240 protein-coding genes, 2 tRNA genes and 1 pseudogene (2 of these 243 running past the window's edge) are annotated in these 220947 nt (G+C 64.0%); 134 read left to right on the top strand and 109 right to left on the bottom strand.

The genetic code is table 11. The annotated features are described in order from the left end of the window. The 10 genes and pseudogenes from mlaE to GH660_RS02485 all read left to right on the top strand — a co-directional run. Positions 1-163, top strand: the end of a protein-coding gene (gene mlaE / locus GH660_RS02530) for a lipid asymmetry maintenance ABC transporter permease subunit MlaE (protein ID WP_153144990.1). It extends 632 nt beyond the left edge of the window; only the last 163 of its 795 coding nucleotides appear in the window; its start codon lies off the left edge, out of view; it ends in the stop codon at positions 161-163. After that, on the top strand, positions 160-630 hold the full coding sequence (gene mlaD / locus GH660_RS02525) for an outer membrane lipid asymmetry maintenance protein MlaD (RefSeq protein WP_153144989.1): 471 nt from the start codon (positions 160-162) through the stop codon (positions 628-630). Before mlaE ends, mlaD begins: the two co-directional genes overlap by 4 nt. Beyond that, positions 627-1361 carry a VacJ family lipoprotein gene (locus GH660_RS02520; protein WP_153144988.1) on the top strand — a complete coding sequence of 245 codons (735 nt, stop codon included), beginning with the start codon at positions 627-629 and terminating at the stop codon, positions 1359-1361. The genes mlaD and GH660_RS02520 overlap by 4 nt, the downstream gene beginning before the upstream one ends. Positions 1362-1366: 5 nt before the next feature. Continuing rightward, the gene (locus GH660_RS02515) at positions 1367-1993 is read left to right on the top strand and encodes a phospholipid-binding protein MlaC (RefSeq protein WP_153144987.1); all 627 of its coding nucleotides are present in this window, start codon (positions 1367-1369) and stop codon (positions 1991-1993) included. Then, positions 1990-2271 (top strand): lipid asymmetry maintenance protein MlaB, encoded by a 282-nt coding sequence (locus GH660_RS02510; protein ID WP_153144986.1) that lies wholly within the window; start codon positions 1990-1992, stop codon positions 2269-2271. The genes GH660_RS02515 and GH660_RS02510 overlap by 4 nt, the downstream gene beginning before the upstream one ends. Before the next feature lie 9 nt (positions 2272-2280). Next, positions 2281-2943 (top strand): annotated as a pseudogene (locus tag GH660_RS02505) (ABC transporter ATP-binding protein); the annotation flags it as partial. A 53-nt stretch (positions 2944-2996) separates the two neighbouring features. Further along, on the top strand, positions 2997-3749 hold the full coding sequence (locus GH660_RS02500) for an ABC transporter permease (protein ID WP_153144984.1): 753 nt from the start codon (positions 2997-2999) through the stop codon (positions 3747-3749). A 3-nt stretch (positions 3750-3752) separates the two neighbouring features. After that, positions 3753-3998, top strand: coding sequence for a BolA family protein (locus GH660_RS02495; RefSeq protein ID WP_228276324.1), 246 nt, complete (start codon positions 3753-3755; stop codon positions 3996-3998). After that, a complete protein-coding gene (gene murA, locus GH660_RS02490; RefSeq protein ID WP_153144983.1) occupies positions 3991-5244 on the top strand; it encodes a UDP-N-acetylglucosamine 1-carboxyvinyltransferase in 1254 nt (417 codons plus the stop codon). The genes GH660_RS02495 and murA overlap by 8 nt, the downstream gene beginning before the upstream one ends. A gap of 203 nt (positions 5245-5447) precedes the next feature. Next, a complete protein-coding gene (locus tag GH660_RS02485) occupies positions 5448-5654 on the top strand; it encodes a cold-shock protein (protein ID WP_153144982.1) in 207 nt (68 codons plus the stop codon). A gap of 93 nt (positions 5655-5747) precedes the next feature. On the opposite strand, the gene GH660_RS02480 is transcribed toward GH660_RS02485, so the two are convergent. The 3 genes from GH660_RS02480 to GH660_RS02470 all read right to left on the bottom strand — a co-directional run bounded on the left by GH660_RS02480 (position 5748) and on the right by GH660_RS02470 (position 8651). Next, positions 5748-6644 carry a DMT family transporter gene (locus GH660_RS02480; RefSeq protein ID WP_153144981.1) on the bottom strand — a complete coding sequence of 299 codons (897 nt, stop codon included), beginning with the start codon at positions 6642-6644 and terminating at the stop codon, positions 5748-5750. Between the two features lie 13 nt (positions 6645-6657). Next, entirely contained in the window at positions 6658-6975 is a 318-nt protein-coding gene (locus GH660_RS02475) for a chorismate mutase (RefSeq protein ID WP_228276323.1), read from the bottom strand. A gap of 239 nt (positions 6976-7214) precedes the next feature. Further along, on the bottom strand, positions 7215-8651 hold the full coding sequence (locus GH660_RS02470) for a PLP-dependent aminotransferase family protein (protein ID WP_153144980.1): 1437 nt from the start codon (positions 8649-8651) through the stop codon (positions 7215-7217). A gap of 85 nt (positions 8652-8736) precedes the next feature. Between GH660_RS02470 and GH660_RS02465 the strand changes: the two genes are divergently transcribed. The 6 genes from GH660_RS02465 (at position 8737) to GH660_RS02440 (ending at position 13112) form a co-directional block, all read left to right on the top strand. Beyond that, positions 8737-9411, top strand: coding sequence for a pyridoxamine 5'-phosphate oxidase family protein (locus GH660_RS02465; RefSeq protein WP_153144979.1), 675 nt, complete (start codon positions 8737-8739; stop codon positions 9409-9411). Beyond that, positions 9408-10019: a DJ-1/PfpI family protein gene (locus GH660_RS02460; protein WP_153144978.1), complete on the top strand. Its 612-nt coding sequence runs from the start codon at positions 9408-9410 to the stop codon at positions 10017-10019. The genes GH660_RS02465 and GH660_RS02460 overlap by 4 nt, the downstream gene beginning before the upstream one ends. Before the next feature lie 46 nt (positions 10020-10065). Next, positions 10066-10716, top strand: a complete 651-nt coding sequence (gene hisG, locus GH660_RS02455) for an ATP phosphoribosyltransferase (protein WP_153145369.1) — start codon at positions 10066-10068, stop codon at positions 10714-10716. Beyond that, the gene (gene hisD, locus GH660_RS02450; RefSeq protein WP_194266208.1) at positions 10713-12017 is read left to right on the top strand and encodes a histidinol dehydrogenase; all 1305 of its coding nucleotides are present in this window, start codon (positions 10713-10715) and stop codon (positions 12015-12017) included. The genes hisG and hisD overlap by 4 nt, the downstream gene beginning before the upstream one ends. Positions 12018-12084: 67 nt before the next feature. Further along, on the top strand, positions 12085-12594 hold the full coding sequence (locus GH660_RS02445; protein ID WP_255478696.1) for a chromate transporter: 510 nt from the start codon (positions 12085-12087) through the stop codon (positions 12592-12594). Further along, positions 12573-13112: a chromate transporter gene (locus GH660_RS02440; RefSeq protein ID WP_228276322.1), complete on the top strand. Its 540-nt coding sequence runs from the start codon at positions 12573-12575 to the stop codon at positions 13110-13112. Before GH660_RS02445 ends, GH660_RS02440 begins: the two co-directional genes overlap by 22 nt. A 37-nt stretch (positions 13113-13149) precedes the next feature. Here GH660_RS02440 and GH660_RS02435 read toward each other — a convergent pair whose 3' ends face one another. Together GH660_RS02435 and hisC are read right to left on the bottom strand one after the other, a co-directional pair. After that, positions 13150-13365, bottom strand: coding sequence for a hypothetical protein (locus GH660_RS02435; RefSeq protein ID WP_153144976.1), 216 nt, complete (start codon positions 13363-13365; stop codon positions 13150-13152). Continuing rightward, a complete protein-coding gene (gene hisC, locus GH660_RS02430) occupies positions 13362-14432 on the bottom strand; it encodes a histidinol-phosphate transaminase (protein WP_153144975.1) in 1071 nt (356 codons plus the stop codon). The genes GH660_RS02435 and hisC overlap by 4 nt, the downstream gene beginning before the upstream one ends. Before the next feature lie 78 nt (positions 14433-14510). Here hisC and hisB point away from each other — a divergent pair, with 78 nt between their 5' ends. The 10 genes from hisB to tatC all read left to right on the top strand — a co-directional run bounded on the left by hisB (position 14511) and on the right by tatC (position 19877). Continuing rightward, positions 14511-15098, top strand: coding sequence for an imidazoleglycerol-phosphate dehydratase HisB (gene hisB / locus GH660_RS02425; protein WP_153145366.1), 588 nt, complete (start codon positions 14511-14513; stop codon positions 15096-15098). Continuing rightward, entirely contained in the window at positions 15095-15739 is a 645-nt protein-coding gene (gene hisH / locus GH660_RS02420; protein WP_228276321.1) for an imidazole glycerol phosphate synthase subunit HisH, read from the top strand. Before hisB ends, hisH begins: the two co-directional genes overlap by 4 nt. Positions 15740-15773: 34 nt before the next feature. Further along, complete coding sequence (gene hisA / locus GH660_RS02415) at positions 15774-16514, top strand: 1-(5-phosphoribosyl)-5-[(5-phosphoribosylamino)methylideneamino]imidazole-4-carboxamide isomerase (RefSeq protein WP_153144974.1); 741 nt, start codon at positions 15774-15776, stop codon at positions 16512-16514. After that, positions 16511-17272 carry an imidazole glycerol phosphate synthase subunit HisF gene (hisF, locus tag GH660_RS02410; protein ID WP_368666108.1) on the top strand — a complete coding sequence of 254 codons (762 nt, stop codon included), beginning with the start codon at positions 16511-16513 and terminating at the stop codon, positions 17270-17272. The genes hisA and hisF overlap by 4 nt, the downstream gene beginning before the upstream one ends. Then, positions 17272-17673 carry a phosphoribosyl-AMP cyclohydrolase gene (gene hisI, locus GH660_RS02405; protein WP_153144972.1) on the top strand — a complete coding sequence of 134 codons (402 nt, stop codon included), beginning with the start codon at positions 17272-17274 and terminating at the stop codon, positions 17671-17673. The genes hisF and hisI overlap by 1 nt, the downstream gene beginning before the upstream one ends. Next, positions 17670-17996, top strand: a complete 327-nt coding sequence (locus GH660_RS02400; protein ID WP_153144971.1) for a phosphoribosyl-ATP diphosphatase — start codon at positions 17670-17672, stop codon at positions 17994-17996. Before hisI ends, GH660_RS02400 begins: the two co-directional genes overlap by 4 nt. Continuing rightward, positions 17993-18343 carry a histidine triad nucleotide-binding protein gene (locus tag GH660_RS02395; protein ID WP_153144970.1) on the top strand — a complete coding sequence of 117 codons (351 nt, stop codon included), beginning with the start codon at positions 17993-17995 and terminating at the stop codon, positions 18341-18343. The genes GH660_RS02400 and GH660_RS02395 overlap by 4 nt, the downstream gene beginning before the upstream one ends. A gap of 9 nt (positions 18344-18352) precedes the next feature. Next, positions 18353-18583: a Sec-independent protein translocase subunit TatA gene (tatA, locus tag GH660_RS02390; RefSeq protein ID WP_153144969.1), complete on the top strand. Its 231-nt coding sequence runs from the start codon at positions 18353-18355 to the stop codon at positions 18581-18583. Positions 18584-18654: 71 nt separating this feature from the next. Next, the gene (tatB, locus tag GH660_RS02385; protein WP_153144968.1) at positions 18655-19041 is read left to right on the top strand and encodes a Sec-independent protein translocase protein TatB; all 387 of its coding nucleotides are present in this window, start codon (positions 18655-18657) and stop codon (positions 19039-19041) included. Beyond that, entirely contained in the window at positions 19038-19877 is an 840-nt protein-coding gene (tatC, locus tag GH660_RS02380; protein ID WP_153144967.1) for a twin-arginine translocase subunit TatC, read from the top strand. The genes tatB and tatC overlap by 4 nt, the downstream gene beginning before the upstream one ends. Here the strand turns inward: tatC and GH660_RS02375 are convergent, their stop codons facing one another. Together GH660_RS02375 and GH660_RS02370 are read right to left on the bottom strand one after the other, a co-directional pair. Then, entirely contained in the window at positions 19878-20684 is an 807-nt protein-coding gene (locus GH660_RS02375) for a class II glutamine amidotransferase (RefSeq protein WP_153144966.1), read from the bottom strand. Between the two features lie 3 nt (positions 20685-20687). Then, positions 20688-21842, bottom strand: coding sequence for a Do family serine endopeptidase (locus GH660_RS02370; protein WP_153144965.1), 1155 nt, complete (start codon positions 21840-21842; stop codon positions 20688-20690). A 14-nt stretch (positions 21843-21856) separates the two neighbouring features. Between GH660_RS02370 and GH660_RS02365 the strand changes: the two genes are divergently transcribed. Continuing rightward, positions 21857-22603 carry a Nif3-like dinuclear metal center hexameric protein gene (locus GH660_RS02365; protein WP_153144964.1) on the top strand — a complete coding sequence of 249 codons (747 nt, stop codon included), beginning with the start codon at positions 21857-21859 and terminating at the stop codon, positions 22601-22603. A gap of 42 nt (positions 22604-22645) precedes the next feature. Here GH660_RS02365 and GH660_RS02360 read toward each other — a convergent pair whose 3' ends face one another. Next, on the bottom strand, positions 22646-24418 hold the full coding sequence (locus GH660_RS02360) for a hypothetical protein (RefSeq protein WP_153144963.1): 1773 nt from the start codon (positions 24416-24418) through the stop codon (positions 22646-22648). A 141-nt stretch (positions 24419-24559) separates the two neighbouring features. On the opposite strand from GH660_RS02360, the gene GH660_RS02355 reads away from it, so the two are divergent. Continuing rightward, a complete protein-coding gene (locus GH660_RS02355; RefSeq protein ID WP_153144962.1) occupies positions 24560-25261 on the top strand; it encodes a fumarylacetoacetate hydrolase family protein in 702 nt (233 codons plus the stop codon). Positions 25262-25316: 55 nt separating this feature from the next. Here the strand turns inward: GH660_RS02355 and paaK are convergent, their stop codons facing one another. Then, positions 25317-26621, bottom strand: a complete 1305-nt coding sequence (gene paaK / locus GH660_RS02350) for a phenylacetate--CoA ligase PaaK (RefSeq protein ID WP_153144961.1) — start codon at positions 26619-26621, stop codon at positions 25317-25319. A 127-nt stretch (positions 26622-26748) separates the two neighbouring features. Here paaK and GH660_RS02345 point away from each other — a divergent pair, with 127 nt between their 5' ends. The 18 genes from GH660_RS02345 to GH660_RS02260 all read left to right on the top strand — a co-directional run bounded on the left by GH660_RS02345 (position 26749) and on the right by GH660_RS02260 (position 45751). Continuing rightward, positions 26749-28089, top strand: coding sequence for an MATE family efflux transporter (locus GH660_RS02345; RefSeq protein WP_194266207.1), 1341 nt, complete (start codon positions 26749-26751; stop codon positions 28087-28089). A 138-nt stretch (positions 28090-28227) separates the two neighbouring features. Beyond that, a complete protein-coding gene (gene sucC, locus GH660_RS02340; protein WP_153144960.1) occupies positions 28228-29388 on the top strand; it encodes an ADP-forming succinate--CoA ligase subunit beta in 1161 nt (386 codons plus the stop codon). Between the two features lie 10 nt (positions 29389-29398). Beyond that, positions 29399-30292, top strand: a complete 894-nt coding sequence (sucD, locus tag GH660_RS02335) for a succinate--CoA ligase subunit alpha (protein ID WP_153144959.1) — start codon at positions 29399-29401, stop codon at positions 30290-30292. A gap of 63 nt (positions 30293-30355) precedes the next feature. Continuing rightward, complete coding sequence (locus GH660_RS02330; RefSeq protein WP_153144958.1) at positions 30356-31057, top strand: TerC family protein; 702 nt, start codon at positions 30356-30358, stop codon at positions 31055-31057. A gap of 12 nt (positions 31058-31069) precedes the next feature. Further along, positions 31070-32026: an ornithine cyclodeaminase family protein gene (locus GH660_RS02325; RefSeq protein ID WP_153144957.1), complete on the top strand. Its 957-nt coding sequence runs from the start codon at positions 31070-31072 to the stop codon at positions 32024-32026. 73 nt (positions 32027-32099) lie between these two features. Next, positions 32100-32915 carry a Stp1/IreP family PP2C-type Ser/Thr phosphatase gene (locus GH660_RS02320; protein WP_153144956.1) on the top strand — a complete coding sequence of 272 codons (816 nt, stop codon included), beginning with the start codon at positions 32100-32102 and terminating at the stop codon, positions 32913-32915. 15 nt (positions 32916-32930) lie between these two features. Then, the gene (locus tag GH660_RS02315) at positions 32931-33608 is read left to right on the top strand and encodes an FHA domain-containing protein (RefSeq protein ID WP_153144955.1); all 678 of its coding nucleotides are present in this window, start codon (positions 32931-32933) and stop codon (positions 33606-33608) included. A 217-nt stretch (positions 33609-33825) separates the two neighbouring features. After that, positions 33826-34593 carry a 3',5'-cyclic-nucleotide phosphodiesterase gene (locus tag GH660_RS02310; protein WP_153144954.1) on the top strand — a complete coding sequence of 256 codons (768 nt, stop codon included), beginning with the start codon at positions 33826-33828 and terminating at the stop codon, positions 34591-34593. 4 nt (positions 34594-34597) lie between these two features. Beyond that, on the top strand, positions 34598-36184 hold the full coding sequence (locus GH660_RS02305) for an HD family phosphohydrolase (protein WP_153144953.1): 1587 nt from the start codon (positions 34598-34600) through the stop codon (positions 36182-36184). 248 nt (positions 36185-36432) lie between these two features. Beyond that, entirely contained in the window at positions 36433-36858 is a 426-nt protein-coding gene (locus GH660_RS02300; RefSeq protein ID WP_153144952.1) for a pilin, read from the top strand. 59 nt (positions 36859-36917) lie between these two features. Then, positions 36918-38870 (top strand): pilus assembly protein PilF, encoded by a 1953-nt coding sequence (locus GH660_RS02295; protein WP_153144951.1) that lies wholly within the window; start codon positions 36918-36920, stop codon positions 38868-38870. Positions 38871-38948: 78 nt separating this feature from the next. After that, the gene (locus GH660_RS02290; protein WP_153144950.1) at positions 38949-39830 is read left to right on the top strand and encodes a glycosyltransferase family 2 protein; all 882 of its coding nucleotides are present in this window, start codon (positions 38949-38951) and stop codon (positions 39828-39830) included. Between the two features lie 47 nt (positions 39831-39877). Continuing rightward, positions 39878-40984 (top strand): DegT/DnrJ/EryC1/StrS aminotransferase family protein, encoded by a 1107-nt coding sequence (locus GH660_RS02285; protein WP_153144949.1) that lies wholly within the window; start codon positions 39878-39880, stop codon positions 40982-40984. Between the two features lies 1 nt (position 40985). Then, positions 40986-41570: an acyltransferase gene (locus GH660_RS02280; protein WP_153144948.1), complete on the top strand. Its 585-nt coding sequence runs from the start codon at positions 40986-40988 to the stop codon at positions 41568-41570. Then, a complete protein-coding gene (locus tag GH660_RS02275) occupies positions 41567-43057 on the top strand; it encodes a lipopolysaccharide biosynthesis protein (protein WP_153144947.1) in 1491 nt (496 codons plus the stop codon). Before GH660_RS02280 ends, GH660_RS02275 begins: the two co-directional genes overlap by 4 nt. Then, positions 43054-44010, top strand: coding sequence for a glycosyltransferase (locus GH660_RS02270; protein WP_153144946.1), 957 nt, complete (start codon positions 43054-43056; stop codon positions 44008-44010). Before GH660_RS02275 ends, GH660_RS02270 begins: the two co-directional genes overlap by 4 nt. Before the next feature lie 5 nt (positions 44011-44015). Then, positions 44016-44831 (top strand): class I SAM-dependent methyltransferase, encoded by an 816-nt coding sequence (locus tag GH660_RS02265; protein WP_228276320.1) that lies wholly within the window; start codon positions 44016-44018, stop codon positions 44829-44831. Then, entirely contained in the window at positions 44828-45751 is a 924-nt protein-coding gene (locus tag GH660_RS02260; protein ID WP_153144945.1) for a glycosyltransferase family 2 protein, read from the top strand. Before GH660_RS02265 ends, GH660_RS02260 begins: the two co-directional genes overlap by 4 nt. A 24-nt stretch (positions 45752-45775) precedes the next feature. On the opposite strand, the gene GH660_RS02255 is transcribed toward GH660_RS02260, so the two are convergent. From GH660_RS02255 to GH660_RS02245, 3 genes are all read right to left on the bottom strand, one after another. Beyond that, positions 45776-46834 (bottom strand): glycosyltransferase family 2 protein, encoded by a 1059-nt coding sequence (locus GH660_RS02255; RefSeq protein WP_153144944.1) that lies wholly within the window; start codon positions 46832-46834, stop codon positions 45776-45778. Further along, a complete protein-coding gene (locus GH660_RS02250) occupies positions 46831-47766 on the bottom strand; it encodes a glycosyltransferase (protein WP_153144943.1) in 936 nt (311 codons plus the stop codon). The genes GH660_RS02255 and GH660_RS02250 overlap by 4 nt, the downstream gene beginning before the upstream one ends. Positions 47767-48058: 292 nt before the next feature. Then, on the bottom strand, positions 48059-49528 hold the full coding sequence (locus tag GH660_RS02245; RefSeq protein WP_153144942.1) for a CYTH and CHAD domain-containing protein: 1470 nt from the start codon (positions 49526-49528) through the stop codon (positions 48059-48061). Positions 49529-49725: 197 nt separating this feature from the next. On the opposite strand from GH660_RS02245, the gene GH660_RS02240 reads away from it, so the two are divergent. Together GH660_RS02240 and GH660_RS02235 are read left to right on the top strand one after the other, a co-directional pair. Continuing rightward, positions 49726-51627 (top strand): TolC family outer membrane protein, encoded by a 1902-nt coding sequence (locus tag GH660_RS02240; RefSeq protein WP_153144941.1) that lies wholly within the window; start codon positions 49726-49728, stop codon positions 51625-51627. An 11-nt stretch (positions 51628-51638) separates the two neighbouring features. Further along, complete coding sequence (locus GH660_RS02235) at positions 51639-52583, top strand: amino acid ABC transporter substrate-binding protein (RefSeq protein WP_194266206.1); 945 nt, start codon at positions 51639-51641, stop codon at positions 52581-52583. A 66-nt stretch (positions 52584-52649) separates the two neighbouring features. On the opposite strand, the gene GH660_RS02230 is transcribed toward GH660_RS02235, so the two are convergent. Then, on the bottom strand, positions 52650-53279 hold the full coding sequence (locus tag GH660_RS02230; RefSeq protein ID WP_153144939.1) for a YbhB/YbcL family Raf kinase inhibitor-like protein: 630 nt from the start codon (positions 53277-53279) through the stop codon (positions 52650-52652). A gap of 19 nt (positions 53280-53298) precedes the next feature. Then, on the bottom strand, positions 53299-54846 hold the full coding sequence (gene murJ / locus GH660_RS02225) for a murein biosynthesis integral membrane protein MurJ (RefSeq protein ID WP_153144938.1): 1548 nt from the start codon (positions 54844-54846) through the stop codon (positions 53299-53301). A gap of 52 nt (positions 54847-54898) precedes the next feature. On the opposite strand from murJ, the gene GH660_RS02220 reads away from it, so the two are divergent. Further along, positions 54899-54974, top strand: a tRNA-Thr gene (locus tag GH660_RS02220). A gap of 83 nt (positions 54975-55057) precedes the next feature. Here the strand turns inward: GH660_RS02220 and GH660_RS02215 are convergent. Then, positions 55058-55738, bottom strand: a complete 681-nt coding sequence (locus GH660_RS02215) for a response regulator transcription factor (RefSeq protein WP_153144937.1) — start codon at positions 55736-55738, stop codon at positions 55058-55060. A 212-nt stretch (positions 55739-55950) separates the two neighbouring features. Between GH660_RS02215 and GH660_RS02210 the strand changes: the two genes are divergently transcribed. The 11 genes from GH660_RS02210 (at position 55951) to GH660_RS02160 (ending at position 65903) form a co-directional block, all read left to right on the top strand. Then, the gene (locus tag GH660_RS02210; protein WP_153144936.1) at positions 55951-56718 is read left to right on the top strand and encodes a 3-hydroxyacyl-CoA dehydrogenase; all 768 of its coding nucleotides are present in this window, start codon (positions 55951-55953) and stop codon (positions 56716-56718) included. Positions 56719-56775: 57 nt separating this feature from the next. Continuing rightward, complete coding sequence (locus GH660_RS02205; protein WP_153144935.1) at positions 56776-59217, top strand: heavy metal translocating P-type ATPase; 2442 nt, start codon at positions 56776-56778, stop codon at positions 59215-59217. Beyond that, positions 59217-59411, top strand: coding sequence for a cbb3-type cytochrome oxidase assembly protein CcoS (gene ccoS / locus GH660_RS02200; protein ID WP_153144934.1), 195 nt, complete (start codon positions 59217-59219; stop codon positions 59409-59411). Before GH660_RS02205 ends, ccoS begins: the two co-directional genes overlap by 1 nt. A 292-nt stretch (positions 59412-59703) precedes the next feature. Then, positions 59704-61128 (top strand): cytochrome-c oxidase, cbb3-type subunit I, encoded by a 1425-nt coding sequence (gene ccoN, locus GH660_RS02195; protein WP_153144933.1) that lies wholly within the window; start codon positions 59704-59706, stop codon positions 61126-61128. A gap of 19 nt (positions 61129-61147) precedes the next feature. Next, a complete protein-coding gene (ccoO, locus tag GH660_RS02190) occupies positions 61148-61783 on the top strand; it encodes a cytochrome-c oxidase, cbb3-type subunit II (protein ID WP_368666107.1) in 636 nt (211 codons plus the stop codon). 2 nt (positions 61784-61785) lie between these two features. Beyond that, the gene (locus GH660_RS02185) at positions 61786-61962 is read left to right on the top strand and encodes a cbb3-type cytochrome c oxidase subunit 3 (RefSeq protein WP_153144931.1); all 177 of its coding nucleotides are present in this window, start codon (positions 61786-61788) and stop codon (positions 61960-61962) included. A gap of 14 nt (positions 61963-61976) precedes the next feature. Next, positions 61977-62876, top strand: coding sequence for a cytochrome-c oxidase, cbb3-type subunit III (ccoP, locus tag GH660_RS02180; RefSeq protein ID WP_153144930.1), 900 nt, complete (start codon positions 61977-61979; stop codon positions 62874-62876). A gap of 141 nt (positions 62877-63017) precedes the next feature. Then, complete coding sequence (gene ccoG, locus GH660_RS02175) at positions 63018-64427, top strand: cytochrome c oxidase accessory protein CcoG (protein ID WP_153144929.1); 1410 nt, start codon at positions 63018-63020, stop codon at positions 64425-64427. Between the two features lie 13 nt (positions 64428-64440). Next, on the top strand, positions 64441-64956 hold the full coding sequence (locus GH660_RS02170) for a FixH family protein (RefSeq protein WP_228276319.1): 516 nt from the start codon (positions 64441-64443) through the stop codon (positions 64954-64956). 31 nt (positions 64957-64987) lie between these two features. After that, the gene (locus tag GH660_RS02165; protein WP_153144927.1) at positions 64988-65128 is read left to right on the top strand and encodes a DUF3149 domain-containing protein; all 141 of its coding nucleotides are present in this window, start codon (positions 64988-64990) and stop codon (positions 65126-65128) included. Positions 65129-65201: 73 nt separating this feature from the next. Further along, positions 65202-65903 (top strand): TonB family protein, encoded by a 702-nt coding sequence (locus GH660_RS02160; protein ID WP_153144926.1) that lies wholly within the window; start codon positions 65202-65204, stop codon positions 65901-65903. On the opposite strand, the gene GH660_RS02155 is transcribed toward GH660_RS02160, so the two are convergent. Beyond that, positions 65904-66449 carry an NUDIX hydrolase gene (locus GH660_RS02155; protein ID WP_153145363.1) on the bottom strand — a complete coding sequence of 182 codons (546 nt, stop codon included), beginning with the start codon at positions 66447-66449 and terminating at the stop codon, positions 65904-65906. A gap of 240 nt (positions 66450-66689) precedes the next feature. Here GH660_RS02155 and GH660_RS02150 point away from each other — a divergent pair, with 240 nt between their 5' ends. Continuing rightward, positions 66690-67010, top strand: coding sequence for an STAS domain-containing protein (locus tag GH660_RS02150; protein WP_228276318.1), 321 nt, complete (start codon positions 66690-66692; stop codon positions 67008-67010). A gap of 102 nt (positions 67011-67112) precedes the next feature. After that, positions 67113-67186, top strand: a tRNA-Thr gene (locus GH660_RS02145). A 172-nt stretch (positions 67187-67358) separates the two neighbouring features. Here the strand turns inward: GH660_RS02145 and GH660_RS02140 are convergent. The 3 genes from GH660_RS02140 to GH660_RS18165 are packed head-to-tail and all read right to left on the bottom strand — an operon-like array spanning position 67359 to position 68644. Beyond that, a complete protein-coding gene (locus tag GH660_RS02140; protein WP_153144925.1) occupies positions 67359-67709 on the bottom strand; it encodes a hypothetical protein in 351 nt (116 codons plus the stop codon). 60 nt (positions 67710-67769) lie between these two features. Then, positions 67770-67979, bottom strand: a complete 210-nt coding sequence (locus GH660_RS02135) for a hypothetical protein (RefSeq protein ID WP_153144924.1) — start codon at positions 67977-67979, stop codon at positions 67770-67772. Continuing rightward, positions 67976-68644 carry a hypothetical protein gene (locus GH660_RS18165; RefSeq protein ID WP_368666106.1) on the bottom strand — a complete coding sequence of 223 codons (669 nt, stop codon included), beginning with the start codon at positions 68642-68644 and terminating at the stop codon, positions 67976-67978. The genes GH660_RS02135 and GH660_RS18165 overlap by 4 nt, the downstream gene beginning before the upstream one ends. Before the next feature lie 327 nt (positions 68645-68971). Here GH660_RS18165 and GH660_RS02125 point away from each other — a divergent pair, with 327 nt between their 5' ends. Continuing rightward, positions 68972-69307, top strand: a complete 336-nt coding sequence (locus tag GH660_RS02125; RefSeq protein ID WP_153144922.1) for a helix-turn-helix domain-containing protein — start codon at positions 68972-68974, stop codon at positions 69305-69307. A gap of 180 nt (positions 69308-69487) precedes the next feature. On the opposite strand, the gene GH660_RS02120 is transcribed toward GH660_RS02125, so the two are convergent. The 5 genes from GH660_RS02120 to GH660_RS02100 are packed head-to-tail and all read right to left on the bottom strand — an operon-like array spanning position 69488 to position 74587. Beyond that, entirely contained in the window at positions 69488-69991 is a 504-nt protein-coding gene (locus tag GH660_RS02120; RefSeq protein WP_228276317.1) for a thermonuclease family protein, read from the bottom strand. Beyond that, a complete protein-coding gene (locus GH660_RS02115) occupies positions 69988-70539 on the bottom strand; it encodes a hypothetical protein (RefSeq protein WP_153144921.1) in 552 nt (183 codons plus the stop codon). The genes GH660_RS02120 and GH660_RS02115 overlap by 4 nt, the downstream gene beginning before the upstream one ends. After that, complete coding sequence (locus GH660_RS02110) at positions 70536-71246, bottom strand: SOS response-associated peptidase (protein ID WP_153144920.1); 711 nt, start codon at positions 71244-71246, stop codon at positions 70536-70538. The genes GH660_RS02115 and GH660_RS02110 overlap by 4 nt, the downstream gene beginning before the upstream one ends. Positions 71247-71249: 3 nt before the next feature. Then, entirely contained in the window at positions 71250-71870 is a 621-nt protein-coding gene (locus tag GH660_RS02105; RefSeq protein ID WP_153144919.1) for a hypothetical protein, read from the bottom strand. Next, entirely contained in the window at positions 71867-74587 is a 2721-nt protein-coding gene (locus GH660_RS02100; protein WP_153144918.1) for a DNA methyltransferase, read from the bottom strand. The genes GH660_RS02105 and GH660_RS02100 overlap by 4 nt, the downstream gene beginning before the upstream one ends. Before the next feature lie 177 nt (positions 74588-74764). On the opposite strand from GH660_RS02100, the gene GH660_RS02095 reads away from it, so the two are divergent. Then, positions 74765-75241 (top strand): helix-turn-helix domain-containing protein, encoded by a 477-nt coding sequence (locus tag GH660_RS02095; RefSeq protein WP_153144917.1) that lies wholly within the window; start codon positions 74765-74767, stop codon positions 75239-75241. Further along, complete coding sequence (locus tag GH660_RS02090; RefSeq protein WP_153144916.1) at positions 75238-75717, top strand: hypothetical protein; 480 nt, start codon at positions 75238-75240, stop codon at positions 75715-75717. The genes GH660_RS02095 and GH660_RS02090 overlap by 4 nt, the downstream gene beginning before the upstream one ends. Here GH660_RS02090 and GH660_RS02085 read toward each other — a convergent pair. From GH660_RS02085 to GH660_RS17835, 3 genes are read right to left on the bottom strand one after another with little or no spacing between them, the layout of a single operon-like run. Next, positions 75714-75917 (bottom strand): hypothetical protein, encoded by a 204-nt coding sequence (locus tag GH660_RS02085; RefSeq protein WP_153144915.1) that lies wholly within the window; start codon positions 75915-75917, stop codon positions 75714-75716. The genes GH660_RS02090 and GH660_RS02085 overlap by 4 nt on opposite strands. 40 nt (positions 75918-75957) lie before the next feature. Beyond that, positions 75958-76179 (bottom strand): hypothetical protein, encoded by a 222-nt coding sequence (locus GH660_RS02080; protein ID WP_153144914.1) that lies wholly within the window; start codon positions 76177-76179, stop codon positions 75958-75960. Continuing rightward, positions 76176-76406 carry a hypothetical protein gene (locus GH660_RS17835; protein ID WP_194266205.1) on the bottom strand — a complete coding sequence of 77 codons (231 nt, stop codon included), beginning with the start codon at positions 76404-76406 and terminating at the stop codon, positions 76176-76178. Before GH660_RS17835 ends, GH660_RS02080 begins: the two co-directional genes overlap by 4 nt. Before the next feature lie 138 nt (positions 76407-76544). Here GH660_RS17835 and GH660_RS02075 point away from each other — a divergent pair, with 138 nt between their 5' ends. Next, positions 76545-78098, top strand: a complete 1554-nt coding sequence (locus GH660_RS02075) for an RDD family protein (protein ID WP_194266204.1) — start codon at positions 76545-76547, stop codon at positions 78096-78098. 197 nt (positions 78099-78295) lie between these two features. Then, positions 78296-78580, top strand: coding sequence for a hypothetical protein (locus tag GH660_RS02070; RefSeq protein WP_153144912.1), 285 nt, complete (start codon positions 78296-78298; stop codon positions 78578-78580). A gap of 294 nt (positions 78581-78874) precedes the next feature. On the opposite strand, the gene GH660_RS02065 is transcribed toward GH660_RS02070, so the two are convergent. From GH660_RS02065 to xseA, 6 genes are all read right to left on the bottom strand, one after another. Beyond that, complete coding sequence (locus GH660_RS02065; protein WP_153144911.1) at positions 78875-80959, bottom strand: AAA family ATPase; 2085 nt, start codon at positions 80957-80959, stop codon at positions 78875-78877. Further along, complete coding sequence (locus GH660_RS02060; RefSeq protein WP_153144910.1) at positions 80956-81225, bottom strand: hypothetical protein; 270 nt, start codon at positions 81223-81225, stop codon at positions 80956-80958. The genes GH660_RS02065 and GH660_RS02060 overlap by 4 nt, the downstream gene beginning before the upstream one ends. Positions 81226-81346: 121 nt before the next feature. Beyond that, on the bottom strand, positions 81347-81559 hold the full coding sequence (locus tag GH660_RS02055) for an AlpA family transcriptional regulator (protein WP_194266203.1): 213 nt from the start codon (positions 81557-81559) through the stop codon (positions 81347-81349). Positions 81560-81789: 230 nt separating this feature from the next. Next, entirely contained in the window at positions 81790-83040 is a 1251-nt protein-coding gene (locus tag GH660_RS02050) for an integrase family protein (RefSeq protein WP_153144908.1), read from the bottom strand. Positions 83041-83414: 374 nt separating this feature from the next. Then, entirely contained in the window at positions 83415-83999 is a 585-nt protein-coding gene (locus tag GH660_RS02045) for a superoxide dismutase (protein ID WP_153144907.1), read from the bottom strand. Positions 84000-84034: 35 nt separating this feature from the next. After that, a complete protein-coding gene (xseA, locus tag GH660_RS02040) occupies positions 84035-85390 on the bottom strand; it encodes an exodeoxyribonuclease VII large subunit (protein WP_153144906.1) in 1356 nt (451 codons plus the stop codon). A gap of 281 nt (positions 85391-85671) precedes the next feature. On the opposite strand from xseA, the gene GH660_RS02035 reads away from it, so the two are divergent. The 12 genes from GH660_RS02035 to GH660_RS01980 all read left to right on the top strand — a co-directional run bounded on the left by GH660_RS02035 (position 85672) and on the right by GH660_RS01980 (position 101163). Further along, positions 85672-86277 carry a MotA/TolQ/ExbB proton channel family protein gene (locus GH660_RS02035; protein ID WP_153144905.1) on the top strand — a complete coding sequence of 202 codons (606 nt, stop codon included), beginning with the start codon at positions 85672-85674 and terminating at the stop codon, positions 86275-86277. Between the two features lie 3 nt (positions 86278-86280). After that, positions 86281-86697, top strand: a complete 417-nt coding sequence (locus GH660_RS02030; protein ID WP_153144904.1) for a biopolymer transporter ExbD — start codon at positions 86281-86283, stop codon at positions 86695-86697. Further along, on the top strand, positions 86697-87695 hold the full coding sequence (gene lpxK, locus GH660_RS02025; protein ID WP_153144903.1) for a tetraacyldisaccharide 4'-kinase: 999 nt from the start codon (positions 86697-86699) through the stop codon (positions 87693-87695). Before GH660_RS02030 ends, lpxK begins: the two co-directional genes overlap by 1 nt. Next, positions 87676-87852 (top strand): Trm112 family protein, encoded by a 177-nt coding sequence (locus GH660_RS02020; RefSeq protein WP_153144902.1) that lies wholly within the window; start codon positions 87676-87678, stop codon positions 87850-87852. The genes lpxK and GH660_RS02020 overlap by 20 nt, the downstream gene beginning before the upstream one ends. Then, positions 87852-88625, top strand: coding sequence for a 3-deoxy-manno-octulosonate cytidylyltransferase (gene kdsB, locus GH660_RS02015; RefSeq protein ID WP_153144901.1), 774 nt, complete (start codon positions 87852-87854; stop codon positions 88623-88625). The genes GH660_RS02020 and kdsB overlap by 1 nt, the downstream gene beginning before the upstream one ends. 88 nt (positions 88626-88713) lie before the next feature. Then, positions 88714-89367, top strand: a complete 654-nt coding sequence (adk, locus tag GH660_RS02010) for an adenylate kinase (protein ID WP_153144900.1) — start codon at positions 88714-88716, stop codon at positions 89365-89367. A gap of 10 nt (positions 89368-89377) precedes the next feature. Beyond that, positions 89378-90637: a 6-phosphofructokinase gene (locus GH660_RS02005; RefSeq protein WP_153144899.1), complete on the top strand. Its 1260-nt coding sequence runs from the start codon at positions 89378-89380 to the stop codon at positions 90635-90637. A gap of 31 nt (positions 90638-90668) precedes the next feature. Then, complete coding sequence (locus GH660_RS02000; protein WP_153144898.1) at positions 90669-92720, top strand: sodium-translocating pyrophosphatase; 2052 nt, start codon at positions 90669-90671, stop codon at positions 92718-92720. Positions 92721-92834: 114 nt separating this feature from the next. After that, on the top strand, positions 92835-95012 hold the full coding sequence (locus tag GH660_RS01995) for a type I secretion system permease/ATPase (RefSeq protein WP_153144897.1): 2178 nt from the start codon (positions 92835-92837) through the stop codon (positions 95010-95012). After that, on the top strand, positions 95009-96424 hold the full coding sequence (locus GH660_RS01990) for an HlyD family type I secretion periplasmic adaptor subunit (RefSeq protein WP_153144896.1): 1416 nt from the start codon (positions 95009-95011) through the stop codon (positions 96422-96424). The genes GH660_RS01995 and GH660_RS01990 overlap by 4 nt, the downstream gene beginning before the upstream one ends. Further along, positions 96421-97041, top strand: a complete 621-nt coding sequence (locus GH660_RS01985; RefSeq protein WP_153144895.1) for a response regulator transcription factor — start codon at positions 96421-96423, stop codon at positions 97039-97041. Before GH660_RS01990 ends, GH660_RS01985 begins: the two co-directional genes overlap by 4 nt. A 114-nt stretch (positions 97042-97155) precedes the next feature. Further along, positions 97156-101163, top strand: coding sequence for a retention module-containing protein (locus GH660_RS01980; protein ID WP_153144894.1), 4008 nt, complete (start codon positions 97156-97158; stop codon positions 101161-101163). A gap of 79 nt (positions 101164-101242) precedes the next feature. Here the strand turns inward: GH660_RS01980 and GH660_RS01975 are convergent, their stop codons facing one another. The 10 genes from GH660_RS01975 to GH660_RS01930 form a co-directional block, all read right to left on the bottom strand. Continuing rightward, positions 101243-101938 (bottom strand): Crp/Fnr family transcriptional regulator, encoded by a 696-nt coding sequence (locus GH660_RS01975; RefSeq protein WP_153144893.1) that lies wholly within the window; start codon positions 101936-101938, stop codon positions 101243-101245. Between the two features lie 76 nt (positions 101939-102014). Then, on the bottom strand, positions 102015-103853 hold the full coding sequence (locus GH660_RS01970) for a nitric oxide reductase activation protein NorD (RefSeq protein WP_153144892.1): 1839 nt from the start codon (positions 103851-103853) through the stop codon (positions 102015-102017). Between the two features lies 1 nt (position 103854). Further along, complete coding sequence (locus tag GH660_RS01965) at positions 103855-104826, bottom strand: 4Fe-4S binding protein (protein ID WP_153144891.1); 972 nt, start codon at positions 104824-104826, stop codon at positions 103855-103857. Then, a complete protein-coding gene (locus GH660_RS01960; RefSeq protein ID WP_153144890.1) occupies positions 104823-105230 on the bottom strand; it encodes a hypothetical protein in 408 nt (135 codons plus the stop codon). The genes GH660_RS01965 and GH660_RS01960 overlap by 4 nt, the downstream gene beginning before the upstream one ends. Continuing rightward, positions 105211-105993, bottom strand: a complete 783-nt coding sequence (locus GH660_RS01955; RefSeq protein ID WP_153144889.1) for a CbbQ/NirQ/NorQ/GpvN family protein — start codon at positions 105991-105993, stop codon at positions 105211-105213. The genes GH660_RS01960 and GH660_RS01955 overlap by 20 nt, the downstream gene beginning before the upstream one ends. Then, positions 105990-106256, bottom strand: coding sequence for a cytochrome C oxidase subunit IV family protein (locus tag GH660_RS01950; protein ID WP_153144888.1), 267 nt, complete (start codon positions 106254-106256; stop codon positions 105990-105992). Before GH660_RS01950 ends, GH660_RS01955 begins: the two co-directional genes overlap by 4 nt. 2 nt (positions 106257-106258) lie before the next feature. Continuing rightward, positions 106259-106849, bottom strand: a complete 591-nt coding sequence (locus GH660_RS01945; protein ID WP_153144887.1) for a cytochrome c oxidase subunit 3 family protein — start codon at positions 106847-106849, stop codon at positions 106259-106261. Between the two features lie 109 nt (positions 106850-106958). Next, positions 106959-108335, bottom strand: coding sequence for a cbb3-type cytochrome c oxidase subunit I (locus GH660_RS01940; RefSeq protein WP_153144886.1), 1377 nt, complete (start codon positions 108333-108335; stop codon positions 106959-106961). A gap of 19 nt (positions 108336-108354) precedes the next feature. After that, positions 108355-108783, bottom strand: a complete 429-nt coding sequence (locus GH660_RS01935; protein WP_153144885.1) for a cytochrome c — start codon at positions 108781-108783, stop codon at positions 108355-108357. Between the two features lie 178 nt (positions 108784-108961). Further along, on the bottom strand, positions 108962-109168 hold the full coding sequence (locus GH660_RS01930) for a hypothetical protein (protein ID WP_153144884.1): 207 nt from the start codon (positions 109166-109168) through the stop codon (positions 108962-108964). 104 nt (positions 109169-109272) lie between these two features. On the opposite strand from GH660_RS01930, the gene gcvA reads away from it, so the two are divergent. The 4 genes from gcvA (at position 109273) to GH660_RS01910 (ending at position 113191) form a co-directional block, all read left to right on the top strand. Next, positions 109273-110256, top strand: coding sequence for a transcriptional regulator GcvA (gcvA, locus tag GH660_RS01925; RefSeq protein ID WP_368666105.1), 984 nt, complete (start codon positions 109273-109275; stop codon positions 110254-110256). 144 nt (positions 110257-110400) lie between these two features. Beyond that, a complete protein-coding gene (locus GH660_RS01920; protein ID WP_153144882.1) occupies positions 110401-111321 on the top strand; it encodes a bestrophin family protein in 921 nt (306 codons plus the stop codon). 166 nt (positions 111322-111487) lie between these two features. After that, positions 111488-111718: a hypothetical protein gene (locus GH660_RS01915; RefSeq protein WP_153144881.1), complete on the top strand. Its 231-nt coding sequence runs from the start codon at positions 111488-111490 to the stop codon at positions 111716-111718. A gap of 153 nt (positions 111719-111871) precedes the next feature. Further along, the gene (locus GH660_RS01910) at positions 111872-113191 is read left to right on the top strand and encodes an NYN domain-containing protein (RefSeq protein ID WP_153144880.1); all 1320 of its coding nucleotides are present in this window, start codon (positions 111872-111874) and stop codon (positions 113189-113191) included. A 69-nt stretch (positions 113192-113260) separates the two neighbouring features. On the opposite strand, the gene GH660_RS01905 is transcribed toward GH660_RS01910, so the two are convergent. The 11 genes from GH660_RS01905 to tyrS all read right to left on the bottom strand — a co-directional run bounded on the left by GH660_RS01905 (position 113261) and on the right by tyrS (position 122422). Further along, entirely contained in the window at positions 113261-113770 is a 510-nt protein-coding gene (locus tag GH660_RS01905; RefSeq protein WP_153144879.1) for a hypothetical protein, read from the bottom strand. Positions 113771-113874: 104 nt separating this feature from the next. Then, positions 113875-114258 (bottom strand): aspartate 1-decarboxylase, encoded by a 384-nt coding sequence (gene panD / locus GH660_RS01900; protein ID WP_153144878.1) that lies wholly within the window; start codon positions 114256-114258, stop codon positions 113875-113877. Positions 114259-114348: 90 nt separating this feature from the next. Then, entirely contained in the window at positions 114349-115173 is an 825-nt protein-coding gene (panC, locus tag GH660_RS01895; RefSeq protein ID WP_153144877.1) for a pantoate--beta-alanine ligase, read from the bottom strand. 10 nt (positions 115174-115183) lie between these two features. Continuing rightward, positions 115184-116002: a 3-methyl-2-oxobutanoate hydroxymethyltransferase gene (gene panB / locus GH660_RS01890; protein WP_153144876.1), complete on the bottom strand. Its 819-nt coding sequence runs from the start codon at positions 116000-116002 to the stop codon at positions 115184-115186. A 6-nt stretch (positions 116003-116008) separates the two neighbouring features. Then, entirely contained in the window at positions 116009-116371 is a 363-nt protein-coding gene (locus GH660_RS01885; protein ID WP_153144875.1) for a DMT family protein, read from the bottom strand. After that, entirely contained in the window at positions 116368-116844 is a 477-nt protein-coding gene (gene folK / locus GH660_RS01880) for a 2-amino-4-hydroxy-6-hydroxymethyldihydropteridine diphosphokinase (protein WP_153144874.1), read from the bottom strand. The genes GH660_RS01885 and folK overlap by 4 nt, the downstream gene beginning before the upstream one ends. Beyond that, on the bottom strand, positions 116841-118184 hold the full coding sequence (pcnB, locus tag GH660_RS01875) for a polynucleotide adenylyltransferase PcnB (protein WP_153144873.1): 1344 nt from the start codon (positions 118182-118184) through the stop codon (positions 116841-116843). The genes folK and pcnB overlap by 4 nt, the downstream gene beginning before the upstream one ends. Before the next feature lie 91 nt (positions 118185-118275). Then, complete coding sequence (locus tag GH660_RS01870) at positions 118276-119799, bottom strand: mechanosensitive ion channel family protein (protein ID WP_153144872.1); 1524 nt, start codon at positions 119797-119799, stop codon at positions 118276-118278. Positions 119800-119806: 7 nt separating this feature from the next. Then, a complete protein-coding gene (locus tag GH660_RS01865) occupies positions 119807-120475 on the bottom strand; it encodes an HAD family phosphatase (RefSeq protein WP_153144871.1) in 669 nt (222 codons plus the stop codon). Next, positions 120472-121137 carry a DnaA regulatory inactivator Hda gene (hda, locus tag GH660_RS01860; protein WP_153144870.1) on the bottom strand — a complete coding sequence of 222 codons (666 nt, stop codon included), beginning with the start codon at positions 121135-121137 and terminating at the stop codon, positions 120472-120474. The genes GH660_RS01865 and hda overlap by 4 nt, the downstream gene beginning before the upstream one ends. A gap of 10 nt (positions 121138-121147) precedes the next feature. Further along, complete coding sequence (gene tyrS, locus GH660_RS01855) at positions 121148-122422, bottom strand: tyrosine--tRNA ligase (protein ID WP_153144869.1); 1275 nt, start codon at positions 122420-122422, stop codon at positions 121148-121150. Positions 122423-122714: 292 nt separating this feature from the next. On the opposite strand from tyrS, the gene purM reads away from it, so the two are divergent. The 5 genes from purM to GH660_RS01830 all read left to right on the top strand — a co-directional run bounded on the left by purM (position 122715) and on the right by GH660_RS01830 (position 130082). Further along, complete coding sequence (gene purM, locus GH660_RS01850) at positions 122715-123767, top strand: phosphoribosylformylglycinamidine cyclo-ligase (RefSeq protein ID WP_153144868.1); 1053 nt, start codon at positions 122715-122717, stop codon at positions 123765-123767. Further along, positions 123739-124392 carry a septal ring lytic transglycosylase RlpA family protein gene (locus GH660_RS01845; protein ID WP_194266202.1) on the top strand — a complete coding sequence of 218 codons (654 nt, stop codon included), beginning with the start codon at positions 123739-123741 and terminating at the stop codon, positions 124390-124392. The genes purM and GH660_RS01845 overlap by 29 nt, the downstream gene beginning before the upstream one ends. Positions 124393-124483: 91 nt before the next feature. Beyond that, positions 124484-125656: an efflux RND transporter periplasmic adaptor subunit gene (locus GH660_RS01840; RefSeq protein WP_153144866.1), complete on the top strand. Its 1173-nt coding sequence runs from the start codon at positions 124484-124486 to the stop codon at positions 125654-125656. After that, positions 125653-128709 carry an efflux RND transporter permease subunit gene (locus GH660_RS01835; RefSeq protein ID WP_153144865.1) on the top strand — a complete coding sequence of 1019 codons (3057 nt, stop codon included), beginning with the start codon at positions 125653-125655 and terminating at the stop codon, positions 128707-128709. The genes GH660_RS01840 and GH660_RS01835 overlap by 4 nt, the downstream gene beginning before the upstream one ends. Before the next feature lie 17 nt (positions 128710-128726). Then, positions 128727-130082, top strand: a complete 1356-nt coding sequence (locus GH660_RS01830; RefSeq protein WP_153144864.1) for a sodium-dependent transporter — start codon at positions 128727-128729, stop codon at positions 130080-130082. Positions 130083-130105: 23 nt separating this feature from the next. On the opposite strand, the gene miaA is transcribed toward GH660_RS01830, so the two are convergent. Next, positions 130106-131050, bottom strand: a complete 945-nt coding sequence (miaA, locus tag GH660_RS01825; RefSeq protein WP_153144863.1) for a tRNA (adenosine(37)-N6)-dimethylallyltransferase MiaA — start codon at positions 131048-131050, stop codon at positions 130106-130108. 71 nt (positions 131051-131121) lie between these two features. Between miaA and GH660_RS01820 the strand changes: the two genes are divergently transcribed. Then, the gene (locus tag GH660_RS01820; protein ID WP_153144862.1) at positions 131122-131358 is read left to right on the top strand and encodes a hypothetical protein; all 237 of its coding nucleotides are present in this window, start codon (positions 131122-131124) and stop codon (positions 131356-131358) included. Positions 131359-131381: 23 nt separating this feature from the next. On the opposite strand, the gene GH660_RS01815 is transcribed toward GH660_RS01820, so the two are convergent. After that, on the bottom strand, positions 131382-131798 hold the full coding sequence (locus GH660_RS01815; protein WP_153144861.1) for a hypothetical protein: 417 nt from the start codon (positions 131796-131798) through the stop codon (positions 131382-131384). Positions 131799-131958: 160 nt separating this feature from the next. Next, complete coding sequence (locus GH660_RS01810; RefSeq protein WP_153144860.1) at positions 131959-132759, bottom strand: hypothetical protein; 801 nt, start codon at positions 132757-132759, stop codon at positions 131959-131961. An 86-nt stretch (positions 132760-132845) separates the two neighbouring features. Here GH660_RS01810 and GH660_RS01805 point away from each other — a divergent pair, with 86 nt between their 5' ends. Beyond that, on the top strand, positions 132846-134390 hold the full coding sequence (locus GH660_RS01805; RefSeq protein ID WP_153144859.1) for a hypothetical protein: 1545 nt from the start codon (positions 132846-132848) through the stop codon (positions 134388-134390). Positions 134391-134402: 12 nt separating this feature from the next. Here GH660_RS01805 and mutL read toward each other — a convergent pair whose 3' ends face one another. Further along, positions 134403-136208 carry a DNA mismatch repair endonuclease MutL gene (gene mutL / locus GH660_RS01800; protein ID WP_153144858.1) on the bottom strand — a complete coding sequence of 602 codons (1806 nt, stop codon included), beginning with the start codon at positions 136206-136208 and terminating at the stop codon, positions 134403-134405. Positions 136209-136263: 55 nt separating this feature from the next. Between mutL and GH660_RS01795 the strand changes: the two genes are divergently transcribed. Genes GH660_RS01795 through GH660_RS01770 form a run of 6 tightly spaced genes read left to right on the top strand, consistent with a single transcriptional unit; the run spans position 136264 to position 141773 of the window. After that, positions 136264-136908 carry a DedA family protein gene (locus GH660_RS01795; protein ID WP_153144857.1) on the top strand — a complete coding sequence of 215 codons (645 nt, stop codon included), beginning with the start codon at positions 136264-136266 and terminating at the stop codon, positions 136906-136908. After that, on the top strand, positions 136908-137612 hold the full coding sequence (locus GH660_RS01790; RefSeq protein WP_153144856.1) for a hypothetical protein: 705 nt from the start codon (positions 136908-136910) through the stop codon (positions 137610-137612). The genes GH660_RS01795 and GH660_RS01790 overlap by 1 nt, the downstream gene beginning before the upstream one ends. Further along, the gene (gene purN / locus GH660_RS01785) at positions 137609-138256 is read left to right on the top strand and encodes a phosphoribosylglycinamide formyltransferase (RefSeq protein WP_153144855.1); all 648 of its coding nucleotides are present in this window, start codon (positions 137609-137611) and stop codon (positions 138254-138256) included. The genes GH660_RS01790 and purN overlap by 4 nt, the downstream gene beginning before the upstream one ends. Positions 138257-138262: 6 nt before the next feature. Further along, positions 138263-139237, top strand: a complete 975-nt coding sequence (locus tag GH660_RS01780) for a DUF3108 domain-containing protein (protein WP_153144854.1) — start codon at positions 138263-138265, stop codon at positions 139235-139237. Continuing rightward, complete coding sequence (locus GH660_RS01775; protein ID WP_153144853.1) at positions 139234-140505, top strand: RsmB/NOP family class I SAM-dependent RNA methyltransferase; 1272 nt, start codon at positions 139234-139236, stop codon at positions 140503-140505. The genes GH660_RS01780 and GH660_RS01775 overlap by 4 nt, the downstream gene beginning before the upstream one ends. Then, on the top strand, positions 140502-141773 hold the full coding sequence (locus tag GH660_RS01770) for a mechanosensitive ion channel family protein (RefSeq protein ID WP_153144852.1): 1272 nt from the start codon (positions 140502-140504) through the stop codon (positions 141771-141773). Before GH660_RS01775 ends, GH660_RS01770 begins: the two co-directional genes overlap by 4 nt. Before the next feature lie 46 nt (positions 141774-141819). On the opposite strand, the gene GH660_RS01765 is transcribed toward GH660_RS01770, so the two are convergent. From GH660_RS01765 to GH660_RS01745, 5 genes are all read right to left on the bottom strand, one after another. Then, a complete protein-coding gene (locus GH660_RS01765) occupies positions 141820-141966 on the bottom strand; it encodes a hypothetical protein (protein ID WP_153144851.1) in 147 nt (48 codons plus the stop codon). A 107-nt stretch (positions 141967-142073) separates the two neighbouring features. Then, positions 142074-142817, bottom strand: a complete 744-nt coding sequence (locus GH660_RS01760; protein WP_228276316.1) for a DUF2063 domain-containing protein — start codon at positions 142815-142817, stop codon at positions 142074-142076. Continuing rightward, a complete protein-coding gene (locus GH660_RS01755) occupies positions 142817-143656 on the bottom strand; it encodes a DUF692 domain-containing protein (RefSeq protein WP_153144850.1) in 840 nt (279 codons plus the stop codon). Before GH660_RS01755 ends, GH660_RS01760 begins: the two co-directional genes overlap by 1 nt. A 120-nt stretch (positions 143657-143776) precedes the next feature. Next, positions 143777-144088, bottom strand: coding sequence for a hypothetical protein (locus GH660_RS01750; protein ID WP_153144849.1), 312 nt, complete (start codon positions 144086-144088; stop codon positions 143777-143779). A gap of 29 nt (positions 144089-144117) precedes the next feature. After that, complete coding sequence (locus tag GH660_RS01745) at positions 144118-144297, bottom strand: zf-HC2 domain-containing protein (protein ID WP_153144848.1); 180 nt, start codon at positions 144295-144297, stop codon at positions 144118-144120. Positions 144298-144414: 117 nt separating this feature from the next. Between GH660_RS01745 and GH660_RS01740 the strand changes: the two genes are divergently transcribed. Then, positions 144415-144987 (top strand): sigma-70 family RNA polymerase sigma factor, encoded by a 573-nt coding sequence (locus GH660_RS01740; RefSeq protein WP_194266201.1) that lies wholly within the window; start codon positions 144415-144417, stop codon positions 144985-144987. Between the two features lie 116 nt (positions 144988-145103). Continuing rightward, the gene (locus GH660_RS01735; protein WP_153144846.1) at positions 145104-146009 is read left to right on the top strand and encodes a Tim44 domain-containing protein; all 906 of its coding nucleotides are present in this window, start codon (positions 145104-145106) and stop codon (positions 146007-146009) included. A 174-nt stretch (positions 146010-146183) separates the two neighbouring features. Here the strand turns inward: GH660_RS01735 and GH660_RS01730 are convergent, their stop codons facing one another. The 3 genes from GH660_RS01730 to GH660_RS01720 all read right to left on the bottom strand — a co-directional run bounded on the left by GH660_RS01730 (position 146184) and on the right by GH660_RS01720 (position 148731). Next, complete coding sequence (locus tag GH660_RS01730) at positions 146184-146363, bottom strand: hypothetical protein (protein ID WP_153144845.1); 180 nt, start codon at positions 146361-146363, stop codon at positions 146184-146186. Positions 146364-146615: 252 nt separating this feature from the next. Further along, on the bottom strand, positions 146616-148040 hold the full coding sequence (locus tag GH660_RS01725; RefSeq protein ID WP_153144844.1) for an ATP-binding protein: 1425 nt from the start codon (positions 148038-148040) through the stop codon (positions 146616-146618). After that, entirely contained in the window at positions 148027-148731 is a 705-nt protein-coding gene (locus tag GH660_RS01720; protein ID WP_153144843.1) for a winged helix-turn-helix domain-containing protein, read from the bottom strand. Before GH660_RS01720 ends, GH660_RS01725 begins: the two co-directional genes overlap by 14 nt. Positions 148732-148893: 162 nt before the next feature. On the opposite strand from GH660_RS01720, the gene GH660_RS01715 reads away from it, so the two are divergent. Together GH660_RS01715 and GH660_RS01710 are read left to right on the top strand one after the other, a co-directional pair. Next, entirely contained in the window at positions 148894-150057 is a 1164-nt protein-coding gene (locus tag GH660_RS01715) for a fatty acid desaturase (protein WP_153144842.1), read from the top strand. Beyond that, the gene (locus GH660_RS01710) at positions 150044-150541 is read left to right on the top strand and encodes a disulfide bond formation protein B (protein WP_153144841.1); all 498 of its coding nucleotides are present in this window, start codon (positions 150044-150046) and stop codon (positions 150539-150541) included. Before GH660_RS01715 ends, GH660_RS01710 begins: the two co-directional genes overlap by 14 nt. Before the next feature lie 58 nt (positions 150542-150599). Here GH660_RS01710 and rpmG read toward each other — a convergent pair whose 3' ends face one another. From rpmG to radC, 3 genes are all read right to left on the bottom strand, one after another. Beyond that, on the bottom strand, positions 150600-150767 hold the full coding sequence (gene rpmG / locus GH660_RS01705; RefSeq protein ID WP_066883653.1) for a 50S ribosomal protein L33: 168 nt from the start codon (positions 150765-150767) through the stop codon (positions 150600-150602). Between the two features lie 19 nt (positions 150768-150786). Continuing rightward, a complete protein-coding gene (gene rpmB, locus GH660_RS01700; protein WP_066883651.1) occupies positions 150787-151020 on the bottom strand; it encodes a 50S ribosomal protein L28 in 234 nt (77 codons plus the stop codon). Between the two features lie 83 nt (positions 151021-151103). After that, complete coding sequence (gene radC / locus GH660_RS01695) at positions 151104-151784, bottom strand: DNA repair protein RadC (RefSeq protein ID WP_153144840.1); 681 nt, start codon at positions 151782-151784, stop codon at positions 151104-151106. Between the two features lie 46 nt (positions 151785-151830). Between radC and coaBC the strand changes: the two genes are divergently transcribed. From coaBC to GH660_RS01680, 3 genes are read left to right on the top strand one after another with little or no spacing between them, the layout of a single operon-like run. Further along, on the top strand, positions 151831-153021 hold the full coding sequence (gene coaBC, locus GH660_RS01690; RefSeq protein ID WP_153144839.1) for a bifunctional phosphopantothenoylcysteine decarboxylase/phosphopantothenate--cysteine ligase CoaBC: 1191 nt from the start codon (positions 151831-151833) through the stop codon (positions 153019-153021). Then, positions 153021-153470, top strand: a complete 450-nt coding sequence (dut, locus tag GH660_RS01685; protein ID WP_153144838.1) for a dUTP diphosphatase — start codon at positions 153021-153023, stop codon at positions 153468-153470. Before coaBC ends, dut begins: the two co-directional genes overlap by 1 nt. 10 nt (positions 153471-153480) lie before the next feature. Then, positions 153481-154095, top strand: coding sequence for a cytochrome c (locus GH660_RS01680; protein WP_153144837.1), 615 nt, complete (start codon positions 153481-153483; stop codon positions 154093-154095). A gap of 91 nt (positions 154096-154186) precedes the next feature. Here GH660_RS01680 and tpx read toward each other — a convergent pair whose 3' ends face one another. The 5 genes from tpx to aceK form a co-directional block, all read right to left on the bottom strand. Next, positions 154187-154693, bottom strand: coding sequence for a thiol peroxidase (gene tpx / locus GH660_RS01675; protein ID WP_153144836.1), 507 nt, complete (start codon positions 154691-154693; stop codon positions 154187-154189). A gap of 141 nt (positions 154694-154834) precedes the next feature. After that, positions 154835-156205: an NAD(P)(+) transhydrogenase (Re/Si-specific) subunit beta gene (locus tag GH660_RS01670; protein WP_153144835.1), complete on the bottom strand. Its 1371-nt coding sequence runs from the start codon at positions 156203-156205 to the stop codon at positions 154835-154837. After that, positions 156205-156489, bottom strand: a complete 285-nt coding sequence (locus GH660_RS01665) for a proton-translocating transhydrogenase family protein (protein WP_228276315.1) — start codon at positions 156487-156489, stop codon at positions 156205-156207. Before GH660_RS01665 ends, GH660_RS01670 begins: the two co-directional genes overlap by 1 nt. Continuing rightward, entirely contained in the window at positions 156489-157616 is a 1128-nt protein-coding gene (locus GH660_RS01660) for an NAD(P) transhydrogenase subunit alpha (RefSeq protein ID WP_153144834.1), read from the bottom strand. The genes GH660_RS01665 and GH660_RS01660 overlap by 1 nt, the downstream gene beginning before the upstream one ends. A 66-nt stretch (positions 157617-157682) precedes the next feature. Beyond that, positions 157683-159455 (bottom strand): bifunctional isocitrate dehydrogenase kinase/phosphatase, encoded by a 1773-nt coding sequence (gene aceK, locus GH660_RS01655; RefSeq protein ID WP_153144833.1) that lies wholly within the window; start codon positions 159453-159455, stop codon positions 157683-157685. Positions 159456-159653: 198 nt separating this feature from the next. Here aceK and GH660_RS01650 point away from each other — a divergent pair, with 198 nt between their 5' ends. The 5 genes from GH660_RS01650 (at position 159654) to GH660_RS01630 (ending at position 165812) form a co-directional block, all read left to right on the top strand. After that, complete coding sequence (locus GH660_RS01650) at positions 159654-161891, top strand: NADP-dependent isocitrate dehydrogenase (RefSeq protein ID WP_153144832.1); 2238 nt, start codon at positions 159654-159656, stop codon at positions 161889-161891. Positions 161892-162131: 240 nt separating this feature from the next. After that, a complete protein-coding gene (icd, locus tag GH660_RS01645; RefSeq protein ID WP_153144831.1) occupies positions 162132-163373 on the top strand; it encodes an NADP-dependent isocitrate dehydrogenase in 1242 nt (413 codons plus the stop codon). 125 nt (positions 163374-163498) lie between these two features. After that, positions 163499-163777, top strand: coding sequence for a hypothetical protein (locus GH660_RS01640; RefSeq protein ID WP_153144830.1), 279 nt, complete (start codon positions 163499-163501; stop codon positions 163775-163777). A 36-nt stretch (positions 163778-163813) separates the two neighbouring features. Then, positions 163814-164611 carry a glutamate racemase gene (gene murI, locus GH660_RS01635; protein ID WP_153144829.1) on the top strand — a complete coding sequence of 266 codons (798 nt, stop codon included), beginning with the start codon at positions 163814-163816 and terminating at the stop codon, positions 164609-164611. A 1-nt stretch (position 164612) separates the two neighbouring features. Further along, positions 164613-165812, top strand: coding sequence for a CaiB/BaiF CoA-transferase family protein (locus tag GH660_RS01630; protein WP_153144828.1), 1200 nt, complete (start codon positions 164613-164615; stop codon positions 165810-165812). A 3-nt stretch (positions 165813-165815) separates the two neighbouring features. On the opposite strand, the gene GH660_RS01625 is transcribed toward GH660_RS01630, so the two are convergent. Beyond that, a complete protein-coding gene (locus GH660_RS01625; RefSeq protein WP_153144827.1) occupies positions 165816-166301 on the bottom strand; it encodes an energy transducer TonB in 486 nt (161 codons plus the stop codon). An 89-nt stretch (positions 166302-166390) separates the two neighbouring features. On the opposite strand from GH660_RS01625, the gene GH660_RS01620 reads away from it, so the two are divergent. Beyond that, positions 166391-167413, top strand: coding sequence for an ankyrin repeat domain-containing protein (locus GH660_RS01620; protein WP_194266199.1), 1023 nt, complete (start codon positions 166391-166393; stop codon positions 167411-167413). On the opposite strand, the gene GH660_RS01615 is transcribed toward GH660_RS01620, so the two are convergent. The 7 genes from GH660_RS01615 to aceB form a co-directional block, all read right to left on the bottom strand. Next, complete coding sequence (locus GH660_RS01615) at positions 167410-168726, bottom strand: MFS transporter (protein WP_153144825.1); 1317 nt, start codon at positions 168724-168726, stop codon at positions 167410-167412. The two genes, GH660_RS01620 and GH660_RS01615, sit on opposite strands and share 4 nt — an antisense overlap. A gap of 62 nt (positions 168727-168788) precedes the next feature. Continuing rightward, positions 168789-169397, bottom strand: coding sequence for a response regulator transcription factor (locus GH660_RS01610; RefSeq protein ID WP_153144824.1), 609 nt, complete (start codon positions 169395-169397; stop codon positions 168789-168791). Continuing rightward, positions 169390-171744: a PAS domain S-box protein gene (locus GH660_RS01605; RefSeq protein ID WP_153144823.1), complete on the bottom strand. Its 2355-nt coding sequence runs from the start codon at positions 171742-171744 to the stop codon at positions 169390-169392. The genes GH660_RS01610 and GH660_RS01605 overlap by 8 nt, the downstream gene beginning before the upstream one ends. Before the next feature lie 73 nt (positions 171745-171817). After that, positions 171818-172537: an LrgB family protein gene (locus GH660_RS01600; RefSeq protein ID WP_153144822.1), complete on the bottom strand. Its 720-nt coding sequence runs from the start codon at positions 172535-172537 to the stop codon at positions 171818-171820. Then, complete coding sequence (locus GH660_RS01595; RefSeq protein WP_153144821.1) at positions 172534-172893, bottom strand: CidA/LrgA family protein; 360 nt, start codon at positions 172891-172893, stop codon at positions 172534-172536. The genes GH660_RS01600 and GH660_RS01595 overlap by 4 nt, the downstream gene beginning before the upstream one ends. A 141-nt stretch (positions 172894-173034) precedes the next feature. Next, complete coding sequence (locus tag GH660_RS01590; RefSeq protein WP_153144820.1) at positions 173035-173235, bottom strand: hypothetical protein; 201 nt, start codon at positions 173233-173235, stop codon at positions 173035-173037. 200 nt (positions 173236-173435) lie between these two features. Further along, positions 173436-175034, bottom strand: a complete 1599-nt coding sequence (gene aceB / locus GH660_RS01585; RefSeq protein WP_153144819.1) for a malate synthase A — start codon at positions 175032-175034, stop codon at positions 173436-173438. Positions 175035-175143: 109 nt separating this feature from the next. On the opposite strand from aceB, the gene GH660_RS01580 reads away from it, so the two are divergent. Together GH660_RS01580 and GH660_RS01575 are read left to right on the top strand one after the other, a co-directional pair. Further along, complete coding sequence (locus tag GH660_RS01580) at positions 175144-176046, top strand: LysR family transcriptional regulator (protein ID WP_153144818.1); 903 nt, start codon at positions 175144-175146, stop codon at positions 176044-176046. Positions 176047-176053: 7 nt separating this feature from the next. Continuing rightward, positions 176054-176407 carry a YbaN family protein gene (locus GH660_RS01575; RefSeq protein WP_153144817.1) on the top strand — a complete coding sequence of 118 codons (354 nt, stop codon included), beginning with the start codon at positions 176054-176056 and terminating at the stop codon, positions 176405-176407. On the opposite strand, the gene GH660_RS01570 is transcribed toward GH660_RS01575, so the two are convergent. From GH660_RS01570 to clpS, 5 genes are all read right to left on the bottom strand, one after another. Then, complete coding sequence (locus GH660_RS01570; RefSeq protein WP_153144816.1) at positions 176390-176911, bottom strand: DNA-deoxyinosine glycosylase; 522 nt, start codon at positions 176909-176911, stop codon at positions 176390-176392. The genes GH660_RS01575 and GH660_RS01570 overlap by 18 nt on opposite strands. Before the next feature lie 85 nt (positions 176912-176996). Further along, positions 176997-178295 (bottom strand): isocitrate lyase, encoded by a 1299-nt coding sequence (gene aceA, locus GH660_RS01565; protein WP_153144815.1) that lies wholly within the window; start codon positions 178293-178295, stop codon positions 176997-176999. 214 nt (positions 178296-178509) lie between these two features. Beyond that, complete coding sequence (gene rraA / locus GH660_RS01560; protein WP_153144814.1) at positions 178510-179001, bottom strand: ribonuclease E activity regulator RraA; 492 nt, start codon at positions 178999-179001, stop codon at positions 178510-178512. 62 nt (positions 179002-179063) lie between these two features. After that, a complete protein-coding gene (clpA, locus tag GH660_RS01555) occupies positions 179064-181322 on the bottom strand; it encodes an ATP-dependent Clp protease ATP-binding subunit ClpA (RefSeq protein WP_153144813.1) in 2259 nt (752 codons plus the stop codon). Then, complete coding sequence (gene clpS / locus GH660_RS01550) at positions 181322-181630, bottom strand: ATP-dependent Clp protease adapter ClpS (RefSeq protein ID WP_153144812.1); 309 nt, start codon at positions 181628-181630, stop codon at positions 181322-181324. Before clpS ends, clpA begins: the two co-directional genes overlap by 1 nt. Positions 181631-181889: 259 nt before the next feature. Between clpS and GH660_RS01545 the strand changes: the two genes are divergently transcribed. Next, positions 181890-182093 (top strand): cold-shock protein, encoded by a 204-nt coding sequence (locus GH660_RS01545; protein WP_153144811.1) that lies wholly within the window; start codon positions 181890-181892, stop codon positions 182091-182093. Positions 182094-182148: 55 nt separating this feature from the next. Here the strand turns inward: GH660_RS01545 and soxZ are convergent, their stop codons facing one another. The 3 genes from soxZ to moaC are packed head-to-tail and all read right to left on the bottom strand — an operon-like array spanning position 182149 to position 183448. Beyond that, on the bottom strand, positions 182149-182460 hold the full coding sequence (soxZ, locus tag GH660_RS01540) for a thiosulfate oxidation carrier complex protein SoxZ (RefSeq protein ID WP_153144810.1): 312 nt from the start codon (positions 182458-182460) through the stop codon (positions 182149-182151). 2 nt (positions 182461-182462) lie between these two features. Next, positions 182463-182933: a thiosulfate oxidation carrier protein SoxY gene (gene soxY, locus GH660_RS01535; protein ID WP_153144809.1), complete on the bottom strand. Its 471-nt coding sequence runs from the start codon at positions 182931-182933 to the stop codon at positions 182463-182465. 29 nt (positions 182934-182962) lie between these two features. Then, a complete protein-coding gene (moaC, locus tag GH660_RS01530; RefSeq protein WP_228276361.1) occupies positions 182963-183448 on the bottom strand; it encodes a cyclic pyranopterin monophosphate synthase MoaC in 486 nt (161 codons plus the stop codon). 62 nt (positions 183449-183510) lie between these two features. Between moaC and GH660_RS01525 the strand changes: the two genes are divergently transcribed. From GH660_RS01525 to pabB, 3 genes are read left to right on the top strand one after another with little or no spacing between them, the layout of a single operon-like run. Next, complete coding sequence (locus tag GH660_RS01525; RefSeq protein WP_153144807.1) at positions 183511-184959, top strand: M48 family metalloprotease; 1449 nt, start codon at positions 183511-183513, stop codon at positions 184957-184959. A gap of 37 nt (positions 184960-184996) precedes the next feature. Then, complete coding sequence (locus GH660_RS01520) at positions 184997-185224, top strand: sulfurtransferase TusA family protein (RefSeq protein ID WP_153144806.1); 228 nt, start codon at positions 184997-184999, stop codon at positions 185222-185224. After that, positions 185215-186972: an aminodeoxychorismate synthase component I gene (gene pabB / locus GH660_RS01515; protein WP_228276314.1), complete on the top strand. Its 1758-nt coding sequence runs from the start codon at positions 185215-185217 to the stop codon at positions 186970-186972. The genes GH660_RS01520 and pabB overlap by 10 nt, the downstream gene beginning before the upstream one ends. A 35-nt stretch (positions 186973-187007) precedes the next feature. Here the strand turns inward: pabB and ybaL are convergent, their stop codons facing one another. From ybaL to GH660_RS01485, 6 genes are all read right to left on the bottom strand, one after another. Then, positions 187008-188729, bottom strand: coding sequence for a YbaL family putative K(+) efflux transporter (gene ybaL, locus GH660_RS01510; RefSeq protein WP_153144805.1), 1722 nt, complete (start codon positions 188727-188729; stop codon positions 187008-187010). A gap of 98 nt (positions 188730-188827) precedes the next feature. After that, a complete protein-coding gene (locus GH660_RS01505; RefSeq protein ID WP_153144804.1) occupies positions 188828-189307 on the bottom strand; it encodes a hypothetical protein in 480 nt (159 codons plus the stop codon). Positions 189308-189316: 9 nt separating this feature from the next. Beyond that, positions 189317-192163 (bottom strand): valine--tRNA ligase, encoded by a 2847-nt coding sequence (locus GH660_RS01500; RefSeq protein WP_153144803.1) that lies wholly within the window; start codon positions 192161-192163, stop codon positions 189317-189319. 65 nt (positions 192164-192228) lie between these two features. After that, positions 192229-192651, bottom strand: coding sequence for a hypothetical protein (locus GH660_RS01495; protein WP_153144802.1), 423 nt, complete (start codon positions 192649-192651; stop codon positions 192229-192231). Positions 192652-192655: 4 nt separating this feature from the next. Beyond that, positions 192656-193084 carry a DNA polymerase III subunit chi gene (locus GH660_RS01490; protein WP_153144801.1) on the bottom strand — a complete coding sequence of 143 codons (429 nt, stop codon included), beginning with the start codon at positions 193082-193084 and terminating at the stop codon, positions 192656-192658. Next, positions 193081-194577, bottom strand: a complete 1497-nt coding sequence (locus tag GH660_RS01485) for a leucyl aminopeptidase (RefSeq protein WP_153144800.1) — start codon at positions 194575-194577, stop codon at positions 193081-193083. The genes GH660_RS01490 and GH660_RS01485 overlap by 4 nt, the downstream gene beginning before the upstream one ends. Positions 194578-194648: 71 nt before the next feature. Here GH660_RS01485 and lptF point away from each other — a divergent pair, with 71 nt between their 5' ends. Continuing rightward, the gene (gene lptF, locus GH660_RS01480) at positions 194649-195731 is read left to right on the top strand and encodes an LPS export ABC transporter permease LptF (protein ID WP_153144799.1); all 1083 of its coding nucleotides are present in this window, start codon (positions 194649-194651) and stop codon (positions 195729-195731) included. Next, complete coding sequence (lptG, locus tag GH660_RS01475; protein WP_228276313.1) at positions 195731-196816, top strand: LPS export ABC transporter permease LptG; 1086 nt, start codon at positions 195731-195733, stop codon at positions 196814-196816. The genes lptF and lptG overlap by 1 nt, the downstream gene beginning before the upstream one ends. Before the next feature lie 4 nt (positions 196817-196820). Here the strand turns inward: lptG and GH660_RS01470 are convergent, their stop codons facing one another. Genes GH660_RS01470 through GH660_RS01455 form a run of 4 tightly spaced genes read right to left on the bottom strand, consistent with a single transcriptional unit; the run spans position 196821 to position 198716 of the window. Further along, a complete protein-coding gene (locus tag GH660_RS01470) occupies positions 196821-197240 on the bottom strand; it encodes an RDD family protein (protein ID WP_153144798.1) in 420 nt (139 codons plus the stop codon). Beyond that, a complete protein-coding gene (locus GH660_RS01465) occupies positions 197240-197797 on the bottom strand; it encodes a DUF3106 domain-containing protein (protein ID WP_153144797.1) in 558 nt (185 codons plus the stop codon). Before GH660_RS01465 ends, GH660_RS01470 begins: the two co-directional genes overlap by 1 nt. Continuing rightward, positions 197767-198156: a DUF3619 family protein gene (locus GH660_RS01460; protein ID WP_153144796.1), complete on the bottom strand. Its 390-nt coding sequence runs from the start codon at positions 198154-198156 to the stop codon at positions 197767-197769. The genes GH660_RS01465 and GH660_RS01460 overlap by 31 nt, the downstream gene beginning before the upstream one ends. Next, on the bottom strand, positions 198153-198716 hold the full coding sequence (locus GH660_RS01455) for an RNA polymerase sigma factor (RefSeq protein ID WP_153144795.1): 564 nt from the start codon (positions 198714-198716) through the stop codon (positions 198153-198155). The genes GH660_RS01460 and GH660_RS01455 overlap by 4 nt, the downstream gene beginning before the upstream one ends. 121 nt (positions 198717-198837) lie before the next feature. On the opposite strand from GH660_RS01455, the gene ilvB reads away from it, so the two are divergent. The 5 genes from ilvB (at position 198838) to GH660_RS01430 (ending at position 204579) form a co-directional block, all read left to right on the top strand. Further along, positions 198838-200538 (top strand): biosynthetic-type acetolactate synthase large subunit, encoded by a 1701-nt coding sequence (gene ilvB, locus GH660_RS01450; RefSeq protein WP_153144794.1) that lies wholly within the window; start codon positions 198838-198840, stop codon positions 200536-200538. 20 nt (positions 200539-200558) lie between these two features. After that, entirely contained in the window at positions 200559-201050 is a 492-nt protein-coding gene (gene ilvN / locus GH660_RS01445) for an acetolactate synthase small subunit (RefSeq protein ID WP_153144793.1), read from the top strand. A gap of 23 nt (positions 201051-201073) precedes the next feature. Continuing rightward, positions 201074-202090: a ketol-acid reductoisomerase gene (gene ilvC / locus GH660_RS01440; RefSeq protein WP_153144792.1), complete on the top strand. Its 1017-nt coding sequence runs from the start codon at positions 201074-201076 to the stop codon at positions 202088-202090. A 178-nt stretch (positions 202091-202268) separates the two neighbouring features. Continuing rightward, entirely contained in the window at positions 202269-203021 is a 753-nt protein-coding gene (pssA, locus tag GH660_RS01435) for a CDP-diacylglycerol--serine O-phosphatidyltransferase (protein ID WP_153144791.1), read from the top strand. Positions 203022-203037: 16 nt separating this feature from the next. Beyond that, positions 203038-204579 (top strand): 2-isopropylmalate synthase, encoded by a 1542-nt coding sequence (locus GH660_RS01430; protein ID WP_153144790.1) that lies wholly within the window; start codon positions 203038-203040, stop codon positions 204577-204579. A 31-nt stretch (positions 204580-204610) separates the two neighbouring features. Here GH660_RS01430 and GH660_RS01425 read toward each other — a convergent pair whose 3' ends face one another. After that, positions 204611-204979 (bottom strand): DUF2069 domain-containing protein, encoded by a 369-nt coding sequence (locus GH660_RS01425; RefSeq protein ID WP_228276312.1) that lies wholly within the window; start codon positions 204977-204979, stop codon positions 204611-204613. Continuing rightward, positions 204976-205572 (bottom strand): NAD(P)H:quinone oxidoreductase, encoded by a 597-nt coding sequence (gene wrbA / locus GH660_RS01420; protein ID WP_153144789.1) that lies wholly within the window; start codon positions 205570-205572, stop codon positions 204976-204978. The genes GH660_RS01425 and wrbA overlap by 4 nt, the downstream gene beginning before the upstream one ends. Positions 205573-205638: 66 nt before the next feature. Here wrbA and GH660_RS01415 point away from each other — a divergent pair, with 66 nt between their 5' ends. Continuing rightward, entirely contained in the window at positions 205639-206427 is a 789-nt protein-coding gene (locus GH660_RS01415) for a YihY family inner membrane protein (protein WP_194266198.1), read from the top strand. Here the strand turns inward: GH660_RS01415 and GH660_RS01410 are convergent. Continuing rightward, positions 206399-207913 carry a hypothetical protein gene (locus tag GH660_RS01410; protein ID WP_153144787.1) on the bottom strand — a complete coding sequence of 505 codons (1515 nt, stop codon included), beginning with the start codon at positions 207911-207913 and terminating at the stop codon, positions 206399-206401. The two genes, GH660_RS01415 and GH660_RS01410, sit on opposite strands and share 29 nt — an antisense overlap. 183 nt (positions 207914-208096) lie before the next feature. Here GH660_RS01410 and rpsP point away from each other — a divergent pair, with 183 nt between their 5' ends. Genes rpsP through rplS form a run of 4 tightly spaced genes read left to right on the top strand, consistent with a single transcriptional unit; the run spans position 208097 to position 210040 of the window. Further along, on the top strand, positions 208097-208351 hold the full coding sequence (gene rpsP / locus GH660_RS01405) for a 30S ribosomal protein S16 (protein WP_153144786.1): 255 nt from the start codon (positions 208097-208099) through the stop codon (positions 208349-208351). A 12-nt stretch (positions 208352-208363) separates the two neighbouring features. Beyond that, positions 208364-208876 carry a ribosome maturation factor RimM gene (gene rimM, locus GH660_RS01400; RefSeq protein ID WP_153144785.1) on the top strand — a complete coding sequence of 171 codons (513 nt, stop codon included), beginning with the start codon at positions 208364-208366 and terminating at the stop codon, positions 208874-208876. Beyond that, positions 208873-209637 (top strand): tRNA (guanosine(37)-N1)-methyltransferase TrmD, encoded by a 765-nt coding sequence (gene trmD, locus GH660_RS01395; protein ID WP_228276311.1) that lies wholly within the window; start codon positions 208873-208875, stop codon positions 209635-209637. The genes rimM and trmD overlap by 4 nt, the downstream gene beginning before the upstream one ends. A 25-nt stretch (positions 209638-209662) precedes the next feature. After that, positions 209663-210040 (top strand): 50S ribosomal protein L19, encoded by a 378-nt coding sequence (gene rplS / locus GH660_RS01390; protein ID WP_153144784.1) that lies wholly within the window; start codon positions 209663-209665, stop codon positions 210038-210040. Between the two features lie 98 nt (positions 210041-210138). Here rplS and folE2 read toward each other — a convergent pair whose 3' ends face one another. From folE2 to GH660_RS01370, 4 genes are read right to left on the bottom strand one after another with little or no spacing between them, the layout of a single operon-like run. After that, entirely contained in the window at positions 210139-210936 is a 798-nt protein-coding gene (gene folE2, locus GH660_RS01385; RefSeq protein WP_153144783.1) for a GTP cyclohydrolase FolE2, read from the bottom strand. A gap of 17 nt (positions 210937-210953) precedes the next feature. Further along, complete coding sequence (dxs, locus tag GH660_RS01380; RefSeq protein WP_153144782.1) at positions 210954-212810, bottom strand: 1-deoxy-D-xylulose-5-phosphate synthase; 1857 nt, start codon at positions 212808-212810, stop codon at positions 210954-210956. 1 nt (position 212811) lies between these two features. Continuing rightward, positions 212812-213678, bottom strand: a complete 867-nt coding sequence (locus tag GH660_RS01375) for a polyprenyl synthetase family protein (protein WP_153145354.1) — start codon at positions 213676-213678, stop codon at positions 212812-212814. A gap of 23 nt (positions 213679-213701) precedes the next feature. Further along, a complete protein-coding gene (locus GH660_RS01370; RefSeq protein WP_153144781.1) occupies positions 213702-213941 on the bottom strand; it encodes an exodeoxyribonuclease VII small subunit in 240 nt (79 codons plus the stop codon). A 104-nt stretch (positions 213942-214045) separates the two neighbouring features. Here GH660_RS01370 and GH660_RS01365 point away from each other — a divergent pair, with 104 nt between their 5' ends. The 5 genes from GH660_RS01365 (at position 214046) to GH660_RS01345 (ending at position 218048) form a co-directional block, all read left to right on the top strand. Next, positions 214046-215170, top strand: a complete 1125-nt coding sequence (locus GH660_RS01365) for an aromatic ring-hydroxylating dioxygenase subunit alpha (RefSeq protein WP_153144780.1) — start codon at positions 214046-214048, stop codon at positions 215168-215170. A 69-nt stretch (positions 215171-215239) separates the two neighbouring features. Then, a complete protein-coding gene (locus GH660_RS01360; RefSeq protein ID WP_153144779.1) occupies positions 215240-216091 on the top strand; it encodes a DMT family transporter in 852 nt (283 codons plus the stop codon). Between the two features lie 30 nt (positions 216092-216121). Then, a complete protein-coding gene (locus GH660_RS01355; RefSeq protein ID WP_153144778.1) occupies positions 216122-216472 on the top strand; it encodes an STAS/SEC14 domain-containing protein in 351 nt (116 codons plus the stop codon). Further along, positions 216469-217305 carry a sulfurtransferase gene (locus tag GH660_RS01350; protein ID WP_153144777.1) on the top strand — a complete coding sequence of 279 codons (837 nt, stop codon included), beginning with the start codon at positions 216469-216471 and terminating at the stop codon, positions 217303-217305. The genes GH660_RS01355 and GH660_RS01350 overlap by 4 nt, the downstream gene beginning before the upstream one ends. Then, positions 217302-218048, top strand: a complete 747-nt coding sequence (locus GH660_RS01345; RefSeq protein WP_194266197.1) for a molecular chaperone — start codon at positions 217302-217304, stop codon at positions 218046-218048. Before GH660_RS01350 ends, GH660_RS01345 begins: the two co-directional genes overlap by 4 nt. On the opposite strand, the gene queG is transcribed toward GH660_RS01345, so the two are convergent. Then, entirely contained in the window at positions 218017-219090 is a 1074-nt protein-coding gene (gene queG, locus GH660_RS01340) for a tRNA epoxyqueuosine(34) reductase QueG (protein WP_153144775.1), read from the bottom strand. The genes GH660_RS01345 and queG overlap by 32 nt on opposite strands. On the opposite strand from queG, the gene tsaE reads away from it, so the two are divergent. Further along, the gene (gene tsaE / locus GH660_RS01335) at positions 219085-219600 is read left to right on the top strand and encodes a tRNA (adenosine(37)-N6)-threonylcarbamoyltransferase complex ATPase subunit type 1 TsaE (protein WP_153144774.1); all 516 of its coding nucleotides are present in this window, start codon (positions 219085-219087) and stop codon (positions 219598-219600) included. The genes queG and tsaE overlap by 6 nt on opposite strands. Continuing rightward, a complete protein-coding gene (locus tag GH660_RS01330) occupies positions 219534-220889 on the top strand; it encodes an N-acetylmuramoyl-L-alanine amidase (RefSeq protein WP_153144773.1) in 1356 nt (451 codons plus the stop codon). Before tsaE ends, GH660_RS01330 begins: the two co-directional genes overlap by 67 nt. A 3-nt stretch (positions 220890-220892) precedes the next feature. On the opposite strand, the gene GH660_RS01325 is transcribed toward GH660_RS01330, so the two are convergent. Next, a protein-coding gene (locus GH660_RS01325; protein ID WP_194266196.1) for a GGDEF domain-containing protein crosses the window boundary here: on the bottom strand, positions 220893-220947 show its final stretch. It continues 971 nt past the right edge of the window; only the last 55 of its 1026 coding nucleotides appear in the window; the start codon falls outside the window, past its right edge; the stop codon is at positions 220893-220895.

Raw genomic sequence — 220947 nt, 5'->3', positions numbered from 1 at the left:
TGGCATCGCGGTTTCGCTGATCGCCGTTTTCGAAGGCTACGATTCTGTGCCGACCGCCGAGGGCGTCTCGCGGGCGATTACACGCACCGTGGTGACCTCCGCGCTGACCATCCTGGCGCTGGATTTCGTTCTGACTTCGTTCATGTTCCGGGGAACTTCATGAACCGTACCGTAATTGACCTCTGGGTCGGCATCTTCGTTGCCATCGGCATAGCCGCAATGTTGTTTTTGGCGCTGAAAGTCGGCAACCTTTCGTCGGCGCACCTGTCGGAAACCTACGTGCTGCAGGCCCGCTTTGATAACATCGGGGGGCTGAAGGTGCGCGGTCCGGTGAAGAGCGCGGGGGTCGTCGTCGGGCGGATCGTCGATATCAAGTTCGATAGCGATACCTATGAAGCGGTGGTGACCATGGATATCGATGGCCGTTTCCGTTTCCCGAAGGATACCTTCGCCGCGATCTACACCTCGGGCCTGCTCGGCGAGCAGTTCATCGGCTTTGACGTCGGCGGCGATGAAAGGATGCTCAAGGCGGGCGATACCGTGACCAAGACGCAGTCGGCCGTGGTGCTGGAGAAGTTGATCAGCCAGTTCCTCTTCAACAAGGCAGCGGAAGGACAGGATACGAAATGAAGGGCAAACTGACGACAGGGAAACGGCGTGCCGGGATCGCCTGGCTGGCTGCCGGCATGCTGGTGCTGGGAGCGCCGGCGCAGGCCGACGAGACGGTGCACGATCCGCTCGAAGGCTTCAACCGCGCCATGTTCGCGGTCAACGAGGGGCTCGACAAGGTCGTCATCAAGCCGGTCGCCCAGGCCTACGATTTCGTCATGCCGTTGCCGGCGCGTGCAGGGGTTGGTGACTTCTTCGGCAACATCGCCGATGTCCGCAACGCCCTGAACAATGCCCTGCAGGGCAAGCTGGGCGACGCCGGCAGCGATCTCGGCCGCCTGCTGATCAATTCGACCATCGGCATCTTCGGTCTCTTCGACGTCGCCAGCGAGCTCGGCCTCGACAAGCACGACGAAGACTTCGGGCAGACCCTGGGCGTCTGGGGCTGGGAAGACAGCAGCTTCGTGTTCTGGCCGGTAGTGGGGCCGCGCACGGTGCGCGACACCGGCGGCCTGATCGTCGACGTCTATACCGATCCGACCTGGTATACGCTCAACAAGTCGGTCGCCGAACGCAACAGCCTCGTCGCGCTGCGCTACGTGGATGTCCGCGCCAGCCTGCTGCCGTCCGACAAGGTGGTCGAGGAAGCGGCGATCGACAAATACGCCTATGTGCGCGATGCCTACCTGCAGCGCCGGCGCAACCAGATTTTTGATGGCAGCCCGCCGCGGCTGGAGGATGTACTGGATTGAGAGCCATGATGAAGAAACTGTTTTTGCTTGTCTTCGCCACCTTGTTCGCCACGCTCGCGCTGGCCCAGGAGGCGCCGGACGTGCTGGTCAGGCAAGTCACCGACGAGGTGCTGGAAATCGTCCGCAAGGACAAGAGCATCCAGAACGGCGACGCCAAGAAGGCGATCGAACTGGTCGATGCCAAGGTGATCCCGCATTTCAACTTCCAGCACATGACGGCGCTGGCGGTCGGCAAGGACTGGCGCAAGGCGTCGCCGCAACAGCAGCAGCAACTGACGGCCGAATTCAAGACCCTGCTGGTGCGCACCTATTCCAACGCGCTGACCAGTTACAAGAACCAGAAGATCGTCTACAAGCCGTTCAGGATGAACGCCGGCGACACCGACGTGCTGGTGCGCACCGAGGTGCAGCAGCCCGGCAACAAGCCGGTGCAGCTCGACTACAGCCTGGAAAAGCTGGATGCCGGCTGGAAGGTGTACGACGTCAACGTGGCCGGCATCAGCCTGGTGACCAATTATCGCGAGCAGTTCGGGCAGGAGGTGCGCAACGGCGGCATCGAGGGCCTGATCAAGGCGATCACGGACAAGAACAAATCCCTCGAAGGCAACCTGGCCAAGGCTGACGGCAAATGATCGAGCGCGAGGCACAACGCCTCATGGTCACGGTGCCGATGGTCATGGCCAACGCCCGTGGCCTGCTCGAAGCTGGCCGTTCGGCCTTGCAGCCGGGCGAGCAGGTTTTCGATCTGGCGCGGGTCGGCGATGCCGATTCCTCGGCCATCGCCGTCATGCTCGGCTGGTTGCGCGTGGCGGGCCAGTCGCGGTCGACCGTCAAATTTGCCCATATTCCGGCGGGCGTGCGTTCTCTGGCCGAACTGTACGGCGTCGCCGAGCTTTTGCCCCTCGCCTGAGGGCGCACCATGGTTTCCGCGGTTTCCATCGTTGACGTCGTCAAGCATTTCGGCGCGCTGCAGGCGCTGGTCGGGGTTTCGCTCGACATCGCCGAAGGCGAGTTTTTCGGCCTGCTGGGGCCGAACGGGGCCGGCAAGACGACGCTGATCTCGACGCTCGCCGGCCTCGTGCGCGCCGATTCCGGCCACCTCTCGGTGCTCGGCAACGACGTCGTCAGGGATTACCGGAAGGCGCGCAGCCTGCTCGGCGTCGTGCCGCAGGAACTGGTCTTCGATCCCTTCTTTTCGGTGCGCGAGACGCTGCGCATCCAGTCGGGCTATTTCGGCCTGCGCCACAACGACGACTGGATCGACGAGATTCTCGAAAACCTCGACCTGGCGGGCAAGGCCGACGTCAATATGCGCCGCCTGTCGGGCGGCATGAAGCGCCGCGTGCTGGTCGCCCAGGCACTGGTGCACAAACCGCCGGTGATCGTTCTCGACGAGCCGACGGCCGGGGTCGACGTCGAACTGCGCCAGGGCTTGTGGCAGTTCGTGCGGCGCCTGAACGGCGAAGGCCACACCATCATCCTGACCACGCACTACCTGGAAGAGGCCGAGGCGCTGTGCGGGCGCATCGCGCTGATGAAGCAGGGGCGCATCATCGCCCTCGACACCACGGCCAACCTGATGGCTGCCCACCCCGGCGGGTCGCTGGAAGATGTTTTCGTCCGGACGATGAACCAGTGATCGGCTTCTGGACACTCTTCTACAAGGAATTGCTGCGTTTCTGGAAGGTCGCCTTCCAGACCGTCGGCGCGCCGGTGCTGACGGCGCTGCTCTACCTGCTGATCTTCGGCCATGTGCTCGACGAGCATGTGCAGGTGCATGGCGTGCGCTACACCAGCTTTCTGATTCCCGGCCTGGTCATGATGCAGGTGCTGCAGAACGCCTTCGCCAACTCGTCGTCGAGCCTGATTCAGGCCAAGATCACCGGCTCCATCGTCTTCGTGCTGCTGCCGCCGATTCCCTACGGCGCCTTCTTCGCCGCCTACGTGCTGGCCTCGGTGGCGCGCGGGCTGATGGTCGGCCTCGGCGTGCTGGTGGCGACGCTGTGGTTCGCCGAGCTGCGCATGGCGGCGCCGCTGTGGGTGCTGGCCTTCGCCGTGCTGGGAGCGGCGATCCTCGGCGCGCTCGGCATGATTGCCGGCCTCTGGTCCGAGAAGTTCGACCAGCTGGCCGCCTTCCAGAATTTCCTGATCATGCCGCTGACCATGCTGTCCGGCGTCTTCTACTCGATTCATTCGCTGCCGGCATTCTGGCAGGGCGTGTCGCATTACAATCCCGTCTTTTACATGATCGACGGCTTCCGCTACGGCTTCTTCGGCGTCTCCGACGTGGCGCCCGAAGCCAGCCTGGCGGTGGTCGTCGCCTGCTTCGCCGCCGTCTCCCTGCTGACGCTCAACCTGCTGCGGCGGGGCTGGAAACTGAGAGCCTGAACCATGATGCATCCCGAACAGATCAAGCAACTCATCCTCGCCGGCATGACCTGCGAACACCTGGCCCTCGACGGCGACGGCCAGCATTTCGAGGCGCTCGTCGTCAGCGCCGAATTCGCCGGCAAGAACCGCGTGCAGCGCCAGCAGCGCGTCTATCAGACGCTCAAGGAAAAGCTGGCGACCGGCGAACTGCATGCCCTTTCCTTCAAGACCCTGACCCCGGAAGAATGGAGCGCCCAGCGTGGATAAATTGTTGATTCAGGGCGGCCAGCCCCTGTCCGGCGAAGTCGCCATCTCCGGCGCCAAGAACGCGGCGCTGCCGATTCTCTGCGCCGCGCTGCTGAGCGCCGAGCCGCTGCATCTGACCAACGTGCCGCATCTCAACGACATCTCGACGATGCTGCGTCTGCTCGGCGACATGGGCGTCGGCGTGACGATGGACGGCGTTGACGGCCTGGTGCTGAACGGCAGCGGCCTGAACAATCCGGTCGCCTCCTACGAGATGGTCAAGACCATGCGCGCCTCGATCCTCGTCCTCGGGCCGCTGGTCGCGCGCTGCGGCGAGGCGCGGGTGTCGCTCCCCGGCGGCTGCGCCATCGGCGCCCGGCCGGTCGACCAGCACATCAAGGGCCTGCAGGCGATGGGCGCCGAGATCCGGGTTGAGCAGGGCTACGTCCATGCCACGGCCAGCCGCCTCAAGGGGGCGCGCATCTGTACCGACATGGTCACCGTGACCGGCACCGAGAACCTGATGATGGCGGCCTGCCTGGCCGAGGGCGAGACGATCATCGAGAACGCCGCGCGCGAGCCCGAGGTGGTCGACCTGGCCAACTGCCTGGTGTCGATGGGCGCCCGCATCTCCGGCGCCGGCACCGACGTCATCCGCATCCAGGGCGTCGACAAGCTGCACGGCGCGACGCACGCGATCATGCCCGACCGCATCGAGACCGGCACCTACCTGTGCGCGGCGGCGGCGACCGGCGGCGACATCCGCCTGCTGAAGACATCCGCCGCCTATCTCGACACGGTGGTCGACAAGCTGATGGACGCCGGTTGCGAGATCACCGTCGAGCGCGATGCCATCCGCCTCGCGGCGCCGCAACGCCTCAAGGCGGTCAGCCTGCGCACGGCGCCGTATCCGGCCTTCCCGACCGACATGCAGGCGCAGTTCATGGCCATCAACTGCATCGCCGACGGCGTCGCGACCATCCGCGAAACCATCTTCGAGAACCGCTTCATGCACGTGAACGAGCTGATGCGTCTCGGGGCCAACATCCAGATCGAAGGCAACAACGCCATCGTGCGCGGTGTCGACCGCCTCGAAGGCGCCACGGTGATGGCGACCGACCTGCGCGCCTCCGCCTCGCTGGTCATCGCCGGCCTGGTCGCCCAGGGCGAAACGCTGATCGACCGCATCTACCACCTCGATCGTGGCTACGAGCGGATCGAGGAAAAGCTCGCACGCCTGGGCGCTCGCGTAAAGCGCGTGCATTAGCCCGAAAATTTGCCCGTTTGCTGCGGTCGACCGCAGCAAACGGGCAAAAATGACCAAAAAACACTTTTCATTATCGGAGTCGTGGCCCATACTCCGTGACTCGGGATTTCCAGGCAGTGTGTTGTTCCTGCACCGTAATCGGTTTGTCAGCTCCTCGGTCTTGGCTCTCGTAATTTTTTCAATTTTTTCCAAGGAAGCTATAAATGGCAACTGGTACCGTCAAGTGGTTCAACGACTCCAAGGGTTTTGGTTTCATCTCCCCGTCGGAAGGCGGCGAAGATCTCTTCGCGCACTTCTCCGCGATTCAGGGCAACGGGTTCAAGACCCTGGCCGAGAACCAGAAGGTGTCCTTCGACGTCGTCACCGGCCCGAAGGGCAAGCAGGCTGCGAACATCTGCAAGATCGACTGAGTCGTCGCCGCACCTGAACGAAAAGCCCGGCATGCCGGGCTTTTTTGCGTTTACGCAATCCGCGCCGCGGGTTGCACACGGCATGAGCTGCCCCTAGGCATCCCGCCCGGCGGCGCGCAGGCTGCGGAGCAGCAACGGTCCCTGGTGCAGCAGCAGGCCGCCGAGAATGGATGCGGTGCCCGCCGCCAGGCGCAGGCCGACCGCCTCGCCGTTCAGCGCATTGCCGAGCAGCAGGGCGATCACCGGGGTGATCAGCGTGATCAGCGCGATGCGCGATGCCGAGAGGTGCTTGATCACGTAGTAGTACATCGCGAAGCCGATGACCGAGCCGAACACCCCCAGATAGACGATGGCGGCGCCCGAACGCAGCCCCGGCAGCGCCGGCTGGCTGCCGTCCGCCACCCACCACAGCGCGCCGAATAGCGGCAGTGAAACGCCCAGTGTGCCGACCGTCGTGGCCAGCGGCGGACTGTCGTCGCCGATGCGCTTGAGGCCGACCAGCCCGCCGGAATAGACGAGCACGGCCATCAATACTGCCGCCAGGCCGGCGAGCCCATGCGGGCTGGCGAAGGCGCGGCCGTGCAGGAAAATGATGCCGAGGCCGGCGATGCCGAGCAGGATGCCGGCCCACTGGTGGGCGCGCAAGGGCCCTTCCATGCGCAACAGGCGGGCCAGCGCGCTGGTCATCAGGGGGGCCAGGCCGAACAGAACCGAAACCAGGCCGGAGTGTATGAAGCGGGCGCCCCAGTAGGTCAGCGCCATGGCGCCGAACAGGCTGAGCCCGCCCAGCAGGTAGGCGCGGCGGGCGCGGGCGTGCAGCGGCAGGCCGATGCGCCAGGCGGCGACGAGCAGGCCGGCGACGGCGAAGCCGATGGCCATGCGGGCGAGGACGGCAAAGGAAAAACCGGCGTCCTGGGCGCTCCACTGGATGGCGAGCGGCGTGGTGGACCAGATGAGGACGATACCGAGGTAGGCGGCGGGCACGGACATGCGGGACTCCGGATCAGGGTGAAGGTGGCGCGGGGGGATGCAGGGCGGCGTGGGCGGCCTGCTCGGCGGCGATGAAGGCGGCGATCATCGCCTGCCAGGTGGCGGCGACGACGCGGCGGTCGGCGCCCAGTTCGACTGCCAGGGCATCGACCCGCGCCAGCACTTGCGCGACGCGTTGCGGGGCCGGCACCTCGGCGGCCGAGCGCTTGAAGCCGGCGGCCTGGTGCACGCAGGCGCCGCGTTCAGCGATCAGGCGGACCAGTTCGCGATCCAGACGGTCGATATGGGTGCGGACCTCGTCCAGCGAGGCACAGGGAATCATGGCGTTCATCGTTGCTCCTTTCGGGGGTGGAAAACAAAAAGGCCGCGGGTTCTTGTCCGCGGCCTTTCGGGAAAATCGGGAGTTCGGTCGACTAATCGGTTCCCGGCCGCAGCAATGGCGCGTTCCACCACGCGCGCAGGACGCGGCGGAACGAGCTGGACAGCGGGCGGAAGGAATGTGACGTGGTCATGGCGAGTGAGTATGTCGGCCTGGGCCGGTTGCGGTCAACGGAAAATTTTTGCCGGATTTCAGAATGCCGCCGCCAGTTGGTGGAAGAGGGCCGGAATATGCGCCTCGTCGGCCATGCCGTAGCCGAGCAGCAGGCCGTTGTGCGCGCCGTCGCCCGCGTCGATGGCATAGTCGCTCAGGGCGCGGGCGACGACACCGTGCGCCGCCGCGCGCTCCACCACCGCCTTGTCGGGCAGTTCGGCCGGCAGCCGGAGGCACAGGTGCAGCCCGGCCTGTCCGCCGAGAATGGCCGATGCGTCGAAACGCCGTTCCAGTTCGGCGCGCAAGGCATCCTGCCGGCGGCGATAGACCGGCCCCATAGCGCGCAGGTGGCGCAGCAGCCGGCCGCTGTCGAAGAAGCGGGCGAGGGCGCGCTGCTCCACGGCCTGGCCGGCTCGGTAGAGGGCCTCGAGCGCCTCGCCGAAATGGCGGACCGCCCAGCGCGGCACGACCATGTAGGCGACCCGCAGACCGGGGTAGAGCAGCTTGCTGAAGGTGCCGATGTAGATTACCGGCGCGTCGGCCACCAGCCCCTGCAGGGCCGGCAGGGGGCGCTGGCCGGGACGGGCATGGTCGAATTCGCTGTCGTAGTCGTCCTCGATGATCCAGCACTGGCCGGGGGCGGCGCGTTGCAGCAGATCGAGCCGACGTTCCAGCGACAGCACCGCGCCGAGGGGATACTGGTGGGCCGGGGTCAGGAAGATCAGGCGCGGCGGCTGCACTTGCCAGCGCTCGGCGTCGGCGGCCATGCCGTCGCGGTCGACGGGGACCGCTACGACCTTGAGCCCGGCGGCGATGAAGGCGCTGCGGGCGGCGGGGTAGCCCGGGTTTTCCAGCCACGCGGTGGCGCCGGGGTCGGCCAGCAGGCGGGCGCAGGCGTCGAGGGCGAGCGCGCCGCCGGCGACGACGAAGACCTGCTCCGGGGAACAGTCGACACCGCGCCGCAGCCGCAGGAAGCGGGCGATCGCCGCGCGCAGCGCCGGCTCGCCGCCCGCCGGCGCGTGCACCAGCTGGCGGGCGCTGACCTCGCCCCAGGCGTGCTGCAGCTGGCGGCGCCAGGCCGGCCAGGGAAAGGCGTTGAGGTCCGGCACGCCCGGCGCGAAGGGCAGCAGCGCGTCGCCGCTGCGCCGCGGCAACTGGCCGGCCCGGCTGGCCAGCATGCCGGCGACTGGTGCCGGGGCCGGCCGGCGCGCGTCCGCCAGCGGCAGTGCGGCGACCCGGGTGCCGCGCCGGTCGCCGGCGATGAAGCCTTCCGCTTGCAGGCGCTGGTAGGCCAGCAGCACGGTGTTGCGGGCGATGCCCAGCGCCGCCGCCAGCGCACGGCTGGCCGGCAGGCGGTCGCCCGGCGCCAGCTGGCCGGTCAGGATCGCCGCCTTGAGCTGGCGGACCAGCGCGGCCTGGCGTGATTCCCCGCCGGGTGCGAATGACAGTGCGAGCGGGAACGACAGCTGGTGCATGTGGACCTATTGATTGTTGTGGTTATGGTTCCATGCATGGTGCCATAATCCGGTTAGGATGGCGTCACCTGCTACCGGAGACCCCATGAGCCATCGACCTTCCGCCGTGCCCACCATGCCCCCCAGCGCGCGCGCCACGCTCCGCCGCAAGCCGCAACGCGGCCGTTACGACGCGGCGACGATCCACGCCATCCTCGACGCGGCGCTGGTCTGCCACGTCGCCTTCCATGAGGGCGGCAGCGTGCACAGCCTGCCGACCGTCTGCTGGCGCGTCGCCGATCACCTGTACATTCATGGCGCCCGCAACGGCCGCCTGTGCGCGGCGCTGCTGGCCGGCGAGTGCGCGGTCAGCGTCGCACTGGTCGACGGCCTGGTGCTGGCGCGCTCGGCCTTCCGCCATTCGATGAATTTTCGCTCGGTGGTCATCTACGGGCAGTTCGCCGCCGTCGACGATGCCGACACCGCCCGCGCCGCCTGCGCGGCGCTGGTCGACCATGTCTCGCCCGGGCGCAGCCTGCTGGTGCGGGCGCCGAGCCCGGCGGAACTCGCCGGCACCTGCCTGTTGCGGCTACCGCTGGCCGAGGCGGCCGCCAAGGTGCGCAGCGGCGGCGTCGAGGACAATCCGGACGACCTCGCCTGGCCGGCGTGGGCGGGCGTCATGCCGCTGACCCTGCAGGCCGGGCCACTGCTGCCGCAACCCGACTGCGGCCCGTACCCGGCGCCGCAGCCGCCGGCGTTTCTGGCCAGGAGGACGGCATGAGCCTGCACGTGGCCATCTACCTGTTCGACGACGTCGAGGTGCTCGATTTCGCGGGGCCGTACGAGGTCTTTACCACCGCCAGCCGGGTGGCGCGGCGCGGCGAGCCGCAGGCGGCGGCACCTTTCGTCGTCAGCACCGTCGCCCGCGAATTGCGGCCGCTTCGTGCCCGGGCCGGCCTGCTGGTGCAGCCGGATTCACTGCTGGCGCAGTCGGCGCCCATCGACGTGCTGATCGTGCCGGGCGGCGTGGTCGATGCCGAACTCCTGCAACCGGCGCTGTCCGGCTGGATTGCGGCGACGGCCGCGACGGCGCGGATCACCGCCTCGGTATGTACCGGCGCCTTCCTGCTGGCGGCGGCCGGGCTGCTCGACAGCCGGCGGGCGACGACGCACCGGGAGGATATGGCCGACCTGCGCCGGCGCTTCCCGGCGGTGACGGCAGTCGCCGACGTCAGCTGGGTGGACGAAGGTCGCATCGTGACGTCGGGCGGCATTTCGGCCGGCATCGACATGAGCCTGCATCTCGTCGAACGGCTGGCCGGGCGCGATCTGGCCGAGGCGACAGCGCGCCAGATGGAATACCGCTGGGGCGAGCCGGCGAGGTCGTGACGCGGTCTGCTAAAATGGCGTTTTCGCTATTTTGGCCAAACGCCTCGTGACGACCATCACCATCGCCCTTTCCAAGGGCCGCATCTTCGACGAAACCCTGCCGCTGCTGGCCGCCGCCGGCATCGTGCCGGCCGAGAACCCGGAAACCTCGCGCAAGCTGATCATCGAGACCAACCAGCCGAACGTGCGCGTCGTCATCGTCCGCGCCACCGATGTGCCGACCTACGTGCAGTATGGCGCCGCCGACATCGGCGTCGCCGGCAAGGACGTGCTGATCGAGCATGGCGGCGAGGGCCTCTACGCGCCGCTCGACCTGAAGATCGCCAAGTGCCGGATGATGGTCGCCGTCCCCGAGGGCTTCGACTACGCCAGCGCCGTCCGCCAGGGCGCCCGCCTCAAGGTGGCGTCCAAGTACATCAAGACGGCGCGCGAACATTTCGCCAGCAAGGGTGTCCATGTCGATCTGATCAAGCTCTACGGCTCGATGGAGCTGGCGCCGCTGGCCGGGCTGGCCGACGCCATCGTCGACCTGGTGTCGACCGGTGGCACGCTGAAGGCCAACAAGCTGGTTGCCTGCGAGCACATCATGGACATTTCCTCGCGCCTCGTGGTCAACCAGGCCTCGCTGAAGGTCAAGCGCGAAACCCTGCAACCGATCATCGACGCCTTTGCCGGGGCGGTGGAGAAATCGTCATGAGCATTGCAATTCAGCGTCTGTCTACGGTCGACGCCGATTTCCTGTCGAAACTGAAAACCCTGCTCGCCTTCGAGGCGGCAGCCGACGAGAACATCGAGCGCACCGTCGCCGCCATCCTGGCCGACGTGAAGGCGCGCGGCGACGCGGCGGTGATCGAATACACCAACAAGTTTGATCGCCTGACCGCCAAGGCCATGATCGACCTCGAACTGCGTAGGGACGAACTGCAGAAGGCGCTCGCCGGCCTGCCGGCCGACCGCCGCGCCGCGCTCGAAGCCGCCGCCGGCCGCATCCGCGCCTACCACGAGCGGCAGCGGATGGAAGGCTGGTCCTACACCGAAGGCGACGGCACCCTGCTCGGCCAGATGATCACCCCGCTCGACCGCGTCGGCCTCTACGTGCCGGGCGGCAAGGCGGCCTACCCGTCGTCGGTGCTGATGAACGCGATTCCGGCCAAAGTCGCCGGCGTCAAGGAACTGATCATGGTCGTCCCGACACCGGACGGCGAGCGCAACCAGCTGGTGCTGGCGGCGGCCTGCCTGGCCGGCGTCGACCGCGTGTTCACCATCGGCGGTGCCCAGGCCGTCGGCGCCCTGGCCTATGGCACGCAGACGGTGCCGCAGGTGGACAAGATCGTCGGCCCCGGCAACGCCTACGTCGCGACGGCCAAGCGCCGTGTCTTCGGCATCGTCGGCATCGACATGGTCGCCGGCCCTTCCGAAATCCTCGTCGTCTCGGACGGCACCGGCAACCCGGACTGGGTGGCGATGGACCTGTTCTCGCAGGCCGAGCATGACGAGCTGGCGCAGTCGATCCTGATCTGCACCGACGCCGCCTTCATCGAGCGCGTGCAGGCGAGCATAGCGAAGCTGTTGCCGACCATGCCGCGCCGTGAAGTCATCGAAACCTCGCTGACCAACCGCGGCGCCTTCATCCTGGTGCGCGACATGGACGAGGCGGTGGCTATCGCCAATCGCGTCGCGCCCGAGCACCTTGAGCTGGCGCTCGACAACCCGGATCCGTGGGTGGCGAAGATCCACCACGCCGGCGCCATCTTCATCGGTCACTACACCTCGGAGTCGCTCGGCGACTACTGTGCCGGTCCCAACCACGTGCTGCCGACCTCGGGCTCGGCGCGCTTCTCGTCGCCGCTCGGCGTCTACGACTTCCAGAAGCGCACCAGCCTGATCAAGGTCTCGCCGGCCGGCGCGCAGACCCTGGGTCGCATCGCGTCGACGCTGGCGCACGGCGAAGGCCTGCCGGCGCATGCCCGGTCGGCCGAGTTCCGTCTGGAAAATTGAGCGAAAAACGGTGTCGACCGCAGCAACCCCCGAATGCCAAAGCCGCCCGGACCTCCGGGCGCTTTTTTTGGGCTTTTCCGCGGTCGGCCTCTCCGGCTTCGGCGGCGTCCTGCCATTCGCCCGGCGCATGCTGGTCGAGCAGCGCAAGTGGATGACGGCGGACGAGTTCAACACCCAGCTCGGCCTCTGCCAGTTCCTGCCCGGCCCCAATGTCATCAACCTGGCGGTCGTCGTCGGCAAGCGTTACCGCGGCGTCGCCGGCGCCATCATCGCGCCGGTCGGGCTGCTCGCCGGGCCGCTCGCCATCGTGCTGCTGCTGGCGCTCCTCTACGACCGCTACGGCAGCCTGCCGATCGCCCAGTCCATGCTGCGCGGCATCGCCGCCGTCGGCTGCGGCCTGCTGTTCGCGATGGCCTGGCGCATGGGGTCGGCGCTCAAGGGCAAGGCCGTCTTCCTGCCGTTTACCGCGCTGACCGTCGCCGCCATCGCCTGGCTGCGCTGGCCGCTGCCGATCGTCATGGTCGCCGGGCTGTTGCTGTCCGGCGGCGTCGCCTGGTGGCAGCTGGGCCGGAAATGAGCGTCGCCGGCGAACTCTTCCTCGAATTCGCGCTGCTCTCCTTCGTCGCCTTCGGCGGCGCCACTGCGCTGCTGCCGGAGATGCACCGCGTCGTCGTCGACAATCACCACTGGCTCGACGACACCACTTTCACCCATCTCTATGCCATCGCCCAGGCCGCGCCCGGGCCGAACGTGCTGGTCGTCACCCTGATCGGCTGGGAGGTCGCCGGGCTGGCCGGCGCGCTGGCGGCGACGCTGGCGATGTGCCTGCCGATGAGCATCCTGATCTACCTGCTGATCGACCGCTGGGAAAGCTTTTCCGGCAAGCGCTGGCAACAGGCGGTCAGCCTCGGCGTGGCGCCGCTGGCGGTCGGGCTGGTGTTTTCCGGCGCGACGCTGATCGCGACCTCGGCGAGCCTCGGTTGGGCGGCCTGGCTGCTGCTGGCGGCGACCGTCGTCGCCAACCTGCGGACGAAACTGCATCCGCTGTGGTTCATCGCCGTCGGCGCGGTGCTCGGCCTGCTCGGCCTCGTCTGATTTTTGACCGTTTCCGGGCGTCGACCGCAAGCGCCGGTCAGCGCCCGGCGTAGGGGTTTTCCAGGCCGGCGATGACTTCCTGAAAGACGGCGCGGATCTGGTGTTCCTCGCATTCCATCAGCAGCGCATCCTCGAAGGCGTCCTGCGCCATCTGGCGCAGTTCCTCGAGATTCTCGCGCAGCACCTTGATCTTCTCGGTGCAGGCGACGACGCTGCCGTCCGGGCGTTTCCAGATGATTTCCGGTGCGTTCATGCGAGTATTTCGCGCAACGCGTCGCTCAGTGCGCGGCATTCGTCGTCGGTGCCGACGGTGATGCGCAGATGCTGGTCGATGCGTGGCAGCTTGAAGTGGCGGACGATAATGTTTCGATCGCGCAGCGCGCCGGCGAGTTCCGCCGCATCGCGCTGCGGGTGGCGGGCGAAGATGAAGTTGGCGGCCGACGGCAGCACGTCGAAGCCGAGTCCGGCCAGTTCGCCGACCAGGCGTTCGCGGCTGGCGACGACCCGGGCGCAGCAGTCGGCGAAATGCGCCTCGTCCTCCAGCGCGGCGACGGCGCCGACGATGGCCAGGCGGTCGAGCGGATAGGAGTTGAAGCTGTTCTTGACCCGCTCCAGCGCCTCGATCAGGGCCGGGTGGCCGACCGCGAAGCCGACGCGCAGGCCGGCCAGCGCGCGCGACTTGGACAGCGTGTGGATGACCAGCAGGTTGTCGTAGCGAGCGACCAGGCCGATGGCGGTGTCGCCGCCGAAATCGACGTAGGCTTCGTCGACGACGACGACCGAATCCGGATTGGCCGCGAGGATTCGCTCGATGGCGTCGAGCGCCAGCAGGCGGCCGGTCGGCGCGTTCGGGTTGGGGAAAATGATGCCGCCGTTCGCTTGGCCGCAGTAGTCGGCCGGGTCGATGCTGAAATCGGCGGTGAGCGGCACGGTGCGGTAGGCGACGCCGTAGAGTCCGCAATAGACCGGATAGAAGCTGTAGGTGATGTCCGGGAAGAGGATCGGCGCGTCGTGCTTCAACAGCGCCTGGAAGGCGTGCGCCAGCACCTCGTCCGAGCCGTTGCCGACGAAGACCTGCTGTGCCGTGACGCCGTGCCGCCGGGCGACGGCCGCTTTCAGCAGATCGGCATTGGGGTCGGGGTAGAGGCGCAGGCGCGCCGCGTCGTCGCCGAGTTCGCCCCGGATCGCCGCCAGCACCCGGGGCGAGGGCGGGTAGGGGTTCTCGTTGGTGTTGAGCTTGATCAGGTTGGCGATCTTGGGCTGTTCGCCCGGCACGTAGGGGGTGAGGTCGCGGACGACCTGGCTCCAGAAGCGACTCATGGGGTTTGCGCGGAAAGCTGAAACAGGGGCCGAAATGGTATCATGACCCCCCGTTCACAAGCCTTCGCAGCCTTTACCATGCGGCAAGCCGAAATCACTCGCAACACGCTGGAGACGCAGATCACCGTCCGTCTCGATCTCGACGGCACCGGCCAGGGCAAGTTCGCCACCGGCGTGCCTTTCCTCGACCACATGCTCGACCAGATCGCACGCCACGGCCTGATCGACCTCGATGTCCAGGCGACGGGCGACCTGCACATCGACGCGCACCATACCGTCGAGGACATCGGCATCACCGTCGGCCAGGCGCTGGCCAGGGCCTGGGGCGACAAGAATGGGCTGACCCGCTACGGCCACAGCTACGTGCCGCTCGACGAGGCGCTGTCGCGCGTCGTCATCGACCTGTCGGGCCGGCCCGGGCTGGAGTTCAACGTGCCCTTCACGCGGGCGATGATCGGCCAGTTCGACGTCGACCTGGTCCACGAATTCTTCCAGGGCCTGGTCAACCACGCCGGGATGACCCTGCACATCGACAACCTGCGCGGCGTCAATGCCCACCATCAGGCGGAAACCGTCTTCAAGGCCTTCGGCCGCGCCCTGCGCATGGCGGCGACGCCCGATCCGCGTATGGCCGGCGCCATGCCGTCGACCAAGGGGTCGCTGTGAGCGCTGGCAAAACCGTTGCCGTCATCGACTACGGGATGGGCAACCTGCGTTCGGTGTCGAAGGCGCTGGAGCATGTCGCCGGCGGCCGGGACGTGGTCGTCACCGCCGACCCGGCCGTGGTGGCCGGCGCCGAGCGCGTCGTCTTTCCCGGCCAGGGGGCGATGCCCGACTGCATGCGCGAACTCGACGCCCGCGGCCTGCGCCCGGCGGTATTGGCGGCGGCGCGCGAGAAGCCGTTCCTCGGCATCTGCATCGGCCTGCAGATGCTGTTCGAGCACAGTGAGGAAGGCGATGTCGCCGGCCTCGGCGTGTTCGCCGGCGAGGTCCGACGTTTTCCCGATGAAAAGATGGTCGACCGCAACGGCCAGCGCCTCAAGGTGCCGCACATGGGCTGGAACCGCCTGCAGCAAAAGCCGCACGCGCTGTGGTCGGGAATCGCCGACGGGGCGCGCTTCTACTTCGTGCACAGCTACTGCGTGCAGCCGGCCGATCCGTCGGTGGTGACCGGCACCACCGAGTACAGCGTCCCCTTTACCTGCGCGGTGGGGCGGGATAATATCTTCGCCGTTCAATTCCACCCCGAGAAAAGCGCCCAGGACGGCCTGCAGCTTTTGAAAAACTTCGTCGCGTGGCGTCCCTGAGACGCTTTCGGCCGTTACTTCGCATCCGACCCCCATGCTGATTATTCCCGCCATCGATCTCAAGGACGGCCAGTGCGTCCGTTTGAAGCAGGGCCTGATGGAACAGGCCACCGTCTTTTCCGACAGCCCGGCCGCCATGGCCAGCCACTGGCTGGCCCAGGGGGCGCGGCGCCTGCATCTGGTCGACCTCAACGGCGCCTTCGCCGGCAAGCCGAAGAACGAATCGGCGATCAAGTCGATCCTGCGCGAAGTCGGCGATGACATTCCGGTCCAGCTCGGCGGCGGCATCCGCGATCTCGACACCATCGAGCGTTGCCTCGACGACGGCCTGACCTACGTCATCATCGGCACCGCCGCCGTCAAGAACCCCGGCTTCCTGCACGACGCCTGCACCGCCTTTCCCGGCCACATCATCGTCGGGCTCGACGCCAAGGATGGCAAGGTGGCGACCGACGGCTGGTCCAAGCTGACCGGCCACGACGTCGTCGACCTCGGCAAGAAATATGAGGATTATGGCGTCGAGTCGATCATCTATACCGATATCGGCCGCGACGGCATGCTGTCCGGGCTGAATATCGAGGCGACCGTGCGTCTGGCGCAGGCCCTGACCATTCCGGTCATCGCCTCCGGCGGCCTGTCCAGCCTCGACGACATCAGGGCGTTGTGCGCCGTCGAACGCGAAGGTGTCGTCGGCACCATCGCCGGCCGTGCCATCTACGACGGTTCGCTCGATTTCAAGTCAGCGCAGGAAGCCGCCGACGCCGGCAACCTCTGATGCTGGCCAAGCGCATCATTCCCTGCCTCGACGTCACCGCCGGCCGCGTCGTCAAGGGCACCAACTTCGTCGATCTGCGCGATGCCGGCGACCCCATCGAGATCGCCCGCCGCTACGACGAGCAGGGCGCCGACGAGGTGACCTTCCTCGACATCACGGCGTCCAGCGACCAGCGCGACATCATCCTGCATATCGTCGAGGCCTGCGCCGAGCAGGTCTTCATCCCGCTGACCGTCGGCGGCGGCGTGCGCAAGGTCGAGGACGTCCGGCGCCTGCTCAACGCTGGCGCCGACAAGGTGTCGATGAACACGGCGGCGGTGAATGACCCGGATCTGGTGTTCAACGCCTCGAGCAAGGTCGGTTCGCAGTGCATCGTCGTCGCCATCGACGCCAAGCAGACGGCGCCCGGCAAGTGGCACGTGTTCACCCACGGCGGGCGCAACGACACCGGCCTGGATGCGGTCGACTGGGCAAAGCGGGTCGAAATGCTCGGCGCCGGGGAAATCCTGCTGACCAGCATGGATCGCGACGGCACCAAGAACGGTTTCGACCTCGCACTGACCCGCGCCGTGTCCGACGCCGTGCGCATCCCGGTGATCGCCTCGGGCGGCGTCGGCAACCTGCAGCATCTTGCCGACGGCGTCACCGAGGGCCGCGCCGATGCCGTGCTGGCCGCCTCGATCTTCCATTTCGGCGAATACACCGTGCGCCAGGCCAAGGAATACATGGCGGCGCGCGGCATCGAAGTCCGCCTGTAATGGCCGATCTCGACAACGCGCTGCCGTGGCTGGAGGCCCTGAAATGGGATGCCGACGGCATGATTCCGGCCATCGCCCAGGACCAGAACGGGCGTGTCGTGATGTTCGCCTTCATGAACCGCGAGTCGCTGCAGGAAACAGTCCGCTGCGGCAACGCGGTATACTGGTCACGTTCGCGTCGGCGTCTGTGGCGCAAGGGTGAGGAATCGGGCCATTTCCAGAAAGTGAAGGCGATCCGCACCGACTGCGACGGTGATGTGCTGCTGCTGACGATCGAACAGGTCGGCGGCATTGCCTGTCATACCGGCCGCGAGAGCTGTTTTTTCAACGAGTTGCAGGGGGAACGCTGGGTTCCCGCTGATCCGGTTTTGAAAGACCCTAAGGAAATTTACGCAAAATGAGCACGCACGACATCCTGCACCGTCTGTCCGACACGCTGGCCTCGCGTCGCAATGCCGACCCGGAAACTTCCTACACCGCCCAGTTGTTCGCCAGCGGCCCCGACTCGATCCTCAAGAAGATCGGCGAGGAGTGCGCCGAGCTGATCATGGCCGGCAAGGAAGGCAAGCGCCTGAACATCGTCTGGGAATCGACCGATGTCATCTACCACGTGCTGGTGCTGCTCGCCTTCTACGGCCTGTCGATCGAGGACGTTTCGCAGGAAATGCGCCGCCGCGAGGGCATTTCCGGCATCGACGAGAAGAAGGCCCGGAGCGCCAAGTGAGCGACTGCATCTTCTGCAAGATCGTCGAGGGAAAGATTCCGGCGAAGAAGGTCTATGAAGACGAGGACATCCTCGCCTTCAACGACATCAATCCGGCGCGCCCGGTGCATGTGCTGGTGATTCCGAAAAAGCACATCACCTCGCTGGCGACGACGGCAGCGGAGGATACGCCGGTGCTCGGCAAGATGCTGGCCAGGGCCAACGAAATTGCGGTGGCTCAAGGCAGCCCGGACGGTTTCCGGGTCATCATCAACACCGGTCGGGTCGGCAACCAGGAAGTGCCGCACCTGCACATCCACATCGTGGGCGGGCCGGACCCGGTCGGCCCCATGCTAAAACGCATCTAGGAGACAATCATGGGCAGTTTTTCCGTCTGGCACTGGCTGATCGTACTGGTCATCGTGCTGCTGATCTTCGGCACCAAGAAGCTGCGCAACGTCGGGCAGGATCTCGGCGGCGCGGTCAAGGGCTTCAAGGACGGCATGAAGGACGCCGGCGCGCCCGACCAGAAGGCCGAAACCCCGCCGCCCGAGAAGGTCGGCGGACAGACCATCGATGTCGAAGTGAAGGAAAAGACGAAGAGCTAGTGGCGGGTCGCGTGTCGCTAGTCGTCAGCTTTTAGCTAGAGACTAATGACTGGTAACCGGCAACTACAACTATGTTCGATATCGGCTTTTCCGAACTCATGGTCATCGGCGTCGTCGCCCTGCTCGTCATCGGGCCGGAGAAGCTGCCGAAGGTTGCGCGCACGCTGGGGCATCTGCTCGGGCGCGCGCAGCGCTACGTCAATGACGTCAAGTCCGACATCAACCGCGAGATTCAGCTCGACGAACTGAAAAAACTGCAGTCGCAGGTGACTGACTCGGCCCGCGCCCTGGAGGATTCGGTGCGCAAGGAATACGAATCCGCCCGTTCGGCGCTCGAGGCGCCGGCCCGGGCGGCGGCTGCCGAACTCGAGGACGCCGCGCAACAGGTCGCGCAGGCGACCCAGACGCCGCCTTCGCCGCCGGCAACTGGCGACAACACGGGCAAACCCGCCGCATGAGCGATCCGCAGGTCGAATCCGCGCCCGAAGAGTCGTTCATCTCGCATCTGGTCGAGCTGCGCGACCGGTTGCTGCGCAGCCTGATCGCGGTCGGTGTCGTGCTCGGGGCGCTGTGCCTCTACCCTGGCCCGGGCGCCATCTACGACATACTCGCCGCGCCGCTCACCGCCGCGCTGCCGGAAGGCACCAAGATGGTCGCCATCGGCGTCATCACGCCGTTCATGGTGCCGCTCAAGGTCACCGCCATGGTTGCCTTCGTGCTGGCCTTGCCCTACATCCTCTACCAGGCCTGGGCCTTCATCGCGCCCGGCCTCTACGCCCATGAAAAGCGCCTCGGCATCCCGCTGATCATTTCCAGCACCTTGCTCTTCATGCTCGGCATGGCCTTCTGCTACTTCTTCGTCTTCGGCCAGGTGTTCAGCTTCATCGCCGGTTTCGCGCCGAAGAGCATCACACCGGCGCCGGACATCGAGGCCTACCTGTCGTTCGTGATGACCATGTTCCTCGCCTTCGGCATCGCCTTCGAGGTGCCGGTGGCCCTGGTCGTGCTGGTCAAGCTTGGGGTGGTCAGCGTCGACAAGCTCAGGGAGTGGCGCTCCTACTTCATCGTCGGCGCCTTCGTCGTGGCCGCCGTGGTGACGCCGCCGGACGTGGTTTCCCAGCTGGCGCTGGCGATTCCGATGTGCCTGCTCTACGAGCTGGGCATCTTTGCCGCCCGTTTCGTCTCCCGGCCGGCTCCGGCGGCGCCTGTTGCGGTCGACCCGGCTGCAGAGGCGAAAATGGATGTCGAGATGGACCGCGCGGAAGACGAGTTCCGCAAGCTTTCCGGCAAGTAGTCAGATCGCCTTTTTTTCCGGTCCCGGTCGGGTGGCCAGCGTCCGCACCGGCATCCCTTCGGCGAACCACCACAACGTCCCGGCCGGCATCACCGTCCATGCCTCGTTGTCGGTCAGCGGCTGGGTGGCGATCACCGCCACGCGATCGTCGGGCCGGGTGACGGCGTTGAAATCGACGGTGACGTCCTGATCCTTGAGGTGCGCCTGGGCAAACGGCGCCTGGCGGACGATGTAGGCGAGCCTGGTCGAGGCGTGGGCGAACAGCCAGTCGCCGTTCGAGAGCAGGAAGTTGAACTCGCCGTGGCCGGCAATTTCCAGCGTCAGCGCATGGATGGCGGCAAACAGCGCGTCGGCGGCGGGCGCCGTGCCGCCGAAGCGCCGGCGCAGCTGGTCGAGCAGCCAGCAGAAGGCGCGCTCGCTGTCGGTGACGCCGACCGGGACGAAGCTGCCGTCCAGCGTCGGCGCGAAATCGACGAGGTTGCCGTTGTGGGCGAAGATCCAGTAGCGCCCCCACAGCTCGCGCATGAACGGGTGGGTGTTTTCCAGCCCGACGACGCCCTGCGTCGCCTTGCGGATGTGGGCGATGACATTTTTCGAATGGATCGGATACTGGCGCACCAGCTCGGCGAGCGGCGAAGTGCACGACGGCTTCGGTTCGAGGAAGACGCGCGTGCCGCGGCCCTCGAAGAAGGCGATGCCCCAGCCGTCGGAATGGACGTCAGTCGCCCCGCCGCGCGCCTGGAAGCCGGTGAACGAGAAGCAGATGTCGGTCGGCACGTTGCAGTTCATGCCCAGCAGCTGGCACATCGCTCACTCCTGTTCCGCGCGCATGGCCGGCCGCTTGCCGACCTTGACCTGCAGTTCGACGACGTTCTTGTCGCGGCGCAGGCGGAAGGCCGAGCGTTCCTCGGGCTTGAGCGCGGCGATCAGGTCGAGCATGACCTGCGGGTCGGTGACCGGCTTGCCGCCGACCGTCAGCAGCACGTCGCCGGGGCGGATGCCGGCGGCGTCGGCCGGGCTGCCGCGCACGACGCCGGCGATCAGCGCCCCTTCGTTGTCCGGCAGGCCGAAGGACTCGGCCAGTTCGGGCGTGATTTCCTGGGCTTCGACGCCGATCCAGCCGCGCGTCACGGCACCGTGCTGGATGATCTGCTCCATGATGTTCTTGGCGCTCGACACCGGGATCGCGAAGCCGATGCCGAGCGAGCCGCCGGTGCGCGAGTAGATCGCGGTGTTGATGCCGACCAGGTTGCCGTCGACATCGATCAGGGCGCCGCCCGAGTTGCCCGGGTTGATCGCCGCGTCGGTCTGGATGAAGTTCTCGAAGGTGTTGATCCCGAGGTGAGAGCGACCGAGCGCCGAAACGATGCCCATGGTCACCGTCTGGCCGACGCCGAAGGGGTTGCCGATGGCCAGCACGACGTCTCCGACGCGCAGGTTCTCCATCTGGCCGAAGGTGATCGCCGGTAGCTTGTCGGCCTTGATCTGCAGCACGGCAAGGTCGGATTCCGGATCGCTGCCGATGACCTTGGCCTTGTAGGTGTGGCCGTCGTTGAGCGACACCTGGATATCCTTTGCCGCCTCGACGACGTGGAAATTGGTCAGGATGTAGCCGTTGCTGCTGACCAGCACGCCCGAGCCGAGGCCCAGGTTCTGCTGTGGCGGGCCGTCCGGACGCTCGCCAAAGAAATGGCGGAAGACCGGGTCGTCGAGCAGCGGATGGCGCCGCTTCTTCACTTCCTGCGTCGTGTAGATGTGCACGACGGCCGGCAGCGCGGCGCGCGCTGCCTCACGATATGAAGCAGTTCCCTTGCGCTCGTCATCCGGGGCAGCGGTGGGCGCCTGCTGTACCGTGACCGACGCTTGGCGGGCGGGCAGCCATTCAGGCTTCAGCGTGCTCAGCACGAACATGACGGCGACCGCAATCGTTACCGTTTGTGCAAAAATCAGCCACAACCTGCGCATGGAAGACCGTCTCGATGAAACGCGAAGAACTGGTGGAATATCTGGATGAGCTGTTGCAGCCCGCAAAGTTCCGGGATTATTGCCCAAACGGCCTGCAAGTGGAAGGACGCGCCGAGGTCGTACGGGTGGTGGCCGGCGTCACCGCCAGCCAGGCGCTGCTCGATGCAGCCGTGGCACGCGGCGCCGATGCGGTGCTGGTCCACCACGGCTATTTCTGGAAGGGCGAAGATGGCCGCGTCACGGGCATCCGCCGGCAGCGCCTGAAAACCCTGCTCGGCCACGACATCAACCTGTTCGTCTACCACCTGCCGCTCGACGCCCATCCCGAACTGGGTAACAACGCGCAGCTGGCGAGCCGCCTGGGCTGGCAGCCCACGGGGCGTTTCGGCGAGCAGGACATCGCCTGGCTGGGCGATGTTGGCGCACCGACGACGGCCGGCCGGCTGGCCGAGCAGATCGCCGCCGGCCTCGCCCGTCAGCCGCTGCTGATCGGCGAAGCGCAGCGTCCCTTAAGGCGTCTCGGCTGGTGCACCGGCGGGGCGCAGGGCTATTTCGAGCAGGCCATCGCCCTCGGCGTCGACGCCTTCATCTCGGGCGAAATCTCGGAGCAGACCGTCCATCTGGCGCGCGAGAGCGGGGTCGCCTACCTGGCTTGCGGACACCACGCGACCGAGCGCTACGGCGTGGCGGCGCTCGCCGAACACCTCGCCGCCCGTTGCGGCCTGCAGTGCGAGTTCGTGGATGTCGATAATCCCGTGTAGGGCGCGCTCTCGGCAAACGCCGCGGCTTGCCGGGAATCCCCTCTAAGCCTCGCGCCGCAGGCCGTAGCCCGCTTCCAGGACCAGCAGGAGCAGGACGATCTCCTCGATCACCTCGAGCGGGAAGCCGCTGCGCTGGCCGTTGCGCGTGTCGTGCACCAGTTCGTACAGGTAGTCCATGCCGGTTCGGGTGCCCCACGTGGCGGTGATGCGGCTGACGATGTGCGGGTAGTCGGCGAGCGACTTGAGCCCGGAGACCGGTGCCTCAAGATCCTGCCAAGCCGGCACCTGCAGGTTGAATTTCTGGCGCAGCGCCGGCAGTAGCCGGGTGTACTCGCCGCGCATGCCGCCGCGCCGGTAGAGGTCGAGCAGCATCAGCCACGGCCGTGGATTGTCCGAGGCGCTTTCCTCGATATGTTGGGCCAGGGTTTCGGTGGCGCCCTGCAGGCGGCCGAAGGAGAGCATGATTTCGGCGAGCGCGATGGCGCTGTCGTCCTGGTTGAAGTGGGCTTCCGGTCCCCTGACTTCGTCGGGAGCCCGTGAAAAGACGTCGGGTTGCGTGTCGATGGCCGCGGCAGCGGGAAGGCTGGCGGGCGGGGCGACCCGCGGCTCCGGTATGTCCGGGGAGGCCTCGGGCATGCCGGCCGGTTCCGTCTGGTGCGGCGCGCGCGGGATCGGCGGCGGCATCGCTTCGCCGTTGCGGCGCTCGCGCCGGCGGCCGAGGAGATGCGCGAGCCCGCCGGCAATCAGGCCGCCGGCCAGCGCGCTGAGCAGGGCTTCCAGCCAGTTGTTGCCAGAGGCGGCGGGCGGTGGCGGTTCCGCCGGCTTGGCCACCGGGGCGGGCAGGGCGCCGCCGGCGGCCTGGGCGGCCTGCAGCTTCTGCTGGAGCGCCAGCGATTCGGCGGTCAGCGCCAGCGCCTTGTCGAGCGCCTCGATCTGCGTGTTGAGCGACTGGATGGTGGCTTCCACCTTCTGCAGACGCTCGTCGAGTTCGGCCTTGGGGTCCCTGGGCGGCGCCGCCTTTTCGCCGGGCTTGAGTTCGGCCGGCGGCGCGCCGATGAGGACGCGGTCGACGCCGCCGGGCTTCGGCGCCGGCGTGGGCTTGACCACTTTAGGCGGCGGTGGCGGGGGCGGCGCGGGCGGTTCCGCCGGCTCGCTGCGCGGCTTCGCCTGCTGCATGGGCAGCGCGTCGCGCTCGGCGGCGACGCGCTGCTTGACGTCGGGAATGATGACGGGCGTGCCGTCGACGAGCGCCGGACGGCGGCTCAGTTGCGGATTGGCGCGCTTGAGCGCGGCGAGCATCCGGCGCTGCTGCGCCAGGTTGTCCGGAACCAGCGTTTCGGCGATGCCTTCCAGGGTGTCGCCCTCGCTGGCGCGGTATTCCTGGACCGCCGCGCCGCGACTGCGCGTCGGGGCGGCCGGGGTGTCGACCGGGCTCGCGCCGGCCGGCGCAGGGCTGGCGAGGACGAGGGGCTCGGACGGCATCAGTACGTAATCGCGCTGCAAATCGACACCGCAGCCGGCGCGCAGGCCGATCAGGAAAATCGGTTCGGAGATCGGCTTGCTGCCGGTGAGGTGCAGGCGGTAGCGGTTGCCGTCGCGCACCAGCCTGGTCTTGGCGCTGGAGATGACCGGGAGATCGGAACCGTTGAGCGGGGCCAGCGAAAAGCAGGTGGCTTCCAGATGCTCGTCGGCATCGGCGGCGATCGGCACCTCGGCACGCAACGGCTCGCCGATGCGCGAATGCAGCACGATGTCGCCAAAGCCGATCGACCAGGCCTGGCTTGCCGAAAGCAGGGCGGCGCCCACGGTGCTCAAGCGAAATGTTGTGGCGGTCACAGTTACCTACCCTTGGTCGTTAGCCGGTATTCCATGGGCAAATATTAGCAGCAGGCTGGCGTCGGCATCAGGAACTATTGCACACTAGCGGCCAATTTCACCTGAGCCGAAGGGGTTGTCATGGCGTTCGTCTTTCCGCCGCATTTCCACGCTGCGCTGCCGGTTGCCGGCGGCACGGACTTCTTCCCGGTGCGCCGCGTCTACTGCGTCGGGCGCAACTATGCCGACCACGCGCGCGAGATGGGCGCGCTGGCGCAGGCCGAGGGGCGCGAGCCGCCGTTCTTCTTCATGAAGCCGGGCGACACGGTGGTGAGCGGCGAGGGCGAGATCTCCGTCGCCTATCCGCCGCTGACCCGCAACCTGCATCACGAAATCGAACTGGTCGTCGCGCTTGGCAGCGGCGGCGCGAATGTTGCGGTCGACCAGGCAAAAAGCCTGATTTTCGGCTATGCCGTCGGCCTCGACCTGACGCGCCGCGACATCCAGGCGCTGGCCAAGGAGAAGGGCCACCCGTGGGACATGGGCAAGGGCTTCGACCAGTCGGCGGTGGCCGGCATCATCCAGCCGGCGGCCAGGGTCGGGCACCCGGCCAGCGGCCGCATCTGGCTGACGGTCAATGGCGAAATCCGGCAGGACGGCGATCTTTCGGCGATGAGCTGGAAGGTGGCGGACATCATCGCCAACCTTTCCACCATGGTGCGCCTGGAGGCCGGCGACCTGATCTATACCGGCACGCCGGCCGGCGTCGGGCCGCTGCTGCCGGGTGACGTGCTGGAGGCGGGCGTTGCTGGCGTCGGCACGCTGCGTGCGCGCATCGTCTGAGCTTGGGGCGAGTTTCCGGTAAACAGCATTCCCGCCGGTTGCCGGGTAACTCGCCCTACTTCGGACGCTTGTCGATGACGCGTTTCGCCTTGCCGATCGAGCGTTCGATGCCGCCGATCTCGACGATGTCGATGCGCGCCGAAATGCCGATGTAGGACTTGATGTGGTGCTGCAGGTCGTGCGCCACGAACTCCTTCTCGGCGGCGCTGGCGAAGGCGAAGTCGGGCTTCAGTTCGACATCGACCTTCAGCGAGTCGAGATGGCCGTCGCGGCTGACTTCCAGCACGTAGTGCGGCGACAGCTTGGGCTGTTTGAGGATCAGTTCCTCGATCTGCGACGGGAAGACATTGACGCCGCGGATGATCAGCATGTCGTCCGAGCGCCCGGTGATCTTGCCGATGCGGCGCATGCTGCGCGAGGTGGGGGCGAGCAGGCGGGTCAGGTCGCGCGTGCGGTAGCGGATGACCGGCATCGCCTCCTTGGTCAGCGAGGTGAACACCAGTTCACCCTGGCTGCCTTCGGGCAGCACCTCGCCGGTGTTGGGGTCGATGATCTCGGGGTAGAAGTGGTCTTCCCAGATCACCGGGCCGTCCTTGGTCTCGGCGCATTCGTTGGCGACGCCGGGGCCGATCACTTCCGAGAGGCCGTAGATGTCGATCGCGTCGATGCCGAAGGCGCTCTCGATCTCCTTGCGCATGGCGTCGGTCCACGGTTCGGCGCCGTGGATGCCGATGCGCAGCTTGGTGCTCTTCGGGTCGATGCCCTGGCGACGGAATTCGTCGGCGATGTTGAGCATGTACGACGGGGTGACCATGATGATGTCCGGCTTGAAGTCGCAGATCAGCTGGACCTGCTTCTCGGTCTGTCCGCCGGACATCGGGATCACCGTGCAGCCGAGCTTCTCGGCGCCGTAGTGGGCACCCAGCCCGCCGGTGAATAGCCCGTAGCCATAGGCGACATGGACGATGTCGCCGGGCCGGCCGCCCGAGGCGTGGATCGAGCGGGCGATGAGGTCGGCCCAGGTGTCGATGTCCTTCTGCGTGTAGCCGACGACGGTCGGCTTGCCAGTGGTGCCGCTCGAGGCGTGGATGCGCACGACCTGCTCGCGCGGCACGGCGAACATGCCATAGGGGTAGTTGTCGCGCAGGTCCTGCTTGGTCGTGAACGGAAACTTCGCCAGGTCGGCCAGCGACTTGAAGTCGTCCGGATGGACGCCGGCGGCGTCGAATTTGGCCTTGTAGTGCGGCACGTTGGCGTAGACGTGGCGCAGCGTCCATTGCAGCCGTTCGGTTTGCAAGGCGGTGATTTCGTCGCGGCTGGCCGACTCGATGGCGTGCAGGCCGGTATGGGTCTTGTTCATTGTTGGCTCCCTCCAGAACTGTAAATTCTGTGGCAGTCGCCGGCGATGCTGGTTGAGGCAGATCAATTTGGCCCGTTTTTGGCGGTCGACCGCAGCCGTCGGGCGGCGCGTGCGACAATCGCGGCCCATGCTTCTCGCCGCCGCCCGGGGCCTGCTGGCCCATGCCCTGCCGATCCTGATCGCCCAGTTGTCGTCCATCGGCATGATGGTGGTCGATACCGCCGTGCTCGGCCATGTCAGCGCCGCCGACCTGGCGGCGGTGGCGATCGGCGGCGGCATCCAGATTTCGGTGGTCTTCGCGCTGGTCGGCATCCTGCAGGCGGTGGCGCCGGTCGTCGCCCAGCTGCACGGGGCGAAGCGCGACGGCGAGGTGGCCGGCGTCCTGCAGCAGGGTTTCTGGCTGGCGCTGGCGCTCAGCGTTCCCGGGGTGTGGTTCCTGACGCATCCGCAATGGCTGCTTGGCACGGTGACGATGGACGCCGGGGTGGCGGCCAAGGTCACCGCCTATCTCGGCCTGCTGGCCTGGGGACTGCCGGCGTCGCTCCTCTACCGCACCTTCTACGCCTTCTGCAACGCCCTGGGCAGGCCGCGCGTGCTGATGGGCATCGGCCTCGCCGCGCTCGCCCTGCACGCTTTCCTCGCTTGGGGTCTGGCGCTCCAGGGCTGGGCCGGCGAGCCGCTCGGGGTGATCGGCTGTGCTTGGTCCAACATCGTCATCGCCTGGCTGGCCTGCCTCACCGGTGCCGTCTGGCTCGCCGGCGGGCCGCTCGGGACGCGCTACCGCCCCTTCGCCGACTGGGCGCCGCCGGACGCCCGGCGCTGGCGCGAACTGCTGCGCCTCGGGCTGCCGATGGGGCTGTCCAATCTGGTCGAGATCACCTCGTTCACGCTGATCAGCCTGTTCATCGCCTCGCTCGGCGCCACCGTCGTCGCCGGCCACCGCATCATCGCCAACATCTCGGCGCTGACCTACATGCTGCCGCTGTCGCTGGCCATCGCCACCATGGCCGCCCTCGGCCAGGCGGTCGGCGGGCGCGACTGGCGGCGGGCGCACGCCGTGGTCAAGGCCGGCCTGCTGCTCGCTGCCCTGTTGTCGACGCTGGTCGGCGCGCTGCTCTGGCTGGCGGCCAGCCCCCTGATCGCCGCCTATACCGACGATCTGGCGGTGCGCGCAGTGGCCGCCAGTCTGATCATCTACGTCGCGCTCTACCAGTTCTTCGACGCGCTGCAGACCGTGGCCGGCCATGCCCTGCGCGCCTACCGCGTCACTTTCGTGCCGATGCTGGTGCAGACCTTCTGCTTCTGGGGCGTCGGCCTGCTCGGCGGCAGCTGGCTCTGCTTCCGCTGGTCGCCGCCGCTCGGCGTCGCCGGCTTCTGGCTGGCCTCGGTGGTCAGCCTGGTGCTCGCCGCGGCCCTGCTGCTGCCGCTGCTGCGCAAGGCGATGCAGGCCATGGAATCGCCTCCGTAATTATGAATTTCCGGCTGCAATAATTTGTCAGGTATGTGGTAACATTTTCGGTTCAAAGTCGGTATAAACCGGGTGGGGTCGGGGGATCATTTGGCTGCCGCTCATTGCTCGCAACTCAACTAAACGCAAGGAAAGCGCATGAAAATTCACGAATATCAGGGCAAGCAAATCCTGAAGAAATTCGGCGTCACCGTTCCGCGCGGGATTCACTGCACGACCGTCGACGACGCGGTCAAGGCAGCCGAAACCCTGGGCGGCAAGGTCTGGGTGGTCAAGGCCCAGATTCACGCCGGTGGCCGTGGCAAGGGCGGTGGCGTCAAGGTCGCGACCTCGCTGGAAAAAGTTCGCGAATACGCCGGCCAGATCCTCGGCATGCAGCTGATCACGCACCAGACCGGTCCGGAAGGCCAGAAGGTCCGCAACCTGCTGATCGAGGAAGGCGCCGACATCAAGCATGAATACTACGTCGCCGCGCTGACCGACCGTGCCACCCAGTCCGTCGCCATGATGGCCTCCTACGAAGGCGGCATGGACATCGAGGAAGTCGCGCACAAGACCCCGGAAAAGATCATCAAGGTCTTCATCAACCCGCTGGTCGGCCTGACCGACGAGCAGGCCCTGACCCTGGCCAAGGGCATGGGCATGAACGAAGCCTCCATCCCGCAGTGCGTCGAAACGCTGAAGAACCTGTACACCTGCTACATGGAAACCGACGCCTCGCTGGCCGAGATCAACCCGCTGATCCACGAAGGCGACGGCACCGTCAAGGCGCTCGACGCCAAGTTCAACTTCGACTCCAACGCCCTGTACCGCCAGCCGGAAATCGTCGCCATGCGCGACCTGGACGAAGAAGACGCCGACGAAATCGAAGCCTCCAAGTTCGACCTCGCCTACATCTCGCTCGACGGCAACATCGGCTGTCTGGTGAACGGTGCCGGCCTGGCGATGGCCACCATGGACACCATCAAGCTGTTCGGCGCCGAGCCGGCCAACTTCCTCGACGTCGGCGGCGGCGCCACGACCGAGAAGGTCACCGAAGCCTTCAAGATCATGCTCAAGAACCCCAAGGTCAAGGGCATCCTGGTCAACATCTTCGGCGGCATCATGCGCTGCGACACCATCGCCACCGGCGTCGTCGCCGCGGCCCGCGAAACGCACCTGTCGGTGCCGCTGGTCGTCCGCATGAAGGGCACCAACGAAGAAATCGGCAAGCAGATCCTCAAGGATTCCGGTCTGCCCATCATCTCTGCCGATTCCATGGCCGAGGCCGCCACCAAGATCGTCGAAGCGGTCAAGTAAGGAGCACCGAATGTCTATCCTGATCAACAAAGACACCAAGATCGTCACCCAGGGCATCACCGGCAAGACCGGTCAGTTCCACACCGAAAAGTGCATCGAGTACGCAAACGGCAAGAACTGTTTCGTCGCTGGCGTGAACCCGAAGAAGGCCGGCGAAAAGATTTTCGACGTGCCCATCTACGCCTCCGTCAAGGAAGCAGCCGCTGAAACCGGCGCCACCGTTTCCGTCATCTACGTGCCGCCCCCGGGCGCTGCTGCGGCGATCTGGGAAGCCGTCGAAGCCGACCTCGACCTGGCGATCTGCATCACCGAAGGCATCCCCGTCCGCGACATGCTGATGGTGCGCAACAAGATGAAGGAAAAGGAAGCCAAGGGCGGCAAGAAGACCCTGCTGCTCGGCCCGAACTGCCCCGGCCTGATCACCCCGGACGAAGTGAAGATCGGCATCATGCCCGGCCACATCCACAAGAAGGGCCGCATCGGCGTGGTTTCCCGCTCCGGCACGCTGACCTACGAAGCCGTCGGTCAGCTGACCGAACTGGGCCTCGGCCAGTCCTCCGCGGTCGGCATAGGTGGCGACCCGATCAACGGCCTGAAGCACATCGACGTCATGAAGATGTTCAACGACGATCCGGATACCGACGCCGTCATCATGATCGGCGAAATCGGCGGTCCCGATGAAGCCGAAGCCGCCCAGTGGTGCAAGGCCAACATGAAGAAGCCGATCGTCGGCTTCATCGCCGGCGTCACCGCGCCGGCCGGCAAGCGCATGGGCCACGCCGGCGCCCTGATCTCCGGCGGTGCCGACACTGCCGATGCCAAGCTCGCCATCATGGAAGAGTGCGGCTTCAAGGTGACGCGCAACCCGTCCGAAATGGCCAAGCTGCTCAAGGCCATGCTGTAAAATGCGAGCCTAGCTCAACCAAAAAGGCGGGCTGCGTGCCCGCCTTTTTTTCGCCCGGTTTTCATGGAACTCGATCTTACCTCCACCGCCTTCTGGATCGCCGTCGGCCAGATCATCCTGATCGATATCGTGCTGTCCGGCGACAACGCGGTGGTCATCGCGCTCGCCTGCCGCAACCTGTCGCCCGAGCAACGCAGGAAAGGCATCTTCTGGGGCGTCGCCGGGGCGGTCAGCCTGCGCGTCGTGCTCACCGTCTTTGCCGCGCTGGTCATGAACCTGCCGTGGCTCAAGTTCGTCGGTGGCCTGCTGCTCGTCTGGATCGCCGTCAAGCTGATGCTGCCGGAGGACGAGGAGGGCCACGACATCGAGCCCTCGGCCCACCTGTGGGGCGCGGTCAAGACCATTGTCATCGCCGATTTCGTGATGAGCCTCGACAACGTCATCGCCGTCGCCGGGGCGGCGCACGGCAGCCTGGCGCTGCTGTTGTTCGGTTTGGCGGTCAGCATCCCGCTGATCGTCTGGTCGAGCCAGCTGATCCTGCGCTGGATGGAGCGCTGGCCGTGGATTGTCCTGCTTGGCGCCGGCCTGCTCGGCTATGTCGCCGGCCAGATGATCTTCACCGACCCCGGCGTCGTCGGCCTGCTGCCGCCGCTGCCCGATTGGGCGGCCAAGGCGGCGGGGGCGGTCGGGGCGCTGCTCGTGGTTGTCGTCGGGCGCTGGCTGGAGCAGCGCATTCTGGCCCGGCAGGATGTCACCATCGTCTAGGGAGCGGAACGCATGGCGCTGTTTCTCACGGAAAACGACGTAAAACAGGTGTTGACCGCAACCATGGCGCTGGAGGCGGTCGAGTCGGCGCATCGCGACCTGGCGCTCGGCCAGGCGCAGGATACGCCGCGCGCCCGCACCCGCCTGCCGCAGACGGTGCTGCACATCCTGCAGGGCGCGCTGCCGGCGCAGGGCGTGCTCGGCTACAAGGCCTACACCAGCAACCGCAGCGGCAACCGCTTCCTTGTCCATCTCTTCGATGCCGCGACAGGCAGCCTCCTTGCCGTCATCGAGGCGGACTACATGGGCATGATTCGCACCGGTGCCGCGAGCGGTGTCGCGGCGAAATGGCTGGCTCGTCCCGAAACCCGGGTGGCCGGCGTCTTCGGTGCCGGCTGGCAGGCGGAAGGGCATGTGCGGGCGATCTGCGCGGCTGTGCCGCTGGAGCGGGTCAAGGTCTTCAGCCGCAACCGGGAAAAACTCGACGATTTTTGCCGGCGCATGAGCGAGACGACGGGTGTCGCCGTGGTGCCCGCCGCCAGCGCCGAGGAAACGGTGCGCGACAGTGGCCTGGTCGGCACCGTGACGACCGCCGCGCAGCCGCTGTTCGACGCCGAGTGGCTGGCGCCGGGCGCGCACATCAACGCTGCCGGTTCGAATGCGCTGATTCGCCAGGAACTCTCCGAGGCGACGCTCAGGCGATGCGCGCTGATCGCCGTCGATGCCGTCCCGACCGCGCTGGCCGAGGCCGGCGACCTGTTGCCGCTGCTCGAGAAGGGGCGCCTGCACGCTCGCCAGCTTGTCGAACTGGGTGACATCATCGTCGGCAAACACGGTGGGCGAAGCGCAGCCGAGCAGGTTACCGTCTTCGAGTCGCAGGGAATGGCCATCCAGGATCTTGCCGTCGGGCTCCGGGTGCTGGCCGCCGCGCGCGAACGGGGCATGGGTGTCGAACTGCCGCTCAAATGAGAGATACCTCACGGACCGATCGCGCGAACGGCGGCAAAATGGGCGGCCTGATCGTTTCATGAAACCGTAGCCGATGCCGCTGAGCGAAGCCCTGGAAGTTGCCGTCCGCACCGACCCGGGACGGGTGCGCCCGCACAACGAGGATGCGGTTTTCGGCGATGCGGCGACGGGGCTCGCCATCCTCGCCGACGGCATGGGCGGCTACAACGCCGGCGAAGTGGCCAGCAGCATGGCGACCACCCTGCTGGCCGAGAGCATCGTCCGCACGCTGGACGATTGCGAGCCGCAGCAGCTGGATGCCTCGGGGTTGCGGATCGCCCAGCGCCATTTGCGGGAGCGGATCGCCGAAGCCAACGCCGAAATCTTTTTCGCCGCCCAGAACGAGCCGCAGTTCGCCGGCATGGGGACGACCCTGGTCGTCGCCTGGTTCTATGACAACCGCCTGACGGTGGCGCACATCGGCGATTCCCGGCTCTACCGCCTGCGTGCCGGGACGCTCGAACAGCTGACGCGCGATCATTCGCTCTTACAAGAACAGCTCGACAATGGCATGATTAGCGTTGAGCAGGCTCGCGTTTCCCGTGCCCGGAATCTGTTGACCCGCGCGCTCGGTGTCGATTTGCGGATCGAGCCCGAGTTGGGAGACTTCGAGGTGCGGCCGGGCGACGTTTACCTGCTTTGCTCCGATGGTCTGAGCGACATGGTCGATGACGAATACATCGGGCGCGCGCTGCAGGAAGCGGACGCGGGAGACGCGGCGGAGCGGCTGGTGCAGATGGCGAACGATAATGGCGGACGTGACAACGTCTCGGTGATTGTGGTCAAGGTGCTCGGGGATTTCACGGCACGCAGGGGCTGGTGGCAGAAGCTGCTGGCCCGCTTCGGGTAAGGTGGGGTAGGCAAGATGGCAAGACTGATCCTTTCGATGGATGGACTCGTACTCAAGGAGATCCCGCTCAACAAGGAGCGGATCACCATCGGGCGCAAGCCGCACAACGACATCCAGATCGATAACCTGGCCATCTCCGGCGACCATGCGGCGGTCGTCACCATTCTCGACGACTCGTTCCTTGAGGACCTGAACAGCACCAATGGCACGCTGGTCAACGGCCAGCCGATCAAGCGGCATGTCCTGAAGAACAACGATGTCGTCGAGCTCGGCAAGTACAAGCTGAAGTACATGACCGAGGCGGCGGTCGCCGACAACGCGGCCGCCCTGCGCGCCGCCGGCATCCCGGCGGCGCCCGAACCGGAACGGACCTTTTCCGATACGCAGATCATGATTCCGCGGCCGCCGGCACCCGATCCCCTGCCGCCGCCGCAGGTGACGGTCCGCTTGCTGACTGGCCCCAATGCCGGCAAGGTCCTGGAGTTGATCAAGACGCTGACCACCCTCGGCAAACCGGGGGTGCAGGTGGCCGTCATCGCCCGGCGCCCGGAGGGGGTGTTCGTCACTCATGTCGAAGGCGAAAGTTTTCCCACGGTCAATGGCCGCGAACTCGGCGGAGACGCCTATCCGCTGAAGAACCGGGATGTGGTCGAGATTGCCGGCATCCGCATGGAACTAACCATTACCGGCTGACGGCAGGCGCTCGGCGAGTGCTGCAAGGCGTAGGGGGGGTTGCGGCTGTTTGCCGCACGCGAGGCTGGGCTGAATTCGACCAGCGGTTGTACAATTCCAGAAATTTCGCCTTGGTGCAGGATGGCTCTTCGCGTTAATTGGAATGGATCCTGCGTCAATTCGATAGTCCACCGTGCGAGAACCGGGACGAGGCCGCTACCTTCGAGACAAATTGACGATGAAACTGAGAATTCTCGGCTGTAGTGGCGGCATCGGCGGCGAGCACCTGCGTACGACGTCGCTGTTGATCGACGACGACGTCCTAGTCGATGCCGGTACCGGCGTGGGGGATTTGAGCATAGCCGAACTGGCGTGCATCGATCATGTGTTCCTGACCCATACGCATCTTGATCACATCGCGTGTCTCCCACTGATGATCGACTCGGTCGCCGACCGGCGCAGCAAGCCGTTGACGGTTTACGGGACGCAGGCGGTTCTCAACATCCTCAAGGCGCATGTCTTCAACTGGCTGGTCTGGCCGGATTTCGCCGAGGTGCCGACGGCCGACAATCCTTTCGTCCGCTACCAGCCGATCGACCTGCTGCAGCCGGTCGTCCTTGGTGGGCGAACCTTTACCGCGCTGCCGGTCGACCACACCATTCCCGCGGTGGCCTATCGCCTCGATTCCGGCGTCGGCAGCCTGGTCTTCTCCGGCGACACCGGCCCGTGCGACGCGTTCTGGGCGGCGGCCAACCGCATCGACAACCTGCGCCACTTGATCATCGAATGCGCGTTTCCGGACAGCGAGGAACGCCTGGCCACGCTCTCCAAGCACCTCTGCCCCAGTCTGCTGGCGGCGGAACTGAGCAAACTCCAGCGACCGTGTGAAATTCACATCACGCATCTCAAGCCGGGGCAGATGGAACTGACGATGGCGGAAATCGACCTCTGTCTCGGCCGGTTCAAGCCGCAGATGCTGCGTAATGGCCAGGTTTTCGAGTTCTGACATCGTGGGAACGCTCGACGACCTCTTTCGCCGCTTCGAACACCTCAACGACATCGGGGCGTCGCTGTCCAACGAGCGTGATCTCAACCGCCTGCTGGAAAAGATCGTCCTTGCCGCCAAGTCGATCACGCGAGCCGACGGCGGCACGCTCTACTTGTTGTCCGAAGACAAGCGCCATCTGCATTTCGAGATCGTGCGCACCGACTCGCTGAACATCGCGTTCGGTGGTACCAGCGGCAACCCGGTGTCCGGCAAGTTCCCCGACCTGCCGCTCTACCGCGACGACGGCTCGCCCAACGACACCATGATCGCAGCCCACGCGGCGATATCCGGGGAGACCGTCAACATCGCCGATGCCTACGTGGCCAGAGGCTACGATTTTTCCGGCACGCGCATGTTTGACGAGCGCACCGGTTATCGTTCGCAGTCCTTCCTCACCGTGCCGATGCGCAACCACGAGGGCGAAATCATCGGCGTGCTGCAGCTGATCAACGCCCACATGCCGAAGCACGACGTCGTCGTGCCGTTTTCCGAGGCCGACCAGCGTCTTGCCGAGTCGCTCGCCTCGCAGGCCGCCATCGCATTGACCAACCGCCAACTGGTGCGCCAGCTCGAACAGCTGTTCGAATCGTTCATCCTGCTCATCAACTCGGCTATCGACGAAAAATCGCCCTATACCGGCGAGCATTGCCAGCGCGTCCCCGAGCTGACCATGATGCTCGCCGAGGCCGCGCACGAAACCAGCCAAGGGCCGCTCGCAAACTTCCGGCTAACCGACCGCGACCGCTACGAGCTGCGCATCGCCGCCCTCCTGCACGATTGCGGCAAGGTCACGACGCCGGTGCACGTTGTCGACAAGGCGACCAAGCTGCAAACCATCTTCGATCGTATCGAGTTGATAGACACACGTTTTGAAGTGCTCAGGCGTGACGCCGAGGTGCGCATGTTGCGGCAGCTTATCGGGGGGGGCGCCAGGGAACAGGCGGAAGCCGAGTTCAATGAATTCGTGGCCAAAATGGAAGGCGACCGTAGCTTCCTGCACGCCTCCAATGTCGGCAGTGAGCGCATGAGCGATGCCGATATCGAGCGCGTGCGTACCATCGCGCAGAGCTACCGCTGGCGCAACGCTGAGGGCGAGGAAGTGGATTTCCTCAACGCGGACGAACTCGAAAACCTCACCATCCGCGCCGGGACGTTGACCCAGCAGGAACGCCAGACCATCAATTACCACGTCAGCGCCACGATCAAGATGCTCGAACAGCTGCCGTGGCCCAAGCACCTGAAAAACGTTCCCGAATATGCCGGCGGCCATCACGAGCGCATGGACGGCAAGGGCTACCCGCGCGGCCTCAAGCGCGAGGAGATGAGCTGGCAGGCGCGCATGATGGGCATCGCCGACATTTTCGAAGCACTGACGGCAGGGGACCGGCCCTACAAGGAAGCCATGACGCTCTCACAGGCGCTGGAAATTCTCGACAAGTTCCGCCACAACGGCCACATCGACCCGGACCTGCACGACGTCTTCGTCAGGAGCGAGATCTACCGCAAGTACGCCGACGAGTTTCTCGACGCGAAGCAGGTGGATTGCTGAGCCTGGCTTTTTGGCCTATTGGAGACGTCGACCGCAACAGGCGGCTTGAAGCAAGCAATTGCCCAATTGCGCCATATGGCACTGACAATTTTCGGCACATGAAGTGCATGGCGCCCCGTACTGATAGGCAAATGGCTGGGTAAATACGGGGTTGTGGCGCGAATCCGCATATTTCATGATGCTGGCACGGAATGTGTTTGTATATGCACAGCGGCTTCCCGCTTCTTTCTCAAAAAAAGGAGATTCAAATGAAACGTGTTCAACAGGGCTTTACCCTTATCGAACTGATGATCGTTGTCGCGATCATCGGCATTCTGGCTGCTATCGCCTTGCCCGCGTATCAGGATTACACTGTGCGCGCCAAGGTGTCTGAAGTGATGTTGGCTGCTTCGGGTATGAAGGTTGATATTGCTGAATGGTATCAGACCAAAGGTACAATGCCGCCCAATAATTCGGTTTCGGTTGGCACCAGTTCAAAATATGTCAAGTCGGTTAGGTGGAATGGTACTCAAATTGTTGCTGAAGCTTCGACGACCGAGCCGAGAATTTCCGGAAGGACTATTACGCTGACTGCTCAAACTACCGGTGATGTTCCAACCATTGGTGTTGGTCAGATTGATTGGGTGTGCGGTGGTACTATCGAAGCAAAATATCGCCCGGCTAACTGCAAGTAATTCAGAAATTTCGGATCTTCAGGGCGTCCTACGGGGCGCCTTTTTTTTTGGATTAAGAAGTGATTGATTTAATTAAACCCACCACAAGTTCAAGTTGGGAGCGCTGGCTATTTTGGCTTTTGCTGCTTTCCCTTTGCTTTTTTATTTACTGGCCAGGTTTGATGGGGGGGTTTTTCTTCGATGATTCAATCAATATAATCGAGTCGCCATGGGTTAAGTTAAGTGAATTTTCAATTGAATCAATGCTTGGTGTGTGGGAAAGTGGCGTTGCGGGCCCGTTGGGTCGGCCTCTTAGTATGCTAAGTTTTGCTATTAATTATTATTTCTCGGGATTTGATCCATTTTACTTTAAATTGACAAATTTAATCATTCATTTTTTGAATGGAATGCTTTTGTATTTTTTGGTCACTCTTTTTTCAAAGGCTGACAATTCAAAGGGGGTGGCAGAATCTAGGTTGTTTGCAGGAATAGTTGTTGGTTTATGGTTAGTTCATCCAATACAGTTGACGTCAGTGCTGTATGTCGTTCAGCGAATGACGAGCTTGGCCGCAATGTTCACGCTTGCTGCGCTAATTCTCCATGTGTGGGCGCGACAGCGTGCAACGACTGGCAAGGTTGAATACTTGTGTTTCGTTTTGGCGTGGGGAATGTTCTTCCCTTTGGCACTGCTGAGCAAGGAAAGTGGCGTCCTGCTTTTGCTTTATGTCGTAGCATATGAAGCGGTTCTCCATAGAAAGCTTAGGAATGGAATTGATTTTTTTGGTAAGTTCTACATCAATTTCATTTTGTTGGCTACAGTCGCCCTTGCTGTATATTTGGTTATCCCTGGTGTTGGTTTGCTGCAAGGATATGAAACCAGGGATTTCACACTTGTTCAGCGAACGTTGACCGAGTCCAGGGTTTTCTGGGAATACATAAGACTTATTGTTTTTCCAGCTCTGCCAGGTTTTGCTCTATATCATGATGATATTGTCGTTTCGACTGGATTTCTTGATCCAATAACAACCATGCCAGCGGTCATGGGCTATTTATTCCTTCCAGTCTTGTGTTGGGTAACTCGAAACAGGTTTCCGCTGATTTCGTTCGGAATTTTGTGGTTCTTCGTTGGGCATAGCCTGGAGTCAACAATATTTCCCTTGGAATTAATGCATGAGCATAGAAATTATTTGCCTAGTCTGGGCATATTTATAATTTTGAGTGCGCTTTTGCAGTCTCTGTATCGATCCGGGGGAGCGTTTAAGGTGGTGGCCTCGGCATTGGCGCTGGCTGTTTTTTTCTATTTTTCATTATTGACCTGGTTTCGAGCGGATATGTTCGGAGAGGATTTTCGTAGAACCCAAATTGAAGCCGGATATCGACCTGAATCGGTGCGAGCGCAATATGAAGCAGGTGCTCTGCTGGTAAATATGTACGCGGAGCAACCAAGTCTGATTGCCGCTTCATTTGCAGAAAAGCATTTTGAGCGCGTCAACACCCTTGATTCCAATTATAAACTGGCGTTGATCGGGCAATTGCAACTCGACTGCCTGTCTGGGAACAAGAGTCGCGTAGAGGTCCTTGATGAGCTACGCACCCGCTTGGCTAGGGGGAAATGGGGGCCCTTGGATCGAGCAGTAATGCATGGTGTAGCAGAAATGTCGAATGCTGGTACGATATGCCTTGAGCGCGAGCAAGTGGTTGCGTTGTTTGATGCGGCTCTTGGCAACCACGGCGCTACAGTTAAAGATCGGTCCGTAGTGAGCTCAGATTATGCATTATATTTGTGGTTGGGCCAGAAAGATTATTCAGCAACGCAGGTTGTTCTGCTCAAGGCAATCAATAACGATGAAAACGATATCCTAAACAGGATTAATTTGTTACAGCTATATAGATTTTTAGGTAACAAAAACGGCGTATTGGAGTTGTTAAAGGATCTCGAAAATAAGCGCCTTAATCGGCAGGATAGGAGGCTGGTTCAATCTGTCATAGACGAATTGAAATCAAATGGAGTTGTTTATAGCCCAAAATTATGAGAAATTTTCGATCCAAATTAATATTGGTTTCCAATCGATTTCAGGGCGTTGTGAGCTTAAAGGCAGCCGGGCTTATTTATGAAGCTTAGTATTATCTTGCCGGCACGTAATGAAGCGACTGCCCTCGCGGTATTTCTACCAGAACTGGTCAAGCGCTACCCGGATTCCGAAATTATTGTAGTCAACGACGGCTCCGATGACAGTACCGAAAATGTGGCTCTTGGTTGCGGTGTCAAGGTTGTCAGTAATCCATACCAAAAAGGCAATGGTGCAGCGATAAAGTTGGGTGCGCGTAGCGCAACGGGGGATATTCTCGTTTTCATGGATGCTGATGGACAGCACCTCCCCGGGGATATTCCTCGGTTGCTTGCAAAACTGGCTTGCGGTTACGACATGGTCGTGGGTGCGCGAGATGGTGCTGGGCAAGCCAATCGGCATCGCGGCTTGGCAAACGCTTTCTACAACCGCTTGGCGTCATGGATGGTCGGGAATGAGGTTAAGGATCTGACTTCTGGTTTTCGGGTTGTTCGACGTGACAAGTTTCTGGAGTTTCTATATCTGCTCCCGAATGGGTTTTCCTACCCCACGACGATAACCATGGCGTTTTTCCGTGCAGGTTATTCCGTTGCGTATGAGCCTATCGCAGTGCAATCGCGTATGCAGGGAACGTCGAGTCACATTCGGCTGTGGCGTGACGGAATCCGTTTTCTTTTGATCATTTTTAAGATTGGAACTTTATATTCGCCGTTGAAGCTATTTGCGCCGGTTGCCTTTGCGCATGCGCTTGTAGGCTTGGGCTACTATGTTTTTACATTCATCGAACATGGGCGCTTATCCCTGGCTACAATATTTTTATTGAGTTCTTCCGTCACGATTTTTCTCATTGGTCTGGTTTCGGAGCAAATCACCCAGTTGATGTACCGCTCTTCGGATAGAAAGCCGCTGCAAGATCAGAGTTGATTTATGTATTCAAGTGTCAATGTTTGTAATTGCTTAGGCCTTCTTTCATGAATGATGAGCCTGTCTACGTCACACGCCCATATCTTCCGCCACTGGAAGATCTTCTGCCTTATCTCGAACAGATATGGGCCAGCCGACAACTGACCAATGGTGGCCCGTTTCACGAGCGGCTTGAGTGGGCGTTATGTGAGTATCTTGGAGTCGAGCATATTTCCTTGTTTGCCAATGGAACGCTTGCATTGGTCACGGCCCTCCAGGCATTGCGAGTTACCGGTGAAGTGATTACGACCCCTTATAGCTTTGTCGCGACTGCCCATTCGTTGCTCTGGAATGGAATAAAACCAGTGTTTGTGGATATCGATCCGGAAACATTCAACCTTGACCCGGCAAAGATTGAGGCTGCTATTTCCCCGCAGACCACTGCCATCCTTCCCGTGCACGTCTATGGCCGTTCCTGCGACACCGGAAAAATTCAAAAGATCGCCGATACCTATGGTTTAAAAGTGATCTATGATGCGGCCCACGCCTTTGGCGTCGAAGACGAAGGTGGAAGCATCCTTCGCCATGGCGACCTCTCCATTCTCAGTTTTCACGCGACCAAGGTGTTCACCACCTTCGAGGGCGGTGCCATCGTCAGCCCAGACGAGAAGACGAAGAGGCGCATCGATTACCTTAAAAATTTTGGCTTCGCCGATGAAGTGACCGTTGTCGCTCCAGGAATTAATGGAAAGATGAATGAATTTCAGGCTGCTGTCGGCTTGGTGCAGCTAAAACGTATGGAGGGCGTGCTTGCAGAACGTAAAGCCATTGATGGCCGTTACCGCAAACTGCTGTCCGATATTCCAGGTATTTATTGCCCTCAGCTTCCGCAATCAAAATTGCACAATTATTCCTATTTCCCGATTCTCGTTGGTTCTGATTATTTTCTGTCGCGCGACAGACTTTATGCAAGACTGCGCGAAAACGGCTTTTATGCTAGGCGATATTTTTATCCGTTGATCAGTGAGTTTCCTATGTATCGGGCTTTGCCGAGCGCAAGGGCCGCAAATCTGCCCGTGGCTTCAAGCATTTCAAACCAAGTAATTGCGCTGCCAATTTACCCGGGCTTGCCTGACTCCGTCCAAAACATGTTGGCGAACTTGATAAGGAATTGAAGTGTCTTTCTTGTCAGATACTGAACTTTCTTCACTCGGCTTTGCCTCGATGGGAGAGAATATCAAAGTATCCCGCAAGGCCTCTATTTATGGCGCTAGCAGAATTTCACTTGGCAGCAATGTGAGAATCGATGATTTTTGTATCTTGTCGGCCGGTTCCGGGGGGTTATCGATCGGTTCGTTCGTGCATATAGCCGCTTATGCCTCGATAATTGGAAGAGGGCGCATTGAGATAAACGACTTCGCCGGCATATCTGCAAGGGTTTCGGTATATTCAAGCAGTGATGACTTTACTGGATGCTGGATGACAGGGCCGACAGTCCCAGACGAGTTTACGGGGGTTCAACACGCTCCAGTTACTATCGGCAGGCACGTCATCATCGGCGCTGGGTCGGTCATTTTGCCTGGAGCGAGCCTGGAAGATGGTGTGGCTATAGGTTCCCTGAGTTTAATCAAGGGTTTCTGTCGCGAGTTTGGAGTGTACTTCGGCGTTCCCGCAAGGCGAGTAGCAGAACGAAAAAGAAACCTTCTTGTGCTTGAGGAGAAGTTCCTCGCTTCGATAGAGGGAAAAGGCGTTCCGTCTTGAAGTTCAAGTTGCTGCGGGCTTATGTGGCACAGGCCTATGTGTCGTTGATTGGCATTGTCCTGATGCCACTTTATCTTCACTACTTGGGGGCCGAAGCTTTTGGGTTGGTGGGTTTCTACGTCATGTTGCAAGCGTGGATGCAGATTCTCGATATGGGCCTAACGCCAGTGCTTTCTCGCGAAATGTCCCGTTTCCGTGCGGGAACTCTTTCCGTAGCGGAAGCGGCAGTCCGCCTGCGTACACTTGAGGTCGTGCAAGGGGTGTTGGCCGTATCCGCGCTTACTCTCCTCTGCGTGCTCAGCAGTTGGGTTGGTCGCGCTTGGTTTTCTGCGGGAACACTTTCGGAGGAAAGCCTTACCCATTGCGTTATTCTGAGTGGCTTTGCAGTGGCTTTGCGTTGGCTTGCAGGCCTTTACCGCGCGACCCTCATTGGACTAGAGCGGCAGGACAGTGTCAACGTGCTGGTTGTAGGGTTTGCTACCCTGCGTTTTGTCGGTGTATTGCCATTGTTAAAATATGTATCTGTTTACCCGGAGTATTTTTTTGGCTTCCAAGCTTTGGTAAGTATTATTGAGCTTGCCACTTTTGCATGGACTGTTCATCGCATTATTCCTTGTGGTATCAGTATTGGCGCAGATAGGAAAGCGCTTGGTGCAATGCTCCCTATGGTGGGTAGCATGTCCTTTCTAACCGCTATGTGGGTAACGATGACACAGGTGGATAAACTTATTCTTTCCGGCTTGCTGACGCTTAAAGAGTATGGTTACTTCACATTCGCTGTTATGGCCGCCAGTGGCGTTTTGGTGCTTGTGCCGCCCCTTAATCAAATCGTACAACCGCGCTTAATTATTTTAACCGAACGTCGGGAGGAGGACGCGCTGGCTGAGCTTTACCGTCTGATAAGTCAGTTAGCTGTAATTGCATTTTTAGCATTGGGCGGCGGGTTGGCGTTCTTTGCTGAACCGATACTGCGAATATGGAGCGGAAGTGGTGAAGTGGCAGCGGCGGCAGCACCAATTTTATTCTGGTATGGTCTCGCGAACGCGGTAGTCGGTATTCTCGTGCCTCCATTTATGTTGCAGTTTGCGAGAGGAGATCTTCGGCTACATGTGCTTGGCAATCTGATTCTGCTTGCCACCTTAGTGCCGGCACTTGTATTCTCGGCGCAGCGCTGGGGTGCAGGTGGTGCGGGTCAAGTGTTTTTTGTGATCAACCTACTGTTTCTTGTGTTCTGGATTCCAATCGTCCATCGGCGCTTTCTACCAGACCTGACTTGGCAATGGTCGCTGCACGATATATTGCCAGTTGCCTTGGTAATTTGGGCAGTTATTGCAATGGCTAGCAAGATCTTGCCAAATTCCTTGCAGCCATTCCATACACTTCTTTGGATAGGGGGAGTGGTAATTGTAGCGGCCATCATGGGCATCGTCGCTGGTTATCACTCCCGCCTGCTGGTAAAGCGTTTGTTCTCTAAGGCGATGAAATGACGAGCCCGCGCGTCAGCGTCTGTGTCCTCACCTATAACCATGAACGCTACATTCGTGATTGTCTGATGACGGTAGTAGCGCAGGCAAATGATGTCCCATTAGAGATTTTGGTAGGGGATGACCAGTCAAGCGATCTAACCCAAGATATTGTCCGTGGGATGGTCGCTCAATTTCCAGAGGTCATTCGCTATTTCCGCCATGAGAAAAGATTGGGTGCTGGAGGTAACTATCAATTCCTAATCAGGCAGGTGCGCGGCGAATATATCGCGTATCTGGATGGCGATGATTACTGGCTACCGGGGAAATTGGCGGCTCAGGTTAGCGTTCTTGATGATTCACCAGAATGCGTTGCTGCTTACACAAATGCGATTTGTGTAAATGATGCTGGACAAATGCTTGGGGTTTTCAACAATCCGTTGGCGGAGCGATTCGATCTGGAGGCATTGTTGCATCGTGGCAATTTCCTGAACCATAGCTCAGTGCTCTATCGTGCTGGCATGGCCGATTCGATTTGCCAGTGGGAGCCGGACTTCATTGATTACCGGATTCATCTTTTACTGGCTCAGCATGGGCAACTTGCCTATCTGAGGGCGCCTTATGTCGGGTATCGGGTAAATACAACGGGCTCAATGCTTGCCGACCAGCATGATCGCGTCAAAGAGTTATATTGGTCAGCGTTGTGTGAGACGTTAACGCCAACGATAGATAAGGGGGTAAGAGTAGCGGCCATGGCCGACTTCTTATCGGGGGCGTTTCTGCGTGCCTTTCAGACTGGGCGCTTGAACTTTCTTATTCACTGGTGGCGCGTTGTTACACGTGAATATAAGTGCAATAAGATTCAACTCGCTTTTCTGGTCGCCATGATTGCTATTCGTCGACAATCGCTTTCATTACTGGGCAAGTATTCTGGGAGCATTGCAGGTCTTCCGTTCCGAATTTTTCACCGGAGATGATGAGCGTGAAGCGGATTGCTAGCGCAATTTTGCGAAAGGTAGTGGAGTTGATTGCGCGCATGCCCTTCGGGAATCACAGATGTGTGGTTTGTGGGCATTCGTTGGCGCGCTTTTTGCCGTACCGCGGCGGCAGTAGAAATGTGCCCGCCCTTATGCAGGCGCTTGAAATGGTAGGTAGCGACGTTGAGCATTTTTCCTGTCCTTGGTGCTACTCGCATGATCGCGAGCGCCATTTGTTTCTTTTCATGCAGGCGGCTGGCTTTTTCTCGTTTATGTCAGGTAAACGAGTGCTGCACTTTGCGCCGGAAAGACATCTTTCACGGTTTATTGAGGGGGCGAAGCCTAGCGAGCATATCAAGTGCGATCTCCACCCGTGGGCAGATGATATTGTTCAGGCTGACCTAATGGCCTTGCCATTTCCAGATAGTCACTTTGATTTATTGATTGCCAACCATGTGCTTGAGCATGTTGACGATGACAAGCGTGCGGTGGCTGAGATCGTACGGGTATTAAGGCCGGACGGCTTTGCTATTTTGCAAACGCCATTTAGCAATGTTCTGGAAAGCACCTGGGAAGACGAAGGTATCCGTTCGGCCGACGCCCGTCTGCAGGCATTCGGGCAGGAGGATCATGTGCGCCTGTTCGGCAAAGATGTTTTTGAGCGTATTGCACGAGAGGGGTTGGAATCACGGGTGCAGTCACATGAGGAATTACTTGGAAGTTGTAGCTCGCGGAGGTTTGGATTGAATCAGCGCGAACCGTTCTTTTTGTTTGTCAAGCCTCGTGCGTTATCGTATTCGGTGCGCGAAGGGGCGCAATGAACAAGATACTTGCGATTATTGTTACCTACTATCCAGAGGCAGTTACGTTTGAACAGTTGCTTAAGTGTTTGCTTAAGCAGGTTACGCGCATCATTGTTGTAGACAATACGCCGGGAAATGAAAACCCGCTGTTGGCATCTCTTCTTGCAGAGAACGGAACTCCAGAGAACTGCCAGTTGGTGCGGCTCGGAGAAAACGAAGGCATTGCACGAGCTATCAACGTCGGGCTTGATATTGCGTTTGCATCTGGTGCGGATTTTGTTCTTTTGAGCGATCAGGACAGTCTGCCCGAACATGATATGGTGGAAAACCTTATTCTCGCTTATTCCGAGTTGTTGGCATCTGGGTTGCGAGTAGCGGCTGTTGGGCCGACATTCACTGATCTTAATCGGACCCTGACTCTGCCGTTTCAGGTTCAATTGCCCGGGCATTTTTTTTACGGACACCGAGCCCCTAGTGCTGAAGAGCCACACGTTGAGGCACTCGGCCTGATTACTTCTGGTAGCTTGATTCCGATTTCAGCTATTCGCGATGTTGGGCTGATGCGGGAAGAGTATTTTATCGACAAGGTTGACACCGAGTGGTGTCACAGAGCTAGAGCCAGGGGTTATCGGCTTTTTGGCACCGGATGGGCGCGCATGCATCAACGCCTTGGCGAAGGGGGGCTCAGGGTATGGTATTTCGGATGGCGTGAGGAGAGCGTTTATAGCCCGCTGAGAATTTATTACCAACTACGAAATTACGTGGCTATTTGCCGTCTCGATTACGTTGACTGGAGATGGAAGGCCAGAATTGGTTGGTATACGGCGGGCGTTTTTTACTCGCAGATTTTCTTTGGAAGAACACGTGCTAAAGCATTCAAGATGGGGCTATTGGGGCTGTGGCATGGTGTTGTAAAAAAGATGGGCAGGTATGCTTGATACGTGAGGCCTCGCATTTGAATTTCAATGAAGCTTCGGCATTCCGTGCCTCAGTAGCATGACAAACTTCCAGGGCAGTAAGCGAAATTGTCGCAGATACTCCATGTTTCCTAATCGACGGTTTGCTTGGATACGTTTTCGTGTCGCGATAACGTAAGTAAAGCCGCTGAATAGCTTTACCGGCAGGGTTAGGTAAATAGCTTTTAGTTTGCTCAATGAAGTGCCTATTGCCAGCAGTGCGACGGCCTCAATGGCCAGTAGCAAGAAGTGTAGAGGCAAGATGATCATAAGCAATGATAATGGGTAGCAAATCATCATCACCCATGTCTTGTTACGCTCGCTGAGGGCACGTCGGCGGGTGGTGGATACCAGCCTGTCTTCCATGACCTTTCCGCCACCGAGATTTCGCCCTATCCAATGGTCGAAGCCGGGGGCGTCGAGGACAACAACTGAATACCCGAGCAACCGGGCGGCGTGACAAAGATAGATGTCTTCGGCGACGGATCCGAACCAGTCAGGGAACCCGCCTATTTCGTCCCAGACCCGTCGCGGGACCCAAAGACAAGCGCCGGTGACTGTTGCAACTTCCTGCCGGCCGGGAGCAAAGGCCGGAATCGGGTTCATGAACAGGTCGAATTCGTAGCCGCGATCGACCAGTGCGCCGTCAACAAGTGAATGTTGAGGGAGTCCTATGATGCCTGGCCTGGCAGAAGCCTCGGCTTCGAGCAAAAAGGCTCGCAGGCTTCCGGGGCGAAGAATGGCGTCGTTGTTGAGAAGCAGAATGTACGTCCCGTGTGAGTGGTCGACCATTCGATTGTTGCTAATACAGAATCCGGCGTTGGTTTTGCTCGCAAGCACATGCACTTCCGGAAATTCTTTCCGGATTATGCTGAGGGAGTCATCGGTGGATGCATCGTCGTGCAGGATGATCTCAATCTCGAAGTCGCGCTCCTGGGCGAGTACAGAGCCTATGCATTCCCGGATGTAGTCTGCGCCGTTGTAGTTTGGTATGCATATGCTGACCAAGGGCGATAAAGCCGGAGTGATGCCTGGGAGCGTTTCTGTCTCAGCGGTGGGGTTCATCTGTTGTGCATCAGATTGAGAATCGCTTTGCCAAGAAGATCACCAATAACCTTGATTGAGAGTTTCTCGGCATAGAGTGCACGTCCCCTCTCGCCAATTCTGGCCAATTCTTCTGGGTGACTTTGAGCCCACTCAAGTGCTTGTGCGAGTGCTTCGGCGTTACCTTGTGGCACCAGCAGGCAGTTCGTTTTGTCAACTAGCCCCGGATCGTCATCGATTGCGCCAATGATTGTCGGCTTGCCTAATGCCAGACATTGGGAGGTCTTACCGGTAATGACCTTTTTGCCTTGATCGGTGTTTCCGAAGGGGCCGCCAAGGCAAATATCGGCGTTTGGGATTTCTTGATTGATTAGCTCGTCGAAATCAACCCAGCTTCGATGAGTGAATTTTGTAATTCCACGAGATTGGCAAGTGGTGAAAAGTTTGCGGGTTTGCCTGGTGTCTCCTCCGATAAAGTCAAATCGAATTGGTAAGTTGCGAATCTTGTGGGCCGCCTCAAGTATTACATCAATGCCATGCAGCGGCAGGAACGATCCATAGAACAGCGCGGTCATCTGAAGGGAGGGAGACTTTTCGGTTTCATGTTTTTGTTGTTGCCAAGGAGATTCAGGCTCCTCCGCGCCAACAGGTATGGATAGCAGCTTGTGTGGCGGCAACGAGAATTCATTTTCGTAGTATCTGCAGTGGGCAGGCGTATCAGTCAACACCAGGTTCGCGTCGTTCAGGATGCTGCGCTCGATCCGCTTCAAGCCTATCGCGCCTGCGCCGATGGCGCCAATATTTCCATGCTTGCGCTCCCTGCTAAGCGAAGCGTATGGAGACATCAGTGCGTCAAGAACGATAGGCTTGTCTCCGACCAGACGACGTAAGGGCCAATAGAACTCATGTCCACGAAAACCTAATACATATACCTCGGGGTCATGACGCTCCATTATTTCCCGTGTTTTTCGAAATGTCTCGATATATCTGTAAGCGTGAGCGCTTTGGTTGATTGCCTCGAAGATCTCGAAACCGGGAATCCTTCGAAGTGCGCTAAGAATGCTTCGAGTCCGAATATATGCTGGTGCTCGATAGGCGAGGACGTAGCAGACCTTCAATTTTCAAATGACTCGATGATTTTCGAAAACTCTGAATCGGGATTATTTGAACAATTGCGCTTGTTGCGGTCGACTCCATGAAATGGGCGATTTTCATGTGTAGTTGCGGTGCGCATAGGTAACCGATTTACTTCCATGGGCATTTTTGCTCCCACCAACTCTCCAGCGCCTCCGGTATTTCACCAACCAGCAGGGCATGCCGCCCGGCAATCCAGCCGTGGATAGGGCCCACCGGACGGTTCTGCAGCGCTTCGTCGAGCAGCGTCTGGGCGGTGACGTGGTCGTTGATCAGCCCAAGTTCGTCCTGCAGGTGGGATAGTGCCTGCAGATACGGCTTTAGGCGCTTGGGCGGCAAGAGAGGGGAGAAGAACTCCACGGCATACCGCAGTTTCTTGAAACAGATGCGCATGCGGTGGCGTTCCGCCGGCGTCAGTTCCGCATGGCGCTCGGCAAGGCGTCGGGCTTGCCGGGCACGGGTTTTGAGGCGCTGGCGAGCGAAGCTGTTGAGGTCTTGCGGCAGTACGTCCTGCAGCGCATAGACGGCGGCGGTGAATTCGACGATCAGTCGCGGGTATTCGGGCAGGGCGACCATGTGCGCAACGGCGGCGCGAGCCAGGCGGGCGCGCCGAAGGCCTTCCTTCTTCAGGCGTGTGGCATCGCGGTGATGAGGGAAGGCAGCGACGATCGGCGGCAGGGTTTCGCCAACGAAGACATCCCAGTTGCGCGTTTCTCCCAGCGCTGTGGCGAGTGTCCGCCAGGTCTGGCCGTAGGCAGAGACGAAGTCGCCAGGCAGGACGGGGGCGAAGAGCTTGATGGCGGAACGCAGGCGGCGCAGGGCGACACGGGCTTGGTGGACATATTCCGGGTCGTCGCTGGTAATCAGGCCACGTTCGTTGCGCTGGAAGTGCTCCAGACAGCCGAGGGCGATGTTGCGGAAGGCGGCAACAGGTGTCAGGCTGGCGTCGAGAATCGCGGCCTTTGCGCGGAACGGTGTGTCCGGCGCGTTGGCGAACAGCGCGTAGCCGCGTTCCGCCTTGCTGGCGATCGACGGGCGCAGGTCGAGGGTGTCCTGCAACTGGCGGGTGAGGCCGAAGATATCGTCGATGCGGCCGCTGAGCAGTTCGAGTTCGATCTCGCAAATCGGTGATTTGCGGCCATTGCTTTCAACGTAGCCGCGGTCGACAGCCATTTCGATCCTGGATTCGCCGAACGGCACTTGCCAGATGGTCCGGCGAAAATCGGTGGTGAAAACGGGTTGCAGTTGTGTCACTGCGCGGTCAAGAAAACTCCTGAGCTCCGGATCGTCTACGTGGCTGAAATCGAAGTGGCCCGGGTGGGCCGGGGTTTCCCACTCGCTGCGTAGGGCCAGACCGCCGCTGGCCGGCTCGGCGGATTTGACGGTGAGCAGCCATTGCCACCCCTTTTTGCGGAAGCGCACCGCGATACGGTACCCGTGAAGTTCCAGGTTGGCGGTATCGAAATAGGTGTTGAGCAGGTGTTGCCGTTGCGGCTTGAGGCCGGTGAGCAGCGGGTGCGCTGCCAGTTGCCGGACGGCTTGCGGGGTCAACTGGAGCTTGAGCTCGATTTCGGTTGCCATGAAGGAACTGCTGAGGCGAAGGTAAGCGTCGATTATAGGCGCTGGATGGGTTTTGATGACGCAAGTCGGTCCGTGCGTTGCTTATATGCAGAAAGGTTTGCGCGGCGCACCATATATCGGGTGCGAATGCGAAATATTCCACATAGGCCAAAAGGCTGGCTCGCTATAATGTGCCAAACTTTCACAAAGCCCGTGCAATGAATACGAAGAAAATCCTTTCGGTACTGATGCTTGCGGCCTTCCCGATGTTCGGCTGGGCAGCGGATACCGTGGCACCGACGCCCGAGCAGCAGTTTGCGACCTTGCGTGAAATAGCCCAAAAGGCGGTGTTGAATAATCCCGAAGTGGTAGCCAAGTGGCACAATTTCAAGGCATCCGCCGAGGAGGTCGGTGTCGCCAGCGGCGGCTTCCTGCCGCGGGTCGACGTGACCGCCGGCATTGGGCGCGAATACCTGAAGCAACCGCTGTTCAGCGGCTCGAAGATCACGCAGGAAGGCTATTACGACCGTAACGGCTGGCTGTTGAGCCTCAATCAGATGATTTTCGATGGTTTTGCCACGCGCAACGAGGTCAAGCGTCTCGGCAAGGCCCAGTTGGTCCGCTACTACGAACTCCTCGATGCGTCCGAAGCGATCGCCCTCGAGGCGGCGCGCGCCTATCTCGACGTGATTCGTTATCGTTTCCTGGTCAATCTCGCCGAAGACAATTACGTCCAGCACCGTGCCACGTTCGAGCAATTGCTGCGCCGCACGCAATCCGGTGTCGGTCGCCGCGTCGACCTCGAACAGGCAGCGAGCCGCCTGGCCCTGGCGGAAGTCAATCTGACGACCGAGACGGCCAATCTGCATGACGTCACCGCGCGCTTCCAGCGCATCGTCAACAGCCAGCCGCCGCAGGTGATCTTTTCGCCGGCACTGATCAGCCGGGCCTTGCCGATCAGCCAGAAGGCAGCGCTGGAAAAGCTGTTCACCAACAATCCGGCATTGCTGGCTGCCCAGGAAAACGTCGAGGCGGCCGACTACGATGTCGCCGTCCGTCGCGCCGCCTATTCGCCGCGTCTCGATTTCCGGGCGCGCACCGACAATGTCGAGAACTACCAGGGCATCATCGGTGACCGCACCAACAACGTCGCCGAAGTGGTGCTGACCTACAATCTTTTCAACGGCGGTTCGGATCGCGCCCGCGAGCGGCAGTACATCGAGCGCAAGAACATGGCGATCGACCTTCGCGACAAGGCCTGCCGCGATACCCGGCAGACCCTGGCGATCGCCTACAACGATGTCACCCGGCTACGTGAACAGGTTTCCTTCCTGAACATTCAGGTCGGTCTTGTGGAAAAGACGCGCGATGCCTATCGTGACCAGTTCAACGTGGGCCAGCGCACCCTGCTCGACCTGCTGGATACCGAAAACGAATTGCTGTCCGCCCGCCGCGCTGCAATCAACGCCGACATGGACCTCTCGCTGGCCTACCTGCGGACCTACGCCGGCATGGGTACCCTGCTCGAATTCCTGGAGTTGAAGAAACTCGATGTCGAGGCACCCGACCCCAGCCAGTTGAGCAGTGTCGATGCCGTGGAGTCGTGCGCCGCCCAGCCGATCGGCGTGCCGACCATCGACCGCGATGCCTTGAACGCCCGGGCGCTTGCCCTGCTCGAGGCCAACCGGACGGCCTATGCATTGCCGCAGGCGGGGCAGGCCACCGTACCGCCACAGGCGGTCGTTTCCCCGCCGGAATCCACCGGGCCGATGAAAGCGGTGGTCGAACAAGTCAGGCTGTGGGCGGCGATTACGGCGCGCAAGGACTTCGCGGCCTACGAGGCGTTCTATGCGCCGACCTTTACCCCTGGTGGCGGTCTAAGTCGCGCCGAGTGGGCCAATGCCCAGAAGGCGCGCTTCGCACAGAAGGGCAACGTGCCGGCCGACGTCCAGGGTCTCAAGGTCCGGCCCAGCGGTCTGGACCGCGCCACTGCCGAGTTTGTGCAGGATTACGATGATGACATGCGCCGCGAGCCGACGCGCAAGACGCTGGAGTTCGTCAAGGTTGGCAACACCTGGCTCATCAACCGCGAAAGCTCGTCACCGGCGGGCAAGAAATGAAGAATCAGATCATGAGCACCCTAAACCAGATCAAACAAGCGGTTCGTTCGTCGGCGCTGTTCCTCGCGGTAACGCTGGCCGTCGCCAATCCCGTAGCCGCCCAAACAACCGTGGCACCGGGCAGCCTGGGGCCGACCCTGAACAAGATCGCCAAAGCCGGCGCCCTGTATGCGGCGCACCGGGAATCCGCAATTCCCTTCTCGTATGTTGCCAGCGCGCAAGATAATGCCGCGGTCTACGGCTATTCCTGGGAACTCTGCCAGCGCGTGGCCGGGGCCGTGAGTCAGCGGCTGGGTCGGGAGATCAAGGTGGTTCCCGTGACGGTGTCGGCGAACTCGCAGATCATGATGGTCAAGGTCGGCATGGCCGACATCGAGTGCGGGGCGACGACCAATAACGTGGCCCGCCAGAAGCAGGTCGCCTTCAGCAACACCATCTACGTCGCCCAGGTCAGGGCAATGGTGCGCAAGGACAGCGGTATCAGGCGCATCGCCGATCTCGCCGACAAACGGGTCGTCACCACGCTGGGCACGACGGCCGACCGCCTGATCAAGCAGGCGGCGCTCGCCAATAACATCACCATGCAGTACCTGATGGGGCGCAGCCATGTCGAGTCCATGGGGATGCTGGCCCGGGGCGAAGCGGATGCCTACGTCGGGGATGATGCGATCATCGCCGGGGAGCGGGCGCAGTCATCGCTGGGCGACCAACTGGTCTTTCTGGATGAAGCCCTGGCGACGGAACCGTATGGCCTGATGCTGCCCAGGGATGATCCGCAATTCAAGAAACTGGTCGATGACGTGATCGTCGGCATGATGCAGAGCGGCGAGTTCGCGCGGATCTACGACAAGTGGTTCGTGAACCCGATTCCGCCACAGGGCATCAACCTGCAGATGCCGATGTCGGACAAGCTCAAGGCGGCGATCGCCAACCCGAACGACCGGCCTGCCAACTGACGGCGCCGGATGAACAAAAGGCCATGCCTGGCGGCATGGCCTTTTTTCATTGGCGTGCGAGAGGAGTCAGGCGCCGAGCGCCGGGTTCAGCGTGTAGATGCCGGTCAGGCTGGCCTCCGCCAGGACGTGGCCCTGCATCACGGCGCGCACTTCCGGACCGCCGAAGCGACCGGTGAGCGGCAGTTGCTCGATATCCAGCGCATAGACGGTGAATACGTAATGGTGAACGATCTCGTCGTTCCACGGCGGGCAGGGGCCGTCATAGCCGTGGTAGTCACCGCGCATGTCGTTGTCGCCGGCGAACCAGTCGGTGTAGTTGTTGACCCCCTGGCGCGCGCCGTGGGCGGCCTGCGGTCCCGGTTTGCCGCGCGGCGTGACGTCGCTGGAGAATTCGCCCTCCTTGAGGGCGTTGACCGCAACCGGCAGGTCGATCAGCACCCAGTGGAAGAAGTCGACGCGCGGCAGGGATGCCGGAACCACGCGGCCTTCCTGATTGACGTCGTCGCCCCGGCTCGGCACGTCGGGGTCGTGGCAGATGACGGCGAACGAACGCGTCCCGGCGGGAAAGTCCGACCATGCCAGCTGTGGATTGAGGTTCTTGCCCAGGCAGACGTGATGAGCGGCGTCGGGAATGCAGAAGGCGAAATCGCCCGGAATTTTCTGTCCATCGGCAATGCTCGTGCTGGTCAGCTTCATTGGATGCGTCTCCTTCCGGTTAGGCGGCCCGCCGCTTGAAATCCCCGAGGCGGAAGCCGAAAGCCCATAGTGTAGCGAAATAGACGATGGCGCCAAGTCCCACCAGCGCGCTCAGGCGGATCAGGCGTTCGGCGAGCGGATAGGCAAGCCAGGCCGCGTCGCTGCCGCTGGCGAGCCACAGTGCGCCGCCCATGACGACAAGCGCCGCCAGCAGCTTGAACGAAAATGCCGGCCAGCCGGCCTGCGGCTGATAGACGCCCTGTCGGCGCAGGCCGCGATAGAGCAGGGCGGCGTTGAGGCAGGCCGCCAGCCCGATCGACAGCGCCAGCCCGGCATGGTGCAGCCAGCCGATGAAGGCGAGGTTCATGGCCTGTGTGGCAAGGAGCGAGATGAGGGCGATCTTGACCGGCGTGCGAATGTTCTGGCGCGCGTAGAAGCCGGGTGCCAGCACCTTTACTAGAATCAGCCCGAGCAGGCCGATGCTGTAGGCGACCAGCGCATCCCGTGTGTGAAAGACGTCGTCGCCGGTGAAGGCGCCGTGGTGGAACAGCGTGGCGATCAGCGGTACCGCGAGCAGGGCGAGCGCAAGGGCGGCCGGCGCGGCGAGCAGCAGGGTCAGGCGCAAACCCCAGTCGAGCAGTTTCGAATATTCGAGATGGTTGTCGCTGGCATGATATTTCGACAGCGACGGCAGCAGGATGGTGCCGAGCGCGACGCCGAGCATGCCGGAGGGGAATTCCATCAGGCGGTCGGCATAGTAGAGCCAGGAAACGCTGCCGGTCCTGAGGAACGAAGCGAAGATGGTGTTGATCAGCAGGCTGATCTGCGACACCGAGACGCCAAGCAGGGCCGGGCCCATCAGGGTCAGGATGCGACGCACCCCGGGGTCCGCCCAGGCGGCCCGCCAGTTCAGCGAGGGGCGCGGCAGCATGGCGATGCGGCGCAGCGCGGGGATCTGGATCGCCAACTGCAGGACGCCGCCGAGAAACACCGCCCAGCCCAGCGCCAGGACCGGCGGGTCGAAATACGGCACGGCGAACAGCGCCATGCCGATGAAGGCGATATTGAGCAGCACCGGCGTGAAGGCGGGCAGCGCAAAGCGGCTCCACGTGTTGAGAATGCCGCCGGCCAGGGCGACCAGCGACATGAACAGGATGTACGGGAAGGTGATGCGGGTAAGCGTGACGGTCAGCTCGAACTTGCCCATGTCGGCCGTGAAGCCGGGGGCGGAAATCCAGACCAGGAGCGGGGCGGCGGCGACGCCGACGGCGGTCACGGCAAACAGCAGCAGTGCCAGGATACCGGTCACATGGTCGATCAGCAGCAGCGTTTCCTGGTCGCCACGCTTGTTTTTGTATTCGCCGAGAATCGGTACGAAGGCCTGCGAGAAGGCGCCCTCGGCGAACATTCGGCGCAGCAGGTTGGGCAACTTGAAGGCAACGAAGAAGGCGTCGGTCGCCAGGCCGGCGCCGAAGGTGCGGGCGATCACGAAATCGCGAACGAAGCCGAGAATGCGCGACAACAGCGTCATGCCGCTGACCGTCGCCAGGGCGCGGAGAAGATTCATGGATTGCCGGCGTTGCCTGATGGGGCGCGCAAAAGCTATAATTGTACGCTGTGCTGCAGTAGCTCAGTTGGTAGAGCAACTGATTCGTAATCAGTAGGTCGGAGGTTCGATTCCTCTCTGCAGCACCAGAAACCCGAAGGCTTGCGCTGGTCCGCAGGCCTTTTTTTCGTCCGCACGGACGAAACGTGACGGGAACGCCCTGTTCATACCGTCAGGGCTTGTTGTTTATCGCGTGCAGTTTCGCATAGGCGAACAGTTCGAGGCGGCTGGAAATACCCAGTTTTGCGTAAATCGAATTCAGGTGATTGCGCAGCGTATTTTCGCTGATTTTCAGCCGCTCGGCGATCTGCTTTCCGCTGGCCGCCGCATCCCTGGTGATTTCGGAGACAGTTTGGAGTTCCCTGCGGGTCAGGCTGGCAATTTTCCGCTGATCCGGGGTTTCGTAATGCGGAATCCTCTTCTCGCCCAGGTGGTGGAGGATTCGGCTGGTTGCCGAGCGGTCGATCCATAGTTCGCCCTGATGAACTTTTTCGATCGCCTTGACGATCGCTTCCGCCGACTCGGTCTTGGCGAGCACGCCGCGGGCGCCGGCCAGGATCGCGCTGTCGCACAGCGCGATATCGCGCGACCCGGACAGCGCCAGCACCTTCGCCGGCGACATCGAGCACAACGCGCTGATTTCATCCATCCTAATATTACCGTCGAGATCAACCAGCATGACGTCGACCGGCGAGTCGGCGAGCGCCTGCGCCGCCGTCAGGCAGTCTGTCGTGGTTCCCGCTAGTTCGAGGCGCGGCTGCATCTCCAGCGCCAGTTTTTCGAGCCCCCACAGCACGATCTGCAGATCGCTGATCAGCATGACCCGGATGGGTTTGGTTTGTGGGGAGGTCATGGTGGCTTTGTGGGGATGGCGTATGCTGATTGTTAGTATGTTTATACTATTTTTGGTGTGGCAAATCTAGTAGGAAAGTTTGCGGGTGTGGAAATTGCCGGGTGTGCTGGCAGTTTTCGTTTTCTGTTGTCCGGGTTAATATGCGGGACGCTCCATACGGTACCGTCTGGAGTTGAAATTGGGCAATCGAACCAAGCTATTGGAGAGCTGCGATGGAGATCAAGGGAAAAGTTTTTCTGGTAACCGGTGCCGGGTCGGGCCTTGGCGCGGCGAGCGCACAGGCATTGGTCGAGGCTGGCGCCAAGGTCGTTCTGGCTGACCTGAATCGCGAGGCCGGCGAGAGGCTGGCGGCCGGATTCGGCGCCAACGCGCGCTTCGTCGAAACCGACGTGGCGAACGAGGCAAGCGCGGTCAACGCCGTGCAGACGGCAATTTCCTTTTTCGGTGGCCTGCACGGGCTGGTCAATTGCGCCGGCGTCGCGCCGGCCGAGAAGGTGGTCGGGCGCGAGGGGCCGCACAAGCTGGAAAGTTTCGCGCGGACAATCAATATCAACCTGGTCGGAACCTTCAACATGATCCGCCTGGCCGCCGACGCGATGATGAAGGGCGAACCCGATGCCGGCGGCGAGCGTGGCGTCATCGTTAACACGGCATCGGTCGCAGCGTTCGAGGGGCAACTGGGCCAGGCTGCCTACGCCGCCTCGAAGGGCGGCATCGTTGCCCTGACGTTGCCGGTGGCCCGCGAACTGGCGAAGAGCGGCATCCGCTGCGTGACCATCGCCCCGGGCATCATGGAAACGCCGATGCTTCTCGGCATGCCGCCGGAGGTGCAGGAGTCGCTGGGCAAGATGGTGCCCTTCCCGTCGCGCATGGGCAGGCCGGCCGAATTCGCCGCGCTGGTCAGGCATATCGCCGAGAACGCCTACCTCAACGGTGAGGTCATCCGGTTGGACGGCGCCATCCGCATGGGAACCAAATAATCTATACTTCGGCTCCGCCCTAGACCCAAAAGGCACTTCGGTGCCTTTTTTATTTGCATGTCCCAAGCCCCCTGCTATCACTGCGGCCAACCGATCCCTGACGACGTGGCGTTGTCGGTGAACGTCGGCGGCGAGGCGCGCGCGATGTGCTGTATCGGGTGTCAGGCGGTAGCGCAGTCGATTGTCGATAACGGGCTTGCCGATTATTACCGCAGCCGGGACGCTCTGCCGGAGTCGCCGCGCGAGGCGACGCCAGCGATTCTCGACCAGCTTGCCCTGTTCGACCATGCGGAATTCCAGAAAAGCTTCGTGCGGGCGCGTGGCGAAACCGAGCGCGAGGCGTCGCTGCTGCTCGAAGGCATCACTTGCGCCGCCTGCATCTGGCTCAATGAACAGCATGTCGGCAAATTGCCCGGCGTGACGGCAGTCGATATCAACTATGCGACTCGCCGGGCGCGGGTGCGCTGGGATGAGGCGCAGATCAGGCTGTCGGACATTCTGGGGGCGATCGCCGCCATCGGCTACCGCGCCTACCCCTACGATGCCGCGAAAAACGAGGAGATTTCGCGCAAGGAGCGGCGCGACGCGCTCTGGCGTCTCTGGGTCGCCGGCTTCGGGATGATGCAGGTCATGATGTACGCCTACCCGGTGTACATTGCCGACGGCGACATGACCGCCGACATCGAGAGCCTGATGCGCTGGGCCAGCCTGCTGCTGACGCTGCCGGTGGTCTTCTACTCCTCGGCGCCGTTCTTCCGCAATGCCTGGCGCGATCTCAGGCTGCGCCGGGTCGGCATGGACGTGCCGGTGGCGCTTGGCGTCGGTGCAGCTTTCATCGCGAGTTGCTGGGCGACGCTGACGCAGCAGGGCGAGGTCTATTTCGATTCGGTCACGATGTTCGTCTTCTTCCTGCTCGGCGGGCGCTACCTGGAGATGACCGCCCGCCAGAAGGCGGTCAGCGTCACCGAGGCGCTAGCCAAGCTGTTGCCGGCATTCGCGCAAATCATGCCCAATTTTCCGGTCGACCGCAGCAGCGAGCAGCGCGTGGTCGCCGACCTGCGTCCGGGCGACGTGGTGCTGGTGCGCCCGGGTGACATCGTACCGGCCGATGGCACGGTCGTCGAGGGCGTCAGCTGCGCCAACGAGGCGCTGCTGACCGGCGAGAGCCGGCCGGTGCCGAAATCGCCGGGCATGTCGGTGACCGGTGGCTCGCTCAACGCCGAGAGCCCGCTGGTGGTACGGGTCGACCAGGTCGGCGAGGGCACGCGGCTGTCGGCGATCATTCACCTGATGGAGCGGGCAGCGGCCGAGAAGCCGCGCATCGTCGAACTGGCCGACCGCATTGCCAGCTATTTCGTCGCCGCGCTGCTGTTCGTGGCGGTGGCCGTCGCCATCGGCTGGTATTTCGTCGATCCCTCGAAGGCGTTATGGATCACCGTATCGGTGCTGGTCGTCACCTGCCCGTGCGCCCTGTCGCTGGCGACGCCGATTGCCCTGACCGTGGCCGCTGGCGCGCTGGCCCGGGACGGCCTGCTGGTGACGCGCGGACATGCCATCGAAACGCTGGCCCGAGCGACGCATTTCGTGTTCGACAAGACGGGTACCCTGACCAGCGGCCACATGCGTCTGGTCGATGTGTTGCCGACCGGCGATCTGGCGCACGACGAGTGTCTGGCGATCGCCGCAGCGCTGGAGCATGCCTCCGAGCATCCGGTGGCGCAGGCCTTGCGCGCGGCTACCGAAGGCCGGAAGCTGCCGCTTGCCGGCCAGGCGCTGGGTGAGGCGGGGCAGGGCATTGAGGGCGACATCGCCGGGCGTCGCTATCGCATCGGTCGCCCGGCCTACGCGCTGGGGCTTGGCGCCGGCCGGCTTCCGGATGTCGCCGCGGCCTGGCTGGAAAGCGGCGATACGGTAGTCGTCCTCGCCGACGAAAGCGGTTGCCTGGCCCTCTTAAGGTTTGGCGACGAGGTCCGTCCGGAGGCGCGGCCGCTGATCGATGCGCTGCATGCGGCAGGCAAGCGGATCGTCTTGCTGACCGGTGATGCGCCCGCCGTCGCCCGGCGGGTTGCCGACACCCTGGGGATCGCCGATGTCCGGGCCGGCGTCACGCCGCAGGGCAAGCACGCCTGCGTCAGCGAACTGCAGGCCGGCGGCGCGGTTGTCGCGATGGTCGGCGATGGCGTCAACGATGCGCCGGTCCTCGCCCAAGCGCAGGTTTCGATCGCCATGGGCGGCGGTGCCCAGCTCGCCCGCACCCAGGCCGATTTCATCCTGCTTTCCGAGAATCTCGACCATCTGCGCCGCGGCCTGCTGCGTGGGCAGAAGACGCTGCGGGTCATCCGCCAGAACCTGTGGTGGTCGTTCGCCTATAATTTCGTTGCGCTGCCGCTGGCGATCGCCGGCTACGTGACCCCTTGGCTGGCCGGGATCGGCATGTCGGCGAGTTCGCTGCTGGTGGTTCTCAATTCGTTGCGCATACAGCGCGTGGATGGTGATTGATGGAAATCCTCTACCTGCTCATCCCGGTATCGGTCGTTCTCGTTTTCGCGATCGCCGTCGCCTTTTGGTGGTCGGTGCGCAGCGGCCAGTTCGACGATCTCGAGGGGCCGGCCTTCAAGATTCTGATGGATGACGACGGGCCGAACATTCCGAACTCGGCGTCGACCAGGAAGGACGATTCGGAAAAAGTTTGACTTGCGTCAACGCCGGATGCGGTCCGGGCATTGAAAATGGCCCCATGTGAAGCGAATGCTGCACGAAAGTTCTCTGTTGGGGTTGGGGTGCGTTGCGACGCACCCTTTTTTTGTCAGCCGACCGCCGAATGTGGCGTTTTGCTACACCATTCGGCGTAATTTGACCTAGATAATCGGTAGGTTGATCTAGGTCAAATCTCCGCTTCTAATCTAGAATACCATCCGTTTTCATGTGCCGCCTTGGGTTCGGGGAGGTTGGCATCCGGTTTTTTTATTAACGAGAGGTGGGTTCATGTCTGGAACGCAAACCACGTACAACGACAAGGTCGTGCGGCAATTTGCCGTCATGACCGTCATCTGGGGCATCGTCGGCATGCTTGTCGGTGTCATCATCGCAGCGCAACTGGTCTGGCCGGAGCTGAATATCGGTTTCCTGCATTTCGGCCGTCTGCGTCCGCTGCATACCAACGCAGTTATTTTTGCGTTCGGCGGCTGCGCTTTGTTTGCAACGTCTTACTGGTGCGTGCAGCGTACCAGCCATGCGCGCCTTTGGGGTGGCCCGCTGGTTCCCTTTACTTTCTGGGGCTGGCAAGTCGTCATCGTGCTGGCTGCCGTCACGTTGCCGCTGGGCATGACCCAGGGCAAGGAGTATGCCGAACTTGAGTGGCCGATCGACATCCTGATCACGCTGGTCTGGGTTTCCTACGCACTCGTCTTCTTCGGCACCATAGCCAAGCGCACCGTTTCCCACATTTATGTGGCCAACTGGTTCTTCGGCGGTTTCATCCTTGCCGTCGCGCTGCTGCACCTGGTCAATAGCGCCGCCGTGCCGGTGTCGCTGACCAAGTCCTACTCGGCCTACTCTGGCGTGCAGGATGCGATGATCCAGTGGTGGTACGGCCACAACGCCGTCGGCTTCTTCCTGACCGCCGGCTTCCTGGGCATGATGTATTACTTCGTACCGAAGCAGGCCGGCCGCCCGGTCTATTCCTATCGCCTGTCCGTGGTCCACTTCTGGGCGCTGATCTTCACCTACATGTGGGCTGGCCCGCACCACCTGCACTACACCGCACTGCCTGACTGGACCCAGTCCGTCGGCATGGTGTTTTCGCTGATTCTGCTGGCACCCTCCTGGGGCGGCATGATCAACGGCATCATGACCCTGTCGGGTGCCTGGCACAAGCTGCGCGACGATCCCATCCTGAAGTTCCTGATTACCTCACTGTCCTTCTACGGCATGTCCACCTTCGAAGGCCCGATGATGTCGATCAAGACCGTCAATGCGCTGTCGCACTACACCGACTGGACGGTCGGCCACGTGCACTCCGGCGCGCTTGGCTGGGTGGCCATGGTCTCCATCGGTTCCATCTACTACCTGCTGCCCAAGCTCTTCGGCAAGACCGAAATGTTCAGCACCAAGCTGGTTACGGTGCACTTCTGGATCGCCACCATCGGCACCGTGCTCTATATCGCCTCGATGTGGATTGCCGGTGTGATGCAAGGTCTGATGTGGCGCGCGGTGAATGCCGACGGCACGCTGGCTTACAGCTTCGTCGAGTCGGTCAAGGGTTCCTATCCGTTCTGGGCGATTCGCTGGCTGGGCGGCGTCCTGTTCCTCACCGGCATGCTGATCATGGCTTACAACATGTTCAGGACCATGGCCGGCGGCAAGACGCAGGATGCGCCGGTGGTCGTTCCTGCCGCTCATCACGCCTGATTAGGGGGAAATAATAATGATCAAACACGAGCAAATTGAGAAAAGCGTCGGGCTGCTCATCGTTCTGACGCTGTTAACCGTGATTTGGGGCGGCCTGCTCGAAATCGTTCCGCTCTTCTTCCAGAAGTCGACGACGACGCCGGTCGAAGGCCTCAAGCCTTACGACGCGGTGCGCCTGGCCGGGCGTGATATCTACGTCCGCGAAGGCTGCTTCCTCTGCCACTCGCAGATGATCCGTCCGTTCCGTGCCGAAACCGAGCGCTACGGCCATTACTCGGTCGCCGGCGAATACGTCTATGACCACCCGTTCCAGTGGGGTTCCAAGCGTACCGGTCCGGACCTGCATCGCGTCGGCGGCCGTTACTCGGACGAGTGGCAGCGTGCCCACCTGATGAATCCGCGCGACGTGGTGCCGGAATCCAACATGCCGGCCTTCGCCTTCCTGGCGAATACCAAGGCCAAGGATTCCGTCGGTGCCGATATCGAGAAGAAGATGGAAGTCATGCGTGGCTACGCCAATGTGCGCGGGATTCCGACCTATTCCGACGAGGAAATCAAGGGTGCCAAGGCTGCGATTGGCGAAATGACCGAAATGGACGTTCTGATTGCCTACCTGCAAGGTATGGGCACGGCGCTCAAGACGGCCAAGCAATAGTCATGGACATCAACGATCTGCGTTCCATCGTCACGGTTGCCGGGTTGCTCTGCTTCCTCGGTATCGTGGCATGGGCTTACGGCAAGGGCAGCAAGAAGGGGTTCGAGGAAGCTGCCAACTTGCCTTTCGCGGAGCACGATGATCAGGATGGGGCGTCCCGCACGTCGCATCCTCGCTGAAAAAAGGAAAGCAAATGAGCGATTTCGTTAGCGGTTTTTGGAACGTGTACGTGGTTGTGATTGTGTTGGGCAGTATTTTTGCCTGCGCACTACTTCTCTACATGCAGGGCAAGGCTAAGTTCACGCCGGGCAAGACCATGGGTCATGTCTGGGATGAGACCCTTGAGGAATACAACAATCCGATGCCCAAGTGGTGGAGCTGGCTGTTCGTCATCACCGTCATTTTTGGCCTGGTCTATCTGGCCCTCTATCCGGGTCTTGGTAGTTTCAAGGGGTTGCTGGGTTGGTCGGCGGTCGGCCAGTACAAGATCGAGCGTGAGCGCATGGACGCCACCGTCAAGCCGTTGTACGACAAGTACTCGGCGATGGATCTGCAAGCTATCGCGGGTGACAAGCAGGCAATGGAAATGGGCAAGCGCCTGTATCTGACCTACTGCATGCAGTGTCACGGTGCGGATGCGCGCGGCGCCAAGGGCTTCCCGAACCTGACCGACAGCGACTGGCAGTTTGGCGGCGAACCGGCCCAGATCGAGCAGACCATCGCCGATGGCCGCATGGGCGTGATGCCCCCGCATGCGCAACTGGGCGCGGATACCATCAAGGATCTGGCGAACTATGTCCGCTCGCTGTCCGGCTTGCCGAACGACTCGGTCCGCGCCGCCAAGGGCAAGGAAGCCTTCGCCAGCGTTGGTTGCTCGGGCTGCCACGGCCCGGACGCCAAGGGTATGCACGCCCTCGGTGCGCCGAACCTGACCGACAAGGTCTGGCTGTATGGTTCGTCGGAAAACACGATCATCGAGACCATCACCAATGGCCGCCAGAACAAGATGCCGGCCTGGAAGGAATTCCTGGGTGATTCCAAGGTCCACCTGCTGGCGGCCTATGTGCTCAGCCTGAGCCAGGGCGCCAAGTAACGGCACCGCAACGGGGCGGGCAACCGCCCCGTTTTTTCTTCTCCAAGTGCATTAGCAATGCCTGATTTGTATCAAAATTGCGTTTCTGAGAACACTGCAAAATCCTGCCTTTAGCGCAATTTCGATACGGATACAGCCATAATGGAACCCAGCAACAACGCTACCCCAACGCCAGGCCCCGCGCCTGCTCCCGTTTCGTTCTACGAGAAGCACAAGAAAGTCTACATTCGTGACGTCAAGGGATGGTGGAACAACTGGCGCTGGGCCTTCGTCTGGTTCACCCAGATTATCTTCTACGGCCTGCCGTGGCTGGAGTGGAATGGTCGTCAGGCGGTTCTCTTCCACCTCGCAGAACGCAAGTTCTATCTTTTCGGCCTGGTCCTCTGGCCGCAGGATGTTTTTTACCTGGCCCTGTTGCTGATCATTTCGGCCTACGCGCTGTTCCTGTTCACGGCGATCGCCGGCCGCCTGTTCTGTGGCTATGCCTGTCCGCAGACGGTTTACAGCGAAATATTTATGTGGATCGAGAACCGGATCGAGGGCGATCGCTCGGCCCGGATGAAACTGGACAAGGCTCCGCTGAGCGCCCGCAAGCTCCGTCTCAAGGCCGCCAAGCACGCGATCTGGATCATCATCGCGCTGTGGTCAGGCTTTACGCTGGTCGCCTATTTCACGCCGGTGAGCGAACTGCTCGCCGCGTTGCCCTTCAACCTGTCGGGTTGGGAACTCTTCTGGACCTTCTTCTACGCCGGCTTCTTTTACATGCAGGCCGGCTTCCTGCGCGAGCAGGTCTGCAAATACATGTGCCCCTATGCCCGTTTCCAGGGCGTGATGTTTGACCCCGACACGTTAGTCATCACCTACGACCCGGAACGCGGGGAGCCGCGCGGTCCGCGCAAGAAGGGTGTAGACACCAAGACGGTCGGCGATTGCGTCGATTGCGGACTGTGCGTCGCGGTCTGCCCCACCGGTATCGATATCCGCAAGGGTATCCAGTACGAATGCATCGGCTGCGGCGCCTGCATCGATGCCTGCGATCCGGTGATGGACAAGGTCGGGCTGCCGCGCGGCCTGATTCGCTACACGACCGAAAATGCCCTGGCCAAGCACTTCACGCCGAAGGAGGTGGTTGGCCACATCCTGCGGCCGCGGATCATTCTCTACACGGTGATCCTGGTGGCGATTACCGTCGCTTCGGCCTGGTCCCTGGCGACGCGCGTACCGCTCAAGGTCGACGTGATTCGCGACCGCTCTCTCCTGGCGCGCGAGGCGGACGACGGACGCATCGAGAACGTCTATAACCTCAAGATCATGAACACGACGGAAGATCCGAAGCGTTATTCGCTGGCGGTGGAAGGGATGGATGGCATCGAGATCGTCGGTGAGCGCATCGTCGAGGTTGCCAGCGCCGAGAACCATGAAGTGACCATCGTCGTGCGCGTGCCGCCCGAATCGGGCAAGAAGGGCGCGAACACGATCTATTTCGATATCAAGGCCCTGAACCACGACAAGATAGCGGTTCATGAAAAGGCCTCTTTCCTGATGCCCTGACATGAGCAATTCAATGACACTGCAAGCAAGCGATAGCAAACCCTGGTACAAGGAGCGCTGGCCCTGGCTCCTCATGGCCGGTCCGGCGATCGTCATCGTCGCCGGATTCATCACCGCCTGGCTGGCGATCGTCAGCAATGACGGGCTGGTGGCCGACGATTATTACAAGCAGGGGCTGGCGGTCAACCAGCGTCTGCAGCGCGATCATTACGCCAGCGAACTTGGCCTGCGTGCCGACGTGATGCGTTCCGGGATGCAGGTTCGCCTCTTGCTGACCGCGGCCGAGGCTGCGGCGGTGCTGCCCGAGGCGCTGACCCTGAAACTGGCGCACCCGACCCGGGCCGGGCATGACCAACTGGTCAGGATGCAGTCGGAGGGTCAGGGTTTCTACAGCGGCAGGATGGACGCCGATATCGGCGGACGCTGGTATGTCTCGATCGAGGATCCTGCCGGCAAGTGGCGGCTGCAGGGGGACTGGGTAGCCGATTCCGAGGAGCCGTTGCGCCTCGTGTCTCGGCCTGCGCAGTAGGATTTATTTTTTCGTTACTGGGAGGTGACATATGGCTTGGGAACTTTTGTTTGGTAGCGACATCGGTCTGATGAGTCTGGGCGTCATCGTCGGCGTGCTGGTTATCGGCGTCGTCATGGGCAAGATGTATTCGAACAAGATGAACGAGGAATCGCGCAAGCTCGGTAAGTAATTGCCCTTGCGCTGGCCGCCCTGCGCGGCCCCCTTCCCCCGATCGGCGTTGCCGTCGGGGGTTTGTTTTTGCGATGGCCAATTGGATTCGGACCGATGACCGGATGTTGAGACGGGCAATCTTCATATCACTCGTCTGCCATCTGGCCGTGCTCTTTTCGTTTCGGGATGCTGGCCGATTTGCGGACCCGGTGTCGTACGCCGCAAGGGTGGCGCTCGATGCGCGCCTGCAGGTTCCGGAAAAGTCCATGTCCGCGTTGCCGCAACCGAAGAGCCTGCAGCCCGCACCGCAGAAAACTTCGGCGATTGCCGGTAAGGCGAAAGCCAGGTCGATCGCCGGGAAGGTGCGCCCCGATTTGCCTCCTTTTTCACGGTCGACCGCAACCAACGAAATTACGTCGGCCGACCAGGCGTTGGTCGCAAACTCGGCGCCGACTGCGGCTACCGACGTTGCCGCTGTCCAAAAAAGCGAGATCAGTCCGGAAGGTGTGCGCCAGTACCGCCTGAACCTCGCTCGCGAGGCGCGTCGCTTCAAACGCTACCCGTCGGTGGCGCGCGAACGGGGGTGGGAGGGGGTCGTCGTGGTGGTCGTCAACACGGTGGCCGGGGGCGGCGTTCCGCAGGTTGGCCTGGGCCAGTCGAGCGGGTTTGCCCTGCTCGACGAGGAGGCCCAGAAGCTGGTCTTGCTGGCCGCGCAGACGGCAGCGGTGCCCGATAGTCTGCGCAATCGGCAGGTCGGCCTGACCCTGCCGATCCATTACCGCCTGGAGGATTGATCAGGAAGCCCGGCCGAGTGGCGGCAATGCGGTTTCGTGGAAGCCGAAATGCCCCTGCGCAGCGTCTGTTAGGAAGCGTTCCAGGCAGTGCGTGACGCTACGGAATGCAATCTCCTCCCAGGGGATTTCTTCCGGCTGCAACAGCGCAACCTCTAGGCTTTCGTCGCCTGCCGAATGCTCTGCAGAGGCGAGCCGGCCGCGGTAAAACAGATGGACCTGATTGATGTGGGCGATGCTGACCATTGAAAAAGGCGCGTCGATGATGATCCGCGCCCCGGCCTCCTCATGCGTTTCGCGACTGGCGGCCTCGGCCGTCGTTTCTCCGTTTTCCATGAAGCCGGCAGGCAGAGTCCAGAAACCCCGTCGTGGCTCGATGGCTCGCCGGCAGAGCAGGATGCGTCCTTCCCAAGTGGCTACGCAACCGACCACCAGCCGCGGGTTTTCGTAATGGATATGGCCGCATCGCCTGCAAACGTGTCGCGGAAGCGCATCGCCGGCGGGGATTTCGAAGGAGACATCGGCGCCGCAATGCGTGCAGTATTTGATCATCGGACGATGAATTTTCATGAGGATGTCAGCAGTTTAGCACTGCAGGCATCCAGCCGAATCCTGCGTGCCGGCCATTGGTAAGCAGATTCACTCGCCGATTCGATACAATGGCGAATTGCCCGCGATCGGTGTGAATCCACATGATGTCCCGGTTTCAGATCGAGCCGATGTGTAGCCGATGTATTGTTAAACTTGGTGTCGTCGGCCAGTTCATCACACTGAAGGGCGTTGTCAGAATTGCAACAGGAAAAAATGCAAGTAAATGTCACCCGCGATGGCAACAAGGTTCAGGTTCGGCTCTCCGGTCGCTTCGACTTCAATACCCACCGCGAATTTCGGACCGCTGTTGACCCGCTCGTGGCTGATGCCAGCGTCAGCCACGTTTCCATCGATTTTTCCGACGTCGATTATCTCGACAGCTCCGCGCTGGGCATGCTGCTGATGCTGCGTGACAAGATGGGCGCTGCCTGCAAGGCGGTCGCGCTTTCCGGTGTGCATGGCAACGTCAAGCAGGTTCTCGATATAGCCAATTTCGGGAAGTTGTTTCACATCACTTGACGGACGCCCCCGGCCTGTGCCCGGAAAGGTCATCCGCCGCTTGTCGCATGCGGCGTGCGCCGGATGCGAGGCTCAAGCTATAATTCGGCCCCGATACAGGCAGCCCCCGTAGCATGAAGGTCGTGCAGTTGATTTGTAATCATCAGGTAGCGGTTCGATTCCGTTCGGGGGCACCAGAATAATCAGGCTATGTGGCGGTAGTGGTCACTAACATCGGCTTGGTTGCGGAACGATTTGCGGAACGACGGCGCTTTGTCACCAAGCAAATCTAGCACAGTACCGGACGGAAAAAAGCCCAGCTCAGCGCTGGGCTTTTTGCTTTTCAGGACCGGGCGGTCGGCTTCAAGATCAGATCGACCAGACCGGCGACTTGATCCCATGTCGAACATCCTGCGCAAACCGCGCCCGGATGTTCTCCAACAGCGTGCCGTCGTAGTCCGGCCGCTCGCAACTCTGGTAATCCAAGCAGTTGCACAGTGCCACCAGATCAGGCGGGGTCAGGTCGGGCACCGCATCGCCCAAGTGGCACGGCGTTACAGGCTCGGGGTTGCCGTGGTGGGCATAGCGGTAATTCACGGAGTCGATATTGATCGCTTTCAGCTCGTCGGCCAGCGCCTGCGCATTGACGCCCGGGACAAGCGAGGCGTAGGTGAGGGCGATGGTGGCAATGTGCCGGTCGGTGCAGATGAATGCAGACATGGGTGTTCTCCTGTTTTGAGGCGTAAGGAAGCGCCGGGGTTGATGAAACGAAAAGGGTGCTCAGCGCGCCGGCTTGAGGTCGATAGCCAGCACGGCGTAGTCCGTTGGGTTGATCTCGCCCACACCATCCGCATGGCAGGCGTGGAGGCGAGCGGCATCGACCGCAGCTTCCGGGCTATCGGCTTCGACGCTGGTGCTGAAGGTGCCGCCGCCCATGAAGCTCGGGCGCTGCAGCAGGATGCGGTAGGTGCTCATGGTGTCCGGGGTCATAGCCATACCTCCGAGCATTCCTGCAGGCTGGCGTCATGCACATTCAGCACGGGGCGAATGGTGCCGTCGGCATCGTGTTGATAGCCGCCCGCCAAATTCCAGCACACCGGCAGGCCGATTGCCCGGCAGGTCTTGAAAACGGCACGGTCTCGACGGCGTAACTGCTCGTCGTCAAGCCAGCCGGCACCCAGCTCATCCTCGACATGCGGGTCGGCCCCGAGTTGCACGAGTAGCAGGTCGCAGTCGATGAAGGTCTCGATGATCGTGGCCGGCAGTTGCTGCAGCCAGCGTTCGGCGGTGCGTGGTGTGCCGCGTCCATGCAGGATCGGCAGGTCAAGACCTAGGTGCTCTACGATTTCGCGCACGCCGTCTGGGTCGTGCTGGTCCAGATCGAGCAACCCGACACGCACGCCGGGCAGGTTTTGCGCAGCGACGGCGATGCCGTTCAGGCTGCAGAAGCCGGCGGCGTGCGCATAGCGGGCATGGTGAAAGCCAGAGGTCGGGCTGATGGCACCGACGCCATTGCGCAGTGCTTCCTGAGCGGCGGCCAGCAGGCTGGCCGTGGTGTATGGCAGGCTGTCCGCAACAGCACGGGAGCGATTGCCGAAGCCGTTGCTGATTTTGCAGTCGAGCAGGGCATCAACGAAGGCCGGGTCGTGCGCCAGCTTGATCTGATCGCGGCGCAGCGGGTTGAAGCTGCGGATGTCGAACGGGATGCCGAGCTTTTGCCAGCTTTCGACAACCAGCGCAGGCTTGCCTGCTGACGGGCTAAAGCTGCTGGTGTTGCTGGCGACTTGCTCCGGCCGATAGAAGACCGGCAGCGCCTGCAGCTTGTTGGTTTAGATATTCTCCGGGGTGGTGTTCATTGCGATTCTCCAAATGAAAATGCCGGCCGAGACATCCCGGCCGAACCGCACATTGTAACACTTAACCCTTGCATTTGTCAAGTTTTAGGTGTTACAGTCCGAGGCGTCAAGGTATTGGAGCAAAACATGGATGCTGAAGAATCAAGGACAGCCAAAGCGCTGAAGCTGGTCGATAACGGGTCGTCACCCGCCGAGGCAGCCAAGGCGTGCGGCATCAGCCGGCAGGCGGTCGATGATGCCCTTAAGCTCAGGAAGCTGCGAGAACTCAGGGCGGTACGAACCTGCAGCGAATGCGGGGGCGAGTTGCCGGCGGATGCTCGGGCTGACGCGGCGACATGCAGCGGCGCGTGCCGGGTTGCCCGGGCACGGCGGCTTGCGAAAGAGAAGAAGGCCGAGGCTCTGGCCAAGATCAACGCCGAGCGGGCAGTGCTTGGTTACCCGCCGCTGTCCGACCTGATGTGATCGCGCACTTGCGCCCACCGCAACCTGCCGAATGTTCGGCCGACCCCCACCCCTTGCCTGCCGTACCCGAACCTGACCCCCCATACACCCCGCTGGCCGATCGGCTGGATACACAAGGCGTCACCTGCCCACAGATTTAGAAAAAATAGATTTCAAGCTGTCACTGCTTGACGGTGGCGGCTATCGCCGGCGCCACTCCCACGGCGGCACTGGGTCCGGGTCAGACCACAGCCCTGCACGCCGCGCCCGGGCCTCCTGCTCGGAATGTTCGTAGGCGCCGCGGTCCTGCGGTGATTGTTCGCCGGCATATTTCCGATACCACCACGCCAATCCGACTGTGATCTGCGCGTGCCCGGCGTCCAGTGTCATCGGGCAGGTGGGGCAACTGGCCGGCTGCACCCAGACCTTACCGACGATGCGCTTGTACTTGTCCCGCTTCTCCCATTCGACCCGCACATCCTTCCCGAAGACCATGCGGGCCAGGTTCTGTTTCGATCTCTCGCCGAAGGGCTGCTTCTTCTCGGGGGCGTCGATGCCCTGCAGGCGAATCTTGTGCTGCTGGCGGCCGGCATCAAGCACAGTCACGGTGTCGCCATCAGCGACGCCGACAACGCGGCCGAGCAGGGTATCGGCGTGGGCGCCGAAGGAGAGTGCCAGAAACAGGATGGCAATCGGCTTCTTCACCGCCGCAACGTGCCCTTGAGTTCGTAGCTCTGGCCGGGCCTGCGAAGGTCTATCGGGGTGGCGTGTATCCAGAACTGCGAAGACTTCTGAGCAGGGTACAGCGCGAGCGTTCCCGACAATCTGCGGTTCAGATTCGGGTAGTGGCAACCGGTGAGCGTGATGTCGAGGCTCAGGATTGTGGAAGTCACCCCGGGGGCGGCAATGCCTTTCATCCTGCAGCCGTTCTCCGGCGACGAGCCGGTGATTTTGCCCTGCGGGTCAATCGAGATCGTTGTCTGGACGACGGCGTGCGCCTCCGAAATTGGCTGGCCGTTGATGCTGGCCTGATACTGGACCTGCCCGCGCCAGTCTCCGTATCCCGTCGCATAGGCGCTGTTGCCCGCGTCGCCGATTGCCTTCGGGTTGTTACCGCTCGGCGCCGAAGGGGGCGGCTCAGCGACACAGGGGCGATCCTGAAAGACGGTCTTGCCGTTCTCGACGCAGCGGAATTGGGCGTTGGCCAGCGGCGCCAGTGTCAGGCCGATGATGAACAGGGCGATCGACTTCATGGGTTCGTATCCGGAGGGGATGGGGAATGCTGTTCCAATTCGACAGGATCAATGCACGCCGGCCCCTCGGCACGGCCGCTGTTGATCGCCGGGCTGACCGGGTAGGCCGCCATAAGATCGGCCCGGCAAGGCCCCAGCATCGCCGCCAGAGCGGCCGTATCGTGGTTGCCGGGGTCGAGCCATGCGTCGAACTGCTCGGGCGGCAGGATGGCCGGCATCCGGTCGTGGATCGGCGCCATGACCGCGTTCGGCCCGGTCGTGATGATGCAGGTCGAAACGACTGTCTCGCCGGCTGGTGCTGTCCATGCGGACAGCAGGCCGGCGAAGGCGAACAGATCGCCGGGGGCGGTCGGGTGCAGGTAGTAGGGCTGCTTCCTGCCCGCGACCGGCTGCCACTCGAAAAAGCCGCTGGCCGGGATCAGGCAGCGGTGCCGGGCGAAGCTGGTGCGAAAGGCCGGCTTCTCGGCGACGGTTTCGCCGCGGGCGTTGTTGAGCTTGTTGCCGATGCTCGGGTCTTTCGCCCACGAGGGAATCAAGCCCCATTTGACCAATTGCCCGACACGGCCGGCGCCCGGCTTCTCCCGGATGACCGGGATCATGCTCTGCGGCGCGATGTTGTAGCGCAGGCCGAACTCCGGGCACGAGAGCAACCGGAAGTGCTCGATCAGGTCGGTGGCGGTGGCCTTGAGGGCATAGCGTCCGCACATGGGCTAATTCTCGTAGAAGGTGATCGGTCCTGTTGGCTCGATATGGATGACCGAGACTGTGGGGCGGGCACCTTCCATCATTCGGGTGAGTAACGAAGCACGTGGGTCTCCCAGCTTCAGTACCGCATTTACCTTGAGTTTGCCGGTTTCTTCATTCACCAGCGGTAGCCCTACCAGTTCGCCGGACGTTGCCAGCAGCAGCAATGGATAGGCTTCATTCAAGAGATCGCGCAGGTTGTCTATCCATCCAGCCTCGGCGGCCCGCGCCGGCTTCGCTGCGTGCATGTAGTCGCCCAACTGTTCGACGATCTTCTGCAGCCTTGCCATCACCGGCATGTAGGAAAGCTGCATTTCGCTACCATCCTCGGGGAAGATGAAGACGAAGATCATCACCTTGTCGCCGGTGCGGTATGCGTTTGCGAGTGAGCGGCCGAGCTTGGCAACATGCCACTGCTTTTTTTCGGACTCCGGGATGCCGTCGATGGCCTCGACGTACTCGCGCATTCGAGCTTCGACACCGCATCGCAACTCTAATGCGGCATAGAAAAGTGCCTCTTCCGTTCCCTCGTCCATTCGGCACTTCATGCGCTCAAGATGGGCGTGCGATGTCACAGCGAGGTTCATGCCGTCGCCGCCTCGTACAGCTTGAACAGGTACGCCACGCGCTCGGCCTCGGTCGGAAACCCGGCCGGCTTGCCGTAGGCGACATCAACGGCCTTGTCGAGCTTGCGGTGCGCCGCGGTCAGTTCCGGGGGCATGGTCAGCGGATCGTAGAGGTCGGCAAGGGTGGAGTTCGGGAACATCGCCCGGGCGTCCAGAACGGCCTGCGCTGCCTGCTCTATGGCCTTCCGCTGGGGCTCGGTGGGGGTGGGCCACGGGAAGTTGTTATAGACGATGCCGGCGGAGTATTGGTAGTCGCTTTTCATTCGGCCACACACAGTCCGCATCCACGCCATGTGCATGGTCGAGGTCAGAACGCCGAAGTGATAGGGGGTGGCATCACCTACCAGCAAACCGGAGCCGCTGGAAATTACTTCAGGTTCGCAATAGCCAATGGGCAGGAAGTGTCGGTTCTCCGAAGAGACCTTGGGAACAAACAGGTAGCGCCGAGTCGGCTGCCTGATTTCGCCGAAAAGTGCCGGGGTGTCGGCCAGTTCATTTGTCCGTTCGCGGTTGCTGCTCTGGCGAAACGCGCGGGTGGCCTCTACGCGCGACCGAATGAGCGGCCACGCCCTAAGATTTTCAGGCGGGCATCCCACAAGCCAGAGACAGTAGCGCACCTGCCCATTGATGAATTCATCCCCGCCTTGGTAGCGCCGAATGTACGGGGTTGCCTCGCTGTACGCGGCAATAAGTTGCTGAGCATCATCTTCAGTCAGGGTGAGGTGGCCATTGTCGATTGGCATGCTTCCGTAAGCCATTTCCGGCGCGGCAAAATTCAATGGTTTGCTGCGCTTGGAGATAACCACCCCGGGGGCATCGACGAGGTAGCCATTGATTTGCGTTGCTGCCAGAGCGTGCGGCTCACTCTGCGGCGTGTCGTAGTCAAAAATCAGCTTGTCGCTACGATCCTGCAGTCCGAAGCCGATGATGACGCAATGCACGGCTGCCTTGCCCCGGGCTTCGGATGACCACTGAAACGTGCGGTGGGCGAAATGAATCTTGACCCCGCTGGTGAAGAGATCGCCCCAGAGGATGCCAACCTGTTCGCCTTGGGTGATGGAGTTGGTCGAGACAAATGCCGTGCGAATGACCGGGTTAGCGGTCATGTAGTCCGTCGCCTTGCGATACCAGCAGGTCACATAGTCGAGCACCCCGGCGCCCTTCAGGCCGTCGAAGGTCGCCATCACTTCGCTCTTCTGGGCCGGTGATTGTTCCTTCTTGCCCACGAACGGCGGATTGCCGACGATGTAGCTCAGGTCCGCCGGCTTCACCACGCTCGCCCAATCGGTCGTGAGCGCATTGCCATGCACGATGTTCGCCGCCTTCTTCAGCGGCAGCCGCACGAAGTATTGCCCGAACTCTTCCGACACCCGCATGTTCATCTGGTGGTCGGTCAGCCACAGCGCGACCTGAGCGATCTGCGCCGGGAATTCCTCGTACTCGATACCGTGGAACTGATCGACATCGACGAACATGATCGACCCGACATCGAGGAACCCGGTCTCGCGGTGCTTGTGCATCTCGCGCAGCAGTTCCAGTTCGATCAGGCGCAGTTCCTGATAGGCGACCACGAGGAAGTTGCCGCAGCCGCAGGCGGGATCGAGAACCCGGATGCCGGCCAGCTTGGCGTGGAACTCGAGCAGGCGTTTTGCGTTGCTCTTGGCGCTGGCTTTCAGCTTGCCTAGTTCGGCCCACAGGTCATCGAGGAACAGCGGCCCTAGCGCCTTCCTGATGTTGTGCTCGGAGGTGTAGTGGGCGCCGAGGTCGCGCCGGGCTTGGGCGTCCATGATGGATTGGAATAGCGACCCGAATATCGCCGGCGAAATCTGGCTCCAATCGAGGGCGGTGCAATCGAGCAGGGTCTCGCGCATGGCCCGGTCGAAACTGGCCGAGCGCAGGTTCTCAGCGAACAGGCGACCATTGACGTAGGGGAACCCGGCCAGTTGCTCGTCGAGGCTTTTCTGGCGCTTCTCCGGGGGCGTGTCGAGCACTTCAAACAGGGTGTTGAGCAGGGAGCCCAGATCGGCGCCGTCGTCGCTGGTGCGCTGCTCGATCCAGTCGGTGAATTGCCGGCGCTCGAAGATGGCGGTGTCTTCGGCGAAGAGCTGGAACAGCAGGCGGACCAGCAGCACCTCGAGTTGATGGCCCTCGTAACCAGATGCTTTGAGCAGATCGTGCAGCTTGCCCAGTTTCTCGGCGGCCCGGATATTGACGGCAGCCTCTTTGCCGAAGCTGCGCGATTGGTAACCGGCCATGAAGCCGAACAGCTTCACGTTCTTGTGCAGGTCGGCGAGGTCGAAATCGTGCTCGGTGCCGGCGTCGAGATCGTGCAGGCGGAAGCGGGCGAAGTCGGAGACCACGACGTAGCGGGGCAGGTCGCGCTCCTTCAGCCCGGGGAAGTAGTCGAAGGCTTGCTTGGTCGCCCGGTCGAGGTCTTTGCCGCGGCTCTTGTGCTCGACGATCAGGACGCCGCGCCACAGCAGGTCGATGTAACCGCCCTTGCCGTCGCTCTTCTTGACCGGTTCCTCGAAGCTGGCAACCCGGCGGCGGGTGACGCCGAAGACAGCGAAGAAGGCGTCCCAGAATGCCTTGGCCTCGGCGTCCTCGCTGGATTCCTCAGCCCATTCCTTCGAGAAGGCGAGGGCACGGCTGCGGATTTCATTCCATGAGAGCGGCATCGGGGGCGGTCGGTTGGCGGCGATGCGGGGGAGTATAGCCGGGTGACATAGGGGCGGGAATTGTGGCGATCAAGAACTCCGGCGACAAGGCTCGGGTCAATGCCAAATCACTACTGACCCACGGGTCATTAACTGCGGTATGATGGAAGCGTTTCAATTGTCTAAACGGTGATACCTGTGAAAATTTCCAGTGATCGAGAGCAGGTCAAGGTGGCGGAAGCGGCGCGAATGCTGGGCTGCGGGTCGCAAACAGTGCGCCGAATGATCCATGCCGGCTACCTCACGGCGCACTGTTTGCCGGGCGCCGGCCTACGTGCTGCACGCTACATCCCGGTGCATCAAATCCGGGACATCGTTTATGGTCGCCGCAGCTTCCAGCGCATCGACGATGTTGCACAGGCGGGCGCCGGAGTGAGCTGGAAGACCGCCGACTGGATTGAACGGGACAGGCTGCTGCAGAAGAAGGCCGGCACGCTGGCATCAATCTACGGCCCCGAGCCGATTCTCGAAATCCTGAAGCGACTTGGGGTGCGGAGCGTCGGGGAGTGCAACCCGGATCAACAGCGCGTGCTGAACGGGCATCTCTTGCGGCTGGCCGGCTACACGCGCGATTCACGGACAACACAATGGCGCAGACGGAGAGCGGCCAAATGACCATCGCTACCAAATCAAAGACCCGCCCCCATGCCCGGCTCAAGCTGGCCGGTGCCACCGCCGCTGCAGCACTGGCTATCGCCCAAGACCAAATCAAGCCGACCGCCGCCGACATTCGGACTCAGGTCATGGCTGCCCGGGCCAGTGCAATTCTCGAGCAATACCTTGCGTTGTCCGCCGGCCAAATGCCAGAGCATCCGATCAACCCGGAGCGCAACACCTTCGCCGATCTCAAGGAATTGTTCTACAAAATCCAGCCCGCCAGCAATGCGATCCACTACGCCGTTGAGGCTGAGCAAATGCAGTTGTGTGACCTGCTTGATGCCGCGCACGCTGCTGGCGTTGAGCCCGACCATGAATGGCAACGCCGGGCCGATCTGGTTCTCGCTGCGCTGGCGGCTGCGCAGGGCCATTTGCGGGCAGCCGTGCAGGCACTGGTGCCGCTACTTCAGATGGGGAAGGCCGGGATGATTTAGCCCGGCAACCTGAACCGCGCAAGAATTGCCCGCGCTGCCGGGCCGCACTCATCATGCCCGGCGATCAGAGCTTCAATGATCTGCTCGATACGTCGGTCGCACAGGTGCCAAAGTTCAAGGTCGCCGGCATCAAGGTCGGCAGGGTTGCATTCCTGCGTTGCCGCCAATGCTTCGCGTAGGGCGAGTTGCAAATCGTTCATCGGCTTTTCCTTTTGGAATGGCTCCACGGCTGCATCCCGCTTAGCAGGAGCGACGATCGTCCGCCGCTTGGACCCGAACCTTCGCCAAGACCTGCTGAGCCTCAGCGCTGCAGGCATCCTGCTCGACCAGTTGCTCGGCAATCTCGGCACACTTCCGCTCGCAGGCAGCCCAGATCACGATGCCTGCGGGGTCGAGTTGCCGCGGGTCGCATTCTCCGAGCGCCTGCAGCCCCTCGCGCAGTGTGGCGTGCAGGTCGGTCATACCTTCCGACGCGCCCATTCGACCACTTCGCCGGTGGTCGTTTTGAACATGCCGGCGTCCAGCAGCTCAGCCTCAAGCGCCTTCAACTGCATCTCCGCATGGATGCTCGCGCCGAGGTCATACCGCTGGCCGGTGGCGACGTAGAGATCGTACTTGGCATTCAGTTGCACAAGCTCGGCGTACCGATCCAGCTTGGCGATGATGTTTTCCGGAGTGATTTTCGACATAGGAGTGGAATTGTAGATGCCGGGGGCGGGATTTCAAGGTCTTGGCGCATTCGGTTATACACTTGGCGCCGGGGGTCAAGCGCCCAATGGCTAGGCGTGGGACGCTATGGGTGTCGAAAACCAATCTTGGAGCAGACCATGAACGCGACAATGCATATCTTGGGAAATCCGAGTCTGCTTATCAATATGTTCTTCGCGCAGCTTCCTGCGGTGGCCGTCTTTTTTGGAATTTCGCATCTTGTGCTGCGCAACATCACTAAAATCAAAATCAGATCACTGGTGGCACTCGCCTACTTGGTGGCACCGATATTGATCCTTGCAGTGTCGGGGTGGAGTATTCGGGCCGAAAAATTCAGTGAGGGGGTGAGACTTCTCGTGCCGCTGGTTCTTTCAGCGCTCGCTTGCGGTGTTCTTTACTTCCACGAGTGGCGGCGTCAGGTATCGAGGAAGCCGTCATGTCTGCTGTTCCCGAACAATGGCAGAACCGCCGACATCCCCGTCGTCGAAAATCCTGCTTCAAGTCGTTCAGTTGCCTTATCGCACGCGGATTCACGTCCTTTGGAAAACACGGGGTCCGGTACGATTTACTGTGACCAATGCGGAAAGCCCGCAAATCCGGGGGCCAAGTTTTGCCATAGTTGCGGCCACCGCCTCCGGGTGGAAATGCTATCAATGCCGGCGCAATTGGACACGCCTACCGAGGAAGCGGAATCTAGTTCGATCACAGAGTCTGCGCCAGAGTCAATGATTGAACAGTCGGAGCGTGCAGTGTCGGAACAGCTGCCAAGTTCGGCGCCTACGTCATCCGAGACCGCAATCGCAGTACATCGTCCGTGGCGGCGTCTGTTTGCTAGAACAGTCGATATGGCGATAGCAGTGCCAGTGCTTTATCTGCTCCTGTTCAAGAATTTCGGTGAAGCGCATCCTTTAACTGAGTGGTTCGTGGGAACGGATGGGGCGGTGTGGCTTCTCACGCATCCTGTAGCTGCGGCCGCGTTGATATTAACCCTGTGGGTGCTGATTGAGGCCGTGTGTCTGATGGCCTTTGGTGCGACTCTCGGGAAATGGGCATTCGGGATTCAAGTCCTCGACGCGGGAGGAAAAAAGCTGACGTTCGGCGCCGCGTTCAACCGGTCATGGCAGGTGTTGTTGTTCGGGCAGGCACTTGGTGTGCCATTTGCGGCTTTGATTACCGGCATCCTCGCTTATCGTCGTCTGAATAAAACCAGTTCAACGATTTGGGATCAGTTCGCGGAATCGTCTGTTTCCTATAAAAACTGGGCGCCGGTGGGCATGGTTGTTTGTGCAGCTGTCACTATGGTCGCAATAATCGGCTTCATCCTCACGCCTGTAATCATTGCCAGCCTCAACAAAAGCTACTGGGCCGAGCGAATAGAGTGGGCTCCGGAACCAGCAAGGTCTGCCGTGTCTGTCACACCCGTCGCGCCAGAAAGTAACCAGTCTGTTGTGAAGGGGCGGCTCACTCCCGAGGAACTTCAATATTATGTTTTTGCAAGAAGTCTCGAAAAAACACACCCTGATTGGCAAACGATAATGAATTCACCAGAGTTTCAATATTGGCGAGATTACGTCATCTTTGATGGTCCGTCATTAAAACTGTCAAAAGATTCCGAATACATTTCTCGTCGCCTGACGGCGTTCAAGGAGTGGAGGGAAAAGCAAAGAAACTAAATCGTCCTTGCTGCGCATTACGGGGCCTGACTGTGGGGTGGGTGTTCAAGGAATGCATCGCCACCCCGGATTTCAAGATTGACGCAATCGGTCAAGGATATTGGCGCCGAGGGTCAAGCACCGAACATCGGGCAGTGGGACGATAAGGCCGTCACGAACCAATCTTGGAGCAGACCATGAGAACTTTGAGCACCCTGATGATCCTCCTCGCCGCCATCGTGGCCAGCCCGGCGCAAGCGGATAGCCACCCCTTCAAGACCCTCGGGCAGATCGGCCGCGAGCAAGATGCCGAGCGCCGCTACAACCAGCGCCAGTCCGACTTTGAAGCGGCGCTGGATCGCCAACGTAGCCTCGACAGGATGGATAGGCAAACCGAAGAGTTCAACCGGCGCTTGGAGAGGGACCACGAGCGGCGCATGGATGATATGGATCGTCGCTATCAAGCCAACCCATTCACCCGCACGCCTGATTACTTCAAGTGAGTCGATCCTCACCCATTGCTCGGGCACGGGGGTGAAGAGGTGGGGCCAGATGCTCCGCAACTTCTGCTCGAGCAAGTAGTTCGCCGCCTATAGTAAATAACTTTGGCGAACTACTTGCTTTTGACCCCACTATGGCCTGCAGAGAGAGCTATTCGCTCTGCTCTCTCTCTGCATTGACCACCGCCTTTAGCACTTCGCCGGCGAAGTAGTGGCGAAGTGCGGCGAAGTGCGGCGAACTACTCTGAAACCCTTGCGGCACAAGGAAAGTAGTTCGCCGCATATGCCCGGCGAGGCTCACGCCACCTCGTCAAATGTCAAGGTCTTGACATAATAGCCGTCGTGACGCTCTTGGTTGTTTCCGACGATGTACTTTCCGTCGTTGGCGACCAGCCCACGCTCGACAGCCTTTTCCAGTGCTGCGCGGACCCTCCGCTTGGGTATGCCTGAGTCGTTTTCGATGGTGTTCTTGGACACCGACACACCCTCACCGGTGACGCCACCAAGGTAGCGAAGCAGTTCGGCCACGTCACCTTCTAACTGGCGGTTCGCAGCTTCCTCACGACGCTGACCCGGGGATGCACGCTCAGGCACACCATACCGGAACCCGATGCGCTGTTCTTCACCCCACGGTGCCACCACAACCTCATGGTCGATGCGCGTGATGTACTTGACCTCGATGTAGCTCGGCTCAAACCTGCGCTTCTTGGTGGCAAGGTAGCGCACGTCCGTGGCCTCGTCCTCGGCGAAGATGAACGCGGTTCCCTGAGCGTCCGCTTCCCACGCCCCAGAACCGCGGCCGGTCATGGCGGCGATGTCGTCCCGAGCGATGGCCTTGGCCAGATGCCCGATGATCCACACGGGCGCCCCGGACTGCTTCAGCGCGGACATCACGCGCCCCACTTCCGCGGCGTCGTTCTCGTTCTCGATCTCGAAGCAGGCATTGGTGGTGTCGAAGACGACCAGCGGCTTCACGGGGTAGCCGTTCGGGCCGGTGATGGTGTGCGCCTTGACCGTGGCCTCCATCATCAATTCGACCTCGCCGGCGTTGCGACGCTTGGCACCCACGATGCGGAAGTGGCCATTCTCGACGAGACCATTGTGCTTCTTCAGGCCGTAGCGGATGCGACGGGCTTGGCTCGGGTCTTCCGTGATATAGACCACCTTGCGCTGCAGCATGGCGCCGATGCTCTGCTCGAATGCAGGCAGTTCCCCGGACACGATCGACGCCAGCGGCACCAGCAGGCTCGACTTGCCGATACCGTGGCCGCCGGCGATATATGTCACCCCGGCCGACAGGAAGCCGTCGAGAGTGTATTCGATCGCCTCGAGACCCACCGGCGTGGCCCATTCCTCTTCCGCCTTGCCCAGTTCGGTACTGAAGTCATCCTCGGCGCAGGTGCGGGTGTGGGTGGCCGGGTTCTCGATGCCGTTCTCGGCGGCGATCTCGAACAGGCGACCAATGCCCGTGGCCCCGGACTTCAGCTTGTCCCTAATCTTGCGCTCCACGTCCTTGGGGCTGTACTTCGAGTCACCCACGCTGAACTCGTGGCACAGGTTCGCCCCGACCTCGCCATAGTTCGCCAGCGCACCGATGACTTGGTGCCAGATGCCCTTGCCGTTGGTCAGGTGCAGGCCGGCATCACGCATCTGGGCGATAACCGCGCGGGCCTCGGCAACCTGCTTTTCGGTCAGCGGAAACTCGGGTTCGCGGCGGACGGTCTCGAACTCTTCGATCTCACCCTCGTAGGCACCCCACAGGGAGCACACAGTCGCACCCTGATAGCTCCGAACGTCTTGGGGCAGGCCACCCTCCTTGGGGCTGAAGAAAAAGCCCTGAGAGGCCGGCATGAGCTTCCCGGGCGGCGTGATCCCGAGGGTCTTGCAGGTCTGGGCCGTGCGCCCCTTGTACTCGCCGATCGGGATCAGGTCTTCGACCGGCAGGACGAGGCGGAAGGTGAAGTCGTCGTCGGGGGTGCTGCTGAAGGTGTTCCACGAGATGAAGCTGACGCCGAACAACTCGCAGGTAGATTCCGCGTCGGCGCGGCTCACGCGGTCACCGTTGCGTCCATCGAAGTCCAGAACGATGGCGCTGGCGCCCTCGCAGATCGCAAGCTCACGCTTGGGTGCGCCGTTCGGGAACTTGGCGAAGTGGATGATCGGGCCGAGGGTCTTGTCGGCGACCGGGGTGCCTTTGTTGCGCAGCCCAGACACCACCCGGTCGAATGGTAGTCTTTTCGATGTTGAAGCGTTGTGGAAGGTTGGCGCGACGGCCACGTGGATTTGATTCGGGCGCTCGGTTGCGTTGAAGCCGGTCTCGCCTCCAAGGTCCGATACCTTGTGCGCAGTAGCTCCTGCTGTGTTGCTGGTGGTGCGCGTCATGGGGCCACCTCGGCAACGAACAGGATGGCGCCTTTGTCGAGATAGGTCAGGCCGGGCCAGCGGCGATCAATGTGATCGGGCTCGGACTGCTCGTGCATGTCCTGAAGGACGAGGAATTGCCCTGCGCTGGCGTTCGTCAGGGTGCCGGTGCAGACGGTATGGCCTCGGGTGCGGATGGCAACACGCCGGCCAATTAGGTGCGTTAGCGGACCCTTGCCGGTGGTTGCGGGGGTGGTCTTGCGTAACGTTAGGGTTTGGGTGCTCATTGCTTGGGTTCCTTGTTGGAACCCCGGGGGCACTCTTGCAGCTATATAGCGTTTTCGCTATATTCGGATTATCAGACGTACTGAAGACCCCGGCCGCTGGCGAAGAGCGCGACCGGGGTTTTTACTTTGCGGGGGCGGCGCCTGCGATCAGCGCGTCGAGATATGACTCGGGCCAGCCGGACGAACGGGCACCAATATGCGACGGCTTGCAGATGTGTCCAGTGCTGGCCCAGCGATCAAGGGTTGCGATGCTGACGCCCAGCTTGGCGGCTGCTTCCTTGCGGCGGATGAAACGATTTCCGGTTACTACGGGGGTGGTTTGGTTCGATAACATGGCAGCGAATCCTCGTGGAGATTTGAGAGATTCGCCGTACTGCCGCATCTGTGCAGGTTGTCATCGACAAGCCGTTTGGCTTGCTCATCCAGCATGTCCCTGCCGGCGAGGGCAGCGTGCATCTGAATGACCGGATACCGAATTGTTGGTTCGAGGGGGCCGGCGCCCGTGCTCGATTTCTTTCACTGTATTAGGTGTATTAGGTCGTGTCAATGTTCTATGCGTCTTAATCAGGCCGTCGCAGGCATCGGCACGACGTTACCAACCGCGCCGGTCCCGTCGATGATCTGCTCAAGCAGGGCCAGAGCCCGGCGCTTCTCGGCGTCGAAATCATGGCGCAAATAGTTTCGATGCTGCAGGCCGCCAAGTGCGTGGCTGAGCAGCTGTGCCGTGACATCCAGCGACACGCCGGCGGCTACCAGCGCCGACTCAATCGAGCGCCGCAGGTCGCGGGCGTTGAAATGCTCGCCGGCCTTGGCACCCTCGGTCGCCGGTGTCTCCATCGCCTTGCTGATTTGGCGAACGAGCCCGCTAACCCGTAGCTGCGCGTCCTCGATCTCGGCTTCGGGGATGTCCCAGAGGCGGCCGGTACGCTTGCCAATGATCTTGGCAAGCTTGCTGTTTTGGGTAATGGGGATGCGGTGCAGCCGGGGCTGAGTGCGGCGACCCTTGCCGTCCATCAAGATCAGCACCGAGCCGTCGAGGCTGACGCTGCCGCGCAGGAGTTGGGAAATCCGCTGGCCGCCGGCATAGAGCGCAATCAGGGCGACATCCTTCTCCGGCGAGGTGGGCATCGCTTCAAGACGCTGGGCATAGTCGCGCAACTCGGCAACGGACAAACAACGCTCATGGGTCTTGCCGGTGCCGCCTTCGATGGCAACCAGCGATGCAGCGGGATCAACCGTCAGGCCGAAGCCGCGCAGGGCAGGGGGCGTGTTCGGGTTGCGGTTGGCACCATAGGCCAACTTGAATGCTCGGGCAGTGTAGGAGCGCAGCACCGCGGCCGAGCGCAGCTTGCCAGCGGCGACCAGTTTGCTGAGTAGTTCTGCGAGGTCGTCGGTCGTGATCTGGGCCGCCGGCGTGTCCTTCAGGACTTGCGGAACATGAATGCGGAACAGTGACTCGGCTTGTCGGTGTGACGGCTTGCCGATCAAGGTGCCGAGGTAGGCGTCGATCAGGTCGCCCAAGGTCTTCTGCGAGGCCGCAGGCGCATCCCGCAGGGCGACCGGATCAATCCCCTTGGCGACCAATGCCCGGACTTCTGCGGCACGCTCCCGTGCGTCGGCGAGGGTCACGGCCGGGAAGGGGCCGAGGGCCATCTTCTTGCGCTTGCCGTCGAGAGTGAAGACGAACAGCCAGCTTTTCCCGGATGGGCGGACGTACAGGAAAAGGCCGGCGCCGTCGGCCACAAGTTTCTCGCGCTCACCTTCGGCGAGACGGGCGGCATTACAGGATGTTGCGGTCAGCTTGTTTGCAGCCATCGTAACCTCTCCATCTGGTTTGCGGAACACTCTGCGGAACAGTTGCAGTGCGCTCTTATGAGGTCGTATGATGACTTAAAATAGCCATTTTGTCAAGTAATCAGTGCGTTACAAGTGTTCCGCGAGTGCTTCTGAGGTGTCCTGATAGCCTATTTTGGAGATTTGTAATCATCAGGTAGCGGTTCGATTCCGTTCGGGGGCACCACCTGTCGCGTTATCCATGTGAAATACCGAAAATCCGGTTCGGTTCCAGGAACTTGAACGGCGGCCCTTGCCTCCACGCAGGCTTGTCCGGCGCATAGAAAAAATAAGGGGAGCGCGGAGCTCCCCTTGGTCTTTCGCGGTATCGGTTCCGCGAAGCGCTGAACAGGCGATCAGGCGAAGTTGGCTTCTGCGAAAGACCAGTTCACGAGGCTGTTCAGGAAGGTTTCGACGAACTTCGGGCGCAGGTTGCGGTAGTCGATGTAGTAGGCGTGTTCCCACACGTCGATGCAGAGCAGGGCCTTGTCGCCGGTGGTCAGCGGGGTGCCGGCGGCGCCCATGTTGACGATGTCGACCGAACCGTCAGCCTTCTTGACCAGCCAGGTCCAGCCGGAACCGAAGTTGCCGACGGCAGAGGTCTGGAAAGCCGTCTTGAAGGCATCCAGGGAACCCCATTTGGCGTTGATGGCGGCCGCCAGGGCGCCGCTCGGGGCGCCGCCGCCATTCGGCTTGAGGCAGTTCCAGAAGAAAGTATGGTTCCAGACCTGGGCGGCATTGTTGTAGACACCGCCGGCCGGGGCCTTCTTGACGATGGCTTCGAGATCAAGGTTTTCGTATTCGGTGCCCTTGATCAGGTTGTTCAGGTTGGTGACGTAGGCCTGATGGTGCTTGCTGTAGTGGTAATCGAAGGTCTCGGCCGACATGTGCGGGGCGAGGGCATCCTTGGCGAAGGGCAGGGGGGGCAGTTGGTGTTCCATGTTTTCTCCGTTGTCAAAGGGGTGAAGCGAAAATTCTATTGGGCTTTGGCGGAAGCGACAACCTGATCGACGGTCGCAACGACCTTTCCCCGGGCAAAGCTGATCCTGAGCCCGTCGCCGGGGCTGAGGCTGGAAGCATCGCGCACTGCCTTGCCGTCGGGGCCGATCGCCAATGCATAGCCACGGCCGAGGACGGCATGCGGGTCAAGTTGAATGAGACTTGCCGCCAGCGCCTTTAGTTTCGCATCGGCACGCGAAATACCCTGGCGCGCCCCGTTCCCGAGCCGGTATTCCAGGTGTTTTAGGCGGTCGCAGGCGGATTCCAGCTTCGGGCGCGAGCCGCTCAGGCGCTGGGCGAGAGTGGCGACATCCAGGCGCCGGCCCGCAAGCTGGCTGTCCAGCGCCCGCCGGAGCTGCGTCCCGAGCAGCATGACGGTTTCGCGGCGCTGGCGCAGGCGCTCGGCAGGGTGGGTCAGGCGGCTGGCCAGCCAGTCGAGCTGCTGGGTGCGCTCGGCCAGCCCGCGTTCGAACTGACGGCCGATGCGGCGTTGGAGTTGCTGCAGGGCGGCAAGCAGGGCTGCGCGGTCCGGACTGAGGATTTCGGCGGCGGCGGTCGGGGTCGGGGCGCGCAGGTCGGCGGCAAAGTCGGCAATGGTGAAGTCGGTTTCGTGGCCGATACCGGAAACGACGGGCAGCCGGCTGGCGCGAATGGCGCGCGCGACCGCTTCCTCGTTGAATGCCCACAGGTCTTCGATGCTGCCCCCGCCCCGGCAAAGAATGATCGCTTCGCAATCGCCCTGTGCCGCAGCTCGCAGGGCGGCCGTGATCTTGTCGGCGGCGCCTTCGCCCTGGACGGGGGTCGGGTAGAGATCGACGCGGATCTGCGGGGCGCGCCGCCGCAGGGTGGTCAATACGTCGCGCAGGGCCGCCGCCTGCAGGCTGGTGACGATGGCCAGGGCGCGCGGGTGCTCCGGCAGGGGGCGCTTGCTTTCGGCGGCAAACAGTCCTTCGCTTTCCAGTTTCGTCTTGAGCTGCAGGAAGCGCTCGAACAGGTCGCCCTGGCCTGCCCGGCGGATCGTTTCGACATTGAGCTGGAATTCGCCGCGCGGTTCATAAAAGGAAACGAGCGCCCGCGCATCAATCTTCTGTCCGTTTTCCAGGCGCCAACCGAGCAGCTGGGCGCGGTTGCGCCACATGACGCAGCGCACCTGGGCGGCAGTGTCCTTGAGGGAAAAATAGACGTGACCGGAGGCGGCGTAGGTCAGGTTCGAGATTTCTCCGCCGACCCAGGTCAGCGGAAAGGCCGATTCCAGGCAGTCGCGCACCAGACGGTTGAGGCTGGTGACGCTGAGGACGGCGCTGTTGCTTGGGGCTTCCGGGGCGGCTGGCATGGCGGGAATTGTACTGTGGCGCGTTGGGGGTGTGGCCTCCGGTTTGCGAAATTTGTTTATAACATATTGATTTTACGATTTATTAAATTATGTGCCTCGTTTTTTGGCAACGCAGGCGCAAGCCTTTGCCGACGCGGGTTTGCATGGGTTGATGACAGCTCATTCACAGACTTATCCACAGTTTCTGGGGATAAGCCGGCGGTGCGGTGATTTTCGGGGCTTGCCGGCCAGCGGGGGGAGAGGCAAAATGCCGGATTACTAGAGACAAGCGAGGATTCATAGTGTTCGCCATCATTCAGGCCGCCGGCTGGCCCATCTGGCCGTTGTTGCTGGCTTCCGTCATTTCGGTCGCCCTGATCATCGAGCGTCTCGTCGCCCTGCGACGTTCCAAGGTCGTGCCGTCCGGCCTGCTGCAACGCGCCGTCGGCGAATTCAAGCGGGGGGGCAACAACGATCGCATGCTGGAGGAGCTCGAGCGCCATTCGCCGCTCGGTCGCGTGCTGGCCGCCGGCCTGCGCAACGTCAATACCTCGCGTGAAGTGATGAAGGAGTCGATCGAGGAAGCCGGAGGGGCAGTGACGCATGAGCTGAACCGCTACCTGACGACGCTCGGCACGATTGCCTCGATCAGCCCGCTGATGGGCCTGTTCGGCACAGTGGTCGGGATGATCGAGATTTTCGGATCGCAGTCGCCGACCGGTTCCAACCCGCAGCAACTGGCGCACGGTATCTCCATCGCCCTATACAACACCGGCTTTGGCCTGGTCATCGCCATCCCGAGCATGATCTTCTGGCGGCATTTCCGGGCGCTGGTCGACAGCTTCGTCGTCGAGATGGAGCAGCAGGCTATTCGCCTCGTCGAATACATGCACGGCGACCGGAAGTAGGCCATGAATTTTCAGCGCGGCCGCAGCCGGGAAGAGCCGGAAATCAACCTGATTCCGATGATAGACGTCCTGCTGGTCATCATCATCTTCCTGATGTTGACGACCACCTATGCCAAGTTCTCCGGCCTGGAGATCAACCTGCCAACGGCGGACGCCAGCAAGCAGGCCGAGCAGCCGAACGAGATCGACGTGGCGATCACCGCCAGCGGCCAGGTTCTGATCAACAAGTCGCCGTTGACCGCAACCGACGTCAAGAGCATTTCCGACGCCCTGCGCCGGGCGGCGGGGTCGCGGCAGGAGCCGATCATCGTCATCAATGCCGATGCCAAGGCGACGCACCAGAGCGTCATCGACGTGATGCAGGCGGCGCAGGCCGCCGGTTATCCGCATATTTCCTTCGCCACGCAAGCGCCACGCTGATGGTCGCTCGCTGGTTGCAGCGCCAATGGTTCGAGCAACGCCGGCTTTCGCCGGCGTTGTGGCTTCTGGCCCCGCTTACCGGCCTCTATGCCGCCGTCGCCGAGCGCCGCCGGCGCCGGGCGCGACCCGAACGCCTGGCTGTGCCGGTCATCGTCGTCGGCAACATCACCGTCGGTGGGGCGGGCAAGACGCCACTGACGCTGTGGCTGGCCGGGCAGCTCGGCGAACGCGGCTGGCGGCCGGGGATCGTCAGTCGCGGCTATGGCAGCGCAGAATCCGGGGCGCGCCCGGTAGACGTGCAGTCTGCTGCGGTCGACGTCGGCGACGAGCCGATTTTGCTCGCCCGACGCAGCGCGCGGCCCGTCTGGGTCGGGCGCGACCGCGTGGCGGCCGGTCGGGCCTTGCTGGCGGCTCATCCGGAGGTCGACGTGATTCTCTGCGACGACGGCCTGCAGCACTACCGGCTGGCGCGCGACGTGGAGCTGGCGGTCTTCGACGGGCGCGGCGCCGGCAACGGCTGGCAGCTGCCGGCCGGGCCGCTGCGCGAGCCGCTGGGCCGTTTGGCGACGGTCGATGCAGTGGTCTGCAACGGCGCGCCCGATGCGCGCCTGCCTCCGACGCCGCCGCATTTCGCCATGGCCCTGCGGGCCGGGGATTTCTATCGCCTGGACGATCCGCGGCAGCGCTGCGCCGCCGCCGACTTGGCCGGTCGCCAACTGAACGCCCTGGCCGGTATCGGCGATCCAGAGCGCTTCTTCCGCACCCTGGAAGACCTGGGGCTGGTGTTTTCCCGCCATCCCTTTCCCGATCATCACGCCTATCGCGCTGGCGATCTGGCCTTCGCGCGGGACGGCGTGCTGCTGATGACGGAGAAGGATGCAGTAAAATGCGCCGGACTGGCACCCGGTGAAACCTGGGTTTTGCCGGTCGAAGCCGAGCTGTCGCCGGCCCTTATTGAACTCATTGTGGAGAAACTGCGTGGACGCCAGGCTGCTTGATATCCTCGTCTGCCCGATTTGCAAGGGCAATCTCGAATACCGCAAGGCCGACCAGGAACTGGTCTGCAAGCCGTGCAAACTGGCCTTTCCGATCCGTGACGACATTCCCATCATGCTCGAGGACGAAGCGCGCCAGTTGGCGGCGGATGAGCAGTAATGTTCGCATTCGCCTTCAAGGTCGTCATTCCGGCGCGTTACGCCTCGACGCGCCTGCCGGCCAAGCCGCTGCTCGATCTCGGCGGCAAGCCGATGGTCGTGCGGGTCGCCGAGCGCGCCCGCCAATCGGGGGCCGACGAAATCTGGGTGGCGACCGACCATCCCGACGTGCATGCCGCCGCCGCGGCGCACGAAATTGCCGCGCTGATGACGCGCAGCGACCATGCGACCGGGACCGATCGCCTGGCGGAGGTCGTCGAGCAGCGCGGCTGGCATGGCGAAACCATTATCGTCAATGTGCAGGGCGATGAGCCGCTGATCGAGCCGGAAGTCATCGTGCAGACGGCGCGGCAACTGGCGGCCAGCGGGGCGGACATCGCCACCGTCGCGCATCCGATCGTCGACGCCGCGGATTTCTTCAACCCGAACGTGGTCAAGGTCGTCTGCCGGGCCGATGGGGATGCGGCCTACTTCTCGCGCGCGCCGGTACCCTATGCGCGCGACCACTTCGCTCGGGAAAATGGCGGGGAAACGCTGCCGGTGGACTTCCCCGCCTATCGCCACGTTGGCCTCTACGCCTACCGGGCGAGCTTTTTGAAGGCTTACGCCGGGTTGACCGCAGCACCCACCGAGCGCTTCGAATCGCTGGAGCAGTTGCGCGCCCTCTGGCACGGCTACCGGATCAGCGTGACGCTGATCGATGCGGCGCCGGCGCCGGGTGTCGATACGCCCGAAGATGCCGAGCGGATGCGCAAACTGTTTGACCGGGCCTGAAATAGCGAGTAATTTTTCGGCCTTAGAGAACGGCCAATACTGAAGCCGATAACAATATTTTCCGATACACAAAACCGAGGGACTTTCCATGAAACTGATTCTGTTGGGCGCACCCGGCGCCGGCAAGGGTACGCAAGCCACCTTCATTTCCAAAGAATTTGGCATTCCCCAGATTTCCACCGGCGACATGTTGCGTGCCCAGGTCAAGGCCGGCACGCCGCTCGGCCTCGAAGCCAAGAAGCACATGGACGCGGGCGGCCTGGTGCCGGACGCTGTCATCATCGGCATGGTCAAGGATCGCCTGACCCAGGACGACTGCAAGAACGGTTACCTGTTCGACGGCTTTCCGCGCACCATTCCGCAGGCGGAAGCGATGAAGGACGCCGGCGTGCCGATCGAGTTCGTGCTTGAAATCGACGTTCCCGACAGCGACATCATCGAGCGCATGGCGGGACGCCGCGCCCACCTGGCTTCCGGCCGCACCTACCACGTCAAGTTCAATCCGCCCAAGGTCGAGGGCAAGGACGACGTGACCGGCGAGCCACTGGTGCAGCGCGACGACGACAAGGAAGAAACGGTCAAGAAGCGTCTGGACATCTATCACTCCCAGACCAAGCCGCTGGTCGATTTCTACAGCAAGTGGTCGGCCACCGGCGATGTCAAGGCACCGAAGGTCAGGAAGGTGGCCGGTGTCGGCAGCGTCGACAGCATTACCAAGAGCGTTTTTGACGCATTGAAATAAGGGGCGCGCGATGGCGGTCAAGAATGCCTTCTACGCACAGTCAGGGGGCGTCACCGCCGTCATCAACGCCACGGCGTGCGGCCTGGTCCAGGAAGTACGCCGGCATCCCGAAAAGATCGGGAAGGTATTGGCCGGACGCGACGGCATCATCGGCGCCCTGACCGAAGACCTGATCGACACCAGCCTCGAATCCGATGCCGACATCGCCCGCCTGCGGCATACGCCGGGCGGCGCCTTCGGTTCCTGCCGCTACAAGCTGAAGAGCCTGGAAGAGCATCGCGCCCAATACGAGCGCCTGATCGAGGTGTTTCAGGCGCACGACATCGGCTATTTTTTCTACAACGGCGGCAACGATTCGATGGACACCGCCTGGAAGGTGTCCCAGATTGCCGAAAAGATGGGTTACCCGGTGGTTTGCGTCGGGGTGCCCAAGACGGTCGATAACGACCTGCCGCTGACCGACTGCTGCCCGGGCTTCGGCTCGGTAGCCAAGTATGTCGCCACTTCGATCCGCGAAGCCGGCTACGACGTGGCCTCGATGGCGCGCACGTCGACCAAGATCTTCGTGCTGGAAGTGATGGGCCGCCATGCCGGGTGGATTACCGCCGCCTGCGGGCTGGCGACCGAACGGGCAGGTGAGCCGCCGCACATCCTGCTGTTCCCCGAAGTGCCGTTCGATCCGGAACGCTTCCTGGCCCGCGTCGATGAATGCGTCAGGCAGTACGGCTATTGCACGGTGGCGGTGTCCGAGGGCTTGTCCGATGCCGCCGGCAAGCTGATCGCCGAATCGGGCACCAAGGATGCCTTCGGCCATTCGCAACTCGGCGGGGTCGGCCAGGTGGTGGCGCAGTTGATCAAGGATCGGCTGGGCCACAAGTACCATTGGGCGCTGGCCGATTACCTGCAGCGCTCGGCGCGCCACCTGGCGTCGCGCACCGATGTCGAACAGGCGCATGCCCTGGGGGTTGCTGCGGTCGACCTCGCCCTGCAGGGCAAAAACGCGGTGATGGCGACCATCAGGCGCCTGGCCGATGCGCCGTACCGCTGGGAGATCGGCGATGCACCCCTGAAGGACATCGCCAATGTCGAACGCAAAATGCCGGCCGAATTCATCACGGCCGACGGGTTCCATATCACCGATGCCTGCCGGACCTATTTGCGACCGCTGATCGAGGGCGAGGATCCGCCGCCTTTCTGCAACGGCCTGCCCGATTACGTCCGTCTGAAGAACGTCGCCGTGGCGAAGAAACTAGGGGCGTTCAAGATCTGATTTCTTGTTGTTCATCGAGGGAGGGGGAGTGATGTCTACAGCGTTGTTACTGGCGCTTGCCTGCGCCGTGCTGGCAGTCCTGTACGGCTGGATTTCCAGCAGGCAGATCCTCGCGTTGCCAGCCGGCAACCAGCGTATGCAGGAAATCGCCAAGGCCGTGCAGGAAGGGGCGGCTGCCTATCTCAGTCGGCAATACAAGACCATCGCCATGGTCGGCGTCGTTCTCTTTCTCGTCATCGGCCTCGTGCCCAAGCTCGGCTGGCTGACCGCCTTCGGTTTCCTGATCGGCGCCGTGCTCTCCGGTGCGGCCGGTTTCATCGGCATGAACGTTTCGGTGCGCGCCAACGTGCGCACCGCCGAAGCTGCGCGCAGCGGCATCGCGGCGGCGCTGGACGTCGCCTTCAAGGGTGGCGCCATCACCGGCATGCTGGTCGTCGGCCTCGGCCTGCTCGGCGTCGCCGGTTACTACGCCTTCCTGAAATCGGTGGGCGGGACCGACCTGCACCATGTCATCGAGCCGCTGGTCGGGCTGGCCTTCGGTTCCTCGCTGATCTCCATCTTCGCCCGTCTTGGCGGCGGCATCTTCACCAAGGGCGCCGACGTCGGTGCCGACCTCGTCGGCAAGGTCGAGGCGGGGATTCCCGAGGACGACCCGCGCAATCCAGCGGTGATCGCCGACAACGTCGGCGACAACGTCGGCGACTGCGCCGGCATGGCGGCCGACCTGTTCGAGACCTACGCCGTGACGGTGGTGGCGACCATGGTGCTGGCGGCGCTGACGATCAAGACGGCGACCGGCCTCGGCGAGAATCTAGTGCTCTATCCGCTGGCCTTGGGCGGCGTGTCGATCATCGCTTCCATCGTCGGCTGCTATTTCGTCAAGGCGACCGAAGGCGGCAAGATCATGGCGGCGCTCTACCGCGGCCTGATCGTCGCCGGCGTGCTGGCGCTGATCGCCTACTATCCGATCACCTCCTGGCTGATCGGGGCCGGCGATGCGGCGGCCAAGATCACGACCATGAGCATGTTCGGTTGCGCGGTCGTCGGCCTGGTCCTGACCGCGGCACTGGTCTGGATCACCGAGTATTACACCGGCACCGACTACGCGCCGGTCAAGCATGTCGCTGCGTCGTGCCAGACCGGGCACGCCACCAACATCATCGCCGGCATTGGCGTCTCGATGAAGGCCTGCGCCCTGCCGGTGCTCTCCGTCTGCATTTCGATCTGGGCCGCCTATACGATGGGCGGTCTGTTCGGCATCGCCATCGCCGCCACCTCGATGCTATCGATGGCCGGCATCGTCGTCGCGCTCGACGCCTACGGACCGATCACCGACAACGCGGGCGGCATCGCCGAGATGGCGGAGCTGCCGAAGGAGGTGCGCAACGTCACCGATCCGCTCGACGCGGTCGGCAACACCACCAAGGCGGTGACCAAGGGCTACGCCATCGGTTCGGCCGGCCTCGCCGCACTGGTGCTCTTCGCCGACTACACGCACGGCCTCGAAGCGGCCGGCCTCGCCAACATTTCCTTCGACCTGTCGAACCACATGGTCATCATCGGCCTTTTCATCGGCGGCCTGATCCCCTACCTGTTCGGCGCGATGGCAATGGAGGCCGTCGGTCGTTCGGCCGGCGCCGTGGTCATGGAGGTCCGCCGCCAGTTCAAGGAAATCGCCGGCATCATGGAAGGTACGGCGAAGCCCGACTATTCCCGTGCCGTGGACATGTTGACCGTGGCAGCCATCAAGGAAATGATGATTCCCTCGATCCTGCCGGTGGCTGTGCCGATCGTCGTCGGTCTCGTGCTCGGTCCGCAGGCGCTCGGCGGCCTGCTGGTCGGCACCATCGTCACCGGGCTGTTCGTCGCCATCTCGATGACGACCGGCGGTGGAGCGTGGGACAACGCCAAGAAGTACATCGAGGATGGCCATTTCGGCGGCAAGGGGTCCGATGCGCACAAGGCGGCGGTCACTGGCGACACCGTCGGCGATCCCTACAAGGACACCGCCGGCCCGGCAGTCAATCCGCTGATCAAGATCATCAACCTGGTGGCCCTGCTGATCGTGCCGCTGATGGCCTGATTTGCTTGGGCGCTCTGGAAAAGGTGGCTGCGGCTGCCTTTTCCGTTTTTCGCCTTAAAATTCACGGTTTGTTCTCCACCCCTGCGCTAGAATGCGCCGGAACATGGAGTTTGCATGAACGAACCAGCAAGTCGGCCTGCATCCGCAGGCAAGTCGGGCATCCGTGAAGACATCCTGCATCACGATCCTCTGCTCGACTGTCTCGTCGAACTATCTCGCATCCACGGACGCCCCGGTACCCGGGCCGCGCTGACCGCCGGCTTGCCGCTCGAAAAGGGGGCGCTGACGCCGTCGCTGTTCGCGCGCGCCGCCAGTCGCGTCGGTCTGGCTGCCAAGGTGGTGCGGCGGCCGCTGGAGCGTATCGACGCCGCCCTGCTGCCGGTCGTGCTGCTGACCGCGGGCGAAGAGGCTTGCGTTCTCCTCGGGTGGGATGAAGCGGGTGAAACGGCGCGCCTGCTTTTTCCGGAAACCGGCCAAGGCTCCGTCCAGTTGTCGCGCGAGGAGTTGCTGGGCCGTTATACGGGCGTGGCGATTTTCGTCCGCCCGCATTTCCGTTTCGACCAGCGCACGCCGGAAGTCGGCGAAGTCCGCCTGCGTCACTGGTTCTGGGGAGCGCTGGCCGAGCAGTGGCAGGTCTATCGGGATGTCCTTGGCGCAGCGTTGCTGATCAACGTCATCGCACTGGCTATGCCGCTATTCACGATGAACGTCTATGACCGGGTGGTGCCCAACCATGCCATCGAGACCCTGTGGGTGCTGGCCCTCGGCGTCATCCTGCTGATCGGGGTCGATCTGGTCCTGCGCCTGCTGCGCGGTTATTTCATCGATCTTGCCAGCGCCAGGATCGACATGCAACTGTCGGCCAAGATCATGGACCGCGTCCTTGGTGTGCGCATGGAAGCGAGGCCGGCGGCGGTCGGCGCCTTCTCGTCCAACCTTCGTTCGTTCGAGGCGGTCCGCGATTTCATCACTTCGGCATCGGTGACGGCCTTCATCGATCTGCCTTTCGCGTTGTTGTTCGTCTTCGTGATCGCCTTGATCGCCTGGCCGCTCCTCCTGCCGGTCCTGTTGGCGATCGTCATCGTTACGATCTACGCCTACGTCCTCCAGCACAAGATGCACGCACTGTCAGAAACGACTTACCGGGCGGGTGCCTTGCGCAACGCGACGCTGATCGAAAGCCTGACGGCGCTGGAGACGATCAAGACCCAGGGCGCCGAGGGCGTCATGCAATCGAAATGGGAAAAATCGGTGGCATTCGTCGCCCGCATCAACAACCAGATGCGCTTCCTGTCGGCGGCGGCGACCAACGGCGCGCTGGAGATGCAGCAACTGGTCAACGTGGTCGTCATCATCGCCGGCGTCTACCTGATCGGTGAGGGCATGCTCAGCATGGGGGGGCTGATCGCCTGCACGATGCTGGCTTCGCGGGCCGTGGCTCCGCTCGGCCAGATGGTCGGTCTGCTGATGCAATATCACAATGCCAAGACAGCGCTGACCTCGCTGGAAGAGGTAATGAAGAAGCCGGTCGAACGTCCGGCGGATGCCAGTTTCGTGCATCGTCCCGAATTGCGTGGGAACATCGAATTCGACAAGGTCGAGTTTACCTATCCGGGTGCTGCGATTCCGGCGTTGAGGGGCCTGAACTGCCGGATCGACGCCGGTGAAAAAGTGGTTGTCATCGGCCGCGTGGGGTCCGGCAAGACGACGCTGCAGAAATTGCTTCTGGGGCTCTATCAGCCGACCGAGGGGGCGGTGACGATCGATGGCGTAGACCTGCGCCAACTCGATCCTGCCGACCTGCGGCGCAATATCGGTTACGTGTCGCAGGATCCGACCCTGTTCTACGGCACGTTGCGCGACAACATCGCGATCGGCGCACCCTACGCCGACGATGCGGCCGTCCTGGCAGCAGCGGAAATGGCGGGATTGACCGATTTCGTCAACCGCCATCCCGACGGTTTCGACATGCTGATCGGGGAGCGTGGCGAGTCGCTGTCCGGCGGCCAGCGCCAGAGCGTGGCAATCGCCCGCGCCGTCCTGATGGATCCGCCGATTCTCCTGCTCGACGAGCCGACCAGCTCGATGGATTACACGTCGGAGCATCAGTTCAAGCAGCGTCTGCAGGTTTTCGCAGCGCACAAGACCGTGGTCATCGTCACGCACCGCAACAGCCTGCTCGACCTGGCGACGCGGATCATCGTCGTCGACGACGGGCAAGTGGTGGCCAACGGTCCGCGCGACCAGATCATTCAGGCGCTGCAGAGTGGACAGGTCGGGAGGGCGTCATGAGCCGTCCCCGTACCATTGCTGCCTGGCTGCAAACCAGACTGGAGACTATCGCCCGGAAATGCGCACCGTATGTCGAACGGGTGCTGGGGCGTTTGCCGAGCAGGGAAGAAAGCGAGGCGGTCGATTTCGCGACCGACGCAGATACGGCCATCCTACGCCAGGAGCCGCTGCGTGCCCGCATGCTGTTGCGGACGATCGGCATCGTTTTCGCCCTCTTCATCATGTGGGCAGCGGTTGCGCAACTCGACGAGGTTACCCGCGGCGAGGGCAAGGTGATTCCCTCGAAGCAGGTACAGGTGCTGCAGAGCATCGATGGCGGCCTGGTTTCGGACATCCTGGTGCAGGAAGGCGACGTCGTCCAGCCCAACCAGTTGCTGATCAAGATCGACGAGACCCGTTTCGCATCGTCGGTCAAGGAGAACCGTGCGCAGTATCTCGGCCTGCAGGCGCGGGTCGCCCGCCTGCGCGCGACCTCGGACGGCAAGGCTTTTGTGCCGCCGCCGGAAGTGCAGAAGGAGGCGCCGGAGGTGGTCGAGCAGGAGTTGCAGCTGTTTGAAGCCAAGCGCGCCGAAATGAACGCCGCGCTGGCGATCGCCCGCCAGCAGTTGACCCAGCGGCAGCAGGAGTTGAACGAGGCGCAGGCCAAACGTGCCCAGGCAGCACAGGGTTACGAACTGACCTCCAAGGAGCTGGCCGTGACCAAGCCGCTCATCAATTCTGGTGCGGTCTCCGAGGTCGAGTTGCTGCGTCTGGAGCGCGATGTCGCACGCTATCGCGGCGAGCGCGACATGGCGTCGGCGCAGATCACCCGCGTCCAGGCGGCGATTGCCGAGGCCCAGCGCAAGATCGAGGAAGTCGAACTCAACTTCCGCAATGATGCGGGCAAGGAGTTGTCGGAGGCGACCGCCAAGCTCAACAGCCTGGCCGAGGGAAGCGTCGCACTGTCCGACCGCGTCAAGCAGTCGTCGATCCGTTCCCCGGTCAAGGGTACGGTCAAGCGCCTGCTGGTCAATACGGTTGGCGGCGTCGTCCAGCCGGGCAAGGACATGATCGAAATCGTTCCGCTCGAAGATACGTTACTGCTCGAGGCACGCATTCTCCCGCGCGACATCGCGTTCCTGCGCCCGGGTCAGCCGGCCATAGTCAAGTTCACTGCCTATGATTTCGCCGTGTACGGCGCACTCGACGGCACGCTGGAGCATATCGGCGCCGATACGGTGACGGACGACAAGGGCAACGCCTTCTACACGGTGCGGGTGAGGACCGACAAGCCTGGATTCGGCGATGCCAACCTGCCGATCATTCCCGGCATGGTGGCGGAAGTAGATATTCTGACCGGGAAGAAAAGCGTTCTCGCCTATCTCCTGAAGCCGGTGTTGCGGGCGAAGAGCGTGGCACTAACCGAACGATGACGCAGCACTGGATTGTCGACCGCGAAGTCAAGCCAATACCGAATTGGCTCGAGGCGATGCCGAAGGCGCGGTTGCTCAGGCGAAGTGAACTTCCGGAGGTGAACTTTGCCGGTGGGGGCATCATCTGGTCACGTTTGCGTTCCGGTGAGCTGGTTGATGCCGCGCTGGCAGGTATCCGCGACAATGAGGGTTGCCCGGTCGTTCTCTTGTGTGACGAACCGGATGAGGCGCTGGTGCTCCAGGCACTGGCCCTCGGCGCCGCCGGTTGCTGCAATTCGCGGGCCGCTCCGGAAGTGCTTCGGCAGGTGGCGTTGGTAGTTACCAATGGGGGGCTCTGGATTGGCCAGTCGTTGCTCCGGCAATTGGTGGGGGCGACGGCGCATCGTCTCGGTCGACTGTCGTCGGAAGTGAAAAATGGCGACTGGAGCATCCTGCTTTCCGAGCGCGAGGTGCAGGTTGCGCGTCGGGTAGCCAGTGGTTTGAGCAACAAAGAAATCGCCGAGCAACTGTCGATTACCGAGCGCACGGTAAAGGCACACCTGACCGCGATTTTCGAGAAGCTTGGCCTGCGTGATCGCCTGCAATTGTCATTGCGGATCAACGGCGTAAAAATCTGATCCAGAACGTGAGTTTTTTCACGTAAACAGGCTCAGACTGTACCTTGGTTCAATGGATTCGCCACTGACGAATCCATACACTTCCGGCATCGCTAATCATGCTGGAGTAGTGTCATGGCCGAAGTCATCGCCCGCGTCGGAAAAATCAATGGCGAAGCGTTTGCCCGCGACGCAAGCGGGAAGCTCCGTCGTCTGAAGAGCGGCGATTCGATCCGCGAGGGAGAGGTCGTTCAGGCGGCCGAGGGTGGACAGGTTCAGCTGAAGCTGGCCGATGGCCGTGAACTGGTCGTAGATGCCAATGAAGCCGCAAAGATAGACGCCGAGGTTGCAGCGCCCGACCTGCCAAACGCAGGTGACAGCGCCATCCAAAATAACCCCAAGGGCTTTGCCAAGGTGAGCAAGGCTATTGTCGGTTCCGATGGCACCTTCAGTTTCGAGGATGATGGCGGACGTGGGGCTGGAGCGATAGAGCATAAGGATGGACATACCTTTATCGAACTGATGCGGGTTGTTGAAGCCGTCGATCCGCTGGCTTTCCAGTTTTCTACTACCCGCTTTCCCCTGACCGATACCATCCAAGGCAGCATTCCGATTGCGCGCGTTTCTCTAGGCATTGACTTGGCCAGCCAACTTGATCTGGCCAATGACAACCCGGTCCTGGTGGCCGACAGCAACGCGGCGGCCAACAGCGTGGCCGAGAACGCGGCGACCGGCACGGTGGTCGGGGTCACGGCGCTCGGCAGCGACGCCGACAGCGGCGCGACGATCACCGGCTACACGCTGACCAACGACGCCGGCGGGCGCTTTGCCATCGACCCGGTGACGGGCGTGGTGACGGTGGCCAACGGCAGCCTGCTCGACTACGAGAGCGCGACCAGCCACACCATCACGGTGCAGGCGACCTCGTCGGACGGCAGCGTCGGCACGGCGAACTTCACGATCAACCTGAGCAATGTGAATGACAACCCGGTCCTGGTGGCCGACAGCAACGCGGCGGCCAACAGCGTGGCCGAGAACGCGGCGACCGGCACGGTGGTCGGGGTCACGGCGCTCGGCAGCGACGCCGACAGCGGCGCGACGATCACCGGCTACACGCTGACCAACGACGCCGGCGGGCGCTTTGCCATCGACCCGGTGACGGGCGTGGTGACGGTGGCCAACGGCAGCCTGCTCGACTACGAGAGCGCGACCAGCCACACCATCACGGTGCAGGCGACCTCGTCGGACGGCAGCGTCGGCACGGCGAACTTCACGATCAACCTCTCCAACGCCAATGAAGCTCCGGTGAATGCGATGCCGGCGAGTTACACGACCAACGAAGACACCTCGCTCAAATTGAGCGGGCTGTCAGTAGCGGACGTCGACGCGGGCAGCGGCACGATGACGGTGACGCTCGCGGTGGGCAGCGGCACACTGACGGCGGCCTCTGCCGGTGGTGTCACGGTGGCCGGTTCGGGCACCGGCAGTATCGTTCTGAGTGGCACCCTGGCCAATCTGAATACGTACCTGGCGACGGTGGCCAACCAGCCGACCTATGTGCCGGTAGCCAATGCCAGCGGGACGGTGGAGCTGACCATGACCACCAGTGACGGCGGCAACACGGGCACAGGCGGTCCGCTGAGCGACACGGACAGCATCAACCTCAACATCACGGCGGTGAACGATGCGCCGCTGCTGGCGAGCGGCAGCACGCTGTCGTATACCGAGAACCAGGTTGCGCAGGCGATCAACGGGTCGCTCACGGTCAGCGATGCGGACAACGCAACGCTAGCCTCGGCGACGGTGAGCATCACGGGCAATTTCCAGGCGAGCCAGGACGTGCTCGGCTTCACGGCGGGCACGAGCTACGGCAACATCACGGGCAGCTACAACGCGGCGACCGGCGTACTGACGTTGAGTTCGGCGGGGAACACGGCGACGGTGGCGCAATGGCAGGCGGCGTTGCGCGCGGTGACCTACGCCAACACCTCGGACAACCCGAGCACGCTGGCGCGGACGATCAGTTATCAGATCGACGATGGGCAAGCGGCAAACCACGCTAGCAACACGGTGACCAGCACGGTTAACGTGGCGGCGGTCAACGACGCGCCGGTGAATGCGATGCCGGCGAGCTACACGACCAACGAAGACACCTCGCTCAAGCTGAGCGGGCTGTCAGTAGCGGATGTCGACGCGGGCAGTGGTACGCTGACGGTGACGCTCTCGGTGGGCAGTGGCACGCTGACGGCGGCGTCTGCCGGCGGTGTCACGGTGACCGGTTCGGGTACCGGCAGCATCGTTCTGAGTGGCACGCGGGCCAACCTGAATACCTACCTGGCGACGGCGGCCAACCAGCCGACGTATGTTCCGGTGGCCAATGCCAACGGTACGGTGGCGCTGACCATGACCACCAGCGACGGCGGGAATACGGGCACGGGTGGGCCGCTGAACGATACCGACAGCATCAATATCAACATCACGGCCGTTGCGGATACCCCGAGCCTCAGTTTTGGTGCCCTGGTTTATACCGCCACAAGCATCACTTCCGCCAATGCCACAACGACCACGAACGGCTTCAATATGCTTGCCTACAACCCCAATGGTAGCGCGGGAGCAATTAGCCTCAAGACTGGAAGTCCTGATGGATTCGGTGTGTCGGGGGCTGCATCCGGCGATACAACCGAGCTTGGCTACCTCGCCGGCACAGGCTCCGAGAGTCTGGTGGTCAATTTCGACAACCTGGTCTCTTCGATTGATGTGGCATTCGCGTGGCTTGCTGCTGGCGAAAGGTATTCGGTACAGTTCCTTAACGCAGGAACCGTGCTAGGTAGCTATACGAGCACCATCGGTGGCACTGACGCCGTCGATGCGGTCACGACGCTTCGGCCTGCCAGCGGTGCTCAATTCAACCAGGTTATATTCACTGCGCCATCGGGAGGGGATAATGACTACCTTATCAATAAGATAGTCTTTGATCGAGTCACCAGCAGTAGCGCAAGCAGTGTTTCCACCAATGACGATGGGGTTGTCAATCTGGGCTTGACGTCTTCGCTGGCCGATGCGGATGGTTCGGAAACGCTCAAGGTTGAGATCAGTGGCATTCCGTCAGGATTTACGCTGACCGATGGCACCAATACATTTACCGCCACAGGTGCGGCAGGTGCCACCAGTAATGTTGATGTGACGGGCTGGTCCATATCCTCGATCAAACTCATTGTCCCAGCTAACGTACAAGGGACGGCGCATTTGACCGCCACAGCTACAGCCACGGAGATCTCGAATTTGGATTCCGCCTCCCTGTCCAGAACGGTCGATGTGGTCATAACCCACCCCCAAACCAGTGCTGTCGATACGGTCATCACTAATACTGCGCTTGGAACTGCATTTACTATTCCGATGTCGGCGTTCTTGTATAACGACGTGGGGGCGGCCAGCATCACGGCGATATCGTCGGCTAACAGCTTGACTGCTAGCCTCAGTGGCTCAAACGTTGTTATTACTGATACGGGCGGTTCAAGCGCTTCTGGTGGATCGTTTAACTACACTGCCTCAACCAGTGTGTTTGATCTCGATACCAACTCGACGGTTGTAAAAACATCAACGGGTTCGGTCACTGTCACCCGAGATTCTGGCGATATGGATGGCACGACGGCAGATAACATTCTCGTTGATACGTCAACAAACGCTACAACGATTAACGGTCTTGCCGGTAACGATGTGCTTGTAAGCACCGCTGCCAGCGGAGGCGATACACTCAACGGTGGCGCAGGTAACGATATGCTGACCGGCGGCGCGGGGGCCGACACCTTTGTCTGGAATTTGGCGGACCGCGGCACCCTGGCGAACCCTGCGCGCGATGTCATTACCGACTTCAATACGGCCACTTACGCCTCGGGCGGGGACCGACTCGACCTGCGCGATATCTTGCAGGGAACGGCGACGACGGCGACGGCTCTGGATAGCTACCTCGACTTCTCCAAGCAGGGCAGCGACACCGTGATCAACGTCCGTCCGAATGGTGCAGGCGGGGAGATGACTCAGCAGATCGTACTGCAGGGTGTCGACCTGACCAGCAACGGCACCTTGAGCGATCAGGCGATCATTCAAGACTTGCTGACCAAGGGCAAATTGCAGACCGACTGACGCCTGTCGCGGTCGACCATCAAAAAGGGGCGATTTTCATCGCCCCTTTTTCATTGGGCGCGGTGGGTGCAAACCCGAATCAGCCCTCGTGCTTCCGCAAATTCGCCACGCTCGGAATATGGATTTTCCGCCCCTCGATCACGATCAGCCCCAACTCGGAAAGCTCGTGCAGGATGCGCGAGAAGTGTTCCTGGGTCAGGTTGAGGCGGGAGGCAATGACGCCCTTGTTGGTCGGCAGGGTGACCGCGACGTTGATGCCGTTCTGGTCTTCTTCTGCAAGTTCGCGCAGCAGGTAGCCGATGATGCGCTGTTTGCCGGAGTGCAGCGAGTAGGATTCGACGTCGTTCATCAGCTGGTGCAGGCGCATGGCCATGCCGGCCAGCATCTTGCGGCACAGGTTGTGGTCGCGCTGCAGTTCGTCGAAGACGGCGTGCTTCGAGACGTGCAGCAGCAGCGAGTCGGTCAGCGCCTGGGCGAAGACGATGTAGGGCTTTTCCATGAACATGATGGCTTCGCCGAAGCTCTGGCCCTGGGTCAGGATCTCGACGACCTTTTCGTTGCCCTGCTGCGAGGTGAAGGCCAGCTTGATCTGGCCATAAACCAGCAGGTGGAAGCCGTTGCAGGGGTCGCCCTTGTGGAACAGGATGTCGCCCTTGCTGGCGTGGATTTCACGCGTGCCATGAGCGATGCGGGCAATTTCCTCGGGCGCCAGGCCGTTGAAGAGCGGGATGTGGGTGAGCAGCGCTTCGATGTTGATCGGGTGGTTGGAATTCATTCTTGATCTTCGCTAAATCCGGGTGCCGCGATGGTGTCACTCGCCTAGTGCCGAAACAATACTCCTTTTTGACTATTCATTGACGTGTCAGTTGCGCGTAAAGGAGGGGGAGGCGGCGCGGCAGCTCCTCCGGCTTGCGGATGACGCAGAAGCCGGCAGGGCCGAAGAGATAGGGCAGGTAGGCGCCGGCTTCGCGGTCGATAGTGACGCAGAAGGGGGTCAGGCCCAGGCGCCGGGCCTCGTGGACGGCCATCCTGGTGTCCTCGATGCCGTAGCGGGAGTCGTAGAGGTCGAGGTCGTTCGGCTTGCCGTCGGTGATGATCAGCAGCAGGCGGCGGCTGGCCGGCTGTTCGTGCAGGATATTCGCCGACTGGCGCAGGGCGGCACCCATGCGTGTGTAGAAACCAGGCTTGATGGCCAGAATGCGGGCGCGGGCGGCGGCGTCGTAGCGGCCGGCGAAATCCTTGAGCAGGTGGAAGCGCACGTTCTGCCGGCGCAGCGAGGAGAAGCCGTAGATGCCGAAGCGGTCGCCGGTTGCGGTTAACGCCTCGGAAAAGAGCAAAAGCGAATCGCGGATGACGTCGACGATGCGGTGGCTGTCGGAAATCCAGGCATCGGTGGACATCGACAGGTCGGCCAGCAGCAGGCAGGCGAGGTCGCGCTCGCAGCGCGCCTGGGCCAGGTAGCCGCCGCTTTCCGGCGTATGGCCGCTGGCGCGATCGGCATGGTTGCGCACGCAGGAATCGACGTCGAGCTCGGGGCCGTCCGGCTGCGCCTTGAGCCAGCGGCGCTGTGGGGCGAGGGCGGCGAACTGGCCGCGCAGCTTGCGCGCGGTGGCGGCAAGTTCCTCTGGCAGCGCGGCGTGGCCGGCGTCGCAGGCGAGCATCGGCTGCAGGTGGCAGTGTCGTTCCAGCAGCTGCGCCTTGCGGTAATCCCATTCCGGCAGGGCGATACCGGGGCCGATCGGCGTGTCGTCCTCGGCGGCCGACGGCAGGTCGAGGTCGAAACGGACGCGCGACTGGGCGGTCTGGCCGTCGCGGGTCAGTGAGAGCTTGTCGAGGTCCTTGGCGACGTTGCGGGCATCGGGGTTCTCGTCCTCGTCGAAGGCGCGATTCACGCGCACGTATTCGGCCCAGGTCGGCAGGCTCTCGGCGCGGAACATCGCAAGCATCGGCGCCTTGTTGTCGGGCGTCTCGACCTGCTCGGCCTTGTGCGCGTCCTCTTCGGCTTCGGCGCTGCCGCTGCCTTCGGGAGGCAGGTTTTCGCCGGGGTCGGCGACCTTGCCGGGCGCCGCTTCATCGGCGGCGACCAGCCACAGCAGCACCGGTTGCGGCGGGCGCGATTTCCGGGAATTGAGCGGCGGCAGGCCGTCGACCGCAGCAGGCTGTTGAAGGGCCAGGCGGATGGCCTGTTCCTGCGCCGCTTCGTCGGGCTGGAGGTGGGTCGGGTCGATGCGTTCGGCGAGATGGGCGGCGACCAGGCGCGCGTAGCGCGGCGCGAGGCCGGGGAAGCGGGCCAGCGCGGCCTGGCAGGCGAGCTGGTTGCGGATGAACCACGGTTTGCCCGGCGCGACGTCGCTGGCGGCGAGCGCCGCCAGCCACAGGAAGAGGTCGCGATTCAGGGTCTTGTCGGGAAAGGCGGCGATTTCCGGCGGCAGGCGCAGGGTTTCGGCGTCGCGCCGGGCGTGGGCGACCTTTTCGCCGCTGCCGGCGACGCGCTGCAGCCAGCGGCGGCGGGCGCCGTGCTGCTCGGCGGTGGCGGCCGCAACTTTCAGGCCGGGGTCGCCGCCGAAGGCGCGGAACAGGATGCCGGCCGTCTTCTCGACCTCGGCCAGCTTGACGGCGGCCGCCGGGTAGTGGCCGGCGGCGGCCTTGGTGACCCAGTTGTGCCAGATCTTGCCGATGAACTCTTCCATGTCAGGCCTTTCCTCCGGCGTCCTCGTCGACGTTCGACAGGGCCGAGAAGCGTGCTTCGTTGCGCCGGGCGTCGTCGTTGGCGACCCAGCGCAGCAGTTGTCCCTGCGGGTTGTTGCGGTTGACCGTGCCGCAGGCCGAAATACACTGGCCGCATTGCGTGCAGGCGAACATCCAGCGTTTGACGTTGCGCGGCTTGAGGCGCATCGGACAGACGGCGTCGCAGGCCGAGCCATTGCCGTTGAGGCAGGATGCGCAGTCGGTCAGACGCTCGCGCTCGAAACCGACGACCATCGCCTTCTTGTTGCCCATCCAGGCGAAGCTTTGAAAGAGCCCGACGGCGCAGGCGTAGCGACAGAAGAGGTGGCGGGCGAAGAGAAATTCCAAGGTCAGCACGGTGGTGGCGGCGGCCAGGAAAATGACTTCGCCGCGATAAAGGCTGAAAGTGAATAAGCCGGAATAGACGTGAAACGGCGGCATCAGGTAGGTCAGGCCGACGACGGCCCAAGCGAAGGCGAAGGCGATGGCGGCGGGAACGACGGCGAACCAGTAGCGCTTGTCGCGCGGCGCCGGTGTGCCGTCGGGTTCCCAGGGCGGGGTTTCCTTCTTGTCCCAGACCGAATGCTTGCCGGTGGCGAAGAGCATAAGGCGGTTGATGGTTTCGACCACGGAAAAGTGCGGGCACAGCCAGCCGCAATAGAGGCGGCCCCATTTCCAGGCGACGCCGATGATCAGCGCCAGCGTGCCGAGCACCGGTAAAAACAGGAAAAAAATCAGGTTGACCGCAGCAGTCCCGGCATCGACGCGCCCGGCGATCAGGTCGTCGATGCCCAGGTGCCAAGGGATGGTCAGGAAGTAGGCGTGCTTCTCGGTCAGGTCGTAGCGGAAGAGATCGAAGATCGGCGTCAACGTGAACAGCGCGAAAAAACCGATCTGCGCCAGCACCCGGTAGCGTTGCAGCGCCGGCTTGCTCATGGATTGCGCGGGCCGATCAGCGGGAAGCGCCAGGTCTGCCCGGCCAGGGCCTTGATCAGTCCGAACATGCCGAACAGCACCAGCGTCGAGTGGATGCAGGTGAAGTAGAGGATGACGGCGACCCAGGTGTATTCCCAGTAAAGGCCGCCGACCAGGATGAAAATGGCAGTCAGCGAGACGATCAGCAGGCCGCCGTAAAGGCTGACGAAGGTGGCTTGCTTGAGATGTTGGCGGGCGAGCGGCGGCGCGCTGTCCTTGTAGCGCAGCCACAGCCAGAGCAGGATCGCGAAGGCGATGCCGGGCGCCAGCAGGAGGTTGGCCAGGAACAGCGTCTCGGCGAGGACGGCCAGATTTTGCCCGGCCTTCTCCTCGGTGAAGCCGAAATCATCGTCCGAAAGTGGCATCGACGATTTCCATCAGCGCGGCGACGGTTTCCTCGTCGTCGGTCAGGCTTTCGACCAGCGCGGCGCGGCAGGCGGCGGAGACATCGAAGCCGGACTTGATCAGCGTTGCGGCGTAAACCAGCAGGCGGGTGCTGGCGACTTCCTCGAGGTCGCGGTCCTTCAGCGCGCGGAAGGCCTTGGCGATGCCGACCAGACGCTTGGCGAGATCGGCGTCGCAGCCGGTTTCGCCGATCAGGATGGAAATTTCGCGCTCGGCGCCGGGGAAATCGAAGCGCATCGAGACGAAACGCTGGCGGGTCGACGGCTTGAGGCCCTTCAGCAGGTTCTGGTAGCCGGGGTTGTAGGAGACGACCAGCATGAAATTGTCCGGCGCTTCCAGCGTCTCGCCGGTGCGGTCGATGGGCAGGATGCGGCGATCGTCGGCCAGCGGGTGCAGGACGACGGTGGTGTCCTTGCGCGCCTCGACCACTTCGTCAAGGTAGCAGATGCCGCCTTCGCGCACGGCGCGGGTCAGCGGCCCGTCGCACCAGTAGGTGCCCTTGTCGGAAATCAGGTGGCGGCCGACCAAATCGGCGGCGGTCAGGTCGTCGTGGCAGGCGACGGTGTACAGCGGCAGCTTGAGGCGCGCCGCCATGTGCGCGACGAAGCGCGTCTTGCCGCAGCCGGTCGGGCCCTTGATGAGCAGCGGCAGGCGCTCGCGGTAGGCGTGCTCGAAGAGGGCGATTTCATTGCCGGAGGGTTCGTAGAAGGGCAGGTCGGTCATTTGAGAGAGATCCAGTAGGCGAGCAGAATCAGGCTGGAGACGAGTATAAGCCAGCCTTCGAGCAGGGCGCGCCAGAGCGCCGGAGCGTTGCGCAGCTCCATGAAGTCGAGGATCACCAGGCGGCCCTTGACGAAGGCGATGAGCAGCATGGCGACGATGGACAATGTGCCGGCGGCACCGACTTCGCCGAGATACCAGGTGATGGCGGTGGCGACCAGCAGGACGAGCCAGGCGCGGTGGGCTGGGTTCTTGAGGGCGTTCATGGTCAGCGCATCACGTAAACGAGCGGGAAAAGGACGATCCACAGCAGGTCGACCATGTGCCAGTAGGCGGCGCCGCTTTCCAGGCCGTGCGCATCGTGGCTGCCATACACCCCCTTCCTCGCCTGCACCCAGAGGATGGCGAGGATGACCATGCCGAGGATGACGTGCATGAAGTGGAAGAAGGTCAGCGAGATGTAGAACATGTAGAAGGTGTTGGTCGACATTGAAATGCCGGCGCCGAACTTGGCGGCATACTCGACGACCTTGACCGCCAGGAAGCCGGCGCCGCACAGGAAGCCGAGCAGGATGTTGCGCGGGATCGCCGGGCGGTCGTCGCGGTGCGCGGCCTGTACGGCGAGGACGACGAACCACGAGCCGGTGATCAGCAGCACGGTGTTCAGCGCGCCCAGGTTGCGGTCCAAGGTCTGCTGGTAGAGGTTGAATTCCGCGACGTGGGTCGCCCGCGCGAAGGCGTAGGCGGAGAAGAACACCGCGAAGGCCAGCATCTCGGCGAGGATGAAGAACCAGATAGCGAGGTCGCCGGGCAGCCTTCTGGCGGGTGTTTCGGGTGCGGTTGGAGCGATTGCGGTCATGGCGCACATCTTATCGGCAAGCCTTGCCGCGGAACTTGATGTGGCCCAAAAATGAAAAAAGGCGCCGGTCCTGCGACCGGCGCCCCAAGTGCTACCTGGAGGAAACTGCTCAGGCGGCCTTTTCTTCCTGGCCACCCACGAAGAAGCTCAGGATGTAGATGACGAGACCGACAAGGAAAGCGACGCCGGCCCATTCGCGCATCCAGTAGAACAGCGCGATCTTCTCCTGCGCCACCATGAACGGCAACGGGGTATCGGAAGCACGTTGCAGCCAGACCTGCAGGATGCCGGCGGCGGTCAGGAACAGCGTGATGAAGACCATGGCAACTGTCATCAGCCAGAACGACCACATTTCCAGCACTTGCGACTTGTTGCTGTTGGCAGCACGGCCGCGCAGGATGGGCATGGCGTAGGAGATCATCATCAGGTTGACCATGGCGTAGGCGCCATAGAAAGCCATGTGACCGTGAGCGGCGGTGATCTGCGTACCGTGGGTGTAGTAGTTGACCGGAGCCAGGGTGTGCAGGAAGCCCCACACGCCAGCGCCCAGGAAAGCCATCACACCGGTACCCAGGGCCCACAGGACGGCGGCCTTGTTCGGGTGCTCGCGACGACGACGGTTCACCATGTTGAAGGCGAAGACGGTCATGGCGAAGAACGGGATCGGCTCCAGCGCGGAGAAGATGGAACCCCACCACTGCCAGTATTCCGGCGTCCCGATCCAGAAGTAGTGGTGACCGGTACCGATGATGCCGGTGATCAGCGTCAGGGTAACGATGACATACAGCCACTTTTCGATCACTTCACGGTCAACACCGGTCGTCTTGATCAGCACGAAGGCCAGGAAGGAGCCGAGGATCAGTTCCCACACGCCTTCCACCCAGAGGTGCACCGTCCACCACCAGAAGAACTTGTCGAGAACGACGTTCACCGGGTTGTAGAACGAGAACAGGAAGAAGACGGCGAGACCCCAGAGGCCGAGCAGCAGCACCAGCGAGATCGAAGTCTTCTTGCCCTTCAGTACCGTCAGGGTCAGGTTGAACAGGAAGCCCAGCGCCACGACGACGATGCCCAGCTTGGTCGGCAGCGGTTGCTCGAGGAACTCGCGGCCCATCGTCTCGAGGAGGTTGTTGCCGGTCAGTTCGGCCAGTGTGGCGTACGGCACCGCCAGGTAGCCGACGATGGTCAGCGCACCAGCCACCAGGAAGATCCAGAACAGCGCCAGCGCCAGTTTCGGGCTGAACAGTTCGGTCTCGGATTCCTCAGGGATCATGTAGTAGGCGCCGCCCATGAAGCCGAAGAGCAGCCAGACGATCAGCAGGTTGGTGTGGACCATGCGGGCCACGTTGAACGGAATGGCCGGGAACAGGAAGTCGCCCAGAACGTACTGCAGGCCGAGGATCAGGCCGAACAGGATCTGGCCGACGAAGAGGCCGATGGCCGCGATGAAGTAGGGTTTTGCAACCGCTTGCGATTTGAATTGCATGTTCAGTGTCTCCTCTCGATCAGCCCTGGTCGTTGGGCGGCCAGTTGGCGTCGTTGATCGAATTGACGTGCTTCAGGAAGGCCACGATGGCGTCCAGCTGCTCGTCGGTGAAGTTGAACTGCGGCATGCTGCGACGGCCCGGAATGCCGTCCTTCGGACGCGCCTGGATGAAGGCCTTGGTGCCTTCGTCGCCGTAGCGGACGACCACGTTGCCCAGTTCGGGGGCAAAGTAGGCGCCTTCACCCATCAGGGTGTGGCAACCAATGCAGTTGTTAACCTCCCAAAGCTTCTTGCCTTCGGCGATCTGCGGCGTGATGTTGGCCCGCATGTCGCGCTTGGGAAGCTGCGAATGGGTGTCGAATGACAGCGCGAGGAACAACAGGAAGAAGAAGACGGTCCCCCCGTAGAATATGTTCCGCGCCATCGATTTGGTGAAAGCGCCACTCATTGTTTTCCCCCTTTCGGAAATTGTTTGGCCGGCCGATGGTAGGCGGCGAGGCGGGCAGGGGGCTTTGATGTTCGCTAAAAATGTCGGGCGTCAGGGGAATAAGTTCACAATCCGGGCCGCAAGCCAGGGCGCCAGCAACATGTGCAGACCTGCCGGACAGGGCCGGCAGGGTGTGGGGTCAGAATACCGGGCCGGCAAATACATCCTTGAAATACGCATCGACATCGTATTCGACAGGCCTGAGACCGGGCAGGTAGGTGCTGCTCTGCTCCTTGTCCGGCGGCGGGCTTGCTTCGCCTTTGAAGACCGCGTCGTAGTCCAGGGTCCGGATTGGCGTTTTGAGGGGGAACATGGCGCTACGACAGAGATATGCGTAGATGGACATGACTGACTCCTTCGCTGCTTGATTTGAATTTACGACCTCAATATAGTGTCTATGCTGCGGTGCAGCAAACCATGATTTGTTATCCTTGGCGTAAGTAAAACTTAATCGGCTTCCCGGCTTGCGAGGTACCTGTCCTGGCTTACCGACTTCCCCCGCTGTCCACGTTTCGTACCTTCGAAGCGGCCGCGCGTCACCTCAGCTTCAGGAAGGCGGCGGAGGAATTGCACGTGACGCCATCGGCCGTCAGCCAGCAGATCAAGACCCTCGAGTCCTATCTTGGCTGCCTCCTTTTCCATCGCCGGCAAAACCTGCTGCAGCTGAGCGAGGCGGGTCTGGCAATGTTTCCCAGGGTGCGCGAGGGCCTCGACAGCTTTGCGGCGGCGGTCGAAAGTACGCGGCGCGGCACGGCGCCGGCCCTGAACGTCAGTGCGCCGCCTTCGTTCGCGACGCGCTGGCTGGTTCCCCGCCTGTCGCGATTCTCTGCGGAGCAGCCGGCGTTGGCGATCAGGATTGCCAGCAAGCCGGAAAACATCGACGGCCCGCAATTCGCAACGGCTCCGAAAGGCGAATTGATCGACCCGCGTAGCGAAGCGGGCGAGGTGGCGATCCGCTTTGGAACGGGTTCATATCCCGGTTGCCTCGTCGAAAGAGTGCTTACGCCCTATTTCGTTGTGGCCTGCAGTCCGCGGCTGATGTCCGGGGAGATGCCATTGCGTTCGCCGGATGACTTGAGCCGGCACATCCTGCTCCACGACGAATCGCTGCCGAGTGCCGGAAAGGGGCCGATCTGGCGGGAGTGGCTCGATCTTGCCGGTGTCGGCGGGGTCGATATCGAACGCGGACCGCGTTTCTCGAATACCCTGCTGGTTCTTGAGGCGGTGCTCGAAGGGCAGGGTGTGGCGCTGGTGCCGAGGCCGCTGATCGAGGCCGACGTCGCCGCCGGGCGCCTGGTCGTTCCTTTCTCCGTTTTTCTCCCGTCGGCCTATTCGTATTTCCTCGTCGTGCCGCAGGCCATGGCCGATCAGGAAATGGTGTCGGCATTCCGGAAATGGCTGGTTGCCGAGGCCGAAACGCCGCTGGCGGGGTAGCCCAAGTGGCGCGTTCAGCATGCCATTACACGTCGTCACAGGCGCCGCGAGGCGGCGCTGCTATCATCCGGGGCCCCGGCTCGATGGCGTCGTGGCAGGCCGCATGGCAGCCGATCCGGGGTGGTCAATCCTTTCAGAGCTGCCATGATCGTTCGCCCTCATTTGCACTGGTTCCGCTTGCTGTTCGTCTGGCGCGGCTCGGTGTTGCCCTACATCGTCACCCGCCTGTTGCTGGTGCTTGCGGTTTCCTTAGCCAGTGTTCTGGTACGCGGCTGGTGGATGAGCGAACACGCCGCATCGGCGCTGTCGATTCCACCGTTCACGCTGATGGGTATCGCCCTGGCGATCTTCCTGGGTTTTCGCAACAGCGTCAGCTACGAGCGTTTCTGGGAGGCGCGCAAGCAGTGGGGCGCCCTGCTCATCGCCGCCCGCTCATTGACCCGGGAGGTCGCCAGCTTCGCGCCGGCCGATGACGCACTGCAGCGCCGGGTGGCGCGAACCCTGGCCGCCTTCGCCTACGCGCTCAAGCACCAGTTGCGGGGCACCACGCCCGAAGCCGACCTGGCCTGCCGTCTCGATGCGGCCGTTCTCCGGCGGGTGACGGCTGCCCGCTTCGTGCCGTCGGCCATCCTGCTCGACCTGTCCAGGGATCTCGCCACCGCGCAACGCCATGGTACGATCAGCGATCTGCAACTGCAGTCCATGGATCGCAACCTGAACCTGCTGACCGAGGCATCCGGTGCCTGCGAGCGCATTGCCAACACGCCGATTCCCTACACCTACCGTGTTCTCATGAACCGCACGGTGATGGTCTATTGTCTGCTGCTGCCGGTCGGGCTCAGTACCTCGATCGGCTGGCTGACGCCGCTGATCGCCACCTTCGTCGCCTACACCTTCCTGGCGCTGGACGTGATCGGCGAGCAGATCGAAGAACCTTTCGGTACCGAACCCAACGATCTCGCCCTGGCCTCCATGTGCCATGCCATCGAGGTCTCGGTCTGCGAACTGGTCGGCGAAACGCCGCGCAGCGATCCGCCCGCGGTAAGGGACTACGTGCTGACCTGAATTGACGAACCCGTCCCGGTCAGGGAGGCGGCAGCATTCCCTGACTATACTCCGCGGCTTCGGGTGACCCCGGCGTGGAAAAGGCCGGGGCCGGGACGCATGCTCCATCCATCCCGGCTGTACCCATCACAAGGCACCACCGTGCCGATTTCGATAGGGAGACATTGTGTCCAGAATTCTTGCCTCGCTGATTGGCGGCCTTTTTGCCGTATCCATGCTGGCTGCCGCACCCGCCGCGCAGGCAGCGTCCACCCATGCCAAGCCGGCTGCTACGAAGCAGGCCGGTGCTGCCAAGAGCGGCAAAGCTGGCAAACCCGCCAAGAAGTCCAAGAAGCAGACCAAGAAACAAGGCAAGACCAAAAGCGGCAGCAAGGCCAAGGCGCCCGCTGCGAAATAAGGCGGCGCGGCCGAGCAGGGCAAGCACTCCAGGTGAGGGCTTGCCTTTTTGCGGCGTTGCATTTTCATCGTTGGTCGGCAATTCAGGGGGCGCATGCACGGTCGGGCAGGCTCGGCATGTATACTTCGCGCTTCCTCTCTCCGGACTGTATTCATGGCCGCTCCCGCCGACACCGCCAGCATGGCGCTCTTCTGTGATTTCGAGAACATCGCCCTCGGCGTGCGCGATGCCCAGTACGAAAAGTTCGACATCAAGCCGGTGCTCGAACGCCTGCTGGCCAAGGGCAGCATCGTCGTCAAGAAGGCCTACTGCGACTGGGAGCGCTACAAAGGCTTCAAGGCGGCGATGCACGAAGCCAACTTCGAGCTGATCGAAATCCCGCACGTGCGCCAGTCGGGCAAGAATTCGGCCGACATCCGCATGGTCGTCGATGCGCTCGACCTCTGCTACACCAAGGCGCACGTCGACACCTTCGTCATCATCTCCGGCGATTCCGACTTCTCGCCGCTGGTTTCCAAGCTGCGTGAAAACGCCAAGCGGGTGATCGGCGTCGGCGTCAAACAGTCGTGTTCCGACCTGCTGGTCACCAACTGCGACGAGTTCATCTACTACGACGACCTCGTCCGCGAGCGTGAGGCGCAGCGCGGCAACCTGCGTCGCGAGCGTGACAACGGCAGGCGTTCGCCGGAAGAGGAGGCGGCGCGGCGCGCCAAGGCCGAGGAGCGCAAGACCAAGGCCATCGAGCTGGCGGCGGCGACCTTCGCCGACATGATCGCCGACCGCGGCGAGAACGAGCGCATCTGGGCCTCGGTGCTCAAGGAGGTCATCAAGCGGCGCAATCCCGGCTTCAACGAAACCTATTTCGGCTTCCGCAGCTTCGGCAACCTGCTCGAGGAAGCCGCCAACCGCGGCCTGCTCGGCTTCGGGCGTGACGAGAAATCGGGTGCCTACGTGATGCGGGCGGCGCCGCAAGCGGTCGCGCCGGCCGAGGAAGCACCGGTCGAGATTGTCGCCGAGCCGGTTGCGGTCGACCTGCCGGAAACGGCAAAAACCGACGCTTCGGGCTCCGAGCCCGAGGCGCCCGGCAGCGCGCGCCGCCGCGGCGGCCGCCGGGCGCGCAGCGGCAAGGAGCGGGGCGCGGTCGAGGCGGCGCCGACCGTTGCTGCGGATGCGCCGGTAGCGGCGGCCGGAGAAGGTGTCGGCATCGAGGCGGCGATCGCGCCGGCGCCGGCGGAAGCGCCTGAGTCAGCTGAATCAGCGGCCGGAACGACGGCCACGCCGGAAAAGCCGCGCCGTGCCGCGCGCCGCCCGCGCCAGAAGGCTGGTGCCGCGGTGGTTGCCGTCGCTGCCGAGGCGCCGACGGTCAGCACGCCGCCGGCCGGCGAGGCGGCCGTTGGCGAGGAAAAGCCGGCGCGTGCCCGGCGCGCGCCGCGCGCGCGCAAGCCGAAGGCCGGCGAAGGCGCCGGCGGCTGATGCAATGGCGGGCAGGGCGCGGCCCGGCACGAGACGGAAGGGCGCCGGCGGTGCGCCGGACCCGACGGGTCAGATGACCTGGAGCAGCTTGCCGCGCAGGGCTTCGGCCTCGCGCTTGCCTTCGCGCGACATCACCATGGCGTGGTACCACTCGTCGTAGAGGGCGCGCAGGCCGCTATGGCCTTCGGCGTCGGTGATGCGCTCGATCAGCGAACTGGCGCCGAGCGAGCCGACGAAGGTGTTCAGGGTGTTGACCATGAAATTGCGGGCCTGCTGCATGCGCAGCGGGTCCGGCGCCGCCGGCAGCTCGCCGAAGGCGGTGACCGACGGTAGCGGGGCGGCCGGCGCGGTGACCTTGCCCTGCGCGGTCACGACCGAGCCGACCGCGATGTAGCCGTCCTCTTCGAGCATGCCGAGCGTGTGTTGCAGGTCGTCGGCCTGCAGCATGCCGCGCAGGTCATCGACGGAACGCTTGCCGTCGATGAAGATCAGCACGCGCCGCTGGCGCGGGGTCAGGCCGCCGGCCTTGCTGGTGATTTCGTCATGCCCTTTCTGGGTCTTGGTGAATACAACGCCCATTGTCCTGTCTCCATGGTTGGGGTAGTTCGGGGCATTGTACATAAAACGAAAAAAAGAAAACCCGCCGTAGCGGGTCTTCCGTGAAGTACGTCACGAACCGGTGTTCAGGCGGCGGCCTGGGTCGGAATCTTGTGGCCGCGGCGGGTGATGCGGTTCTGCGAATCGACGTAGATCAGGTCCGGTTCGTACTTGGCCAGCTCGATCTCGTTGTAGACGGCGAAGGTGGCGATGATCAGGATGTCGCCCGGCGCCGCCCGGCGGGCCGCCGAGCCGTTGACCGAAATGACGCCCGATCCGCGTTCGGCGCGGATGGCATAGGTGGTGAAACGCTCGCCGTTGTTTACGTTCCAGATGTCGATCTGTTCGTATTCCTTGATGTTGGCCGCGTCGAGCAGATCCTCGTCGATGGCGCAGGAACCCTCGTAGTGCAGGTCGGCGTGGGTTGCGGTCACGCGGTGCAACTTGGATTTCAGCATCGTTCTCTGCATGGTTTCACTCATCCAGAAGGTTGGGGGAAGCGAATTGTAGCGACAATCGCCCCTCTGTCAACGGGCGTAATTATGGATATTCACGCTGCGTCAAATCTCAATGTTATCAATGAGCCGGGTGGTTCCCAGGCGGCTGGCGGCAAGCACCACCAGCGGGGCGTTTACGTCTTTCGGCATGGCCAGGTCGGCCTGTTGCCGCACTGCGACATAGTCGGTCTTCCAGCCGGCTGCGGTCAACGCCGCAATCGCCGTGTTTTCCAGTTTCACGGTATCCGCTTGGCCGGCGCGGATGGCGGCGCGGATCTCGTTGAGCAGCCGGTACAGGCGCGGCGCCTCGGCGCGTTCGGCCTCGCTCAGGTAGCCGTTGCGCGAGGAGAGGGCGAGGCCGTCGGCGGCGCGCACCGTCTCGCCGCCGACGATGGCGATCGGCAGCGCCAGCTGGCGGGTCATGTTGCGGATTACCATCAGCTGCTGGTAATCCTTCTTGCCGAAGACGGCGGCCTGCGGCTGGACGATGTTGAACAGCTTGAGGACGACGGTGGCGACGCCGCGGAAGTGGCCGGGACGGAACTCGCCGTCGAGGACGTTCTGGATGCCGGGCGGCTCGACGAAATATTCCTGCGGCTCCGGGTAGAGGTCGGCTTCGGTCGGTGCGAACAGCACATCGACGCCGGCGGCGGCCAGCTTGTCGCAATCGGCCTGGAAGGTGCGCGGGTACTTGTCGAAATCCTCGTTCGGTCCGAACTGCAGGCGGTTGACGAAGATCGAGGCGACCACGGTGTCGCCGTGCGCGCGCGCCTGTTCCATCAGGCTGATGTGGCCGGCGTGCAGGTTGCCCATGGTCGGGACGAAGACGACGCGGCCGCGCTGCTGCAACGCCGCGCGCAGGTCGGCGATGGAAGAATGGGTTTGCATGTTGGCTGCCTTAAGCGGCGTAGGTATGTTCCGGGCCGGGGTAGCTGCCGTCCTTGACGGCGGCCACGGCGCGGGCGGCGGCGTCGGCGATGCTGCCGCCGTCGGCCATGAAGTTGCGCACGAACTTGGCCTTCTTGCCCGGCGGGATGTCGAAGGCGTCGTGCAGGACCATGACCTGGCCCGAGCAGTCCTTGCCGGCGCCGATGCCGATGGTGATGATGTTGAGCAGGGCAGTGACCTCGGCGGCCAGCACGGCGGGGATGGCTTCGAGAACGATCATCGTCGCCCCGGCGTTCTGCAGCGCCAGCGCGTCGTCCTTCAGGCGCTGCGCTGCGGCTTCACCCTTGCCCTGCACCTTGTAGCCGCCCAGCGCGTGCACCGACTGTGGCGTCAGGCCGACGTGGCCGCAGACCGGGATGCCGCGGTGCACGAGGAATTCGACCGTTTTCGCCATGTCCAGCCCGCCTTCCAGCTTGACCATCTGGGCGCCGGCCGCCATCAGCGTCACCGCGTTGCGGAAGGCCTGTTCCGGCGATTCCTGATAGCTGCCGAAAGGCATGTCGGCGATGATGAAGGGGCGATCCGAGCCGCGCTTGACGGCGGCGACGTGGTAGGCGATGTCGGCGACGGTGACCGGCAGCGTCGTGTCGTGACCCTGGATGACGTTGCCCAGCGAATCGCCGATCAGCAGCGATTCGACGCCGGCGCCATCGAGCAGGCGGGCAAAGCTGGCGTCGTAGCAGGTGAACATGACGACCTTCTCGCCGGCGGCGTAGAGCTTGGCGAGGTCGGCCTGGGTCAGGCGGCGGGTGACGGTTTGGGCGGACATGGGGGCTTACGAGCGGAAGACGAAATAGACGGCGCCTAGGATACACAGGGCCGCCCACAGATAGTCAAGCTTCAGCGGCTGGTTCATGTAAAAAACGACGAAGGGTACGAAGACGGTCAGCGAGATGACTTCCTGCAGGATCTTGAGCTGGCCGAGGCCCATCTGGGTATGGCCGATGCGGTTGGCCGGCACCTGGATCAGGTATTCGAACAGCGCGATGCCCCACGAGATAAGCGCGGCGATCCACCACGGCTTCTCGTTCAGGTTCTTGAGATGGGCGTACCAGGCGAAGGTCATGAAGACGTTGGACAGCGACAGCAGGATCACCGTCTGCCACAGCACGGGAATGTGCAGGCCGAGGACGTTCATAGGCGGGCGATGCCCTGGTTGGCGACTGCCGGCAGCCAGGCGGCGACGCTGCCGCGGCCGGGAATGGCGAGGCCGGGGGCGATTTCCGCCAGCGGGCGCAGCACGAAGGCGCGCAGGTGCAGGCGCGGGTGGGGCAGGGTCAGGCGCGGCAGGTCGAGCTCGATGTCGTTGTAGAGCAGCAGGTCGAGGTCGAGGGTGCGCGGGCCGTTGCGGTCGCGGCGCACGCGCCCGAAGCGGGCTTCGAGGTCGAGCAGCGCGTCGAGCAGTTCCTCGGGCGCCAGCCCCGTTTCCAGGGCGGCGACGGCGTTGATGAAGTCGGGCTGGTGCTTGAGGCCGACCGGCGCCGTGCGGTACAGCGACGAGGTGTGGATGACCCGGCTGTCCGTCAGGTTGGCGAGCGCCGCGTAGGCGGCGAGCACGGTGGCCGCCGGGTCGCCGATATTGGCGCCGAGGGCGACGTAGGCGGTGTTCATTCCGGGCTGTTGCGGTCGACGCCGTCGGAAGCCAGTTTTTTGCGCCGGCGGCGGCGCTTCTTGTCGCCGGCCTGTTCCGGCAGCAGCATGCGCGCCCGTTCCTCGCCGTCGGCCTCCTGGAAGCGGGTCCACCAGTCGGCCAGTTCCATGTCGATCTCGCCGGATTCGGCGCGCAGCAGCAGGAAGTCATAGCCGGCGCGGAAGCGCGGCTGTTCGAGCAGGCCGTACGGGCGCTTGCCGGCACGTGCCTCGAAGCGCGGCTGCAGGGCCCAGATGTCCTTGATGTCGCCGGCGATGCGGCGGGTGATGGCGAGCTTCTCGCCCTGCACGTCGAGAACGGTGTCCATTGCCTGGTAGAGCGCCGGAATCTTCGATTCGCCCTGCGCCTTGAGCTTTTCCCAGTGTGCCAGCACTTCGTGCCAGAGCAGGGTGGCGAACAGGAAGCCGGGCGAGGTGCCCTTGCCGCGCCGCACGCGGTCGTCGGTGTTGGCCAGCGCCAGCATGACGAACTTCTCGCCCATCGGTTGTTCGAGAATGACGTCGAGCAGCGGCAGCAGGCCGTGGTGCAGGCCCTCGTCGCGCAACTGCGTGATGCACTTGACCGAATGCCCCGAGGTCAGGAGCTTCAGCATTTCGTCGAACAGGCGGGCGGCCGGCACGTTTTCCAGCAGGCCGGCCATTTCGCGGATCGGCGTGCGCGCCGCCGGGTCGATGATGAGCCCGAGCTTGGCCGCCAGGCGCACGGCGCGCAGCATGCGTACCGGGTCTTCGCGGTAGCGGGCGCGCGGCTCGCCGATCATGCGCAGGGTTTTTTGCTTGAGATCGCCGACGCCGTGGTGGTAGTCGATCACCGCCTCGGTGGTCGGGTCGTAGTACAGCGCGTTGGCCGTGAAGTCGCGCCGCGCGGCGTCCTCGGCCTGGCTGCCGAAGACGTTGTCGTGCAGCACGCGGCCGTGCTCGTCCTTCTTGGTGTTGGCGTCGAGCGTGCCGCGGAAGGTGGTGACCTCGATGGTTTCCTGGCCCATCATCACGTGCACGATCTGGAAACGGCGGCCGATGATGCGCGAGCGGCGGAAGGCGCGGCGCACTTCTTCCGGCGTGGCGTCGGTGGCGACGTCGAAGTCCTTGGGCTCGGCGCCGATCAGCAGGTCGCGCACGGCGCCGCCGACGACGTAGGCCTTGTGGCCGTTGTCCTGCAGCGTTTCGCAGACGCGCCGGCTGCCGCTGCTGATGCGGTCGCGGGTAATGCGGTGGCTGGAGACGGGAATGACCGCCGGTTCGTGGTGGCTGGCTTCGGCCTTCCTGCCGCCGAAGACGCGGGAGATGAGTTTGCGGATCACGTATTGCCGTTCAGGGAGCGCCGGGCGCTGCGCAAAAACGCGGATTTTACCGGAAAGGAATGATTTTTCACCGCTTTCGCCGGGGAAATGGTCAGTCCAGGCCGAAGAATTCGCGGATTTTCTGGCCGATCGCGGCGCTGCCCGGAATGCGTTGCGGCGCTTCGGCGCGTCCGCGGTGATAGCCTTCTTCCAGCTCGGCGAAGCGCTGCAGGCGCTGTTCCAGGATCAGGGACAGGCTGTCGGCGAGTTCCGGACGCTGGCGGATGATCTGCTGGAAGGCTTCCTTGTCGAGGCGATAGGCTTCGATGTCGGTCGTGGCGATCACCGTGGCGCGGCGCGGCGCCCCGGTCATCAGTCCGATTTCGCCGAAGACGCTGCCCGGGCCGCGCTTTTCGAGCTGGCGGCGCGGTCCTTCCGGCGGCTGCCACCAGGCCTCGGCCTCGCCGTTGACGACGATGTACAGCCAGTGGGCGTTGGCCCCCTGGCGGGTGATCACGTCGCCGCGCGCGAACGGGGTGTTGATCAGGCGTTCGGCGAGGTATTTCTTTTCGCTCTCGGAGAGCCGGGCGAACAGCTCGATCGCCTCGATGGCCTGCAGGCGCCGCTTCAGTTCGCGGTTCTGCACGGCCTCCTGGTGCGCGGCGCCTTCCTTGACGAGGTGGATGGTGTGGTCGTCGGTGGCCAGGCGGATGCCGTTGCGCTGCAGGATGGCGAGGATGTGGGTGCGGACGTCGGAATCGGTCGGGTCGTCGAGTTGCGGATTCTGCAGCCAGTAGCGCAGCACGTAATGCGCGTAGCCGGGGCCGAAGTCGATCAGCACACAGCTTGGCGGCGGCGTCTGGGCGACGTTGGGGATGGTGGCGGCGGCGATGTCCGATTCGATAAGCTGGATCAGGCGGCCGGGCGGCACCGCGAGGTCGATGTTGAAGCCGATGCTGCGCCGCCAGGTCGGGTTGGCGCCGTGCTTGTCGCAGAGCACGTAGTAGCGCCCCTTCATCAGCTGGCTGTTGGGCACCACGGCCTTTTCGCCGTTGCGCGTGACGATCGCCGTGTACCGCCACTGGATGTCGGTGACCTGGCCGGAGAGGTCGTCGATCTTGATCCAGTCGCCGATTTCCAGCGAATTGTCCATCTGCAGGGCGAGGCCACCGAGCAGGTTGCCCAGCGTGTCCTGCATCGAAATGGCGAGGACGGCGGTGAGGATGGCCGAGGTGGCGAACAGGTGGGTCAGCTCGACGCCGGCCTGGTTGAGGCGGAAGAAGCCCCAGCCGATGTAGCCGACGATGACCAGGATGTCGGCGAGGATGCCCGAGATGCGGATATGCAGGCGCGGCAGCGCGACGTTGAACAGCGCCAGCCCGGTGAAGCGGATGACCGCCAGCCCCATGCCGAAGACGGCCAGCTGGCGCAGCAGGCCGGCGGCGGCCGAGGCCGCGTGGTTGGCAAGGAGGATGCCGGCCAGCAGGTCGCCGAACAGGCAGGCGGCGAAGAAGACGCTGGTGTTGATCAGAGATGGGCGCAATGCCCGCAGCGGCTTGAGGATGAAGAGCAGCAGCAGCGCGACCGCGATCAGCACATACGGCGCTTCGGTGCTGAGGAAGGGGATGCGTAGCATCGCCGCTTCAGCGCAGGCTGATGATCCGCCAGCCGCGGCTGGCGGCGTGCTGGCGCAGCTTGTCGTCGGGGTCGACGGCGACCGGGGTGTTCACCTTGTGCATTAGCGGCAGGTCGTTGTGCGAATCGCTGTAGAAATAGCTGTCGGAAAAACTGCCCCACCACAGGCCCAACGATTCGAGCCAGCTGTCGACGCGGGCGATCTTGCCTTCGCGGAAGGAGGGGATGCCGGTCGGCGCCCCGGAAAATGCCCCGTTTTCGACGTCGACCGCAGCCACCGTGCCGATCAGGTGCGGAATGCCGAATTCGCGGGCGATGGCGCCGGTGACGAAGCTGTTGGTGGCGGTGACGACGGCGCACAGGTCGCCGGCGGCGAGATGCTGCCGCACCAGCTGGCGCGCCGGTTCACCGATGAGCGGGCGGATATGGCGCTCGACGTATTCGCGGTGCCAGGCGTCGAGCTCGGCGCGGCTGTGGCGGGCCAGCGGCGCCAGCTGGAAGCCGAGGAATTCGTAGATGTCCAGCGTGCCGGCCTTGTACTGCTCGTAGAACTGGATGTTCTTGGCTTCCTGCAACTCGCGGTCGACGACGCCTTTCGAAATCAGGAATTGCGCCCACTCGAAATCGGAGTCGCCGGCGAGGAGGGTGTTGTCGAGGTCGAAGAGGGCGAGGTTCATTTGGCGAAGTCCAGCGGCAGGGTTTCGTTGAGCAGTTCGCGCAGCAGGGGCAGCGTGACGGCGCGCTTGTGTTCGAGAGTGTAGCGGTCGAGCGCGACGATGAAGGCGGACAGCGTGCGCATGTCGCGCGGCGCGTGGCGCATCAGGTAATCGATGGACTCCGGCGTCAGCTTCAGCGCGCGTTCCTTCGCCTGGGTGGCGAGGGCGGCGGCCTTTTCGGCATCCGACAGCGGCAGCAGGCGGTAGATCAGCCCGGAACCGAGGCGGGTGCGCAGGTCTTCGCGCAGCGCGAGATGGGCCGGCGGACGGTCGGCTGCGGTCAACAGCATTCCCGAGGCCATTTTCAGGCGGTTGAAATGGTTGAACAGGGCGATTTGACCGCTCGCGTCCAGCGCCTCGACGTGATCGACGGCCACCTGTTCGGCTTCGGGCGCCGTCGCCAGCGCCGGATCGCGCGCCGCATCGACGTAGGCGAAGCCGCTGGCCAGCAGCAGGTGCGAGCGCCCCGAGCCGGCTTCGCCCCACAGGCAGAACGACGTTTCCGTGCGTGCGCCGGCCAGCCAGCCGGTCAGGGCGGCGAGCGTTTCCGCGTTGCCGCCGGCGACGAAATTGTCCAGCGTCGGCGGGCTTTCCGGCAGCAGGTCGAGGATCAGCTGGCGCATCGGGAAAGACCTACTGCCAGCGCACCAGCCCGTAGTTCTTCTTGCCGCGGCGCAGGATGGTGAAGCGGCCATAAAGGCGTTCTTCGCCGACGATCTGGTGGTCGAGCGCATCGGCCTTGGCGCCGTTGATGGTGACGCTGCCGCTCTGGATGAAGCTGCGCGCTTCGGATTTGGACTTGGCGAGGCCGGCGGCGACCAGCGCGTCGATCAGGCTGCTGTCGGCGGCGTCGAGCGCGACGCCGGGCATGCCGTCCTGCGCGAGTTGTTCGAGATCATTTTCCGTCAGGTCGGCGAGTTGGCCCGAGAACAGGCTGGCACTGATGCGGCGGGCGGCCATCAGGGCGACTTCGCCGTGCACCAGGCGGGTGGCTTCCTCGGCCAGGATGCGCTGGGCTTCCGGCTTGCTGCCGCTGGCTCGGTCGCTGGCTTCGATCTCGTCGATGCGGGCGACCGGCAGGAAGGTGAAGAACCTGAGGAACTTGTAAACGTCGGCGTCCGAGGTGTTGAGCCAGAACTGGTAGAAGGCGTAGGGCGAGGTCTTTTTCGGGTCGAGCCAGACGGCGCCCGATTCGGTCTTGCCGAACTTGGTGCCGTCGGCCTTGGTGATCAGCGGGACGGTGACGCCGTGCACATGGGCGTGGTGCAGGCGGCGCGTCAGGTCGGTGCCGGCGACGATGTTGCCCCACTGGTCGGAACCGCCGATCTGCAGTACGCAGCCGTGGCGCTTGTAGAGCTCGGCGAAATCGTAGCCTTGCAGCAGGCTGTAGGAGAACTCGGTGTAGGAGATGCCCTGGTCTTCACGCTCCAGGCGCTGCTGCACGGATTCCTTCTTGATCATGGCATTGACCGAGAAGTGCTTGCCGATGTCGCGCATGAATTCCAGGCAGTTCATGCCGCTGAACCAGTCGTAGTTGTTGGCCATCAGCGCCGGGTTGGTGCCGTCGAACCTGAGGAAGGGTTCGACCTGACCGCGAATCTTTTCGACCCAGGTGGCGATGACCTCCGGCGTATTCAGCTTGCGCTCGGTGGCCTTGAAGCTCGGGTCGCCGATCATGCCGGTGGCGCCGCCGACCAGCGCGATCGGCTTGTGCCCGGCTTCCTGGAAGCGCTTGAGGATGAGCACCGGCACCAGGTGTCCCAGATGCAGGCTGTCCGCCGTCGGGTCGAAGCCGCAATAGAGGGTCACCGACTCCCTGCACAGCAGCTGATCGAGCGCCTGCGCATCGGTCAACTGGGCGATCAGGCCTCGATCATGCAGATCCTGAAGCAGGGGGGACTGGTACATTGCATTTTCTCCACGGGATGGGCGCGCCAGGCAAACGGGCAGTGCCGCAAAAATCGAACGCGCGATTTTAGCAGAGGCGGGCGCTCAGGCCGTCAGGCGGTGCGGATTTCCGGGCCACGCTGTGAATTGCGATCTTGCGAATCCGATCGGAATTTCCAGTTGACCGCAGCGCTTTGCCAATGCTCCCGAATGCCGACGCCGTTCGGGAGCGGTTAGGGCAGGCCGCTGGTTTCGGGTAAAATCTTTTTTTCATTCAAAGCGGCACCCTGCCGCCCCTGGCCCGAAAACGACCATGAACCAGAATACCTCCCTTTCCTACCGTGACGCCGGTGTCGATATCGATGCCGGCGATGCCCTCGTCGATCGCATCAAGCCGCTCGCGAAGAAAACGCTGCGCGAGGGCGTGCTGGGCGGGATCGGCGGGTTCGGCGCGCTGTTCGAGGTGCCCAAGCGCTACAAGGAGCCGGTACTGGTGTCCGGCACGGACGGCGTCGGCACCAAGCTGCGCCTGGCGTTCGAACTGAACCGCCACGACACCGTCGGCCAGGACCTGGTCGCGATGAGCGTCAACGACATCCTGGTGCTCGGCGCTGAATCGCTTTTCTTCCTCGACTATTTCGCCTGCGGCAAGCTTGACGTCGATACCGCCGCCAGCGTCGTCGGCGGCATCGCCAAGGGCTGCGAACTGGCCGGCTGCGCGCTGATCGGCGGCGAGACGGCCGAGATGCCGGGCATGTACCCGCCGGGCGAATACGACCTGGCCGGCTTCGCGGTCGGCGTCGTCGAGAAGTCGCAGGCCATCGACGGCAAATCCATCGCCCCGGGCGACGTCGTGCTCGGCCTGGCCTCGTCCGGCGCCCATTCCAACGGCTACTCGCTGGTGCGCAAGATCATCGAGCGCTCCAACCCGGACATGAACGCCCCGTTCGACGAAGTGGACGGAAAAGCGCGCACGCTGGCCGACGTCGTCATGGCGCCGACCCGCATCTACGTCAAGCAGGTGCTGGCCACCATGCAGAAGGTGACGATCAAGGGCATGGCGCACATCACCGGCGGCGGCCTGCTCGAAAACGTGCCGCGCGTGCTGCCGGAAAACACGGTCGCCGAACTGCAGAAGGCCGCCTGGCCGCGCCCTAAGCTTTTCGACTGGATGCAGGCCGAAGGCAATGTCGCCGAGAACGAGATGCACCGCGTCTTCAACTGCGGCATCGGCCTGGTCATCGTCGTCGCCGCCGCCGATGCCGAGGCGGCGATGGCCGTGCTGCAGGCGCAGGGCGAGGCGGTGTATCGCATCGGCCGGATCCGGGCGCGTCAGGGTGACGAAGCGCAGACCGTCGTGGTCTGACTGGCGATCGCGGGTCGCGGCGCTTGCCTGCGGCCTGCTGTTGCTGAATTCGCCCGGGCCGCTGCGGGCGGCGGAGAAATCCGCGCAAAAATCGACGAAGCCTGTTGCGGTCAACAAGGCCGGCGCGGCAAAAAAGAAGGCGAAAAAGCCGGCGGCACCGCCGCCAGCCGCCGAGGTCGGCGCTGCCGACATCATCGAATGGGAAACGACGGGCCTGCACGGCTCCGCCAGTTTCTACGGCGGCGACTTCCATGGCCGGCGCACCGCCACCGGCGAGACCTTCGACCTGCGCGGCTTCACCGCCGCCAGCAATCATTTCCCCCTCGGCAGCTGGGTCGCCGTGCGCCGCCTCGACAACAACCGCTGCGCCATCGTCAAGGTCAATGACCGCATGCACGCCAAGCACCGGCGGCGCGTCATCGACGTTTCGCGCGGCGTCGCCGAATATCTCGACATGATCCGCGCCGGCGTCGTGCTGGTACGCGTGGCTCCGCTCAAGGGCAACCCGCACAACGACCGCTCGTGCCAGGCATCGTTCGAAGGCGAAACGCCACAACCCGATCCGGTCGACACGAGGAGCTGGCGCGCGACGCCCTATGAGGCGCAGCTCGACGCCATGCACTGACCGGATATTTCTCCCGGCCCGCCGGGGACTTCGCTACAATGGAACCGACTACTGACTGTCTGGTCAGTTAAAAAATACAATGGTGTTCCCCATGCAGAAAAAATCCCGACTCGGCATCATCGCCCTTGCGCTGGCCGGCCTCGCCGGCCTCGGCTACTACGCCTACACGGCGAATCGTGCGCCCGCCGCGGCGCCCGGCGCGACCGGGGGCGCGGCAGCCAAGCCGGCCGGCGGTCCGCCGGGCGGTTTCGCGATCGCCGTCGAGGTGGCGAAGATCGCGGCGGTCGATTTCACCGACGAAGCGAGCGCCGTCGGCAACCTGAAATCGAACGAATCGGTGGTCATGCGGCCGGAAACCGCCGGGCGCATCGCCGCCGTCAATTTCAGGGATGGTGCCATCGTCGGCAAGGGCGCAGTACTGGTGACCCTCGACGCGGCGGTCCAGGAGGCGGAGCTGGAGCAGGCCCGGGCGAACCTGGCGCTGGCCCGGAGCAACCACAAGCGCAACCAGGAACTGCTGGAGAAGAAATTCGTCACCGCGCAGGCGCTCGACAATTCGGCGGCGACGCTCAAGGTGCAGGAAGCGGCCGTCCAGCTGGCCGAGGCCAAGGTCGGCCGGATGCGCATCAAGGCGCCGTTCAACGGCATGGTCGGGCTGCGCAACGTCAGCGTCGGCGATTACGTCAAGGAAGGCCAGGACCTGATCAACATCGAGGACATCGGCACGCTGCGCGTCGATTTCAAGCTGCCGGAGACCTACCTCGGGCGGGTGGTCAAGGGTCAGGTCGTCGAGGTCCGCACCGACGCGCTGCCCGGCGAGCAGTTCAAGGCGGTGCTCGATGCCGTCGACCCCATGGTCGACCAGAACGGGCGGGCGATTTCCAGCCGCGCCCGCCTGGATAACGCCGGCGGCAAGCTGCGGCCAGGCATGTTCGTGCGTGTCCGCCTGCTGTTCGGCGACCGCAAAAATGTGCTGATGGCGCCGGAACAGGCGATCGTGCCGGGGGCGCAGCCGACGGTGTTCAAGGTGGTCGACGGCAAGGCCACGGCGACCCGGGTCAAGCTCGGCGTGCGCCGGGCGGCGCAGGTGGAAATCGTCGATGGCCTGGCGGCCGGCGACGTGGTGGTCACCGCCGGCCAGCTCAAGCTGCGCGACGGCGTGCCGGTGCGGGCGATCGGCGAAGGCACGCCGGCGGCGCCGCAGGGCGCCGGCATGGAAGGCATGTCGGGCATGGCGCCGGCCAAGGCGGCGGAAGCCAAATGAGGATTTCCGAGATCTGCATCAAGCGGCCGGTCTTTGCCACCGTGCTGTCGCTGGTGGTGATGCTGATCGGCATCGTTTCCTACACCCGCCTGCCGGTGCGCGAGTATCCGAAGATCGACGAGCCGGTGGTCACGGTGGACACGACGTATCGCGGCGCCTCGGCCGAGATCATCGAGTCGCAGGTGACCAAGCCGCTCGAGGATTCGCTGGCCGGCATCGAGGGCGTCGAGGTCATCACCTCGATCTCGCGCGCCGAGAACAGCCAGATTTCGGTGCGCTTCAAGCTCGAACGGGCGCCGGATTCGGCGGCGGCCGATGTCCGCGACCGCGTCTCGCGGGTGCGCAACAAGCTGCCCGATTCGGTCGACGAGCCGGTGATCGCCAAGGTCGAGGCCGACGCCAATCCGATCATCTGGCTCGCCTTCTCGTCGGACAAGCATTCGGCGCTTGAAGTCACCGATTTCGCCAGCCGCATCGTCAAGCCGCGCCTGCAGACGTTGCCGGGGGCGGCCGACGTGCGCATCTTCGGCGACCGCAAGTTCGCCATGCGCATCTGGCTCGACCGCGCCCGCCTCGCCGCCTACCAGCTGACCCCGGCCGACGTCGAGGACGCGCTCCGGAAGCAGAACGTCGAGGTGCCGGCCGGGCGCATCGAGAGCCGCGAGCGCGAGTTCTCGGTGGTCGCCAATACCGACCTGACGAAGCCGGAAGAGTTCGGCGCCATCGTCGTCAAGACGGTGAACGGCTATCCGGTGCGCATCGCCGATCTTGGCCGCGTCGAGATCGCCGCCGCCTCGGAGCGCAGCTCGGTGCGCTTCAACGGCCGCTCGGCGGTGGCGCTCGGCGTCATCAAGCAGGCGACCGCCAACCCGCTCGAACTGTCGAAGGCGTTGCGCGCCGACCTGCCCAAGATCACCGGCGAGCTGCCGCCCGGCATGCGCGTCGACATCGCCTACGATTCCTCGATCTTCATCGACCGCTCGATCGAGGCCGTGTTCAAGACCATCGGCGAGGCCATCCTGCTGGTGCTGGCGATCATTTTCTTCTTCTTGCGCAACTTCCGGGCGACGCTGATCCCGCTGGTCACCATCCCGGTGTCGCTGGTCGGCGCCTTCGCCATCATGTTCATGCTCGGCTTCACGATCAACACGCTGACCCTGCTGGCGCTGGTGCTGGCCATCGGCCTCGTCGTCGACGACGCCATCGTCGTGCTGGAAAACATCTTCCGCCACATCGAGGAAGGCATGCCGAGAATGAAGGCGGCCCTGCAGGGGTCGCAGGAAATCGGCTTCGCGGTGGTGGCGATGACGCTGACCCTGGCCGCCGTGTACGCCCCGGTCGCCTTCATGACCGGGCGCACCGGCAAGCTGTTCATCGAGTTCGCGCTGACCCTGGCCGGCGCCGTGCTGGTCTCCGGCTTCGTCGCGCTGACCCTGTCGCCGATGATGTGCTCGCTGCTGCTCAAGCACGAGGAAAAGCACGGCAAGGCCTTCCTGATGATCGAAGGTTTCCTGAACTGGCTGAATTCGGGCTACAAACGGGTGTTGACCGCAGCGCTCGCGCGGCGCTGGATCGTCATGGGCGGCTTCGTCGCCGTCGCCGCGTCGTGCGTTGCCCTGCTCGGCGCGCTGAAGTCGGAGCTGGCGCCGGTCGAGGACCGCGGCGTCATCCTCGGCGTCTTCCTCGGGCCGGACGGCGCGACGCTCGACTACACCGACAAGTACGCACGCCAGATCGAGGGCATCTACAGCCAGACCAAGGATGTCGAGCGTTTCTTCGTCGTTTCCGGCAACCCGACCGTCGGCCAGGGCATTTCCTTCGTCGGCCTGACCGACTGGAAGGCACGCGACCGCCGCTCGCCGGACGTCGCCAAGGAACTGTTTCCCAAATTCATGGGCATTCCCGGCGTGCTGGCCTTCCCGGTGACGCCGCCGTCGCTCGGCCAGAGCCCGCGCGAGCGGCCGATCAATTTCGTCATCGTCACCTCGGCCTCCTACGAGGAGCTGCAGGACGTGACCAGCCAGTTCCTCGCCGACCTGGCGAAGAACCCGGGCCTGACCAACGTCGATACCGACCTCAAGCTGAACAAGCCGGAGCTGTCGGTCGAGGTCAAGCGCGACAAGGCGGCCGACATGGGTGTCCCGGTCGAGACCATCGGCCGCACGCTGGAAACGCTGCTCGGCGGGCGTCAGGTGACGCGCTTCAAGCGCGACGGCGAGCAGTACGACGTGATCGTCCAGGTCGCCGACAGCGGCCGCACCAACCCCGACGACATCCGCGACATCTATGCCCGCGGTCGCGACGGCAGCATGATCTCGCTCGATAACCTGGTCGGCGTCAGCGAGACCGTCGCGCCGCGCGAACTCAACCACTTCGGCCAGCGCCGCGCGGTGACTATCACCGCCAACCTGGCGCCTGGCTACACGATGGGCGAGGCCCTGAGCTTCATGGACGGCGTCGCCAACCAACTGCTCAAGCCCGGCTACGCCGTCGACTACAACGGCCAGACTCGCGAGTTCCGCCAGTCGTCGTCCTCGCTGGGGCTGACCTTCACCCTCGCGCTCGCCTTCATCTACCTGGTGCTGGCGGCGCAGTTCGAGAGCTTCCGCGATCCGTTCATCATCATGCTGACGGTGCCGCTGTCGATGGCCGGCGCCCTGTTGGCGCTGTGGCTGACCGGCGGCACCCTCAACGTCTATAGTCAGATCGGGCTGGTGACGCTGGTCGGCCTGATCACCAAGCACGGCATCCTGATCGTCGAATTCGCCAACCAGCTGCAGGAAAAGGGGCTGGAACTGAAGGCGGCGGTGATCGAGGCGGCGACGCTGCGCCTGCGGCCGATCCTGATGACCACCGGCGCCATGGTGCTCGGCGCCGTGCCGCTGGCGCTGGCGACTGGCGCAGGCGCCGAATCGCGTCAGCAGATCGGCTGGGTCATCGTCGGCGGCCTGTTGCTCGGCACATTCTTCACGCTGTTCGTGGTGCCGACGGTCTATACGTTGCTGGCAGCGCGCAAGATGCCTGAGCCCGTCGCCGCCTTGGCGGCCTCGTAATCAGGAGTACACGCATCATGGATTCCACCGCAGTCGCGCGCAGCCACTGGTCGAGCCGCTGGGCCTTCGTCCTGGTGACTGCCGGATCGGCCATCGGTCTCGGCAACATCTGGAAGTTTCCCTACATGACGGGCACCAACGGCGGCAGCGCCTTCGTGCTCGTCTACCTGCTCTGCATCGCCTTCATCGGCGTGCCGCTGCTGATGGCGGAAACCATGCTCGGCCGCCGCGGGCAGGCCAACCCGGTCGGTTCGATGCGCCGGGTGGTCGCCGAAGCCGGGGCGCATCCCGGCTGGATCGCCATCGGCTTCATCGGCATTCTCGGCGCGCTGATGATCCTCTCGTTCTACAGCGTCGTCGCCGGCTGGATTCTCGACTACGCTGCGCGTTCCTTCTCCGGCTTCTCCGGCCTGACCAGGGAGGAGGCCGGCGCCACCTTCGCCGCGCTGCTCGCCGATCCGCTGCGCCTGATCGGCTGGCACACGGTGTTCATGATCCTCACCGCGGCGGTCGTCGCGAGCGGCGTCACCAGCGGCATCGAGCGCGCCAACAAGATCATGATGCCGGCGCTGTTCGCCATCATCGTCGCGCTGATCGTCTATGGCATCGTCGCCGCCGACATGGCCGCAGCGCTGCGCTTCATGTTCCACTTCGATTTCGGCGCCGTCCGCCGCGAGGTCGTGCTCTCGGCGATGGGCCATGCCTTCTTCACGCTCAGTCTGGGCATGGGGGCGATCATGGCCTACGGCTCCTACCTCGACCGCCGCACCTCGATCATGCGCACGGCCTTCTACGTCGCCCTGGCCGACACCGGAATTGCCCTGATGGCCGGCCTCGCCATCTTCGCGATCGTCTTCGCCCAGGGGCTGGAACCGGCCAGCGGCCCGGGCCTGATCCTGCAGACGCTGCCGCTGGCCTTTGCCCAGATGCCGGGGGGCGCGGTGGTCGGGCCGCTGTTCTTCATCCTGGTCATTTTTGCCGCGTGGACCTCGTCGATTTCGCTGATGGAGCCTTTCGCCGCCTTTCTCATCGAGCGCTTCGGGCTGTCGCGCGGCGCTGCGGTCGGCGGCATGGGGCTGGTCGCCTGGCTGCTCGGCATCGCCGTCGCGCTGTCCTTCAACGAATGGAGCGGCTTCAAGATTCTCGGGCTGGGCGTTTTCGACCTGCTCGACACCCTGACGACCAAGATCATGATGCCGCTGGCCGGGCTGCTGATCGCGCTGTTCGTCGGCTGGGTCATGCGCCGCCATCATGTCGCGGAGGAAATGGGCCTGTCCGGGGCACAGCTGGGGGTCTGGCTGAACGTCCTGCGCTTCGGCTCGCCGCTGGCGATCGGCCTCATTTTCCTGCACGTCGTCGGCGTCATCGGCTGAAGCCAGCCCGGCCGGGCGCCGGTTCAGGCGCCGAGAAAGGTCGCCGTGCGGGCCGCGATCCGGTCTGCGAGTGCCGGGTCGAGGCAGTCGTAATTCTCGGCTTCGAAGGAATTGGTCAGCCAGGTGATCTGGCGCTTGGCCAGCTGGCGCGTCGCGAAAATCCCGCGGTCGCGCAGTTCCTTCAGCGGAATGATGCCTTCCTGCGCCTCCCAGGTCTGCCGGTAGCCGACGCAGCGCATCGACGGCAGGTTCAGGTGCAGCGTGTATTTCGCGCGCAGCATCCGCACTTCCTCGTCCAGCCCGGCCAGCAGCATCTCGTCGAAGCGGCGGGCGATGCGTTCGTGCAGCACCGCGCGCTCGGAAGGCAGCAGGCCAATCGAGAGGAGGTCGTAAGGCGGCTTTTGCTGTTCGCTCTCAGCCAGCAGTTCCGACATTGGCCGTCCCGTCAGGCGATAGATTTCCAGCGCGCGTTGCAGACGCTGGCTGTCGGTCGGATGCAGCCTTGCTGCGGTCGACGGGTCAAAAGTGGCCAATTTCGCGTGCATCGCCGGCCAGCCCTCGGCGGCGGCTTCGGCGTCGATTTCGGCGCGCAAGGCCGCATCGGCCTGCGGCAGATCGGCCAGCCCGTGCAGCAGGGCGCGGAAATAGAGCATCGTCCCGCCGACCAGCAGCGGCACCTTGCCGGCCGCCGTGATCTCGGCCATCGCCGCCAGCGCGTCGCTGCAGAAGCGGGCGGCCGAGTAGCTTTCTTCCGGCGAAATGAGGTCGATCAGGCGGTGGGGGTAACACGCCAGCGTGTCGCGATCCGGCTTGGCAGTGCCGACATCCATGTCGCGGAATACCTGCGCCGAGTCGACGCTGATCAGCTCGACCGGAAAGCGGTCGGCCAGCGCCATGGCAACCGCCGTCTTGCCCGAGGCGGTCGGGCCCATGAGCAGGATGGCGGGGGGCAGGCGGGGAGGATTCATGGCGGCGAATGCTACCACGCACGCCAGCGGCAAGGCCGGCCTATAATCGCGCCATCATAGGGGGAGAAGCCATGCCGCTCGTTCCGTGCCGCGCCTGCGGCCACCAGGTCGATACCTCGGCCGAAGCCTGTCCCGGTTGTGGAGCCACTAACCCGGGGCGCAAGATGAGCCGCCAGCAGCACGACCTGATCGTGCTGCTGATTCAGTTGGTGATCGGCTTCGGCGTGCTGTTCATCGCTGGCAACATGGCGTGGAATGCGGTCGGGCCGATCATCAAGCAGCAGATGGCGAAGCCGGCGAACGGCTGAACGGCCGGCAGGGCGCCGCCTGCTTACCAGGCCAGGGTGAAGCGGAATTCCGCGCGGCTGGGTTCCTTGTTCGTGACGCGGACGATGGCGGTGAAGTTGTTCGCCTCGTCGGGCTGCTGGGTGACCTCGACGGTGCCCGGGCCTTCGACGTTTTCCAGATGCACGGTGAGCGGGCGCGCCGGCAGGAAGCCCTGCACGCGATAGTTCTGGTGCTGCCGGCGCAGGCTGCGCCCGGAGACGACGTTGACCCGGACGCTGCGATGGCGGAGCGAGATGTCGATGGTGCCATCGACATCGCCGCGCCAGACGATGTTGTTGCCTTGCCGCGGGTCGGCTGCCGCGGTCGGCGCGGCGGTTTCCCCGGCGCCGGCCGGCAGGGCGAAGGCAACGCTGCAGATGCAGAGCAGGGCGCTTGAGACAAGTCGGGCTAGGGGGTTCATGGCGGCGCTGTTTCCTCGTTGGGAGAGCCGTCGAGAATACGTCAGCAGCCGAAGCCTGTCTATTCGAAGCGCATTGCCGGGCATGGGGCGACGGGATCTCCCGAAAGGCCGTGCTGGCTGGCAACCTGGCGCAGCCTCTCCCGTCCTGGCGCGCGAGGGTTCAGCGCCGCGCGCCGCCCTCGTCGGCCGCGTCGGCGTGCATCGCCGAGGTTTTCAGCCACTTTTCCAGATCGGCGAGTGCCTGCATGTAGCGACGCTGCCGCTCGGCTGCCGATCCCTCGGCAACCCGGCCGAGCGGCCGCCACAGCGCTTCGGGCACGCCGGCCAGCGTCGCGTGCATGCCGATCAGCGCGGTCGCCGGGATCGGCGCCATGTCGCCCGGCGATTCGAGCGCCGCGGCCTCGGTGCCGACGTGGGCGGCGAACAGGAACAGATGCCGCAGGCGCGGCGAGCAGGCCCGTTCGATCTGGGCGGCGCTGCCGGCGACGTCACTTTCGATGCGCTGGGTGAGGCCGCTGAAATCCGCCGCGGTGCGCACCGGCAACGGGACCGGCGGGTCGATGCCGAGGTGCTCGGCGGTTTCGCGCAGCCGGCGTAGCGGCACGGCTACCGGTTGTGCCAGCTGGCGCATCGTTTCCTCGCTTTGTTGCCCGTAGCCGCCCAGCCACTGGCTGAGGTAGCCGAAGTCGTAGCCGAGAAGGAAGACCTGCCACGGGAAATCCGCTGCCAGCCGGGCCTCCAGCGGGCGCGAGCGTTCGGCGATGGCGCCGGCTTCGGCGGCGAAGGTGCGCGCCGGATCATTGAACGTCCAACCCCGGTGGGCCAGCTGGGTCGCGCCCCACATCCAGGTTTCCTGGATGGCGAGGTAGAGGAGGGTGATCGCCAGCGTGGCCAGCAGGAAACGCCGCGCCTCCCGCCGGCGGGCGCCTTGCTGCGCGGTGTCGAGTTGGGTGCCGGCCAAGGGAGTTTCCCGAAGATGACAACGGGGGTAGGCTATCACCGTTCCGGCACAACGGGGGCGGGGCGGTGGATGGCGGCGAACTGAGTGTGCATTTCACGAACAGCGTGCTGGTCACGGCGGCGATCGCGGTGTTCGTGCTTTGGCGTTACCGGCAGGCCATCCTGACCGGCATGACGCAGGGCGCCTGCGCGCCGCTGCCGTTGCCCGCAGCGGTAACGCCGGCCGTGGCCGGGAGCGGCGGCGGCCATCCGCTGGCCGGCGAGCGATCGCTGCGCCGTCGCATCGTTGCCGCCTGGCTGCTGACGACCGCGCTCTGCGCGCTGCCGATGGCGCTCGTTTACATGGTCGCGGCGGATTTCGGCAAGGCGCCGACTTATGCGCTGGGGCTGACGCTCTGCTACACGATCGCCGCCCTGCCGATGATCGCCGCCACGCTGGCCTGGCAGCCGCTGCGCATCCTCGGTGCCCTGATCGCGATGATGCTCTGCTTCGCCGGGCTGGTGCTGGCGGCCGGCGTCATCGAGCGCTCGCTGGGCGGGCGTCCGGTCGGCTGGCAGATTCTCGGCCTGATCCCGCTGTTCTTCGAGCTGGCCTGGAACCAGCTGGGGATGGCCGGCCTGTTCTGGCTGTTTTCCTGGCCGGTCCGCCTGCGCGGCGTAGTGCCGGTCACCTTCGCCGCGGTGCTGGTCTTCGGGCTGGCGCCCTTTGCCGGGTCGCGGCTGACGGCGGTCCTGGCCGGCACCGAATTCGGCACGCCCTGGGTGCTCAGGCTCGGGCTGAACGGGATTTTCCTGCTCATCGCGCTGCCGGTCGGCTGGCTGGCCTGGCGCCGCCTGCACCGGCTGGCCGAAGATTACGAGGCCAAGCGCTTTTCCGATGCGCAGTTGCTGGCGCGGACCTGGTGGCTGATGCTGGTCGTCACCATCGGCTTCGACATCCTGATCGCCCGCGAACAGGCGGGCATCGCGCTGCTGCTGATCGTCGGGGAAATCCTGCTCTTCGCCCCGGTCAACGCCTGGGCCTTGCGCCGGCTGGGCGTCGCCAGGCGCTCCGAAGCGGCACCGACCCTGCTGCTGTTGCGCGTGTTCGGCTATACCGCGCGCACCGAGCGCCTGTTCGACCGGGTGGCGTCGCGCTGGCGGCTGATCGGCCCGGTGACGATGATCGCCGCGCCCGACGTCACCGCCCGGACCATCGATGCCGGCGACTACCTGCGCTGGCTGACCGGGCGCGTCGACGAGTTGTTCGTCAATTCGCGCGCCGACCTGGACGCCCGGCTGGCCTCGCTCGATCTGCAGCCCGACCCCGACGGGCGCTTCCGGATCAACGAATTCTGCTGCCGGGAAGCGACCTGGCAGGCGACCGTCGTCGAGCTGATGTTGCGCGCCGATGCAGTCATCATGGACGCGCGCGGGCTGACCCCGGCGCGTCGCGGCTGCGAGTTCGAGCTGCAGCAGCTGGCGCAGCGCCTGCCGTTGCGGCGCGTGGTGCTGGTCGTCGATGCGACGACCGACCGTTCGCTATTGCAGCTGGCGTTGGGCGACGGGGTGAACGACGTCAGGCTGGTCGAGGTGCGCCACGCCCGGGATGCCGACCGGGCATTCGACGCCCTGGCGGCGGTTTGCGCGTGATTGCGCGGGCGTCTACTGGCCGCGCAGGAAGAGCCGGTCGAGCTGGTCGAGCGGCAGCTCGGTCCACGTCGGCCGCCCGTGGTTGCATTGGCCGGCGCGTTCGGTTTCTTCCATCTGGCGCAGCAGGGCGTTCATTTCCGGCAGCGTGAGCTGGCGGCGGGCGCGCACGGCGCCGTGGCAGGCCATGGTGGCGAGCAGTTCGTTGCGCCGCGCCGTGGCGAGCTGGGTGATGCCGTGTTCGCGCAGCTCGGCGATCAGCGCACGGGCCAGCGCGGCCGGATCGCCGGACTGGAGCAGGGCCGGGATGCCGCGCACGCCGAGCTGGCCGGGGCCGAGCGGGGCGATGGCGAAGCCGAGGTCGGCCAGGGCGTCGGCATGTTCCTCGACGGCGGCGATGTCGAGCGGGTCGGCGGCGAAGACGGCCGGGATCAGCAGCGCCTGGGTGGCGATCTGGCGGCTGTCGAGGGCGGCCTTCAGCTTTTCGTAGAGGATGCGCTCGTGTGCGGCGTGCATGTCGACGACGATGAGGCCGCGCGCGTTCTGGGCCAGGATGTAGATGCCGTGCAGTTGGGCGAGGGCATAGCCGAGCGGCGGGCCGTCGCGGTCGACGGCCGCGGCGGACGTAAATTGGGGGGCGGTGGCGGTGGCCGGCGCGGCGGTGCCCTGGGCGGCGCGGGCGCAGGCGAGGTAGGCGGCGGCCGCCGGTTCGCCGACGCCGAGCGATTCCTGATGGCGCAGTGGCGCGGCGTAGGCAGGCGCCGGGCCGGAATTTGCCGGTATTTTGACGTCGACCGCAGCTGCCGCGAAAGCCGGGGTTTCCGCCTGCACCGGCGCCGCCAGGGTGCGCTGGAGGGCGTGGAAGACAAACTGGTGCATGGCGCGCGAATCGCGGAAGCGGACTTCGGTCTTGGCCGGGTGCACATTGACGTCGACCAGCGCCGGGTCGATGGCGATGAACAGGCAGACGGCCGGCTGGCGGCTGCCGTGCAGCACGTCGCGGTAGGCTTCGCGCAGGGCGTGGGCGATCACCTTGTCGCGCACGAAACGGCCGTTGACGAAGACGTACTGGCCGTCCTTCGCTTCGCCGGCGCGCGTCGGGTCGATGGCGAAGCCGGCGATGGCGAGGGAACCTGCGGCGGCCTCCAGGCGGCGGGCGGCGCCGACGAAATCGTCGCCGAGGATGTCGGCGATGCGCCGCGTGCGGTCGGCCGGGGCGAGCTGGAATAGGCTGCGGCCGTTGTGGGTCAGGCTGAAGGCGACGTCGGGGCGGGTCAGCGCCAGGCGCTTGACGGCGTCGGCGCAGTGGGCGAACTCGGTGCCCTCGGCCTTGAGGAACTTGCGGCGGGCCGGGGTGTTGAAATAGAGGTCGCGCATCTCGACGACGGTGCCGGCCATCAGCGCCGCCGGTTCGGGTTCGGCGCCTGGCTCGGCGCGGAGCTTCCAGGCGTGGGCCGAATATTCATGGTTTGCGCGCTCGCGGCTGGTGATGGCCAGGCGGGCCACCGAGGCAACCGAGGCCAGCGCCTCGCCGCGAAAACCCAGGGTGCCGACCCGTTCGAGGTCGTCGAGCGAGGCGATCTTGGAGGTGGCGTGGCGGGTCAGGGCCAGCGCCAGCTGGTCGCGGGCAATGCCGCAGCCGTCGTCGGTGACGCGGATCAGCTTGACGCCGCCTTCCTCCAGATGCACCTGGATCGCCCGGCTGCCGGCGTCGAGGCTGTTTTCCAGCAATTCCTTGAGCACCGAGGCCGGCCGTTCGACCACTTCGCCCGCGGCGATCTGGCTGATCAGCAGGTCGGGGAGGCGGGCGATGGTCGGCATGAGTGGATTATACCTTGAGGTAAAATCACGCCTTTATCACGCTAGGTGCCTTCCGATGGATTTACTCATGCAGTTCATGGACATCGTCCTCCATCTCGACAAGCATCTAGCGCTGCTGGTCCAGCAGTACGGCCTGTGGATCTACGGCATCCTGTTCGTCATCATCTTCGCCGAAACAGGCTTCGTCGTGACCCCCTTCCTGCCCGGTGATTCGCTGCTCTTCGTCGCCGGCGCGCTGGCGGCGATCGGCGAGGGCGGCATGGACATCCTCATCCTGATGGGGGTGCTGACGACCGCCGCGGTCCTTGGCAACACGCTCAATTACCAGATCGGCCGCTTCCTCGGGCCCAAGGTCTTCCACTGGGAAAACTCGCGCTTCTTCAACCGCGATGCGCTGGTCAAGACGCATGCCTTCTACGAAAGGCACGGCGGCAAGACGCTGGTCATCTCGCGCTTCCTGCCGCTCTTCCGCACCTTCGCGCCGTTCGTGGCCGGCATCGGGTCGATGTCCTACGCCAAGTTCACCCTCTTCAACCTGATCGGCGCGCTCGCCTGGGTCGTCTCGCTGTGCCTGGCCGGCTACTGGCTGGGCAACCTGCCGTGGGTGCGTGCCAACCTGACGCTGATCATCGTCGGCATCATCGCCTTCACGCTGGTTCCCGTCGGTATCGGCTACCTCAAGCACAAGACGGCGGCCTGATGCGCTGGCTGGCCGTCCTGCTCGTCCCGCTGGTCGCCGCCTGCGCGACAAAGATGGGCAAGGACGGCAGTACCGAGACGACGGTCGACGTCAAATACCTGGCCAAGACGGAGGTCGACCGTATCGCCGACACCGTGCGCAGCGACATCGTCGACGGCCTGCTGCTGATCGCCGACAAGCTCTACAAGCGCAACCCGCGCGAATGGAAGAAGGGCGGCGCGGTCAGCCGCGACGCGGCGGTCGAGCGGCTGAAGAAGCGCCAGACCGGGAGCTTTCCCGAACTCGGCGGAATGCGCGAGGGGCCGGCGGCGGCGCTGGCCTTCAGCGAGTCCTACGACGGCGATCGCGTGCTGGCGCTGATGTTCGGCCTGCTGACGATGACCGACGCCGCCTTCGAACACAAGAACGAGTTCTACATCCTCGACGGGCTCGACGAGCGCAAGCTCTACAACTGCGCGCGCAACATGGAGATCGCCGTCTGGAAGCTGAGCGGCGACCGCAACCCGGCCGGCCAGCTCTACCTGTTGTCGAACGAACTCGACCCGGCCAACCCCAATATTTCCTTCGAGCGCGAATTCGGCCGCGAGATCGCGCTGCACGACCTGATGGCCAAGATCGTCGCCGACCGCAACGGCCGCGGCTTTTCGCGGGCCACCCAGTCGGTGGCGTCCACCATTTTCCTGCCTGTAAGCTTCATCAAATGAAAAACATCGTCATCCTCATCTCCGGTCGCGGCAGCAACATGGAAGCCCTGATCGCCGCCCGCGACGCCGGCCGGCTGCCGGTCAACATCGCCGCCGTGATCAGCAACCGGCCCGACGCCCGGGGGCTGGAAACGGCCGCCCGGGCCGGCATCACTGCCCATTTCGTCGACCACCAGGCGTTCGCCGGGCGCGAGGCGTTCGACGCCGCGCTGGCCGAATGCATCGACGGCTTCGCGCCCGACCTCGTCGTCCTCGCCGGCTTCATGCGCATTCTCAGCGACGGCTTCGTGCGCCGCTATGCCGGCCGCCTGATCAACATCCATCCCTCGCTGCTGCCGGCCTTTCCGGGCCTGCACACCCATCGCAAGGCGCTCGAGGAAGGCGTCCGCATCCACGGCTGCACCGTGCATTTCGTGACGCCGACCCTCGATCACGGGCCGATCGTCATCCAGGCCGCGGTGCCGGTGCTCGACGGCGATGACGAGGCGACGCTGGCCGCCCGCGTGTTGCGCCAGGAGCACGTGGTCTATCCGCAGGCCGTGCGCTGGTTCGCCGAGGACCGCCTGCGCCTCGAAGAAGGGTGCGTGCGCCTGGCCGCCGCGCCGCGCGCCGAAGCCGTGCTGATCGCGCCCGAGGTGTGCTGAACGGCGATGCCGGTCGCCCTGTTCGCGGCCCTGCTCGGTTCGCTGGCGATCCATGCCGCTGCGCTGCTGGCGACCGATGTCGAACTGTTCGGCGGCGGACCCGAGCCGGCGCCCCTGCAGGCCGAATTGCGGCCGCCGCCGGCGCCGCCCGCCACGCCATCGGCCGCTGTGCCGCCAAGCGCGCCGGTTGCCGCCAGGCCGCCCACCCGGCCGGCCCGCTCGCCGCGGCTGGCGAGCGTCGCGCCGGCGGCGCAGTCGGTCCCGCTCGCGCCCGCCGGCGAAGCTGTCCCGGAAATCGCCCCTGAAATGCCGTCGACCGCAACCGCCCCCGCCGCCGAGCCCGCCAGGCCGCTCCTGCCGGCGACCGGTACCATCCGCTTCGCCATCTACAAGGAATCGCTCGGCTTGCAGATCGGCCGTGCCGAGCATCGCTGGGAATTCGCCGAGGACGGCGGCTACCGGCTGGTCGGCATCACCGAAACCAGCGGTCTGGTCTCGCTCTTCAAGCCGGTGCGCCTGGAAACGGAAAGCCGTGGGCGGCTGGTCGCCGGCGGCCTGCAGCCGGACACCTACCGCAGCCTGAAGAACGGCCGGGACGCCAACGAAAACGCCGATTTCGACTGGTCGACCGGCGAAGTCCGCCTCGCCCGCGACGGCAGCGTGCGTCCGGTGGCGCCAGGCACGCAGGACATCCTGTCGCTCAACTACCAGCTGGCCTACCTCGGCAAGCTGGCCGAGGGCAGCACGCTGGGCGTCGTCACCGGCAAGAAGTACGAGCGTTACGCCCTCGATTCGCTGGGCGAGGAGGAGATCGAGACGCCGGCCGGCCGTTTCCGCACCCTGCACCTGCGGGCGATGACCGACAACGTCACCGAAATCTGGATCGCGCTCGATCGCCAGCGCTTGCCGGTTAAAATCCGCTTCACCGACAAAAAAGGCGACAGCTACGAGCAGGTCGCCACCGAAATAGGATCGCCATGAAAGCCCGCTTCACTCCCGCCCTGTTCGCCCACGCCGAAGCCGTGCTCGGCCTGCTGCTGCGCTTCGAGCATCCGGCAGACGCCGTTGTTTCGCGCTATTTCCGCGAGCACCGCCAGCTCGGCCATGCCGACCGCGCCTTCGTCGCCGAGACGGTGTTCGCCGTCCTGCGCCGCGGGCGCAGCCTCGAGGCGCGCTGCGCCGGCAAGCTCTCGGATCGCAACCGGCTGCTGGCGGCCCTGGCCGTGACGCGCGGCTGGAGCCAGCGCGAACTGGCGCCGGTGCTCAAGGCGAGCGAGGAGGAATGGCTGGCCGCCGCCAAGGCGCTGCCGGAAGCCGAACTGCCGCCCGCCGTGCGCTGCGACCTGCCGGACTGGCTGTACGAGCGGCTGGCGGCGCAGTTCGGCGCCGCCGAGGTGCTCGCGCTGGCACAGGCGCTCAACCAGCCGGCGTCGCTCGACCTGCGCGTCAACACCCTGAAGACGAATCGCGAGGCGCTGCTCGCCCGCCTGGCGGCGGACGGCATCGCCGCCGTGCCCGGCCCCTTGTCGCCGCTCGCCGTGCGCCTGCGCGACAAGCCGGCGCTGGCCAGGCATCCGCTGTTCCTCGAAGGCGCCTTCGAGGTTCAGGACGAGGGCAGCCAGCTACTCGGCTACCTGCTGGAGCCGAAGCGCGGCGAAATGGTCGTCGATTTCTGTGCCGGGGCCGGCGGCAAAACGCTGCTGCTCGGCGCGCTGATGAAGAATACCGGCCGCCTCTACGCCTTCGACGTGTCCGACAAGCGCCTCGCCAACCTGAAGCCGCGCCTCGCCCGCTCCGGGCTGTCCAATGTCCATCCGGCGCGCATCGAGCATGAGCGCGACAGCAAGATCAAGCGCCTGGCGGGCAAGGTCGACCGCGTGCTGGTCGATGCGCCGTGCTCCGGCCTCGGCACGCTGCGCCGCAACCCCGATCTCAAATGGCGGCAGAGCGCGGATTCGGTCGCCGAACTGGCGCTCAAGCAGGCCGCCATCCTCGCTGCTGCAGCGAAACTGGTGCGCCCCGGCGGGCGCGTGGTTTATGCCACCTGCAGCCTGTTGACCGCGGAGAACGATGCGATCGTCGCCGCCTTCCTCGCCGCGCATCCGGAGTTCACGCTGACGCCGGCCGCCGGCGTGCTGGCCCGCCACGGCATCGCGGTCGACGGCGATGCCGGCGATTGCCTGCACCTGCTGCCGCATCGCCACAACACCGACGGCTTCTTCGCCGCCGTTCTGGACAAGCGACCATGACCGGGAAAAATCAGGCCCTGCAGTTGTTCCGCGATCTGGTCGACGACCTCGGCGACCCCAATTTCGTCTGGCAGGTGGTCGCCCTCGTCGCCTGCGTCGGCGTCGCCTGGCTGTTCGCGCGCTGGTGGGTCGGCCGCCACCACCAGGAGGGCGCCGGGCGCCTGCGCGATGCCGGCGCCCGCCTGGCGTTCCCGCTGGCAGCCATCGCGCTGGTGGGCATCGCCAAGCTGGTGCTGCAGAAGTTCATCCACGTCAACCTGCTGCGCCTGGCGCTGCCGCTGATCGGCTCGATGGCGCTCGTGCGCGCCGTCGTCTTCGTCCTCCGTCAAGCCTTCCCCAAGGCGACCTGGCTGACGACCTGGGAGCGCATCATCGCCACCTTCATCTGGGGCTGGCTGGCGCTCTACATCACCGACCTGGCGCCGCACGTGGTCGACGCGCTGGAGGGCGTCGTCTTTCCGCTCGGCGCCCAGCGCCTGAACCTGTGGATGATCCTCCAGGGCATCGTCACCGTCTTCCTGACGGTGGTCGTCGCCCTGTGGGTTGCCGGCCTGATCGAGGCGCGCCTGATGCGCATGGAAGATGTCGATTCGAGCCTGCGCATCGTCGGCGTGCGCGTCGCCAAGGCGCTGCTCACGGTGGCGGCGCTGGTCACCGGCCTGTCGATGGTCGGCATCGACATGACCGCCTTCTCGGTGTTCACCGGTGCCCTCGGCGTCGGCCTCGGCCTCGGCATGCAGCGCATCGCCAGCAATTACGTTTCCGGCTTCATCATCCTGCTCGACCGCTCGATCCATCTCGGCGATGTCGTCCAGGTGGGCGCCGACGGCGGCCAGGTGAGCAAGATCACGACGCGCTACACGGTGCTCAAGAACCCGGGCGGCACGGAATTCATCGTGCCCAACGAGGCGCTGATCGCCAACGTGGTGCAGAACCAGTCGTATTCCGACACCCGGCTGCGCCTGGCGACCACCATCGGCGTCGCCTACGACACCGACCTCGAACTGGCGATGCGTCTGATGCGCGAAGCGGCGGCGGCCCAGCCGCGGGTGCTGGCCGACTCGCCGCCGCGCGTCTTCCTGACAGCCTTCGCCGAGAGCGCCATCAACCTCGAACTCGGCTTCTGGATCGCCGATCCGGAAGAGGGCAAGGGCAACGTCATTTCCGACATCAACCTCGCCATCTGGCAGGCGTTCAAGGCGCACGGCATCCAGATTCCCTTCCCGCAGCGCGAAATCCGCGTGCTCGACGCAAAAACGGCGGAGTGACCCGTCGCGGGTCTCCGCCGTTCGGTGTTCCCGGGGGCGATGGAGATTACGTCGCCTGCAGCATGCTCCGTTCGAAGGCCCGTTCGGCGCGCTCCTTGCGGCGCCGGGTGAAATATTTCTGGGCGTGGGCGATGCGCATGCCGAGGCGGTCCAGCTTCAGAAAGCGCTTCGCCTTGCTCTTCGTTTTCTCCATGATGTCTCCTTTGGTGACTGACGACGAAGACAATTTAAGGCCGGCGGCAGCGAACGTCTGTTCGACTTTCTTGCCTGCTTTGTAACATTGCCTGACAGGCGCCGCGCTCAGCGGGCGGTGCCGAGGACGATGCCCTGGTGACGCAGGTCGTCGAGCAGCGGGGCGGCGAAGTCCATCAACTGCGTCGGCGCCGGGTGCTGCAACTCCTCGGCGATGCGTCGGCAGACGGCGGTGCCGCTGGCCGGTTGTTCCACCATCAGCGCCAGCAGGCGGCAGGTGACCGGGCTGGTTTCGACGAAGCGGACTTCCTCGGCCGCATCGCGGAAGACGACGAGGCAGGTCGGGCGCGGCTTGCGCGGCCGGTAGCCCGGCCCGATGCGGTGCACCGGCCAGGCGTACTGCAGGTTGAAGAGCGCCGGGTTGAGCACGACGGGCTCGTGCATCAGGTCGCCGGCCGGCTCGTGGCGGGGAGGCGGGCAGGCCATGAGGTCGACCGCCAGTTCGGTCCATTCGTAATGCGCCAGTTCGCGCAGCCAGGCCGGCAGCGGCTGGCGGATCGTGGCCGCGTTCAGGTAGTGGACGAATTCGCGCGGAATTTCGCGGAACCAGGGGGTATGCGACGGCCAGTCGCGGTAGAAGGCCCGGTTCAGGCGCCGCCAGCGTGCGTCGCCGAGGGTGGCGCGGGCGACCGGGAAGCAGGCGTCGAGAACGCCGGTGATGTTGGCGAAAAGCAGTTCGTTGTAGACCGCCATCCGGCGCGCCGGGACGCCGGCCGGGCGCGGCGCGCGCCGCGGGTCGCGGATGTGGCGGGCGAATGCGCGCTGGAAGGCCTGGAAATCCGGCGGCTGCATCAGGCCGCCTCGCGTCGGCCGGCGGCCGCCTGCAGGCCGGCGATGATCCCGACTTCGGCGCCCAGCTGCGCCAGGTCGGGGATGTTGAAATCGCGTTCGAGGCAGGTCGGCACCGGGCCGACGCGCGCGTAGGAGGCGGCGAGCAGGGACCACACGGGGTCGATGACGGTGGCGCCGTGGGTGTCGATCAGCAGGCCGTCAGGTTCCACGTAATGGCCGGCGACATGGATATAGCAGGTGCGTTCGAGCGGCAGCGCGGCCAGGAATGCCAGCGGGTCGAAGCCGAAGTTGCGGCTGTTGACATAGATGTTGTTCACGTCGAGATGGAGCAGGCAGTCGGCTTCGCGCACGACGGCGGCGATGAATTCGCTCTCGTCCATCTCGGCACCCGGCGGGGCGACGTAGTACGAGGCGTTTTCGATGCCGATGCGCATGCCGAGCGCGTCCTGCGCCCGCCCGATGCGGTCGACCGTCCATTTGAGGGCTTTTTCGGAGAGCGGGATCGGCAGCAGGTCATAGAGATGGCCGTCGTCGGCGCACCATGCGAGGTGTTCGGTGTACAGGGCGATGCCGTGCTCGGCCATGAAGCGCCTGATCTGTCGCAGCAGGTTTTCGTCGAGCGGGGCGGGGCCGCCGAGCGACAGCGACAGGCCGTGGCAGACGAAGGGATAGCGCTCGGTGAACAGCCGCAGGTCGCGGGCCGCCCTGCCGCCGATGCCGGCCCAGTTCTCCGGGGCCAGTTCGAAAAAGCGGATCGCCGCCGGCACGCCGGCCTTGAGCGGCTCGATCAGTTCACGGCGGAAACCGAGGCCGGCGCCGCTGGCGGGACGGGCGTGCATCAGCCCGCTCCGCGCGGCGCGACGGGCGGGTACGGCATGGGGGAACGCATCGTCAAGTCGTGGTGTCCGTGGGCGCCGGCGTCCCTTGCCGGGAAGCCGGCGCCAACCTTCGGCAACGGCTTACTTCTTGGCACCGCACGCCGCCTCGGCGCCCTTCTTGCTGGCCCCGCATTTCGCCTCGCCCGCCTTTTTGTCGGCGGCAACCTTCGCTTCGGCGGCTTTCTTGTCCGCCCCACACTTGGCTTCCGCCGCCTTCTTGTCGGCGCCGCACTTGCCGTCCGCCTGCTTGGCGTCGGCCTGGGCCAGCTGATAGCCGGCCGTCAGGCGGGTTGCGCCGAAGGGGTTGTCGCCGGCGGCGTGCGCCAGCGGGGTCAGGGCGCCGGCGGCAAAGGCGGAGCCGATGGCCAGGGTCACGACGTTTTGCTTTTTCATGGTTTTCTCCGTTGAGGTTGCGGTGGGTGTCAATCCTTGAGGCTCATCCAGGCACCGGCTGCCTGGCGCAGGAAACGGAACTGCCTTTCCATCCTTCGGCAGCCGACGCAGATCGCCAGATGCATCCGCAGCGCCAGACGTTCACGCAGCGTGAGCTGGCGTTCGAGCTGTAGCGAGGCGAGGCGGGTGGCTTCCTTGCAACTGATCATTTCCGTTCCTGTTTCCGGCGTCATGGCGCGATGCCTGTCCGATTGGTCGGCGGCGCATGAAAAACCTTACAATTTTTTTGCAGTATGATCGAAAAACCCGCATCGCAGATACCCGACATGAGCCAAGACCCGCTGCGCGATCCCGAGTTCCTCACCGGCCTGCGCCGCGACATGGTCCGCTTCGCCGAACTGCAGTTGCGCGACCGGGCGCAGGCCGAGGATGCCGTTCAGGAGGCGCTGGCGGCGGCCCTGCAGGGGCAGTCGGGCTTTGCCTCGCGGGCCTCCCTGCGGACCTGGGTGCTGGCGATCCTCAAGCACAAGATCGTCGATACCCTGCGCCGGCGGGTGCGCGACAGGGCGGTTGCGGTCGACGGCGAAAATGATGCCGATTTGAACGCCTATTTCGACCGGCGCGAGCACTGGGCCGAGGACACCCGCCCGGCGGACTGGCCGACGCCGGAACAGGCGACGGAAAACAAGCGCTTCTGGGAGGTCTTCGAAGCCTGCCTTTACCGTCTGCCGGAGGCCGCGGCCCGGATCTTCACGATGCGCGAGGTCCTCGGCTTCGAGACTGACGAAATCTGCGCGACGCTGGCCATCACCGCCAACAACTGCTGGGTCCAGTTGCACCGCGCGCGCCTGGCGTTGCGCGCCTGCCTCGGCGCCAACTGGTTCGGGGAAACGCCGTGAGGGGCCAGCAATTCTTCGTATTTAACGAACTAAAGTTTCGATATATTCACCTTTAACAGGATCGCCAATCGGGCGTATCCTGACTCTTGCATCCCATACCCTCAACGGAGACATCGATGAAATCATTTGCCCTTTTATCCGCTGCGCTGGTCCTCGGCTTCACGCTGGTGACCGGTGACGCCGAAGCGGCCAAGCGCCTGGGGGGCGGTTCGTCCTCCGGCATGCAGCGCGAATCGATCAGCCCGCAAAAGGCGCCGACCGCGACGCCGGCCCCGAGCCAGGCAGCAGCGCCGACGGCAGCCAAGCCGCAGGCGGCGCCCGGCGCTCCGCAAGCCCAGCCGAAGCGTTCCTGGATGGGCCCGCTGGCCGGCCTCGCCGCCGGTCTCGGCCTGGCCGCGCTGGCCTCGCACTTCGGGTTCGGCGAAGAACTCGCTTCCATGCTGATGATCGGCCTGCTGATCATGGCCGTGATGGTCGTCGTCGGCCTCGTCATGCGCCGCAAGGCGGCCGCCCAGCAACCGGCGCTTGCCGGTGCCGGCGGCATGCGCTACACCGGCAGCGAGCCGCCGGCCAGACATGAAGTCACTCCCGCGCCGGTCGCCTTCGGCGGTGCCGCACCCGCGGTGGCGGGTGGCGGTGGCGGCAATATCCCGGCTGGATTCGATGTGGATGCCTTCGTCCGCAACGCCAAGGTGAATTTCATCCGCCTGCAGGCCGCCAACGACGCCGGCAACCTCGAGGACATTCGCGAATTCACGACGCCGGAGATGTTTGGCGAGATCAAGCTGAATTTCGTCGATCGCGGCCAGGCGACGCAGCAGACCGATGTCGTCACCGTCAATGCCGAGGTGCTCGACGTGACCGAGGAGAGCACCCGCTACATCGTCAGCGTCCGCTTCACCGGCCTCATCCGCGAAGACGCCAACGCGACTGCCGAGCCGTTCGACGAGATCTGGCACATGACCAAGCCGCGCGATGGCAAGGGCGGCTGGGTGCTGGCGGGGATCCAGCAGGTCCAGTAAACCCGGGCGCGCCGCAAGCCGTATCGAAGGGACTCCGATGGAGTCCCTTTTTTCTTGGAGCGGATCGCCGGCCGGGGCTGGCGATACAAATTCTCCAGGCAAAAAAATCCCCGCCACGGGGGCGGGGTAACAGGGAGGTCTCGAAAGGGGGATTTTCGAGGGAGGGTAAAGAGGTCAGTCCTTGCGGCGGTGCCGGAGCCAGCGCCGTGCCACGACGATCGCCGCGCCGGCGGCAACGGCCGCCAGCAGGGCCTTGACCGGTTCCGCCTGGCCGTCGGCCAGCCAGTCCATACCTGCGACGCCGACAAAGACGCCGAGACTTTCGGAGATCGGCAGATTGTCGGCGAAGGCCATCAGCGTACCTTGCGCGCTGCGACCGGGATGGTGGCGAAGACTTGCGGCGCCGGGATCAGGCCGAGCAGGTGCTGGCGGGCTGCGGCCAGAAACTGCTTGATGTTCGTTTGGATCATTTTGCTTCTTTCCTCTTGTTGGGAGTGCTGCTTTTCCATGCCTTGCAGTCTATGGGCGATCGGTGGCCGCGTCTGTTGCGGGCGCGTGGCGCGGACGTAACGGGGTTTGATGCTTTGTGACGCTGTGTGACGGCGGCTACTGCTGCGCCTTCCATTCCAGCGTGAAGCGGGCGCCGCCGAGCGGCGCGGCGTCCGCCGTCGCCGTCCCGCCGTGCAGCTCGAGCACGCGCCGGGTGATCGCCAGGCCCAGGCCGTAGCCGCCGGTGGCGCGGTCGCGCGAGCGGTCGAGGCGAGTGAAGGCGGAGAAGACGTGTTCGCGGTTCTCGGGCGGAATGCCGATGCCGTCGTCGTCGACGTGGACCAGGATGTGTCCGTCGCGCAGTTCGCTGCTGACCACGATCTGCTTGCTGGCGTACTTGAACGCATTGCGCAGCAGGTTGCGCAGGGCATACGGCATTGCCTTGCGGTCGAGGTCGACGTTCAGGTTTTCCGGCAATTTCGCGGTGTCGACCGTGATCGCCAGGTCGCGCCCGAGCAGGCGCACGGCGTCGACCTCGTCGCTCAGCCATTCGGCGAAGCGGACGCTGGAGAAGTGCGGTTCGGGGGCTTCGCGTTCAAACCGGGCGTAGGTCAGGCTGGTGTCGATGAGGTGGTCGAGCTCGTCGAGATCGGCCTCCATCATCGCCCAGAGTCGTTCGCGCTCGGCACGCTCGTCGGTGCCGGAGAGCATTTCCAGGGCGAAGCGCATGCGGGCGATCGGCGTCCGCAGTTCGTGGGAGATCGCCGAGGAAAGCTCGCGGTGGGTGGCGAGCAGTTGCTGGACGCGCTCGGCCATGCTGTTCATGGTGTCGGACAGCGGGGCGAAGAGCTGGCTGCGGGCGGCCGGCGAGCGCGCCTCGAAATCGCCGTCGCCTAGGTCGCGGGCAGTCTGGCGCAGGGTTTCGAGGTCGCGCCAGACGGGGCGCACCCAGAACCAGAGGGCGATGCCGAAGATGACGCCGGTCAGGCTCCAGGTCAGTAGACGCAGGCGCAGGTCGAGCGGCAGGCGGTCGGCGAGTTCCGGATTGCGGTTGGCGGCCAGCGGGCCGACCACGAGCACCTTGCTGCTGGTGCCGAGACGGTGGTACATGACGTCGCCGTCGTGGTCGATGGCGATGTCGCCGGCATCGAGCTTGGCGACCTGGGCGGGTGTGACGGTGCTGTCGAGGCTGATGCGCTCGACGATGCCGAGGCGGTAGGAAAACTTCTCGTCCAGTTCCTTGATTTTCTTCGGCCAGGCGTTGCGCGGGGTGCGATAAAGCTCGTCCTCGATCAGCGTGATGGTGCCGCGCATGAAGCGGCGGGCGTAGTCGTCGGTGATGCCGCGCTGCGCGGTGGAGATGACGAAGTCGGCGGTGAAGGCGATGGCGACGAAGGAGCCCATCGCCAGCAGGTAGAAATTGAAGAACAGCTTGGACAGGCTGTAGCGCCCGCCGCGCCAGCGCGGCAGCGAGACGCGGAAGAGCGAGCGGACGAGGCCCTGGCTTTTTTCGTGCCCGTCGCCGGGCTCAGTTCCAGTCATGCTTGCTGAAGAGGTAACCCTTGCCGCGCACGGTCTTGATGCGGGTCGGGTTTTCCGGGTCGTCGTTCAGTTTCTTGCGCAGGCGCGAGATGCGGGCGTCTATCGAACGGTCGAGGCCGTCGAAGCCGATGCCGCGCAGTTCCTGCAGCAGGTCGTCGCGCGACAGGACGTTGCCGGCATGCGAGGCGAGCAGCCAGAGGAGGTCGAATTCGGCGGTCGTCAGGTCGATCGTTTCGTCGCCCAGCGACGCCGTGCGCGTCGCCTGGCTGATGCGGAACTGGCCGAACATCATCTTTTCGGATTCGCTGGCCGGGCCTTCGCCGGTGGCCGGCAGGCGGCGCAGCAGGGCCTTGATGCGGGCGAGCAGCACGCGCGGCTGCACCGGCTTGGCGATGTAGTCGTCGGCGCCCATCTCGAGGCCGAGGATCTGGTCGAAATCCTCGTCGCGCGCCGTCAGCATCAGGATCACGCCGCGGTACTGCTGGCGCACGGCGCGGCAGACCTCGAAGCCGTCCTTGCCCGGCAACATCACGTCGAGGATGACGAGGTCGGGCTGCTCGGCGAGGATGCGGGCCTCGGCCATGTCGCCGCGCGGCTCGACGGCGACCTGCATGTCGTTCTTGGTAAGGTATTCGGCCGTCAGTTCGGCCAGGCGTTCGTCGTCTTCGACCAGCAGGATGCGTGTATTCATCCGCCAATCTTAACGGCGCCCTGCCTGGCGGTCCACCCTGTTGCGGTCGACTGGCTGGCGATGGCGATTTTCGGAATTGCCGCCCCCGGCTGCCCATCTCGCGTGCCGCCCGGCGGGCGCATGCTTTAGAATGCAAGCACCGATCTGCCTTTCAAGGACCCCATGTCATCCGGCGTTTTCGATCTTCCCTGGTGGGGCTATGCGCTCGTGGCGCTCGGCCTCACCCATGTCACCATTGCCTCGGTCACCATCTTCCTGCATCGCCATCAGGCGCACCGCGCGCTTGACCTGTCGGCGTTGCCGTCGCATTTCTTCCGTGCCTGGCTGTGGCTGACCACCGGCATGGTGACCAAGGAGTGGGCGGCGATTCATCGCAAGCACCACGCCAAGTGCGAGACGGCGGACGATCCGCATAGCCCCCAGGTGTTCGGCATCCACCGCGTGCTGTGGGGCGGCGTCTTCCTCTACGTCCGGGAGTCGAAGAACCCCGAGACCATGCGGCGTTACGGCCACGGCACGCCGGACGACTGGCTGGAGCGCCATGTCTACACGCCGGGCCAGAAGCTCGGCATCGTATTGATGCTGGCGATCGACGTCGTTCTCTTCGGCGCAGTGCCGGGCGTGCTCATCTGGGGCGCGCAGATGGTCTGGATTCCCTTCTGGGCCGCCGGCGTCATCAATGGCCTCGGCCATTACTGGGGCTACCGCAACTTCAACTGCACCGACGCCTCGACCAACATTTCCCCCCTCGGCATCCTGATCGGCGGCGAGGAACTGCACAACAACCACCACGCCTTCGCGACCTCGGCCAAGCTCTCGAGCCGCTGGTACGAATTCGACATCGGCTGGATGTACATCCGCATTCTCGCTGCGCTGGGCCTGGCCCGGGTGAAGAAGCTGGCGCCCGTGCCGAAGATCGTTTCGCCGCGCCAGGTGGTCGATTTCGCCACGCTGCAGGCGGTCATCGACAACCGCTACGACGTCCTCGCGCGCTATGGGCGTTCGTTGAAAAAGCTCTACCGCGAGGAGTTGGGCAGGCTGCAGGACCGTGCCTCCTTCAAGGACCTCCGGCAATGGCTGGAAGTCGATGCCCAGCAGATTCCCGAAGACTGGCGCAAGCGTTTCGAGGCCATGCTGGCGAGGAGCCAGCGCCTCGCTACCCTGTACGCCATGCGCGCCGAACTGACGGCGGTGTGGAACCGCACCAACGCCAGCCGCGAGCAACTGGTCGCCGATCTCCAGGCGTGGTGCCACAAGGCCGAGGCCTCGGGGATCCGCCAGTTGCAGGAACTTTCGATCAGGATGCGCAGCTATGCCGTGGCGTGAGGTACCCGTTCGCGCGTGGTTCGCCACGCTGGCCCTGGGCGTTTTCGGGCTCGTTACCCTGGGTATGGAACTACAGCACCTGCTGCGGCTGGCGCCCTGTCCGCTCTGCATCTTCCAGCGCCTGCTCTACCTCGTGATCGGTTTGCTGGCGCTGGGCGGCACGCTATGGCCCGGCGGCCGCCTGCTGTGGTCGGGCCTGATCGCCCTCCTGGCCGCCGGCGGTGTCGCGGTGGCGGGTTATCAGACGTGGATGCAGGCCTTCCCGCACCTGGCCACCGAGTGCGGCTACAGCGACCCGAACTTGATCGAGCGCCTGGTCGACTGGCTGGGGATGCAGTGGCCCGGGCTGTTCCTCGCCACCGGCTTCTGCACCAGCCGCGAATGGGAATTCCTCGGTCTGTCGATGGCCAACTGGTCGGTGCTGGTCTTTGCCGGGATCGTCGGCTACGCGGCGCTACTGGCGCTGTGCAGGCACCGGGCGTAGCCCACAAAAAACAAAACCCGCCGGAAGGCGGGTTTGTCGAAAGCTGGAGCGCGCCGAATTACTTCAGCTTCACTTCCTTGTAGGCCACGTGCTTGCGGGCCTTCGGGTCGTACTTCATCATCTCCAGCTTCTCAGGCGTCGTGCGCTTGTTCTTGGAGGTGGTGTAGAAGTGCCCGGTGCCAGCCGTGGATTCCAGCTTGATCTTTTCGCGACCGCCTTTAGCCATTTTCTTTATCCTTCCTTAGTCAGACTTCGCCGCGCGCGCGCAGGTCGGCGAGGACGGTGTCGATACCATTCTTGTCGATGAGGCGCAGGCCGGCGTTGGAAACGCGCAGACGGACGAAGCGGTTCTCGCTTTCGACCCAGAAGCGGCGATACTGCAGGTTCGGCAGGAAGCGGCGCTTCGTTTTGTTGTTGGCGTGGGAAACCTTGTTCCCAACCATCGGGGCTTTACCCGTTACTTGGCAGACTCGCGCCATGATTGGTGCTCCAGAATTCGCTAGAAGAAAGCCCGCGAGTATAGCGAAAAACAGGTTGTTGTTTCAAGTGGTTTTTGTCTTTCCTACAAAAGTCCCCTTTCGGCGAACGATAGCGGCATGGCGTTGCCGGCGACGATGAAGTGGTCGAGCAGGCGGACGTCGACCAGGGCCAGCGCCTCCTTCAGCGCGCGGGTCAGCATTTCGTCGGCGCGCGACGGCTCGGCGACGCCGGACGGGTGGTTGTGGGCCAGGATGACGGCCGCCGCGTTGTGGGCGAGCGCCGCCTTGACCACTTCGCGGGGGTAGACGCTGGTTTGCGTCAGCGTGCCGGAGAAGAGTTCGTCGGCCTTGATCAGCCGGTTCTGGGCGTCCAGCCACAGCGCCATGAAGACTTCGTGCGGGCGCGCGGCCAGTTTCAGGCGCAACCAGTCGCGCACCTTGCCGGGCGCCGAGAAGGTGTCGCGGCTGGCCATTTCCTGCCCCAGCGCGCGGCGCGCCAGTTCGAAACTGGCCTTCAGCTGCGCGGCCTTGGCCATGCCGATCCCGGAAACGCTGGCCAGTTCGTCCAGCGAGGCTTCGGCCAGGGCGCCGAGACGGCCGTCGAAACGCTGCAACAGGTCGCGCGCGAGATCGACGGCGCTCTTGCCGCGCACGCCGACGCGCAGGTAGATGGCCAGCAACTCGGCGTCGGACAGCGCCTGCGGGCCATACGCCAGCAGGCGTTCGCGCGGGCGCTCGCCCTCGGGCCAGTCGGTGATCGCCATGCCATTTCCAGTAGAATGGGAAAACGCTCATTCTAACGGCACGACAATGGAATTACAGGGAAAGCGCATCGTTCTCGGCGTCACCGGCGGCATCGCCGCCTACAAGGCGGCCGAACTGGTCCGCCTGCTCGGCAGGCAGGGCGCCGACGTGCAGGTGGCGATGACCGCGGCGGCGACGCATTTCGTGACGCCGACGACCTTCCAGGCCTTGTCCGGCAAGCCGGTGTTCACCGACCAGTGGGATGCGCGCATGCCGAACGCGATGGCGCACATCGACCTCTCGCGGCAGGCCGACTGCATCGTCGTCGCGCCGGCTTCGGCCGATTTCTTGGCGCGCGTCGCGAACGGCCTGGCCGACGACCTGCTGACGACCATGGTGCTGGCGCGCGACTGCCCATTGCTGGCGGCGCCGGCGATGAACCGGCAGATGTGGGAAAGCCAGGCGACCCGGCGCAACATGGCGCAACTGGCGGCGGACGGCGTCCACCTCCTCGGCCCGGCCAGCGGCGAGCAGGCCTGCGGCGAGGTCGGTGCCGGCCGCATGCTGGAGCCTGAGGAAATTCTCGAAGAGGTGATCGCCTTCTTCACGCCGAAGGTGCTGGCCGGCCGCAAGGTGCTGGTCACCGCCGGGCCGACCTTCGAGGCCATCGACCCGGTGCGCGGCATCACCAACCTGTCGTCCGGGCGCATGGGTTACGCCGTGGCGCGCGCGGCACGGCATGCCGGAGCGGCGGTGACGCTGGTTTCCGGGCCGGTTGGTTTTGGCCCGCCACAGGGTGTCGACCGCATCGATGTGAAAAGTGCGCTTGAAATGCACGCGGCGGTGATGGCGCGGGCGGTGGAGGCCGACATTTTCGTCGCCGTCGCCGCCGTCGCCGACTACCGTGTCGCCAACGCCGCCGAGCACAAGCTCAAGAAGGATGCGGGCGGCGTGCCGCCGATCGAACTGGTCGAGAACCCGGACATCCTGGCCGAGGTGGCGGCGCTCAAGGACGGCCCGTTCTGCGTCGGCTTTGCCGCCGAGAGCCGCAACCTGGAAGAGTACGCGCAGGCCAAGCGGCGCCGGAAGAACATCCCGCTGATCGCCGGCAACCTGATCCAGGACGGTTTCGGCGGTGACGACAACCGCCTCGTCCTGTTCGACGACAACGGCACGCACCCGCTGACGCCGGCGCCGAAATCGGTGCTGGCGCGCCAGCTGGTCGAACATATCGCCCATCTGACCGGAGCCGCCTGATGCACCGTATCGACGTCAAGATCCTCGATCCCCGCCTGCACGACAGCCCGCCGCACTACGCGACGCCGGGCGCTGCCGGGCTCGACCTGCGCGCCTGTCTCGATGCGCCGCTGGAAATCCTGCCCGGCCAGACGACGCTGGTGCGCACCGGGATGGCCATCCACCTCGCCGACCCAGGCCTGGCGGCGATGATCCTGCCGCGCTCCGGCCTCGGCCACAAGCACGGCATCGTGCTCGGCAACCTGGTCGGGCTGATCGACAGCGACTACCAGGGCGAGTTGATGGTTTCGGTGTGGAATCGCGGCCAGGCGAGCTTCACGCTCAACCCGCTGGAACGCATCGCGCAGCTGGTCGTGGTGCCGGTGCTGCAGGTCGGCTTCAACGTGGTCGAGGATTTCGATGCCAGCGCCCGCGGCGAGGGCGGTTTCGGCAGCACCGGCAAGCACTGAGGAGGGAGTCATGCGACAAGCGATCGTAGGTGGGGCGCTGCTGGCAATCAGCGCCCTGTTCCCGGCGCTGGCGTCGGCGGCGGATGCCGGCGACCAGAAGCGGGCGGAGGAGATCGTCGCGGCGCGTTGCGCCCTGTGTCACGGCAAGGGCGGCGAGTCGGCGAGCGCCGTTTATCCGCGGCTGGCCGGCCAGCATGCCGAATACATCGCCCGCCAGCTGGCCGACTTCAAGAGCGGCAAGCGCGCCAGCGAGACCATGAAGCCGCAGGCCGAGAGCCTGACGCCGGAGGAAATGGCGGCGCTCGGCGCCTATTTCGAAAGCCGGAAGGGGGCGCCGCGCCGGGCGCAGGATGGCGAGCTGGTGGCCGTCGGCAGATACATCTTCGCCTATGGCAACCGTTATTCCGGCCTGCCGGCCTGCGCTTCCTGCCACGGCCCGCAGGGCCACGGCACGGCGCAGTTGCCGCGCCTCGCCGGCCAGCATCCGCGCTATATCGAGGACCAGCTCAAGCAGTTCAACAAGCGCGAACGGACCAACGACAACGCGGTGATGCATACGGTGGCATCCAGGCTGACCGAGCTGGAAACGCATGCCGTGGCCGAATATATCGCCACGCTGGACTGATTTCTTACCGACGCGGGCCGCAGCCGGGCGGCCGGAAAACGAAAATGCCCGCCTGAGTGGCGGGCATTTTTCCGTCGGTAGGCTGTACGTTCTACTTGCCCAGGGCGGCGAGGGCGGCGGCGTAGTCCGGTTCGTTCTTGATCTCGCCGACCAGTTCGCTGTGCAGCACGCGGTTGTTCTCGTCCACGACGACCACGGCGCGTGCCGCCACGCCGACCAGCGGGCCGCTGGCGATGGCGACGCCGTAGGCGTCGAGGAAGTCACGACCGCGCATGGTCGACAGGGTCTGCACGTTGGCCAGCCCCTCGGCGCCGCAGAAGCGGGCCTGGGCGAAGGGCAGGTCGGCCGAGATGCACAGCACGACGGTGTCGGCGAGGTCGCCGGCGCTCTGGTTGAACTTGCGCACCGAGGTGGCGCAGGTCGGGGTGTCGATGCTCGGGAAGATGTTGAGGATCTTGCGCTTGCCGCCCAGGCTGGCCAGGGTGACGTCGGCGAGATCCTTGCCGACCAGCGAGAAGGCGGGGGCCTGCTCGCCCTTGGCGGGGAAGTGCCCGCCGACGGTGACGGGATTGCCGCCCAGCGTTACGGTATTCGACATGTGTCTCTCCTGTGGTTGTGGTGGTTAGCGGCCGCCGCGGCTGGGCGGCTGCCGGTTGGGTGAATGCCAGACGTGGACGCCGGGCGCGCCCGGGCGTTCCCTGATTTTTGCCCGAAATTCGGGGTCGACCGCAACCGGCGCCTAGCCCATGGCTTTGAGGTGCTGGATGATCTCCCCGGCCATCGGCTGCGCATCGCCGTAGAGCATGCGGCAGTTGTCGGTGTAGAACAACGCGTTCTCGACCCCGGAGTAGCCGGTGCCCTTGCCGCGCTTGATGACGATGACGTTCTGCGCCTTGTCGGCATCGAGGATGGGCATGCCGTAGATCGGGCTCGACTTGTCGGTGCGCGCCGTCGGGTTCACCACGTCGTTGGCGCCGATGATCAGCGCCACGTCGGCCTGGGGGAACTCGCCGTTGATTTCCTCGAGGTCGAAGATCTTGTCGTAGGGCACGCCGGCCTCGGCCAGCAGCACGTTCATGTGGCCCGGCATGCGCCCGGCGACCGGGTGGATGGCGAACTTCACCTCGACCCCGGCTTCTTCCAGAATCGACGTCATCTCCCACACCTTGTGCTGGGCATGCGCCACCGCCATGCCGTAGCCCGGCACGATGATGACCTTGCTGGCGTAGCGCATCATCGCCGCCGCGTCGATGGCGCCGACCTCTTTCATCGTGCCGGTGATCGCCTCGCCGCCGCCGCTGGCCACCATCGGCGTGAACAGGATGTTGGAGATCGGCCGGTTCATCGCCTTGGCCATCAGCTGGGTGAGCAGCGTGCCGGCGGCGCCGACGACGATGCCGGCGATGATCAGCGCCGGGTTGCCGAGGACGTAGCCCTCGAAGCCGACGGCGAGGCCGGTGAAGGCGTTGAATAGCGAAATGACGACCGGCATGTCGGCCCCGCCGATCGGCAGCGTGACGATCAGGCCGAGCAGCAGGGCGAGGGCGAAGAAACCGTAGATCAGCTCCGGCTGCGCCGGGGCGGTGACGATCATGGCGACGCCGAGGGCAACGGCGGCCAGCGCCAGCATTACGTTGACCACGTTCTGCGCCGGCAGGCGGACGGCCCGTTTGAGCAGCCCCTGCAGTTTGGCGTAGGCGACGCACGAACCGGTGAACGAGACGGCACCAATCAGGGCGCCGAGCACCGCCAGGATGATGACGACGAGGCTGTGCGATTCGCCGCGGGCAAACTCGATGGCGGCGATCGCTGCCGCCGCGCCGCCGCCCATGCCGTTGTAGATTGCGACCATCTGCGGCATGTCGGTCATCTTGACCTTCTTGCCGGAGATCCAGGCGCTGGCGCCGCCGACGACCAGCGCGACGAGCATCAGCGCGATGTTCTTGAGGCCGGGCACGAGGAAGGTGCCGGCGATGGCGATCAGCATGCCGTAGCCGGCGATGACGATGCCGCGCCGCGCCGAGGCCGGCGAACTCATGCCCTTGAGGCCGAAGATGAAGAGTAGCGCGCCGACGAACCAGGCACCCTGGACGTAGAGGGGCAGAGTCATTACGCGCCCTCCTTCTTCTTGAACATGGCGAGCATGCGCTCGGTCACCACGTAGCCGCCGGCCGCGTTGGCCGCGCCCAGCGCCACGGCGAAGAAACCGATGGCCTGTTCGAGGACGGTGTCGGCGCCGCCGAGCGCGACCATGGCGCCGACGACGACGACGCCGTGGATGAAGTTGGAGCCGGACATCAGCGGCGTGTGCAGGATGACCGGCACCTTGGCGATGATCTCGTAGCCGGTGAAGGCGGCGAGCATGAAGATGTAGAGCGCGAGCATGCCGTCCATCAGGCGTCTCCCAGCACTTGTTTGACGATCGGGCTGACCGTGGCGCCGTCCCGGCACAGTACGGTGCCGGCGACGACCTCGTCGTTCCAGTCGAATTCGAGTTCGCCGTTCCTGATCCACGGCGAGATAAAGTTGTAGAGGTTCTTGGCGTAGAGCTCGGAAGCGTGGGTCGGCATGCGGGAAGGGAGGTTGAGCGGTCCGTGGATATTCACGTCGTTGGCGATGACGTGTTCGCCGGGTTGGGTCAGGGCGCAGTTGCCGCCGGATTCGGCGGCCATGTCGACGACGATGGCGCCGTATTTCATGCGCGCGATCATTTCGGTGGTGATGATGACCGGCGCCTTCTTGCCGGGAATCGCCGCGGTGGTGATGACGACGTCGGCGAGGGCGACGGCCTTGGCCAGCTTCTCGGCCTGCTGCGCCTTCTCTTCGGCCGACAGTTCTCGGGCGTAGCCGCCGGCGCCGTCGGCGGCGACACCGGTGTCGACGAACTTGGCGCCGAGCGACTCGATCTGTTCGCGGGCGGCGGCGCGCACGTCGTAGGCGTCGACCATGGCGCCCAGGCGTTTGCAGGTGGCGATGGCTTGCAGGCCGGCGACGCCGGCGCCGATGACGAGCACCCGGGCCGGGCGGATGGTGCCGGCGGCGGTGGTCAGCATCGGGAAGAACTTGGTGCAGCGGGCGGCGGCGATCAGGCCGCATTGGTAGCCGGCGCAGGAGGCTTGCGACGACAGGGCGTCCATGCTTTGGGCGCGCGAGATGCGCGGCAGGAGTTCGAGCGCGAAGGCGGTGATCTTGCGGGCGTTGAGGGCGGCCAGCCGCGCCTTGTCTTCGAAGGGCTTCAACAGGCCGATCAGTACCGAGCCTTCGGGCAGCGCGGCGATCTCGTCCGGCGACGGCGGGGTCACACGCAGGATCAGGCCGGCCTGGCCGTAGGCTTCGGCGATGCCGCCGACCATGCTGACCTCGGTGTAGTTCGAGTCGAGAAAATGGCTCTCGATGCCGGCGCTCTGTTCCATGCGCAGGTTGGCGCCGAGGGCGGCGAACTTCTTGGCGGTCTCGGGAACGAGGGCGACCCGGCCTTCGCCGGGCGTTCGTTCGCGAGCGACTGCAATGCTCAGGGGCATGCTGCTCTCTCCAGGGATTGTTTGTCGGGGATTATCCCGAATTTCAGGGTTTTCTAATAATTCTTGTCATTCGGCAACCGGCGGGCTGTTGCAAAAGCGCAGTTCCTGCGGGTAGGGGAAGAAGTCCTCGACGTGCCCCTCGCGGATCTTCTGCTGCGACTTCTGCCAGAATTCCGGCGACAGCAGATCCTTGTGATGCTTGTGGAAGACCTTGCGCAGGGTCGGCGAGGCGAGCAGGAAGGTGCCGAATTCCTCCGGGAAGACGTCGTTCCTGGCGACCGAATACCAGATTTCGCCGGACATCTCGGTTTCGAAGTCCGGGGCCGGCGGGATCCTGCGGAAATTGCAGTCGGTCATGTACTCGATTTCGTCGTAGTCGTAGAACACGACGCGGCCGTAGCGGGTGACGCCGAAGTTCTTCCACAGCATGTCCCCTGGGAAGATGTTGGCCTGGGCCAGTTCGCGGATGGCGCTGCCGTATTCCTTGATCGCATGTTCGAGGCCGTCGATGTTGTTGCTGCGCTCCATGCGGTCGAGATGGATGTTGAGCGGCTCCATGCGGCGTTCGATGTAGACGTGCTTGATGATCAGCTGGTCGCCATCGATCTCGTAGCAGGAGGGGGCGAGGGTGCGCAGTTCCTCCAGCACTTCGTCGGCGAAGCGGTCGAGCGGGAAGAGCACGTTGGAGAACTCCAGCGTGTCGGCCATGCGCCCGACGCGGTCGACCTGCTTGACCATCATGAATTTGCGTTTGACTGTGGCGCGATCCATGTTCTTCGAGGCGCCGAAGACGTCCTTGATGATCTTGAAGACGTAGGGGTAGGACGGCAACGTGAAGACCAGCATGACCAGGCCGCGGATGCCGGGGGCCATGATGAACTTGTCTTCGGAATGGTGCAGGTGGTAGATGAAATCGCGGAAGAACATGGTTTTGCCCTGCTTGCCGAGGCCGAGCATGATGTAGATCTCCGAGCGCGGCTTGTTGGGCATGATGGCGCGCAGGAACTGGACGTAGCCGGAGGGTACTTCCATGTCGACCATGAAGTAGGCGCGCGACAGCGAGAACAGCAGGCCGATCCGCCAGGCGTCGAGCAGCACGGTGTCGAGATACAGCTTGCCGTTCTCGTCGTGGAGGACGGGGATCGCGAAGGGGTATTCGGTGGCGCCGTTGATCGCCTTGCCGATGATGTAGGCGGCCTTGTTGCGATAGAAGGCGGAGGCCAGCACCTGGATCTGGAAATTCACTTCGCGATGCGGCATGCCCTTCAGGAAGCGGCGGATCGCATGGTAGACATGATTGACGTCGCGGCCGAGATCGGCGAACGGGCGCTTCCAGCCGAAATCCTCGACGATGCTGCGGATCGCGCCGTGCAGGCCGTCTTCCTTGGCATAGTAGCTGCGATAGGTCGGGTCGTAGTCGGCTTCGATGTTCTCGGTCGACACCGTCGGCCGGACGAAAATGAAATCGTTGTGGAAGTAGTTGCGGTGCAGGATCTTGGTCGTCACCGAATTGAAGAAGGTTTCCGCCAGTTCCGGCTGCTTGTGGTTGAGCAGCAGGCCGATGTAGAGCAGCTTGGCCTGCTGCCAGGTCGGCTGGTCGATGTTGCTGGCGTCGAATTCGGTGCGCAGGCGCTCGACGCATTCGTCGACGCGGTCGTCGTAGAAGCGGATGCGTTCGCGGACCGCCTTGTGCACGCCCAGCCAGTCGCCCTGTTCGAAGCGCACCTTGGCCTCCTTGCTCGTTTCGCGGAACAGGGTGTAGTGCTTGTTGAAGCCCTGGATCAGGGCCAGGGCGATCTGGTGTGCGTTCGTGCCATAGAGGCCGACCGAAATCTTCATCGTCATCTCTCCTGCTGCAGCGGCCAATTCTAGCATTTGGACGTAGGCCGAACGGCTGGCCGGCGTTGCCCGACGACGACTGCCATTGACTACGGCGGCGCAGAAAACGATACTCGAATGTTTCAAGGTTGTAAGCAAGGCGAAAGGGGCCGGCTTTAGATTCGGCCCGCGTTTATCAATCCAATTCGAGGGGGTCGCATGGCTGCAGATAAGTCGAAAATCATTTACACACTCACGGACGAGGCGCCTCTGCTGGCGACCTGCGCCTTCCTGCCGATCGTTCGCACCTTCACCGGGCCGGCCGGCGTCGAGATCGAAAAGGCCGACATTTCCGTGTCCGCCCGTGTGCTCTCCGAATTTTCGGATTGCCTGAGCGACGACCAGAAGGTTCCCGATACCCTGGGCGAACTGGGCAAGAAGTGCCTGCTGCCGGACACCAACATCATCAAGCTGCCGAACATCTCGGCCTCCGTCGCCCAGTTGAAGGCCTGCATCAAGGAACTGCAGGAGAAGGGCTACAAGATTCCCGATTTCCCGGAAAACCCGGCCAACGAAGCGGACAAGGCGATTGCCGCCCGCTACGGCAAGTGCCTGGGCTCCGCTGTCAACCCGGTGCTGCGCGAAGGCAACTCCGACCGCCGCGCCCCGGCGGCCGTCAAGAACTACGCCCGCAAGAACCCGCACTCGATGGGTGAATGGAAGCAGTGGTCGCAGACGCATGTCTCCCACATGCACCATGGCGATTTCTACCATGGCGAAAAGTCCATGACTCTGGACAAGGCGCGCAACGTGCGCATGGAACTGATCGCCAAGGGCGGCAAGATCACCGTCCTGAAGCCGAAGGTCGCGCTCAAGGATGGCGAGATCATCGACTCGATGTTCATGAGCAAGAAGGCGCTGTGCGACTTCTATGAAAAGGAACTTGAAGATTGCCGCCAGGCTGGCATCCTGTTCTCGCTGCACGTCAAGGCGACGATGATGAAGATCTCGCACCCGATCGTTTTCGGTCACTGCGTCAAGATCTTCTACAAGGAAGCCTTCGAGAAGCACGGCGCCCTGTTCGCCGAACTCGGCATCAACGTCAATAACGGCATGGTCGACCTCTACGACAAGATCAAGACGCTGCCGGAATCCAAGCGCGACGAGATCATCCGCGATCTGCACGCCTGTCAGGAACACCGTCCCAAGCTGGCCATGGTCGATTCGGCCAAGGGCATCACCAACTTCCACTCGCCCAACGACGTGATCGTCGATGCCTCGATGCCGGCGATGATCCGCCAGGGCGGCAAGATGTGGGGCGCCGACGGCAAGCCGGCCGACTGCAAGGCCGTGATGCCGGAATCGACCTTTGCCCGCATCTACCAGGAGATGATCAACTTCTGCAAGTGGAACGGCAACTTCGACCCGAAGACCATGGGCACCGTGCCGAACGTCGGCCTGATGGCGCAGAAGGCCGAGGAATACGGTTCGCATGACAAGACCTTCGAAATCGCCGAGGACGGGATCGCCAACATCGTCGATATCGACACCGGCGAAGTGCTGCTGACGCAGAACGTCGAGCAGGGCGACATCTGGCGCATGTGCCAGGTCAAGGATGCGCCGATCCGCGACTGGGTCAAGCTGGCCGTCACCCGTGCCCGCAATTCCAACACCCCGGCGATCTTCTGGCTCGACCCGTACCGTCCGCACGAGAACGAACTGATCAAGAAGGTCAAGACCTACCTGAAGGATCACGACACCACCGGCCTCGACATCCAGATCATGTCGCAGGTCCGCGCCATGCGCTACACCCTGGAGCGCGTCATCCGCGGCCTCGACACCATCTCGGTGACCGGCAACATCCTGCGCGACTACCTGACCGACCTGTTCCCGATCATGGAACTCGGCACCTCGGCCAAGATGCTGTCCATCGTCCCGCTGATGGCCGGCGGCGGCATGTACGAAACGGGCGCCGGCGGTTCGGCACCGAAGCACGTGCAACAGCTGACCGAGGAAAACCACCTGCGCTGGGATTCGCTGGGCGAATTCCTGGCCCTGGCGGTTTCCCTGGAAGACCTCGGCCTCAAGGATGGCAACCAGCGTGCCGTCCTGCTCGCCAAAACACTGGATGCCGCGACCGGCAAGCTGCTCGACAACCGCAAGTCGCCGTCGCCCAAGACCGGCGAGCTCGACAACCGCGGTTCGCAGTTCTACCTGGCGATGTACTGGGCGCAGGAGCTGGCCGCGCAGAAGGAGGACGCCGAGCTGGCCGCCCACTTCGCCAAGCTGGCCAAGACCCTGACCGACAACGAGGCGCAGATCGTCGCCGAACTGAAGACGGTGCAGGGCAAGCCGGTCGATATTGGCGGCTACTACAAGGCCGATTCCGAGAAGTGCAAGGCCGTGATGCGTCCGAGCCCGACTTTCAACGCCGCCCTGAAGGCTGTCCGCAGCTGATCGGCTGACCGCCAGCGCGACGCCGGCGACGGGGCAACCCGTGCGCCGGCGTTTTTTCGTCAGCCGGCGGCGCCCCCTTGCCGGATGGTCGCCTTCCGTTCGGCAAATGGCTGACACCGTTCCCGGTTTTGCCGCATAATCAAATTTGTCACGGCGCCCTCGGCGTCCCCTGGCCGGCCCCTTCAGCGGGGCTTACGACGTAACACCGGGTCGTCTCATAACAATACATGGAGTGTGACTATGGCTTCTCGCATCACGGTTCCGCAAGGCGGTCAGAAAATCGTTCCCGGGCAGGCGATCCCGGACAATCCGATCATTCCCTACATCGAGGGCGACGGCATCGGCATCGACATCACGCCGGTCATGATCAAGGTGATCGACGCCGCGGTCGCCAAGGCCTACGGCGGCACGAAGAAGATACACTGGATGGAGGTCTATGCCGGCGAGAAATCCACCCGTCTCTACGGGCCGGACGAGTGGTTCCCCAAGGAGACCTTCGATGCGCTCAAGGAATACTCGGTTTCCATCAAGGGACCGATGACGACGCCGGTCGGCGGCGGCATCCGCTCGCTCAACGTCGCCCTGCGCCAGGAACTCGACCTCTACCAGTGCGTCCGCCCGGTGCAGTACTTCAAGGGCGTGCCGTCGCCGCTCAAGAACCCGGAACTGACCAATATGGTCATCTTCCGCGAGAACACCGAGGACATCTACGCCGGCGTCGAATGGGCCGCCAACTCGGAGGCCTGCAAGAAGGTCGTCGATTTCCTGCAGAAGGAAATGGGCGTCAAGAAAATCCGTTTCCCGGAATCGTCCGGCATCGGCATCAAGCCGATCTCGATCGAGGGCACCACGCGCCTGGTGCGCGCCGCGCTCAAGTACGTCATCGCCAACGACCGCAAGTCGCTGACCATCGTGCACAAGGGAAACATCATGAAGTTCACGGAAGGCCTGTTCCGTGACACCGCCTACAAGGTGGCCCAGGAGGAGTTCGGCGCCGAACTGATCGACGGCGGCCCGTGGTGCAAGTTCCGGAACCCGAAGAGCGGCCGCGAAGTGATCGTCAAGGATTCGATCGCCGACGCCTTCCTGCAACAGATCCTGCTGCGCCCGGCCGAATACGACGTGATCGCCACCACCAACCTGAACGGCGACTACATCTCCGACGCGCTGGCCGCCCAGGTCGGCGGCATCGGCATCGCGCCGGGGGCCAACATCTCCGACCAGTACGCCTGCTTCGAGGCCACCCACGGCACGGCGCCGAAGTACGCCGGCCTCGACAAGGTCAACCCGGGCTCCCTCATCCTTTCCGCCGAGATGATGCTGCGCCATCTCGGCTGGACCGAGGCGGCCGACCTGGTCATCAGGGCCATGGAAGCCGCCATCGGCGACAAGCAGGTGACCTACGACTTCGCGCGCCTGATGGACGGGGCCGACGAGCTCTCCTGTTCGGGCTTCGGCGATGCGATGATCGCCCGCATGTGATGGCGTGACGCGCGCCCGCTCGAGGCCCCCGCAAGGGGGCTTCTTCTTTTCGCGTAGAATCCTTCCCCCAACCTATTTCCCAGATGCCCACGATGAACCCGGATCAGGCCCCCCAGCCCCAGCCTTTGAGCGCTGAAGAACTCGCGCTGCGCCAGAAGAACGTACGTAAATGGATACTGCTGCGCGGGCTGTTCCTCGGCATCCTGCTGGCGGCCTGGTGGATCCTGTTCGCACCTGATTCGCTGGTGGAACCGCCCTTGAAATACATTCTCGGCGTTCTAGCGGGGTTCGTGGCGACCGGCAGCTACCTGTTCAACCTGCGTGCGAACCTGTTCCCCAAGCCGCCGGCGGTCGCCCGGCAAAACCCGGAGCCGGTCGAACCGCGCCCGGGGCCGACCGAGTGAGCTTGTCCGCAGTCCTGCCGACCGGCCGTGGAAAAATTGCCGGCTGATTCCGCGCCTCACCCCGTCGCCGTCTTCGATTCCGGCCTTGGCGGCCTGACGGTGCTGCGCGCCTTGCGCGGTCGACTGCCGCTGGAGGATTATTTCTACTTCGCCGACACCCGTTTCCTGCCCTACGGCGACCGGCCGGAAGCCTTCCTCAAGGAACGCGGCGTGCTGATCGCCGAGGCGCTGGCGCGGCGCGGGGCGAAGGCTCTGGTGATCGCCTGCAACACGGCGACCGCGGCGGCCGCGGAGGCGATCCGGGCGGCGAGCGCTCTGCCGATCGTCGCGCTCGAACCCGGCGTCAAGCCGGCCGCCGCCCTGACCCGAAGCGGCGTCATCGGCGTCCTGGCGACGACGCGCACCCTGCACAGCGAACGCTTTCAGCGGCTGGTCGGCAATCATGCCAACCATGTCCGGGTCGTCGGGCAGGCCTGCCCCGGCCTGGCCGAGGCGATCGAGACGGAGGGGCCGCAGGGCCCGGCGGTGGCGGCGCTGCTCGATGCCTTCGTCGAACCGCTGGCGGCCGCCGGCGCCGATGTCGTGGTGCTCGGCTGCACGCATTACCCGTGGGTGGCGGAGGCGATCGCCCGGCGCATGCCGCCCGGCGTGACCCTGCTCGACACCGGCGAGGCCGTGGCGCGCCAGCTCGAGCGCCTGCTGGCGGCGGCCGGCCTGCTCGGCGGCGGGCAAGGCGGTTTGACGGTGGCCACCAGTGGCGCGCCGCTGGCGGTGACGGCTACGGTCGACCGCCTTTTCGGGGCAAAAATGCACGTCGAACACTGGGAGCCCTGAGATGAGCAAAACGCAAAAGCCGCTGGCCGGCGTCAAGGTCGTCGAACTCGGCACGCTGATCGCCGGCCCGTTCTGCAGCCGCATCATGGCCGAGTTCGGCGCCGAGGTGGTCAAGGTCGAGGCGCCCGATGGCGGCGACCCGCTGCGCAAGTGGCGCAAGCTGTACGAAGGCACCTCGCTGTGGTGGTACGTACAGGCGCGCAACAAGAAATCGGTGACGGCTAACCTGAAGCACCCGCAAGGGCGCGAATTCGTGCGCAAGCTGATCGCCGAAGCCGACATCCTGGTCGAGAACTTCCGTCCCGGCGTGCTGGAGAAGCTCGGGCTCGGCTGGGAGCAACTCAAGGCCGACAACCCGGGGCTGGTCATGGTGCGCCTCTCCGGTTTCGGCCAGAGCGGGCCGTACAAGGACCAGCCGGGCTTCGGCGCGGTCGGCGAGTCGATGGGCGGCCTGCGCTACGTCACCGGTTTCCCGGACCGGCCGCCCGTGCGCACCGGCATCTCGATCGGCGACTCGATCGCCGCGCTGTGGGGTGCCATCGGCGCGTTGATGGCGCTGCGCCACCGGGAGGTCAATGGCGGTGCCGGGCAGGTCGTCGACGTCGCGCTCTACGAGGCGGTGTTCGCGATGATGGAGTCGCTGGTGCCGGAATTCGACGTCTTCGGCTTCGTCCGCGAGCGCACCGGCAACATCATGCCCGGCATCACGCCGTCGAACACGCACACCACCCGGGACGGCAAGCATGTCACCATCGGCGCCAACGGCGACGCGATCTTCCGGCGCTTCATGCATGCCATCGGCCGCGCCGACCTCGCCGACGATTCGGGGCTGGCCGACAACGCCGGGCGCGACGCGTGGCGCGACGAGATCTATGCGCTGATCGACGAATGGTGTGGCGCGCACGACGAGAGCGAGGTGCTGGCGACGCTGGCGGCGGCCGAGGTGCCGTCGTCGCGTGTGTATTCCGCGGTCGACATGTTCGCCGACCCGCAATTCATCGCGCGCGCCATGATCGAGTCGGCCACGCTGCCGGATGGCCGGGCCTTTCGGATGCCCGGCATCGTGCCCAAGCTGTCGGATACGCCGGGCAGCACCGAATGGGTGGGGCCGACACTTGGCGCGCATACCGACGAGGTGCTTGCTGCGCAGGGCTACGACGCGGCGGCGATCGCGGAATTGCGCGCGGCCGGCGCCGTCTGACCCTCAGCGCAGGCGGAAGCGGACCGGCAGCAGGGCCTCGCGCGGCGCATCGGCGGGCAGCGAACGCAGCGAGCGGACGGCGCGCAAGGCGGCGTCGTCGAGGAGGCGGTGGCCGCTGCCTTGCTCGATGCGGGCGGCGGTGACGCTTCCGCTCTCGTCGATGATGATGAGGACCAGCGCTTCGCCCTCCAGTCCGCGGGCAATCGCCTCCGCCGGGTAGAACTGGCCGCTGTCGTCGAGTTTCTTCAGATGCTGGCGGACCGCCTGGGTCCAGGTTTTCGCGGCGGCCGGCGGCTTTTCCGGCGGCCTGGGCTTGGGCGGCGGTTTCGCAACGGGGGGCGCGGATTTCGGTGGCTCGGGCAGGGTCAGCGGCGGGGGCGGCGGCAGTGGCGCGACGGGCGGCGGGCGCAGGCTGGCAGTGAGCGGCGGGGGCGGCGGAGGCGGTGACGGCTCGGGCAACAGGCCGCGAACGAAGGGCAGGGAGTGCAACAGCAGAGACGCGGCCAGGGCGAGGAATAGCCGGCGCTGGTTCCGGGACGTGAGAAAATGCGGGCTGGCCAATGGAGATGAGTACGCTGATGAAACCGGGTCGAGTGAAACTGCTGGTCGCAATGATAATCGGGATGGGGCTGGTGTTGCCGGCCCAGGCCCAATTCTGGGCGCGCGACCCGGCGGCCCTGCCGACCCCGACGGCCTTCGTCACCAACCTGGAGCTGGGCGACCTGGAGCAGGCCAAGGCCTGGCTCGACGCCGGCCTGGCGCCCGACTTCATGGGCAGCCGCATCGGTTCCGGCCTGATGATCGGCGCCTGGGAAGGCAACATCGACATGATGCGCCTGTTCATCTCGCGCGGCGCCGACATCAACCGGATGAACGGCAACAGCGAGACGGCCATCATCCTGGCCGCCTGGCGTGGGCATCTGGAGGCGGTCAAGTGGCTGGTCGAGCGCGGGGCGCGCATCAATGCGCCGGCGCGCCAGTGGTCGCCGCTGCATTACGCGGTGTTCGCCGGTCATCGCCCGGTGGTCGATTACCTGATGGAACAGGGCGCCGACATCAACGCCCTGAGCACCAACGGTTCCAGCGTCCTGATGATGGCCATCTACGAAGGGCGCGAAGACATGGCACGTCTGCTGATCGAGAAGGGGGCCGAGCGCAGTTTCCGCAACGACTGGGGCGATGGTGCGCTGGAATGGGCGATGCGCTACAACCAGCTGGGCATCGCGCGCATGATCACCAACCCGGAAGAGTTCAATCTCGCGGTCAACCAGCCGAAGGAGACCTGGGGCGAGCCGACCCGCTCGCTGCGTATGTCGAAGGAACTCGAGGAATTGATGGAAATGCGCGAGAAACTGGTCGAGCGCGGCGAGTCGACCGCAGCCATCGACAAACGGATTTCCATCGAGCGCGTGCGCGTCATGCGCAGCGAGATCGACCAGCCGGTGACGCCGCAAAGGGCGGCGACGATGGAAATCACCGCTAGCCGCAAGGCGCCGAAGGATCAGTCGGCGAAGATCATTTACGACGGCAAGGGCAAGACCGTCGAGCCCAGGGCGCCGGCCAAGGCCGCACCGCCCAAGGGTGGCGCCAAAAAGGATTAGTCTGCCAGCGGCCGGTCGCGTACCTCGGGCAGGAACAGCAGCCCGATGACGGCGGCCACGATCAGCAGGGCGGTCGGATACCACAGACCGGCCAGCGGGTCGCCGAAGCGGACGCCCAGCCAGGTCACCATGAACGGCGACATGCCGCCGATCCAGCCGGCCGCCAGGTTGTGCGGCAGGGCGACCGCCGTGTAGCGGGTGCGCGCCGGGAAGAGTTCGGGCAGCGTCGCCGTCTGCGGCCCGGTGATGCAGGCCAGCGGCACGACGAGAACCAGCAGCAGGACGGCGATCATCGTCGTGTCCGGCGTCGCCAGCCCGGCGTAGTGCTGCAGCCCGTGGAAGACCGGCAGTACCGTCAGTGCTCCGCCGATCAGGCCGGCCAGCAGCACCGGGCGGCGGCCGATGCGGTCGGACAGCCAGCCGCAGAACAGCGTCGCGGGGAACAGGGCGAGCGTCGAGATCGTCACCAGCCAGCCGGCTGCGGTCGACGGCAGGTTGAGCACGGTTTTCAGGAAGACGCCGGTATAGACCTGCGCCGAAAAGAAGAGCAACGAGCCGCCGGCCGAAATGCAGAAGAAGAGCAGCGCCATGCGCCCCAGCGTGTGGCGGTCGCGGAAGCATTCGCGCAGCGGCGTCTTGGCCAGCGCGTTCTTCTCGCGCAACTGGCGGAAGACCGGCGATTCATGCAGGTTGAGCCGGCTCCTGATCGAGATGGCGAGCAGCACGGCGGAAAGCAGGAAGGGAATGCGCCAGCCCCAGGCCCGGAACTCGGCATCGCTCAGCCACTGCTGGAGGACGATGATCTGCAGCGTCGAGGCCATCATGCCGAGCGGCCCCATCAGTTGTAGGACGCTGGTGTAAAGGCCGCGCCGGCCGGCCGGCGCGTGTTCGGTGAGGTAGACCGCGGCGCCGCCGATCTCGCCGCCGACCGACAGCCCCTGCAGCATGCGCAGGATGAGCAGCAGGGCGGGGGCGAGCAGGCCGACCTGTTCGTAGGTCGGCAGCAGGCCGACGAATACGGTCGACACGCCCATCAGGACGATGGTGGCGAGGAAGATGGTGCGCCGGCCGTGGCGGTCGCCGAGCGAGCCGAACAGCGCGGCGCCGAGCGGGCGCACGATCATGCCGACGCCGAAGGTACCGAGGCTGGCGAGCAGCGCGGCGACCGGATCGTCGGCGGGGAAGAAGAGGAGGCTGAAATGGACGGCCAGCGAGGCGAAGGTCAGGAAGTCGTACCATTCCAGGAAGGTGCCGAAACAGGCGGCGACCACGACCTTCTTCTGGATGGTCTGCTGGCTTTCCGGTGGCGTCATGATGCTGGGGGCGGACGAGGGGCCGCCATTATCGCCTGCCGGGCGGCGGCTTCCAAACCGTGCTAGTTGAGGGTCATCACCGCCTTGACCAGTTCGGCCAGGGTACGCACGCCCATTTTTTCCATGACCCGGGCGCGGTGTGCCTCGACCGTCTTCATGCTGATGTCCAGCGCGTCGGCGATCTGCTTGTTGAGCTTGCCGGCGACGACCAGCTGCATGACTTCGCGTTCACGCAGGGTCAGTTGCTCCAGGCGCCGGGCGATGGCGTGGTTGCGCTGCTCGCGGGCCGACAGCTCGGCATCGAGTTCCAGCGCGCGCCGGATGCGCGACAGCAGGTCCTCGTCGTTGAAGGGCTTCTCGATGAAGTCGCAGGCGCCGCGCTGCAGCGCCGAGACCGCCATCGGTACGTCGCCGTGGCCGGTGACGAAAATGATCGGCAGGCGTGAGCCGAGCGCCTCGAGTTTTTCATGCAGTTCGAGGCCGCTCATTTCCGGCATGCGCACGTCGAGAACGATGCAGCCGCGCATGTGGTCGCCGCGCGCGGCCAGGAAGCCGGCAGCCGAGTCGTAGCAGGCGACGGTATAGCCCTCGCTTTCGAGCAGCCAGGTCATCGAATCGCGCATCGCCTCGTCGTCGTCGACGACATGGATGGTCGGTTGTGGCTCACTCATCGGCGTCTCCCTCTATCGGTACGGTGAAACGGAACACGGTGCCGCCCTCGCGGCGTGCCTCGACCCACAGGTGCCCCTGGTGAAACTCGATGATCGAGCGACAGATCGCCAGGCCGATGCCCATGCCTTCCTGCTTGGTCGTATAGAACGGTGCGAAAATCTTTTCCACGTCTTCTTCCGGTAGCCCGTGGCCGTTGTCGACGACCTCCACCTGCAGCAGTCGCGCGTCGATCTGGCGGGCGCCGATATACAGGCGGCGGCGCTCGACCGGGGTGTCGTGCATGGCCTCGATGCCGTTCTTGACCAGGTTGAGCAGCACCTGTTCGATCATGATGCGGTCGACGACGATGCGTGGCAAGTTTTCCGGCAGGTCGACGACGATCTGCGTGCTGGTGCGCTGCGCCTCGATGTCGGCGAAGGCGCGCGCCTCGTCGAGCAGCTCGGCCAGGGCGATCGGTTGCCGGTTGGGGTCGCTCTTCTTCACCATGTCGCGCATGCGGCGGATGATCTTGCCCGCCCGCTCGGCCTGGTCGCTGGCCTTCTGCATCGCCGACAGCAGGTCCTCGAACTTGTAGTTGCCGGCCTGCATGCGCTTGATGCAGCCGGCGCAGTAGTTGGCGATCGCCGACAGCGGCTGGTTGAGCTCGTGCGCCAGCGACGAGGCCATCTCGCCCATGGTGATCAGGCGCGAGGTCTGCTCCAGGCGCTTCTGCTGCTGCAGGTTCACTTCGTCGATGTGCTTGCGGTCGGTGATGTCGGCGGCGATCTGGACGCGCACGGTGCGCCCGTCGACCCAGCGGATGGCGCGCTCATGCAGGTGATACCAGTGGCCGGAAAGGGCGTGCTGGATCTCGCCGTCGAACAGTTCGCACGGCAGGTCGGCGGCGTCGAGGTCGGCCGGGTCGCGGCTCAGGGCCTCGGGCGGCGGGCGGCAGGCGGCGGTAACCAGCGCCGAGTCGCGGCCGACGGTGTCGAAGCCGAAGATGTACTGGAAGGCGCGGTTGGCGAAGAGGATTTCGCCGCTCCTGGCGTCGGCGACGTGCACCGCCGTGTCGAGGCCGTCGATGACGGTGACGAAGCGCTCGTGGGCGCGCTCGAGCTCGACCCGGGCGCGCTTGGGCTCGGTGATGTCGTTCATCGAGGCGATCCAGCCGATCTGCTTGCCGGCGGTGTCGATCAGCGGCGAGAAGTAGAGACGGACGTCGAAGCGCTCGCCGTTCTTGCGCATGATCCGCATCTCGAAGCCGCTGGGCGGCGCGCGGCCGGCCAGCGCAGTGTCGATGTTGTTCTGGAGCCGGTCGAATTCCTCGGGCGGCCAGTAGGGATAGGGCGGGGCGACGCCGACCAGCTCCGCTTCGTCGAAGCCGGTCATCCGGCAGAAGGCGGCGTTGACGAAGGTGATGCGGCCTTCGAGATCGATGGCGCGCAGGCCGGTGACCAGCGAGTTCGACATCGCCTGGCGGAAGGCGTAGGCGGCGCGCAGCTGCTCCTCGGTTTCGGCGCGGCGCTGCGCATGGCGGCGCAGCTGGAACAGGGTGGCGCTGGCGATCAGGGTCAGGAACAGGATCAGCGCGGCCGGGACGAAGGACAGCCAGGCGCCGCCGCCGCGGTAGGCAACGATGTGGAGACCGAGCCGGTTATTGGGCAGGTCGAGGCTGATGGTGCCGGAAATGCGCCGGTCGGTCGGCCTGATCGACGAATTGCTCAGCACTTCGCGGTTGTCGGCGTCGACCACCGTCAGGCTGTAGCGCGCCGTAAAGCCGGCAGGCAGGGTCACGCGCAGCAGGGTTTCCAGCGACTGCATGGCGATGAAGGCGCCAAGATCGCTGCTGCCGCGCTGGACGGGCAGGATCAGGTCGTTGGCGTGGCGCTGGTCGGCGCCCCGGTAATTCGGCGAGAACAGTGCGCGGCGCGTGCGCAGCGCTTCCTGCAGGGCGACCAGGCGGATGCCGGTCAACTGTTCGCCGACGAAGGTCGCCAGCGCCTCGTTGGGGGCCACCCATTCGACCTTGCCGTCGGTATCGACCCAGATGACGGCGGCAATTTCCGGGTTGTCGCGCACGTAGCGGCTGGCGCGGACCTGGAAGGCTTCGTAGGTGAGCTGGCGGAATTCCTGCTCGCGGCCGAGTTCGGTCAGGAAATCCTGGTGCGCGTGAAGGCGGTTCTCGATGGTGCGCTCGGCCCAGTGCATGTCGCCTTCGAGCGCCGACAGCGCGGTGTCATGCTCGCGCCACTGCAGCAGGGCGGTGACGACCAGCATGGCCAAGGCGAAGATGCCGATGGCCGCATAGGGCGCGAGCCACAGCCAGGTCTGCTTGGGCTGGCGGGGTGGGGGACGGACGAGCATGGACTGATTCTTCGCCTGCCGGCGCGGCACGGCCATTGGTAGTTACCCTAACACCCGGAGCATGACGAACGGTTCAGCGCAGCCAGCCCAGCAGCAGCGGCAGCAGCAGGGCGGTCAGCGCGCCGTTGAGGCCCATCGCCAGCGCCGCGAAGGCGCCGGCCTGCTCGCTGACCAGGAAGGCGCGCGCGGTGCCGATGCCGTGCGAGGCGACGCCGATGGCGAAGCCGCGGATCGCCGGGTCGTGCAGCTTCATTGCATCGAAGATGGCGCGCGCGCCGACCGCGCCGAGAATGCCGGTGACGATCACCAGCACGGCGGTCAGCGAGGGGATGCCGCCGATGCGTTCGGCGATGCCCATGGCGATCGGCGTCGTCACCGACTTGGGGGCGAGCGACAGCTGGGTCGGCAGGCTGGCGCCGAACAGGCGGGCGATGGCGATCGCCGAGAGCGCGGCGGTCAGGCTGCCGGCGATCAGCCCGGCGACAACGGGCAGCAACATCGAGCGCACGCGGCGGAACTGTGTGTAAAGCGGGATGGCGAGCGCCACCGTGGCCGGGCCGAGCAGGAAATGCACGAACTGCGCACCGGCGAAGTAGGTTTCGTAGCTGGTTGCGGTCGACGTCAACAAAAGCACCAAAATGGCGACGGCGATCAGCACCGGGTTGGCCAGCGGATTCATGCCGGAACGCCGGTAGAGCCAGAAGGCGGCCTGGTAGGCGAGCAGCGTCACGGTCAGCCCGAGCAACGGCGAGGCCGACAGGTAGACCCAGATCTCGGTGAGCTGCGGCGTCATGGCGCTTCTCCCGGCGCCGCCTGTCGGCGCATGCACAGCTTCATCACCAGCGCCGTCACCACCAGCGTCGCGACGGTGCTGATCAGCAGCGACAGCAGCAGCGGCAGCCATTCGTCGGCGACGCGATGGAGATGCACCATGATCCCGGTGCCGGCCGGCACGAAGAGCAGCGACAGATGTTGCAGCAGGTTCTGGCTGGTCGTCTGCAGTTCGTGCCCCGGCCCGCCGCGCAGGGCGAGAGCGACGAAGAGGAAAAGCATGCCGAGCACCGGCCCCGGCACCGGCAGGTTCAGGCCGCGGGCGACGACCTCGCCGGCCAGCTGGAAGACGAGCAATTGGGTCAGGGCGGAAAGCATGATGCAGGCCTCGAATAGTGAAGCCTGCAGTCTATTGCTTATTGCACGTCATCAATAGACCAAAAAATGTCCATTGATCCGTTACTTCAGGTAATTACCCATTCGCGGTGCCACGCTGCGGCGTTGCCTCCCGCGCCATGCTCAATGTCGGTGCTTCCCGGCATCGTCGTGGTGCGTTGGCATTACCGTCGGGGCGCCGACCGTGACGCCGATCAGCAGGATCTGCATCAGCCCGAGGGTGACGGCGAAAACCTCGAAGCTGTCGAGGCCGAAGCCAAGCATCGCCGGCAATACGAACAAGCCGCAGGCGAGGAATTCCGTGAGTTTGGTCCAGATATCCATGCTGTTCTCCTGTCGTGTATCCAACATTCGGGCAGTTGCGATTTGTGCGGTGCACAAATCGTGCCGACATTGGCAGACCGGGAACGCCGGTTCCGGTTTTTGCCCGTTTTCGGGCGTCGACCGCAGCCGGGCGGCAGTCGACAAAAAAGCGCCGGGTTGCCCCGGCGCTTCGGTCTCTCTCCACTTTTTTCGGGTGCTGCTTATTCCATCGCTTCGTACAGCGGCAGGGTCAGGAACTCCGGGTAGTCCGGGGTCAGCGACATTTTGTCGAAGATGACGGCAGCCTGGTCGTAGCTGGCGGTGTCCTCGCCCTGGGCGGTGACGGTGGCCTTCACCTTGGCCAGTTCCTCGGCGATCATCGGGCGGACCATCTCTTCGGTGACCTTGCGGCCGTCGTCGAGGATGCCCTTCGGCGAAACCACCCACTGCCAGACTTGCGAGCGGGAGATTTCGGCGGTGGCGGCGTCTTCCATCAGGTTGTGGATGGGCACGCAGCCGTTGCCGGCCAGCCAGGAACCGAGGTAGTGAATACCGACGTTGATGTTGTTGCGCAGGCCGGCTTCGGTGATCGGCGTGGTCGGCTGGAAGTCGAGCCACTGGGCCGGGCCGAAGCTGCCGGAAACCTGCTTTTCCCACTGGTTCGGCTTGTCGCCCAGCACCTTGACGAATTCTTCCATGGCGATGGGCACCAGACCCGGGTGGGCCACCCAGCCGCCGTCGAAGCCGTCGTTGGCGTCGCGGGTCTTGTCGTGGCGGATGCCGGCGAGCGCCTTTTCGTTGGCGACCGGATCGTTCTTGATCGGGATCAGCGCCGACATGCCGCCCATCGCCGGGGCGCCGCGCTTGTGGCAGGCCTGCACCAGCGCCAGCGCGTAGGAGCGCATGAAAGGCACTTCCATGGTGATGGCGCCGCGCTGGGCCAGGCAGAAGTCCTTGTTCTTCTTGAACTTCTTGATGCAGGAGAAGATGTAGTCCCAACGCCCGGCGTTGAGGCCGGCGGAGTGGTTGCGCAGTTCGTAGAGGATTTCTTCCATCTCGAAGGTGGCGAGGATGGTTTCGACCAGCACCGTGGCCTTGATCGTGCCCTGCGGGATGCCGCAGTGGTCCTGGGCCATCACGAAGGCGTCGTTCCACAGGCGGGCTTCGAGATGGGATTCCATCTTCGGCAGATAGTAGAAGGGGCCGGCGCCGCGGGCGATCTGCTCCTTGGCGTTGTGGAAGAAGACCAGGCCGAAGTCGAACAGGCCGCCGGAGACGCGCTGGCCGTCAACGAGGACGTGCTTCTCGTCGAGATGCCAGCCGCGCGGACGGATCTGCAGGGTGGCGATCTTGTCGTTGAGCTTGTATTCCTTGCCGGCTTCGTTCTTGAACGACAGCTCGCGGCGGATCGCCTTGTAGAGGTTGACCTGACCCTGGATCTGGTTGTCCCAGTTCGGGGAATTGGAATCCTCGAAGTCGGTCATGTAGGAGTCGGCGCCGGAGTTGAAGGCGTTGATGATCATCTTGGCCTCGACCGGGCCGGTGATCTCGACGCGACGGCATTCCAGGGCCTTGGGCAGCGGCGCGATCTTCCAGTCGCCTTCGCGGATGGCCTTGGTCTCGGGCAGGAAATCGGGCATTTCGCCAGCATCGATGCGGGCCTGGCGGGCGACGCGGGCCTTGAGCAGTTCCTGGCGGCGGCCTTCGAAGGCACGGTGCAGCTTGGCGACCAGGGTCAGCGCGTCGTGGGTGAGAATGGATTCGTAACCCGGCTTGATCGGGCCGGTGACTTGCACGCCTTGCGGAAGGTTGAGGCTCATGGCAGCTCCTGAAGGGATGGTAAATTGAAGTGACGTTGCGAATTCTATTGCTATTCAGTGTCGATAAAAACCGGGATAAAATCATTTCATCTTTTACATCAGGTAAATAATGGACAGGCTGAAACAGATCGAGGCCTTCGTCTCGACTGCGGGCCGCGGTAGCCTTTCCGCTGCTGCCCGCGCCGAAGGCGTGACCCCGGCGATCATCGGGCGGCGCCTGGATGCGCTGGAGGCACGCCTCGGGGTCAAGCTGCTGCTGCGGACGACGCGCAAGCTGACGATCACCTTTGAAGGCCAGGCCTTTCTCGAGGACTGCCAGAAGCTGCTCAACGACATGGCCAATGCCGAGGCGGCGGTGTCGCTGGGAGGCGTCCGGGCCAGCGGCCAGCTGCGGGTGTCGGCGCCCTCCGGCTTCGGGCGCCGGCACGTGGCGCCGCTGGTCGGCGAGTTCATGCTGGCCAACCCGGAGGTGACGGTCAATCTCGATCTCAGCGACCGCCTGGTCGATCTGCTCAACGAGAACATCGACTGTGCCATCCGCATCGGCGAACTCACCGATTCCAGCCTCGTCAGTGTGAGGCTCGGCGAGATGCGCCGCATGGTGGTGGCCAGCCCCGCCTACCTGGTGGCGCACGGTGTGCCGCGCGAACCCGGCGATCTGGCGGCGCACAACTGCCTGTCGCTCGGCCAGCAGCGCGGCTGGGTGTTCCGCGATCCGGCTGCCGGCACGGTCGATACCATCAAGGTCAGCGGTAGCTTCGAATGCAACGACGGTGCCGTGCTGCACGAATGGGCGCTGGCCGGGCGCGGGCTGGCCTGGCGCTCGCTGTGGGAAGTCGGCCAGGACCTGAAGGAGGGCACGCTGACCTCGGTGCTCGACGCCTGGCAGGCGCCGCCGATGGGCATCTACGCGGTGTTTCCGCAGCGCCGCCATTTGCCGCTGCGCGTCCGGCTGTTCATCGATCTGCTCAAGGAAACCTACGGGCGGCCGAGTTACTGGGAGTTGCGCTGAAAACGGCATGAAAAAACCGGTCTACCGCATCCTCGGGCTGTGCTCTGTCGGCCTTGGTGTCGTCGGCGCCTTTTTGCCGTTGCTGCCGACGACGCCATTCCTGATTCTCGCTGCCTACTTTTTCGCCCGCTCGCACCCGGAGTGGGAAGCGCGCCTGCTGGCGCATCCCGAGGTCGGCCCGGCGATTCGCGCCTGGCGCGACCACGGTGCCATTCCGCGAGTCGCCAAACGGCTGGCGACGCTGTTGCTGGCGATCAGCGCCGTCGGCGGCTGGCTGACGCTGCCCGAGCCCTGGCGCTATGTGCCGGCGGCGGTCGGCGTGCTGGTGCTGGCCTGGATGTGGTCACGGCCGAGCGTCTAGGGCGGCGCGCACGGCCTGCCACGCGGCCAGTTTTTCGGCGAACGAGCGGCCGGCATGGGCAGGGCTGGTCGATGGCAGGCGGGTGAACGCAATCTGCCGCTCCGCATCGGGTAGCCTGATATGGCGGCGAAAGCAGCTTTCCGCCTTGGCACCGTTGAAGAAAATGTGGCGGACCGCCGGATGGGCGGCGATGAATCCGGCAAGGTCGTTGGGCACCAGCGAGTCGTCCTCGATGGCGGTGTCGAGGCTACCCTGGCGCCGGCAGGAGTACAGCACGTCCCACAGCGCGATGCCGGCGTGGCACAGGGCGGCGACGCGCGCAGGATAGTCGCGCCCCGGCGGGATGCTCAACAGTTCGCCCATCAGCGGCCAGAAGGCGTTGCGTGGGTGAGCGTAGTATTGCCCGGCGGCGAGCGACGCCAGCCCGGGCATGCTGCCGAGGATCAGGACGCGGGCGTCGGGGGCCGCAAGCGGGGGGAAACTGCGGGCGTGGTGTTCGGGCATGTCGCGGCTGCAAACAATAAGGCCGGCGCCTTGTGAGCGCCGGCCCCGATGCCGCCCGGTGAGGCGGCAAGTCAAAGCGGTAAGCTTAGTGGAACTGCTCTTCTTCAGTCGAGCCGGTCAGCGCGGTGACGCTGGACTTGCCGCCCTGGATGACGGTGGTGACTTCGTCGAAGTAGCCGGTGCCCACTTCCTGCTGGTGCGAGACGAAGGTGTAGCCACGGTCGCGGGCAGCGAATTCCGGCTCCTGGACCTTCTCGACGTAGGCCGACATGCCGCGCTTGGCGTAGTCCTGGGCCAGATCGAACATGTTGTACCACATGGAGTGGATGCCGGCCAGGGTGATGAACTGGTACTTGTAGCCCATGGCGCCCAGTTCGCGCTGGAATTTGGCGATGGTGGCGTCGTCGAGGTTCTTCTTCCAGTTGAAGGACGGCGAGCAGTTGTAGGCCAGCATCTTGCCCGGGTGAACCTTATGCACGGCTTCGGCGAACTTGCGGGCGAATTCCAGATCCGGCGTGCCGGTTTCGCACCACACCAGGTCGGCGTAGTCGGCGTAGGCGATGGCGCGGGAGATGGCCTGGTCCAGACCCTTCTTGGTCTTGTAGAAGCCTTCCGGGGTGCGCTCGCCGGTCAGGAACGGCTTGTCGTTCGGATCGTAGTCGGAAGTCAGCAGGTCGGCCGCTTCGGCATCGGTACGGGCGATGACCAGGGTCGGGACGCCATAGACGTCAGCCGCCATGCGGGCAGCGATCAGCTTCTGGACAGCTTCGGTGGTCGGCACGAGAACCTTGCCGCCCATGTGGCCGCACTTCTTGACGGAGGCCAGCTGGTCTTCCCAGTGCACGCCGGCGGCGCCGGAGCGGATCATGGCCTTCATCAGTTCGTAGGCGTTCAGCACGCCACCGAAACCGGCTTCGGCGTCGGCGACGATCGGCAGGTGGTAGTCGATGTAGCCGGCATCGCCCGGGTTGCCGCCCTTGGACCACTGGATTTCATCGGCACGGTTGAAGGCGTTGTTGATGCGCTCGACGACCTTGGGCACGGAATCCACCGGATACAGCGACTGGTCCGGGTACATGGCGGCATACTCGTTGTTGTCGGCAGCGACTTGCCAGCCGGACAGGTAGATCGCCTTGATGCCGGCTTTGGCCTGCTGGACGGCCTGGCCGCCGGTCAGGGCGCCCAGACAGTTGACGTACGGCTCGTTGTTGACGAGGTTCCACAGCTTTTCGGCACCGCGACGGGCGAGGGTGTGCTCGACCTGGAAGGAGCCGCGCAGGCGGACGATGTCAGCGGCGGAGTAGCCGCGCTTGATGCCTTTCCAGCGGGGGTTGGTGGCCCAGTCTTTTTCCAGTTCGGCGATTTGCTGTTCGCGAGTGCTCATTGTGAATTCCTCAAAAGGTAGGGTTGGGAGTTACTACTTTATGCCTAGACTATTTTGCCTGAGCGATGGAAAAAGTATAGAGATATTTTTGCGCAGCAGCAAGAGTCTTATATAAGACATAAGACAAAATTTTATTTAAATAAAACAATGTATTGCATGTGTATTTTCACGATATGAAACGTTGTTTGCGTTCGTGAAATGAAACCGCATTGCGTCAGCACAAGGGCTTGCTGCTGACCAGTACACCGTCCTCGTCGGCATAGAGATATTCACCCGGGTTGAACGTGACGCCGCCGAAAGTGACGGCGATGTCGCGGTCGCCCACCCCTTTCTTGATGCTCTTCTGCGGATGGGTATCGAGGGCGCGAACGCCGATGTCGATGTCGTTGATGTCGCCCGAATCGCGGATGCAGCCATAGACGACGACGCCTGCCCAGCCGTTCTTGTGCGCCAGGATGGCGAGCTGGTCGCCGACCAGGGCGCAGCGCAGCGAGCCGCCGCCGTCGATGACCAGGACCTTGCCCGTGCCGTCCTCGCCGAAGGCCGTGCGGACCAGCGAATTGTCCTCGAACAGCTTCAGCGTGACGATCCGGCCCGAAAAGCTGGTGCGGCCGCCGTAACGCTGGAACATGGGGGCGACGACGCGCACGGTCTTGCCCAGTTCGGTTTCGAATTCATCGCAGAGGTCGGGGGTCTTGAAGGTCATTGGGGTCTCCCTGGCAGAAAAAAAGCCATGCATCGCATGGCTTGTTGGAATGTGGATGGAATTTAGACGACGGCTTCTGATTTTTCTTCCGAAAAATCGAGTTTGATTTTGCCCTCTTTGTCGAGGTCGACCGTAACATGCCCGCCGCTGGCGAGGCGGCCAAACAGCAGTTCGTCGGCGAGCGCCGAACGGATGACGTCCTGAATCAGGCGTGCCATCGGCCGGGCGCCCATCAGCGGATCGAAACCCTTCTCGGCGAGCATTTCCTTGACCGCCTCGGTGAAGTGCGCCTCCACCTTCTTCTCGTGCAACTGTTCCTCGAGCTGCATCAGGAACTTGTCGACCACGCGCAGGATGACCTCGTGATCGAGCGGCGCGAAGGAGATCGTCGCATCCAGCCGGTTGCGGAATTCCGGCGTGAACAGCCGCTTGATTTCGACCATCTCGTCGCCCGTCTGCTTGCTGCTGGTGAAGCCCATGCTCGATTTCTGCAGGTCGGCGGCGCCGGCGTTGGTGGTCATGATGATGACCACGTTTCGGAAATCGGCCTTGCGCCCGTTGTTGTCGGTCAGCGTGCCGTGGTCCATGACCTGTAGCAGGATGTTGAAGATGTCCGGGTGGGCCTTCTCGATTTCGTCGAGCAGCAACACGCAGTACGGCTTCTTGGTCACCGCCTCGGTCAGCAGGCCGCCCTGGTCGAAACCGACGTAGCCCGGCGGGGCGCCGATCAGGCGGGAAACCGCATGGCGCTCCATGTACTCGCTCATGTCGAAGCGGGTCAGCTCGATACCGAGGCAGTAGGCCAACTGCTTGGCAACCTCGGTCTTGCCGACGCCGGTCGGACCGCTGAACAGGAAGGAACCGATCGGCTTGCCCGGATTGCCGAGGCCGGAACGCGCCATCTTGATCGCCTTGGCCAGCGCGTCGATCGCCTTGTCCTGACCGAAAACGGTCGCTTTCAGGTCGCGGTCGAGGTTCTTCAGGGCGCCGCGGTCGTCGAGGGTGACGTGCTGTGACGGAATGCGCGCGATCTTGGCGACGATTTCCTCGATGTCGGTCTTGCCGATCACCTTCTTCTGCTTCGACTTGGGCAGGATGCGCTGCGCGGCACCGGCTTCGTCGATGACGTCGATGGCCTTGTCGGGCAGGTGGCGGTCGGTGATGTAGCGAGCAGCCAGTTCGGCGGCCGAGGAGATGGCCGTACCGGAATACTTGATGCCGTGGTGCGCCTCGAAGCGCGCCTTGAGGCCCTTGAGGATTTCCACGGTTTCGGCGACCGAGGGTTCATTGACGTCGATCTTCTGGAAGCGCCGGGACAGCGCGCTGTCCTTCTCGAAGATGCCGCGGAACTCGGTGTAGGTGGTGGCGCCGATGCACTTCAGCTGGCCGGAGGAAAGTGCCGGCTTGAGCAGGTTGGAGGCGTCCAGCGTGCCGCCGGAGGCCGAGCCGGCGCCGATCAGCGTGTGGATCTCGTCGATGAACAGGATGGCATTGGGATTGTCGCCCAACTGCTTGATGACGCCCTTCAGGCGCTGCTCGAAATCGCCGCGGTACTTGGTGCCGGCCAGCAGGGCGCCCATGTCCAGGGAATAGACGTTCGCCTTGGTCAGGATGTCCGGAACATCGCCTTCCACGACGCGCCGGGCCAGTCCTTCGGCGATCGCCGTCTTGCCGACGCCGGCCTCGCCGACCAAGAGTGGGTTGTTCTTGCGCCGCCGGCAAAGCGTCTGGATGACGCGCTCGAGTTCCTTGTCGCGGCCGATCAGCGGGTCGATCTTGCCCTGCAGGGCAAGCGCGTTGAGGTTGATCGTGTATTGCTCCAGCGGCCCGGCCTGCTCCTTTTCGCCCTCAGTTTCGACTTCGCCCTCGGTCGGCGTCTTCTGCTGCGGCACCTTGCTGATGCCGTGCGAGATGAAATTCACCACGTCGAGGCGGGTGATCCCCTGCTTCTGCAGGAAGTAGACCGCGTGCGAGTCCTTCTCGCCGTAGATGGCGACCAGCACGTTGGCGCCATTGACCTCCTTCTTCCCGGACGACTGGACATGCAGGATGGCGCGCTGGATGACGCGCTGGAAACCGAGCGTCGGCTGGGTGTCGATGTCATCCTCGCCGGAAACGATGGGGGTGTGCTCGTTGATGAAATTCGTCAAATCCTTGCGCAGTGCATCAGGCTTGCCGCCGCAGGCGCGCAGGGCCTCTGCCGCCGACGGGTTGTCGATCAGCGCGAGGAGCAGATGCTCCACGGTGATGAACTCGTGGCGCTTCTGTCTCGCTTCGACAAAAGCCATGTGCAGGCTGACTTCGAGTTCCTGGGCAATCATCAATTTTCCTCCATGACGCACGCGAGTGGATGCTGGTGTTGGCGGGCAAATGCGCTCACCTGCTCAACCTTGGTCGCGGCGATGTCGCGCGGGAAAACCCCGCACACACCGCGGCCTTCGTTGTGAACTTTGAGCATGATTCGCGTCGCTTGTTCAGTATCCATGGCAAAAAAACGCTGGAGCACGACGATCACGAATTCCATTGGCGTGTAATCGTCGTTCAGCAGCAGCACCTTGTACATCTTTGGAGGCGTCGCCTTGGCACGTTGTGCTTCGAGCAGACTCCCTTCCTGGGATTTCGTAGCCATGAGATGGATTCTATACAGTCCGCTCCAATGTGCAACTACCGGCCGCGGACAAATTTCCGGGCGCGAGCGCTGGTATTTTTCTTAATTTATGCTGCGCTGCGTCATTGAAAAATGTTGACGCAATCCGAACGCAGAGGTAGAAAGCGCTTGTGTTTGAATTCACGCGGCATCAAGGTTGCCCAAAGCGCCGGGTCACTGAGCTCAAACAGGGAGTCGGGGTGACCCGTAATTTTCAGTTTTTTGTAAGAAAGTAGCAGACATGGCACTGGGTACTGTCAAGTGGTTCAATGATTCCAAGGGTTTTGGCTTCATCACGCCTGACGATGGCAGCGAAGATCTTTTCGCACACTTCTCCGCCATCAACATGAGTGGTTTCAAGACCCTGAAGGAAGGTCAAAAAGTTTCCTTCGATGTCGTGCAGGGCCCCAAGGGCAAGCAGGCATCCAATATCCAGGGCGCCTGAGCACCGGATACGCAACATATTGAGGCCCGTCTGATATCAGACGGGCCTTTTTTGTTTACGCGACAGTTATCTCGTCCTGGCGTTTGTCGCCGAGATTGTCGTTCCACGAGACCGTCAGCCGGTCGCCGGTCTTGATGCCCCTGGCCTTGAAGGCGAACAGCGGGTTCTTCGAGACCGAGGTGTTCAACTGGCCGTCGATCAGCGGCTGGCCGTTATGCAGGACCCTGAAGGTCTTGATGAAGTTGACCGGCAGGAGATCGCCCTTTTCATCCTTGCGCTGCCCGGTTTCCATCGGGTGCTGCATGAGGATGCGGATGTCGGCGATGTCGCCCTGGACCTGGGCACGGATCTTGATCGTGTCGGCCATGTCTATCCTCCGCACCCGCCGAGGGTGACCTTGATTTCGCGAAATGCCACGTAGGTCTTGCCGTCGGCCGCCCTGGCCACGGCCCGGACGCGTGTCGTTTCGGCCAGCTTGACCTGCACCCGGCAGTAGGCGACGGCATTGCCGGAAAATTCGAGCGCGGCGCACAGCGGCATCGGATTTTTGTCGGCGAATACGGCAATGCTGCGCGTGGCCGGAACCAGGCTGGTGATGTCGATTTCCACCTTGGCGCCGTTCTCGGCGATTTCCGGCGCCTGAATGACGATGTCGCGCGACTCGGCGGCGTTGGCCGCCCCCCAGGCCTTGAGCGCGTCATTGACGTTGCGCGCGGTGAATGCGGTCTTGTTCCACTCCGCGGCGACGACTCTGCCGGGCAGCAGCAGGCCGGTGCCGAGAAGCGGCGTGAGCAGGGCGGCGCTGCTGCCCCGCAGCAGTTTTCGGCGTAATTCGTTCATGTTTTCGTTGCGTTGCAGTTCAAGCGGAATTATTCAGCCACCCAATGGCCCGATTTGCCGCCCTGCTTTTCGAGCAGGCGGATGTCGTCGATGCGCATGCCGCGGTCGACGGCCTTGCACATGTCGTAAATGGTCAACAGGCCGACCGAGGTCGCGGTCAGTGCTTCCATTTCGACACCGGTGCGGCCGAAGCATTCGGCGGCGACCGCGCAGTGCACCGCATTGTGTTCGGCGTCGATGGTGAAATCGGCGGTGACGCGGGTGAGGGCGATCGGGTGGCAGAGCGGGATCAGTTCCCCGGTGCGTTTGGCGGCCTGGATCGCGGCGATGCGGGCGATGCCGAGAACGTCCCCTTTCTTCGCCGATCCCGAGCGGATCAGCGCCAGGGTTTCCGGCTGCATGAAAATGCTGCCAGCCGCGCGTGCGACGCGGGCGGTCTCAGCCTTGCTGCCGACGTCGACCATATGCGCCTGGCCGGCGGCATCGAAATGGGTAAGTGTTTGATCTGTCACGATTCGTTACGCTTGGTTACGCCCGGCCCGGCGGGTGGGGCGATGGCCTGCGCTATCATATCACCATGCGCGTTGCCCACCGTTTCCTCGTCGGCGTCCTGGCCTGTGCCCTGAGCGCACAGGCGGCGCGCGCCGACGATCTGCCGGAACTGGGCGATGTCGCCAGCAACGAACTGTCGCTGGCGATGGAGAAGAAGATCGGCCAGCAGATCATGAACGAGATTCGCTGGCGCGAACCGTCCTATCTCGACGATCCCGACATCGAAAACTACCTCGATCAGCTGGGCGGGCGGCTGGTCGCCGTCAGCAACGATCCCGGCATGGGCTTCCAGTTCTTCGCGATCAACGACCCGAGCATCAACGCCTTCGCGATGCCGGGCGGCTTCATCGGCGTCCATACCGGGCTGATCCTCGCCGCCCAGACCGAATCGGAACTGGCCGGCGTGCTGGCGCACGAAATCTCCCATGTGACACAGCGTCATATCGCCCGCCAGGTGTTCCAGTCGAAGAAGCTGTCGATGGCCTCGATGCTTGCCATGGGCCTCGCCCTGCTGGCGGCCCGCTCGAACCCGCAGGCCGCCGGGGCGGCGATGACCACGTCGCAGGCGGCGGCGATCTCGGCGCAACTGGCGTTTTCGCGGGATTTCGAACGCGAATCCGACCGTCTCGGCTTCGATATCCTGCGCCAGGCCGGTTACGACGTGCGCGGCATGTCGGCGTTCTTCGAGCGCCTGCAGCAGAATTCGCGGCTTTATGAAAACAACGCCACGGCCTATCTGCGGACCCACCCGCTGACCGGCGAGCGCCTGTCCGACATGCAGAACCGCGAGCAGCCGGTCGCCTACCGCCAGGTGGCCGACAGCCAGGAATTCCAGCTCGTGCGCGCCCGGGTGCGGGCCATGCAGGGGCGCCCGGCCGAGGCGATCCGGGATTTCGAGACCCTGTTGCGCGAGCGCAAGTATTCGTCCGAGGCCAGTGCGCGCTACGGCCTGGCCGTGGCGTACGTGCGCAAGGGCGACTGGACGGCGGCCGAACGCGAATTGCAGGCGGTGCGCAAGCTGAAGCCGTCGTTGGCGATGGTCGACCGCCTGCTCGCCGAGGTGAAAATCGCCCGTGGCGAAAAGGAGGCGGGCATGCAGCTCTATCGCGAGGCGATGGTGCGTTACCCGCACAACCTGGCCCTGCTTTACGGCTACGGCAATGCCCTGGTGGCCGAGCGCAAGTTCGCCGAGGCGCTCCGCTTCGTTGACGAGCAGCTGCAAAACTACCCGCGCGACACGCGCTTCTACCGGATGCGCGCCGAATCCTATGCCGGCCTCGGGCGCCGCTCGCAGCAGCATCTTGCGCTGGCCGAGATGTCGCTGCTCAAGGGACAGACGGCGGGCGCCATCGAGCAGCTGCAGTTGGCGCAACAGGCGGGTGACGCCAATTTCTACGAGATGTCGGTGATCGACGGGCGCCTGCGGGAAATGAAGAAGCGCCAGCTCGAGGAAATGAAGGAGCGGCAGAATTAGGGGTAAAATCCACGGTTCTCATATTGGGTAACAGACCATGCAATTTGATCGCGACCTCGATGTAAAGGGGCTCAACTGCCCGCTGCCCATTCTGCGCACCAAGAAGACGCTGGCCGAGATGGAAAGCGGCCAGGTGTTGCGGGTGCTGGCGACCGATCCCGGTTCACTCAAGGATTTCCCCGCGTTTGCCAAGCAGACGGGAAATGAGCTGGTCGAACAGCTGGAAGTGAATCGCGTCTTCGAGTTTTACCTGAAGTGCAAATAGACGCGGCTTTCCACGCATTTTTCGAAGATCGGCGGGCGCCGCAGGGGCAGCCTGCCGCTTGGCGTTTCGAGGAGCCGGTAGATTGCCTGCCGGTCACTGATGCCGATAGCCTGGCCCGGGCACTCGCGGCGATCGCCGCCGACCAGCTCTGGTGCGTGGCGGCGCTCGATTTCGAACTCGGTTATCTGCTCGAACCGGCCGCTGCGCCGGCCGGTCGGGTGCCGCCGGCCGGCCGGCCGCTTGCCCGCTTCTGGCGTTTCCGGCGGCGCATCGCCATGGATGCCGCGGCGGCCGAGGCCTGGCTGGCCACACAAGGCGCCGGGGAACCCGCGGGCATCGGCGGCCTGAGCGCCACCGTCGACGAAAAACGGCATGCTGCTGCGGTCGACCGCATCCGCGACTATATTTCCGACGGCGACTGCTATCAGGTCAATTTCACCTTTCCCCTGGTCTTTTCCTGGTTTGGCCCGCCAGTCGCCATCTACAGCCGCCTGCGCGCCGCCCAGCCGGTGCGCTATGGCGGCTTCGTGGCGACGGCCGGGGGGGGCGTCGTCTCGCTTTCGCCGGAACTGTTCCTGGAAAAAACTGGCGCGCGACTGGTCACGCGGCCGATGAAGGGAACGCTGGCCCGCGACGAGCCCGCCGCGCGTCTGCGCGAATCGCCGAAGGACCGGGCCGAGAACCTGATGATCGTCGACCTGCTGCGCAACGACCTCGGGCGCGTGGCGACGAGCGGCAGCGTCCGCGTCGACCGCCTGTTCGACATCGAGGACTACCCGACGGTCTGGCAGATGGTGTCGGAAATTTCGGCATGCGTGCCGGACGCCACGCTGGCGACCATCCTGCCGGCGCTGTTTCCCTGCGGTTCGATTACCGGGGCGCCGAAGATTCGTGCCATGCAGATCATCGTGGAGCTCGAGCAGGCGCCGCGCGGCCTGTACACCGGCGCCTTCGGCTGGGTCGCACCGGACGGCGATTTCCGCCTCAACGTCGCCATCCGCACGCTGGAACTGGCGCCCGACCGGACCGGCAGGCTCGGCATCGGCAGCGGCATCGTCGCCGACTCGACGGCGGCGGCCGAATGGCGGGAATGCCAGCTCAAGGCGGACTTCCTGCGCGCCGGCGACCCCGGGGTGCGGCTGATCGAAACATTGCGCCGCGAAGCGGGAAAATGCCCGCGCCTGAACGGCCATCTGGAACGTCTGCGGCGCTCGGCGGCGTGGTTCGGCTTCGCGTTCGACGAGACCGCGCTCCGCCAGCGCCTGGACGGCCTGCCGGCCAGCGGCACCTGGCGGGTGCGCCTGACGCTGGACAAGGCCGGCGCGATCGAGGTGCAGGCGTTCCCGCTGGCCGACGAGGCGGCCGGCCCGCGCCTGGCGCGCCTGGCCGTCGAGACGATCGATTCGCGCGATCCGCTGCGGCGCCACAAGACGACGGCACGACCGCTCTACGACGCGGCGTTGCGCGGCCTGGACGCCGATTCGCCGGTATTCGACGTGGTCTTCCTCAACGAGCGCGGCGAAGTGGCCGAGGGGGCGCGCAGCAATGTGTTCGTCGAGCGCGGCGGGCAGCTGCTGACACCGCCGCTGGAAAGCGGCGCCTTGCCGGGCGTGTTGCGCGCCGAACTGCTGGCGAGTGGCCGGGCGCGCGAGGCGGTGCTGCGGCCCGCGGACCTGGAGCAGGGGTTTTTGCTCGGCAATGCGCTGCGCGGCTTGATCGCGGTCCGGCTCGCCGCGCCGGCGCCCTGAAATTCGGCCTTTTTCGGGCGTCGACCGCAGCCGGCTCAGTGATTCGCCGACGGCTTGCCGGCCAGCCCCATGCGCATCAGGACATGCTGCGCCATACCGCGCGCCAGTTCGTGCTCGCCCATGAAGACGGCGCCGGCCTCCTCGCGCTGCAGCAGTTCGGCTTCTTCCGCGCTGTGCGTGCGCAGCACCGTCTCGATGCCGGGGTTCAGGGTGCGGGCGATCTCCAGCATCTTGCGCGCGTCGAAGGCGTCCGGCGTGGCGATCACCAGCATGCCGGCACGGGCGATGTGGGCCTGGATCAGGACCGCCGGTTCGGTCGCGTCGCCGCAGACAGCGAGGATGCCGCGGGCGCGCAGTTCTTCGACCCGTTCGCGGTTCTGTTCGACGATCACGTGGCTGACCCCGCGTTCGGCGAGCAGGGCGGCGATGCGCTGGCCAACCCGGCCGTAGCCGACCAGCACGACCTGGCCGGTGAGGTTCGCCTGGTCGGTGCTCATCGGCAGTTCGGCCAGCGGATCGGCGCGGTGCTCGAGCCGGCGGGCGAGGGCGGAGTTGGCGCGCAGCCACTTCTGTAGGGGGGCGATCGCAGCGAAGATCAGCGAATTGCAGGCGATTGAAAAGAGCGCGCCGGCCAGCAGCAGGCTGCTGCCTTCGGCCGGCATCAGGCCGAGCGAGGCGCCGAGGCCGGCGAGGATGAACGAAAATTCGCCGATCTGCGCCAGGCTGGCGCCGACCGTCAGCGCCGTGTTAAGCGGATAGCGGAAGGCGAGCACCAGCGCGACGGCGGCGACGGTCTTGCCGAGCATGATGATGGCGGTGACGAGGAGCACCTTGAGCGGTTCGGCGAGGAGCACCAGGGGGTCGAACAGCATGCCGACCGAGACGAAGAAGAGGACCGAGAAAGCGTCACGTAGCGGCAGCGATTCCTCGGCCGCGCGGTGGCTGAATTCCGAGCCGCGTATGGTCATGCCGGCGAAGAACGCGCCGAGCGCGAAGGAGACGCCGAACAGGTGGGCGGAACCGTAGGCGACGCCGACCGCGGCGGCGATCACGCAGAGCGTGAACAGCTCGCGCGAACCGCTGCGCGCTACCAGCCACAGCAGGCGCGGCAGCAGGCGCTGGCCGACGATCAGCATCAGCGCCATGAAGGCGGCGATCTTGGCGAAGGTGAGGCCAAGCGTGGTCCAGATCTCGCTCGAAACGGCGGCCGCCGCCCCGGCCTGCTGTCCGCCCAGGAGGCCGGCCAGCGGCGGCAGCAGAACGAGGACGAGGACCATGACGAGGTCTTCGACGACCAGCCAGCCGACCGCGATGCGCCCGTTGATCGAATCCAGCACGCCGCGCGCCTCGAGCGCCCGCAGCAGGACGACGGTGCTGGCGACCGACAGCGCCAGGCCGAAAACCAGCGCGGCGCCGGGGTCCCAGCCCCAGAACATGGCCAGCGCCATGCCCATGGCGGTGGCGACGGCGATCTGCACGATGGCGCCGGGGATGGCGATGCGCTTGACGGCCAGCAGGTCTTCCAGCGAGAAATGCAGGCCGACACCGAACATCAGCAGCATGACGCCGATTTCGGCCAGTTGCCCGGCGAGGTCGAGATCGGCGACGAAGCCGGGGGTGGCCGGACCGATCATTATGCCGGCCAGCAGGTAGCCGACCAGTGGCGGCATGCGCAGGCGCGCGGCGATGACCCCGAAGATCAGGGCCAGGCCGAAGGCGGCGGTGATGGTGGTGATGAGGCTGATGTTATGGGGCATCTTCAGGCGAGGGGCTGGCGACCCATGTCAGATGGCTTTGCCGGGCAAGAGTTTCGACTGCCTGAAAATTGATCCTTTCAGGCAGTCGACCGCAACCATCAGCCGCGCAGCTTGCGCAGGTAGATGCCGAGGAGCGAGAACAGCGCGGCAGCGATGCCGAAATAGAAGGCGCGGGCAGCGACGTCCTGGTATTCGACCAGCACCGGCTGGCCATCCTCCACCTTGTAGCGGATGGTGGTCTGGAAATACCACGACGACCACTTGGCCTCGATCAGGCCGTTCACCCGCTTCCAGCGCAGCCAGCCGCCTTCCTCCATGGCTTCGCCGGCATCGCCCGGCAGGTCGAGGCTCTTGAACAGCCCCTTGGCCCGCGCGGCCTCCAGCTCGCCATGCGGCACGCTGCAGAATTCGCCCTTGTCGCCGCAGACGGCGACGATGCGGAATTCCGGTTTCCATTCGCCGCTCTTTTCCCACGGCCAGGCGATGATGAAGGCGACCGTCCAGATCCACACCAGGCCGCAGAAAATCATCATGGCGAGAAAGATCTGGGCAAAAAAACCGCGTTTGTCTTGGGGCATGCTATTCCTTTACTGGCCCAGCCTGGCGAGCTGGGGTACGAGTTTTTCGAGGGTCGCCGTGAAGTCGGCGAGGCGCTGTTTTTCCTGATCGATCACCGCCGCCGGGGCGCGGGCGACGAAGCCCTCGTTGGACAGCTTGTTCTGCGCGATGGCGATCTGCTTTTCGAGTTTCTCGATTTCCTTGGCCAGGCGCGCGCGTTCGGCGGCGACGTCGAATTCCACCTTGAGCATCAGGCGCGTCTCGCCGACGACAGCGACCGGGGCCATGGCGTCGGCCGGCATGTCGTCGACGATCTGCACCTCGGACAGCTTGCCGAGCGCCTGCAGGATGGGCGCGAATTCGGCGATTTCCGCACCGCCGCCGGCGACCAGCAGCGGCATGCGCTGCGCGGGCGACAGGCCCATTTCGCCGCGCAGGTTGCGGCAGGCGTAGGCCAGCGCCTTGAGGCGCTCGACCTTGGCTTCGGAGTCCTCGTCGACGCGTGCGAGGTCGGCCTCGGGGTAGGCGGCGAGCATGATCGAAGCGTGCGTCTTCTTGCCGGCAATGGGCGCGACGACCTGCCAGAGCTCCTCGGTGATGAAGGGAATCAGCGGGTGGGCCAGGCGCAGTACCGTTTCCAGCACGCGCGCCAGCGTGCGGCGGGCGCCGCGCTGCTGCGCCTCGTCACCGGTCTGCATTTCGACCTTGGCGATTTCCAGGTACCAGTCGCAGAACTCGTCCCAGACGAATTTGTAGATGGCCTGGGCGAGCAGGTCGAAGCGGTAGTCGATGAAATGCTGCTCGACTTCCTTCTCGACCTTCTGCAGCAGGCTGACAATCCAGCGGTCGGCGAAGCTGAACTTCAGGCGGGGCTCGCCGCCGGCCGGCACGACGCAGGCGCCGCTATTGGGCATCTGCTGGTGGTCGAGCGCCAGGTCGTGGCCTTCGACGTTCATCAGCACGAAGCGGGTGGCGTTCCACAGCTTGTTGCAGAAGTTGCGGTAGCCGTCGCAGCGGTTCAGGTCGAACTTGATGTCGCGGCCAGGGCTGGCCAGCGAGGCGAAGGTGAAGCGCAGCGCATCGGTGCCGAAGGCCGGGATGCCTTCCGGGAATTCCTTCTTCGTCTTCTTGGCGATGCTCTCGGCCTGCTTGGGGTTCATCAGGCCGAAGGTGCGCTTGTCGACCAGTGCGTCGATGCCGATGCCGTCGATCAGGTCGATGGGGTCGAGCACGTTGCCCTTGGACTTGGACATCTTCTGGCCTTCGCCGTCGCGGATCAGGCCGTGCACATAGACGTGCTTGAACGGGATCTTGCCGGTGATGTGCTTGGTCATCATGACCATGCGGGCGACCCAGAAGAAAATGATGTCGAAGCCGGTGACCAGCACCGACGACGGCAGGTATTGCTGCAGGACCTGGTTGGTCGCGTCGGTCGCCTCGTCGCCGCTCCAGTCCAGCGTCGAGAACGGCCACAGGGCAGACGAATACCAGGTGTCGAGGACGTCCTCGTCGCGGTTGAGCTGACCGGCGTAACCCGCCTGGTCGGCCAGGTGACGGGCTTCTTCCTCGCTGTGAGCGACGAAGACCTCGCCATTGACGCCGTACCAGGCCGGGATCTGGTGGCCCCACCACAGTTGGCGCGAGATGCACCAGTCCTGGATGTTGTTCAGCCACTGGTTGTAGGTATTGACCCAGTTTTCCGGGTAGAACTTGATCTCGCCGGAATGGACGACGTCCAGCGCCTTCTCGGTAATCGACTTGCCGTCGGCGCCCGGCTTGGACATCGCGACGAACCACTGGTCAGTCAGCATCGGCTCGATGACGACGCCGGTCCGGTCGCCGCGCGGCACCTTCAGCTTGTGCTTGTCGACCTTGACCAGGATGCCCTCGGCTTCGAGGTCGGCGACGACGGCCTTGCGCGCGTCGAAACGGTCCAGGCCACGGTATTTTTCCGGCGCGTGGTCGTTGATCTTGCCGTCCAGCGTCAGGATCGAGATCATCGGCAGGTTGTGGCGCTGGCCGACGGCGTAGTCGTTGAAGTCGTGGGCCGGCGTGACCTTGACGCAGCCGGTACCGAATTCGAGATCGACGTAGGAGTCGGCGATGATCGGGATTTCGCGGCCGGTCAGCGGCAGCTTCACCATCTGGCCGATCATGTGCTTGTAGCGCTCGTCTTCCGGGTGGACCATCACGGCAGTGTCGCCGAGCATGGTTTCCGGCCGCGTCGTGGCGACCACTAGGCTATCCGAGCCGTCGGCCAGCGGATAGCGGATCTGCCACATGAAGCCGTCTTCCTCCTCCTGCACGACTTCGAGGTCGGAGACGGCGGTGTGCAGCTTCGGGTCCCAGTTCACCAGGCGCTTGCCGCGGTAGATCAGGCCTTCGTTGTAGAGGCGGACGAAGGTTTCGGTGACGACCTGGTTGAGGCCGGCGTCCATCGTGAAGCGCTCGCGCGTCCAGTCCGGGCTGGTGCCCATGCGGCGCATTTGCTTGGTGATGGTGTTGCCGGAGTATTCCTTCCATTCCCAGACCTTTTCCAGGAACTTCTCGCGGCCGAGGTCGTGGCGCGAGATGCCCTGGGCGTCGAGCTGGCGTTCGACGACGATCTGCGTGGCGATGCCGGCGTGGTCGGTACCCGGCTGCCACAGCGTGTTGGCGCCCTTCATCCGGTAGTAGCGGGTCAGCGCGTCCATGATGGTCTGGTTGAAGCCGTGACCCATGTGCAGCGTGCCGGTGACATTGGGCGGCGGCAGCAGGATGCAGAAATTGTCGGCCTTGCTGCGGTCGACGCCGGCAGCGAAGTAATTTTTGGCTTCCCACTCGGGGTACCAGCGGCGTTCGATATCCGCCGGCTCAAAAGCTTTTGCGAGTTCCATCTGTCTGGAATGAAAGGGGAAAACCCGAAATTATACCGGAGCGCCGCCCCGGCTTCGCCGCGATCTCAGTCGCGCGGCTGGATCAGGGCAAGGATTTCCGGTTCGGCCAGGAAATCGCGGACGGTGCTTTCGATGATGCCGGGGAGTTCCGCCGCCAGCCGTTCGCTGACGCGGCGGGCCAGTTCGTGGGCGACGATGTCGAGCATTTCGCCTTCGAAGGCCAGTGCGGCAGCGGCAGGTTCGCTGGCCGGCGCCAGGTCCGGTTGGCTGGCGTGTTCGCTGGCCGGTACGACAGCCGCTGCGACTTCCGGTTCGCTTTCGGGAGGCGTTGCGGGAAACGATGTTCGCGGTTCGGCGTCGAGCAGGAGCGGGATTTCGTCGTCGGGGTCGAGGGCGTCGGTCAGCAGCGGCACGTCGTCGATTTCGGCACTGGTCGTGCGCCGCCGCCGCATCAGCGCGTCGGCACGGGCGAGGATGGGGCTGGACATCGGGCTAATCCTCGCACCCGCCGAGATCGAAGTAGCGTACTTCGTAGCCGCGGTCCTTGTAGAACCTGACGCGCTGGCGGGCGCTGTCGCGCTCCGCGTCCTCTCGGCCGACCACCTCGATCAGGCTGTGGAAGCGCGAGAAGCCGGGCGGGACGTCCCGGCTCAGGTTCATCAGCCGCTCATCCTGCGGCAACTGGTCGAGGCTGTCGGTGATCAGGATCGGCGTCTCGGCGGCGAGCGGCGAATCCGCCCGGCAATGCGGCACGAAGCCGAGGGCCGGCTGGGTCCACAGCATGCGGTCAACGCTGTCGGCAACCGCTTTTTCGGGGGCGAAGACGAGCATCGACTTCTTTTTCGCGTAGGCACCGCCGAGCAGGGCGCAGGCGGCGGCAATCCGGTCCGCGGCGCCGTGGTAGAAGAAGACCTGGGTCAATTGAGCTTGCCGGCGCGCTGCAGCAGGTAGTGGGCGAGCAGGGGCACCGGCCGGCCGGTGGCGCCCTTGTCGGCGCCCGACTTGTAGGCGGTGCCGGCGACGTCGAGGTGCGCCCACTTGAACTTCTTGGTGAAGCGCGACAGGAAGCAGGCGGCGGTGATGGCGCCGGCCCAGCGGCCGCCGATGTTGCCCATGTCGGCGAAGGGGCTCTTCAGCAATTCCTGGTAGTCGTCCCACAGCGGCATGTGCCAGGCGCGGTCGTGCGCTTCCTCACCGGCCTCGAGCAGTTCGCGGGCCAGCGTTTCCTTGTTGGCGAAAAGTCCGCTGGCGACGCTGCCCAGCGCGACGACGCAGGCGCCGGTCAGGGTGGCGACGTCGATGACGGTGTCGGGCTCGAAGCGTTCGGCGTAGGTCAGCGCATCGCACAGGATCAGGCGGCCTTCGGCGTCGGTATTGAGGATCTCGATGGTCTGGCCGGACATCGAGGTGACGATGTCGCCCGGTCGGGTGGCGCCGCCGCCCGGCATGTTTTCCGTGGCCGGCACGATGACGGTCAGGTTGATCGGCAGCTTGAGGCGGGCGACGGTGTGCATGGTCCCCAGCACACCGGCAGCACCGCACATGTCGAACTTCATCTCGTCCATGTCCGGCGCGGGCTTCAGGGAGATGCCGCCGGTGTCGAAGGTGACGCCCTTGCCGACCAGCACGACCGGCTTCTCGCCGGCCTTGCCACCCTGGTGGCTGAGGACGATCAGCTTGGGCGGCTGGTGCGAGCCCTGGGCGACGGAAAGCAGCGAGTGCATGCCGAGCTTTTCCATGTCGGCGCGCTCGAGGACCTCGCAGTGCAACTTGAATTCCCTGGCCATGGCCTGCGCCTGTTCGGCGACATGGGTCGGATGGCAGACGTTGGGCGGCAGGTTGCCGAGATTCCTCGCCACCGCCATGCCCTCGGCAATGGCGATGCCCTGCGCCAGCGCTTCCTCGGCCAGCGCCAGTTCGTTGCGCCGTTCGATGCCGAGCGTGAGTTTGCGCAGCGGGCGACGGACTTCGTCCTTCTTGCTCTTGAACTGGTCGAACCTGTAGGTCGCGTCGAGCGCGATCATGGCGCACTGGCGTACCCGCCAGGCGACACTGCGCTTCCTGACCGATAGTTCGGTGAGGAACAACGAAGCATCGAAGGCGCCGGTCTCGTTGAGCGTCTTGACGGCGGTGCGGATGGCGCTGCCGAATTCCTTTTCGTGGAATTCCTTTTCCTTGCCGAGGCCGATCAGCAGCACGCGGTCGCTGAGGGTGCCGGGGACATTGTGCAGCAGGAGCGTGCTGCCGGCCTTGCCATCCATGTCGCCACGGCGGACGATATCGGAAATGTAGCCCTTGGCGGCCTTGTCGAGCAGCTCGGCGGCGAGGGTGAGCTTGCGCGACTCGAAGACCCCGACCACGACGCAGGCGCTGCGCTGTTTCTCCGGGCTACCGCTTTTTATGCTAAATTCCACAGGCTGCTCCAGTTCATGGAAATATCAGTATCCGTGGGATTATCCACGCATTTTTTCGGTTTCGTCAAAGCATGATATTCGAGCGCGCCGCCCGGCGCGAGTTCGCTCAGGCAGCTGCTGGCATCAGCGTCGCCCTGCTGGCCATCCTCGCTTCCACGCAATTGATTCGCCTGCTCAAGGACGCGGCGGGCGGGCGCATTGCGCCCGAAGCAGTGGCCTCGCTGCTCGGTTTCGCCGCCCTGAATTTCATGCCCATCCTGCTTTCGCTGACGCTGTTCGTCTCGATCCTGCTCAGTCTTTCCCGCGTCTATCGCGATTCGGAGATGGTCGTCTGGTTTTCCTGCGGCCAGCCGCTGACGGCGTGGATACGCCCGGTCCTCAAGTTCGCGCTGCCCATCGTGCTGGCCATCGCGGTGCTCTCCGGTTTTCTTTCGCCGTGGGCCAACTACAACACCGCCGAATACAAACAGCGCCTTTCGGCGCGCAGCGACGTTTCGCAGGTGTCGCCGGGGGCGTTCCGCGAGGCCAAGCGCGGGCAGCGCGTCTTTTTCGTCGAGTCGATCGCCGATGATGCCAGCCGCGTCGGCAACGTGTTCGTCGCCACGATGCAGGAGGGCAAGTTGGGCGTCGTGATGTCCGACACTGGCTATCAGGAGTTCGCACCCAACGGCGACCGTTTCGTGGTTCTCGAGCATGGGCGGCGCTACGAGGTCGAGCCGGGAACGCCGGAGTTCAAGGTCATGGAGTTCGAGCGCTACAAGGTGCGGACCGAGGATGGCCAGGCCAAGCCGGCCGAGCGTTCGCCCAACCGCCTGCCGATCACCGAACTGGTGCTCGACGACAGCAACCAGGCGCGCGGCGAACTGCTGTGGCGGATCGGGATGCCGGTCTCGGCGATCATCCTCGCCTTGATGGCGATTCCCCTCTCCTACGTCAATCCGCGCGCCGGACGTTCGGCGAACATGCTGATCGCCATCCTCATCTACGCGATCTACAGCAACATGATCTCGGTCAGCCAGGCCTGGGTGGCGCAGGGCAAGCTGTCGTTCTGGGTCGGCGTCTGGGCGGCGCATGCGTTGATGCTGGTGCCGCTGGTGGCGCTGTTCTACAAGCGCATCGTCGTGCAGATGCCGTGGCAACGAAGGCGCGCCTGATGTTTCGTCTGCGTCTCTACCAGCGCTACCTGATGCGCGAAACCCTGGGGGCCATTTTCCTCGTCCTGGTGGCCTTCCTGGCGCTCTTCAGCTTTTTCGACCTAATCAACGAATTGCGCAGCGTCGGCAAGGGTGGCTACCAGTTGGGCCACGCCGTGTTTTTCGTCGCCTTGAGCCTGCCCGGGATGATCTACGAACTGATTCCCATCGCGGCGCTGATCGGCACCCTGTATGCCTTGTCGACCCTGGCCCGGCATTCGGAGATCACGGTGCTGCGCGCTTCCGGCCTGGCGACCCGCGACTTGCTGATGACGCTGTTCCGGGTGGCCGCGTTGCTGGGCTTGCTGACGGTCGTCGTCGGCGAGGGGTTGGTGCCGGTTTCCGAACGCCTCGCACAGGAACTGCGGACGCGCGCACTGAGCAACGTGATCGCCCAGCAGGGTTTCGAGTCCGGCCTGTGGGTCAAGGACGGCCGCAGTTTCATCAATATCCGCGAGGCAACGCCCGATGCGCGCCTGCGTGGCGTGCGCATCTACAAGTTCGATACATCGAATGCGCTCGAGTCGGTGACCGATGTTGAAGAAGCGGAGTTCAATCCGCCGGAGCACTGGCTGCTCAAGGGTGTCGTGCGCACGGTGCTCGATGGCGATACGTCGCGGGTCGAGCGATTCGACACCGCCGAGTGGATGTCTGCGGTCAACCCGGAATTACTGTCGGTTTTGATGGTGGCCCCGGAGCGCATGTCGCTGGTGGGGCTGGTCAACTACAAGCAGCATCTGTCCGACAACCGGCAAAAGACCGAACGTTACGAAATCGCGATCTGGAAGAAAGTGGTCTACCCGCTGGCGTCACTGGTCATGGTGGCGCTGGCGTTGCCGTTCGGCTATTCGCACAACCGGGTTGGCGGCGTCAGCCTGAAGATCTTCGCCGGGGTCATGCTGGGCATCCTGTTCTACGCGCTGAACGGGCTGTTCTCGAACCTCGGCGTGATCAACGCGTGGCCCCCGTTCGCCAGCGCCAGCGCACCATCGGCCATGTTCCTGCTGGCGGCGATCGGCATGTTGTGGTGGGTCGAGCGGCGCTGAGCCGTCACTGTCTTTCGGCGAAGACGATTCGCGTGCCGGCGATGCGGTCGTGCAGAAACTGGCGATCCTTGTCGAACAGCGCCCAGAGCAGGCCGATACCGAAGAACAGGATGCTCGGCCACGCAGCGAGGTAGCGCAGGATCGCCTGCAGCGGCCGCAGTGCTTCGCCGTTGGCACCCGCCAGGCGAAGTTTCCAGGTTTTCATCGGGAGCGTCTGGCCGCCGTTCATCCAGAACCAGACGAAGTACAGCATCAGCAAGCCCAGCACGTGTAGCCACAGCATTCGGTTGCTCATGCCCAGGCCGTAGGCGAAGAGCACGATCTGCGGCAGCAGGAAGCCGACCAGCAGCACGGCAAATACCACGAGACTTTCATACAGCATGCTCGCCAGGCGGCGGGCGATGCCGGGCATCGGTTCCGCCATCAGTTCCTGCCCGGTTCGGGAGTGGTCGGTGGAACCGGCGAGGCGCTGCTCGCCTCGTTGTCGGGTTGTCCTTCCGCCGCCGGCGGAGGCGCCTCGGGCGGCGGTGGAGCGAGCAGTTGGACCGACTTGCCTGACTGGCGAATGCGCTGCTTCTCTTCGGGCGGCAGGTTCGAGTAAGCCTCCCATTTCTGCTTGACCGTCTGTTTCTGCTCCGAGGGAAGCTGGTTGAATTCCTTGTAGGTGTCCCTGACCTTGGCGCGCTGTTCAGGCGTCAGGCTGACCCATTCGCGCATGCGGTCCTGCAGTCGGCGCTGCTCGTCCGGCTTCAGGGTCGGGTAACGTTCGGCGATGCCGAGCCACTTCTTGCGGCTGATGTTGTCCAGTTTGTCCCATTCCACGCCAAGCGGCGCCAGAATGGCTTTTTGCTGGGCGTTCAGCAGGCTCCAGCCCGGTTGGGGAGGGGTGCCGATGACTGCTGTGGTCGGGGGGGCGGCGGCAAGCGGTGTTGCCAACGCCAGGCTGAGGATCACTCCGCTGAAGAGTCGTCTTTTAACCATTCGAAGAAGTCGTTATCCATGAAAGCCTCGGGAGGCAGGTCGTCCGAGAGCAGGGCGCTGTCCAGTGCTTCCAGTTCGCCGACATAGTTGTTGCTATCCATGTAGAACGATATCCACATGCCGAGCAGCAGGGCAAGAACGGCCAGGATCTGCCGCAGATGGCGGTTGTCCGAAGCGAAACGGAAATGGAAGCCGGATGAACTGCCGCTCGTCAGCGCCATCTGCGGGGCGGACTGCTTCTGGCGCGACAGCGCGAGATGGCGAGCAGCTTCCAACCGCCTGGCGGAAGCCGGCGAAATGTCCTTCAGCCCATGGTTCAGCGCCAGCCGAACCCGCGAAGCATAACGATCTTCATTCATAGTTTGATACCCCTTGCCGACAGGGCGGCTGCCAGCGCGTGTGTGGCGCGCGAGCAATGGGTCTTGACGCTGCCTTCTGAGCACCCCATCGCCGCTGCGGTTTCAGCGACGTCCATGTCTTCCCAGTAACGCATGAGGAAGGCTTCCCGTTGACGCGCGGGCAATTTTTTTATTTCGTCGTCGATGGCGTTCAGGGTCTGGGCCTGAAGCAGCTGGCTTTCGGGGGTCCGCGGCCCGTCGGGGTCCTCGTCGGCGGCCAGCGTTTCCAGCGGGTCGTGGTCGTCGTCATCGTTCGGCGAGAAGGCTGACAGCACGGTCGTCCACATCGAGCGCACCTTGCTGCGCCGGAAGTAGTCGCGAATCGTGTTCTGCAGGATGCGCTGGAAGAGCATCGGGAATTCCTCTGCCGGGCGGTCGCCGTATTTTTCCGCCAGTTTGAGCATGCTGTCCTGCACGATGTCGAGCGCACCTTCCTCTTCCCGCACGGCGAAGATGGCCTGCTTGAACGCCCGCCGTTCGACGGACTCGAGAAATAACGCCAGTTCGTTGGGTGAAGCCAGGGTTGTCTCTTCCGGTAAAAGGCCTTGGAAAGCCTGTGGTTATGCTGTAACGCCTTGACCGAACAGGGTCAGTCGATTAAGGTTATACGTTTTTCGGGCAACAGCTTTTTTGGGCTAAAGAATGATGATCAGCGGTGCAGAAATTGTAATCAGGTGCCTGCAGGAAGAAAAGGTCGAGTGTGTATTCGGTTACCCCGGCGGCTCCGTTCTACACATTTACGATGCGCTCTTCAAGCAGGATCAGGTCCGGCACATCCTGGTTCGCCACGAGCAGGCCGCCGTTCATGCTGCGGACGCCTATTCCCGTTCCTCGCAAAAGGTCGGCGTCGCCCTGGTGACGTCGGGGCCGGGCGTGACCAATACAGTGACCGGCATTGCCACTGCCTACATGGACTCGATCCCGATGGTCGTCATCACCGGCCAGGTGCCGACTGCCTACATCGGCCAGGATGCCTTCCAGGAATGCGACACGGTCGGCATTACCCGCCCCTGCGTCAAGCACAATTTCCTCGTCAAGGACGTCAAGGATCTCGCGCTGACCATCAAGAAGGCCTTCCATATTGCGGCGACCGGTCGCCCGGGACCGGTGGTGGTCGATATCCCCAAGGACATCACCGCCCAGGTGTGCGAATTCGAATACCCAAAGACCATCCAGATGCGCTCCTACAACCCGGTAGTCAAGGGGCATCTCGGCCAGATCAAGAAGGCCGTGCAAATCCTGCAGGAAGCGAAGCGGCCGATCATCTATACCGGCGGTGGCGTGATCCTCTCGGACGCAGCGCCGCAACTGACCGAACTGGCGCGCAAGCTGGACTTCCCGGTGACCAACACGCTGATGGGGCTCGGCGGCTATCCGGCGACCGATCGCCAGTTCGTCGGCATGCTCGGCATGCATGGCACTTATGAGGCGAACAACGCGATGCACTACGCCGACGTGATTCTGGCGGTCGGTGCCCGCTTCGACGACCGCGTGATCGGCAACCCCGATCATTTCGGTCAGGAAAAGCGCCGCGTGATCCACATCGACATTGACCCGTCGTCGATTTCCAAGCGCGTCAAGGTCGATGTGCCCATCGTCGGCAATGTCGCCGACGTGCTGGACGAGTTGCTCAAGCTGGTCGCCGGTGGCTTCAAGGCTAATCCGGAGGTGGCCAACTGGTGGAAGCAGATCGAGGAGTGGCGCGGTCGCGACAGTCTGCGTTACAAGCAGGTGGAGCACATCATGCCGCAGTACGTCATGGAGAAGCTCTATGAGGTGACCGGGGGCAACGCCTTCGTGACTTCCGACGTCGGCCAGCACCAGATGTTCGCCGCGCAGTACTACAAGTTCGACAAGCCGCGGCGCTGGATCAACTCCGGCGGCCTGGGCACCATGGGCGTCGGCCTGCCGTACGGCATGGGCGTCCTGATGGCCAACCCCGATGCGCAGGTCGCCTGCGTGACCGGCGAGGCATCGATCCAGATGTGCATCCAGGAAATGTCCACCTGCAAGCAGTACGGGTTGCCGATCAAGATCATCAACCTGAACAACGGCATGCTCGGCATGGTCCGCCAGTGGCAGGAAATGTTCTATTCCAAGCGCTACTCGCAGTCCTACGTCACTTCGCTGCCCGATTTCGTCAAGCTGGCCGAGTCCTACGGCCACGTCGGCATCAAGGTGGAAAAGCCGGAAGACGTCGAGCCGGCGTTGCGCAAGGCCTTCGTCGAACACAAGGATGACCTGGTCTTCCTCGACTTCATCATCGACCCGGCGGCCAACGTCTTCCCGATGGTGGCGGCGGGCAAGGGACTGACCGAAATGATCCTCGCCGAAGATCTGTAAGGCGGGAGAGGAACAAGAATATGCGACACATCATTTCCATCCTGATCGAAAACGAATCGGGTGCGCTTTCCCGTGTGGCCGGCCTGTTCTCGGCACGCGGCTATAACATCGAATCGCTGACCGTGGCACCGACGGAAGATCCCTCGCTGTCCCGGATGACCATCCTGACCAGGGGTTCCGACGAGGTACTCGAGCAGATCACCAAGCAGCTCAACAAGCTGATTGATGTGGTCAAGGTGGTCGATCTCTCCGAAGCCGCGCACGTCGAGCGCGAACTGATGCTGATCAAGGTTCGCGCCACCGGCAAGGACCGCGAAGAGATGAAGCGGATGGCCGATATTTTCCGTGGCCGCATCATCGACGTCACGGAATCGACCTATGTCATCGAGTTGACCGGAGCAAGCTCCAAGCTCGACTCCTTCATCGCCGGACTCGACGCCGGCCTGATTCTCGAAACCGTTCGTACCGGCGTCTGTGGCATCGGTCGCGGTGATCGCATTCTCAAAGTCTGACTACTGTTCTCCAAGAGGAATTCATGAAAGTTTATTACGACAAGGACGCCGACCTTTCCCTGATCAAGGGCAAGAAGGTCACCATCGTTGGTTACGGCTCGCAGGGCCACGCCCACGCCCAGAACCTTAAGGATTCCGGCGTCAAGGTTACCGTCGGCCTGCGCAAGGAAGGCGCTTCCTGGAAGAAGGCCGAAGCCGCCGGTCTGAAGGTCGAAGAGATCGCCAAGGCGGTCAAGGGCGCCGACGTGGTCATGATCCTGTTGCCGGACGAGAACATTCCGCAGGTGTACAACGAGGAAGTCGCCCCGAACCTCAAGAAGGGCGCCGCCCTGGCGTTTGCCCACGGCTTCAACGTGCATTACAACCAGGTCGTGCCGCGTGCCGACGTCGACGTCATCATGGTTGCCCCGAAGGGCCCGGGCCACACCGTCCGTTCCGAGTACCTGAAAGGCGGCGGCGTGCCGTCGCTGATCGCCGTCTACCAAGATAAGTCCGGCAAGGCCAAGGACATCGCCCTGTCCTACGCCGCGGCCAACGGCGGTACCAAGGGTGGCGTCATCGAGACCAACTTCCGTGAAGAAACCGAAACCGACCTCTTCGGCGAACAGGCCGTGCTCTGCGGCGGTGCCGTCGAACTGGTCAAGATGGGCTTCGAAACCCTGACCGAAGCCGGCTATGCGCCGGAAATGGCCTACTTCGAGTGCCTGCACGAACTGAAGCTGATCGTCGATCTGATGTACGAAGGCGGCATCGCCAACATGAACTACTCGATCTCGAACAACGCCGAATACGGCGAGTACGTGACCGGTCCGGAAGTCATCAACGAGCAATCCCGTGTCGCCATGCGCAATGCCCTGAAGCGCATCCAGACCGGCGAATACGCCAAGATGTTCATCCTCGAAGGCCGTACCAACTACCCAAGCATGACTGCCCGTCGTCGCCTGACCGCTGCCCACCCGATCGAGCAGGTCGGCGAGAAGCTGCGCGACATGATGCCGTGGATCAAGAAGAACAAGCTGGTCGACCAGTCCAAGAACTAAATCGGCTGGCTCGTTAGCGCGTCGCTACGCCCGCATGCCGTACTGATAACGTACGGTCTGCGCGCGCCCGGCGCCACCTTCGCTTCGGGCGGTGTGGGGAACTGCACCGCCCTTGTTGTTTGCGGATTTTGATGGCGCCGGGTGTATCCTTTTCCGGTTGCCTACTGACTGTTTGCCAATGACCGAACTCAAGCCCCGCAAGACCATCTTCAATCCGGAACTCAAGCGGCGCGGCATTTATGTGCTGCCCAATCTGTTCACCACGGCGGCGCTGTTCGCCGGGTTCTTCGCCATCGTCCAGGCGATGCAGGGGGATTTCGAACGCGCGGCCATGGCGATCTTCATCGCCATGGTGCTCGATGGACTCGATGGCCGTGTCGCGCGCATGACCAATACCCAGTCGGCCTTCGGGGCGGAATACGATTCGCTCGCCGACATGGTCAGCTTCGGCGCGGCGCCGGCGTTGGTCATTTACGAATGGGCCCTGCGCGACCTCGGCCGGCTGGGCTGGGTCGCCGCGTTCGTCTATTGCGCCTGTGCCGCCCTGCGTCTGGCGCGCTTCAATACGACGCTGCAAGTGGTGGACAAGCGCTATTTCCAGGGCCTGCCGTCGCCCGCCGCCGCCGCCCTGGTCGCGGGGCTAGTGTGGGTCATGATCGTCTCCGGCATTCCCGGCAGCGACGTGCGCTGGCTGGCCTGCGTGTTCACCCTGTTCGCCGGGCTGACGATGGTTTCCAATATCCGCTATTACAGCTTCAAGGACTTCAATCTGCGCAAGAGCGTGCCGTTCTTCGCCATTGCCGCGATCGCGCTCGGTTTTGCGCTGGTTTCGATCAGTCCTGAAATGACCCTCTTCGGGTTTTTCGTGGTCTACGGTTTGTCCGGCTATGTGCTGGCCGCGGTCAGCTTCTTCAAGCGCAAGACCGCCTGACATCTCGGAGCAGAATATGAAACAGCATCTGTATATTTTTGATACCACACTGCGCGATGGCGAACAGAGCCCCGGCGCTTCGATGACCCGGGAAGAGAAGATCCGCGTCGCCCGCCAGCTTGAAAAAATGCGGGTCGACGTCATCGAGGCCGGCTTCGCCGCCGCTTCGCCCGGCGATTTCGATTCGATCCAGGCGATCGCGCATGCCATCAAGGATTCGACCGTCTGCTCGCTGGCGCGCGCCAACGAAAACGACATCCGGCGCGCCGGCGAGGCGATCCGCCCGGCAACCTCGGGCCGCATCCACACCTTCATCGCCACCTCGCCGATCCACATGGAGAAGAAGCTGCGCATGACGCCGGACCAAGTGGTCGAGCAGGCGATCAAGGCGATCGGCTGGGCGCGCGAATACACCGACAACGTCGAATTTTCGGCCGAGGATGCCGGGCGCTCGGAAATCGATTTCCTCGTTCGCATCTTCGATGCCGTGATCAAGGCCGGGGCAACGACGATCAACGTGCCGGACACCGTGGGGTACAACATTCCCTACCAGTATGCCGAGACGATGCGCCAGCTGATCGAGCGGGTGCCGAATTCCGACAAGGTGGTGTGGTCGGTGCATTGTCATAACGATCTCGGACTCGGTGTGGCGAATTCGCTGGCGGCGGTGCTGGCCGGTGCCCGCCAGGTCGAATGCACGATCAACGGCCTCGGCGAGCGGGCCGGCAACGCGGCGCTGGAGGAAATCGTCATGGCGGTGCGCACGCGTGGCGATGTCTTCCCGGTCGAGACGCGCATCGATACGACGCAGATCGTTCCTGCCTCGAAACTGGTGTCGCAAATCACCGGCTATCCGGTGCAGCCGAACAAGGCGGTGGTCGGCGCCAACGCCTTCGCCCACGAATCGGGCATCCACCAGGACGGGGTGCTGAAGCATCGCGAAACCTACGAAATCATGCGTGCACAGGATGTTGGCTGGGCGCAGAACAAGCTGGTTCTCGGCAAGCATTCGGGACGCAATGCCTTCAAGAGCCGCCTGCAGGAACTCGGCATTGAACTGGAAAGCGACGAGGCCCTGAATGCCGCCTTCGCCCGCTTCAAGGAACTCGCCGACCGCAAGCACGAAATCTTCGACGAGGACCTCCACGCGCTCGTTTCCGACGAAGTGGTGACGCCGGAGCAGGAACACTACAAGCTGGTCTATTCGCACGTCTGTTCGGAAACCGGCGAGATGCCGCAGGCGACGGTGATCCTCAATGTCGGCGGCGTCGAGCACAAGGGTGCAGCGGGCGGCGGCGGCCCGGTCGATGCCACCTTCAAGGCGATCGAGGGCATCGTCGGCAGCGGCGCCGAGCTTCTGCTCTACTCGGTCAACGCCATTACCACCGGTACCGATGCGCAGGGCGAGGTCACCACGCGCCTCTCGAAGGGCGGGCGCATCGTCAATGGCAACGGCGCCGATACCGACATCGTCATCGCCTCGGCGCGCTCCTACCTGAATGCGCTCAACAAGCTGCATTCGACGCTGGACAAGGTGCGGGCGCAGGGCGACGTCTGATCGACCCGCTGCGCTGTTGCCGGAGGCCGCCTCAGCTTGCTGACGCGGCTTTTTCCTTTTGCGGTGCGCGCGTGGCGCGGATGTAGAGAACGGCCGATACGAACAACAGGCCGGCCAGGACGATCTCGCCGACGGCCAGCCATTGCGCCGGGCCGCGCTCGCTGGTGGCGCGCACCAGTCCTTCGAGCAGGTAGAACTGTACGAACAGCGAGACCCATTTGTACGTATAGCGCCTGCCGTGCAGGATGCCGAACAGCGGCGCCAGCAGAAACACCGCCTTGAGCGCCAGCCAGGAGCCGCCGGGCCGCAGCGGCGCCCACCAGAGTTCCCATCCCAGGCACAGGAAGATCAGCGCGATGAGGCTGGCGCTGGCCATGAATTGATAACGTTGGGCTGTCACGGTCGACTCAGTTTCAGGGCAATATTTGCCAGCCGCCGGCCCTGCGCGAAGGCAAGCCGGCTTTCGCTCTCGGCCAGCAGCGGGTTGCCGTCGGCGCCGGCGACGTGGCTGGCGCCATAAGGGGTGCCACCGTGCCGGGTGTGGCTGATATCGGATTCGGTGAAGGGCAGGCCCATGACCAGCATGCCGTGATGAATGAGGGGCAGGGTCATCGAGAGGAGGGTCGATTCGTTGCCGCCATGCTGGCTGCTGCTCGATGTGAAGACGCAGGCCGGCTTGCCGACCAGCGTCCCGTTCTGCCAGGCGGCGATGGTGCCGTCCCAGAAATATTTCATCGGCGCCGCCATGTTGCCGAAGCGCACCGGGCTGCCTAGCGCCAGGCCGCCACATTCGTCGAGGTCGGCGGCTTCGACGTAGGGCGCGCCCGTCTCGGGAACGCCGGCTTCCAGTGCCTCGCAGACGGTGGACACCCGGGGGACGGTGCGCAACCGGGCCTGCACGCCGGGGACCGATTCGATGCCGCGCGCGATCCGTTCGGCGAGGGCGCGCACCGAGCCGCGGTGGCTGTAGTAGAGAACAAGGATATCGAGCATGGTCGGCTATTATACGGCCCCATGCAGACTCACTCCCGATATCGGCGCGCGCAACCGAAACCCGGTGTGGCGGGAACGATCATCCGGCGCTTCCGCACCGAGAACATGATGCAGACCAGTTCGGCCCTCGCGTTCACCACCTTGCTGGCGCTGGTGCCGCTGGCGACGGTCATTCTGGCGGTGGCCGACGCCGTTCCCTATCTCGACATCCTGCTGTCGCGGCTGGAACAACTGGTCCAGGACTCCTTCCTGCCGAGCTCGGCGGCGCGGACCATTTCCGGTAGCATCGGCCGCTTTTCGCATCGCGCGCAGCAGTTGACCGCAGCAGGCATCGCCTTCCTGAGCATCACCGCCTTCATGCTGATGCACACCATCGAGCGGGCGTTCAATCACGTCTGGCAGGTGAAGCCGCGTCCCTTCTTCATCCGACTCAAGCTCTATGCCTTCGCGATGCTGGTCTGGCCGTTCATCCTGGCGGCGGTGGCGGCGGCCATATCGTTTGCGGTCACCACCTCGCTCGGTTTCATCCAGGAGGCGGAATGGGCGCGCCGGGTATCGTTCAAGGCGATCTCGCTGATCGTCCTCGGCCTGTTCTTTTCCTTTCTCTACTACGCCGTGCCGAATGCGCCGGTGGCGCGGCGCGCCGCGGTGCTGGGCGGATTGTTCGCCACCGTGGCGTTCGCGGTCATGCAGAAGATATTCGAGCTGTTCCTCGGCAGCTCGGCGATCCTGAAGAGCGTGTATGGCGCTTTCGCCGCGTTCCCGGTCTTTCTGGTGTGGCTGCACCTGAGCTGGGCGGTGGTGCTGCTCGGCGGGCTGATCGCCGCTACGACTTATCGTCCGGCACGACGCTGAAGACCTCGATGCTGGCCGTCTGCTCGGTGAGCCCGGTCGGCCGCACCTCGCGGATGCCCAGGTTGTCCTGCTCGACGAGAATGATCAGGCGCCGCTCGTGCTCGCTGAGCTTGCCGGTCGGCGCCACGAGGGAGGGCTGGGCGCGCAGTGGGGGCATTTCGGGAAGGATCAGCGCCGAGAGATTGCCGGCTTCGAGTTCGAGCGGCCGGATGACTTCGGCGGCGATGGCGTGCGAGGCCAGTTGCTGCATGCCGATTTCGATATGCGCCGGGTTTTCGGAAATGGCCCAGCGCACGATGCCGACATGCCAGCTGGGGAATCTTTCGGCGCGTTCACCGGTCGGCTGCACGGCGACGATGTCGCCAACCCTAAGGTGGGCGGTCGGGCCGGCGATGTGCATCAGCGCGTAGCCGTCAGGGCTTTCGTTGGTGACCATCCATTCGCTGATCTGCCTTTCCTTGTCCGGGTGGCGAATCAGGTGCCAGAGCTGCTCCAGGCCGGCGCAGAGGTTGACCCGGTAGGACTGGCGCCGGCGCGGATAGCGGCGCGTTGCCGGCTGGCCCCAGAGCAGGGCGAGGCGACGCAGGACACCGCGCCCGGCCGGGGTGTCGGCAAACTCAGGCAGGCCGAGGCTGATGGCTGGCGCGCCGTTGTCCAGCGCGGCGAGATGCTCGCGCACGTCGCGGGCGACGAGGTCGCAGGCAAAGTAGAGGGCCAGCGTATCGGCGGGCGGCATGCGCCGCGCCAGCGCGTGGGCGGGAAAATCCTGGTCCAGATCCAGCCAGAAGACGCCGGTGCGGTCCAGCGGCGGGGTCTCGAAAATATCCACTGGCTTGACGCTGGATGCGATGTAATCGGTGATGAACTCCAGTTCGCTTGAGCAGAACGATGCCGGCTGGGCAATCGCCGCGAGCAGGATGTGGGCATAGACGTGCCGGACGGATGGCTCGCCGTCGGGCCCCGCTACCTCGGCGAGCCCCAGTCGGCGCGCGGTGCGGTAGGCGGCGTGCAACTGCTGCCAGATTCCGATGCTGTTGGGTGCGGCGATCAGATGGCTGATGCGGATATGCCAGGCGACGCATTGCATGACCTTGCGCAGGGTCTGGTCCGGTGCGTTGCGGTGGGCGGTGTTGCGCGGGTCGAAAAGCTCCGAAAGGGTGTTGAGGTACTCCTGGGCCAGCGTTTCGAGAACTTCCTGGATGATCATGGTGCGTTGTCGCACCTTGCGTGAAACCGGCAGGCTAATGCCGTGCAGGGCCGGCAATTCGGCGCTGACGACGCGCTCGCCGTGCCTGTGCAGGAGATCGAGAAGCTGGGTCCGCTGGCCGGTCGTGGTCGGCGATTCGCGCAACAGCAGCAGTTGCTGCAACAGCTCGCCGGCATCCTCGGCGCCGGTCCGGCCATGCGCGAGCGCAAGCCATTCCAGGATGGACTTGGCATGACCATCGAGCGGGTGCTCGAACGACGGGTGGGAATCAGCGGACATATTGGGGAGGCAGGATAAACAATCTCGGCAGTTTTCGCCATGCGCAAGCGACCGACGGGTCAAGGGAGCGGCGCAATGGTCGGTGGGGGCGGACATCCTCCCCGCAGCACCTCTAAGTGGCTTGTTTTTCCTTGATTAAGCGATATAATCTCGGGTCTTTTTTCAAGCAACGAAAGAATTTCCATGGTTGTTATCCGTCTTGCCCGTAGCGGCGCCAAGAAGCGTCCTTTCTACAACATGGTCGTTACCGATTCGCGCAATCGCCGCGATGGCCGCTTCGTCGAGCGTATCGGCTTCTACAACCCGGTTGCCGCCGGCAATGCCGAAGCGCTGCGCGTCGCCGTCGACCGCCTGACCTACTGGCAACAGAATGGCGCCCAGCTGTCCCCGACGGTTGCCCGTCTGGTCAAGCAGCACGCCGCCCAGCAGGCTGCCTAAGCAGTTCCTGCGTTGGCCGGCAACGACTTCGTTGTGCTGGGGCGGCTTGCCGACCCCTACGGAGTCCAGGGCTGGCTCAGGTTGTACCCCTTCGCGGATGATCCGCTGACCTGGGCGGAAATGCCCGCGTGGTGGATCGGCAAGGAAGGCGGGCCGTGGCGCGAATGTCGGCCGCAGGGCATGCGGGCGCATGGCGATGGTCTGGTCGTGCGACTCGATGGCGTGCCGGACCGGACAGCTGCCGAGGCGATGAAGGGGCTACTGGTCGCGGCGCCTCGTTCGGCGTTGCCGAAGACCGGGGAAAACGAGTTTTACTGGGCCGATCTGATCGGCCTGGAAGTCGTCAATACTGCCGGCGAGCGGCTCGGCAAGGTGGCCGGGCTGATCGAGACGGGCGCCAACGACGTTCTGCGCGTTGTTGGCGATGACGATGCCGAGCGCCTGTTGCCCTTCGTGGCGGCAGTGGTGCTGGCGGTGGAGAAGGAAGCGGGGCTGATTCGGGTGGAGTGGGGCAGCGACTGGTGATCCGGTTCGACTGCATTACCCTTTTCCCGGAGATGTTCGCCGCTGTGACGGAGAGTGGCATTACCCGTCGGGCGCTGGAGGAAGGGCGCTGGGCGTGGCAGGGGTGGAATCCGCGGGATTTCGCCGAGAATGCCTGGCGACGGGTCGATGATCGCCCCTTTGGCGGCGGGCCGGGCATGGTGATGCAGCCGGGGCCGCTGGAGAAGGCGATCAATGCCGCGAAGCTGGAGCAGGGCGCGGCGGGGCTGGCGACGAGCCGGGTCATCTACCTCTCGCCGCAGGGCGCGCCGCTGACCCACGAACGGGTCATGCGGCTGGCGACGGGCGAGGAAGGGCTGATCCTTCTTTGCGGTCGCTATGAAGGAATCGACGAGCGTCTGATCGAGCGCTGCGTCGATGAGGAAATTTCGATCGGGGATTTCGTGCTGTCCGGCGGCGAGTTGCCGGCGATGGTGTTGATCGATGCCGTCGTCCGCCAGTTACCGGGGGTGCTTGGTGATGCCGCTTCGGCGGTGGAAGATTCGTTTGTCGGTGGTTTGCTGGATTGTTCGCACTACACCCGTCCGGAGGTTTACGAGGGCGCGGCGGTGCCGGAGGTCTTGATGTCCGGCGACCACAAGAGAATTCGTCGCTGGCGGCTCAAGCAGTCGCTGGCGCGGACCCGGAAGCGCCGGCCGGATTTGCTGGCGCACCGCGTGTTGAGCGCGGAAGAAACGCAACTCCTCACGGAACTGTCCGGAGAGGAGCAATGCGGTGAGTAGATGTTTATAAATTGAAGGATCTCACATGAACCTGATTCAACAACTCGAGCAAGAAGAAGTCGCCCGCGTCAGCGCCGGCAAGACCATTCCCGAATTTGCCCCGGGCGACACCGTCGTCGTCCAGGTGAAGGTCAAGGAAGGCAACCGCGAGCGTCTGCAGGCCTACGAAGGTGTCGTCATCGCCAAGCGCAACCGCGGCCTGAACTCCTCCTTCATCGTTCGCAAGATTTCTTCCGGCGAAGGCGTCGAGCGTACTTTCCAGACCTATTCCCCGCTGGTTGCTGCGATTGAGCTCAAGCGTCGCGGCGACGTGCGTCGCGCCAAGCTCTACTATCTGCGCGAGCGTTCCGGCAAGTCCGCCCGCATCAAGGAAAAGCTGGTGCGCAAGACGACTGCCGCCTAAGCAGTCCGTTCAGGCAAAAAGCAAACGGGGCGCCGCGGGCGCCCCGTTTCTTTTTTTGGTTTTTGCCCGAAATCGGGCGTCGACCGCAGCCGGCAGAATCAGCCCCGGGTCTTGTCCTTCTCGATCAGCGCGTAGGCGGAGTGATTGTGGATGGACTCGAAGTTTTCCGATTCCACCACGTAGGCATCGATGCGACCTTCGGCGTTGAGGCGGGCGGCGACGTCGCGCACCATGTCCTCGACGAATTTCGGGTTGTCGTAGGCGCGCTCGGTGACATGCTTTTCGTCCGGGCGCTTGAGCAGGCCGAACAGTTCGCAGGAAGCCTCGGATTCGACCAGCTGGACGAGTTCCTCGATCCAGACGAAATCGTTGGTGCGGGCGGTGACGGTGACGTGCGAACGCTGGTTGTGGGCACCATACTCGGAAATCTTCTTCGAGCACGGACACAGGCTGGTGACCGGCACGACAACCTTGACCGAGGTGGTGATCTCGCCGTGGCAGATGTCGCCGATGAAGGTGACGTCGTAGTCCATCAGGCTCTGCACGCCGGAAACCGGGGCGGTCTTGTTGATGAAATACGGAAAGTTCATCTCGATGTGGCCGGTTTCGGCTTCAAGCTTGACCACCATGTCGCGCAGCATGACCGGAAAGCTCTCGACCGAGATTTCGCGCTCGTGGCTGTTCAGGATCTCCACGAAGCGGGACATGTGCGTGCCCTTGAAATTGTGCGGCAGGCCGACGTACATGTTGAACACGGCGATGGTGTGCTGGATGCCGGCCGACTTGTCCTGGACGCGGACCGGGTGGCGGATCGACTTGATGCCGACCTTGTTGATGGCGATGTGACGGGTATCCGCCGAGTTCTGGACGTCGGGGATGGGGAGGGGGCTGTTCATGGGCTGTTCTGTCTGAATTATTGTGTCCGGATGCGGGCGCGTACGGCTTGTACGATGCCCGCCTGATCGAGGCCGAGTTCGGCCAGAAGCTGGCCTTGCTCGCCGTGATCGATGAAACGGTCGGGCAGACCGAGGCGCAACACGGGCACATTCAGCCCATGTTCCGCCAGCACGCGCTCAATCTCCGAGCCGGCGCCACCGATTACGGCATTCTCTTCGATACTGACCAGCAGGGAATGGTTCCCCGCCAGTTCGACGATCAGCGCCGCATCGAGCGGCTTGACGAAGCGCATGTTGACGACCGTGGCGTCGAGCGCCTCGCCGGCAGCCTCGGCGGCCGGCACCAGGCTGCCGAAGGCGAGCAGGGCGACGTCCCTGCCGTGCCGGCGGATTTCGCCCTTGCCGACCGGCAGCGTGTCGAGGCTCATGTCGGGGATCGTTCCCGTGCCGCCGCCGCGCGGGTAGCGCACCAGGCTCGGGCAATCGAGTGCGAAGGCGGTGGACAGCATCCGGCGGCACTCGGCTTCGTCGGCCGGCGCCATCACCACCATGTTCGGGATGCAGGTGACGTAGGAGAGGTCGAAGGTGCCGTGGTGGGTCGGGCCGTCGGCGCCGACCAGGCCGCCGCGGTCGACGGCGAAGACTACCGGCAGATTCTGCAGCGCGACGTCGTGCACCAACTGGTCATAGGCGCGCTGCAGGAAGGTCGAGTAGATGGCGACTACCGGCTTCAGCCCTTCGCAGGCGAGGCCGGCGGCAAAGGTCACGGCGTGCTGCTCGGCGATCCCGACATCGTAGTAGCGGTCCGGGTACTCGCAGGCGAAACGCACCAGGCCCGAGCCCTCGCGCATGGCAGGGGTGATACCGACCAGGCGCGCATCGGCGCGCGCCATGTCGCACAGCCAGTCGCCGAAAACCTGGGTATAGGTCAGCTTGCCCGGCCCCTTGGCCGACTTGATGCCTTCACCGGCCGCGAACTTGCCGACGCCGTGGTAGAGGATCGGGTCGGCCTCGGCCAGCTTGTAGCCCTGGCCTTTCTTGGTGATGACGTGGAGGAACTTCGGACCCTTCAGCTTCTTCAGGTTTTCCAGCGTCGGGATCAGGGCGTCGAGGTCGTGGCCGTCGATCGGGCCGTAGTAATGGAAGCCGAATTCCTCGAACAGCGTGCCGGGGGCGATCATCCCCTTGACGTGCTCCTCGGCGCGCCGGGCCAGTTCGAGCAGCGGCGGGGCGAAGCCGAGCATGTGGCGGCCGGCCTCGCGGGCGGCGTTGTAGGTCTTGCTGGAGGTCAGCCGGGTCAGGATGTTGTTGAGGGCGCCGACCGGCGGCGAGATCGACATCTCGTTGTCGTTGAGGATGACCAGCATGTCGGCATCAGCGACGCCCGCGTTGTTGAGCGCCTCGAAGGCCATGCCGGCCGACATCGCGCCGTCGCCGATGATGGCGATCGCCTTGCGCTCCTCGCCTTTCAGCTTGGCGGCCAGCGCCATGCCCAGCGCGGCCGAGATCGAGGTCGACGAGTGGCCGACGCCGAAGGTGTCGTAGGGGCTTTCGCTGCGCTTGGGAAAGCCCGAGACGCCGCCGTGCATGCGCAGCCTGTCCATGCCCCGGCGGCGGCCGGTCAGCACCTTGTGCGCGTAGCACTGGTGGCCGACGTCCCAGACCAGGCGGTCTTCCGGCGTGTTGAAGACGGCGTGCAGGGCGATGGTCAGCTCAACGGTGCCGAGATTCGAGGACAGGTGGCCGCCGGTCTGCGACACCGAGTCGATCAGGAAGGCGCGCAGTTCGCTAGCCAGTTGCGGCAGTTGCTTGCGGTCCAGGCGGCGCAGGTCGGCCGGGCTGTCGATGCTTTCGAGCAGGCGGTAGGCGGTCATTTCAGAATTGCCGATGGCAGATGAAATCGGCCAGCTGGGTCAGGCGGGCGGCGCGGTCGCCGAAGATCGCTAGCGCGGCGAGGGCGTCGGCGCGCAATTCGTCGGCGTAGGCGCGCGCGGCGTCGAGGCCGAGCAGGCTGACGTAGGTCGGTTTGGCGGCCGCTTCGTCCTTGCCGGCGGTCTTGCCGAGCGTGGCGGTGCTCGCCGTGCAGTCGAGGATGTCGTCGACGACCTGGAAGAGCAGTCCGGCGCGCTTGGCGAAGCGGTCGAGGTTGTTGCGCTCGTCGGCCGACAGCGGCGAACCGGCGAGGGCGCCGAGCAGCACGGCGGCGCGGATCAGGGCGCCGGTCTTCAGCGCGTGCATCAGTTCGAGCTCGGGCTGGGTCAGCGGCTTGCCGACCGCGGCGAGGTCGATGGCCTGGCCGCCGGCCATGCCGCGCGAGCCGCTGGCGTGGGCGAGCAGGGCGAGCATTTCGAGCTGGCGGGCGGGGTCGCCCAGCGGCTGACTGGCGAGCAGTTCGAAAGCGAGGGTCTGCAGGCTGTCGCCGACCAGCAGGGCGGTCGGCTCGTCGAATTCGACATGGCAGGTCGGGCGGCCGCGGCGCAACACGTCGTCGTCCATGCACGGCAGGTCGTCATGGACCAGCGAATAGGCGTGGATCAGTTCGACGGCGCTAGCGACGACCTCCAGGTGGGCGGCCGGGGCGCCGCTCAGTTCGCCCGCGGCGAAGGCGAGCAGCGGGCGGACACGCTTGCCGCCGCCGAGCGCTGCGTAGCGCATGGCGTCGTTCAGGCGGGCGGGGATGCTGTCGGCGGCCGGCAGCTGGCGGGCCAGCGCGGCTTCGACGCGCGCCTGGGTGGCGGCCATCCAGGCGGTGAAATCGGTTCCGCTCACTGCGACTCCAGGCTGTTGCGGTCGACGGCCTTCATCTCGCCATTTTCGAGCACGCGAATCTGCTGCTCGGCTTCGGCCAGCTGGGCCTGGCAGTACTTCATCAGCCCCATGCCGCGCCGGTAGGCGGCGATCGACGCCTCCAGCTCGAGCCTGCCGTCCTCCATGCTGTGGACGAGATTTTCGAGTTCGGCCAGCGCGGTCTCGAATTTCATGTCGGCAATGGGGGCTTGGTCCATATCTGGCGGGTCCGGGGAAACACGCGAAAATACTCCATCAGGGGGCTTCAGGTCAAATTCGCGCGGGGGTAAAATCGCGCTTTTGAACCCGCTGGAGGCGTGGAATGTCCGACGTGGCGACCCTGTCCCGTTTGGCCCCCGCAGTTTCCCAACTGCCGGTGGACTGGTATTTCGACGAGAAGATTTTCGAACTGGAGAAAAAGCTCATCTTCGATGCCGGTCCCGGTTATGTCGGCCACCAGTTGATGGTGCCCGAAGCCGGCGATTACCGTTCCCTGGAGTGGAAGGACCACGGGCAGATGCTGCTCAACGGCGGCAGCGACGGGCCGCATGCCGGCATCTGGCAGATGTCCAACGTCTGCCGCCATCGCCAGGCGATCATGTTGCAGGGCGCCGGCAAGCTGCAGGGTAACGTCGTCTGCCCGATCCACCGTTGGACCTACGACACCGGCGGCGAGCTGATCGGCGCCCCGCATTTTCCGCAGAACCCCTGCCTCAACCTGAACAAGACCAAGCTGGAAAACTGGAACGGCCTGCTCTTCAAGGGGCCGCGCTCGGCGAATGCCGATCTCGCCGGTATGAAGGTCGCCAGGGCGCTCGATTTCACCGGCTACAAGCTTGACCATGTCGAGATGCACACGTGCAACTACAACTGGAAGACCTTCATCGAGGTCTATCTGGAGGACTACCACGTCGCGCCCTACCACCCAGGGCTGGGTAATTTCGTCACCTGCGACGAACTGACCTGGCAGTTCGGCGACTGGTACTCGGTGCAGCGCGTCGGCATCACCTCGCTGCAGAAATCGGGCTCCCGGGCCTACGAGCGCTGGCAGAAGGCGGTGCTCGACGTCTATGGCGCCGAGGGGCGGACGCCCGAGCACGGTGCCATCTGGCTGACCTATTTCCCGAACATCATGGTCGAGTGGTATCCGCACGTGCTGGTCGTGTCCACGCTGATCCCGCAGGATGTGAACAAGACGCTGAACGTCGTCGAGTTCTACTACCCGGAAGAAATCGTCGATTTCGAGCGCGATTTCATCGCCGCCGAGCGGGCCGCCTACATGGAAACCGCCATCGAGGACGACGATATCGGCGAGCGCATGGACCGCGGGCGCTACGCGCTGTTCAAGGAAGGGCGCAACGAGGTCGGGCCCTACCAGAGCCCGATGGAGGACGGCATGCAGCATTTCCACGAGTTCTACCGGCGCATCATGCAGGCGCAGCGGTAAGCGATTGCTGCAACGCACAAGGCGTCGGGGTAAAATCCGGCGCCTTTTTTATTTTCGAGTCGCCTGCCCATGCAATCCCTCTGGATGCTCGTCGCCAGCCTGCTTTTCGCCTGCATGGGGGTGTGCGTCAAGTTCGCTGCCGCGACGCATTCGGCGGTCGAGATCACCTTCTATCGCAGCTTCATCTCGCTGTTCCTGATGTTCGGCCTCGTTCGCCTGCGCGGGGTTAGGCTCGCAACCCCGCATTGGCGCTGGCAGGTCAGCCGCGGCCTGGTCGGCTTCGCGGCGCTGTTCAGCTATTTCTACGCCATCGCCCTGTTGCCGCTGGCGACGGCGGTCACCCTCAACTACACCTCGGCCATCTTCCTCGCCATCTACCTGGCGCTGGCCGGCATGCGCCTGCGCCGCGGCATCCTCGGCGCGCTGGTCGTCGGTCTGCTCGGCGTCGGCCTGCTACTCAAACCGACCTTGCACGCCGAGCAACTGGCCGGCGGGCTGATCGGCCTCGGCTCCGGCGTGCTGGCCGGCATGGCCTATTTCAGCGTGCGCGAACTCGGGGCGCGCGGCGAGCCGGAAACGCGCACGGTCTTCTATTTCTCGCTCGTCTCCTCGGTGTGCGCCGGCATCTGGCTGCTGTTCAGCGAGTTGCACGCGGTCGACCTGCGCAGCGGCCTGCTTCTGCTCGGTGTCGCCAGTTTCGCCACCGCCGCCCAGCTCGCCATGACGCGCGCCTACACGCGCGGCAAGACCCTGATGTCGGCGGCGCTGGCCTACAGCACGGTGATTTTCTCCAGTCTTTTCGGCGTGCTGTTCTGGGGCGAGGTGCTCGATGCGTCGGCCTGGTTCGCCATCGGCCTGATCATCCTCTCCGGCATCGCGGCGACGCATTTTTCCCGCGCCAGCCCGGTGGAACAGGATTAAACTGGCGGCAAACAACAGCGGAGATAAGCAATGATCGTCATCGACCATAAACCTCACCGGGTCAGCGTTTCCGTCTTCGGCGAATTCACGCTGGCCGACTACAAGGAGTTCGAGGAGGTCGTCAATTACAAGGTGAAGTTCGAGGGGCCGGTCGATCTCTACTTCGACCTCAGCCAGATGGGCGATCTGACCATCGACGTCGCCTGGGAGGAGATCAAGTTCTCGCGCGCCCACGCCGATGATTTCAAGCGCGTTGCCGTCGTAACCGACAGCCAGTGGGTGACGTGGAGCGCCTGGCTGTCGCAGACCTTCGTCAACGCCGATGTCGAGGTCTTCGATAACGCCGAGGAAGCGCTCGCCTGGCTGGATTCGCCGGCATGAGCTACACGACGCTGGTCGATGCCGCGACGCTGGCGACGCATCTCGGCGACCCCGACTGGCTGGTCGTCGATGTCCGGCACCAGCTGGCCGATACCGGCTACGGCGAACGCGTTTACGCCGAGAGCCACATTCCGGGCGCCGCTTTCCTCCATTGCGACCGCGACCTGTCGGGGCCGCTGACCGGCAGCAATGGCCGCCATCCCCTGCCGGCGCCGGAGCAACTGGCGGCGCGGCTGGGCGAAATCGGCGTCGGGCCGCAGACGCAGGTGGTGGTCTACGACGATGCGCAGGGGATGATCGCCGGGCGCTTGTGGCTGTTGCTGCGCTGGCTCGGGCACGACCGGGTGGCCCTGCTCGACGGCGGCCTCCAGGCCTGGCAGGACGCCGGCGGGGCGCTGACGGCTGAACGGCCGCGGCGCCCGCCGACGGTCTTCACCGCCCGGGTGCGCGATGCGATGGTCGATGCCGACTACGTGCGGGCCTTCCTGCAGACCTCGCGCATGCACCTGGTCGATGCGCGCAGCCCGGACCGCTATCGCGGCGAGAACGAAACCATCGATCGCGTCGGCGGCCACATTCCCGGCGCCATCAACCGCTTCTTCCGCGAAAACCTGCAGGCCGACGGCCGCTTCAAGCCGGCCGCCGAACTGCGTGCCGAATGGTTGGCGGTGCTCGCCGGGTCGTCGCCGGACCAGGTCGTGCACCAGTGCGGTTCCGGCGTCTCCGCCTGCCACAACATGCTGGCGATGGAAATCGCCGGGCTGCCCGGCTCGCGCCTCTACGCTGGGTCGTGGAGCGAATGGTGCGCCGACTGCGGGCGGCCGGTGGCATGACGACGATGCAAGCCGAACTCCGCGCGGCGCTGGCCGACGATCTCGACCAGCTGGTCCGCCTGCACGACCGCGAGCTCGATGGCGACACCATCGCCGCCCTCAAGGCGGCCGATTTCCCCCATGGCCTGGCGCTGGCGCCGGCCGACGACGTGGCTGCCGCGGCCCATGCCAACGTCGCGGCGGCGCTGGCCGCCCTGCCGGTTCCGCCGGAGAAGGCAGCGCTCGACGAACTGGCCGCCGACTACGCCGCCATCTATCTCAACAACAGCCTCGGCGCCTCGCCCTACGAATCGATCTGGCTCGACGACGACCATCTGGCCTGCCAGCGCCCGATGTTCGAACTGCGCGAAATCTATGCCGCCGCCGGCTACCAGGCCGTCGACTGGCGCAGCCGCTTCGACGACCATCTGGTCATGCAATTGCACTATCTGAGCCACGTCCTGCGGTCTGCTGCGGTCGACGGCGAAAAAATGGCCAATTTCATCGACGAGCACGTTGGCTACTGGTTTCCCGACTTCGCCCAGCGGGTGGCGCTCGGCTGCAACACGCCCTTCTACGCGGCGCTCGCCGAACTGACGCACGTCTGGCTGTTGCGTCTGCGCAACCTGCTCGACGAAATCCATGCCTGCCCGCTGCCGACGCGCGAGCAGATGACGGCGCGGATTCAGCGCAAGCTGGCGCTCGAAAAGGCCGAGATCGCCCCCATCCGCTTCATGCCGGGGGCGCAGGGGCCGAGCTGGTAGCGGCGAGCCGGGCCAGCGCCCAGCCGACGTGTTCGCGCACCAGCGCCGAAGGATGGTCGGCGCGGCCGCGCAGGGCTTCGAGAATTTCCGCCGCGGCGGGCGCATTGCCGAGCGCAACGGCGATGTTGCGCAGCCAGCGTTCATGGCCTATGCGGCGAATCGGGTTGCCGGCCAGGCGCTCGTTGAATTCGCTTTCGGTCCACGCGAAAAGGTCGACCAGCCGGGCGGCGTCCAAGCCGTGGCGCGGCGAGAACTCGGGGGCGCCGAGACTGGCGAAGCGGTTCCACGGGCAGCACAGCTGGCAGTCGTCGCAGCCGTAGATGCGGTTGCCGATCAGCGGCCGAAACTCCTCGGGGATGGCGCCGTGCAGCTCGATGGTCAGGTAGGAAATGCAGCGCCGCGCATCGACGCGATACGGCGCGGTGATGGCGCGGGTCGGGCAGACGTCGAGGCAGGCGGTGCAGGTGCCGCAATGCGCTTCGACCGGCGCATCGGGCGCCAGCGGCAGGTCGCAGTAGATTTCGCCGAGAAAGCGCCAGGAGCCCTGTTGCGAGAGCAGCAGCGTGTGCTTGCCGCGCCAGCCGAGGCCGGCCTGCTCGGCGAAATGCACCTCCATGACCGGCGCTGAATCGGAAAAGACGCGGTAGCCGAACGGGCCGGCCAGGGTCCCGATCGCGTCGGCCAGTTTCTGCAGGCGGTGGCGCACCACCTTGTGGTAGTCGCGCCCGAGGGCGTAGCGCGAGATGGCCGCCTGCCCGGCGGCGTCGGCCGTTTTGACTGCCGGCAGGTAGTCGACCGCAGCCGAGATGACGGTCACCGTGCCCGGGTGCAGGCGCTGCGGATCGGCACGCAATTCGGCGTGGCGGGCCATATAATCCATTTCGCCGTGGCACCCGGCTGCCAGCCAGGCGCGCAATTCGCCGGCGGCGTCGCCGACTTCGGCCCGCGCGACGCCGACGGCGGCAAAGCCCAGTTCCCTGCCGGCCTGACGGATGGCTTCCTTCAGCGCCGCCTCATCCAGAGTGGAGTCGCGATCGTGCATAGCCCCGATGTTACCGCCGTTTTCAACTTGCCCGACGAAGCGGCCACCCAGCGCCTGGGCCAGGCGCTGGCGCCAGCGCTGCGTCCGGGGCTGGTGATTTTCCTCGAAGGCGACCTCGGCGCCGGCAAGACGACGCTGGTGCGCGCCCTGATCCGGGCGCTCGGCCACGCGGGCCCGGTGAAAAGTCCGACGTATTCTCTGGTTGAAGTTTACGTAATTTCGAGCTTATACTTATATCACTTTGATTTTTATCGTTTCGAGTCACCCGAGGAGTTTCTCGATGCGGGTTTTGATGAATACTTCAATGATGCTTCGGTCTGCTTGGTCGAATGGCCGGAGCGCGCTCAAGGCTGCGTTCCGTCGCCAGACCTGCGGCTGCGCCTTCATCATGCAGGTTTCGGGCGTCTCCTCGAAGCCGTGGCAGATACACCGGAAGGGGCGCAATGCCTAGGCATGCTGACCTCAGCCATGGGCGGCGGCAACTCCTCCGCTGTGCCGGCGCCGCGCTGATCCTCTCGGTTTCCCCGGTCGCCGGCGCCGTGGTGCGGCTGCCGTCGGTACTCTCGGTGCGCGTCTGGCCGGCGGCCGACTACACGCGCGTGACGCTGGAACACGACGCGCCGCTCAAGTTCACCCACTTTACCGTCGAAAACCCCGACCGCCTGGTGGTCGATATCGAGGGCGTCGAATTCAACAGCGTGCTCGACAGCCTGGCGCGCAAGATCGCCACCGACGACCCCTACATCAAGTTGCTGCGCGCGGGCCGCTTCAAGCCGGGCGTCGTCCGCCTGGTCATCGAGCTCAAGGCCAAGGTGGCGCCGCAGGTGTTCGAGGTCAAGCCGGCCGGCGAGTACGGCCACCGCCTGGTTCTCGACATCTATCCACTGACGCCGGTCGACCCGCTGATGTCGCTGGTCGAGGGACGCAAGGATGCCGTCGAGCCGCTCAAGCTCGAAGCCGAGGCCAAGGCCCAGGAAACGCCGGCGCAGGCGCCGGCCCCGGCGAAGAAGGCCGAAACGGCACCGGCCCCGGAAGCGCCGGAAATCCGGACGTCGCGCAAGTCGGGCAAACCGATCGTCGATCGCCTGGTCACCATCACCCTCGACCCCGGCCACGGTGGCGAGGATCCGGGTGCCGTCGGGCGCGGCGGAACCTACGAAAAGAACGTCACGCTGGCGGTGGCGAGGCGGCTCAAGGCCCGCCTCGACGCCGAACCCAACATGCGCGCGGTGCTGACGCGCGATTCGGATTTCTTCGTGCCCCTGCAGATGCGCGTCCAGAAGGCGCGGCGCGTGCAGTCCGACCTCTTCCTGTCGATCCATGCCGATGCCTGGGTCAAGCCCGATGCCCGCGGCTCGTCGGTATTCGTGCTCTCCGAACGCGGCGCGTCGAGCACCCAGGCGCGCCTGCTGGCCCAGCGCGAGAACGAGGCCGACATGATCGGCGGCGTCAATCTCGGCGCCAAGGACCTGTTCCTCGCCCGCACGCTGCTCGACCTGTCGCAGACCGCGACGATCAACGACAGCCTCAAGCTGGGCAAATACCTGCTCGGCGAACTCGGCTCGGTCAACACGCTGCACAAGAACAGCGTCGAGCAGGCCGGTTTTGCCGTCCTCAAGGCGCCGGACATCCCGTCCGCACTGATCGAGACTGCCTTCATCTCCAATCCGGACGAAGAGCGCCGGCTCAACGACGATGCCTACCAGGACAAGCTGGCCGACGCCATCGTCCGCGGCATCCGGCAATACTTCATCAAGCATCCGCCGGGGCCGAAGGCCAGGCTGGCGAGCATCGCCTGACGCTCAGGCCGCCTGGCCGACGGCCGGCAGTGCGCTGGCGGCGACCAGCGTCTCGTAG

This window comes from Dechloromonas sp. H13 (assembly GCF_009469615.1).
Taxonomy (GTDB): Bacteria; Pseudomonadota; Gammaproteobacteria; order Burkholderiales; family Rhodocyclaceae; genus Azonexus.
The sequence above is the reverse complement of the archived record's forward strand: the minus strand, read 5'-3'. Positions and strand labels throughout refer to the sequence as shown.

Bases quoted from the DNA above. Each gene is read 5' to 3' on its own strand.
- GH660_RS01950 (WP_153144888.1), bottom strand. From the start codon at position 106,256: ATGAACGCCCTCAAGAACCCAGCCCACCGCGCCTGGCTCGTCCTGCTG.
- GH660_RS02375 (WP_153144966.1), bottom strand. From the start codon at position 20,684: ATGTGCCAGCTGCTGGGCATGAACTGCAACGTGCCGACCGACATCTGC.
- GH660_RS02230 (WP_153144939.1), bottom strand. From the start codon at position 53,279: ATGAAGCTGACCAGCACGAGCATTGCCGATGGACAGAAAATTCCGGGC.
- GH660_RS01620 (WP_194266199.1), top strand. From the start codon at position 166,391: ATGAAACCGGGTCGAGTGAAACTGCTGGTCGCAATGATAATCGGGATG.
- GH660_RS01820 (WP_153144862.1), top strand. From the start codon at position 131,122: ATGCCGCTCGTTCCGTGCCGCGCCTGCGGCCACCAGGTCGATACCTCG.
- GH660_RS01780 (WP_153144854.1), top strand. From the start codon at position 138,263: ATGCCGGTCGCCCTGTTCGCGGCCCTGCTCGGTTCGCTGGCGATCCAT.
- GH660_RS02245 (WP_153144942.1), bottom strand. From the start codon at position 49,528: ATGGCAACCGAAATCGAGCTCAAGCTCCAGTTGACCCCGCAAGCCGTC.
- GH660_RS01355 (WP_153144778.1), top strand. From the start codon at position 216,122: ATGATCGTCATCGACCATAAACCTCACCGGGTCAGCGTTTCCGTCTTC.
- GH660_RS01980 (WP_153144894.1), top strand. From the start codon at position 97,156: ATGGCCGAAGTCATCGCCCGCGTCGGAAAAATCAATGGCGAAGCGTTT.
- GH660_RS01545 (WP_153144811.1), top strand. From the start codon at position 181,890: ATGGCACTGGGTACTGTCAAGTGGTTCAATGATTCCAAGGGTTTTGGC.
- GH660_RS02400 (WP_153144971.1), top strand. From the start codon at position 17,670: ATGAGCACGCACGACATCCTGCACCGTCTGTCCGACACGCTGGCCTCG.
- GH660_RS01650 (WP_153144832.1), top strand. From the start codon at position 159,654: ATGGCTGCAGATAAGTCGAAAATCATTTACACACTCACGGACGAGGCG.
- GH660_RS01955 (WP_153144889.1), bottom strand. From the start codon at position 105,993: ATGACCGACCTGCCCTTCTACGAACCCTCCGGCAATGAAATCGCCCTC.
- GH660_RS02310 (WP_153144954.1), top strand. From the start codon at position 33,826: ATGAAACTGAGAATTCTCGGCTGTAGTGGCGGCATCGGCGGCGAGCAC.
- GH660_RS01610 (WP_153144824.1), bottom strand. From the start codon at position 169,397: ATGAGTGAGCCACAACCGACCATCCATGTCGTCGACGACGACGAGGCG.
- GH660_RS02510 (WP_153144986.1), top strand. From the start codon at position 1,990: ATGATCGAGCGCGAGGCACAACGCCTCATGGTCACGGTGCCGATGGTC.
- soxY (WP_153144809.1), bottom strand. From the start codon at position 182,933: ATGAACGAATTACGCCGAAAACTGCTGCGGGGCAGCAGCGCCGCCCTG.
- GH660_RS01940 (WP_153144886.1), bottom strand. From the start codon at position 108,335: ATGCAATTCAAATCGCAAGCGGTTGCAAAACCCTACTTCATCGCGGCC.
- GH660_RS02165 (WP_153144927.1), top strand. From the start codon at position 64,988: ATGGCTTGGGAACTTTTGTTTGGTAGCGACATCGGTCTGATGAGTCTG.
- ccoS (WP_153144934.1), top strand. From the start codon at position 59,217: ATGGAAATCCTCTACCTGCTCATCCCGGTATCGGTCGTTCTCGTTTTC.
- murJ (WP_153144938.1), bottom strand. From the start codon at position 54,846: ATGAATCTTCTCCGCGCCCTGGCGACGGTCAGCGGCATGACGCTGTTG.
- hda (WP_153144870.1), bottom strand. From the start codon at position 121,137: ATGCGCCAGCTGATCCTCGACCTGCTGCCGGAAAGCCCGCCGACGCTG.
- rpsP (WP_153144786.1), top strand. From the start codon at position 208,097: ATGGTTGTTATCCGTCTTGCCCGTAGCGGCGCCAAGAAGCGTCCTTTC.
- GH660_RS02435 (WP_153144976.1), bottom strand. From the start codon at position 13,365: ATGAACGCACCGGAAATCATCTGGAAACGCCCGGACGGCAGCGTCGTC.
- GH660_RS02205 (WP_153144935.1), top strand. From the start codon at position 56,776: ATGTCCCAAGCCCCCTGCTATCACTGCGGCCAACCGATCCCTGACGAC.
- hisI (WP_153144972.1), top strand. From the start codon at position 17,272: ATGGCCGATCTCGACAACGCGCTGCCGTGGCTGGAGGCCCTGAAATGG.
- GH660_RS02330 (WP_153144958.1), top strand. From the start codon at position 30,356: ATGGAACTCGATCTTACCTCCACCGCCTTCTGGATCGCCGTCGGCCAG.
- GH660_RS02370 (WP_153144965.1), bottom strand. From the start codon at position 21,842: ATGCGCAGGTTGTGGCTGATTTTTGCACAAACGGTAACGATTGCGGTC.
- sucD (WP_153144959.1), top strand. From the start codon at position 29,399: ATGTCTATCCTGATCAACAAAGACACCAAGATCGTCACCCAGGGCATC.
- aceK (WP_153144833.1), bottom strand. From the start codon at position 159,455: ATGAAGATTTCGGTCGGCCTCTATGGCACGAACGCACACCAGATCGCC.
- GH660_RS01865 (WP_153144871.1), bottom strand. From the start codon at position 120,475: ATGAACCTCGCCCTCTTCGACCTCGACAACACCCTCCTCGCCGGCGAC.
- radC (WP_153144840.1), bottom strand. From the start codon at position 151,784: ATGGCGATCACCGACTGGCCCGAGGGCGAGCGCCCGCGCGAACGCCTG.
- GH660_RS01595 (WP_153144821.1), bottom strand. From the start codon at position 172,893: ATGCTTTCCGCCCTGACCCAATTGCTCGTCTTCCAGCTGGCCGGCGAG.
- GH660_RS02110 (WP_153144920.1), bottom strand. From the start codon at position 71,246: ATGTGCGGACGCTATGCCCTCAAGGCCACCGCCACCGACCTGATCGAG.
- GH660_RS01525 (WP_153144807.1), top strand. From the start codon at position 183,511: ATGCGCGTTGCCCACCGTTTCCTCGTCGGCGTCCTGGCCTGTGCCCTG.
- GH660_RS01600 (WP_153144822.1), bottom strand. From the start codon at position 172,537: ATGACGCCGCAGCTCACCGAGATCTGGGTCTACCTGTCGGCCTCGCCG.
- rpmB (WP_066883651.1), bottom strand. From the start codon at position 151,020: ATGGCGCGAGTCTGCCAAGTAACGGGTAAAGCCCCGATGGTTGGGAAC.
- GH660_RS02215 (WP_153144937.1), bottom strand. From the start codon at position 55,738: ATGACCTCCCCACAAACCAAACCCATCCGGGTCATGCTGATCAGCGAT.
- GH660_RS02030 (WP_153144904.1), top strand. From the start codon at position 86,281: ATGAATTTTCAGCGCGGCCGCAGCCGGGAAGAGCCGGAAATCAACCTG.
- xseA (WP_153144906.1), bottom strand. From the start codon at position 85,390: ATGCCAGCCGCCCCGGAAGCCCCAAGCAACAGCGCCGTCCTCAGCGTC.
- GH660_RS01815 (WP_153144861.1), bottom strand. From the start codon at position 131,798: ATGAACCCCCTAGCCCGACTTGTCTCAAGCGCCCTGCTCTGCATCTGC.
- GH660_RS02135 (WP_153144924.1), bottom strand. From the start codon at position 67,979: ATGACCCCGGACACCATGAGCACCTACCGCATCCTGCTGCAGCGCCCG.
- coaBC (WP_153144839.1), top strand. From the start codon at position 151,831: ATGGAATTACAGGGAAAGCGCATCGTTCTCGGCGTCACCGGCGGCATC.
- GH660_RS01570 (WP_153144816.1), bottom strand. From the start codon at position 176,911: ATGCCCGAACACCACGCCCGCAGTTTCCCCCCGCTTGCGGCCCCCGAC.
- GH660_RS01660 (WP_153144834.1), bottom strand. From the start codon at position 157,616: ATGCCCCTGAGCATTGCAGTCGCTCGCGAACGAACGCCCGGCGAAGGC.
- GH660_RS01680 (WP_153144837.1), top strand. From the start codon at position 153,481: ATGCGACAAGCGATCGTAGGTGGGGCGCTGCTGGCAATCAGCGCCCTG.
- GH660_RS01745 (WP_153144848.1), bottom strand. From the start codon at position 144,297: ATGATCAGTTGCAAGGAAGCCACCCGCCTCGCCTCGCTACAGCTCGAA.
- GH660_RS01500 (WP_153144803.1), bottom strand. From the start codon at position 192,163: ATGGAACTCGCAAAAGCTTTTGAGCCGGCGGATATCGAACGCCGCTGG.
- ybaL (WP_153144805.1), bottom strand. From the start codon at position 188,729: ATGCCCCATAACATCAGCCTCATCACCACCATCACCGCCGCCTTCGGC.
- tatA (WP_153144969.1), top strand. From the start codon at position 18,353: ATGGGCAGTTTTTCCGTCTGGCACTGGCTGATCGTACTGGTCATCGTG.
- GH660_RS02005 (WP_153144899.1), top strand. From the start codon at position 89,378: ATGGCGGTCAAGAATGCCTTCTACGCACAGTCAGGGGGCGTCACCGCC.
- hisB (WP_153145366.1), top strand. From the start codon at position 14,511: ATGCGGCAAGCCGAAATCACTCGCAACACGCTGGAGACGCAGATCACC.
- GH660_RS01580 (WP_153144818.1), top strand. From the start codon at position 175,144: ATGGACAGGCTGAAACAGATCGAGGCCTTCGTCTCGACTGCGGGCCGC.
- adk (WP_153144900.1), top strand. From the start codon at position 88,714: ATGAAACTGATTCTGTTGGGCGCACCCGGCGCCGGCAAGGGTACGCAA.
- rplS (WP_153144784.1), top strand. From the start codon at position 209,663: ATGAACCTGATTCAACAACTCGAGCAAGAAGAAGTCGCCCGCGTCAGC.
- GH660_RS02345 (WP_194266207.1), top strand. From the start codon at position 26,749: ATGCTTCTCGCCGCCGCCCGGGGCCTGCTGGCCCATGCCCTGCCGATC.
- GH660_RS01790 (WP_153144856.1), top strand. From the start codon at position 136,908: ATGCGCTGGCTGGCCGTCCTGCTCGTCCCGCTGGTCGCCGCCTGCGCG.
- GH660_RS01760 (WP_228276316.1), bottom strand. From the start codon at position 142,817: ATGCAGCCGCCGGATTTCCAGGCCTTCCAGCGCGCATTCGCCCGCCAC.
- GH660_RS01370 (WP_153144781.1), bottom strand. From the start codon at position 213,941: ATGGACCAAGCCCCCATTGCCGACATGAAATTCGAGACCGCGCTGGCC.
- GH660_RS02235 (WP_194266206.1), top strand. From the start codon at position 51,639: ATGAGCACCCTAAACCAGATCAAACAAGCGGTTCGTTCGTCGGCGCTG.
- GH660_RS01470 (WP_153144798.1), bottom strand. From the start codon at position 197,240: ATGGCGGAACCGATGCCCGGCATCGCCCGCCGCCTGGCGAGCATGCTG.
- soxZ (WP_153144810.1), bottom strand. From the start codon at position 182,460: ATGGCCGACACGATCAAGATCCGTGCCCAGGTCCAGGGCGACATCGCC.
- GH660_RS02185 (WP_153144931.1), top strand. From the start codon at position 61,786: ATGGACATCAACGATCTGCGTTCCATCGTCACGGTTGCCGGGTTGCTC.
- GH660_RS01945 (WP_153144887.1), bottom strand. From the start codon at position 106,849: ATGACCGCAATCGCTCCAACCGCACCCGAAACACCCGCCAGAAGGCTG.
- GH660_RS01750 (WP_153144849.1), bottom strand. From the start codon at position 144,088: ATGAAAAAGCAAAACGTCGTGACCCTGGCCATCGGCTCCGCCTTTGCC.
- tatC (WP_153144967.1), top strand. From the start codon at position 19,038: ATGAGCGATCCGCAGGTCGAATCCGCGCCCGAAGAGTCGTTCATCTCG.
- GH660_RS02485 (WP_153144982.1), top strand. From the start codon at position 5,448: ATGGCAACTGGTACCGTCAAGTGGTTCAACGACTCCAAGGGTTTTGGT.
- GH660_RS01870 (WP_153144872.1), bottom strand. From the start codon at position 119,799: ATGCTACGCATCCCCTTCCTCAGCACCGAAGCGCCGTATGTGCTGATC.
- GH660_RS02465 (WP_153144979.1), top strand. From the start codon at position 8,737: ATGAGCCATCGACCTTCCGCCGTGCCCACCATGCCCCCCAGCGCGCGC.
- GH660_RS01755 (WP_153144850.1), bottom strand. From the start codon at position 143,656: ATGCACGCCCGTCCCGCCAGCGGCGCCGGCCTCGGTTTCCGCCGTGAA.
- GH660_RS01350 (WP_153144777.1), top strand. From the start codon at position 216,469: ATGAGCTACACGACGCTGGTCGATGCCGCGACGCTGGCGACGCATCTC.
- icd (WP_153144831.1), top strand. From the start codon at position 162,132: ATGGCTTCTCGCATCACGGTTCCGCAAGGCGGTCAGAAAATCGTTCCC.
- GH660_RS02115 (WP_153144921.1), bottom strand. From the start codon at position 70,539: ATGAAGTCGATCGCCCTGTTCATCATCGGCCTGACACTGGCGCCGCTG.
- GH660_RS01970 (WP_153144892.1), bottom strand. From the start codon at position 103,853: ATGGAAGAGTTCATCGGCAAGATCTGGCACAACTGGGTCACCAAGGCC.
- GH660_RS01375 (WP_153145354.1), bottom strand. From the start codon at position 213,678: ATGGCCGCCACCCAGGCGCGCGTCGAAGCCGCGCTGGCCCGCCAGCTG.
- GH660_RS01605 (WP_153144823.1), bottom strand. From the start codon at position 171,744: ATGCTCGTCCGTCCCCCACCCCGCCAGCCCAAGCAGACCTGGCTGTGG.
- GH660_RS01910 (WP_153144880.1), top strand. From the start codon at position 111,872: ATGGCCGCTCCCGCCGACACCGCCAGCATGGCGCTCTTCTGTGATTTC.
- panC (WP_153144877.1), bottom strand. From the start codon at position 115,173: ATGCAAACCCATTCTTCCATCGCCGACCTGCGCGCGGCGTTGCAGCAG.
- mutL (WP_153144858.1), bottom strand. From the start codon at position 136,208: ATGCCGACCATCGCCCGCCTCCCCGACCTGCTGATCAGCCAGATCGCC.
- GH660_RS01905 (WP_153144879.1), bottom strand. From the start codon at position 113,770: ATGGGCGTTGTATTCACCAAGACCCAGAAAGGGCATGACGAAATCACC.
- GH660_RS01345 (WP_194266197.1), top strand. From the start codon at position 217,302: ATGACGACGATGCAAGCCGAACTCCGCGCGGCGCTGGCCGACGATCTC.
- GH660_RS02140 (WP_153144925.1), bottom strand. From the start codon at position 67,709: ATGTCTGCATTCATCTGCACCGACCGGCACATTGCCACCATCGCCCTC.
- purN (WP_153144855.1), top strand. From the start codon at position 137,609: ATGAAAAACATCGTCATCCTCATCTCCGGTCGCGGCAGCAACATGGAA.
- GH660_RS02475 (WP_228276323.1), bottom strand. From the start codon at position 6,975: ATGAACGCCATGATTCCCTGTGCCTCGCTGGACGAGGTCCGCACCCAT.
- hisC (WP_153144975.1), bottom strand. From the start codon at position 14,432: ATGAGTCGCTTCTGGAGCCAGGTCGTCCGCGACCTCACCCCCTACGTG.
- GH660_RS01715 (WP_153144842.1), top strand. From the start codon at position 148,894: ATGTCATCCGGCGTTTTCGATCTTCCCTGGTGGGGCTATGCGCTCGTG.
- panD (WP_153144878.1), bottom strand. From the start codon at position 114,258: ATGCAGAGAACGATGCTGAAATCCAAGTTGCACCGCGTGACCGCAACC.
- GH660_RS02300 (WP_153144952.1), top strand. From the start codon at position 36,433: ATGAAACGTGTTCAACAGGGCTTTACCCTTATCGAACTGATGATCGTT.
- GH660_RS01465 (WP_153144797.1), bottom strand. From the start codon at position 197,797: ATGGTTAAAAGACGACTCTTCAGCGGAGTGATCCTCAGCCTGGCGTTG.
- hisA (WP_153144974.1), top strand. From the start codon at position 15,774: ATGCTGATTATTCCCGCCATCGATCTCAAGGACGGCCAGTGCGTCCGT.
- kdsB (WP_153144901.1), top strand. From the start codon at position 87,852: ATGTTCGCATTCGCCTTCAAGGTCGTCATTCCGGCGCGTTACGCCTCG.
- clpS (WP_153144812.1), bottom strand. From the start codon at position 181,630: ATGGCTACGAAATCCCAGGAAGGGAGTCTGCTCGAAGCACAACGTGCC.
- GH660_RS02250 (WP_153144943.1), bottom strand. From the start codon at position 47,766: ATGGAGCGTCATGACCCCGAGGTATATGTATTAGGTTTTCGTGGACAT.
- sucC (WP_153144960.1), top strand. From the start codon at position 28,228: ATGAAAATTCACGAATATCAGGGCAAGCAAATCCTGAAGAAATTCGGC.
- GH660_RS01360 (WP_153144779.1), top strand. From the start codon at position 215,240: ATGCAATCCCTCTGGATGCTCGTCGCCAGCCTGCTTTTCGCCTGCATG.
- GH660_RS02255 (WP_153144944.1), bottom strand. From the start codon at position 46,834: ATGAACCCCACCGCTGAGACAGAAACGCTCCCAGGCATCACTCCGGCT.
- queG (WP_153144775.1), bottom strand. From the start codon at position 219,090: ATGCACGATCGCGACTCCACTCTGGATGAGGCGGCGCTGAAGGAAGCC.
- tpx (WP_153144836.1), bottom strand. From the start codon at position 154,693: ATGTCGAATACCGTAACGCTGGGCGGCAATCCCGTCACCGTCGGCGGG.
- GH660_RS01985 (WP_153144895.1), top strand. From the start codon at position 96,421: ATGACGCAGCACTGGATTGTCGACCGCGAAGTCAAGCCAATACCGAAT.
- lptF (WP_153144799.1), top strand. From the start codon at position 194,649: ATGATATTCGAGCGCGCCGCCCGGCGCGAGTTCGCTCAGGCAGCTGCT.
- GH660_RS01765 (WP_153144851.1), bottom strand. From the start codon at position 141,966: ATGGAGAAAACGAAGAGCAAGGCGAAGCGCTTTCTGAAGCTGGACCGC.
- GH660_RS02050 (WP_153144908.1), bottom strand. From the start codon at position 83,040: ATGGCTGCAAACAAGCTGACCGCAACATCCTGTAATGCCGCCCGTCTC.
- GH660_RS02160 (WP_153144926.1), top strand. From the start codon at position 65,202: ATGGCCAATTGGATTCGGACCGATGACCGGATGTTGAGACGGGCAATC.
- GH660_RS01590 (WP_153144820.1), bottom strand. From the start codon at position 173,235: ATGGATATCTGGACCAAACTCACGGAATTCCTCGCCTGCGGCTTGTTC.
- GH660_RS01930 (WP_153144884.1), bottom strand. From the start codon at position 109,168: ATGTCCATCTACGCATATCTCTGTCGTAGCGCCATGTTCCCCCTCAAA.
- mlaD (WP_153144989.1), top strand. From the start codon at position 160: ATGAACCGTACCGTAATTGACCTCTGGGTCGGCATCTTCGTTGCCATC.
- GH660_RS02045 (WP_153144907.1), bottom strand. From the start codon at position 83,999: ATGGAACACCAACTGCCCCCCCTGCCCTTCGCCAAGGATGCCCTCGCC.
- GH660_RS02320 (WP_153144956.1), top strand. From the start codon at position 32,100: ATGCCGCTGAGCGAAGCCCTGGAAGTTGCCGTCCGCACCGACCCGGGA.
- GH660_RS02520 (WP_153144988.1), top strand. From the start codon at position 627: ATGAAGGGCAAACTGACGACAGGGAAACGGCGTGCCGGGATCGCCTGG.
- GH660_RS02060 (WP_153144910.1), bottom strand. From the start codon at position 81,225: ATGAGCACCCAAACCCTAACGTTACGCAAGACCACCCCCGCAACCACC.
- GH660_RS01830 (WP_153144864.1), top strand. From the start codon at position 128,727: ATGGATTCCACCGCAGTCGCGCGCAGCCACTGGTCGAGCCGCTGGGCC.
- lpxK (WP_153144903.1), top strand. From the start codon at position 86,697: ATGGTCGCTCGCTGGTTGCAGCGCCAATGGTTCGAGCAACGCCGGCTT.
- GH660_RS02070 (WP_153144912.1), top strand. From the start codon at position 78,296: ATGATCCTCCTCGCCGCCATCGTGGCCAGCCCGGCGCAAGCGGATAGC.
- GH660_RS02090 (WP_153144916.1), top strand. From the start codon at position 75,238: ATGACCATCGCTACCAAATCAAAGACCCGCCCCCATGCCCGGCTCAAG.
- GH660_RS02480 (WP_153144981.1), bottom strand. From the start codon at position 6,644: ATGTCCGTGCCCGCCGCCTACCTCGGTATCGTCCTCATCTGGTCCACC.
- pssA (WP_153144791.1), top strand. From the start codon at position 202,269: ATGACCGAACTCAAGCCCCGCAAGACCATCTTCAATCCGGAACTCAAG.
- GH660_RS02170 (WP_228276319.1), top strand. From the start codon at position 64,441: ATGACACTGCAAGCAAGCGATAGCAAACCCTGGTACAAGGAGCGCTGG.
- GH660_RS01505 (WP_153144804.1), bottom strand. From the start codon at position 189,307: ATGCCCCAAGACAAACGCGGTTTTTTTGCCCAGATCTTTCTCGCCATG.
- GH660_RS01630 (WP_153144828.1), top strand. From the start codon at position 164,613: ATGAGCAAAACGCAAAAGCCGCTGGCCGGCGTCAAGGTCGTCGAACTC.
- GH660_RS01410 (WP_153144787.1), bottom strand. From the start codon at position 207,913: ATGTCCGCTGATTCCCACCCGTCGTTCGAGCACCCGCTCGATGGTCAT.
- lptG (WP_228276313.1), top strand. From the start codon at position 195,731: ATGTTTCGTCTGCGTCTCTACCAGCGCTACCTGATGCGCGAAACCCTG.
- GH660_RS02355 (WP_153144962.1), top strand. From the start codon at position 24,560: ATGGCGTTCGTCTTTCCGCCGCATTTCCACGCTGCGCTGCCGGTTGCC.
- GH660_RS01735 (WP_153144846.1), top strand. From the start codon at position 145,104: ATGAAATCATTTGCCCTTTTATCCGCTGCGCTGGTCCTCGGCTTCACG.
- GH660_RS01710 (WP_153144841.1), top strand. From the start codon at position 150,044: ATGCCGTGGCGTGAGGTACCCGTTCGCGCGTGGTTCGCCACGCTGGCC.
- ccoP (WP_153144930.1), top strand. From the start codon at position 61,977: ATGAGCGATTTCGTTAGCGGTTTTTGGAACGTGTACGTGGTTGTGATT.
- GH660_RS01795 (WP_153144857.1), top strand. From the start codon at position 136,264: ATGGATTTACTCATGCAGTTCATGGACATCGTCCTCCATCTCGACAAG.
- GH660_RS01990 (WP_153144896.1), top strand. From the start codon at position 95,009: ATGAGCCGTCCCCGTACCATTGCTGCCTGGCTGCAAACCAGACTGGAG.
- GH660_RS01995 (WP_153144897.1), top strand. From the start codon at position 92,835: ATGAACGAACCAGCAAGTCGGCCTGCATCCGCAGGCAAGTCGGGCATC.
- GH660_RS02290 (WP_153144950.1), top strand. From the start codon at position 38,949: ATGAAGCTTAGTATTATCTTGCCGGCACGTAATGAAGCGACTGCCCTC.
- GH660_RS02210 (WP_153144936.1), top strand. From the start codon at position 55,951: ATGGAGATCAAGGGAAAAGTTTTTCTGGTAACCGGTGCCGGGTCGGGC.
- ccoG (WP_153144929.1), top strand. From the start codon at position 63,018: ATGGAACCCAGCAACAACGCTACCCCAACGCCAGGCCCCGCGCCTGCT.
- GH660_RS01665 (WP_228276315.1), bottom strand. From the start codon at position 156,489: ATGGACGGCATGCTCGCGCTCTACATCTTCATGCTCGCCGCCTTCACC.
- GH660_RS02085 (WP_153144915.1), bottom strand. From the start codon at position 75,917: ATGAACGATTTGCAACTCGCCCTACGCGAAGCATTGGCGGCAACGCAG.
- tatB (WP_153144968.1), top strand. From the start codon at position 18,655: ATGTTCGATATCGGCTTTTCCGAACTCATGGTCATCGGCGTCGTCGCC.
- GH660_RS02055 (WP_194266203.1), bottom strand. From the start codon at position 81,559: ATGTTATCGAACCAAACCACCCCCGTAGTAACCGGAAATCGTTTCATC.
- purM (WP_153144868.1), top strand. From the start codon at position 122,715: ATGAACCAGAATACCTCCCTTTCCTACCGTGACGCCGGTGTCGATATC.
- GH660_RS02075 (WP_194266204.1), top strand. From the start codon at position 76,545: ATGAACGCGACAATGCATATCTTGGGAAATCCGAGTCTGCTTATCAAT.
- GH660_RS02460 (WP_153144978.1), top strand. From the start codon at position 9,408: ATGAGCCTGCACGTGGCCATCTACCTGTTCGACGACGTCGAGGTGCTC.
- GH660_RS01615 (WP_153144825.1), bottom strand. From the start codon at position 168,726: ATGACGCCACCGGAAAGCCAGCAGACCATCCAGAAGAAGGTCGTGGTC.
- GH660_RS01835 (WP_153144865.1), top strand. From the start codon at position 125,653: ATGAGGATTTCCGAGATCTGCATCAAGCGGCCGGTCTTTGCCACCGTG.
- GH660_RS02325 (WP_153144957.1), top strand. From the start codon at position 31,070: ATGGCGCTGTTTCTCACGGAAAACGACGTAAAACAGGTGTTGACCGCA.
- GH660_RS02315 (WP_153144955.1), top strand. From the start codon at position 32,931: ATGGCAAGACTGATCCTTTCGATGGATGGACTCGTACTCAAGGAGATC.
- paaK (WP_153144961.1), bottom strand. From the start codon at position 26,621: ATGAACAAGACCCATACCGGCCTGCACGCCATCGAGTCGGCCAGCCGC.
- wrbA (WP_153144789.1), bottom strand. From the start codon at position 205,572: ATGCTCGATATCCTTGTTCTCTACTACAGCCACCGCGGCTCGGTGCGC.
- GH660_RS02100 (WP_153144918.1), bottom strand. From the start codon at position 74,587: ATGCCGCTCTCATGGAATGAAATCCGCAGCCGTGCCCTCGCCTTCTCG.
- aceA (WP_153144815.1), bottom strand. From the start codon at position 178,295: ATGAGCACTCGCGAACAGCAAATCGCCGAACTGGAAAAAGACTGGGCC.
- GH660_RS01775 (WP_153144853.1), top strand. From the start codon at position 139,234: ATGAAAGCCCGCTTCACTCCCGCCCTGTTCGCCCACGCCGAAGCCGTG.
- GH660_RS01725 (WP_153144844.1), bottom strand. From the start codon at position 148,040: ATGACTGGAACTGAGCCCGGCGACGGGCACGAAAAAAGCCAGGGCCTC.
- rraA (WP_153144814.1), bottom strand. From the start codon at position 179,001: ATGACCTTCAAGACCCCCGACCTCTGCGATGAATTCGAAACCGAACTG.
- GH660_RS02260 (WP_153144945.1), top strand. From the start codon at position 44,828: ATGAACAAGATACTTGCGATTATTGTTACCTACTATCCAGAGGCAGTT.
- GH660_RS01885 (WP_153144875.1), bottom strand. From the start codon at position 116,371: ATGAACGTCCTCGGCCTGCACATTCCCGTGCTGTGGCAGACGGTGATC.
- folE2 (WP_153144783.1), bottom strand. From the start codon at position 210,936: ATGAACAGCCCCCTCCCCATCCCCGACGTCCAGAACTCGGCGGATACC.
- GH660_RS02105 (WP_153144919.1), bottom strand. From the start codon at position 71,870: ATGAACCTCGCTGTGACATCGCACGCCCATCTTGAGCGCATGAAGTGC.
- GH660_RS02365 (WP_153144964.1), top strand. From the start codon at position 21,857: ATGAAACGCGAAGAACTGGTGGAATATCTGGATGAGCTGTTGCAGCCC.
- tyrS (WP_153144869.1), bottom strand. From the start codon at position 122,422: ATGTACCAGTCCCCCCTGCTTCAGGATCTGCATGATCGAGGCCTGATC.
- GH660_RS02515 (WP_153144987.1), top strand. From the start codon at position 1,367: ATGATGAAGAAACTGTTTTTGCTTGTCTTCGCCACCTTGTTCGCCACG.
- GH660_RS17835 (WP_194266205.1), bottom strand. From the start codon at position 76,406: ATGTCGAAAATCACTCCGGAAAACATCATCGCCAAGCTGGATCGGTAC.
- dut (WP_153144838.1), top strand. From the start codon at position 153,021: ATGCACCGTATCGACGTCAAGATCCTCGATCCCCGCCTGCACGACAGC.
- GH660_RS01935 (WP_153144885.1), bottom strand. From the start codon at position 108,783: ATGAGTGGCGCTTTCACCAAATCGATGGCGCGGAACATATTCTACGGG.
- GH660_RS01730 (WP_153144845.1), bottom strand. From the start codon at position 146,363: ATGGCCTTCGCCGACAATCTGCCGATCTCCGAAAGTCTCGGCGTCTTT.
- GH660_RS01575 (WP_153144817.1), top strand. From the start codon at position 176,054: ATGAAAAAACCGGTCTACCGCATCCTCGGGCTGTGCTCTGTCGGCCTT.
- miaA (WP_153144863.1), bottom strand. From the start codon at position 131,050: ATGAATCCTCCCCGCCTGCCCCCCGCCATCCTGCTCATGGGCCCGACC.
- ccoN (WP_153144933.1), top strand. From the start codon at position 59,704: ATGTCTGGAACGCAAACCACGTACAACGACAAGGTCGTGCGGCAATTT.
- GH660_RS01720 (WP_153144843.1), bottom strand. From the start codon at position 148,731: ATGAATACACGCATCCTGCTGGTCGAAGACGACGAACGCCTGGCCGAA.
- GH660_RS02065 (WP_153144911.1), bottom strand. From the start codon at position 80,959: ATGACGCGCACCACCAGCAACACAGCAGGAGCTACTGCGCACAAGGTA.
- GH660_RS01670 (WP_153144835.1), bottom strand. From the start codon at position 156,205: ATGACTCTGCCCCTCTACGTCCAGGGTGCCTGGTTCGTCGGCGCGCTA.
- GH660_RS02270 (WP_153144946.1), top strand. From the start codon at position 43,054: ATGACGAGCCCGCGCGTCAGCGTCTGTGTCCTCACCTATAACCATGAA.
- GH660_RS01965 (WP_153144891.1), bottom strand. From the start codon at position 104,826: ATGAGCAAGCCGGCGCTGCAACGCTACCGGGTGCTGGCGCAGATCGGT.
- GH660_RS01430 (WP_153144790.1), top strand. From the start codon at position 203,038: ATGAAACAGCATCTGTATATTTTTGATACCACACTGCGCGATGGCGAA.
- GH660_RS01520 (WP_153144806.1), top strand. From the start codon at position 184,997: ATGCAATTTGATCGCGACCTCGATGTAAAGGGGCTCAACTGCCCGCTG.
- ilvC (WP_153144792.1), top strand. From the start codon at position 201,074: ATGAAAGTTTATTACGACAAGGACGCCGACCTTTCCCTGATCAAGGGC.
- GH660_RS02470 (WP_153144980.1), bottom strand. From the start codon at position 8,651: ATGCACCAGCTGTCGTTCCCGCTCGCACTGTCATTCGCACCCGGCGGG.
- GH660_RS01740 (WP_194266201.1), top strand. From the start codon at position 144,415: ATGAGCCAAGACCCGCTGCGCGATCCCGAGTTCCTCACCGGCCTGCGC.
- GH660_RS01960 (WP_153144890.1), bottom strand. From the start codon at position 105,230: ATGCCACTTTCGGACGATGATTTCGGCTTCACCGAGGAGAAGGCCGGG.
- panB (WP_153144876.1), bottom strand. From the start codon at position 116,002: ATGTCCGCCCAAACCGTCACCCGCCGCCTGACCCAGGCCGACCTCGCC.
- GH660_RS02240 (WP_153144941.1), top strand. From the start codon at position 49,726: ATGAATACGAAGAAAATCCTTTCGGTACTGATGCTTGCGGCCTTCCCG.
- GH660_RS01460 (WP_153144796.1), bottom strand. From the start codon at position 198,156: ATGAATGAAGATCGTTATGCTTCGCGGGTTCGGCTGGCGCTGAACCAT.
- GH660_RS02000 (WP_153144898.1), top strand. From the start codon at position 90,669: ATGTCTACAGCGTTGTTACTGGCGCTTGCCTGCGCCGTGCTGGCAGTC.
- GH660_RS02285 (WP_153144949.1), top strand. From the start codon at position 39,878: ATGAATGATGAGCCTGTCTACGTCACACGCCCATATCTTCCGCCACTG.
- GH660_RS01330 (WP_153144773.1), top strand. From the start codon at position 219,534: ATGCCTAGGCATGCTGACCTCAGCCATGGGCGGCGGCAACTCCTCCGC.
- ilvN (WP_153144793.1), top strand. From the start codon at position 200,559: ATGCGACACATCATTTCCATCCTGATCGAAAACGAATCGGGTGCGCTT.
- GH660_RS01840 (WP_153144866.1), top strand. From the start codon at position 124,484: ATGCAGAAAAAATCCCGACTCGGCATCATCGCCCTTGCGCTGGCCGGC.
- GH660_RS01975 (WP_153144893.1), bottom strand. From the start codon at position 101,938: ATGAATTCCAACCACCCGATCAACATCGAAGCGCTGCTCACCCACATC.
- clpA (WP_153144813.1), bottom strand. From the start codon at position 181,322: ATGATTGCCCAGGAACTCGAAGTCAGCCTGCACATGGCTTTTGTCGAA.
- GH660_RS01770 (WP_153144852.1), top strand. From the start codon at position 140,502: ATGACCGGGAAAAATCAGGCCCTGCAGTTGTTCCGCGATCTGGTCGAC.
- folK (WP_153144874.1), bottom strand. From the start codon at position 116,844: ATGAACACCGCCTACGTCGCCCTCGGCGCCAATATCGGCGACCCGGCG.
- ilvB (WP_153144794.1), top strand. From the start codon at position 198,838: ATGATGATCAGCGGTGCAGAAATTGTAATCAGGTGCCTGCAGGAAGAA.
- GH660_RS02125 (WP_153144922.1), top strand. From the start codon at position 68,972: ATGGATGCTGAAGAATCAAGGACAGCCAAAGCGCTGAAGCTGGTCGAT.
- GH660_RS01365 (WP_153144780.1), top strand. From the start codon at position 214,046: ATGTCCGACGTGGCGACCCTGTCCCGTTTGGCCCCCGCAGTTTCCCAA.
- rpmG (WP_066883653.1), bottom strand. From the start codon at position 150,767: ATGGCTAAAGGCGGTCGCGAAAAGATCAAGCTGGAATCCACGGCTGGC.
- dxs (WP_153144782.1), bottom strand. From the start codon at position 212,810: ATGACCGCCTACCGCCTGCTCGAAAGCATCGACAGCCCGGCCGACCTG.
- GH660_RS01495 (WP_153144802.1), bottom strand. From the start codon at position 192,651: ATGTCCAGCCCCATCCTCGCCCGTGCCGACGCGCTGATGCGGCGGCGG.
- aceB (WP_153144819.1), bottom strand. From the start codon at position 175,034: ATGAGCCTCAACCTTCCGCAAGGCGTGCAAGTCACCGGCCCGATCAAG.
- GH660_RS01920 (WP_153144882.1), top strand. From the start codon at position 110,401: ATGATCGTTCGCCCTCATTTGCACTGGTTCCGCTTGCTGTTCGTCTGG.
- GH660_RS02080 (WP_153144914.1), bottom strand. From the start codon at position 76,179: ATGACCGACCTGCACGCCACACTGCGCGAGGGGCTGCAGGCGCTCGGA.
- GH660_RS02495 (WP_228276324.1), top strand. From the start codon at position 3,753: ATGATGCATCCCGAACAGATCAAGCAACTCATCCTCGCCGGCATGACC.
- hisD (WP_194266208.1), top strand. From the start codon at position 10,713: ATGAGCATTGCAATTCAGCGTCTGTCTACGGTCGACGCCGATTTCCTG.